General features: G+C 55.4%; 212 protein-coding genes, 1 other RNA gene and 1 pseudogene (2 of these 214 cut by a window edge). 137 read left to right on the top strand and 77 right to left on the bottom strand.

The window, feature by feature from the left end; all coding sequences use genetic code 11:
- The 15 genes from C5F52_RS02130 to C5F52_RS02060 all read left to right on the top strand — a co-directional run.
- On the top strand, window positions 1-1,730 hold the 3' portion of the coding sequence (locus C5F52_RS02130) for a glucosamine 6-phosphate synthetase (protein ID WP_104796671.1). Its footprint begins 91 nt before the window's first position; the window shows 1,730 of its 1,821 coding nt (coding positions 92-1,821); the start codon falls outside the window, past its left edge; the stop codon is at window positions 1,728-1,730.
- 10 nt (window positions 1,731-1,740) lie between these two features.
- Entirely contained in the window at window positions 1,741-2,979 is a 1,239-nt protein-coding gene (locus C5F52_RS02125) for a glycosyltransferase family 4 protein (protein WP_104796670.1), read from the top strand.
- Window positions 2,976-3,587, top strand: a complete 612-nt coding sequence (locus C5F52_RS02120) for a sugar transferase (protein WP_104796669.1) — start codon at window positions 2,976-2,978, stop codon at window positions 3,585-3,587. Before C5F52_RS02125 ends, C5F52_RS02120 begins: the two co-directional genes overlap by 4 nt.
- Entirely contained in the window at window positions 3,584-4,237 is a 654-nt protein-coding gene (locus tag C5F52_RS02115) for an acetyltransferase (protein ID WP_104796668.1), read from the top strand. The genes C5F52_RS02120 and C5F52_RS02115 overlap by 4 nt, the downstream gene beginning before the upstream one ends.
- 5 nt (window positions 4,238-4,242) lie before the next feature.
- Window positions 4,243-5,475, top strand: a complete 1,233-nt coding sequence (locus tag C5F52_RS02110; RefSeq protein ID WP_104796667.1) for a DegT/DnrJ/EryC1/StrS aminotransferase family protein — start codon at window positions 4,243-4,245, stop codon at window positions 5,473-5,475.
- Window positions 5,472-7,397, top strand: coding sequence for a nucleoside-diphosphate sugar epimerase/dehydratase (locus tag C5F52_RS02105; protein WP_104796666.1), 1,926 nt, complete (start codon window positions 5,472-5,474; stop codon window positions 7,395-7,397). The genes C5F52_RS02110 and C5F52_RS02105 overlap by 4 nt, the downstream gene beginning before the upstream one ends.
- On the top strand, window positions 7,394-8,452 hold the full coding sequence (gene rfbB / locus C5F52_RS02100; RefSeq protein ID WP_104796665.1) for a dTDP-glucose 4,6-dehydratase: 1,059 nt from the start codon (window positions 7,394-7,396) through the stop codon (window positions 8,450-8,452). Before C5F52_RS02105 ends, rfbB begins: the two co-directional genes overlap by 4 nt.
- Window positions 8,453-8,501: 49 nt before the next feature.
- Window positions 8,502-8,843, top strand: coding sequence for a helix-turn-helix domain-containing protein (locus tag C5F52_RS02095; protein WP_104796664.1), 342 nt, complete (start codon window positions 8,502-8,504; stop codon window positions 8,841-8,843).
- Between the two features lie 127 nt (window positions 8,844-8,970).
- The gene (locus tag C5F52_RS02090) at window positions 8,971-10,140 is read left to right on the top strand and encodes a type II toxin-antitoxin system HipA family toxin (protein WP_236657688.1); all 1,170 of its coding nucleotides are present in this window, start codon (window positions 8,971-8,973) and stop codon (window positions 10,138-10,140) included.
- Complete coding sequence (gene rfbD / locus C5F52_RS02085) at window positions 10,137-11,033, top strand: dTDP-4-dehydrorhamnose reductase (protein ID WP_104796662.1); 897 nt, start codon at window positions 10,137-10,139, stop codon at window positions 11,031-11,033. The genes C5F52_RS02090 and rfbD overlap by 4 nt, the downstream gene beginning before the upstream one ends.
- 15 nt (window positions 11,034-11,048) lie before the next feature.
- The gene (gene rfbA, locus C5F52_RS02080) at window positions 11,049-11,924 is read left to right on the top strand and encodes a glucose-1-phosphate thymidylyltransferase RfbA (RefSeq protein ID WP_104796661.1); all 876 of its coding nucleotides are present in this window, start codon (window positions 11,049-11,051) and stop codon (window positions 11,922-11,924) included.
- Window positions 11,925-11,928: 4 nt separating this feature from the next.
- Window positions 11,929-12,477, top strand: a complete 549-nt coding sequence (rfbC, locus tag C5F52_RS02075; RefSeq protein WP_104796660.1) for a dTDP-4-dehydrorhamnose 3,5-epimerase — start codon at window positions 11,929-11,931, stop codon at window positions 12,475-12,477.
- Window positions 12,477-13,700: an O-antigen ligase gene (locus C5F52_RS02070; RefSeq protein ID WP_104796659.1), complete on the top strand. Its 1,224-nt coding sequence runs from the start codon at window positions 12,477-12,479 to the stop codon at window positions 13,698-13,700. The genes rfbC and C5F52_RS02070 overlap by 1 nt, the downstream gene beginning before the upstream one ends.
- Window positions 13,690-14,124, top strand: coding sequence for a hypothetical protein (locus C5F52_RS02065; RefSeq protein WP_146100017.1), 435 nt, complete (start codon window positions 13,690-13,692; stop codon window positions 14,122-14,124). The genes C5F52_RS02070 and C5F52_RS02065 overlap by 11 nt, the downstream gene beginning before the upstream one ends.
- A 57-nt stretch (window positions 14,125-14,181) precedes the next feature.
- Window positions 14,182-14,475, top strand: a complete 294-nt coding sequence (locus tag C5F52_RS02060) for a hypothetical protein (RefSeq protein WP_146100016.1) — start codon at window positions 14,182-14,184, stop codon at window positions 14,473-14,475.
- Between the two features lie 2 nt (window positions 14,476-14,477).
- Here C5F52_RS02060 and C5F52_RS02055 read toward each other — a convergent pair whose 3' ends face one another.
- On the bottom strand, window positions 14,478-15,695 hold the full coding sequence (locus tag C5F52_RS02055; protein WP_104796656.1) for a hypothetical protein: 1,218 nt from the start codon (window positions 15,693-15,695) through the stop codon (window positions 14,478-14,480).
- Window positions 15,696-15,697: 2 nt separating this feature from the next.
- The gene (locus C5F52_RS02050; protein WP_104796655.1) at window positions 15,698-16,825 is read right to left on the bottom strand and encodes a glycosyltransferase; all 1,128 of its coding nucleotides are present in this window, start codon (window positions 16,823-16,825) and stop codon (window positions 15,698-15,700) included.
- 122 nt (window positions 16,826-16,947) lie between these two features.
- Between C5F52_RS02050 and C5F52_RS02045 the strand changes: the two genes are divergently transcribed.
- Both C5F52_RS02045 and C5F52_RS02040 read left to right on the top strand, forming a co-directional pair.
- Window positions 16,948-17,418 carry an excisionase family DNA-binding protein gene (locus tag C5F52_RS02045; RefSeq protein WP_236657687.1) on the top strand — a complete coding sequence of 157 codons (471 nt, stop codon included), beginning with the start codon at window positions 16,948-16,950 and terminating at the stop codon, window positions 17,416-17,418.
- 12 nt (window positions 17,419-17,430) lie between these two features.
- A complete protein-coding gene (locus tag C5F52_RS02040) occupies window positions 17,431-17,976 on the top strand; it encodes a PIN domain-containing protein (RefSeq protein ID WP_104796653.1) in 546 nt (181 codons plus the stop codon).
- A 10-nt stretch (window positions 17,977-17,986) separates the two neighbouring features.
- Here the strand turns inward: C5F52_RS02040 and C5F52_RS02035 are convergent, their stop codons facing one another.
- The 3 genes from C5F52_RS02035 to galE are packed head-to-tail and all read right to left on the bottom strand — an operon-like array spanning window position 17,987 to window position 22,900.
- Window positions 17,987-19,009, bottom strand: coding sequence for a glycosyltransferase (locus C5F52_RS02035; RefSeq protein ID WP_104796652.1), 1,023 nt, complete (start codon window positions 19,007-19,009; stop codon window positions 17,987-17,989).
- Window positions 19,010-19,025: 16 nt separating this feature from the next.
- The gene (locus C5F52_RS02030; RefSeq protein ID WP_104796651.1) at window positions 19,026-21,881 is read right to left on the bottom strand and encodes a sugar transferase; all 2,856 of its coding nucleotides are present in this window, start codon (window positions 21,879-21,881) and stop codon (window positions 19,026-19,028) included.
- Window positions 21,878-22,900, bottom strand: coding sequence for a UDP-glucose 4-epimerase GalE (galE, locus tag C5F52_RS02025; RefSeq protein WP_104796650.1), 1,023 nt, complete (start codon window positions 22,898-22,900; stop codon window positions 21,878-21,880). Before galE ends, C5F52_RS02030 begins: the two co-directional genes overlap by 4 nt.
- Window positions 22,901-23,038: 138 nt before the next feature.
- Here galE and C5F52_RS02020 point away from each other — a divergent pair, with 138 nt between their 5' ends.
- Genes C5F52_RS02020 through C5F52_RS01995 form a run of 6 tightly spaced genes read left to right on the top strand, consistent with a single transcriptional unit; the run spans window position 23,039 to window position 27,001 of the window.
- Window positions 23,039-23,896 (top strand): hypothetical protein, encoded by an 858-nt coding sequence (locus C5F52_RS02020; protein WP_104796649.1) that lies wholly within the window; start codon window positions 23,039-23,041, stop codon window positions 23,894-23,896.
- A 35-nt stretch (window positions 23,897-23,931) separates the two neighbouring features.
- On the top strand, window positions 23,932-24,804 hold the full coding sequence (argB, locus tag C5F52_RS02015) for an acetylglutamate kinase (protein ID WP_369951839.1): 873 nt from the start codon (window positions 23,932-23,934) through the stop codon (window positions 24,802-24,804).
- A 15-nt stretch (window positions 24,805-24,819) separates the two neighbouring features.
- Window positions 24,820-25,455, top strand: a complete 636-nt coding sequence (gene slmA, locus C5F52_RS02010) for a nucleoid occlusion factor SlmA (RefSeq protein WP_104796648.1) — start codon at window positions 24,820-24,822, stop codon at window positions 25,453-25,455.
- 38 nt (window positions 25,456-25,493) lie between these two features.
- Entirely contained in the window at window positions 25,494-25,754 is a 261-nt protein-coding gene (locus C5F52_RS02005) for a PbsX family transcriptional regulator (RefSeq protein ID WP_236657686.1), read from the top strand.
- A complete protein-coding gene (locus tag C5F52_RS02000) occupies window positions 25,754-26,116 on the top strand; it encodes a type II toxin-antitoxin system PemK/MazF family toxin (RefSeq protein ID WP_104796647.1) in 363 nt (120 codons plus the stop codon). The genes C5F52_RS02005 and C5F52_RS02000 overlap by 1 nt, the downstream gene beginning before the upstream one ends.
- A 21-nt stretch (window positions 26,117-26,137) precedes the next feature.
- A complete protein-coding gene (locus C5F52_RS01995) occupies window positions 26,138-27,001 on the top strand; it encodes a fumarylacetoacetate hydrolase family protein (RefSeq protein WP_104796646.1) in 864 nt (287 codons plus the stop codon).
- A 279-nt stretch (window positions 27,002-27,280) separates the two neighbouring features.
- On the opposite strand, the gene ttcA is transcribed toward C5F52_RS01995, so the two are convergent.
- Genes ttcA through C5F52_RS01975 form a run of 4 tightly spaced genes read right to left on the bottom strand, consistent with a single transcriptional unit; the run spans window position 27,281 to window position 29,769 of the window.
- Entirely contained in the window at window positions 27,281-28,183 is a 903-nt protein-coding gene (gene ttcA, locus C5F52_RS01990; protein WP_104796645.1) for a tRNA 2-thiocytidine(32) synthetase TtcA, read from the bottom strand.
- A 5-nt stretch (window positions 28,184-28,188) separates the two neighbouring features.
- Window positions 28,189-28,557: a dihydroneopterin aldolase gene (locus C5F52_RS01985; RefSeq protein WP_104796644.1), complete on the bottom strand. Its 369-nt coding sequence runs from the start codon at window positions 28,555-28,557 to the stop codon at window positions 28,189-28,191.
- A 1-nt stretch (window position 28,558) separates the two neighbouring features.
- On the bottom strand, window positions 28,559-28,948 hold the full coding sequence (locus tag C5F52_RS01980) for a dihydroneopterin aldolase (protein WP_104796643.1): 390 nt from the start codon (window positions 28,946-28,948) through the stop codon (window positions 28,559-28,561).
- Entirely contained in the window at window positions 28,945-29,769 is an 825-nt protein-coding gene (locus C5F52_RS01975) for an SDR family oxidoreductase (protein ID WP_104796642.1), read from the bottom strand. The genes C5F52_RS01980 and C5F52_RS01975 overlap by 4 nt, the downstream gene beginning before the upstream one ends.
- A gap of 57 nt (window positions 29,770-29,826) precedes the next feature.
- Between C5F52_RS01975 and C5F52_RS01970 the strand changes: the two genes are divergently transcribed.
- Window positions 29,827-30,981 (top strand): class I SAM-dependent methyltransferase, encoded by a 1,155-nt coding sequence (locus C5F52_RS01970; RefSeq protein ID WP_104796641.1) that lies wholly within the window; start codon window positions 29,827-29,829, stop codon window positions 30,979-30,981.
- Window positions 30,982-30,989: 8 nt separating this feature from the next.
- Window positions 30,990-31,184 (top strand): DUF2905 domain-containing protein, encoded by a 195-nt coding sequence (locus C5F52_RS01965; protein ID WP_104796640.1) that lies wholly within the window; start codon window positions 30,990-30,992, stop codon window positions 31,182-31,184.
- On the opposite strand, the gene C5F52_RS01960 is transcribed toward C5F52_RS01965, so the two are convergent.
- Together C5F52_RS01960 and C5F52_RS01955 are read right to left on the bottom strand one after the other, a co-directional pair.
- Window positions 31,181-32,398, bottom strand: coding sequence for a multifunctional CCA addition/repair protein (locus C5F52_RS01960; protein WP_104796639.1), 1,218 nt, complete (start codon window positions 32,396-32,398; stop codon window positions 31,181-31,183). The genes C5F52_RS01965 and C5F52_RS01960 overlap by 4 nt on opposite strands.
- Window positions 32,398-33,312, bottom strand: a complete 915-nt coding sequence (locus C5F52_RS01955) for a complex I NDUFA9 subunit family protein (RefSeq protein WP_104796638.1) — start codon at window positions 33,310-33,312, stop codon at window positions 32,398-32,400. The genes C5F52_RS01960 and C5F52_RS01955 overlap by 1 nt, the downstream gene beginning before the upstream one ends.
- 55 nt (window positions 33,313-33,367) lie before the next feature.
- Between C5F52_RS01955 and tal the strand changes: the two genes are divergently transcribed.
- Complete coding sequence (gene tal / locus C5F52_RS01950) at window positions 33,368-34,309, top strand: transaldolase (RefSeq protein ID WP_104796637.1); 942 nt, start codon at window positions 33,368-33,370, stop codon at window positions 34,307-34,309.
- Between the two features lie 97 nt (window positions 34,310-34,406).
- Here tal and groL read toward each other — a convergent pair whose 3' ends face one another.
- Window positions 34,407-36,059: a chaperonin GroEL gene (gene groL, locus C5F52_RS01945; protein WP_104796636.1), complete on the bottom strand. Its 1,653-nt coding sequence runs from the start codon at window positions 36,057-36,059 to the stop codon at window positions 34,407-34,409.
- Between the two features lie 34 nt (window positions 36,060-36,093).
- Window positions 36,094-36,381 carry a co-chaperone GroES gene (gene groES, locus C5F52_RS01940; protein WP_104796635.1) on the bottom strand — a complete coding sequence of 96 codons (288 nt, stop codon included), beginning with the start codon at window positions 36,379-36,381 and terminating at the stop codon, window positions 36,094-36,096.
- 364 nt (window positions 36,382-36,745) lie between these two features.
- On the opposite strand from groES, the gene C5F52_RS01935 reads away from it, so the two are divergent.
- Window positions 36,746-37,303: a porin family protein gene (locus C5F52_RS01935; protein ID WP_104796634.1), complete on the top strand. Its 558-nt coding sequence runs from the start codon at window positions 36,746-36,748 to the stop codon at window positions 37,301-37,303.
- Window positions 37,304-37,376: 73 nt separating this feature from the next.
- Here the strand turns inward: C5F52_RS01935 and C5F52_RS01930 are convergent, their stop codons facing one another.
- Window positions 37,377-39,419, bottom strand: a complete 2,043-nt coding sequence (locus C5F52_RS01930) for a lytic transglycosylase domain-containing protein (protein WP_104796633.1) — start codon at window positions 39,417-39,419, stop codon at window positions 37,377-37,379.
- A 13-nt stretch (window positions 39,420-39,432) separates the two neighbouring features.
- Here C5F52_RS01930 and C5F52_RS01925 point away from each other — a divergent pair, with 13 nt between their 5' ends.
- The gene (locus C5F52_RS01925) at window positions 39,433-40,008 is read left to right on the top strand and encodes a 5-formyltetrahydrofolate cyclo-ligase (RefSeq protein ID WP_104796632.1); all 576 of its coding nucleotides are present in this window, start codon (window positions 39,433-39,435) and stop codon (window positions 40,006-40,008) included.
- Window positions 40,009-40,029: 21 nt separating this feature from the next.
- On the opposite strand, the gene C5F52_RS01920 is transcribed toward C5F52_RS01925, so the two are convergent.
- Window positions 40,030-40,920 (bottom strand): DUF6279 family lipoprotein, encoded by an 891-nt coding sequence (locus C5F52_RS01920; protein WP_104796631.1) that lies wholly within the window; start codon window positions 40,918-40,920, stop codon window positions 40,030-40,032.
- Between C5F52_RS01920 and glmU the strand changes: the two genes are divergently transcribed.
- Window positions 40,919-42,316: a bifunctional UDP-N-acetylglucosamine diphosphorylase/glucosamine-1-phosphate N-acetyltransferase GlmU gene (gene glmU / locus C5F52_RS01915; RefSeq protein WP_104796630.1), complete on the top strand. Its 1,398-nt coding sequence runs from the start codon at window positions 40,919-40,921 to the stop codon at window positions 42,314-42,316. The genes C5F52_RS01920 and glmU overlap by 2 nt on opposite strands.
- A gap of 29 nt (window positions 42,317-42,345) precedes the next feature.
- Here the strand turns inward: glmU and C5F52_RS01910 are convergent, their stop codons facing one another.
- Window positions 42,346-42,837 carry an Lrp/AsnC family transcriptional regulator gene (locus C5F52_RS01910; protein ID WP_104796629.1) on the bottom strand — a complete coding sequence of 164 codons (492 nt, stop codon included), beginning with the start codon at window positions 42,835-42,837 and terminating at the stop codon, window positions 42,346-42,348.
- Between the two features lie 135 nt (window positions 42,838-42,972).
- Between C5F52_RS01910 and glmS the strand changes: the two genes are divergently transcribed.
- The 3 genes from glmS (at window position 42,973) to C5F52_RS01895 (ending at window position 46,590) form a co-directional block, all read left to right on the top strand.
- Window positions 42,973-44,892, top strand: coding sequence for a glutamine--fructose-6-phosphate transaminase (isomerizing) (glmS, locus tag C5F52_RS01905; RefSeq protein WP_104796628.1), 1,920 nt, complete (start codon window positions 42,973-42,975; stop codon window positions 44,890-44,892).
- Window positions 44,893-44,956: 64 nt separating this feature from the next.
- Window positions 44,957-46,285: a type II toxin-antitoxin system HipA family toxin gene (locus C5F52_RS01900; RefSeq protein ID WP_104796627.1), complete on the top strand. Its 1,329-nt coding sequence runs from the start codon at window positions 44,957-44,959 to the stop codon at window positions 46,283-46,285.
- Window positions 46,286-46,293: 8 nt separating this feature from the next.
- Window positions 46,294-46,590: a transcriptional regulator gene (locus C5F52_RS01895; RefSeq protein WP_104796626.1), complete on the top strand. Its 297-nt coding sequence runs from the start codon at window positions 46,294-46,296 to the stop codon at window positions 46,588-46,590.
- A gap of 3 nt (window positions 46,591-46,593) precedes the next feature.
- Here the strand turns inward: C5F52_RS01895 and C5F52_RS01890 are convergent, their stop codons facing one another.
- Window positions 46,594-47,265, bottom strand: a complete 672-nt coding sequence (locus C5F52_RS01890; RefSeq protein WP_104796625.1) for a cupin domain-containing protein — start codon at window positions 47,263-47,265, stop codon at window positions 46,594-46,596.
- Between the two features lie 93 nt (window positions 47,266-47,358).
- Between C5F52_RS01890 and C5F52_RS01885 the strand changes: the two genes are divergently transcribed.
- Both C5F52_RS01885 and C5F52_RS01880 read left to right on the top strand, forming a co-directional pair.
- Window positions 47,359-47,790 carry an SET domain-containing protein gene (locus tag C5F52_RS01885; RefSeq protein WP_255416342.1) on the top strand — a complete coding sequence of 144 codons (432 nt, stop codon included), beginning with the start codon at window positions 47,359-47,361 and terminating at the stop codon, window positions 47,788-47,790.
- A gap of 13 nt (window positions 47,791-47,803) precedes the next feature.
- Window positions 47,804-48,187 (top strand): hypothetical protein, encoded by a 384-nt coding sequence (locus C5F52_RS01880; protein ID WP_104796624.1) that lies wholly within the window; start codon window positions 47,804-47,806, stop codon window positions 48,185-48,187.
- Here C5F52_RS01880 and C5F52_RS01875 read toward each other — a convergent pair.
- Window positions 48,184-48,582 (bottom strand): YkgJ family cysteine cluster protein, encoded by a 399-nt coding sequence (locus C5F52_RS01875; protein WP_104796623.1) that lies wholly within the window; start codon window positions 48,580-48,582, stop codon window positions 48,184-48,186. The two genes, C5F52_RS01880 and C5F52_RS01875, sit on opposite strands and share 4 nt — an antisense overlap.
- Window positions 48,579-49,538 (bottom strand): class I SAM-dependent methyltransferase, encoded by a 960-nt coding sequence (locus tag C5F52_RS01870; protein ID WP_104796622.1) that lies wholly within the window; start codon window positions 49,536-49,538, stop codon window positions 48,579-48,581. The genes C5F52_RS01875 and C5F52_RS01870 overlap by 4 nt, the downstream gene beginning before the upstream one ends.
- 126 nt (window positions 49,539-49,664) lie before the next feature.
- Here C5F52_RS01870 and C5F52_RS01865 point away from each other — a divergent pair.
- From C5F52_RS01865 to C5F52_RS01855, 3 genes and pseudogenes are all read left to right on the top strand, one after another.
- Window positions 49,665-50,942 (top strand): annotated as a pseudogene (locus C5F52_RS01865) (malic enzyme-like NAD(P)-binding protein); the annotation flags it as partial.
- A 10-nt stretch (window positions 50,943-50,952) separates the two neighbouring features.
- Window positions 50,953-51,174 (top strand): HNH endonuclease, encoded by a 222-nt coding sequence (locus tag C5F52_RS01860; protein ID WP_104796621.1) that lies wholly within the window; start codon window positions 50,953-50,955, stop codon window positions 51,172-51,174.
- Complete coding sequence (locus tag C5F52_RS01855; RefSeq protein ID WP_104796620.1) at window positions 51,174-52,064, top strand: DMT family transporter; 891 nt, start codon at window positions 51,174-51,176, stop codon at window positions 52,062-52,064. Before C5F52_RS01860 ends, C5F52_RS01855 begins: the two co-directional genes overlap by 1 nt.
- 14 nt (window positions 52,065-52,078) lie before the next feature.
- On the opposite strand, the gene C5F52_RS01850 is transcribed toward C5F52_RS01855, so the two are convergent.
- Together C5F52_RS01850 and C5F52_RS01845 are read right to left on the bottom strand one after the other, a co-directional pair.
- Complete coding sequence (locus C5F52_RS01850; RefSeq protein WP_104796619.1) at window positions 52,079-52,669, bottom strand: lipocalin family protein; 591 nt, start codon at window positions 52,667-52,669, stop codon at window positions 52,079-52,081.
- A gap of 21 nt (window positions 52,670-52,690) precedes the next feature.
- Complete coding sequence (locus C5F52_RS01845) at window positions 52,691-53,251, bottom strand: YggT family protein (RefSeq protein WP_104796618.1); 561 nt, start codon at window positions 53,249-53,251, stop codon at window positions 52,691-52,693.
- A gap of 57 nt (window positions 53,252-53,308) precedes the next feature.
- Here C5F52_RS01845 and C5F52_RS01840 point away from each other — a divergent pair, with 57 nt between their 5' ends.
- Window positions 53,309-53,893 carry a TIGR00645 family protein gene (locus tag C5F52_RS01840; protein WP_104796617.1) on the top strand — a complete coding sequence of 195 codons (585 nt, stop codon included), beginning with the start codon at window positions 53,309-53,311 and terminating at the stop codon, window positions 53,891-53,893.
- 35 nt (window positions 53,894-53,928) lie between these two features.
- The gene (queC, locus tag C5F52_RS01835) at window positions 53,929-54,642 is read left to right on the top strand and encodes a 7-cyano-7-deazaguanine synthase QueC (RefSeq protein WP_104797125.1); all 714 of its coding nucleotides are present in this window, start codon (window positions 53,929-53,931) and stop codon (window positions 54,640-54,642) included.
- Here the strand turns inward: queC and C5F52_RS01830 are convergent.
- The 13 genes from C5F52_RS01830 to gspG are packed head-to-tail and all read right to left on the bottom strand — an operon-like array spanning window position 54,639 to window position 67,831.
- A complete protein-coding gene (locus tag C5F52_RS01830; RefSeq protein ID WP_104796616.1) occupies window positions 54,639-56,483 on the bottom strand; it encodes an ABC transporter ATP-binding protein/permease in 1,845 nt (614 codons plus the stop codon). The genes queC and C5F52_RS01830 overlap by 4 nt on opposite strands.
- Window positions 56,484-56,489: 6 nt before the next feature.
- Entirely contained in the window at window positions 56,490-57,398 is a 909-nt protein-coding gene (locus C5F52_RS01825; RefSeq protein WP_104796615.1) for a 5'-nucleotidase, read from the bottom strand.
- 3 nt (window positions 57,399-57,401) lie between these two features.
- Window positions 57,402-58,616 carry a type II secretion system inner membrane protein GspF gene (gene gspF / locus C5F52_RS01820; RefSeq protein ID WP_104796614.1) on the bottom strand — a complete coding sequence of 405 codons (1,215 nt, stop codon included), beginning with the start codon at window positions 58,614-58,616 and terminating at the stop codon, window positions 57,402-57,404.
- 26 nt (window positions 58,617-58,642) lie between these two features.
- Window positions 58,643-60,031, bottom strand: a complete 1,389-nt coding sequence (locus C5F52_RS01815; RefSeq protein ID WP_104796613.1) for a GspE/PulE family protein — start codon at window positions 60,029-60,031, stop codon at window positions 58,643-58,645.
- A 2-nt stretch (window positions 60,032-60,033) separates the two neighbouring features.
- Window positions 60,034-62,247, bottom strand: a complete 2,214-nt coding sequence (gene gspD, locus C5F52_RS01810; protein ID WP_104796612.1) for a type II secretion system secretin GspD — start codon at window positions 62,245-62,247, stop codon at window positions 60,034-60,036.
- A gap of 5 nt (window positions 62,248-62,252) precedes the next feature.
- On the bottom strand, window positions 62,253-63,092 hold the full coding sequence (gspN, locus tag C5F52_RS01805; RefSeq protein ID WP_104796611.1) for a type II secretion system protein N: 840 nt from the start codon (window positions 63,090-63,092) through the stop codon (window positions 62,253-62,255).
- Between the two features lie 9 nt (window positions 63,093-63,101).
- Window positions 63,102-63,644: a type II secretion system protein GspM gene (gspM, locus tag C5F52_RS01800; protein WP_104796610.1), complete on the bottom strand. Its 543-nt coding sequence runs from the start codon at window positions 63,642-63,644 to the stop codon at window positions 63,102-63,104.
- Window positions 63,641-64,834, bottom strand: coding sequence for a type II secretion system protein GspL (gene gspL / locus C5F52_RS01795; RefSeq protein WP_104796609.1), 1,194 nt, complete (start codon window positions 64,832-64,834; stop codon window positions 63,641-63,643). The genes gspM and gspL overlap by 4 nt, the downstream gene beginning before the upstream one ends.
- Before the next feature lie 7 nt (window positions 64,835-64,841).
- Window positions 64,842-65,792 (bottom strand): type II secretion system minor pseudopilin GspK, encoded by a 951-nt coding sequence (gspK, locus tag C5F52_RS01790; protein WP_104796608.1) that lies wholly within the window; start codon window positions 65,790-65,792, stop codon window positions 64,842-64,844.
- On the bottom strand, window positions 65,789-66,496 hold the full coding sequence (locus C5F52_RS01785; RefSeq protein WP_104796607.1) for a type II secretion system protein J: 708 nt from the start codon (window positions 66,494-66,496) through the stop codon (window positions 65,789-65,791). The genes gspK and C5F52_RS01785 overlap by 4 nt, the downstream gene beginning before the upstream one ends.
- Window positions 66,496-66,894 (bottom strand): type II secretion system minor pseudopilin GspI, encoded by a 399-nt coding sequence (gspI, locus tag C5F52_RS01780; protein WP_104796606.1) that lies wholly within the window; start codon window positions 66,892-66,894, stop codon window positions 66,496-66,498. The genes C5F52_RS01785 and gspI overlap by 1 nt, the downstream gene beginning before the upstream one ends.
- On the bottom strand, window positions 66,891-67,370 hold the full coding sequence (locus C5F52_RS01775; protein ID WP_104796605.1) for a prepilin-type N-terminal cleavage/methylation domain-containing protein: 480 nt from the start codon (window positions 67,368-67,370) through the stop codon (window positions 66,891-66,893). Before C5F52_RS01775 ends, gspI begins: the two co-directional genes overlap by 4 nt.
- A gap of 20 nt (window positions 67,371-67,390) precedes the next feature.
- Entirely contained in the window at window positions 67,391-67,831 is a 441-nt protein-coding gene (gene gspG, locus C5F52_RS01770) for a type II secretion system major pseudopilin GspG (RefSeq protein WP_104796604.1), read from the bottom strand.
- Window positions 67,832-67,880: 49 nt separating this feature from the next.
- On the opposite strand from gspG, the gene C5F52_RS01765 reads away from it, so the two are divergent.
- Window positions 67,881-68,348 (top strand): general secretion pathway protein C, encoded by a 468-nt coding sequence (locus tag C5F52_RS01765; RefSeq protein WP_201746939.1) that lies wholly within the window; start codon window positions 67,881-67,883, stop codon window positions 68,346-68,348.
- Here C5F52_RS01765 and C5F52_RS01760 read toward each other — a convergent pair whose 3' ends face one another.
- The 5 genes from C5F52_RS01760 to C5F52_RS29620 all read right to left on the bottom strand — a co-directional run bounded on the left by C5F52_RS01760 (window position 68,349) and on the right by C5F52_RS29620 (window position 71,258).
- Window positions 68,349-68,705 (bottom strand): type II toxin-antitoxin system HigA family antitoxin, encoded by a 357-nt coding sequence (locus tag C5F52_RS01760; RefSeq protein ID WP_104796603.1) that lies wholly within the window; start codon window positions 68,703-68,705, stop codon window positions 68,349-68,351.
- An 11-nt stretch (window positions 68,706-68,716) separates the two neighbouring features.
- Complete coding sequence (locus C5F52_RS01755; protein WP_104796602.1) at window positions 68,717-69,019, bottom strand: type II toxin-antitoxin system HigB family toxin; 303 nt, start codon at window positions 69,017-69,019, stop codon at window positions 68,717-68,719.
- 44 nt (window positions 69,020-69,063) lie between these two features.
- Entirely contained in the window at window positions 69,064-70,653 is a 1,590-nt protein-coding gene (ilvA, locus tag C5F52_RS01750) for a threonine ammonia-lyase, biosynthetic (protein ID WP_104796601.1), read from the bottom strand.
- A 145-nt stretch (window positions 70,654-70,798) separates the two neighbouring features.
- The gene (locus tag C5F52_RS01745; RefSeq protein ID WP_104796600.1) at window positions 70,799-71,077 is read right to left on the bottom strand and encodes a type II toxin-antitoxin system RelE/ParE family toxin; all 279 of its coding nucleotides are present in this window, start codon (window positions 71,075-71,077) and stop codon (window positions 70,799-70,801) included.
- Complete coding sequence (locus C5F52_RS29620; protein ID WP_146100015.1) at window positions 71,055-71,258, bottom strand: hypothetical protein; 204 nt, start codon at window positions 71,256-71,258, stop codon at window positions 71,055-71,057. Before C5F52_RS29620 ends, C5F52_RS01745 begins: the two co-directional genes overlap by 23 nt.
- A 67-nt stretch (window positions 71,259-71,325) precedes the next feature.
- On the opposite strand from C5F52_RS29620, the gene C5F52_RS01740 reads away from it, so the two are divergent.
- Window positions 71,326-71,775 carry an OsmC family protein gene (locus C5F52_RS01740; protein WP_104796599.1) on the top strand — a complete coding sequence of 150 codons (450 nt, stop codon included), beginning with the start codon at window positions 71,326-71,328 and terminating at the stop codon, window positions 71,773-71,775.
- Between the two features lie 8 nt (window positions 71,776-71,783).
- Here C5F52_RS01740 and coq7 read toward each other — a convergent pair whose 3' ends face one another.
- Window positions 71,784-72,413: a 2-polyprenyl-3-methyl-6-methoxy-1,4-benzoquinone monooxygenase gene (gene coq7 / locus C5F52_RS01735; RefSeq protein WP_104796598.1), complete on the bottom strand. Its 630-nt coding sequence runs from the start codon at window positions 72,411-72,413 to the stop codon at window positions 71,784-71,786.
- Between the two features lie 258 nt (window positions 72,414-72,671).
- Here coq7 and C5F52_RS01730 point away from each other — a divergent pair, with 258 nt between their 5' ends.
- The 6 genes from C5F52_RS01730 to C5F52_RS01705 all read left to right on the top strand — a co-directional run bounded on the left by C5F52_RS01730 (window position 72,672) and on the right by C5F52_RS01705 (window position 78,406).
- The gene (locus C5F52_RS01730) at window positions 72,672-73,895 is read left to right on the top strand and encodes a porin (protein ID WP_104796597.1); all 1,224 of its coding nucleotides are present in this window, start codon (window positions 72,672-72,674) and stop codon (window positions 73,893-73,895) included.
- A 121-nt stretch (window positions 73,896-74,016) separates the two neighbouring features.
- The gene (locus C5F52_RS01725) at window positions 74,017-74,733 is read left to right on the top strand and encodes an energy-coupling factor ABC transporter ATP-binding protein (protein ID WP_104796596.1); all 717 of its coding nucleotides are present in this window, start codon (window positions 74,017-74,019) and stop codon (window positions 74,731-74,733) included.
- Window positions 74,734-74,736: 3 nt separating this feature from the next.
- Window positions 74,737-75,330, top strand: a complete 594-nt coding sequence (locus tag C5F52_RS01720; RefSeq protein WP_104796595.1) for an energy-coupling factor transporter transmembrane protein EcfT — start codon at window positions 74,737-74,739, stop codon at window positions 75,328-75,330.
- A 4-nt stretch (window positions 75,331-75,334) separates the two neighbouring features.
- Entirely contained in the window at window positions 75,335-75,916 is a 582-nt protein-coding gene (locus C5F52_RS01715; protein ID WP_104796594.1) for a biotin transporter BioY, read from the top strand.
- Window positions 75,885-77,294 carry an AMP-binding protein gene (locus tag C5F52_RS01710; protein ID WP_236657684.1) on the top strand — a complete coding sequence of 470 codons (1,410 nt, stop codon included), beginning with the start codon at window positions 75,885-75,887 and terminating at the stop codon, window positions 77,292-77,294. The genes C5F52_RS01715 and C5F52_RS01710 overlap by 32 nt, the downstream gene beginning before the upstream one ends.
- Window positions 77,273-78,406 (top strand): thiolase family protein, encoded by a 1,134-nt coding sequence (locus tag C5F52_RS01705; protein WP_104796593.1) that lies wholly within the window; start codon window positions 77,273-77,275, stop codon window positions 78,404-78,406. The genes C5F52_RS01710 and C5F52_RS01705 overlap by 22 nt, the downstream gene beginning before the upstream one ends.
- Window positions 78,407-78,418: 12 nt before the next feature.
- Here the strand turns inward: C5F52_RS01705 and C5F52_RS01700 are convergent, their stop codons facing one another.
- Entirely contained in the window at window positions 78,419-79,096 is a 678-nt protein-coding gene (locus C5F52_RS01700) for a nitroreductase (protein ID WP_236657683.1), read from the bottom strand.
- Window positions 79,097-79,203: 107 nt separating this feature from the next.
- Window positions 79,204-80,355 carry a porin gene (locus C5F52_RS01695; protein WP_104796592.1) on the bottom strand — a complete coding sequence of 384 codons (1,152 nt, stop codon included), beginning with the start codon at window positions 80,353-80,355 and terminating at the stop codon, window positions 79,204-79,206.
- A gap of 274 nt (window positions 80,356-80,629) precedes the next feature.
- Here C5F52_RS01695 and C5F52_RS01690 point away from each other — a divergent pair, with 274 nt between their 5' ends.
- Complete coding sequence (locus tag C5F52_RS01690; RefSeq protein WP_104796591.1) at window positions 80,630-81,952, top strand: site-specific integrase; 1,323 nt, start codon at window positions 80,630-80,632, stop codon at window positions 81,950-81,952.
- 20 nt (window positions 81,953-81,972) lie between these two features.
- Here C5F52_RS01690 and C5F52_RS01685 read toward each other — a convergent pair whose 3' ends face one another.
- Both C5F52_RS01685 and C5F52_RS30165 read right to left on the bottom strand, forming a co-directional pair.
- A complete protein-coding gene (locus tag C5F52_RS01685; RefSeq protein ID WP_236657717.1) occupies window positions 81,973-82,353 on the bottom strand; it encodes a hypothetical protein in 381 nt (126 codons plus the stop codon).
- A 202-nt stretch (window positions 82,354-82,555) separates the two neighbouring features.
- Window positions 82,556-82,861: a hypothetical protein gene (locus C5F52_RS30165; protein WP_236657681.1), complete on the bottom strand. Its 306-nt coding sequence runs from the start codon at window positions 82,859-82,861 to the stop codon at window positions 82,556-82,558.
- Window positions 82,862-82,926: 65 nt separating this feature from the next.
- Between C5F52_RS30165 and C5F52_RS01675 the strand changes: the two genes are divergently transcribed.
- Window positions 82,927-83,247 carry a hypothetical protein gene (locus C5F52_RS01675; RefSeq protein ID WP_104796589.1) on the top strand — a complete coding sequence of 107 codons (321 nt, stop codon included), beginning with the start codon at window positions 82,927-82,929 and terminating at the stop codon, window positions 83,245-83,247.
- A gap of 567 nt (window positions 83,248-83,814) precedes the next feature.
- Entirely contained in the window at window positions 83,815-84,507 is a 693-nt protein-coding gene (locus C5F52_RS01665) for a tyrosine-type recombinase/integrase (protein ID WP_369951838.1), read from the top strand.
- A 31-nt stretch (window positions 84,508-84,538) separates the two neighbouring features.
- Here the strand turns inward: C5F52_RS01665 and C5F52_RS01660 are convergent, their stop codons facing one another.
- Window positions 84,539-85,555 carry a hypothetical protein gene (locus C5F52_RS01660; protein WP_104796587.1) on the bottom strand — a complete coding sequence of 339 codons (1,017 nt, stop codon included), beginning with the start codon at window positions 85,553-85,555 and terminating at the stop codon, window positions 84,539-84,541.
- A gap of 152 nt (window positions 85,556-85,707) precedes the next feature.
- Here C5F52_RS01660 and C5F52_RS01655 point away from each other — a divergent pair, with 152 nt between their 5' ends.
- A complete protein-coding gene (locus C5F52_RS01655; protein ID WP_104796586.1) occupies window positions 85,708-86,625 on the top strand; it encodes a hypothetical protein in 918 nt (305 codons plus the stop codon).
- A gap of 263 nt (window positions 86,626-86,888) precedes the next feature.
- On the opposite strand, the gene C5F52_RS01650 is transcribed toward C5F52_RS01655, so the two are convergent.
- Entirely contained in the window at window positions 86,889-87,926 is a 1,038-nt protein-coding gene (locus C5F52_RS01650; RefSeq protein WP_255416354.1) for a porin, read from the bottom strand.
- A gap of 218 nt (window positions 87,927-88,144) precedes the next feature.
- On the opposite strand from C5F52_RS01650, the gene C5F52_RS01645 reads away from it, so the two are divergent.
- The 9 genes from C5F52_RS01645 (at window position 88,145) to C5F52_RS01605 (ending at window position 96,702) form a co-directional block, all read left to right on the top strand.
- On the top strand, window positions 88,145-89,353 hold the full coding sequence (locus C5F52_RS01645) for a phage integrase SAM-like domain-containing protein (protein WP_146100014.1): 1,209 nt from the start codon (window positions 88,145-88,147) through the stop codon (window positions 89,351-89,353).
- Window positions 89,354-89,419: 66 nt separating this feature from the next.
- The gene (locus C5F52_RS01640; RefSeq protein WP_104796583.1) at window positions 89,420-90,319 is read left to right on the top strand and encodes a transporter substrate-binding domain-containing protein; all 900 of its coding nucleotides are present in this window, start codon (window positions 89,420-89,422) and stop codon (window positions 90,317-90,319) included.
- Between the two features lie 16 nt (window positions 90,320-90,335).
- Complete coding sequence (locus C5F52_RS01635; RefSeq protein WP_104796582.1) at window positions 90,336-91,070, top strand: amino acid ABC transporter permease; 735 nt, start codon at window positions 90,336-90,338, stop codon at window positions 91,068-91,070.
- A gap of 2 nt (window positions 91,071-91,072) precedes the next feature.
- Window positions 91,073-91,741: an amino acid ABC transporter permease gene (locus tag C5F52_RS01630; protein WP_201746938.1), complete on the top strand. Its 669-nt coding sequence runs from the start codon at window positions 91,073-91,075 to the stop codon at window positions 91,739-91,741.
- A 25-nt stretch (window positions 91,742-91,766) separates the two neighbouring features.
- Window positions 91,767-92,504 (top strand): amino acid ABC transporter ATP-binding protein, encoded by a 738-nt coding sequence (locus C5F52_RS01625; protein WP_104796580.1) that lies wholly within the window; start codon window positions 91,767-91,769, stop codon window positions 92,502-92,504.
- Window positions 92,505-92,642: 138 nt separating this feature from the next.
- Window positions 92,643-93,674 (top strand): dihydroorotase, encoded by a 1,032-nt coding sequence (gene pyrC / locus C5F52_RS01620; RefSeq protein ID WP_104796579.1) that lies wholly within the window; start codon window positions 92,643-92,645, stop codon window positions 93,672-93,674.
- 206 nt (window positions 93,675-93,880) lie between these two features.
- Window positions 93,881-94,555: a DUF3025 domain-containing protein gene (locus C5F52_RS01615; protein WP_369951837.1), complete on the top strand. Its 675-nt coding sequence runs from the start codon at window positions 93,881-93,883 to the stop codon at window positions 94,553-94,555.
- A 116-nt stretch (window positions 94,556-94,671) separates the two neighbouring features.
- On the top strand, window positions 94,672-95,544 hold the full coding sequence (gene htpX, locus C5F52_RS01610) for a protease HtpX (protein ID WP_104796577.1): 873 nt from the start codon (window positions 94,672-94,674) through the stop codon (window positions 95,542-95,544).
- 3 nt (window positions 95,545-95,547) lie between these two features.
- The gene (locus C5F52_RS01605; protein ID WP_104796576.1) at window positions 95,548-96,702 is read left to right on the top strand and encodes a hypothetical protein; all 1,155 of its coding nucleotides are present in this window, start codon (window positions 95,548-95,550) and stop codon (window positions 96,700-96,702) included.
- Between the two features lie 51 nt (window positions 96,703-96,753).
- On the opposite strand, the gene C5F52_RS01600 is transcribed toward C5F52_RS01605, so the two are convergent.
- From C5F52_RS01600 to C5F52_RS01590, 3 genes are read right to left on the bottom strand one after another with little or no spacing between them, the layout of a single operon-like run.
- The gene (locus C5F52_RS01600) at window positions 96,754-97,200 is read right to left on the bottom strand and encodes an SRPBCC family protein (RefSeq protein WP_104797119.1); all 447 of its coding nucleotides are present in this window, start codon (window positions 97,198-97,200) and stop codon (window positions 96,754-96,756) included.
- 39 nt (window positions 97,201-97,239) lie between these two features.
- Window positions 97,240-98,157 (bottom strand): cysteine synthase A, encoded by a 918-nt coding sequence (cysK, locus tag C5F52_RS01595; protein WP_104796575.1) that lies wholly within the window; start codon window positions 98,155-98,157, stop codon window positions 97,240-97,242.
- Window positions 98,154-99,983, bottom strand: coding sequence for an NAD(P)/FAD-dependent oxidoreductase (locus C5F52_RS01590; protein WP_104796574.1), 1,830 nt, complete (start codon window positions 99,981-99,983; stop codon window positions 98,154-98,156). The genes cysK and C5F52_RS01590 overlap by 4 nt, the downstream gene beginning before the upstream one ends.
- Window positions 99,984-100,053: 70 nt before the next feature.
- Between C5F52_RS01590 and rnpB the strand changes: the two genes are divergently transcribed.
- Together rnpB and C5F52_RS01580 are read left to right on the top strand one after the other, a co-directional pair.
- Window positions 100,054-100,414: RNase P RNA component class A (gene rnpB / locus C5F52_RS01585), an RNA gene on the top strand.
- 23 nt (window positions 100,415-100,437) lie between these two features.
- Window positions 100,438-101,196 (top strand): fused MFS/spermidine synthase, encoded by a 759-nt coding sequence (locus tag C5F52_RS01580; protein ID WP_104796573.1) that lies wholly within the window; start codon window positions 100,438-100,440, stop codon window positions 101,194-101,196.
- Window positions 101,197-101,203: 7 nt separating this feature from the next.
- On the opposite strand, the gene C5F52_RS01575 is transcribed toward C5F52_RS01580, so the two are convergent.
- Window positions 101,204-102,868, bottom strand: a complete 1,665-nt coding sequence (locus C5F52_RS01575) for an MBL fold metallo-hydrolase (RefSeq protein ID WP_104796572.1) — start codon at window positions 102,866-102,868, stop codon at window positions 101,204-101,206.
- A 131-nt stretch (window positions 102,869-102,999) separates the two neighbouring features.
- Here C5F52_RS01575 and C5F52_RS01570 point away from each other — a divergent pair, with 131 nt between their 5' ends.
- On the top strand, window positions 103,000-103,980 hold the full coding sequence (locus tag C5F52_RS01570) for a tripartite tricarboxylate transporter substrate binding protein (protein ID WP_104796571.1): 981 nt from the start codon (window positions 103,000-103,002) through the stop codon (window positions 103,978-103,980).
- Between the two features lie 80 nt (window positions 103,981-104,060).
- Here C5F52_RS01570 and C5F52_RS01565 read toward each other — a convergent pair whose 3' ends face one another.
- A complete protein-coding gene (locus C5F52_RS01565; protein ID WP_104796570.1) occupies window positions 104,061-104,618 on the bottom strand; it encodes a carboxymuconolactone decarboxylase family protein in 558 nt (185 codons plus the stop codon).
- Between the two features lie 97 nt (window positions 104,619-104,715).
- Between C5F52_RS01565 and dapF the strand changes: the two genes are divergently transcribed.
- The 5 genes from dapF to C5F52_RS01540 all read left to right on the top strand — a co-directional run bounded on the left by dapF (window position 104,716) and on the right by C5F52_RS01540 (window position 109,862).
- The gene (gene dapF, locus C5F52_RS01560) at window positions 104,716-105,573 is read left to right on the top strand and encodes a diaminopimelate epimerase (RefSeq protein ID WP_104796569.1); all 858 of its coding nucleotides are present in this window, start codon (window positions 104,716-104,718) and stop codon (window positions 105,571-105,573) included.
- A gap of 11 nt (window positions 105,574-105,584) precedes the next feature.
- Window positions 105,585-106,274 carry a DUF484 family protein gene (locus C5F52_RS01555; protein ID WP_236657680.1) on the top strand — a complete coding sequence of 230 codons (690 nt, stop codon included), beginning with the start codon at window positions 105,585-105,587 and terminating at the stop codon, window positions 106,272-106,274.
- 19 nt (window positions 106,275-106,293) lie between these two features.
- Window positions 106,294-107,220, top strand: coding sequence for a tyrosine recombinase XerC (locus tag C5F52_RS01550; RefSeq protein WP_104796567.1), 927 nt, complete (start codon window positions 106,294-106,296; stop codon window positions 107,218-107,220).
- Between the two features lie 268 nt (window positions 107,221-107,488).
- Window positions 107,489-108,712 (top strand): class I SAM-dependent rRNA methyltransferase, encoded by a 1,224-nt coding sequence (locus C5F52_RS01545; protein ID WP_104796566.1) that lies wholly within the window; start codon window positions 107,489-107,491, stop codon window positions 108,710-108,712.
- 31 nt (window positions 108,713-108,743) lie between these two features.
- Window positions 108,744-109,862: a GTP-binding protein gene (locus C5F52_RS01540; RefSeq protein WP_104796565.1), complete on the top strand. Its 1,119-nt coding sequence runs from the start codon at window positions 108,744-108,746 to the stop codon at window positions 109,860-109,862.
- On the opposite strand, the gene C5F52_RS30160 is transcribed toward C5F52_RS01540, so the two are convergent.
- Complete coding sequence (locus C5F52_RS30160) at window positions 109,847-110,518, bottom strand: hypothetical protein (RefSeq protein WP_236657731.1); 672 nt, start codon at window positions 110,516-110,518, stop codon at window positions 109,847-109,849. The two genes, C5F52_RS01540 and C5F52_RS30160, sit on opposite strands and share 16 nt — an antisense overlap.
- Between C5F52_RS30160 and dksA the strand changes: the two genes are divergently transcribed.
- The 18 genes from dksA (at window position 110,499) to C5F52_RS01445 (ending at window position 131,612) form a co-directional block, all read left to right on the top strand.
- A complete protein-coding gene (gene dksA, locus C5F52_RS29995; RefSeq protein ID WP_369951836.1) occupies window positions 110,499-111,272 on the top strand; it encodes an RNA polymerase-binding protein DksA in 774 nt (257 codons plus the stop codon). The genes C5F52_RS30160 and dksA overlap by 20 nt on opposite strands.
- 306 nt (window positions 111,273-111,578) lie before the next feature.
- On the top strand, window positions 111,579-112,007 hold the full coding sequence (gene mraZ, locus C5F52_RS01525) for a division/cell wall cluster transcriptional repressor MraZ (RefSeq protein ID WP_104796564.1): 429 nt from the start codon (window positions 111,579-111,581) through the stop codon (window positions 112,005-112,007).
- Window positions 112,008-112,016: 9 nt separating this feature from the next.
- Window positions 112,017-112,934 (top strand): 16S rRNA (cytosine(1402)-N(4))-methyltransferase RsmH, encoded by a 918-nt coding sequence (gene rsmH / locus C5F52_RS01520; RefSeq protein WP_104797117.1) that lies wholly within the window; start codon window positions 112,017-112,019, stop codon window positions 112,932-112,934.
- A complete protein-coding gene (ftsL, locus tag C5F52_RS01515) occupies window positions 112,931-113,233 on the top strand; it encodes a cell division protein FtsL (protein ID WP_104796563.1) in 303 nt (100 codons plus the stop codon). The genes rsmH and ftsL overlap by 4 nt, the downstream gene beginning before the upstream one ends.
- Window positions 113,230-114,969 (top strand): penicillin-binding protein 2, encoded by a 1,740-nt coding sequence (locus tag C5F52_RS01510; protein WP_104796562.1) that lies wholly within the window; start codon window positions 113,230-113,232, stop codon window positions 114,967-114,969. Before ftsL ends, C5F52_RS01510 begins: the two co-directional genes overlap by 4 nt.
- Window positions 114,969-116,489, top strand: a complete 1,521-nt coding sequence (locus C5F52_RS01505) for a UDP-N-acetylmuramoyl-L-alanyl-D-glutamate--2,6-diaminopimelate ligase (RefSeq protein ID WP_104796561.1) — start codon at window positions 114,969-114,971, stop codon at window positions 116,487-116,489. The genes C5F52_RS01510 and C5F52_RS01505 overlap by 1 nt, the downstream gene beginning before the upstream one ends.
- Complete coding sequence (gene murF / locus C5F52_RS01500) at window positions 116,482-117,903, top strand: UDP-N-acetylmuramoyl-tripeptide--D-alanyl-D-alanine ligase (RefSeq protein WP_104796560.1); 1,422 nt, start codon at window positions 116,482-116,484, stop codon at window positions 117,901-117,903. The genes C5F52_RS01505 and murF overlap by 8 nt, the downstream gene beginning before the upstream one ends.
- Window positions 117,894-119,072 carry a phospho-N-acetylmuramoyl-pentapeptide-transferase gene (gene mraY, locus C5F52_RS01495; RefSeq protein ID WP_104796559.1) on the top strand — a complete coding sequence of 393 codons (1,179 nt, stop codon included), beginning with the start codon at window positions 117,894-117,896 and terminating at the stop codon, window positions 119,070-119,072. Before murF ends, mraY begins: the two co-directional genes overlap by 10 nt.
- A gap of 4 nt (window positions 119,073-119,076) precedes the next feature.
- On the top strand, window positions 119,077-120,957 hold the full coding sequence (gene murD / locus C5F52_RS01490; RefSeq protein WP_104796558.1) for a UDP-N-acetylmuramoyl-L-alanine--D-glutamate ligase: 1,881 nt from the start codon (window positions 119,077-119,079) through the stop codon (window positions 120,955-120,957).
- Window positions 120,958-120,971: 14 nt separating this feature from the next.
- Complete coding sequence (ftsW, locus tag C5F52_RS01485) at window positions 120,972-122,225, top strand: putative lipid II flippase FtsW (RefSeq protein ID WP_236657715.1); 1,254 nt, start codon at window positions 120,972-120,974, stop codon at window positions 122,223-122,225.
- Window positions 122,222-123,301, top strand: coding sequence for an undecaprenyldiphospho-muramoylpentapeptide beta-N-acetylglucosaminyltransferase (gene murG / locus C5F52_RS01480; protein ID WP_104796556.1), 1,080 nt, complete (start codon window positions 122,222-122,224; stop codon window positions 123,299-123,301). Before ftsW ends, murG begins: the two co-directional genes overlap by 4 nt.
- Window positions 123,301-124,710 carry a UDP-N-acetylmuramate--L-alanine ligase gene (murC, locus tag C5F52_RS01475; protein WP_104796555.1) on the top strand — a complete coding sequence of 470 codons (1,410 nt, stop codon included), beginning with the start codon at window positions 123,301-123,303 and terminating at the stop codon, window positions 124,708-124,710. Before murG ends, murC begins: the two co-directional genes overlap by 1 nt.
- Window positions 124,711-124,725: 15 nt before the next feature.
- A complete protein-coding gene (locus C5F52_RS01470) occupies window positions 124,726-125,697 on the top strand; it encodes a D-alanine--D-alanine ligase (protein WP_104796554.1) in 972 nt (323 codons plus the stop codon).
- The gene (locus C5F52_RS01465; RefSeq protein WP_315261078.1) at window positions 125,694-126,515 is read left to right on the top strand and encodes a cell division protein FtsQ/DivIB; all 822 of its coding nucleotides are present in this window, start codon (window positions 125,694-125,696) and stop codon (window positions 126,513-126,515) included. Before C5F52_RS01470 ends, C5F52_RS01465 begins: the two co-directional genes overlap by 4 nt.
- Before the next feature lie 37 nt (window positions 126,516-126,552).
- Window positions 126,553-127,782 (top strand): cell division protein FtsA, encoded by a 1,230-nt coding sequence (ftsA, locus tag C5F52_RS01460; protein ID WP_104796553.1) that lies wholly within the window; start codon window positions 126,553-126,555, stop codon window positions 127,780-127,782.
- A gap of 179 nt (window positions 127,783-127,961) precedes the next feature.
- A complete protein-coding gene (gene ftsZ / locus C5F52_RS01455) occupies window positions 127,962-129,224 on the top strand; it encodes a cell division protein FtsZ (protein WP_104796552.1) in 1,263 nt (420 codons plus the stop codon).
- Window positions 129,225-129,243: 19 nt separating this feature from the next.
- On the top strand, window positions 129,244-130,167 hold the full coding sequence (gene lpxC, locus C5F52_RS01450) for a UDP-3-O-acyl-N-acetylglucosamine deacetylase (protein ID WP_104796551.1): 924 nt from the start codon (window positions 129,244-129,246) through the stop codon (window positions 130,165-130,167).
- Window positions 130,168-130,208: 41 nt separating this feature from the next.
- Window positions 130,209-131,612 carry a sensor histidine kinase gene (locus tag C5F52_RS01445; protein WP_104796550.1) on the top strand — a complete coding sequence of 468 codons (1,404 nt, stop codon included), beginning with the start codon at window positions 130,209-130,211 and terminating at the stop codon, window positions 131,610-131,612.
- Between the two features lie 11 nt (window positions 131,613-131,623).
- Here C5F52_RS01445 and ruvC read toward each other — a convergent pair whose 3' ends face one another.
- From ruvC to C5F52_RS01420, 5 genes are read right to left on the bottom strand one after another with little or no spacing between them, the layout of a single operon-like run.
- On the bottom strand, window positions 131,624-132,172 hold the full coding sequence (ruvC, locus tag C5F52_RS01440; protein ID WP_104796549.1) for a crossover junction endodeoxyribonuclease RuvC: 549 nt from the start codon (window positions 132,170-132,172) through the stop codon (window positions 131,624-131,626).
- Window positions 132,173-132,907 carry a monofunctional biosynthetic peptidoglycan transglycosylase gene (gene mtgA, locus C5F52_RS01435; protein WP_104796548.1) on the bottom strand — a complete coding sequence of 245 codons (735 nt, stop codon included), beginning with the start codon at window positions 132,905-132,907 and terminating at the stop codon, window positions 132,173-132,175. It lies immediately after the preceding gene.
- Between the two features lie 15 nt (window positions 132,908-132,922).
- Window positions 132,923-133,795 (bottom strand): energy transducer TonB, encoded by an 873-nt coding sequence (locus tag C5F52_RS01430; protein ID WP_104796547.1) that lies wholly within the window; start codon window positions 133,793-133,795, stop codon window positions 132,923-132,925.
- Window positions 133,795-135,861 (bottom strand): ribonuclease catalytic domain-containing protein, encoded by a 2,067-nt coding sequence (locus tag C5F52_RS01425; protein WP_104797115.1) that lies wholly within the window; start codon window positions 135,859-135,861, stop codon window positions 133,795-133,797. The genes C5F52_RS01430 and C5F52_RS01425 overlap by 1 nt, the downstream gene beginning before the upstream one ends.
- Before the next feature lie 24 nt (window positions 135,862-135,885).
- Window positions 135,886-136,512 (bottom strand): YqiA/YcfP family alpha/beta fold hydrolase, encoded by a 627-nt coding sequence (locus tag C5F52_RS01420; RefSeq protein ID WP_369951835.1) that lies wholly within the window; start codon window positions 136,510-136,512, stop codon window positions 135,886-135,888.
- A 56-nt stretch (window positions 136,513-136,568) separates the two neighbouring features.
- Between C5F52_RS01420 and rodA the strand changes: the two genes are divergently transcribed.
- The 3 genes from rodA (at window position 136,569) to C5F52_RS01405 (ending at window position 140,526) form a co-directional block, all read left to right on the top strand.
- A complete protein-coding gene (rodA, locus tag C5F52_RS01415) occupies window positions 136,569-137,723 on the top strand; it encodes a rod shape-determining protein RodA (protein WP_104796546.1) in 1,155 nt (384 codons plus the stop codon).
- 7 nt (window positions 137,724-137,730) lie between these two features.
- On the top strand, window positions 137,731-139,191 hold the full coding sequence (gene tldD, locus C5F52_RS01410; RefSeq protein ID WP_104796545.1) for a metalloprotease TldD: 1,461 nt from the start codon (window positions 137,731-137,733) through the stop codon (window positions 139,189-139,191).
- A gap of 225 nt (window positions 139,192-139,416) precedes the next feature.
- A complete protein-coding gene (locus tag C5F52_RS01405) occupies window positions 139,417-140,526 on the top strand; it encodes a 3-deoxy-7-phosphoheptulonate synthase (RefSeq protein ID WP_104796544.1) in 1,110 nt (369 codons plus the stop codon).
- A 241-nt stretch (window positions 140,527-140,767) separates the two neighbouring features.
- On the opposite strand, the gene mpl is transcribed toward C5F52_RS01405, so the two are convergent.
- Window positions 140,768-142,210: a UDP-N-acetylmuramate:L-alanyl-gamma-D-glutamyl-meso-diaminopimelate ligase gene (gene mpl / locus C5F52_RS01400; RefSeq protein ID WP_104796543.1), complete on the bottom strand. Its 1,443-nt coding sequence runs from the start codon at window positions 142,208-142,210 to the stop codon at window positions 140,768-140,770.
- 72 nt (window positions 142,211-142,282) lie between these two features.
- On the opposite strand from mpl, the gene C5F52_RS01395 reads away from it, so the two are divergent.
- The 7 genes from C5F52_RS01395 (at window position 142,283) to C5F52_RS01365 (ending at window position 147,827) form a co-directional block, all read left to right on the top strand.
- Entirely contained in the window at window positions 142,283-142,873 is a 591-nt protein-coding gene (locus C5F52_RS01395; RefSeq protein ID WP_104796542.1) for a hypothetical protein, read from the top strand.
- Complete coding sequence (locus C5F52_RS01390) at window positions 142,870-143,397, top strand: TlpA disulfide reductase family protein (protein WP_104796541.1); 528 nt, start codon at window positions 142,870-142,872, stop codon at window positions 143,395-143,397. The genes C5F52_RS01395 and C5F52_RS01390 overlap by 4 nt, the downstream gene beginning before the upstream one ends.
- 72 nt (window positions 143,398-143,469) lie before the next feature.
- On the top strand, window positions 143,470-143,922 hold the full coding sequence (gene accB / locus C5F52_RS01385; protein ID WP_104796540.1) for an acetyl-CoA carboxylase biotin carboxyl carrier protein: 453 nt from the start codon (window positions 143,470-143,472) through the stop codon (window positions 143,920-143,922).
- 14 nt (window positions 143,923-143,936) lie between these two features.
- On the top strand, window positions 143,937-145,286 hold the full coding sequence (gene accC, locus C5F52_RS01380) for an acetyl-CoA carboxylase biotin carboxylase subunit (protein ID WP_104796539.1): 1,350 nt from the start codon (window positions 143,937-143,939) through the stop codon (window positions 145,284-145,286).
- Window positions 145,286-146,167 (top strand): 50S ribosomal protein L11 methyltransferase, encoded by an 882-nt coding sequence (prmA, locus tag C5F52_RS01375; protein WP_104797113.1) that lies wholly within the window; start codon window positions 145,286-145,288, stop codon window positions 146,165-146,167. The genes accC and prmA overlap by 1 nt, the downstream gene beginning before the upstream one ends.
- A complete protein-coding gene (locus tag C5F52_RS29990; protein WP_201746955.1) occupies window positions 146,167-146,898 on the top strand; it encodes a zinc-ribbon and DUF3426 domain-containing protein in 732 nt (243 codons plus the stop codon). The genes prmA and C5F52_RS29990 overlap by 1 nt, the downstream gene beginning before the upstream one ends.
- 29 nt (window positions 146,899-146,927) lie before the next feature.
- On the top strand, window positions 146,928-147,827 hold the full coding sequence (locus tag C5F52_RS01365; RefSeq protein WP_104796538.1) for a carbohydrate kinase family protein: 900 nt from the start codon (window positions 146,928-146,930) through the stop codon (window positions 147,825-147,827).
- Between the two features lie 44 nt (window positions 147,828-147,871).
- Here the strand turns inward: C5F52_RS01365 and C5F52_RS01360 are convergent, their stop codons facing one another.
- From C5F52_RS01360 to C5F52_RS01330, 7 genes are all read right to left on the bottom strand, one after another.
- Window positions 147,872-148,180: a DUF167 domain-containing protein gene (locus C5F52_RS01360; protein WP_104796537.1), complete on the bottom strand. Its 309-nt coding sequence runs from the start codon at window positions 148,178-148,180 to the stop codon at window positions 147,872-147,874.
- Between the two features lie 82 nt (window positions 148,181-148,262).
- On the bottom strand, window positions 148,263-148,736 hold the full coding sequence (locus tag C5F52_RS01355; RefSeq protein ID WP_104796536.1) for a histone H1-like DNA-binding protein: 474 nt from the start codon (window positions 148,734-148,736) through the stop codon (window positions 148,263-148,265).
- 191 nt (window positions 148,737-148,927) lie between these two features.
- Window positions 148,928-150,163 carry a ribonucleotide-diphosphate reductase subunit beta gene (locus C5F52_RS01350; protein ID WP_104796535.1) on the bottom strand — a complete coding sequence of 412 codons (1,236 nt, stop codon included), beginning with the start codon at window positions 150,161-150,163 and terminating at the stop codon, window positions 148,928-148,930.
- Window positions 150,164-150,247: 84 nt separating this feature from the next.
- On the bottom strand, window positions 150,248-153,163 hold the full coding sequence (locus tag C5F52_RS01345) for a ribonucleoside-diphosphate reductase subunit alpha (RefSeq protein WP_104796534.1): 2,916 nt from the start codon (window positions 153,161-153,163) through the stop codon (window positions 150,248-150,250).
- Window positions 153,164-153,516: 353 nt separating this feature from the next.
- Complete coding sequence (gene ampD, locus C5F52_RS01340; protein ID WP_104797112.1) at window positions 153,517-154,086, bottom strand: 1,6-anhydro-N-acetylmuramyl-L-alanine amidase AmpD; 570 nt, start codon at window positions 154,084-154,086, stop codon at window positions 153,517-153,519.
- Between the two features lie 4 nt (window positions 154,087-154,090).
- A complete protein-coding gene (locus C5F52_RS01335; protein ID WP_104796533.1) occupies window positions 154,091-154,303 on the bottom strand; it encodes a PP0621 family protein in 213 nt (70 codons plus the stop codon).
- Window positions 154,300-155,112 carry an inner membrane protein YpjD gene (locus C5F52_RS01330; RefSeq protein WP_104796532.1) on the bottom strand — a complete coding sequence of 271 codons (813 nt, stop codon included), beginning with the start codon at window positions 155,110-155,112 and terminating at the stop codon, window positions 154,300-154,302. Before C5F52_RS01330 ends, C5F52_RS01335 begins: the two co-directional genes overlap by 4 nt.
- 57 nt (window positions 155,113-155,169) lie before the next feature.
- On the opposite strand from C5F52_RS01330, the gene ffh reads away from it, so the two are divergent.
- Window positions 155,170-156,552, top strand: coding sequence for a signal recognition particle protein (ffh, locus tag C5F52_RS01325; RefSeq protein WP_104796531.1), 1,383 nt, complete (start codon window positions 155,170-155,172; stop codon window positions 156,550-156,552).
- 76 nt (window positions 156,553-156,628) lie between these two features.
- On the opposite strand, the gene miaB is transcribed toward ffh, so the two are convergent.
- Window positions 156,629-157,972, bottom strand: a complete 1,344-nt coding sequence (gene miaB / locus C5F52_RS01320) for a tRNA (N6-isopentenyl adenosine(37)-C2)-methylthiotransferase MiaB (RefSeq protein WP_104796530.1) — start codon at window positions 157,970-157,972, stop codon at window positions 156,629-156,631.
- Window positions 157,973-158,241: 269 nt separating this feature from the next.
- Here miaB and C5F52_RS01315 point away from each other — a divergent pair, with 269 nt between their 5' ends.
- On the top strand, window positions 158,242-159,441 hold the full coding sequence (locus C5F52_RS01315) for a carbonic anhydrase (RefSeq protein WP_161499634.1): 1,200 nt from the start codon (window positions 158,242-158,244) through the stop codon (window positions 159,439-159,441).
- Window positions 159,442-159,566: 125 nt separating this feature from the next.
- Here the strand turns inward: C5F52_RS01315 and C5F52_RS01310 are convergent, their stop codons facing one another.
- A complete protein-coding gene (locus C5F52_RS01310; protein ID WP_104796528.1) occupies window positions 159,567-160,004 on the bottom strand; it encodes a hypothetical protein in 438 nt (145 codons plus the stop codon).
- A gap of 141 nt (window positions 160,005-160,145) precedes the next feature.
- On the opposite strand from C5F52_RS01310, the gene C5F52_RS01305 reads away from it, so the two are divergent.
- Entirely contained in the window at window positions 160,146-160,754 is a 609-nt protein-coding gene (locus C5F52_RS01305) for a hypothetical protein (protein WP_104796527.1), read from the top strand.
- Window positions 160,751-161,086 carry a polymer-forming cytoskeletal protein gene (locus C5F52_RS01300; RefSeq protein ID WP_104796526.1) on the top strand — a complete coding sequence of 112 codons (336 nt, stop codon included), beginning with the start codon at window positions 160,751-160,753 and terminating at the stop codon, window positions 161,084-161,086. Before C5F52_RS01305 ends, C5F52_RS01300 begins: the two co-directional genes overlap by 4 nt.
- Before the next feature lie 32 nt (window positions 161,087-161,118).
- On the opposite strand, the gene fliN is transcribed toward C5F52_RS01300, so the two are convergent.
- From fliN to C5F52_RS01280, 4 genes are read right to left on the bottom strand one after another with little or no spacing between them, the layout of a single operon-like run.
- The gene (gene fliN / locus C5F52_RS30155) at window positions 161,119-161,532 is read right to left on the bottom strand and encodes a flagellar motor switch protein FliN (RefSeq protein ID WP_236657678.1); all 414 of its coding nucleotides are present in this window, start codon (window positions 161,530-161,532) and stop codon (window positions 161,119-161,121) included.
- A gap of 14 nt (window positions 161,533-161,546) precedes the next feature.
- A complete protein-coding gene (fliM, locus tag C5F52_RS01290) occupies window positions 161,547-162,539 on the bottom strand; it encodes a flagellar motor switch protein FliM (protein WP_104796525.1) in 993 nt (330 codons plus the stop codon).
- A 13-nt stretch (window positions 162,540-162,552) separates the two neighbouring features.
- Window positions 162,553-163,146: a flagellar basal body-associated protein FliL gene (gene fliL / locus C5F52_RS01285; RefSeq protein WP_104796524.1), complete on the bottom strand. Its 594-nt coding sequence runs from the start codon at window positions 163,144-163,146 to the stop codon at window positions 162,553-162,555.
- Between the two features lie 35 nt (window positions 163,147-163,181).
- Window positions 163,182-164,888 (bottom strand): flagellar hook-length control protein FliK, encoded by a 1,707-nt coding sequence (locus C5F52_RS01280; protein WP_104796523.1) that lies wholly within the window; start codon window positions 164,886-164,888, stop codon window positions 163,182-163,184.
- 189 nt (window positions 164,889-165,077) lie between these two features.
- On the opposite strand from C5F52_RS01280, the gene flhA reads away from it, so the two are divergent.
- From flhA to C5F52_RS01240, 8 genes are all read left to right on the top strand, one after another.
- Window positions 165,078-167,174 carry a flagellar biosynthesis protein FlhA gene (flhA, locus tag C5F52_RS01275; protein WP_104797110.1) on the top strand — a complete coding sequence of 699 codons (2,097 nt, stop codon included), beginning with the start codon at window positions 165,078-165,080 and terminating at the stop codon, window positions 167,172-167,174.
- A 39-nt stretch (window positions 167,175-167,213) separates the two neighbouring features.
- Complete coding sequence (locus C5F52_RS01270; RefSeq protein ID WP_104796522.1) at window positions 167,214-168,602, top strand: hypothetical protein; 1,389 nt, start codon at window positions 167,214-167,216, stop codon at window positions 168,600-168,602.
- On the top strand, window positions 168,595-169,422 hold the full coding sequence (locus C5F52_RS01265; RefSeq protein ID WP_104796521.1) for a MinD/ParA family protein: 828 nt from the start codon (window positions 168,595-168,597) through the stop codon (window positions 169,420-169,422). The genes C5F52_RS01270 and C5F52_RS01265 overlap by 8 nt, the downstream gene beginning before the upstream one ends.
- Window positions 169,419-170,177: an RNA polymerase sigma factor FliA gene (fliA, locus tag C5F52_RS01260; protein ID WP_104796520.1), complete on the top strand. Its 759-nt coding sequence runs from the start codon at window positions 169,419-169,421 to the stop codon at window positions 170,175-170,177. The genes C5F52_RS01265 and fliA overlap by 4 nt, the downstream gene beginning before the upstream one ends.
- Window positions 170,174-171,052 (top strand): hypothetical protein, encoded by an 879-nt coding sequence (locus C5F52_RS01255; protein WP_104796519.1) that lies wholly within the window; start codon window positions 170,174-170,176, stop codon window positions 171,050-171,052. Before fliA ends, C5F52_RS01255 begins: the two co-directional genes overlap by 4 nt.
- An 88-nt stretch (window positions 171,053-171,140) precedes the next feature.
- Window positions 171,141-171,563 (top strand): flagellar export chaperone FliS, encoded by a 423-nt coding sequence (gene fliS, locus C5F52_RS01250; RefSeq protein WP_104796518.1) that lies wholly within the window; start codon window positions 171,141-171,143, stop codon window positions 171,561-171,563.
- 128 nt (window positions 171,564-171,691) lie between these two features.
- Entirely contained in the window at window positions 171,692-172,552 is an 861-nt protein-coding gene (motA, locus tag C5F52_RS01245; protein ID WP_104796517.1) for a flagellar motor stator protein MotA, read from the top strand.
- On the top strand, window positions 172,552-173,592 hold the full coding sequence (locus C5F52_RS01240) for a flagellar motor protein MotB (RefSeq protein ID WP_201746937.1): 1,041 nt from the start codon (window positions 172,552-172,554) through the stop codon (window positions 173,590-173,592). The genes motA and C5F52_RS01240 overlap by 1 nt, the downstream gene beginning before the upstream one ends.
- On the opposite strand, the gene C5F52_RS01235 is transcribed toward C5F52_RS01240, so the two are convergent.
- Window positions 173,589-174,689, bottom strand: coding sequence for a sigma-54-dependent Fis family transcriptional regulator (locus C5F52_RS01235; protein ID WP_104796516.1), 1,101 nt, complete (start codon window positions 174,687-174,689; stop codon window positions 173,589-173,591). The two genes, C5F52_RS01240 and C5F52_RS01235, sit on opposite strands and share 4 nt — an antisense overlap.
- 133 nt (window positions 174,690-174,822) lie before the next feature.
- Here C5F52_RS01235 and C5F52_RS01230 point away from each other — a divergent pair, with 133 nt between their 5' ends.
- From C5F52_RS01230 to C5F52_RS01210, 5 genes are read left to right on the top strand one after another with little or no spacing between them, the layout of a single operon-like run.
- On the top strand, window positions 174,823-175,302 hold the full coding sequence (locus C5F52_RS01230) for an LPP20 family lipoprotein (protein WP_104796515.1): 480 nt from the start codon (window positions 174,823-174,825) through the stop codon (window positions 175,300-175,302).
- A 23-nt stretch (window positions 175,303-175,325) separates the two neighbouring features.
- Complete coding sequence (locus C5F52_RS01225; RefSeq protein ID WP_146100013.1) at window positions 175,326-176,399, top strand: hypothetical protein; 1,074 nt, start codon at window positions 175,326-175,328, stop codon at window positions 176,397-176,399.
- A 22-nt stretch (window positions 176,400-176,421) separates the two neighbouring features.
- Window positions 176,422-176,823 carry a FimV family protein gene (locus C5F52_RS01220; RefSeq protein WP_146100012.1) on the top strand — a complete coding sequence of 134 codons (402 nt, stop codon included), beginning with the start codon at window positions 176,422-176,424 and terminating at the stop codon, window positions 176,821-176,823.
- Window positions 176,824-176,832: 9 nt separating this feature from the next.
- Window positions 176,833-177,918, top strand: coding sequence for a hypothetical protein (locus C5F52_RS01215; RefSeq protein ID WP_104796512.1), 1,086 nt, complete (start codon window positions 176,833-176,835; stop codon window positions 177,916-177,918).
- Window positions 177,915-178,202, top strand: coding sequence for an EscU/YscU/HrcU family type III secretion system export apparatus switch protein (locus C5F52_RS01210; protein WP_104796511.1), 288 nt, complete (start codon window positions 177,915-177,917; stop codon window positions 178,200-178,202). Before C5F52_RS01215 ends, C5F52_RS01210 begins: the two co-directional genes overlap by 4 nt.
- Before the next feature lie 17 nt (window positions 178,203-178,219).
- Here the strand turns inward: C5F52_RS01210 and C5F52_RS01205 are convergent, their stop codons facing one another.
- The 3 genes from C5F52_RS01205 to flgA form a co-directional block, all read right to left on the bottom strand.
- Window positions 178,220-178,657, bottom strand: a complete 438-nt coding sequence (locus tag C5F52_RS01205; protein ID WP_146100011.1) for a flagellar protein FlgN — start codon at window positions 178,655-178,657, stop codon at window positions 178,220-178,222.
- Window positions 178,658-178,686: 29 nt separating this feature from the next.
- Entirely contained in the window at window positions 178,687-179,007 is a 321-nt protein-coding gene (gene flgM, locus C5F52_RS01200; protein ID WP_233246927.1) for a flagellar biosynthesis anti-sigma factor FlgM, read from the bottom strand.
- Window positions 179,008-179,122: 115 nt separating this feature from the next.
- Window positions 179,123-179,887, bottom strand: coding sequence for a flagellar basal body P-ring formation chaperone FlgA (flgA, locus tag C5F52_RS01195; RefSeq protein WP_161499633.1), 765 nt, complete (start codon window positions 179,885-179,887; stop codon window positions 179,123-179,125).
- Between the two features lie 108 nt (window positions 179,888-179,995).
- Here flgA and C5F52_RS01190 point away from each other — a divergent pair, with 108 nt between their 5' ends.
- The 17 genes from C5F52_RS01190 (at window position 179,996) to C5F52_RS01110 (ending at window position 215,503) form a co-directional block, all read left to right on the top strand.
- Window positions 179,996-181,162 carry a LysM domain-containing protein gene (locus C5F52_RS01190; protein WP_104796507.1) on the top strand — a complete coding sequence of 389 codons (1,167 nt, stop codon included), beginning with the start codon at window positions 179,996-179,998 and terminating at the stop codon, window positions 181,160-181,162.
- Between the two features lie 122 nt (window positions 181,163-181,284).
- The gene (gene flgB, locus C5F52_RS01185) at window positions 181,285-181,668 is read left to right on the top strand and encodes a flagellar basal body rod protein FlgB (protein ID WP_104796506.1); all 384 of its coding nucleotides are present in this window, start codon (window positions 181,285-181,287) and stop codon (window positions 181,666-181,668) included.
- A 6-nt stretch (window positions 181,669-181,674) separates the two neighbouring features.
- Window positions 181,675-182,100 carry a flagellar basal body rod protein FlgC gene (gene flgC, locus C5F52_RS01180; RefSeq protein WP_104796505.1) on the top strand — a complete coding sequence of 142 codons (426 nt, stop codon included), beginning with the start codon at window positions 181,675-181,677 and terminating at the stop codon, window positions 182,098-182,100.
- A 2-nt stretch (window positions 182,101-182,102) separates the two neighbouring features.
- Window positions 182,103-182,795 (top strand): flagellar hook assembly protein FlgD, encoded by a 693-nt coding sequence (locus C5F52_RS01175; protein ID WP_104796504.1) that lies wholly within the window; start codon window positions 182,103-182,105, stop codon window positions 182,793-182,795.
- Window positions 182,796-182,834: 39 nt separating this feature from the next.
- The gene (locus C5F52_RS01170; protein WP_104796503.1) at window positions 182,835-186,632 is read left to right on the top strand and encodes a flagellar hook-basal body complex protein; all 3,798 of its coding nucleotides are present in this window, start codon (window positions 182,835-182,837) and stop codon (window positions 186,630-186,632) included.
- 22 nt (window positions 186,633-186,654) lie between these two features.
- Window positions 186,655-187,419 (top strand): flagellar basal body rod C-terminal domain-containing protein, encoded by a 765-nt coding sequence (locus C5F52_RS01165; RefSeq protein ID WP_104796502.1) that lies wholly within the window; start codon window positions 186,655-186,657, stop codon window positions 187,417-187,419.
- A gap of 29 nt (window positions 187,420-187,448) precedes the next feature.
- Entirely contained in the window at window positions 187,449-188,234 is a 786-nt protein-coding gene (gene flgG / locus C5F52_RS01160; RefSeq protein WP_104796501.1) for a flagellar basal-body rod protein FlgG, read from the top strand.
- Between the two features lie 12 nt (window positions 188,235-188,246).
- Window positions 188,247-188,930: a flagellar basal body L-ring protein FlgH gene (locus tag C5F52_RS01155; RefSeq protein ID WP_104796500.1), complete on the top strand. Its 684-nt coding sequence runs from the start codon at window positions 188,247-188,249 to the stop codon at window positions 188,928-188,930.
- 1 nt (window position 188,931) lies between these two features.
- Window positions 188,932-190,071 carry a flagellar basal body P-ring protein FlgI gene (locus C5F52_RS01150; protein ID WP_104796499.1) on the top strand — a complete coding sequence of 380 codons (1,140 nt, stop codon included), beginning with the start codon at window positions 188,932-188,934 and terminating at the stop codon, window positions 190,069-190,071.
- A gap of 12 nt (window positions 190,072-190,083) precedes the next feature.
- Window positions 190,084-190,584, top strand: a complete 501-nt coding sequence (locus tag C5F52_RS01145) for a rod-binding protein (protein WP_104796498.1) — start codon at window positions 190,084-190,086, stop codon at window positions 190,582-190,584.
- Complete coding sequence (flgK, locus tag C5F52_RS01140) at window positions 190,581-194,474, top strand: flagellar hook-associated protein FlgK (protein WP_104796497.1); 3,894 nt, start codon at window positions 190,581-190,583, stop codon at window positions 194,472-194,474. Before C5F52_RS01145 ends, flgK begins: the two co-directional genes overlap by 4 nt.
- A gap of 15 nt (window positions 194,475-194,489) precedes the next feature.
- Window positions 194,490-195,413 carry a flagellar hook-associated protein FlgL gene (flgL, locus tag C5F52_RS01135; RefSeq protein WP_104796496.1) on the top strand — a complete coding sequence of 308 codons (924 nt, stop codon included), beginning with the start codon at window positions 194,490-194,492 and terminating at the stop codon, window positions 195,411-195,413.
- A gap of 51 nt (window positions 195,414-195,464) precedes the next feature.
- Window positions 195,465-196,997: a flagellar filament capping protein FliD gene (gene fliD / locus C5F52_RS01130; protein ID WP_104796495.1), complete on the top strand. Its 1,533-nt coding sequence runs from the start codon at window positions 195,465-195,467 to the stop codon at window positions 196,995-196,997.
- 136 nt (window positions 196,998-197,133) lie between these two features.
- Window positions 197,134-197,517, top strand: a complete 384-nt coding sequence (locus C5F52_RS01125) for a flagellar protein FlaG (RefSeq protein ID WP_161499632.1) — start codon at window positions 197,134-197,136, stop codon at window positions 197,515-197,517.
- 118 nt (window positions 197,518-197,635) lie between these two features.
- Window positions 197,636-199,771, top strand: a complete 2,136-nt coding sequence (locus tag C5F52_RS01120; protein WP_104796493.1) for a flagellin — start codon at window positions 197,636-197,638, stop codon at window positions 199,769-199,771.
- Between the two features lie 227 nt (window positions 199,772-199,998).
- On the top strand, window positions 199,999-214,590 hold the full coding sequence (locus C5F52_RS01115) for a hypothetical protein (RefSeq protein ID WP_104796492.1): 14,592 nt from the start codon (window positions 199,999-200,001) through the stop codon (window positions 214,588-214,590).
- A gap of 130 nt (window positions 214,591-214,720) precedes the next feature.
- A complete protein-coding gene (locus tag C5F52_RS01110; protein WP_104796491.1) occupies window positions 214,721-215,503 on the top strand; it encodes a bifunctional 2-polyprenyl-6-hydroxyphenol methylase/3-demethylubiquinol 3-O-methyltransferase UbiG in 783 nt (260 codons plus the stop codon).
- A 72-nt stretch (window positions 215,504-215,575) separates the two neighbouring features.
- Here the strand turns inward: C5F52_RS01110 and C5F52_RS01105 are convergent, their stop codons facing one another.
- Both C5F52_RS01105 and C5F52_RS01100 read right to left on the bottom strand, forming a co-directional pair.
- On the bottom strand, window positions 215,576-216,232 hold the full coding sequence (locus C5F52_RS01105) for a hypothetical protein (protein ID WP_104796490.1): 657 nt from the start codon (window positions 216,230-216,232) through the stop codon (window positions 215,576-215,578).
- A gap of 40 nt (window positions 216,233-216,272) precedes the next feature.
- The gene (locus tag C5F52_RS01100) at window positions 216,273-218,795 is read right to left on the bottom strand and encodes a tetratricopeptide repeat protein (protein ID WP_104796489.1); all 2,523 of its coding nucleotides are present in this window, start codon (window positions 218,793-218,795) and stop codon (window positions 216,273-216,275) included.
- 211 nt (window positions 218,796-219,006) lie between these two features.
- Between C5F52_RS01100 and C5F52_RS01095 the strand changes: the two genes are divergently transcribed.
- The 7 genes from C5F52_RS01095 to C5F52_RS01060 all read left to right on the top strand — a co-directional run.
- Window positions 219,007-219,474, top strand: coding sequence for a hypothetical protein (locus tag C5F52_RS01095; protein WP_104796488.1), 468 nt, complete (start codon window positions 219,007-219,009; stop codon window positions 219,472-219,474).
- A gap of 202 nt (window positions 219,475-219,676) precedes the next feature.
- A complete protein-coding gene (locus C5F52_RS30150) occupies window positions 219,677-223,687 on the top strand; it encodes a flagellin (protein WP_104796487.1) in 4,011 nt (1,336 codons plus the stop codon).
- A 418-nt stretch (window positions 223,688-224,105) separates the two neighbouring features.
- Window positions 224,106-225,602, top strand: coding sequence for a sigma-54-dependent Fis family transcriptional regulator (locus C5F52_RS01080; protein WP_236657677.1), 1,497 nt, complete (start codon window positions 224,106-224,108; stop codon window positions 225,600-225,602).
- Complete coding sequence (gene fliE / locus C5F52_RS01075; RefSeq protein ID WP_104796486.1) at window positions 225,599-225,943, top strand: flagellar hook-basal body complex protein FliE; 345 nt, start codon at window positions 225,599-225,601, stop codon at window positions 225,941-225,943. Before C5F52_RS01080 ends, fliE begins: the two co-directional genes overlap by 4 nt.
- Before the next feature lie 20 nt (window positions 225,944-225,963).
- A complete protein-coding gene (gene fliF, locus C5F52_RS01070) occupies window positions 225,964-228,150 on the top strand; it encodes a flagellar basal-body MS-ring/collar protein FliF (RefSeq protein WP_104796485.1) in 2,187 nt (728 codons plus the stop codon).
- Window positions 228,151-228,173: 23 nt separating this feature from the next.
- Window positions 228,174-229,208: a flagellar motor switch protein FliG gene (fliG, locus tag C5F52_RS01065; protein ID WP_201746936.1), complete on the top strand. Its 1,035-nt coding sequence runs from the start codon at window positions 228,174-228,176 to the stop codon at window positions 229,206-229,208.
- Window positions 229,201-230,156, top strand: partial view of a FliH/SctL family protein gene (locus C5F52_RS01060; protein ID WP_104796484.1) — the 5' portion only. Its footprint extends 460 nt past the window's final position; only the first 956 of its 1,416 coding nucleotides appear in the window; its start codon is at window positions 229,201-229,203; the stop codon falls past the right edge of the window. Before fliG ends, C5F52_RS01060 begins: the two co-directional genes overlap by 8 nt.

Here is a 230,156-nt window from a genome sequence, read left to right as displayed (position 1 = left end):
ACTCCAGTGGTTTGATGTTGTTCGACGGTGTAGCCTACCAAGCCCACCGGGCCGATTACCCCATCACCCGTTTGCTGCCTCAATTGGACGTGTCCAATGCCTCCCTGGTGTTTGGCCACAGCCGCCTGATTACCAATGGCTTATCCGACAACCAGCCGGTGTACCGCGATGGGGTGTGCGTGATTCACAACGGCATTGTGGTGAACCACGAGTCCTTGTGGGGTCCGCTGGACAAAACTCCCAAACAAGAGATTGACACCGAAATCATTGCGGCCATTGCTGCTGACCACCTTGAAAAAGGTGGGCTGGTGGGAGGTATTGCTGCTAGTGTTCTGGGGTCGTGTAAGGGCGTGGTGGCTTGCGCGATGGCATTGCCCAAGCTCGGCAAGCTGTGTTTGTTTTCTAACAACGGCAGCCTTTACCACGGCGTCAAAGGTGGCGCGCATTACTTTGCGTCAGAAAGCTACCCGCTGAAGCAGCTACATTGTGAAATGGTGACGCAAGTGAGGGCTGAGGGATTGGTGTTGGACATTCCAGTGGCAATGGCTGACCCCACCATTCACGAGCATGTGCAGCGAACGACCAACCTGATTCCCAGCTTAGGCACGCACAAGGCCGAAGAGGCCATGCTGGAATACAAGCGCTACACCGTGAGCCGCTGCACACGTTGCATCTTGCCCGATACCATGCCTTACATTCGGTATGACGAAGCGGGCGTTTGCAACTACTGCCATCACTACAAACCACGCAACAAGCCCAAGCCTGTGGATCAGTTGTTCAACCTGGTCGAGCCGTTTCGGCGGAAGCATGGCGACGATTGCATTGTGCCGTTTTCAGGCGGGCGAGACAGCTGCTATGGCCTGCACCTGATTGCCAAAGAGCTAAAGATGAAGCCCATCACTTACACCTATGACTGGGGCATGGTGACTGACTTGGGCCGCCGCAACATCAGCCGCATGTGTGCACAAATGGGCATTGAGAACATCATCGTGGCCGATGACATTGCACTCAAGCGTCGCAACATCGCCATGAATTTGCAGGCATGGCTGAAGTCGCCTCACTTGGGTATGGTGAGTATCCTCACCGCGGGTGACAAACACTTCTTCCGTCATGTTGAGACGGTGAAGCAGCAAACTGGTATTTCGCTCAACCTCTGGGGGGTGAATCCCTTGGAGGTGACCCACTTTAAAGCCGGATTTTTGGGGGTGCCGCCTGACTTTGAAGAGGAGAAGGTCTATTCCAGCGGAGCGATGAAGCAACTGCGCTATCAATGGCTTCGTTTCAAGGCCATGTCGCAAAGTCCCGGCTATTTCAACAGCTCCTTGTGGGACACCTTGTCGGGTGAGTACTACCGCAGTTTCAACAAGAAAACGGACTACCACCACATCTTTGATTACTGGCGTTGGGACGAAAAAACAATCGATGACACTCTTATCAACCAATACGACTGGGAAACTGCCCCAGACACCAACACCACTTGGCGTATTGGTGATGGCACAGCAGCCATTTACAACTACATCTATTACACGGTGGCTGGATTTACTGAGCATGACACCTTCCGCAGTAATCAAATTCGTGAGGGTGACCTGACGCGTGAACAAGCTTTGGCTTTGGTAGAAGACGAGAACCGCCCCCGTTACCCCAATATCAAATGGTATTTGGATGCAATTGGGATGGGTTTTGACAAAGTGATTCCGGTCATCAATGCAATTCCTAAACTGTGTGATTGAATGAATTGAAATGGCCTGTATTTGGTACGTTTCTAAGTATGTGACGCCCCACAGCCAGGGCAGTGTGGGCGGTCGCGGTTACTTGATCATGCGTGAGCTGGCGCGCTTGGGGCATACCTGTGTGGTCATCACATCAGATTCCAATCAGCTGGCCGAAGTGCCCGATTTGGCGCAACCCTACGTTCGCCAAGACGTGGATGGCCTGCAGCTGTGGTGGGTCAAGACCATGCGCTACCAAGTGGCCAAGTCGGTGCGGCGCATCGCCAGTTGGCTGGACTTTGAATGGCGCTTGTGGCGCATGCCCAAAGCGGGCTTGCCCAAGCCCGACGCGGTGGTGGTGTCGAGCTTGTCTTTGTTGACGGTACTCAACGGCTTTTGGCTCAGGCGCCAGTACGGGTGCCGGCTGGTGCTCGAAATCCGCGACATTTGGCCGCTGACCATCACCGAAGAGGGGGGCTTTAGCCGCTGGAACCCCTTGGTGCTGGGCTTGGGGTGGATTGAAAAGCTGGGTTACCGCTACGCCGATGCCGTGGTGGGTACCATGCCCAATTTGGCGGAGCATGTGCAGCTGGTGTTGGGCCAAGCCAAGCCCACCCATTGCATTCCCATGGGTGTGGATGAGGTGGCATTGATGGCTTGCACAGAGCTGCCGGCCGATTACGCCCAGCAGCACATTCCAGCAGACAAATTCATTGTGGTGCACGCGGGCACCATCGGCATCACCAATGCCTTGGACACCATGCTCGACTGTGCAGCGCTGATGCAAGACCAGCCGCAGGTGCACTTTTTGGTGGTGGGTGACGGTGATTTACGCGCGCATTACCACCAAAAATATGCGCACCTGTCCAATTTGACGTTTGCGCCCAAAGTGCCCAAAGCCATGGTGCAAGCGGTGTTGGCCCGGTGCGATGTGTTGTATTTCTCGGTGCACGTGTCCAAAGTCTGGCGCTTCGGTCAGTCGCTCAACAAAGTGATTGACTACATGCTGGCGGGCAAGCCCGTGGTGGCGTCTTACACCGGTTATCCGTCGATGATCAATGAAGCCGGCTGTGGCACGTTTGTGCCGGCGGGTGATGTGCCGGCTTTGCGGGCAGAAATCGAACGCTATGCGGCCATGTCCAGCCAAGAGCGGGCCAGCTTGGGTGCTAAGGGGCGGGCTTGGATTTTGGCCAACCGCAGTTACAGGCAATTGGCCCAAGACTATTTGAAAATCCTGTTGGGCCCTGAGTCCCCGGCGCCCAAGGTATGAAGCGGTGTTTTGACCTATTGGCGGCTGTAGTGGCTTTGTTGGCCTTGGCTGTGCCGCTGCTGGTGCTGGTTTGGCTGGTCCGAAGCAAGCTGGGTAGCCCGGTGCTGTTCCGACAAGTACGCCCCGGACTGCACGGTCAGCCGTTTGAAATGGTGAAGTTCCGCACCATGACGGACGAGCGCGGCGCCGATGGGGCCTTGCTGCCCGACGCTCAGCGCCTAACGCCATTTGGCCAGTTTTTGCGCGCCAGCAGCCTGGACGAGTTGCCCGAGCTTTGGAACGTGATCAAGGGCGACATGAGTCTGGTGGGCCCGCGCCCACTGCTGATGGAATACCTGCCGCTCTACACCTCAGAGCAAGCCCGCCGCCACGAGGTGCGCCCCGGCATCACCGGTTGGGCCCAAGTCAACGGCCGCAACGCCATCAGCTGGGAAGAGAAGTTTGCGCTGGATGTTTGGTACGTGGACCACCGCAGCCTGTGGCTGGACCTGAGCATTGTGTGGATGACGGTGCGCAAGGTCTTGGTGCGCGACGGCATCAGCGCCGCGGGTGAGGCGACCATGACGAGGTTCACGGGTACCGAAATAAACAAGGGCTCTGGGGAATGAAACGTTACGCGATTTTTGGGGCCAGTGGTTTTGGACGAGAAGTGATGCCTCTGGCTTATCAGCAGCTGCGGCCCACTTTGAGTGCAGGCGAGGCCGACTTGGTGTTTGTGGACGACCACCCGCCAGCACCGCAGGTGAATGGGCACCGGGTGCTCACCACGGAGCAGTGGATGGCCGAGCCGGCCAGCAGCCGCCATGTGTGCATTGCCATCGCCAACAGCCAGACCAGGCAGCGCTTGGCGGTGCAGTGCGAGGCCGATGGAGTCGGGTTTTTTGAGGTGCGCGCAGGCAACGTGGTGCAGATGGACGAGGTGCAGCTGGGCGAAGGCGCGATCCTCAGCCCCTTTGTCACGCTCACCAGCAACATTCGCATTGGGCGGCACTTTCATGCCAACCTCTACAGCTATGTGGCGCATGACTGCGTGGTTGGCGACTTCGTCACCTTCGCTCCTGGCGTGAAGTGCAACGGCAATGTGGTGATTGAAGACCACGCCTACATTGGCGCAGGCGCCGTCATCAAACAAGGTCAACCGGGCGCACCGCTCGTCATCGGCCGTGGCGCTGTGGTGGGCATGGGTGCGGTGGTCACCAAGAGCGTGCCCGCCGGGGCGACGATGGTGGGCAACCCGGCTAGAGTCATGAACAAATAAACCGTATGTTGAACACTTCTTTGGCCCCATGGCCCAGTTTCACGTCTGAAGAAGCCGACGCAGTGGCCCGCGTGGTCTTGAGCAACAAGGTGAACTACTGGACAGGCACCGAATGCCGCGAGTTTGAACAAGAGTTTGCCGCTTGGTGCGGTGTGCCGCATGCGGTGGCGCTGGCCAACGGCACCTTGGCTTTGGACGTGGCTCTCAAAGCGTTGGGCGTTGGCCCCGGCGACGAGGTGGTGGTGACGCCGCGCACCTTCATCGCCAGCGTGTCGTGTGTGGTGAACGCGCGTGCCACCCCAGTGTTTGCCGATGTGGATGCCGAGACCGGCAACATCACCGCGCAAACCATTGCCGCCGTGCTGACGCCGCAAACCAAGGCGGTGATTTGTGTGCACTTGGCGGGTTGGCCTTGCGACATGGACCCGATCATGGCACTGGCCGAACAACACGGCTTGAAGGTGATTGAAGATTGCGCCCAGGCGCATGGCGCACGTTACAAGGGTCGTAGCGTGGGCAGCATCGGCCACGTGGGCGCCTGGAGCTTTTGTCAAGACAAGATCATGACCACGGGCGGCGAAGGCGGCATGGTCACCACCCACGACGAAGCCCTCTGGCGCGCCATGTGGAGTTTCAAAGACCACGGCAAGAGTTACGAAGCCGTGTACGAGCGACAGCACCCGCCGGGCTTTCGTTGGCTGCACGAAAGCTTTGGCACCAACTGGCGCATGCTGGAAATGCAGGCGGTGATTGGGCGCATCCAGCTGCGGCGCATGGCCGATTGGACCGTCAAGCGAAATGCCCACGCCACCACGGTGGCGGCGGCTTTGCGGCCGTTTGCGGGTGAAGGCGGTGTTATTCGTTTGCCGCGGTTGGGTTGCGCCTCCTGCTCTGGATCGCCGCGCTGCGCTCGCGATGACAAGAGTGGGTGCGTCCATGCGCAATACAAGTTTTACGCGTATGTGCGACCAGAACATTTGGCCCCGGGTTGGAGCCGCGACCGCATCATCGAAGCCATCAACGCACAAGGCGTGCCGTGCTACCAAGGCAGCTGCTCTGAGGTGTATTTGGAAAAGGCTTTTGATGGCACGGGCTGGCGGCCCCAAGATCGTTTGCCAATCGCCAAGGCGTTGGGCGAGACATCGCTGATGTTCTTGGTACATCCCACGTTGACAGAAGCTGACATGAACCGTGCGGTGAGCGCCATCACCAGCGTTTTGAAAGAGGCCAGCCGATGAACAAGTCTGCATGGGTCATCAGAACCTTGGCCTTGCCGCGCGTGGCCAAGCGCTTGGTGGCGATCAGTGTGGATGTGAGCTTGTGTGTGCTGACGGTGTGGCTGGCGTTTTATTTGCGTTTGGGCGAATGGGTGCCTATGCAGGGCCATGAGACATGGCAGCCCATGAACGCCGCGCTCTTGTCGGTGGCGGTGGCCTTGCCGATTTTCATCACCCAGGGCTTTTACCGGGCAATTTTTCGGTATTCGGGTTGGCCCGCGCTGATGACGGTGGCCAAGGCCATGCTGATGTACGGCGTGGTGTTTTTTACGGCGATCACCGCCTTTGGTTTGGCGGGTGTGCCGCGCACCCTAGGGCTGATTCAGCCCATGCTGCTGTTGTTGGCCGTGGGTTTGTCTCGGGCTTTGGCTCGGTATTGGTTGGGTGGGGCTTATCAAAACCGCTTGCGCTTGGCGGCCTTGCCCAAGGTCTTGGTGTATGGCGCGGGTGACGCGGGGCGTCAGCTGGTGCGCGCCATGACCAACAGCCAAGAAATGCGGGTGGTGGGCTTTTTGGACGACGACGACCGCTTACACGGCCACGTCCTGAACGGGCAACCCATTTACGCGCCGCAAGATTTGGGGCAATGGGTGGTGAACTTGGGCGTGACGCACGTGTTGCTGGCACTGCCCACCATCAGCCGCGCCCGGCGCAATGAAATTTTGAACACCTTGGCCCCTTTTAAGGTGGCGGTGCGCACCTTGCCCAGCTTGAACGATTTGGCGCAGGGCAAGGTGAACGTGTCTGACCTGCGCGAGCTGGACATCGACGACCTTTTGGGCCGCGAGCCGGTGCAACCCAATGGCTTGCTGCTCAACCTCAACACCCACGGCAAGTGTGTGGTGGTGACGGGCGCTGGCGGCAGCATCGGCAGTGAGCTGTGCCGGCAAATTGTGCGCACGAACCCGAAGCAACTGCTGTTGGTGGACATGAGCGAATTTGCGCTTTACCAAATTCACCAAGAGTTGTTGGCCGTGGCCGATGGGGTGGAACTGCTGCCGCTGCTGGCCTCGGTGTGCGACGAGGTGCGCATGCACGAGATCATGGACACCTGGAAGCCGCACACCGTCTACCACGCCGCGGCCTACAAGCACGTGCCCATGGTGGAGCACAACCCTGCCGAAGGTGTGCGCAACAATGTGTGGGGCACTTGGGTGTGCGCCGAAGCGGCGGCTCGCAACAGCGTGCGCAACTTCGTGCTGATCAGCACCGACAAGGCCGTGCGCCCCACTAACATCATGGGGGCAACTAAGCGTTTGGCCGAGATGGTGTTGCAAGCGCATGCCCAGTTGCAATCGCAAACTTGTTTTTCAATGGTTCGCTTTGGCAATGTGTTGGGTTCTAGTGGTTCTGTGGTCCCCCTGTTTCGTGAGCAGATTAAAAATGGTGGCCCCATCACGCTGACACATGCAGAGATAACTCGCTATTTCATGACCATTCCTGAGGCCGCACAGTTGGTTATTCAGGCAGGCGCTATGGGCACTGGGGGCGATGTGTTTGTGCTTGATATGGGAGAGCCAGTCAAGATCATCGATTTAGCGCGTCGCATGGTGGAGCTATCCGGACTCACTGTGCGCGATGTGCAGAACCCAGCCGGTGACATTGAGCTTGCTGTGACGGGCTTGAGGCCCGGAGAAAAACTGTTTGAAGAGTTATTGATTGGTGACAATCCAGAAAGTACGCCTCATCTGCGCATCATGAAAGCGCATGAGCAATTTTTGCCATGGACTGAGCTTAAAGCCGCACTTGATGAGTTGCGCCAAGCGATGCGTACCAATGACGTTCCAATGATTCGTCAATTGTTGCAACAGTTGGTGAATGGGTACCAAGCCAATGGTGATGTTGTGGATTGGGTTCACATAGAGCAAGCGAGACAAGCATGACAGTTTTTGTAACCGGCTGCGCCGGCTTCATCGGCAGCAATTTCGTCCATACATGGCTATCGTCGTCAGACGAAATGGTGGTTAACCTAGACAAACTAACCTATGCGGGCAATTTGGCCAATTTGGACGCTTTCAAAAGCGACCCGCGCCATATCTTTGTGCAGGGCGATATTGGCGACCGTGCTTTGGTATCTAAGCTGTTGACCGAGCACAAGCCCCGTGCTGTGCTGAACTTCGCCGCCGAAAGCCATGTAGACCGTTCCATCCACGGACCCGGTGATTTTATTGAAACCAACGTGGTGGGCACGTTCAACTTGCTAGAGAGCGTGCGCGCTTATTGGCAAGACCTGCCTGCGGCTGAGAAAGAAGCGTTCCGCTTTCTGCATGTGTCGACTGATGAGGTGTATGGCACGCTGCTGCCCACCGACCCGCCGTTTGCGGAAACCAAAAACTACGAGCCCAACAGCCCGTACTCAGCCAGCAAGGCCGCCAGCGACCACTTGGTGCGTGCATGGCATCACACCTATGGACTGCCCGTGTTGACGACTAATTGCAGCAACAACTATGGGCCGTATCACTTTCCAGAAAAGCTGATTCCCTTGGTGTTGCTCAACGCTTTGGCTGGCAAGCCATTGCCTATTTATGGCGATGGCCAGCAAGTGCGTGATTGGCTCTATGTAGAGGACCACTGCCGAGCCATTGCCCGTGTACTAGAAGCAGGCAAAGTAGGCGAGACCTACAACATTGGTGGCTGGAACGAAAAGCCAAACCTTGAAGTGGTGCACACCCTCTGCGCCGTGCTTGACGAGTTGCAACCCCGCGCAGATGGCAAACGATATGCCGAGCAAATAACCTACGTCAAAGATCGCCCCGGCCACGACCGCCGCTACGCCATTGACGCCCGCAAGATCGAGCGCGATTTAGGCTGGAAGCCGCAAGAAACCTTTGAGACCGGCATCCGCAAAACCGTGCAGTGGTACTTAGCCAACCAAGCATGGGTAGAAGGCGTGACCAGTGCGTATCGCCAATGGGTGGGTAAGCAGTACGGCGAGTAAATGATCGTTAAATCAAACTTAAAATAATTTATGGTACGATTTAACGATCATGAAAGTCACGCAAGCCGCAGTTTTATCCCCCGCTTTGTTGCTACAAGCCCAACACATGGGTAGCGCTTTAGCGCGTTTGCGCACTGCGCGGGGGGTGAGGCAAGTTGATGCAGCGCTGCGCGCAGGTATTTCGCGCAACACGGCTTATCGGCTAGAGCATGGTGACCCAGGCCTAGCTATGGGCCAAGTGCTGCGCTATCTTGATGCGATTGCACCAGGCACGACATTGCTGCAGTTGCTTTTTGAGTCAGACCCCGCGTTAGTGGCCCTTGCTTTGCGTGAGCAAACGCAGCGGGTGCGGGGTTTAAGCGCGGCAGACGTCGAGGCGCTAAATTTCTAAATACATGTCCGCAACAGCCGCGCAACTGATGACCTTTGCCCACTTGGGCGGAGTATGGGCGCCTTGTGGACAACTAACGCTGACAGAAGAAGGGCCAAGGTTGTTGGCTTCCAGTTTTGCCTATGGCATGAATTATCTGAAACGTCCTGGCGCGTTAGAGGTAGACCCTGTGGCTTTGAGCATTGCCGATAAGGCAGCTGTCACTGCCAAGCGCTTGTTGCCAGTGGCCGGGCTACCGTTTTTTGGTGGCATCCGCGATGCGGCACCCGATGCGTGGGGCCGTCGCGTGATAGAGGCCAAGCTCAAAGTACCCGCCAATAGCTTGCCCGAGTCGCAATATTTGTTGCACGCTGGCAGTGACCGAGTGGGGGCGCTAGACATACGCAACCACATCAGTGATGCGCCTACGGTAGGTGCAAGTGCATGGCATAGCTTGGCGCATTTAGTAGAGGCGGCTTCCCGTATTGATGAGGGGTTGCCAGTTCCCGCGCACTTAGATGCGATTTTTCAAGGTGGCTCAGCGTTGGGCGGCGCTAGGCCAAAGGCCTCGATTCGCGACGAGCAAGGTATTTTGTGGCTGGCCAAGTTTGCCAGTGCCTCTGACGCAATGGATGTGCCCACCATTGAGGCGGCCACTCTTTTGCTAGCGAAAGAGACGGGTCAGTGTGTGCCGCCAGTTCGCACGCAAAGTCTGTGCGACCGCAGCGTCATGCTGATTCAAAGGTTTGACCGATATTGGTCAGAGGTGGGCACGGAGTGCCGTATGGGTTTTGTGAGCGGGCTGACGATGCTTGGATGCGACGAGTCAGAGTCGCCCAACAAGTCGTATGCCGATTTGGCAGATGCCATTCGGCGCTATTGCCACCCCAGCGTGATTCGCCGTGACAACGAAGAGTTGTTTAGGCGCATGGTGTTCAACATCTTGGTGACCAACGATGACGATCATTTGCGCAACCACGGTTTTGTGTGGGACCCGCGCTTAAGTGGTTGGGCTCTGAGCCCTTTGTACGATGTGATGCCTAGGGCTGCAGTGGCTACCGAGCGTTATTTACATTTGGGTGTTGGGCCCCAAGGGCGTTTGGCTGATTTAGACAACGCGCTGGCAGCACACGCCAAGTTCACGTTGTCGCAGTCGAAAGCCTGCGAGATCATGTCGAACGTGTGGGCCGTGGTGCGTGAATGGCGGGTGTATTTTGACCAGTACGGCGTGGCCGAAGAACAGATGGACAAAGTTGCAACAGCTTTTAGGCATATCGACCATGTGTCGTCAGCCAAGCTTCGCAAGCTACTTTTATGAAAATACTTCTTTTAGGCAAAAACGGCCAAGTGGGCTGGGAACTTCAACGCAGCTTGGCCCCCTTGGGCGAGGTGTTGGCACTAGACCGCCATAGCACCGAATATTGCGGCGACTTGTCTAAGCCCGAACAACTGGCGCAAACGGTGTTGGCCTACAAGCCAGATTTCATCGTCAATGCTGCCGCGCACACAGCCGTAGACAAAGCTGAGTCAGAGCCTGAGCTGGCAAGGGTTTTAAATACTGAAGCGCCTGCAGCCTTGGCCAAAGCCGCTGCACAAGTGGGTGCATGGCTGGTGCATTACTCGACCGACTATGTGTTTGACGGCCGTGGCACACATGCCAGACAAGAGGGCGAGGGCACAGGCCCGCTAAGCGTGTACGGCCAAACCAAGCTTGATGGCGAAAAAGCCATTGTGGCCAGTGGGTGCAAGTATTTAATCTTCCGCACCAGCTGGGTGTATGCCGCACGTGGCGGCAATTTTGCCAAGACCATGCTGCGCTTGGCGCAAGAGCGCGAAAAGCTGACCGTCATTAACGACCAACACGGCGCACCCACAGGCGCAGACTTGATTGCCGATGTCACGGCCCACGCTATACGGCGATTACTGAACACACAAAACATTTCATTCAGCGGGGTGTATCACCTTGTGGCTGCAGGTGAAACCACATGGCACGGCTATGCCAGCCATGTGATTGAGAAGGCCAAAGCCATCAAGCCCGAACTTGGCTGGACGGTGGCTGACATTGCCCCCGTGCCTACCAGCGCTTTCTCTACAGCAGCGGTGCGCCCACTGAACTCGCGCCTGTGCACGGCTAAACTTCAGCAGGCGTTTGGGCTGGTACTCCCGCCTTGGCAGCAGGGCGTAGACCGCATGTTGGCCGAAATACTCTAAACAAGAAGAACAGATATGACCAAACAACGCAAAGGCATCATCCTCGCGGGCGGCTCTGGCACCCGCTTGTACCCAGTCACACAAGCCGTTAGCAAACAGCTAATGCCTGTGTATGACAAGCCCATGATTTACTACCCCCTCACCACGCTGATGCTGAGTGGTATTCGTGAGGTGCTGATCATCTCCACCCCACAAGATACGCCCCGTTTCGCTGAGCTGCTGGGTGACGGCAGTCAGTGGGGCATGCACATTGAATACGCGGTGCAGCCAAGCCCCGATGGTTTGGCGCAGGCTTTCATCATTGGTAAAAACTTTGTGGCAGACCACCCCAGCGCTTTGGTGCTGGGCGACAACATTTTTTACGGCCACGATTTGGTCAAGCAGCTGCACAGTGCCGACGCACGCACCAGCGGTGCCAGTGTGTTTGCCTACCATGTGCATGACCCCGAGCGTTATGGCGTGGTGGAGTTTGATGAGCAGTTCCGTGCCTTGAGCATCGAAGAAAAACCCGCCAAGCCTAAGAGCAACTATGCAGTAACTGGTTTGTATTTTTATGACGAACAGGTGTGCGACATTGCAGCAGCTGTGAAGCCATCGCACCGCGGTGAGCTAGAAATTACCGATGTGAACAAGCGCTACCTAGAGTTGGGCCAGTTGAATGTAGAAATCATGGGCCGTGGTTATGCGTGGCTAGACACGGGTACGCATGACAGCTTGTTGGAGGCCGCCAGCTTTATTGGCACGCTGCAAAAACGCCAAGGCTTGATGGTGGCTTGCCCCGAAGAAATTGCGTTTAACCAAAAGTGGATTGATGAGGTTGCCATTCAAAAGCTCGCTGCGCCATTGGCTAAGAACGGTTACGGCCAGTACCTGTTGGGTTTGTTAAAGTAAGTCTATGCCTTACCACGTGATGCAAACGCCCCTAGCGGGCGTTTTAGTTTTAGAGCCCAAGGTGTTTGGTGATGGACGCGGTTTCTTTTTTGAAAGCTTTAACCAGCGCGACTTCAACAAAGCTACGGGGCTGAGTGAAACCTTCTTGCAAGACAACCACAGCAAGTCAACCAAAGGCGTGCTGCGTGGCATGCACTACCAAGTGCAGCATGCACAAGGCAAGCTGGTCCGCGTCACGCAAGGTGCAGTGTTTGATGTCGCGTTAGACATTCGAAAAGGCTCTTCCACGTATGGCCAATGGTTTGGGTTAGAACTATCAGCCGAAAACAAAAAGCAGCTTTGGATACCCGCAGGCTTGGCGCATGGCTTTTTGGTGACAAGTGAGAGTGCTGAGTTTTTGTACAAAACAACGGATTATTACCACCCAGAGTTTGAGCGTAGTTTGCTTTGGAGTGATCCTGCGATTGGCATTGAATGGCCGCTACATTTACTGGATGCGCCGCCGCTCTTAGCGGCTAAAGATGCAAGTGCATCCGTATTACACAAGGACTGATGCTTTTGTTAAGTAACCTGTATTCAATAGTTGTTTTTCTGGTTGGCGCAGTGGCCTTGGTGATACCGCGCGGATATTCGCTGGGATTTTTCTTGGCGTGTGTGCTGGGCTTGCTGCTGTGGCTACGTCAACGAGAAAGCCTCATTGACAACACAAACAAATGGCTCATCTGGCCGTGTTTGGCTTATGCCGTGGGGCACATGGCAATTGGCTTGGTTCACTTAATGGCATGGCGCACGATAGACCCTTATTTGCCTTTTGTCTTGTTGGTGCTGGGTGTTTGGGGCATTCGCAAATACAAACCTAACGCGTTGTTTTTTTGGGGTGGATTGGCCGTTGGCGCAATAGGGGCTGCATGCCTAGCTGGCTACCAAGCCCTTGTACTGGGTGCACGTGCAGACGGGTTTAACCACGCCATTCAGTTTGGGAATGCTGCATTATTGATGGGCGTGTTGTGCTTGGTCTACCTACTGACTGTACGCATTAGTAAGTGGATGGACGCACTGATGCTGGTTGGTTTTGGCTCTGGTTTAGCCGCATCGGTATGGAGCCAAACCCGTGGAGGATGGCTGGCTGTGTTGTTAATTTTGGCGTGGATGTTGCTGAATGCGACTCAAGGTTGGAGCCGCGCAAAACGTGTGGCGGTGGGTACTGTTTTGCTGGTTGTGCTGGCTATCCCCGCGATGCAGCCAAACGGTATTGTGCAAAACCGAGTGATGACGGCGATGCATGAGATTAAAAGTTATTGGTTATCCAATGTGCAGGCCTCGTCGGTAGGATCTCGCTTGGCTATGTGGTCGATTGCCTCGAAGGATATCGCCAAGTCCCCATGGATCGGGGAAGGTACTGAGGGCTGGAGGCGTAATCGCGATGCAGCTATTCACTCCGGGCAGCTAGATCCTTTTGTGAAAGACTTCAGTCATTTACATAATGAGTTTTTAGATGTGGCCTACAAGACAGGGCTGATCGGGTTAATGCTGCTGCTTGCGTTGTACTGGCTGCCTTTGTTTATGTTTTTTAAACCCTATTTGCATGGTTATGGCGCCAACGTCAAAGCTCTGGCGATGGGCGGAATGGTGCTACCGATGATGTACATGGACTTTGGGTTAACTCAAACGTTTTTGGGTCACAACTCTGGGCGCATGGTGTTTGTGAGTTTGCTCATGTGTTTGGGAGCTCTTGTGCTAAATGCTGCAGAGAATGGAGAAGCAGATGGGCACTAGATTCATTTTTATTGAATACGGCAATAAGGATATTTACTTCAAGGAGCTTAAATATTCTTTGATGACGTTGAAAAGCCTCCATGATCTGACTGCCGATGATGTTTATGTGTACACCGAACGCGTCGATCGATACAAAAATTTACCAATAACGCCTGTCTCCATTAAAGATGATGTTGCGTCGTATTCTTTAGGTGGAAGCTATCATTTTCGAATCAAGCCTATGGTGATTCGTAGAGCTTTGCAAGAATTGCCTGTCTCAAACAACTTGTTTTTTGTGGACACGGATACTTATATTAAAAGTTCGTTAAGCCAACGGATCTCTGAGATCAAGCCAGACGTTGTGTTGATGAATGAGTTTGAAAAAACGAACCCCTACGCTGGTTCGGTTTTAAATAATCTACTGCTGCCATCTGGTTTGATGTAGTCATACAGCCCGAATCTATCGCATATGTTTAATTCGGGTGTATTAGGGGTGTCTGGTGTGCATGAGCCGATCTTTGCTGATGCGGTAGCCATCGTTGATGGCATGCTAGACGCTGGATTTAAGGCGCATACGATTGAGCAATGCGCGGTATCCGAAGCGTTTCGAATTCATGGTGTGCGAATTCATGAAGTTAAAAAAGAAGTCATGCACTACTGGAGAGGTACGGATAAGAAGTACATGCACAACCAGTTAGACCGTCATTTTTCGGCTAGGTCGAGTGATCGCGCGCTTCCTTTTTTTAAAATTTCGCACAATTGGTTTTTAGCTAGATGGCACAAACTGTTAAGTTGATGCTATTTCAATCGAGCCATCCAAACCGTCAGCCCCAATAACCCTAAGCCACTAACCAACCCAAACGCAGCCATGTGCTGCGTCGCGTCAATGGGCTGCGCCAAACCCGTCGGTACCAGCAACACTACCGACTGCAGTACGCCAAGTACTATGCACGCCCACGAATACGAATTGGCAGATTGCGTTTGAAAAGGCCTATGGCTAAACGCGGCAGACAAGCACGCACTGCCTTGCCACAACACCAGCGGCGCAATGTAGGGCCACACACCTCTCCAGCGCGGGTCTAGCCATTCTTGGTAAAGCGCGACAGCGCATGACAAGCCCAACACAATGACGCCTGCGAATGCTGCCAGGCCAAGCCACCAAGGGCTAGCCATGGCGGAGATGCGGCTGTCGGTGTGTTGACCTTTGGCCAAGGCCACTTGCGCCCAAGCCATGTGTACCACCGCAGGCAAGAAGCCAAGCACGCGCAGCAGGGCACTCATCCAGCCGGTTTCTTCCGCGCCATACATGCGTTGCCATACCACGATGATGGCGGTGGCCAGTAGGGCGTCTATCAGTGTGTGGGCCATGCGCAGGGTGGCGCTGCGTGGGTCAGACTGATTCGGGTTTGTGGCGGATGTGACTCTGCTTATGTTTTCTAAACGTGTGCGCAATGCTGGCACCAGCCAAGCAGCACCTACCGCATAGCCCAGCAGCGCCGACACAACCAAGGTAGGGCCGCTCCAGCCAACAGATGCCCCCACGAGTGCTGCCGTGAGTGCCGTAGCTGCCGCAGTCACAGGCGGCAGCACACGCACAGCCGCTTGCTGCCAAGCAGATCCCTCGCGCAGGGTAAAGCTTTGCGCCAACATCCAACCCATTTGGCAAAACGCCAGCAGCAGAGCCCACAGCAAAGCAGGCCATATGTTGAGCTGGCTGAACCACACGGCTAAAGCGGCTACGGGTAGCAAGCCCAATCCACGCAAAGCGCTGGCGCGCCAAGCGTGTTGTGCCGCGATGTGGGCTGGCAAATATTGATTGGCCAACATGCCCAATGGCGCTTGGGCTAAAGCGAGCGTCATCCAGAAAAAACCAATTTGGCTGATGACCGAAAACTCGCCCACTTCTTGCGGCGTGAACAAGCGCAGCATGAGTAGCGCAAACACTATTTGCGTCGCAAATGCGATGGCGCTCGACAGAGCCACAACGCGGCTGGTGCTGCTGAAACGCTTAAACATACTCAACGCTTACTGCCTTGCTGTTCTGCGATGGCCTGGGCAAGTGCGTGTGCATTTGCATAGGGGGCCGCCACCTCGGGCACGATATGCAGATGTTTCCAAATCGCTAACTTGCCAAGCAAATTAGGCCACGCGAGTTCGCGCACATCAGGCACTACGTATGGGTAAGCATCTAGCGCTTCACCAAAGCTGAATTGCCAGCTGCTTGGGTCATCACGCAGCACATGAAAGTTGCCTTGGTAGTGCGCTGCAAAGTAGCGCACCCACGCGTAGTCGTTGCTCACCACGGGCAGGCCTACGGCGCAGTACTCCAGCAGCTTGGTGGAGGTTTGTTGGTTGTAGGGCTCGATGTTGCTAACTAGGTTTAAGCCAAAGCGTGCGCGGCGCAGTTGGTGTGGCACATCGGCATGCGGCACGCGGCCTGTGCATGTCACGCTGGCGGGCAGCTGTGTGCGCAGCGCATCAGGCACATCACCCACCAGTAGCAACGTGCGGCCTGCGTCGTGAATGCTTTGCAGCAGCGGCACAAAGGGCAGCAGGCGGTTCATCTCACCCAAGTAGACCAAGTCAAATTCATTGGGCGGTATGCGTGTCTGAGCGTCGTCTTCGTAAGAGGCTTCAGGCAACGATGGCGCTGCCGCATCGAAGAAGACTTGTGCCACGCCCATGTCGCGCAATGCGTAAGGCACGCCGTCGTCAAAGCCCATGCGCTCACGCACCCAGCCGTTTTGGAAAAAACGGTAGTCTGGCTTCGGTTGCGTCCAGTGTTTGATGAAGTCTTTCAGCCACGCTTTGGGCGGGGCTGAGGTGGACGCGTATTCGTGGATATGAAAAGAGTTTTTTAAGCGCCGCGCCTCAGCGCTGGGCACGCGCCCGCACATCCACCACACCACTTGCGCGTTGAGTGGCACAGTAGCCCCCGTGTCGTGCACCAAGGCTTGGTGGCCGTGCGAGGTGATGAAGTCCATGTACGCATCAATCTCGGGCAGGTAGGCTGGACCGCTGCGTACGAAGTGGATGCAGACGGTGGGTTTGGTAGTAGGCGAGGTTGCCTTGTGAATAACGGCATTTTGGAAAAATGCTTCGGTTAATTCGGGCGCGTCATCAGGGGCGATCCATGTGTCGGTCATAAAAATATTTGGCGATCGCTTATTTCACTTGTTGCATTTATTGCGCTTATGAGTTTACAGTAGTGGCGTACCTACGCAAATTATGAAACACAGTTAAACAGCCATCACTACAAGAGAGCACCATGAGTACAACCATTGACAGGGACAGGCTTGTCCCACCCCCACTCAACGATCGCGAAACAGAAATGGTAAGGATCGCAGAACGAATGATTATGGCTTGTCTAGACCACTCACGCGCGGCCACCATCACGATAGAGAGTGATGACGGTTCGAGTCCAAGTGTCCAAGTTCCTCCGCAAGTTTTGCGAGTTCTGGGCCAAACGTTAGGACTGATGGCCCGTCACCAACCCATCATGCTTGTGCCAGAAAAGCAGGAGCTCAGTACGGTTGAGGCCGCCAATTATTTGAATGTTTCGCGGCCATTTCTTATCAAAGAAATCGAAGCGGGACGACTGGTGCATCGCATGGTTGGCACGCATCGCCGTGTCAAGTTTTCAGACTTGATGGATTACGCGAAAGCCATGCGCGCGAAACAGCAAGAGGCTCTTGATAAGAAAGCTGCAAACGCACGCGAACTCGGTCTTGAATATTGATAAGTAGCAACTATGGCCGGAAACAACCGTTACACCGTATTGTTAGATGCAAACGTTCTTTACTCGGTTGCCATTTCCGATGCCTTGATGGAAGTCGCTGCTACTGGCATATATGCGGCAAAGTGGTCTAGGCAGGTTGACGAAGAGTGGGTAAGAAATATTGCTAAAAATAAAGGCAGACCTGAAATCGACTTCCATACAAGACGCGACTTAATGCATGACGTATGCCCAGATTGGGAAGCTCCAGAAGAAGCTTGGATGCTCATTGAGCCAAGCCTTAAGCTGCCAGATGTGAACGATCGGCATGTTTTAGCAGCGGCCATTGCTGGACATGCAGACTCTATCGTGACGATTAATATCAAGGACTTTCCAGCCTCTGAATTGAATCCGCTTGGAATTACGGCTTTGCATCCAGACGAGTTTTTGTTACAGCAACTAGAACTCGAGCCTTTGGTTGTGTTGCCTGCATTTACGCCAGAAAAGTTCGCAGATGTATTAGAGCGCAATGGCTTAATTCAAACAGCAGCATTTTTGCGGCAAGCGCTTCAATTAATCTAGATTTAGATTCCTATCGGTGCATTTGGGTGCGAAGCAACTTTTGCCAATTGCCAACAAACCCATCGATATGATGCCGCGCCACGATGCGGGCCATGTCGTCACGCACTTGTTGCTCGGGCAGGCTCAGCACGGTCATCACGGCTTCGGCCAAAGACACCGGAGCATCGCCACGCGCCAACAAATAAGGTGCATCAAGGTCATACAGCTCGCGCATGGCGGGGATGGGCAGCGATACGCAGGGCACGCCGCAGGCGAGCGACTCTAGCGCGGTCATGGGGCAGCCCTCGTAACGCGAGGTGAGCAGCGTCATTTGCCACGGCTTGTACAGGCTCGCGCCGCTGGGGTGTTTGCCCAAAAAATGTACGCGGCCTTGGTACATCAAGTCCATGCCATCGTGAATCATCTTGCGGTGCATGGGGCCTTCGCCCACGATGCCAAGCTGCGCTTCTTCGGGCAAATAGCGCATGGTGTCTAGCAGCAAGTGCGGGCGCTTCTCGGCAGACAAGCGGCCCACGTAGCCCAGCAGCAAAGGCGGAATGCCTTCACCACCGCGGCCTGCATGCACATGGATGGCTTGGCCTTTGGCCATGGGCGCGATTCCGTTGGGTACGACGGTGCAGCGTTGTTGCTTGCCCAATGTAATGAAGCTGAGCAGCGAGTCTTGCGTGGTGCGCGATACGCACACAAACTGGCTGACTTGTTTGTAGAGCAATCGCAGCCAAAGTTTCTTGAGTGCCGATGTGCCGGCTTCGTGCAGTACATCCATGAGAGGGCCATGCACCCAGCTGACCAACGGTTTGCCCGTGATGGCTTTGAGCGCTGCGCCGCAGTAGGTGGGGCCAAAGTTGTGTGTGGCGATGATCACATCGTGTTGCTTAGCCGCGCTAACCAATGCGGGCCATTGCGTTTGTTGCCAAGGTAGAGCGGTGACTTGCCAGCCTTGTGCGCTGAGCGCATCGGCCAAGGTGCGCGTCATGGTGTGCACGCCGCCCCATGAGGGCTCTTCTAGCAACAGGATGCGGCGGGTGCTCATGCGTTCTCTAGGCAGTTCAGCGTGCGCCAAAACCTGTGCACACGGTTTTCACTGTTTTGGCTGCAATGAGCAAATCCAGTGCAAGCGAGTAGTGCGCCACGTAATACAAGTCGTAGCTGAGCTTGATGCGCGTGGAGTCGGCACTGTCGGCATAGCCTTGTTGCACTTGAGCCCAGCCAGTCAAGCCCGGGCGCACGAGGTGGCGGTAGGGGTAGCTGGGGATGGTGGCGGCAAAGTCGCGCACAAAAGCGGTTTGTTCAGGGCGTGGGCCAATGAGGCTCATGTGACCCATGAGCACGTTAAAAAGCTGTGGCAGTTCGTCTAAACGGCTGCGGCGCAACAGGCGGCCTACGCGTGTGATGCGTGGGTCTTCGGCTTGCGCAAAGTGCACGCCGGGTGCTTGCAAGCCGTGCACCATGCTGCGGAATTTCCACAGCGTGAACACATGGCCATCACGGCCCACGCGGGGTTGCGAATAGAGGGCTGGCCCTTTGGAATCCAAACGCACAGCCAGCGCCACACATGCGGCGAGGGGCAGCCACAAGGGCGCGAATGCAATGACGGTGATCACATCCAATAAACGTTTGGCGCGGTCGTAGCTCGGGTCGTTGTCGATTTCCCAGAGCGAGTCAGCGGCGGTGGGCAGCATCTTGCGGCCGCTGGTGAGTTCGGCTACGGCTTCGACGCTGTACAGGCGCAGGTGTTGCATCTTGAGTTCGCCCAACAAACGCGTGCGCTCGTCGGTGCTGCGCACATGGCGGTCGAGCATCACGCCGTCGCAGGCGGGCAGCGGTGAGTCGCTGTTGGGGTTCCAAGCGATGAGTTGCAAGGCTTGTGGGTCTAGCGTGTTGGGGCTCAGGCACGCGGCCAGTTGGGCGGGCACGTTGGCGTCGAGGTGCACCAAACGCAAGGCGCGGTGTTTGACATGGCGGCGGTAGCCCCACCACAGCCACAGCGTGGTGGCTGCATAAGCCCACACCACGGCTGCGCGTGAGTAGGGCTGCTGCAACAGTGCAAAGCCCAAGGGTGTGAACAAAAACGGCGCGGTGGTCGATACCCACAACACACCACTTCGCTCGGCGACGGGCAAGTTGGAGGCGCGCATGAGCAAGTGCGTGGCGATGGCGTAGGGCAGCACGCACCACCAGAGTGTTTCGCCAAACTGGTAGGTCATGACGCCGGCGTCTTCGAACAATTGCGCAGCCATCAGGCTTGGCAGCAACATCCACATGCCCCACAAGGCCCAGCGTTGCAGGGCATCGCGGCGGCGCACCGATGCAGACACGAGGCCTGCGCTGTTGTGCGTGCTGGTGTTTGCGTCATCTTGAGCAAGTGTTTTTGTTTCGCTGGCTTCTTGCGTGCACTGGCGGTACACCTGCAGCACGCGCTCGGCCATGGGCTCGGCAGCAAAAGCGCTCTCGAAGGTTTGCTGTGCGGCTCGGCCCAAGCGTTTGCGCAAGTGCGGGTCGCGTACCAGTTGCAACAGTTTTTCTGCCACAGCATCAGGCGTGTTGGCGGTGAGTACGCCGTCTTGGTAGGGGATGATTTGCTCGCGAATGCCGGGCAGGCTGCTGGCCAGCACACACAGGCCCGCACGCATGGCTTCGAGCACGGTGATGGGCATGCCTTCGTGGTCGGACAGCAGCACAAACACTTCGTGCTGCGAGAGCAGTTCGCTCACGTGGCTCACGTCGCCCGTCCAAGTGATGTTTTTGAGGTTGAGCGTTTTGGCCTCAGCACGCAGTTCAGCGCTGAGTGGGCCATCGCCCGCCAAGGTGACGGGCAGCTCAAAGCCCAAGGTGTTGCGCACTTTGGCCAATGCTTGCAGCAGCAAATCGTGGCGCTTCGGGCTTTTCATGCGCGCCACCATGATGAGGCGTGGCGTGCTGGCGGCTTGTTGTGCTGGCTGTTTGGTTTCGTCGCTTGATTCGGTTGAACCGTCCGTGCCTGCCATTTCGAGTTTGGGCAAGCGTGCAATGCCGTTGGGGATGACGTGCACGCGTTCGTGCTCAATGGCAAGGTCGTAAGCTAAATCACGTTCGTACTTGGACACACAAATCATCTGTGTGGTCCATCGCGCCATCATGCGTTCTGCCAATGCTGCGGCAGTGCGTCGCACCAGCGGCACTTCGGGTTTGAAGCCAAAGCCATGCACGGTGTACACAGCAGGCACTTGTGCGCGATGCGCAGCCACGCGTGCCACCAAGCCGCCAATGGCGCTGTGGCCATGCACGAGGTCGGGTTTGCGTGTGTGGATGAGTTCGGTTAGCTGCTGCAACGCAGGCCAAAGCTTGAGTGGGTTGAGCGACTCCAACATGTCGGGCATAGGGCACACGGTGATGCCCAATGCGTTGAGTTCGCGGCCCAGCACAGAATCTTCTACAGGCCCGCCAATGACTACGGTGAAGTGCACACGCGTTTGCAAGGCTTGGCACAAGTCGCGGACATGCGACTGAGCGCCACCCGCTTCGCCGCGTGTGATGACGATCATCACATGCGGTACTTGGGCGCCGGCTTGCAAGGCCGCTGGGTCTAGTTTGGCCCATGGGCTGTTGCGGCGGCGTTGGGGTTCGACGAGGCCAGCTAGGTGCAGCGTTTTTTCGACGTTCACGCCGTGGTCGACTACGACCTCCACCGTCGATGTTTGAGTTACCTCGCTGGTTGTGTCCGACGCAGTTTCGTGAGCAACGGTTTGCGCTGTGGGACTTGGCGTTACTTCACCCGTATTGGCATTCGGCACTTCTTTTGGCTCTGCAGCCTTGCGCTTAGCGCGCAGCTTCTTTGCAGGGGCCGCAGGCGGCAATGATGCTGGGTCAAAAGCAGGCGGGAAGTCGTCAAACAGGGACAGCGTGCCGTCGTCTTGGTTTTTCATAGGGGGGTGTCAAAACCTTGTGGGTTCATGGATTGCCAGCGCCATGCGTCGGCGCACATGCGGTCTAGGTCAAGCAAGGTTTCCCAATTCAACAAGGCTTTGGCCTGACGTGGATCGGCCAAGCACTGGGCCACATCGCCAGGACGACGCGGCACCACTTGGTGGGGGATGGGCACGCCGTTGACGCGTGCAAAGGTGTCGACCATGTCTTGCACGCTCACGCCGCGGCCTGTGCCGAGGTTGACGGTGAGGAGTTTTGGCTCGTTCAAAGCACGCAGCGCAGCCAAGTGGCCTGCGGCCAGATCGCTCACGTGCAGGTAGTCGCGCACGCCTGTGCCGTCGGGCGTGTCGTAGTCGTTGCCAAAAATTTGCAAGTGCTCGCGCTGACCCAAGGCCACTTGCGTGATGTAGGGCATGAGGTTGTTGGGAATACCGTTAGGGGCTTCGCCCAGCAAGCCGCTTTCGTGCGCGCCCACAGGGTTGAAGTAGCGCAGGATGGCAATGTTCCAGCGTGGGTCAGCCGCGTGCAGCTCGCGCAGCGCGTCTTCGCACATCAGCTTGGTGCGGCCATAGGGGTTGGTGGCGGTGAGGGCAGCGGTTTCGGGGATGGGCACGCTCACGGGATCGCCATATACAGTGGCTGACGAGCTAAACACAATGCGGCGAACGTTGGCGCGGTCCATGGCCTGCAGCAAGTTGATGGTTCCGCTGACGTTGTTTTCTAGGTAGCGCAGGGGCTGGGCCACCGACTCACCCACAGCCTTGAGGCCCGCAAAGTGAATGACGCCTGCAAAGTTGTAGCGGGCAAATAGGGCATCTAAGGCTGCAGAGTCGCGGATGTCGGCTTGCACAAACTCAATGGGGCTGGCGCCAAGCTTGGCCAAACGGTCCAGCACTTTGGGGCTGGAGTTGCACAAATTGTCCAAAATGACCACCGGCTGGCCGGCTTCAGCAAGTGTGACGACGGTGTGCGAACCAATGAAGCCCGTGCCGCCTGTGATCAAAATGGGTTGTGTCATGCTGTGAAAAATTTATAGGTTTTGATGATTATCCCCTGCGAACATGCGGTCTGCGGCCTAAAATAAATCCAGCTTGCCAGTGCGCACAGTTAGTGCTCTGGTGGCTGATTTCTATCTTTTTACCTTTTTAGTACTTTCATGAAACGCACACATTCCTCTCACGCTGCAGCGCACGCTGGCGCTGAATCTTGCATTGCCCTCATCGACGCCCGTTTTTTGGCATGGCTGCAAGGCCAAACCGACACCGCACAAGACCATGTGCGCCCGCAACTGCACCAGTTGCTGAGCAACGCGCTGGCGCACAACAACCTCGATCTAAACGTACGCCGCATTTATTGGTACAGCGACTCATCTGACGATCAAGCCATTGGTGGCCAAGTGAGCCGCGCTGTGTTGCCACACAGCCAAGATGGTGGTTTGTCCATGTTGCGCACCTTGGGTGCTGACCTGAAACGTTTGGCCGAGCGCGGCGCGTGCGACCACCTGTTGGTGGGCAGCGATGACGAGCGTTTGATCAGCCTGATTGACGAAGCTCAGTTGCACGGCGTATCTGTTCACTTGTTGGCCGACGAAGCCTCGCGCAATATGACGCAGCTCAACCGCGAAGACCCAGGTTGGGCGCGCTTGTTGTCGCAAGCCGACCAGCGCGTGGTGTTGGGCGCACAAGCATCACGCGATGGTGGCTCACGCCACGCGAGCTCAATGCACGCAGTGCCTCAGGTCGACCCTGAGCAGTTGCGCGAACAACTCAATACCGTCATCAACACCTGGTGGGCCGATGAGCCCGAAGACTTGCGTGAAGAGCTGCGCGAAGAGTTGCAAAACACACGCGGCATTCCACAAGAGGTGGACCGCCAGTTGTTGTTGGGCGTGCGTCGCGTGTTGGAGCGTGCGCTGAGCTTCCAAGAGAAAAAACTCTTGCGCGAAATGGTGCGTGAACTGGTGTTGGGCCCACAAGCTGCAGCCGCTGCACCTGCGGTTGACCACGCTGAATAACCACGTTGACCAAACCCATCACGGAGTTACACACCATGAGCGATTTTTCTCCTGCCGACATCTTGGCCCAGGCGCTGCCCTACATCCGCAAGTTCCACGGCAAAACCTTGGTCATCAAATACGGCGGTAACGCCATGACCGACCCTGCGCTGCAAAAAGCATTTGCCGAAGACGTGGTGTTGCTCAAGCTCGTGGGCATGAACCCCGTGGTGGTCCACGGTGGTGGCCCGCAAATTGAAGGCTTGCTGCAACGCTTAGGGAAAAAGGGCGAGTTCATCGAAGGCATGCGCGTGACCGACGCCGAAACCATGGAAGTGGTGGAGTGGGTGCTGGGCGGCGAAGTGCAACAAGACATCGTGGGCCTGATCAACCAAGCCGGCGGCAAAGCCGTGGGCTTGACGGGCCGCGATGGCGCGATGATTCGCGCCAAGAAACTGACCGTTCACGACAGCAAAGACCCTAGCAAAACCTACGACGTGGGCCAAGTGGGCGACATCGTCAGCATCGACCCCAGCGTGGTGAAAGCCTTGCAAGACGACGCCTTCATCCCCGTGGTGAGCCCCATTGGTTTTGGCGAACACAACGAGAGCTACAACATCAACGCCGACGTGGTGGCTGCCAAGTTGGCTACGGTGCTCAGCGCCGAAAAACTGTTGATGCTCACCAACATCCGAGGTGTGCTGGACAAGCAAGGCGAGTTGATGACCGAGCTCACACCGCGCCGCATTGAAGAGTTGATCACTGATGGCACGATCAGCGGCGGCATGATTCCAAAGATTGCTGGCGCACTGGATGCCGCCAACAGTGGTGTGAAAGCGGTGCACATCATCGATGGCCGTGTGCCCCACGCCATGCTGCTGGAGGTGTTGACCGAACAAGCCTTTGGCACCATGATTCGCTCGCACTAACTTCTCTTCTAAGCCATGTCTGACAACGCCTTGCCCGACGAAGAAGCACCTACCCGTGATGAACCCAAGGTGCGTCAACGCATGAAGCCTGGCCAACGGCGTGAGCAAATTTTGCAAACGCTGGCGGGCATGCTGGAGCAACCAGGCACTGAGCGCATCACCACCGCGCTCTTGGCTTCAAAGTTGGATGTGAGCGAGGCGGCGCTGTACCGCCACTTCGCCAGCAAGGCTCAGATGTTTGAAGGCTTGATTGATTTCATCGAGCACAGCCTGTTCAGCCTGATCAACCAAATTACCGAGCGCGAAGGCGACGGCGCTCAAAAAGCCGCACGTATGGTGACGGTGCTGTTGCAGTTTGGTGAGAAAAACCCAGGCATGGCCCGCGTGATGGTGGGTGACGCCTTGGTGTTTGAAAACGAGCGTTTGCACCAACGCATGAACCAATTGTTCGAACGCATCGAATCGGCTTTGCGCCAAGTGCTGCGTGTAGCGGCTGAGGCCAATAAATCTGCATCCCCCACCGCTGACGCGCAAGTGCGTGCTGCGGCGCTGGTGGCGTTTGCCTTGGGGCAGTTGCAGCGTTTTGCGCGTTCGGGCTTTAAGCGCTCGCCGCTGGACCACTTGGAAGCGTCGCTTGCACTGATGTGTTGATGATGTTTATACTTGTGTAAACATTGAGAGGTGTCGCTATGAAAGGCATGATCGCAGCAGAACAAACCGTGCAAGAGTGGGGCAATGGCCTTGGGGTGCGCATTACCGCGCCCATTGCCAAGGCCGCGCATGTGGCACGCGGTACGCCCATCAAGGTGGAAGTGGTCGAGGGCGGTTTTTTTGTGCGCGTATCTGGCAAACCTAAATTGTCTTTGGCGCAAAAGCTCAAGCAGTTTGATCCTCAGGTGCACGGTGGCGAAGTCATGGTCAGCGGTCGTGTGGGCAAAGAAGTCTTTTGATGGCGACCGTCTCTAAAACTTGGGTGCCCGATCGTCGCGACATGATTTGGATTGATTTCAATCCACAAGTCGGTGCCGAGATGAAAGACGAACACCCCATGTTGGTGTTGTCTGGCAAAGCGTTCAACGAGCGCACGGGCATTGTCATTGGCCTGCCGATGACGCATGCGGCATATAACGAAACCAATCCATTTGCTATCAAATACATGGGGCCGAAAGCTGAGGCTGGTTATGTGCTGACGCATCAACCCAAATCGTTTGATTGGCGCGTGCGTGGCGCGCGTCCGCACCATTGGAAGCCGTTATCTCTTTCTGTTTTCGAAGAGGCCTGTGAAGGCCTTAATTCGATTATTTCTCTTTAACTCGTTGATGAAAGACTTCTCATGAAACTCGTGCGTTACGGCAGCCCCGGCAAAGAAAAACCAGGCCTCATCGATGCCGCAGGCAAGCTGCGTGACTTGAGTCAAGTCATCGCCGATGTGACCCCCGACCAGTTGAATGACAAAGCCTTGGCGAAGTTGGCCAAGCTCAACACAGACAAACTGCCCTTGGTCAAAGGCAAGCCCCGCATGGGCTGCCCTGTCGCTGGTATTGGTAAGTTTTTGGCGATTGGCTTGAACTACGCCGACCACGCTGCTGAAGCGGGCATGCCCATTCCCAAAGAACCCATCGTGTTCACCAAGGCCATCAGCTGTATCCAAGGCCCGAACGACGACGTGATGTTGCCCAAAGGTTCTGTGAAGTCTGACTGGGAAGTCGAGTTGGGCATCGTCATTGGCACCGAAGCGCGTCATGTGTCGCAAAAAGCGGCGTTTGATTACGTGGCCGGCTATTGCCTGATCAACGATGTGAGCGAACGCGAATACCAATTGGAGCGCGGCGGTACATGGGACAAGGGCAAGGGTTGCGACACCTTCGGCCCTATCGGCCCTTGGCTGGTGACGCGTGATGAAGTGGCCAACCCACAAAAACTCAATATGTGGCTCGACCTCAACGGCGTACGCATGCAAAGTGGCAGCACCAAAACTATGATTTTTGGCGTGGCCAAAATCGTGAGCTACCTGAGCCAGTTCATGACGCTCAAGCCCGGTGACGTCATCTGTACCGGTACACCTCCTGGTGTGGGCATGGGTGTGAAGAAAGACGGCAAGCCAGCGCCTGTGTATTTGAAGCGCGGTGATGTGATGACTTTGGGCATCGAAGGCTTGGGTGAGCAGCACCAGAAGGTTGTGGCTTTTAAGCTCTGACCCTTTTTTGTTTGCTCCGGCTTAGGTGCGTTGCGCACATGAGCTGCGGCGGCTTCCTCATGCTGGAGTAACAGAAATCGTCAGCCGCCACACCCCATGCACGCAACGCTTTGGGTGTTCGCAGTAAATACGTCTGCGCGAAATGAGACGAGCGAAGCAACGTCTGATGCAGACTTCGGGGAGGGGCTTGGGGCAGGTGACGATTTCTGGTACTCCAGCATGAGGAACCTGCCCTAAGTCCCTCTCCGAAGCGAGCTCAGAAAAAATCAGCGCAAAGACTTAAAGCGACACCACCTGCATTCCTGGCAACGTAGCCATAGGAAACTCTTCATGGTCAAACGCCTTGTCGCCATCCTCTGAAGCCACACCCGTGGTCACCAAAGACTTGAAATCAAACTTCGTGTGATCCATCAAATGCGATGGCACCACGTTTTGCAGCGCCGCAAACATGTTCTCAATGCGGCCTGGGTGCTTCTTCTCCCACTCGCGCAGCATCTCCCCGACCACTTGGCGTTGCAAGCCGTCTTGGCTGCCACACAACGTGCACGGGATGATGGGGAACTGACGCACTTTGGACCAACGTTCTAAGTCTTTCTCGGCCACGTAGGCGAGGGGGCGAATGACCATATGGTCGCCGCCGTCGCTCACCAGCTTTGGGGGCATGGCTTTGAGTTTGCCGCCGAAGAACATGTTCAAGAAGAAGGTTTGCAAGATGTCATCGCGGTGGTGGCCCAACGCGATTTTGTTGCAGCCTAACTCACCCGCCACGCGGTACAAAATGCCGCGGCGCAAGCGCGAGCACAAGCTGCACATGGTTTTGCCTTCGGCAATTTTTTCTTTGACGATGGAATACGTGTCTTGCGTTTCGATGCGGAACTTCACGCCCACTTGCGCCAAATACTTGGGCAGCACATCGGCAGGGAAGCCCGGTTGTTTTTGGTCAAGGTTGACCGCAATCAGCTCAAAGCTGATGGGTGCGCGCTGCTGCATCATCAGCAAGATGTCGAGCATGGCGTAGCTGTCTTTGCCGCCGGACATGCACACCATGATCTTGTCGCCTTCTTCGATCATGTTGTAGTCGACGATGGCTTGGCCCACTTGGCGGCACAGGCGTTTTTCGAGCTTGTGGTTCTCGTGCTCGATCTTGATTTGCTTGGGGTCTTTTTCTGCTGTTGTCGTCATAGGTGTTACCACTGTCCTGTTTCCATGCGAATGGCTACTTCGCAGTCTTCAAAAATTTCGAGTTTGGCTATCTTCACGCGCACGCCCAACACGCCCGGCAGTTGCATGAGGCGGTGGGCGAGTTTGCCAATGAGGGTTTCAAGCAGATTGACATGCTCGGCCGTACATTCGCTGATGATGATTTGGCGCACTTTGCGGTAGTCCAGAACGTGGCAAATGTCATCGTCGTGCGGCAGCAGGGGTTGCGTGCCAAGGTTCAATTCGGCGTCCACCTGAATGGGCTGCGGGTCAATCTTTTCGTGCTCCAAGATGCCGAGGTTGGCATCAAAGCGCAGGCCGGTGAGGTTCAAAATTTGTGTGCCTTTGCTTGCCATGTCACAGCACTCCTGGTTTGGCGCGGAACACTTCCACACCCACCGCTTCGCAGTCGGGGTAGACGTCGGGCTTGCGGGTGGACACGCGTGCGGCCATCACGCCCGTGTGTTCCAGCAAGTGTGTGAGGATGTCGTCACACAAAGTTTCTTGCAGGTTGACATGGCCTTGCGCGATGCGGGCGTGCACCACGGCGCGCACAAAGTCGTAGTCCACCACTTCGTCGATGCGGTCGTCTTTGGGGCTAGTGCCTGCGAAGGACACATACAAGTCCACATCGATGATGATGCGTTGCGCCGCTTGCAGCTCAAAGTTGTGGATGCCAATGTGCGCTTGCACAGTGAGGCCGCGCAAAAACAAGCGGCGGCATTTGAGCAATAGGGTGTCGTTCATGATTTGAAAAGTTCCTCGACCACAAACATTACATCACGTGCGAGTGGTACCAAATGTTGGCCGTTGTCTACGCGCACGGTGGTGCCGGTGATGCTGGCGTTGCCTGCCAAAAACACCACGCTGCTTGCCACATCGGCAGGGTTAATGGGCTGGCGTAGCACGTTGGCGCTTGCGGCACGGTTGAAGTTGTCTTGGGTTTGTGGGCCGCTCAGGTACATCAAACCAGGCGCCACGGCGTTGACGCGCAAAGTGGGCGCGAGCGACTGGGCTTGCAAGCTGACGGCGCGCTCCAGCGCGAGCTTGGACAGCGTGTACGAAAAATAATCGGGGTTGAGGTTGAACACCTTTTGGTCTAACACATGGATGACGCTGGGTTTGGTGCGTTGCGTTGCCGAAGCGTTTGCGTTGCCAGTGCTGGCTGTTTCTTCGGCGGCATCTGCATGCAACGCCGCCATCCACTTGCCAAAACGCATAGGCGCCATCAGGTTGACCTTGATTTGCGCCAACGCCTGTGCCTCGTCGAAGTCCGTGCCTTCGTCCGGCACAAACAACGAGGCGTTGTTCACCACGCATTGCAGCGCGGTGCCGGTGATGGCCACCGTGGTGTCAAAAATGCTTTGGCAACTCGCTTCGTCTTCCAAGTCACCTTGCACTGCCAAGGCGTCCACGCCCAAGGTGCGCAGCTCGGCACACAGCGCGTGGGCCTCGGCGTCAGAGCGGTTGTAGTGGCACGCCACATTCCAGCCCGCGCGCGCAAAGGCAAGGCCGATTTCGCGGCCTAAGCGAACGCTGCCGCCAGTGATGAGTGCCCAAGAGCGCATGGTGTGAGGTGCCTGTGATGAAAAGAGAGGGGTGGGTCGAGTTACGATCTGCACCCAATGACGATCCCCCAATTATCCAACGACCCGGGCCAACAGGCTTTGTACACGCTGATTCAGCGCAGCATCGCCAATGCAGGCGGCTGGCTGGGCTTTGACCGCTTCATGGCGCTGGCCCTCTACGCCCCCGGCATGGGCTATTACGCCAACAGCCTGCGCAAATTCGGCCTCACGCCTGAGAGCGGTAGCGACTTTGCCACCGCCCCCGAAATGTCCAAACACTTTGGCCGCACGCTGGCCCACCAAGTGGCCGAGGCCTTGCAAGTCACGGGCACGGACGAGGTGTGGGAATTTGGCGCAGGCTCTGGCGCTTTGGCTTTGCAATTACTGGACAGCTTGGGCGATAGCGTGAGGCGCTACACCATCGTCGATTTGTCTGGCAGCTTGCGCGAGCGCCAACAAGAGACGCTCAAAGCCCATGCGCACAAAGTGCAGTGGGTCGATGCGCTGCCTGAGCAATTGAGCGGCGTGGTGGTGGGCAACGAAGTGCTGGATGCCATGCCTGTGCAATTGTTGGTGCGCAAAGCGGGTGTGTGGCATGAACGTGGTGTGGTTTGGAATGCGGATGCTTTGAGCCAGAGTCAAGCGGGCGTATCGCCATTGCAATGGGAAGACCGCGTGACTGACTTGCGCCCGCCCATGGAAGTGCCTGGCGAACACGACTACCTGACCGAAATCCACAGCCAAGCCGAAGCCTTTGTGGCCACCTTGGCCGACCGCTTCAAAGCGGGCGAGGCAGCCACAGGCAAAGGTGGTGCGGCGTTCCTCATTGACTACGGTTTTCCCGAGAGCGAATACTTCCACCCCCAGCGCAGCATGGGCACGCTGATGTGCCACCAGCTGCACAAAGCGGATTCAGATCCGCTGGCAGATGTGGGCCGAAAAGACATCACCGCGCACGTCAACTTCACCGGCGTGGCGCTGGCCGCACAAGATGCTGGCCTCAATGTGTTGGGCTACACCACCCAAGCGCATTTCTTGATCAACTGCGGCTTGTTGCCGCCGTTGGTGGATGCGCCACTCGACGAAAAAAGCATGGCGCAAAAGCTGATCACCGAGCACGAAATGGGTGAGTTGTTCAAAGTGGTGGCTTTAGGCACGACCGAGTGGGAGCCCATGGGCTTTGCGCAAGGTGACCGCACTTACGCGTTGTAAGTCGCCTTATGACACGCTGGCTCATTGTTGTTTTTGTTGCGTTGCTGCTGATCAACGCGGTGACGCCTTGGCTTCAAAAGCTGGGCTTTGGTCGCTTGCCTGGGGATATTCGTTTCAAGATTTTTGGGCGCGAGATATTTATTCCGCTGGCTTCTACGATCATTCTCAGTCTGGTGTGTGCTGGAATTTCTAAGGTGCTTTAAAGCGCAGCAGCAATAGCCGCTAACCGCGCAGCATCCATACGCGCTCCTACAGCCGGCCCATTAAGTCCGTCTTGCAAAGCCTGCGCACTCACCGCTGCACTATCGACGGATTGAGTTGCTTTCAACAACAACGCTAAGCGAGGCCCTTGCGCATAAGTCTCGTCCTCTTTGCCCAATCGTCCACGCGCATCACACTCACACGCTTGTAGTGCCAGCAAAAACCGCTCAGGTCGCCGCAAAGCATCACACCGCACCAATAGTCGCAACACAGCCTCTGCACCAAAGCCCAAGCTCTGATGAATGTTGCCGTGTTCACGTGCCACCAGTTCGGCCAGTTCTTTGCATTCCACAGGTACGCGCCAACGTGTGCACAGTGCGCGGGTGAGTTTTTCGCTGCGTTGCTCGTGGCCAATGTGGCGGGGCAACACATCGGCAGGCGTGGTGCCTTTGCCGAGGTCGTGGCATAAACAAGCAAAGCGCACTTCGAGCGGCGCGTTCATGCGGGCCGATGCATCCAGCACCATTTCTAGGTGAATGCCGGTGTCAATTTCGGGGTGGTATTCGGCGCGTTGCGGCACGCCGTAGAGCTTATCGACTTCTGGCAGCAGGCGTTGCAAAGCACCGCACTCGCGCAGCACTTGCAACATGCGCGATGGCTTTGCGCCCATGAGGCCGCGTGATAACTCTTGCCACACGCGTTCGCTCACCAATGCATCCACCTCGCCCTCGGACACCATCTCTCGCATGAGCGTCATCGTCTCAGGCGCCACGGTGAAGTCAGCAAAGCGTGCCGCAAATCGGGCCAAGCGCAAGATGCGCACAGGGTCTTCGCGGAAGGCCTCGGTCACGTGGCGCAGCACTTTTGCGGTGATGTCGCGTTGACCACCGTAGGGATCAATCAAGGTGTCACCGTCTTGTGCGATGGCGTTGATGGTCAGGTCGCGTCGTGCGAGGTCTTCTTCCAGCGTCACGTTGGGTGACGCATGCACTGCAAAGCCGTGATAGCCGCGTGCGGTTTTGCGCTCGGTGCGGGCGAGGGCGTATTCCTCGTGCGTGTCGGGATGCAAGAACACCGGAAAGTCTTTGCCCACGGGCTGATAGCCCTGCGCTACCAAAGCCTCTGGCGTGCCGCCCACCACCACCCAGTCGCGGTCAGATCCGTCGAGGCCCATCAGGGCATCGCGCACTGCACCGCCGACCAGGTAGATCTTCATCAGTGACCTGCCACAAACAAACGTTTGATGGACTTGGGCTCAGGAATGCCCAACGCACGCAAGCCAAGCGCATGCGGGGTCGCGATGTTGTTGACTTTCATCGAGTCGAGGTTGTCGCGGCTCATCAAGGTGGGGCCCGGCGCAAACTCCATCAGCAGCGCTTGCAACCAACCGATGGCATAGGGCAGCGAGATGACGGGGCGCTCTTTGCCCACCCAACGGCCAGCGAGCTGCACCAGCTCAGTCAGCGTGAGGATGTCGGGGCCGCAAAGTTCATACACCTGGCCTTCGGTGCTGGAGGTGTTGACGCAATGCACGATGGCTTGCGCCACGTCGTGCACCCACACCGGCTGAAAGCGCGTGTGTGCGCCGGCCAGTGGCATGACGGGGAACACCTTTTGCAGCTTGGCAAACAGGTTGATGAACTGGTCGTCCTTGCCAAAGATCACGCTGGGGCGCAGCAGTGTCAAACCCAGTGGCGTTTTTTCAGCGGCTGCCAGCAGCGCCAATTCGCCGCGCGCTTTGCTGCGCTGGTACATGGATGGTCCATGCACATCGGCACCCAAAGCGCTGATGTGAATCAGGCGTGTGACGTTCTCCGCATGACACGCGCGTGCCAAGTTGGCAGGCAGGGTGACGTGGGCGTGGGCGAACTCTTCTTCTGTGCCATGCAAGATCGCAATGAGGTTGATCACCACATCATGACCATGCACCAAGGTTTGCAGCTGCTTGGCGTCATGCACGTCGGCTTGCACCACCGTCACGCCGGGCATCATTTGAATATGTCGTGCGGGCAGGCGGCGCGTGGGCACGGTCACTTGGTGGTGTTGCAAGCTGAGGCGTGAGCACACATGACGGCCCACAAAGCCGGAGCCACCGAGAACCAGAATTTTTTGAGGTGTGAAAGATTGCATGAATGAGACTGTAGCGCGAACCGCGGCGCTTGCGCGAGCACAGGATAATCACAGCATGAACCAACTCGACGCCCTCAAGCAATTCACCACCGTCGTGGCCGACACTGGCGACTTCAAGCAACTCGCCCAGTTCCAGCCGCAAGACGCCACCACCAATCCATCGCTGATTCTCAAAGCGGTGCAAAAGCCCGAATACTTGCCCCTGCTCAAAGACACCGTGGCTGCTCACGGCAACGAGTCCATGGACGCGCAGATCGACCGTTTGTTGGTGCGCTTCGGCTGCGAGATTTTGGCCACCATTCCCGGCCGCGTGTCCACCGAAGTGGATGCCCGTTTGAGCTTTGACACAGCAGCCACCGTGGCTCGCGCCAAACGCATCATGGCCTTGTACGAGGCGCAAGGTGTGAAGCGCGAGCGCGTGCTCATCAAAATCGCGTCCACTTGGGAAGGCATTCAAGCCGCTGCCGAGCTAGAGCGTGAAGGCATTCGCACCAACCTGACCTTGCTGTTCTCATTCGCCCAAGCGGTGGCGTGTGGTGATGCGAAGGTGCAACTCATTTCCCCCTTCGTGGGCCGCATTTACGACTGGTACAAAAAGTCTGCAGGCAGTGCGTGGATCGAAGCTGACAACGCCAATGCCAACGACCCCGGTGTCAAGTCAGTCCGTGCGATTTACAACCATTACAAACGCCACGGCATCAAGACTGAGGTGATGGGCGCGAGCTTTAGAAACGTGGGGCAAATCACCGCGTTGGCAGGTTGCGATTTGCTGACCATTGCGCCTGAGTTGCTGGCGCAGTTGGGCGCTAGCAACGAGCCGTTAACGCAAGCCCTCAGTGCATCGGCTGCATTGCAGCTGGACTTGCCAGCTGTGCATCACACCGAGGCGTCGTTCCGTTATGCAATGAATGAAGATGCCATGGCCACAGAGAAGTTGGCTGAAGGCATTCGCGCGTTCTGTGTGGATGCGGTCAAGCTTGAAGCATTGATGCACTAAGCATGCTGAGTAGAGACGGAAAAAAGCCCCGCAAGTAATTACGGGGCTTTTTTGTTTGGCAAGAGCACCGAAGTGCTCAGGCAAAGCAGCGAGGCAATTACATGCCCATGCCGCCCATACCACCCATGCCGCCCATGCCACCCATATCAGGCATGCCGCCGCCGGCTTCGTCTTTTGGTGCTTCTGAAACCATGCACTCGGTGGTCAACATCAAGCTAGCCACTGACGCTGCGTTTTGCAAAGCAGTGCGTGTCACTTTGGTTGGGTCCAAGATGCCCATTTCGATCATGTCACCGTAGGTGTCGTTCGCTGCGTTGAAGCCGTAGTTGCCTGTACCAGCCAACACTGCGTTCACCACAACGGATGGCTCGCCACCAGCGTTGTAAACGATTTCGCGCAAAGGGGCTTCGATGGCTTTCAACACCAGTTTGATACCGGCGTCTTGGTCAGCGTTGTCACCTTTGATGGTGCCAGCAGTTTGACGAGCACGCAGCAAAGCCACGCCGCCGCCAGCCACGATGCCTTCTTCCACAGCAGCGCGAGTGGCGTGCAATGCGTCTTCCACGCGGGCTTTCTTTTCTTTCATCTCGACTTCGGTGGCAGCGCCCACCTTGATCACGGCAACACCGCCAGCCAACTTGGCCACGCGCTCTTGCAGTTTTTCGCGGTCGTAGTCAGATGTGGCTTCTTCAATTTGCACGCGCACTTGTTTGACGCGGGCTTCGATGTCAGCAGCTGCACCAGCGCCGTCGATGATGATGGTGTTTTCTTTGCCCACTTCGATGCGCTTGGCTTGGCCGAGGTCAGCCAAAGTTACTTTTTCGAGGGTCAGGCCGACTTCTTCAGCAATCACTTTGCCGCCGGTCAAGATGGCGATGTCTTCCAACATGGCTTTGCGACGATCGCCGAAGCCTGGAGCCTTGACAGCCACAACCTTCAAGATGCCACGGATGGTGTTCACCACCAAAGTAGCCAAGGCTTCGCCTTCAACTTCTTCAGCAATGATCAACAAAGGACGGCCAGCTTTTGCAACGGCTTCCAATGTAGGCAACAAGTCGCGGATGTTGCTGATCTTCTTGTCAAACAACAACACGAATGGGTTGTCCAACAAAGCAGCTTGCTTTTCTGGGCTGTTGATGAAGTAAGGAGACAGGTAGCCGCGGTCGAATTGCATGCCTTCCACAACGTCGAGTTCGTTGTTCAATGACTTACCGTCTTCCACAGTGATAACGCCTTCTTTGCCCACTTTTTCCATGGCGTTAGCGATGATTTCGCCAATGCTGTGGTCGCTGTTAGCAGAGATAGAACCGACTTGAGCGATTTCTTTGGTGGTTGTAGTTGCCTTGGTGGCTTTCTTCAACTCTTCGATCAAAGCTGCAACTGCTTTGTCGATACCGCGCTTCAAGTCCATGGGGTTCATGCCGGCGGCAACGTACTTCATGCCTTCGCGCACGATTGCTTGAGCCAACACGGTAGCGGTTGTTGTGCCGTCACCAGCGTTGTCAGAAGTCTTGGAAGCAACTTCCTTGACCATCTGAGCGCCCATGTTTTGCAACTTGTCTTTGAGTTCGATTTCTTTGGCCACAGACACGCCGTCTTTGGTCACGGTAGGGGCGCCGAAAGAACGCTCCAACACCACGTTACGACCCTTAGGGCCCAAAGTCACTTTGACCGCGTTGGCCAAAATGTTCACGCCTTCAACCATGCGTGCGCGGGCTTCGCCGCCGAAAATTACGTCTTTTGCTGCCATTTTGATATTTCCTTAAATTTCTGAATTCGTGAACTTATTCGACAACAGCGAACAGGTCTTCTTCTTTCATGACCAACAGTTCGTCGCCAGCCACCTTGACGGTTTGGCCGCTGTACTTGCCGAACAACACGCGGTCGCCGACTTTGACAGACAAGGCTTTGATCTCGCCTTTGTCGTTGGTCTTGCCTGGGCCGACGGCCAAGACTTCACCTTGATCAGGCTTTTCAGCAGCTGAGTCAGGAATCACGATGCCTGAGGCAGTTTTTGTTTCGCTGTCGATACGTTTCACGATCACGCGGTCGCCGAGAGGACGAAGTTTCATTGCATCTCCAAATAAGAGCTAAGGGTTTGAAAGCAAAGCGCTCAGACAGTCTGAGCGCCGGGAAAGCCACTGACGGGGTGCTGTTAGCACTCGCCATCATTGAGTGCTAATTTTAGGTCATTCAGGGCAATTTCAAGAGCTTGACCATTAAAAAGCATCATTTGCGCGGTGCTTTTCGAGTCGCCTGTGCCTAAACACAGACCGCAATTGAGTACTTAATAATTTATAGTATTAATTAGTTAAAAAATTAAATACAATCATAAGTGCATACCATAGTGTTAATTCGGTGTGGGTTGCGCACTCACATAAGTGGGTGAATTTACGAACCTTGGCAAATTGCCAAATTTTAAAGTTAAGGATATTTATGAAAACGATCAGCCGCGTGTTGGCTTCTCTCGTCTTGGTAGCTACGGCCGGTGTGGCTAGCGCTCAATCTGCACCAAAAGACTTCTATGTTGAAGGTGGTTTGATGCCAATGAAGATTACTGGTGGAACAACAGACATTACGCCTGTGGCCGCGCGTCTTACCTTAGGTAAGAACATCAACAACAATTTGGCTGTTGAAGGTGTGTATGTTTTTACCGCATCCAAGGACAGCGTAAAAGTGCTCAACACCAACACCAACACCAATGTAGATGTAGATGTTGCTGTTTCTGGCTATGGCGTGTACCTGAAACCTAAATTTGAAGTGGCTAAAGACACAGAAGTGTTTGCTCGTATTGGCTACACGAGTGCAAAGTTGACTGCCTCTGTTGGCAACATCAGTGCGACTGGTGACACTGTGAATTCTGTGTCTTATGGTGCAGGCTTCCAAACTCAAATCAACAAAGATTGGTACGCTCAAGCCGATTACATGGTGTTCTCTAAGAAAGATGGCGGCACAGCTAAAGGCTTTGGTGTCTCAGCTGGCTACCGTTTCTAAGCCAAGTTAGCACCACCAAAAACGCCTTGCACTGCAAGGCGTTTTTTTATGTCTTCAGCAAAAGCTCAACACATCAAGGTAAATCCAAATTCTCAGCCGGTGCTGACACCGAGCGCGGCCCCACCAGCCCTAGCTTGGCTTTGAGCGACTGCGGCTGGCCTGTGATGAGCGCGGCGTAGTTGGTGGTGTTGGACAACACTTTTTTCACATAGTCGCGCGTCTCATTAAAAGGCACGTTCTCTGCCCAGATGGCGCCTTCCAGTACGGGGCCGGTGCCGTCGTTGGGGGCACGCCAGCGGCGTGAGCGGCTGGGGCCTGCGTTGTACGCGCCGGCAGCTAAGGGCATGGAACCTTCAAAGCTGTCGAGCACCAGTTTCAAGTAGCCGGTGCCGATGGCGATGTTGGTGTCGCGGTCGCTGATTTGGTCGGGTGTGAAGCCAGTCAAACCAATTTTGCGTGCCGTCCACTTGGCCGTGGCGGGCATAACTTGCATGAGACCCGAGGCACCCACGTGTGAGCGTGCATCGGTGACGAAGCGGCTTTCTTGGCGAATCAAACCATACACATAGGCGGGGTCGAGGTTGATGGTTTTGGCGCGCGCAATGACGGCGTCTTTGTGCGGCATGGGGAAGCGTTGCTCAAAGTCGATGGCGGCACGGGTGCGTTCGCTGGTGTTGATGCAGCGATCCCACACTTGGTTGTCGCAGGCGACTTGCGCAGCGGCCAGCAGTTCGCGGTCGCTCATCATGCCCGCTTTGCCTTCGGCGTTGACGAGGTTGGTGGCGTAGTTCCATTCGCGCACGCCCTCAGAGCGCAAGCCCATACCAATGGCGTAGAGCGCGCGTTGTAGCGATGGGTTGCGGCGGGCCGAATCCATTTCTTCAGCGGTAGGTGCCGGTGGGCGTGCGGGTGCGCTCACTTTGCGGCCCAGTTCTTCGAGGGCGAGTTGCTCGTAAAAACCGCGCACGCCTGCAATGCCTTCGAGCATGGCATTGGCTTCTTGTTGAATTTGCGGCGTTACTTTTTTGCGGGCCAGCAAGGCACGGGCGTACCAATACACCCACGTAGGGTCTTTGCGTGCCTCAGCACTCATGTGGCTGATGGCACTTTCCACCACGGGCCATTTGGGCGTATTGCCAGCGCGCAAGGCGGCGCGAGCTTTCCAGCCCAACATGTCGTCGTTGAGGTCTTTGTCGTGCGACACGCGGGCGAAGTGTGTGAGCGCGTCGTCATCCAGGCGCATGGCGGATTGACGGCCAATCACGCCCCACACCCAATGGCGCTCTTCGGTGGTGAGGTAAGGCTGCCACTTGTTGCGCATCAGTTTGTCGGCTTTGTCGGCATCACTGGTGGCTACTTTGATGAGGGCCATGACGACCAACTCTTGGCGCACTTTCTGCGGTGCGGCGATGTGCTTGGCCAAAAACTTTTCTGCGTTGTTGATGGCGTCGGGCACCACGTTGGCGGCGTCGGGTGCCACGATTTGTACGGCGTTGCGTGCGGTGCGTGGGCGGTTGTGTTCCACCATCAATCGGGCTTTGCGCCAAATGTCGAGCGCGGTGAATTGCTTGGTGAAGTACAGACGGTCAGCGGCCAAGGTGCAGCCGTCGTCGGCCTCTTTCATGCCCATCCAGTTTTTGCGTACCTCATCGGCAATGGATGCGCTGGCTTGTGGGCCTTTTTCGAGCAACTCAATCGTTAAAAAGTAGCAGCGCAGTTCGCGGTCATCGCGCATGCGGTAGTGGGGGTGTTCGTCGCTGAGCGTGGTCCAGTCGCGGCGTTGGCCCAAGAGAAGCAGCCAGTCGTTGCGCAAGCGGTCTTCTTGGTAGGTGGCGGGGTAGCGGGTAAAGAAGGCGCGCACTTCTTGTGAAGAGGCTTCGTCTAAGCGTGCTTTGAGTTCCCAATACGCAGCCCAAGGCTCGAGCGTGTGGCCTTTGGCTTGGGGCAGCAGGGCGCTCAGGCGCTTGCGGTCGCCGCGCTTGAAGGCTTGGGCCATGTCGGTGATGACCGTATCGGCCTGCGCGTTGTTGGCCGAGGGCGCGGCTAAGCTGGGTTGAACGGCACCAAACGCAAGGAAAACGCTGGCAAACAATGACACAATGACTCGAAATTTCATGGCTTGATTATCTGTGGACAAAAAAACCTTGCGCCAGCAGCTCATTGAAGAGCGTTTGAACATGCCCGATAGGCTGGAACGGGCCGACATGTTGCAGCGCGTGATGCGCATTTGGTTGTTCAACCGACCCGACACGGTGATTGGTGCTTATTGGCCCATCAAGGGCGAGTTTGACCCACTGCCTGCCTTGCACCGCTGGAAAGAAGACGGCGAGTTGTTGGACGAACCACAGCGCCGCCGCATTGGTTTGCCCGTGGTGGACAAGGCCCACAAAACACTCACCTTTCATGCGTGGTACCCAGGCTGCCCGATGGAAGAAGATGCTTATGGCATTCCCAAACCCAAAGACACCGAAGTGATCGTGCCCACTTTGTTGTTTGTTCCCTGCGTGGGCTATGGGCCGGGTGGATTTAGATTGGGCTATGGCGGTGGTTTTTATGACCGCACTTTGGCCACCTTGCAGCCCAAGCCGTTCACGGCAGGCTTGGGCTTTACCCACGGCTTTTTGCCTGACTTGATGCCCGAGGCGCATGACATGCCGCTGGATGCGCTGCTTAACGACAACGGGGTGGTTTGGCCGATGGGTTAAGCCTCATTTGGCTTAGGGCGCTTACTTTTGCGCCATCAAAACTTTGAAATCAGCTTCGTAGCCACGCAGTGCTTCCAGCATGCGCTGGCGTTGAGCTGGCGTGGTGCTGTTATGCAGCTTGGCAAAGCCATCGCAGTTTTCATTCCACAGTTCGCGGTTGTAGGCGCGGTAGCGCTCATTGGGTGAGTTAAAGCTGCGTTCGGTCAAACCGCGCAACATGCTTTGCGCTTGCGCCGTGGCGCTGCCTTCTTGGGCCATGCGCTGAAAGGTTTGCATGCTGTCGGCTTGGCGGCGCTCTCGCTCGGCATAGCTCAGTTTAGGGTCGAAGATGGATTCACTCAGCCACTTATGCAGCACATCGCGTTGCGGCTTGTCGAGGTGGCCGTAAAAGTCTTCCAGGCGGTTGGTGGCTTGCTTGGTGCGAAAACGCAAACGGTCTTCGGCGTTCGGGTCTAGCCAATCCTCTTTCCAAGTTTTGTTGGTCTTGTCAAAGCGTTGGCGAATGTTGCGCAGCTGTTCGGGCTTGAGCTGCGTGGCCAGCTTCGCGTTGGCGGGTTCTACAAAGCGCAGCAGGGTGACAAAGCTGCTTTTCATATCCTCGGTCACTGCACACACTTGCGCGGGCGTGATGTCATTCGGCGCCATGGCTTGCATGCGTTTGAGCAAGGTCACGTATTCGGGCAGTTGCTGCTGGCGGTGCCAGCGTTGCAAATCGGTCAGCGCATCGCGGGTGAATTGCTTTTGCTCGCCTTGAAAATCGGCATAGCTGTCTAGCCACCAATAAATCAGATCGTCGCTTTGGTTATAGACCAGCTTGATGGTGCTGCAACCGTTCAAACCCACGAGTGCCGCCAGTGCAAAACCAAAAGAGGCATGGCGGATAATTCTTTGCAAGATAAGGATGAATGACATGAAGGCTTTGGATGTGGTGATCATGGCTGCCGGTAAGGGCACCCGAATGAAGAGCAGTATGCCTAAGGTTTTGCACCGTCTAGCGGGCAAGGCTTTGGTCCAGCACGTGATTGATACCGCACGCATGTTGAAGGCGCGCCACACCATCGTCATCACTGGTCATGGCGCAGAGCAAGTCGAACCCGCTTTGTTGGCCGCCAACGCCGCAGACAACTTGCAATTCGCCCGCCAAATGCCACAGCTCGGCACTGGCCATGCTGTGCAACAAGCCGTGCCTTTGTTGGCCGACGACGGCGTGGTGGTGGTGTTGTCAGGCGATGTGCCTTTGACGCAAGCGGACACACTGCAAGCCTTGCTCGACTTGTGCGACGGCAAACAACTGGCACTCCTCACCATCGACTTTGCCGACCCCACAGGCTACGGCCGAATCGTGCGCAGCCCCAGCGGCCAAGTGCATGCCATCGTGGAGCACAAAGATGCCAACGACGAACAACGCGCGATCAACGAGGTGTACAGCGGCATCATGGCCGTGCCCGCCAAGTTGCTCAAGCCTTGGCTTGCGCGCTTGGATAACAACAACGCACAGCAAGAGTTTTATCTGACCGATGTGGTCAAGTTCGCCGAGGCCGATGGCGTGCCGGTGGTCGCCCACAAAATTTCAGATGCTGCTCAAGTGGCGGGCGTCAACAGCCCCACACAACTGGCCGAGCTAGAGCGCGCGTTTCAGCTGCGCCAAGCCCATGCCTTTATGGCCGACGGCGTACGCATCATCGACCCCGCACGCTTTGATGTGCGCGGCCACTTGAGCTGCGCGCAAGACGTTGAGATTGATGTGAACTGCATTTTCCAAGGCAATGTGTCCTTGGGCCAAGGCGTGAAGATTGGTGCGAACTGCGTCATTGCCAACTGCACCATTGAAGCCGGCGCAGTGATTCACCCCTTCACACACATCGACGGCGAAAAGCTGGGAGTGAGCGTGGGCGAGGGCGCATTGATCGGCCCATTCGCCCGCTTGCGCCCTGGCGCACAGCTGGCCGCCGAAGTGCACATTGGCAACTTCGTGGAAGTCAAAAACTCCACCATGGCTAAGGGCGCAAAAGCCAACCACTTGGCCTACTTGGGCGACGCCACCGTGGGCGAACGCGTCAACTACGGCGCAGGCAGCATCACCGCCAACTACGACGGGGCCAACAAGCACCGCACCGTCATCGAAGCCGATGTGCATGTGGGCAGCAACTGTGTGTTGGTGGCCCCCGTCACCATTGGTGCTGGCGGCACAGTGGGCGGTGGCTCAACCATTACCAAGAGCACCGAGGTAGGCGCTCTGAGTGTGGCGCGTGGCAAGCAGATCAGCATTGCTAACTACAAGCGGCCTGAGAAAAAGCCGAAGGCTTAAAACGAAAAAGGCAGCCTAGGCTGCCTTTTTTATTCGTTGCGCAACACCGGCCAAGTGCTGGTGAACTTAGCCCGCTTGGTCGCAAAAAACGCTTTCACATTACGCACATTCGCATCCTGCGTGAGCAGTCGTTGCGTGATGGCCAGATAGTCGGGCATGTCTGCCGCTTGCACCACCAACACAAAGTCTGGCCCTGGTGATACGCGCCAACATTGCTGCACGGTGTCGTCTGCGCAGGCGCGTTGTTCGAATGCGTCTAGGTGCTCTGCGCCTTGTGCGTCTAGCGTCACTTCCACCAAAGCGGTCAGGCCGTGCCCTAGTGCTTCGCCCAACTTGTCGGAGCTCAGCACCGCGATTTGTCGCTCTATCCAGCCCTCATCTGTCAGCCGCTTGACGCGGCGCAGGCAGGTGGGCGGTGAAATTTTGAAGCGCTCAGCCAAGGCCACGTTGCTGAGTGTGGCGTCGTGCTGCAAGGCGTCTAGCAGCTTCAGATCGGTCTCATCTAGAAATTCTTGTTTCATAAATCACAATTAATTGAAATTAAATTCCAAAATAAGTTATTGGTGGAATTTTCGTTCAAATATTACAAAAAATAAACAAGAAATTTCTTTTAAGGCTGCTTAATATCTAGGCAACCCAATTTAGGAGTGCTCTTTATGTGTGGCATCGTCGGCGCCGTTTCTACCCGCAACATCGTTCCCATCCTCGTGCAAGGCTTGCAGCGACTGGAATACCGTGGCTATGACTCATGCGGCGTGGCGGTGCATTCGGCCAGCTTGGGTGCGAAGCAGGGCGGCTTGCAGCGTGCGCGCAGCACGGCACGCGTGTCTGAGCTGATGGACCAAGTCAAGGCTGATCACATCGAAGGCGGCATTGGCATTGCCCACACACGCTGGGCCACGCACGGTGCGCCTGCGGTGCACAACGCGCATCCCCACTTCAGCCACGGCACAGGTGCTGGCGCTGGTGTGTACACAGGCGATGTGCCTAACAAGGTGGGCCGCGTGGCACTGGTGCACAACGGCATCATCGAAAACCATGACGAGCTGCGCGCTGCATTGCAAGCCAAGGGCTACGAGTTCTTGAGCCAAACCGACACCGAGGTCATTGCCCACTTGGTGGACAGCCTCTACAACGGCGATTTGTTTGAGGCCGTCAAAGCGGCCATCGTTCAGCTGCATGGCGCGTATGCCATTGCCGTGTTTCACAAAGACGAACCCCACCGCGTTATCGGCGCACGCGCAGGCTCGCCGCTCATCTTGGGTGTGGGCAAAGAGCACAGCGAAACTTTTTTGGCCAGCGATGCCATGGCCTTGGCTGGCGTGACCGACCAAATCGTCTACCTCGAAGAGGGCGATGTGGTGGACATTCAAATCGGCAAATATTGGGTGCAAGACCGCCACCACAAAGCCGTCACACGCGAAGTCAAAACTGTGCAAGCGCACAGCGGCGCAGCCGAGTTAGGCCCTTACCGCCATTACATGCAAAAAGAAATCTTCGAGCAACCGCGCGCCATTGCCGACACGCTCGAAGGCATTGAGGGCATCACGCCTGAATTGTTCGATGGCGTCGGCGATAACGGTGAAACGATCGCAAGCGCTCATCGCGTGTTTCAAGCCGTCGACAACGTGCTCATCCTCGCCTGCGGTACCAGCTACTACAGCGGCTGCGTGGCCAAGTATTGGATTGAAGCGATTGCCAAAATTCCTTGCCAAGTGGAAATTGCCAGCGAGTACCGCTACCGCGAATCGGTGCCCAACCCCAACAGCTTGGTGGTCACCATCAGCCAGTCGGGCGAGACGGCCGATACCTTGGCCGCACTGCGTCACGCGCAAGGTTTGGGCATGGATAAAACGCTCACCATTTGCAACGTGTCCACCAGCGCCATGGTGCGCGAGTGCAAGCTGGCCTACGTCACCCGCGCAGGCGCAGAGATTGGCGTGGCATCGACCAAAGCTTTCACCACGCAGCTGGCCGGTTTGTTCTTGCTCACCTTGGCCTTGGCGCAAACCAAAGGCCGTTTGAGTGATGAAGAAGAGGCTGCGCACATCAAAGCCATGCGCCACTTGCCCGCAGCGCTGCAAGCCGTGCTGGCGCTAGAGCCGCAGCTCATCGCGTGGTCGCAAGAATTTGCCAGCAAAGAAAACGCTTTGTTCTTGGGTCGTGGTACGCATTACCCCATTGCGCTGGAAGGTGCGTTGAAGCTCAAAGAAATCACCTACATCCATGCCGAGGCCTATGCTGCGGGTGAGTTGAAGCACGGCCCCTTGGCCTTGGTCACCAGCGCCATGCCAGTGGTGACGGTGGCGCCTAACGACGCCTTGCTAGAAAAGCTCAAGAGCAACATGCAAGAAGTCCGTGCCCGTGGTGGCGTGCTGTATGTGCTGGCCGATGGCGACACGAAGATTGAAAGCAGCGAAGGCGTGAACGTCATTCGCATGCCCGAACACTATGGCGTGCTTTCACCCATCTTGCATGTGGTGCCGTTGCAGTTGCTGAGCTATCACACGGCGTGTGCGCGGGGGACTGATGTGGACAAGCCGCGTAATTTAGCAAAGAGCGTCACTGTTGAATAAAAGCACGGAAAACTGTACGATCAATACTTGATTTATTGGTTAATATATGTAAAATTTCGTGCATATGAATGACATATGCACACTCCAATTGCACGCCCAAGGCACATGGCACGACGTTGCCACTGTCCGCCTGAGTGGCGATGTGGCGGATGGGTGGAAGGCCAAAACCTATTCTGGTTATGCGATGGACTGGGCGTTTGCTCACGCAGGTGCCACAGATGCACACGCACTCTGCGCTGGTTGGTCTGTCGGGCTTGAGCCTTTGCAGCTCAACCATTGGCCCGTGTTCTTGATTGACATGCTGCCGCAAGGCTTTGGCCGGCAAGAGTTGTTGCAACGCATCGGGCTGTCGCCTACCGCTGGTGTGCCTGCCGATTGGCAGTTGCTGATGGCTGGCGCTGGTAACCCGATTGGTCATTTGCGGGTCAAAGAGGCCGCCCAATGGCTTGACGCGCATGCGGGTGCCACGCGCGGCTTTACCGACCAAGAGGTGGCGCAGCGCGGCGACGAGTTTTCTGAATACCTCGCCTCGTATGGTTTGTTTGTGGCGGGTTCTTCGGGTGTGCAAGGCGAGTGGCCCAAGGTGTTGCTGACCCGAGCCAAAGATGGCTTGCTGTACCTCGACCACACCCTGCCAGATGAGCAGGCCGTGCAGCACTACATCGTCAAGTTTGGACGCGGCACAGACAGGCAGTTGGCCAGCATCCTGCGACATGAGGCGTCTTACATGACACTGGCACAGCAGTTGGGTTTGCGTGTGCATGCGCCGTTGGTGTTGCGCGAGCGGGCATTGTTCATCCCTCGTTTTGACCGTGTCATGCAAGGTGACCAAGTGCAGCGTTTGGCGCAAGAAAGTATTGCCACGCTGACCGGTATGCCCGGCTTCGAGTCTGTGCCCACGCATGACCAAGTGTGTGTGGCACTGCTGCGTCATTGCACCGATCCACAAGCGGAAGTGCTGGAGTACATCAAGCGTGATGTGGTGAATTTGGCTTTGGGTAACAAAGACAACCACGCACGCAACACCGCTGTGCAACGGAATTTCAATGGGCATATTGCCCTCACGCCCTTGTACGATTTCGCGCCCATGTATCTGCACCCCGATGGCATTGCGCGGCGCATTCGTTGGGAAGGTAACGATGGCGGACAACCCAATTGGGGGCGTGTGCTAGACCGGGTGTGCGAGTTGGGCGAGCAAGTCCAGCGCGGGCAGCGAAAAAAAGTCCCACCGTTGGTACAACGTGCGCCATTGGTCGAAGGACTCAAGGCCATGGTGCCCGCGCTAGAGCACATCGCGGCTGTTGGCGACGCCATGGGGCTAGAGCCGCAAGTGTTTAGGCATCTGCGCCCATACGTGTCGGCGCGTGCCACAGAGCTGACAGCATTGGTTTAAGAACGCGCATGGATAAACGTTTCAACACACTCACCTTGGCGCAGCAGCTTGATCTGCGCCAACAAGCCATCGACGATGTACTGGCTCACCCCGAATGGTCGCTACCGCAGGCCGTTCGCCATCTGAAAAAGACCATGCGTATCACCACCGCCGAGATGGCCAAATTGTCTGGCGTGGCATACCGAACCATGCAAGACATTGAGCAAGAGCGCAGCGATGGCAGTGTGCAAACCATGAACCGCATTTTTGGCATGCTGGGCCTCAAGCTCAGCGTGGCAAGGATTGCCCGAGATGACCAGGTTTGAAACCTATGCTGTCAGTGGGTCATCCAAATGCCCCGTTTTCACATAAATCAGCGCACCCTCTGACTGCGTGAACGGCGCATGACGGCTGTAGCGTGGGCTGCGAATCCAAGTGCCTTGCGGGTAAGAACCGTGCTCGTCATGAAACACGCCTTTGAGCACCAAAATTTCTTCGCCGCCCGGATGCACATGCGGGTTGAACTGTGTGTTGTGCGCCCAGCGCACCAGCGCAGTGCCAACGCCATCAAAGTCGTGCAGCGGCATCACCGACAAACCCGCCACCAGCCCTGGGTACCAAGGCGCGGTGAGGGTGTCGATTTGCACCGGTGTTGTATCGGCAGGGTGGAACTGTCGCAGTTTCACAAACAAGGTGCAGCCTTCAGTCGAGAACGGTGTGTGCGTGCTGCCCGGCGGGTTGCGCAGGTAAGTGCCAGCAGGGTAGTGGCCGTGCTCGTCTGAAAACACGCCGTCGAGCACCAGTATTTCTTCGCCGCCACCATGTGTGTGTGCGCTGTAGCCTGAGCCTGCTGCATATCGAACAATGCTGCTGGCTCTGGCCACTTCATCGCCTACTCGATCCAGCGGTTGTCGTTCAACGCCAGCCATGGGGGACGGTTCCCAAGCCAGCGCATAGGTGTCCATCACGGCTTTGAGGGTGAAATCGGCGTTGACGTTCATGGCAGTTTTCTAAAATGGATTGGCTACCATGAGCATAGCGCGAGCACCTGCAAACCGTTGTGGCGCTTCGTAATAACCAGATAAGGGAATCCATTGAAGATCGAAGTGTTGACGTCGCGTGTGCACGGCAAAGGCGTGTTCGCCCTGAGCCCCATGGCCGCAGGCGAAACCGTCATCGAATACGTGGGCGAGATCATTTCCATGGCCGAGGCCTTGCGCCGCCACCCGCATGACCCGAGCAACCCCGAGCACACGTTTTACTTTCACATCGACGATGCACGCGTGATTGACGGCCTATACGGCGGCAATGCTTCGCGCTGGATCAACCACTCATGCCGCCCCAACTGCGAGCCAGTTGAATTGAAGGGACGTGTGTTTATCAAAACACGTCGCCAAATATGGCGCGGTGAAGAGTTGACGTTCAACTATGGGCTGGTAAGTGACGAGCCAATGACTGACGAACTCAAAGCCAAATACGCCTGTCGCTGCGGGGCTAAGAAGTGCAAAGGCACAATGCTGGCCTAAGCAAACAATCAACATGATGAACCAAATGACAGACGCGCAAGCGCAATGGGACAAGGCTTGCAAAACCTTGGACGAAGAGTTTCAACTCAGCGCCAGTGAATTGCCCACGATTGAAACCTCCAAGGCTTTGTTTTTGCAACTGGTGGGGCGCCGTGAAATTTCCCAAGAAGCAGCCAATGCGTTGATGTTCAGTTTGTATTTCTCGGGCTACCTCAGCATGTTGGTGGCGTTCAAGCAGCAAACGCCTGACTTTGAAGTGCCCGACTATCTGAATACGCACCCCGTGCTTGAGGCCTCAAACCGATGGGCTCAGCAGGCAGTAGACGGGCATTTGCTGTTGCAGCTGGCGCAGCCCATCATCCGCGACACGCAAGACTTGTTGGATGCGTTGAATTAAGCGCGCACAGCCCCATAAGGGCAATAGCCGGGGCGTGGCCCCACTTGCGGATGTAGCCTGCAGGTGTTGGGCCTTTTTTCATACACGGTGCAACGGCGTGTTTTGGCATCCAAGTTTTGGCAGTCGCCATTGGCGCGACGCGACAGGGTGAAGATGCTGTTCTTGAAATTGAAGTGCTCGATCACGCCCATTTTTTGCAAGCGCTTGGCAATTTGTTTGGGCTCTTCGTGTTCAGCTTCAAACGGGTCGACCAGCTCTAAGCGAACCAAGTCTGGCAATTTCACTTCCACCGGCATGGTGCAGCAGTTGGCCGCACAGGTGCTGCACAGGCCGTTGCGATAGCGGGTCCAGGTGTCGCAGTTGTCGACGTTGACGATGGAGATGTGAGACCTCATGCAGCGTTCTCCACTGATGCAGGCAGAGCGGGCATTTGATAAGCCAACACTTTGAGCGACCGTTCAGGTGATACATCGGCAAACGCTGCAGGGTTGGCCACGCGTTCTACAAAATTCAACTCAGGCGCGAGCGCTTGCATTTGGTCTTGCAAAAAGTCCAGGCCCAGCTCTGGCGCGTTCAAGCACAACAGCGCGTAGCCGCCAGGGGCCAGCAGTTCAGGCAAACGGCGCATGAGTTTGGCGTAGTCTTTGGTTGCGATGAAGCTGCCTTTTTGGTAGCTGGGTGGGTCGACGATGACAAGTCCATAAGGACCGCTGCGCGTGATCTTGCCCCACGTTTTGAAGATGTCGTGCATCAAAAAAGTGGCACCTGTGCTGATGCCGTTCAGCGGATGGTTTTGTTGGCCAATCGCCATCGCGCCGTGGCTCATGTCCACGTTCACCACTTGCTTGGCTCCCGCTTGCAGGGCCACCACTGAGAAGGCGCAGGTGTAGGCAAACAGGTTGAGCACTTTCAGGCGCGGCTGGTCAGCGCCGTAGTTGTGCACCAACGTGCGCACCCATTCGCGGCCTTGGGCCATGTCGAGAAACAACCCATGGTTTTGGCCCTTGAGCACATGCACGCGAAAGCTCGCACCGTTCTCTGTCACCACATGTGGGTCAGGCACCGTGCCGCTCATCAAGCGGGTTTCAAGGTGACCTTCAGCGCGGCATTGAAACACCCAGTTGAGTGGCTGATCGGTCGCAATCAGCGCCCAGCGTGTCGACAGCGCGACACCGATCGTGGCAAGTTCGTCGTCGCTCACCGCTTGAAAACTGGTCAACACCAGCACTGGGGGAAAAGCGTCTAACGCCCATTGCTCGCAGCCCGGATGCAAGCCACCTCGGCCGTGGAAGATGCGTTGTGCATCGTTGGGCATGGCCATGTTGGCAATGGCGTTGAGCAGGGCTTGCATGTGGAACTTTGCGGAGCAGATGTAAACAGAAGGGGGTAAGTGTATGTATTTGCCCGTTCAGGCTTTAAGGAAAGGTACGCGCGTTAGGATATGAGCCCTTTTTGAAAAATACAGTTCGGACATCTCATGACCCCAGCAGAACAAGAATTACGCACCGCCGCACTTGAATACCACCGCTCGCCCACCAAGGGCAAGATTCGCGTGGAGCCCACTCATCCGCTGGACAACCAGCACGACCTGAGCTTGGCCTATTCACCTGGCGTGGCGTACCCTTGTTTGGAGATCGAAAAAGACCCGCAGCTCTCTTACGAATACACCAGTCGCGGTAACTTGGTGGGCGTCATCACCAACGGCACAGCGGTGTTGGGCTTGGGTGATATCGGCGCATTGGCCGGTAAGCCTGTGATGGAAGGCAAGGGTTGTTTGTTCAAAAAGTTCTCAGGCATTGACGTGTTTGACATCGAACTCGACGAACACGACGCCGACAAATTGGTCGACATCATCGCCGCCATGGAGCCCACCTTTGGTGGCATCAACCTCGAAGACATCAAAGCCCCCGAGTGCTTCTACATCGAGAAAAAACTCCGCGAGCGCATGAGTATCCCCGTGTTCCACGACGACCAACACGGCACCGCCATCATCTCTGCAGCCGCCATGCTGAACGGCCTAGAGTTGGCGGGCAAAGACATTGCCAACATCAAAGTGGCCGTGTCGGGTGCAGGCGCTGCGGCCTTGGCTTGCTTGGATGTGTTCTTGGGTTTGGGCGTGAAAGCGGCCAACATTTACGTGTGCGACTCCAAAGGCGTGATTTACGAAGGCCGCCCTGGTGGCTATGACGAATCCAAAGCCCGTTTCGCACAAACCACAGACGCACGCACGTTGGCCGATGCGGTCAATGGTGCCGATGTGTTCTTGGGCTGCTCTGCGCCCGGTGTGTTGACACAAGACATGGTCAAGACCATGGCCGACAAGCCACTCATTTTGGCCTTGGCCAACCCCGAGCCAGAGATTCGCCCCGAGTTGGCCAAAGCTGTGCGCCCTGATTGCATCATCGCCACGGGTCGCTCTGACTACCCCAACCAAGTGAACAACGTGTTGTGCTTCCCGTACATCTTCCGTGGTGCTTTGGATTGCGGTGCGACCAAAATCACCGAAGAGATGAAGATTGCCTGCGTGCGCGAAATCGCCGACTTGGCTAAGTTGGAAGTGACCGCCGAAGTGCAAGCCGCTTACCCCGGTTTGGATTTGTCTTTTGGTGTGGACAACATCATTCCTAAGCCATTCGACACACGCCTCATCCAGCGCATCGCGCCTGCGGTGGCACGTGCGGCCGAAGCCTCGGGTGTGGCCAAGCGTCCCATCAAAGACTTTGACGCGTACGCCAAGACCTTGACCGCTTGGGTCAAGTAACACCTTGAGCCGGCTCAAGCTCACCCGCGACAAGATTTACAAAACGGTATCGCGCCAATTGCATGGCGTGGTGCCGTGTTGGGTCTGCGGGGAGCATGTGGCGCACGCCGACGCCACGCTAGAGCACATTCAGCCGCTGAGCGAAGGCGGCAACAGCCATCAAGAAAACTTGGCCATCAGCCACGACCGCTGCAACAACTTGCGGCACGCGAAAACCAAGTACTGATGCCACATCAAAAAAAGCACACCGCGTGGATGGGCATTTGTTTGTTGCTGGTCGCCGTTCTGTGCTTTGCAGCGCTGGACACCACCAGCAAGCGGGTGACCACAGAAGTACCGTTGCTGATGGCAGTGTGGGCCCGTTATTTTTTTCAGGCTTTGCTCACCACAGGCGTGGTGTTGCCGATCAAAGGCTTGGACGTCTTTAAAACCAAAAATCAGCGTCAACACATCACGCGGGGTGTGTTGCTGGTCTCTGTCACGGGCTTGGCTTTTGCGAGCTTGCAGTTCATGCCTGTGGGTGAATTCACGGCCATTGTGATGACGGTGCCTTTGTTGGTCACTCTGCTGGCCACGCGCATGTTGGGCGAGCATGTGTCCACGCAGCGCGTGATCTTGGTGTGCGCGGGCTTCATTGGCACGCTCATCATCGTGCGGCCCGGCACGCAGGTGTTTGGTTGGCCGTTGCTCATTCCGCTTGCCTTGGTCATTGTGAACGCGGCATTTCAATTGCTGACCAGCAAGATGGCGCGCACCGAAGACGCGATGACCACCCAGTTTTACACCACGTGGGTCGGTACTGCGATGGCCTCCGTGCCGCTCTATTGGTTCTGGGTGCCTGTGACCGACACGCAGGTGTTGCTGGAATTGGTGTTCATGGGCGTGTCTGGCTGCATTGGCCATTTCTTGCTGATCTTGGCGTTTGAGCGTTCGCCCGCCGGTACCTTGATGCCCTATATGTATGCGCAAATTGCGTTTGCCATGTTGGGCGATTGGTTGGTCTTTGGCCACGTACCAGACCATGGGTCGCTGCTGGGGATTGCTTTGATCGCCTTGAGTGGCATCGCTGGAGGCCTGCTCACCGTGTACGAGATTCGTCAAAAAACCCAGGGCTAACGCACGCAGTTTCTTTAGCGTGTGGCGGGCGCCTGAACTGTGCGTTCGAGTTTGTGCACCTCAAAGTATTGAGCCTTCAGGCGGTTGATCAGCGCTGCATAAGCTTTGGGATCGACCTGCGGTGTGCGCGACAACACCCACAGGTACTCGCGCTTGCTGTCACTCACGGCTGCCAGTTGGTAATCGGCATCGAGGTCAATCACCCAATAGTCGCCCCACACCTGTGGCAGCCAACTCAGCCAGGCGGGCGCAAAACGCACTTGCAATTGAGGCGATGAGGCCGCACCCACTTGAATGGCTTTGCCCAGAGCGTCAATGGTGCTGCCGTCAGCCGTGGCACAGCTGTTGAGCACTTGCAGCGAGCCATCGGTTTGCGCCAAGTACTGCGCGCGCGTGTTGGCCACACACTTGGCTTGGAAGCGGTTGGGGAATTTGGCAATCTCATACCAAGTGCCCATGTAACGCGGCACGTCCAGCGCGGCGATGGTGGTTACCGCTGGCAATACAGCTGGCGTAGCGGCGCTTTGTGCGGCCACTTTGAAAGAGGCCAGTTGCAAGGTGGCGGCGGCTAAACCAATCACCAGCCATGGACGTTTGAGCAACATGCAAGCCTCTTTCGGATGCGTTTAAAAAGCCACTTGCGCACGCAAGCCGTGCAGCACGATTTCAGCAATTTGAATCAACAGCAACAGCGCGATGGGTGACAAGTCCACCCCGCCCATCTGTGGCAGCACGCGGCGAATCGGGATGAGCAGTGGCTCGATCAATTGCGCCAACAGGTAGCGAATTTCAGCAGCTGCGCTGAACCATGACATGAGTGCGTAGCCAATCACCATCCACATCAGGCTCGACAACATCACGCTCAGCAACTCAAAACCCGCGTTGACAAACAAACCCAGCCAGTCAGACGTGGCGCCCGCCACGATCCACAGCAGCGAGTGTTTGGCCAACAGCACCGCATAAGCAGCCACCAGACTCGCCGTGTCTAGGCGACCCAGTGCTGGCACGTAACGGCGCACAGGCAACACGATCCAATTGGAGATGGCGAACACAAAGGGTGCCAGTGGGCTACCGCCGCTGCGCGACAAGCTGATGCCCATCAAGTGCATGTACATGCGCAGCAAACAGGTGCCAGCCACCAGGCCAACGGCGAAGTGCAGAACTAAGGAGAAAATTTGTATAAGCATGGTCAGAGTTTAGGCGGGCTCAGGCAAAATTTGTGCTTCCACTCCAGATTGTTCTGTATGAAACAAACCCCTGCATTGCCCCGTTTTATTTTTGCCAGCCGCTGGTTGCAGCTGCCTTTGTATTTGGGCCTCATTGCTGCGCAAGGCGTGTATGTGTTCCATTTTTGGGTCGAGTTGGTGCATTTGATTGAGGCGGCGTTTGGCAGCCAAGCGGCACTGGATGCCTTGGTCACCAGCATTGGCTACAAAAACGGCATGACCGTCACGCATCTGAGCGAGTCCATCACCATGCTGGTAGTGCTGGGTTTGATTGACGTGGTGATGATTTCAAATTTGCTCATCATGGTCATCGTGGGCGGCTACGAAACCTTTGTCTCGCGCATGTACCTCGAAAACCATCCGGATCAGCCGGAATGGTTGAGCCATGTGAATGCCTCGGTGTTGAAGGTCAAGCTGGGTATGGCCATCATTGGCATTTCATCCATCCATTTGCTCAAGACTTTCATCAATGCGGCCAACTATGACGAGAAGGTTTTGATGTGGCAAACCATCATCCACATCACCTTCTTGCTGAGCGCCTTGGCCATTGCGTTGACCGACAAGCTGTCGCACGCAGCCCCTTCTTCCTCTTCTTCGCATTGAATTGCGCTTCATTGTTTATGCAAGCTCGCCACCCCATCCACCGCAATGCCCTGGTTTTGTTCTCTGGCGGACAAGACTCCACCACCTGCTTGGCCCATGCGCTTGCGCAATACGAGCGCGTGGAGACCTTGGCGTTTGACTACCGCCAACGCCACTTGGTGGAGCTAGAAGCCCGCATTCAAGTGTTGGCGCAAATGCGCGAGCAGTTTCCACAATGGGCACACAAGTTGGGCGAAGACCATTTGCTCGACCTTGGCGTGTTGGGCCAAGTGAGCGAAACATCGCTCACACGCGACATGGCTTTCAAGATGGAAGCCTCAGGTTTGCCCAACACCTTTGTGCCGGGACGCAACTTGTTGTTCCTCACACTCGCCGCTGCATTGGCCTATCGCCGTGATTTGGATGTCATCGTCACCGGCGTGTGCGAAACCGATTTTTCGGGCTATCCCGATTGCCGCGATGACACCATGAAGGCCATGCAAATTGCGTTGTCGCTCGGCATGGACCGCCGCTTGTTGATTGAGACACCTTTGATGTGGATCGACAAAGCGCAAACGTGGCAACTGGCCTTTGACCTCGGCCAAAAAGCCTATGCCGATGGCGGCCACCAGTTAGTGGACCTCATCGTCGAGCACACCCACACCTGCTACATGGGTGACCGCACGCACCGCCATGCATGGGGCTACGGCTGTGGCACCTGCCCTGCATGTGATTTGCGCGCTAAGGGCTGGGAGCGCTGGAAGGCCTAAGTGTTAAGAATGAATTTGGCCGCGCTGCCTTCAGGCGCAGGCACAAACTGCCACACCGTGTCGTGGTAACTGGCCACGCTGGCACGGTGGGCGATAGACACCAAGCCACCGCCTTCTTCGCGCACCATCGTCAACAGCTTTTCGTACAGCGTTTTCTCGGCTGCTTCGTCGAGTGCGCTGGTGGCTTCGTCAGCAAACACCCAACGTGGGCGCTTCAGTAACACACGCGCCAAAGCCAAGCGTTGTTGCTCGCCACCTGAGAGCTGTTGCGTCCATTGGCCTGCCACGTCTAGGTCGTTCACCAGGTGAGGCAGCAGTGCGTCGTACAGCGCGTTCTTCAAGGCTTCATCGGTGTAGTGCTCGGCGCTGTCTGGATAAGCCAGCGCTTGACGCAAGGTGCCTTCGGGGAAGTAAGGGCGCTGCGGCATGAACACGCTTCGTTCGGGCAACACCACGGGGCCGTAGGTGATGGGCTCGCCACGGCGGTCATGTGTGGGTGAGGTGACGTGCGGCCAAATGCCTGCCAACACGCGCAGCAAGGTGGATTTGCCGCAGCCCGATGGACCGCGAATCAACACGGTGTCGCCAGCAGCGGCGTTGAGCGATGTGTCGGCCAGCAACACCTCGCCATTGGGCAGCGAGATGGTGAGGGGTGTGGTGTGCAGGGCGTTGATGCCGGTGTGCGTGACGGGGGCCGCACCCGTGAAAGACAGCGGTGCAACCGCGGGTTCTGCGACTTCGTTCACCTTGATGGCCAGCATCTGATCTTGAAAACTTGTCAAACGCAGCGTGGTAGCTTGCCACGACGCCAAGCGGCTGTAGTTGCTGATGAACCAGCTGAGCGACTCTTGCACTTGACCAAATGCCGAAGAGATTTGCATCAACTCACCCAGCTGAATCGCCCCGCTGAAATAGCGCGGTGAGGCCACCAACATGGGGAACACCACCGCCGCTTGGCCATAGCCCGAGTTGAACCAGGTGTAGCGCTTTTGCACGCGCAGCAAGCGCATGAAGTTATCCAGCACCAGTGCAAAGCGCTCTTGCAGCGACAAGCGTTCCACGCGGCCTCCACGGTCAAGTGCAATGGCTTCGCTGTACTCGCGCACGCGCATCAGGTGGTGACGGAAGTCTGCCTCAAGTCGCTGCTGCGTGAAGTTGAGTGACGCCATCGAGCGGCCAATGAAATGACCAATCAAGCTACCCGCCAGTGCGTAGGTCAAAGCCATCCACACCATGAAGCCTGGGATGTTGTAGGTCTCGCCCAGCACATCAAAACTAAAGCCGCCAGACAGGCCCCACAAGATGCCCACAAAGCTCAGCAGCGTGACCGATGCGTCGAGCAAGCCGAGTGACAAGCTGACCGTGTCCGCGGTGAACTGCTGCACATCTTCTTGAATTCGTTGGTCTGGGTTGTCTGTGCCGTTCTTGCTCTGCAATTCCAGCTGATAAAACACATGGCCTTTGAGCCAGCGTTGCAAGTAGTCGCGCGTCATCCACGCACGCCAACGCACTTGCAGCAGCTGCGTGAGGTAGAAGCGATACACCGCCACGATGATGAAACACGTGGCCAGCATGGCGAATACACCGAGCTGATGCCAAAACACAGCGGCGTCACGGTTTTGCAGTGCGTCATAAAACACGCGGTTCCAGTCGTTGAACAGAACCATCATGTAAACCATGCCGAGGTTCAAGCCCACGCAAGCGGCCAGCAACAAGCGGGCTCGCCATTTTTCTTCCGACTTGAAATAGGGCAGTGACAAAGCCCAGACACGGCTGAGTTGCAAGCGGCTTTTTTGCCAATTCGTCGCCACGTTGTTGGCGACGGTTTTAAAAGCGTTCATGTGTTTTCAAACTTCGGTGTTGCTGTTGCGCACGCCGCTGGCCACATGGCCTGCGGGCACGTGACGGGCGGCTGACTCGATGTGGCCGGTTTGGTCGTCAAAGAAAAAGTCGGGTTCAAACTCGCGCAAGAACTCGCCTTTTTCAAGGCCACCCAAGAACATGGCTTCATCCACTTCAATGTTCCAGTTCATCAGCGTGCGAATGGCGCGTTCGTGCGCGGGCGCGCTGCGTGCGGTGACCAGCGCGGTGCGAATGCGCATGTGCGGCGTACCTGCTCGCTGCAGGCCTTGCAGGGCTAGCAGCAATGGTTTGAACGGGCCAGCGGGCAAAGGCTGCGCGGCATTGGTTTTTTCGTGCTGTTGAAACGCGTCCAAACCTTGGGTTTGAAACACACGCTCGGCCTCGTCGCTGAACAACACCGCGTCGCCGTCAAACGCAATGCGCACTTCGTGAGGGTTGGCTTCAGACGCGTGCGCTGAGTGCGGATACACCTGCGCGGCAGGTACGCCAGCATCGAGTGCAGAGCGCACATCCGACAAATGCGTGGACAAAAATAAGTTGGCGTTGAGCGGGCGCAAATAGCGCCAAGGCGATTGCCCGCGTGTGAAGCTGCCGCGCTGAATGGGTAAGCCGTAGTGCTGCGCCGAGCGGAACACGCGCATGCCGCTGACGGGGTCGTTGCGCGAGAGGATGACCACTTCCACGCGTTGCGCCTCAGAGGTGTTGAACGCCAAGAGCTTTTGCACCAATGAAAACGCCACACCGGGTTTGGCGGGGGTTTCTAGGCGGTCGAGCTGCAAGTTCATGTAGGCGCGGTCATCGCCTTGTTCGAAGACTTGGTTTTCCTCTTCAAAGTCAAACAGCGCTCGCGAAGAGATGGCGACGACCAACTTACCGTCTAAAGAAACACCCATGAATTACCTCACCCACTGATTGAGTTGAATGATTGGCAGCATGACAGCTAAAACAATCAGCATGACCATCGCGCCCATCGCGACGATGAGCAGTGGCTCCAGAATCGTCGCCAGTTGTAAAGCGCGGCGTTGCACTTCTTCGCTCAGCTGTGCGGCGGCACGTTGCAGCATGGTGGGCAGTGTGCCGGTCTGTTCGCCCAGGCGCGAGAACATCACCAGCAAGCGCGGGAAACGTTTGTGTTGTGCCAAGGCCGATGCCAGCGGTGCGCCTTCACGCACCAGCACCAATGCGTCTTGCGCATCGCGCTTAAGCGCTGTGTTGCTGAGTGTGTCGGCTGCTGCTTGCAAGGCTTTCAAAATCGGCACACCTGCGGTGGCCAGCATGGCCAAGGTGCTGGCAAAGCGTGCAGCGTTGTAGCCACGGGCCAAGCGGCCAATGAGCGGCAATTGCAACCACATGGCATCAAAACGCAAGCGCACATCGGCTTGTTTCAAGGCCACATGGCCACCAGCGGATAGCAAGGCAACCAGCACCAAGCCCCACAACCAAAAGTTTTGTACAAAGCTGCTCAAGGCCAGCATGAAGCTGGTGAGTGCTGGGAGTTGCTGCTGGTTGCTGCCAAACACCTGTGCCACTTGCGGCACCACATAGGCCAGCAAGAACAACACGATGACCAAGGCCACCACGCACACGATGGCGGGGTACAGACCTGCAGCCAACAATTTGCCGCGCAAGTTTTGTTGCTCTTGCAAATCGTCGGCCAAGCGTTCGAGCACCAGCCCTAAGTGGCCGCTTTGCTCGCCTGCGCCAATCACGGCGGTGAAGATGGCGCTGAACTCACGCGGATGCTGACTCAGCGCTTTGGCAAATGGTGCGCCCGAATTCACCTCGGTGCGCAGGGCAGACACCAAGTCGCGCTGGCGGGGTGTTTCGGCTTCGTCGCTCAAGGCGGACAGTGCGCGTTCGAGTGGCAGGCCAGCGTTGACCAAACCTGAGAGCTGGCGCGTCCATACGGCCAGCGCGGTGCTGCTGAAAACCTTGCTTTCCCAAATGACGGTGTTCAAGCCGCTGCTCGAGCGCTGCACGGGTTCTACTTTGAGCGGCACCAAATCTTGCGCGCGTAACTGGCTGCGTGCGGTGCGCGCGGTATCGGCCTCGAGCACGCCACGGTGCGTTTGGCCTTGGGCGTCTAGGGCTTCAAACGAATAGGCGGGCATGGTGGATCGGGCTTGGTCGCAGGGACTTAGTCGCGGGTGACGCGAATCAGTTCTTCGCGGGTGGAAATGCCTTGGCGCACCAAACGTTCGCCATCGTCACGCATCAGCGTCATGCCGTTGCGCAAAGCTGCATCGCGCAGCTGCGCTTCACTGGCTTGGTTGTGGATGAGGGCGCGAATGTCGTCGTTGGTGGTGAGCAGTTCAAAGATGCCGGTGCGGCCTTGGTAGCCGCTTTGGCCGCACTCGTCGCAACCTTTGCCCGCACAGTGCGTGCACGTTTTGCGCAACAGGCGTTGTGCCAATACACCCAGCAAAGACGAGCTGAGTAAGAAGGGCTCCACGCCCATGTCGGTCAATCGCGTGATGGCGCTGGCGGCATCGTTGGTGTGCAGCGTGGCCAACACCAAGTGGCCGGTGAGCGAGGCTTGAATGGCAATTTGCGCGGTTTCGTAATCGCGAATTTCACCAATCATGATGATGTCTGGGTCTTGGCGCAGGATGGCGCGCAGAGCCTTGGCAAAGTCCAAATCAATCTTGGGGTTGACCTGCGTTTGGCCCACGCCGGCGAGCTCGTATTCAATCGGATCTTCCACCGTCATGATGTTGTTGCGTGTGGCGTCTAGCCCCTGCAACGCGGCGTACAGCGTGGTGGTTTTGCCCGAGCCCGTAGGGCCGGTGACCAAGATGATGCCGTGAGGTTGCTTCACCAAGCTCTCAAAGCGGCGCAGGGTTTCGCCTTCCATGCCTACGGCTTGCAGCGTGAGTTTGCTCTCGGTTTTGTCTAGCAAACGCAGCACGGCGCGTTCGCCGTGTGCGCTGGGCAAGGTGGACACACGCACGTCAATCGCGCGTTGGCCGAGGCGCAGCGAAATGCGGCCGTCTTGAGGTAAGCGTTTTTCGGCAATGTCTAGCTCGGCCATGATTTTGAGGCGTGAAATCAGCGCCGCATGCAAGGCACGGTTGGGCTGCACCACTTCGCGCAGTGTGCCGTCCACACGGAAGCGCACGCTGCTGTGGCGCTCGTACGGTTCGATGTGAATGTCGCTTGCGCCATCACGTGCGGCTTGCGTCAGCAAGGCGTTGAGCATGCGGATGATGGGCGCGTCGTCTGCGGCTTCGAGCAAGTCTTCCACCGCGGGCAGCTCTTGCATCATGCGCGTGAGGTCGGCGTCGCTCTCGACTTCGCTCACCACGGCGGCGGCGTTGCTGTCGGCTTGTGCGTAGGCTTCGCTGATGCGTTTGGCCAGTGTGGCTTTGTCGGTGTATTCAAACGACTGCACCGCGTGGCGACGTGTGACCTCGCTCCATGCGCTCAGGTCGGGCGCGTCGCTGTGCCACAGCGTGAGCGTGTGGCCATCGTCCTCCAGCAAGAGCTGGTGGGTGCGGGCAAAGGCGTAGGGCAGCGGGCGGCGCATGTTTATTGGGCGGGTGTGGCGGCTGGCACGGCAGACTGAGGCGTGTCTGCTTGGCTGCTGCCAGAAGCCTTGGGTTCTTCTTTGGGCTTAGGCACGGGCGCGGGGGGCAAGACAGGCGCATTGCCAGAGCCCAGGATGGGGTTGAAGCCAGGCTGCGCGTTTTGTTGCATGCCCATCATTTGTTGGTAGCGGTTGTTGCTGAGCGCATCCGAAGCCGCCGCATCACGCATGACCACTGGGCGCAAAAACACCATCAAGTTTTTTTTGGTTCGCGTACGGCTTTCGCTCTTGAACAGCCAGCCAATGACAGGGATATCGCCAAACAACGGCACTTGACTCGCACCGCCAGAGTACTCGTCGGATAACAAACCACCCAGCACGATGATGGAGCCATCGTCAACCAGCACATTCGATTCGATGCTGCGCTTGTTGGTGATCAGGCCAGTAGATGAACCCACAGAGTTGGGCACGACGCTAGACACTTCTTGGAAGATGGTGAGCTTGACGGTGCCGGTCTCGCTGATTTGTGGTTTGACCTTGAGGGTCAAGCCCACGTCTTTGCGTTCCACGGTTTGAAACGGATTGACCGAGCCGTTGGTCGTGTTGTTGTTGGTGTACTGGCCTGTGACGAAAGGTACGTTTTGACCTACGACGATCTTGGCTTCTTCGTTGTCGATGGTGAGCAAGGTTGGTGTAGACAGCACATTGCCGTCACCGTTTTGTTGCAAGAACGTGGCCAAGCTGCTCAGCACATAAGTGCCATTGATTTGTCTCGCGTTTCCAATGTTCAGTCCACCACCCAATGCGCTGAGTGCCGCTGCACCGCCTGAGGCACCGATGATGTTGCCTTGTCCAATCGTCGTGCTGATTGGGTTATTGAAATTGGTGCCAATGATGCCAATGTTGCCGCCCGATTGGCCTGTGGCGGTTTGCCACTGAATGCCCATTTGCGCCGCTTTGTCGGCATTCACTTCGGCAATCAAACTCTCCACCATCACTTGCGCGCGACGTTGGTCGAGCATGTCAATCACGGCACGCAGTTGGCGGTACTGTGGCTCGGGCGCGGTGATGATGAGTGAGTTGGTGGCCGTGTCGGCTTGAATTTGTCCGCCCGTTGCAGAACCACTGACAGTGGCTGTGCTGCCCAAGGTGCTACCGGCTGTTGCAGATGCAGGTGTTGCTGCTGTGGGGTTGGCTGCAGCGGTGCCCATCGGTGATGAACTACCCGTGCCGCCTGTGGCTTGGCCGCTCACCGCAGCACGCAAAGTGGTGGCGAGTTTGGTGGCGTCCGCATTTTTCAAATACACCACATGGATGTTGCCGCTGGGGTTGGTGCCACCGGGTTGATCCAGCTTGGCGACCAAAGATTTGACCAAGGCCACGCGTGCAGGGTTGGCCGCACGCAAGATGAGGGTGTTGCTGCGTGGCTCAGCCAGCAGCGTGGTTTTGTATTCGGCACCGGTTTGACCTGGGGTGGCGGGCGCTTGCGCAGTGTTGCTGCCCGATTCCACCAAACGCAACACCAAGGGTGCCAAGTCCACCGCGATGGCGTGCTTGAGTTGGATCACTTCCACATCACTGGCGTTGGACACATCCAGCGTGGCGATGATGCGGGCCATGCGCTGCAGGTTGTCGGCGTAGTCAGTGATGATGATGGAGTTGTTGCCGGGGTTGACGTTGATGGTGTTGTTGGGGCTGATGAGCGGGCGCAACACGGGCACCAAGTTGTTGGCTTGCTCAAAGTTGAGCTTGAAGATGTGCGTGACGATTTGGCCGCTGCCTGAGCCGCCGATGCCATTTTGAATTTCTTGCACATTGCCGCCTTGCAGCTTGGCGTCGGCCTCGGGCACGATTTTGTAGAGGCCCTTGGTCTCGACCATGGCAAAGCCTTGCAAGCGCAAGGCTGACAAAAACTGGCTCCATGCTTCGTTGGGTGAGACCGGCAACTCGGTGGTGAGGTTGATCGTGCCTTTGACGCGTGGGTCCACCACCAAGTTGCGATTGGAGAGCGTGGCCAAGGTGCGTGCCACAGACTCAATCTCAGCATTTACAAAGTTGAGTGTGATGGGCTGCTGTTGTGCGGTGGCTTTTTTGGTAGGCGGCGCAGCGTGTGCGGGTGACACGCCGAGTAACGCAGGTGCGAGGCTCAAACCTAGGCTCAGATGAATGGCAAGCGCCAAAGCAGAGGGTTGGAGATAAGTGTGTTGCTTAGCCATACGCGTTAACCCATTTTCAAAATCGACTTGGCACCTTGGCGCTGGCCAAGGATGTTCAATAAATTAGAGAGCGCTGCTTCTGCATCAGGCGCGGCGCTTGCCTCGCCATTGAAGCGCATGCGCCCATTGTGTAGTTGGCCCGTGCCCTGCAAGAGCAAGCTGCCTTCCAGTGTGTCCAGCGTCAGTGCCACGCCCTCACCGCCTTGCACGCGAACACGGTAAGTGCCCAAGGGGCGCAGCGTAGACAAGCGCGTTGACAGCTGTTGCAGTTGCAGCTCAGCTTGACCTTGTAATTGTTCCGAGCCCGCTTGCTGGGACCATTGCAGCTGCGTGGTGTGCAGTTGCATTTGGCCTTCGGGCTGAATGGTGTTCCATGGCGCACCCAAACCCACCAGCCAGCTGGCGGGCCAGTTGGACGTGTGGTCGCTGACCTGCACGCGCACGCCGCGCCACATGGGTGAGACATCCACACGCACGGGTTGTGGTGTGCAACACGCAGAGGCCACGGTGGCGCTGAGGGTGGGGCGCCAGTTGGCCCAATCGAGACGAGGGCCAAGTTGCCACGTCACGCGCGTGGGCAATGAGGTGGTGTTGGCGGGGCGCGCCATGTTGGCAGCGGTCCCGATGTTGAGCGGGCCTTCGTTGAGCACCCATTGCGCCGAACCATTCCACACGGTGCCTTGTGCGTCGGGCAACAACACGCGCTCACCGCTGGCTTGCTCAATGGCGTGCGTCACCCAATGCGCAGGGGCTTGGGTGATGAAGGCCAGCGCTAAGCCCAAACCCGCACCTGTCCAAGCCCAGCGTCGGCTGGTGTTGGGGGCGAGGGCTGGATGGCGTTGCATGGTGTGGTTTTAGTTGGCCGTTGCGCCACGGTTGGGTAGGCTCAACACGAGGTTGCCGTCCCACACCACGACATTCGCATTGCTAACAGGCGTTGTAGGGGGCGTTGTGCTTGCTGTGCCGTTGGTGTTGCGTGCCAGGTGCGCTTCCAAGGGCAAGGTCTGTGCTTGGCTGCGTGCTTGTGCCAACCAGTTCGCCAAGGCGGGGGCCGGCACTGCTTTGAGTTGCACGGTCACGCGGTCACCTTGCACGTTGAGTTGTATTTGCGTGCCAGAGGTGAGGTTTTGCAAATTACGCAGAGCTTCGTCGCGCGAGAGGGGGGTGCGTGCTTTGATCGCTTGTGACTGCGCTTGCAAGGCCAGCATGAGTGCTTGTTGTTGGCCGATTTGCGTGCGACGGTTATCGCTGTCGCGCAAGGTGTTGAGTGCGGGGGCAATGGCGATGGACCAGAACAACAGCACACCTAGCAAGGCACCCAACACAGAGACGCTACGTTGTTCACGCGGGCTCAAAGCTTGCCAGCGGGCTTGTGCTTGTGCGCGAAGTTCTTTCATTTCACGCCCTCCGCTTGCAACACCCAGGTGTCGTTGCCGTCTTGGCGCAGGCTCAAGCCTTGAGCTTTGAGGCGCGCCATGCCCGCCGCGTTGCTGTCGAGCGCCACGCCTTGTACGCGCAGCGCATGGTTGGCAAAGTGAATTTGCTGTGGTGTTTGTCCTGCGGCCAGCACACCTGCAAATGCAGCGAGCAAAGGTTCTAGGTCAGTGCTAGAAGCCGCGCCTGATTTTTGTTGCAACACATCCACCTCGCGTTGCATTTGCAGCGGCGCGTCGATGACCAAGGTCACAGATGGGAATGTGGTTTTCAAGATGTTTTGCAGCGAGGCTTGTTGCGCGTTCAAAGCGCTGCGTTCGCGCCAAGCCAGTGCATTGAGCCCCAGCACTTGCAACGCGATCAGCGCCACCAGGCCCCAGCGCACAGGTTGCCATGCAGGGGCATGCAGCACGGTTTGCAATGCGGCCAGCGCTTGGCGCTGCAAGCGTTGTGTGCGGCCTTGTGCCCATTCACCTTGTGCCAAATCCCAATCCGACTGGCTGGACTTGACCCAGCGCTGCGCCGCGCTTTGCAGCATGGGTTGGCGTTGCAAGGTGCTTTGCACGCGCGCCACCATGGCGGGCTCGGCTTGAACTTGTAAATTGTCTTGGCTCAGCTCGGTAAACGCGCGCCACTGGGCAGTGTTGGGAGGCAGCAGGGTCACGCCGTGTGCGTGGCACAGCAGGCTTTGTGAATGGTCGGGGTCGCCCATGACCTGCAACACAGGTGTTTCGCTGGGTGACAGCTCGGGGGCGATGCGTTGCACCCTCAAGCCCGCGGCTTGCAAGGGGGCGAGGGCATCGCGCAGCCATTGCTTGTCGCACACGGCCACCAAGGTTTCACCACCGCTGCGTGCGATCTGTTCAGTGTCTGGGGCAAGCACGAGGTGCAGTTGTTGCGGCTCGTCGAGCAAGCGGTCTTCCAACAAGCCATGCAACACGCTTTGCAAACGCGGGCCGTGGCTGGCAGGTGGCAGTTGCACGCGGAGCCAGGCCAAGCGGCTGTGTGGCACCACGGCCACCACTTCGCCCGCGTGCGCAGACAGCGTGGCCGCGGCCCCCGTGGCGCTGCGCAACACTGTATGTCCGTCTGAGTGAACGTGGGCATAGCCAGTGGTGGCGTGTGCAGAGTGGGGGAGCGCGATGATCAGCATGGATTTGTCATTGTAGAGAGCCAGACTCGCGCCAAAGCACCTTTAAATCTTGGCCTTCGCGCTGCACCAAAGAGCGCTCTTGCAGCATGGTTTGCGGCATCCGAAGGCGGCCCAGCACTTCAAAGTAACGGGTGTTGACGCTGTGTGTGTCGCTCAAGCTGACGGTGCGGCCCAGTGCTTTTTGAAACGCGTCGATGCTGACCCAGTGTTGCCGCTCGCGCTGTTGTACCAAGCGTTGTGCGTCAGACAGGCTCAGGCCTGGCACGCTGGCGTACAGCACTTGCATACTGGCGGTGTTGATGTTGACGGTCGTGCGATTGGGCAGCACGGTGATGTGGGGCCTTAGGGTTTGCAAGGCTTGAGGTGTCAATCCGAACCAGCTGAGTTGGCCCACGCGTTGGGGCATCAAAGGTGAATTGCTGTTTTGCTTTTGTGCCGCCAGCAGACCTTGGGTGAGTAAGCTGAGCTGCGCGGGTGGGACGCCCAGTGCGTCAAACAAGCGCTCAAACGCGAGCACGATTTTCCCATCGAGCTGTTCGCCTTGCAGCAAATTGGTCACGTTGAGGCGGCCTTGCAGATCGCTCACAGCACCCGACAAAAGCACTTGGCGTGCAAATTTTTCATCGTCGATGGTGTTGCCTGTGCCATCGGGTAACGCCGCTAAGAAGCTAGACAAACGCGCTTCTTGCAGTGGCACGGCCCAAGGCTCGGCCAAGTGGTCGGTGGGTGCGCTGGCATCGCCCGCTCGCGCGTCTTCGCGCAGGATGACGCGGGCCCAGTCCAGTGCACCCGTCAGCAACCAGCGTGCTTGCGTGCGTTGGCGTTCCGCGCCTTCTACCTCGATGGATTTCCATTGTTGCCACAACGCACCCGCGGTAAACGTGGCCACCAGTGCCACGGTGAGCATGGCTGCCAGCAAGGCTGCGCCGCGTTGTGAGGGGGGTGCCGCGTGCTTCATGTCTTGGTGTTGCTGAAGTTGGGGCGCACCCAGTTAAGGGTGATGCGGCCACGCACGCCTGTGCTAGCGGGGAGGTCGATTTGCAGGCGGATGGCGTCGGGCAGTGCGCCTTGGCCAGTGCTGTTGGTTTGCGGCGTGCCGCCCACCGCGTTGTTGTTTGTATCGCTGTTGCCAGCGCTGGAGAGTGGATTGGTCCAAGCGTTGCCGCGGAAGTAGGTGAGTTGCCAAGTGTCCAGCGGGATCAGCGAAGTTTCAAACGCGGCGTCATCGGCGCTTGGGTTTTGTCCCCAGCGCTCAGCGTTGGCCCATGCTTGCTGCAAAGCCGCACGCGTTTGCAAGGGGGCTGATTGCCAACGCAGCCATTGGTTGCCGCGCAGTGTCCATGCCACCACCCACAGACCCGCGTCTGCACCATCGGCGCGCCAAGCCGTGGCACGGCGGGTGAGGCGTAGCGTGCGGCCATCCCACAGCACACCTGCATCGGTGATGCTGGGCACGGGTTGCACGGCGTTGAGGTCGGCCTGCCATTGCGCGAGCACGGTTTGCAACACCGCGGTTTTGTCGACCTGCACTTGTGTGATGTCACGGCTGCGCATGAGGCTGTCAAGCCCACGCCAGCTCAAGCCCGCCAGCACCGCCATGAGGGTGATGGCGATGAGTAGCTCGATGAGTGTGAAGCCGCGTTGGCCCTTGGCGTTTGTCATCAGTAACGCCCCAACACGGTGGTGATGTTGAGCACGGGCGTGGCTGCGTCAAACACTTGCGCATCGACACGGCGAAACGCGGGGTTGGGCGTGGTGCGCACGGTCAGCGCCACTTCAAAGTTACGCTCGGCTTGCGGGCAGGGCACACGCGAGTCACCCACGCCTGGCAGTTGCTGCGAGAGGCGCAGTTGGTTGAGTGCGTTGTCAGCGCAAATTTGTGCCAGCAACACATCGGCTTGGCGCTGTGCGTTGCGCGTGAGGGCACCGCTGACTTTGAGCCCACTCATCAGCGCGATGGACACGATGGCGAGTGCCACCAACACCTCAATCAAGGTGAAACCGCGTGAGCTTTGGCGGGGCGTGACAGCGGGTGTGCGTTGTGTGTTTTGCAAGCTCATGGCACGACCTGAAAGGGGCGCAGCCCGTCTGTGCCAATGCTCAGCGTGGGGAATGGCTTGGCGCTGTTGCTTGTTGCCACGCTCAGCGTGATGCGAGCCGGTGCGAGGATGGGTTCAGGGCCGAGCACCACCAAGTTGGTTCGCGTGGCAGTGTTGATCGCCGCTTGTGTGCCAGCGGTCAGCCATGTTTCTGTCCGTGTCGCAATGGGGCTGGCGGAGTTACTCAGTGCTTGGTTTGGCGCAATTGCGGGTCGAATGACAAAGCCCTCTGCCGTGGGCTGCCAAATCAAAGCCACACCACTGGTACGCGATTGCGCACGGGCAGCTTCTAAGACGGCCACTAATCGCTGCGCTTCGCGCTCAAGTTGGGTTTGATTGCTGTCGCGCAGCGACAAGCTCACACCCGCCACGCTGAAGCCGATGATGGCTAGCACCACCAACAGCTCCAACAGGGTGAGGCCTTGCTGGCGCTGCATAGCGGACTTAACGAACAGCTTTATTGCCAGCTGCCGAGGTCGGCGTTTTTGCCTTCGCCGCCGGGCTGACCGTCAGCGCCTAGTGACAGCACATCCACTTCACCCTTCACGCCGGGGTTCATGTATTGGTAGGGGCGGCCCCATGGGTCGTTGGGCAACTTGTCGATGTAGGGCTTCCAGTTGAGAGGTGTGGGGCCAGCCGTGGGCTTGACCACCAAGGCGTTCAGACCTTGCTCGGCGGTGGGGTAGTTTTGGTTGTCCAAGCGGTAGAGCTTGAGGGCTTGCATGAGGTTGCCCACATCGGTTTTGGCTGCGGTCACGCGTGCGTCGTCGGCACGGTTGAGCACGTTGGGCACTACGAGTGCGGCGAGCACGCCGATGATGGCGAGCACCACCATCAATTCAATCAACGTGAAGCCACGTTGGCGTTTGGTTTTTTGGGTGGTTTGTTGGGCTTGCATAGGAGGCATTTCAAAGGTTCTCAGTTCAAGGATGAATCATAATCCGCTGATGCTTCGCTACCCCCCTTCATTTGCCACCGTCTTTAGCGCCTCGTCGCACGTGGTGCTGCCCGTTGCCTCGTTGCTGGTGTGGGGTGCTGTGGCGTTTAGTGCGGTCACATGGGGCTTGCGTTGGTCGGCCACGGGCACGAACCCGAGCAATACCACCGCTGCGGCGCAGGCGTTGCCCGAAGTAGATGTGTCTGCCGCAGCTCGCAGCCTAGGCGCTGCACCCGTGCAGGCCGCTGCTGCGCCAACATTGGCCAGCCGTTTTCAGCTGCAAGGTGTGATGGCGGGGGGGCCCGATGCTGGCGCTGCGTTGATTGCGGTGGATGGCAAACCGGCCAAGCCCTTCCGTGTGGGCGCTGTGGTGGCTGATGGTTTGGTGTTGCAGTCAGCAGAAGGGCGACGCATCAGCTTAGGCGCGTCGATGGACGGGGCGCAAACTTTGCTGCTGGAGCTGCCAGCTAAGAAGTAATCAGCCGATTAAGCATTCGGCTGAAATTCCCAAACCCGTATGTAGCTTGCGAACCATGCTCATGGTGAGTGGGCGTTTGCGGTTCAAGATTTCATAAACGCGATTGCTTCGGCCAATCATGGGTTCGAGATCTTTAGGCTTGAGGTCTTGTTGCTCCATGCGAAATTTGATGGCTTCAATCGGGTCTGGCAAGTCGATTGAATAGTGACGTGCTTCGAATGCTTGAACGAGCGTCACCAACACATCCAGGCGATCACCGTCAGGTGTTCCTAGCGCAGGGTCGCTTTCCATCAGTGCCGCGACTTCTTTGAGCGCTGCCTTGTAATCTGCTTCGGTGCGAATGGGTTTGATGTCCATGTTGTGCTCCTTCAATTCATGTCCACGGTGCTTGCGTCTACCGTGTCGTACTGCGCGTGTGTGCCGATGAACTTGATGTAGACCACGCTTAGTTTGTAGGCGATGGCCACAATCAACCGAAAGTCATTGCCTTTGATGTTGAACACCACGCGGTTATTGCCCACAAAGCTTGCGCTTGCGAAATGTCGCTTAATGTCAGCAGGCGTTTGCCAATTGGCTTTGCACGCTTCATCGTGCCAAGCCAATAAAGCTTGTTTGGCCAGAGGGTGCTTTGCGCTGAAGTCGCGCAAAGTTTTAACGGCAATCACTCGCATTCGTGAATCATAGTCCCATATTGGGACTATGTCTATTGTTTATTTCAGCGCTGCAAGAACAAGCGATAAGCAGGGTTCAGTGTTTCTTCCACAAACGGGTAACCCAAGCCTTCTAAGAAAGCAGTAAACGCTTTGTTGTCAGCCTTAGGCACTTGCAAGCCCATCAAGATGCGGCCGTAGTCCGCGCCTTGGTTGCGGTAGTGGAACAAGCTGATGTTCCAGCCTGGGCGCATGGCCAGCAAAAACTTCATCAACGCGCCTGGGCGCTCTGGAAATTCAAAACGCAAGATGCGTTCTTCGTGCGCCAAAGACGAATGCCCGCCCACCATGTGGCGGATGTGTTCTTTGGCCAGCTCGTCGTGGGTGAGGTCAATCGAATCGAACCCACTCTTGGTGAAGTGGCTTGCAATCTTGCTGCTTTCGCCTTTGACGCCTGTGGTCAAACCCACAAACACGTGGGCCTTGGCTTGGTCGCTCATGCGGTAATTGAACTCAGTCACATTGCGCGGTGTTTTAGCGCCACCAAAACTGGGCAGTTTGCCAATCAGCTCGCAGAAGCGGCGCAGGCTACCAGGCTGCTCGGGAATGGTCACGGCAAACAAAGCTTCGCGTTCTTCACCCACCTCGGCACGCTCGGCCACAAAGCGCAAGCGGTCGAAGTTCATGTTGGCGCCGCACAAAATGGCGGCGTAGGTCTCGCCCTTGGTTTTGTGCTCGGCCACATATTGCTTGATGGCGGCAACGGCCAATGCGCCTGCGGGCTCCACGATGCTGCGGGTGTCCACAAACACATCTTTGATGGCGGCGCACACGGCATCTGTATCCACCGTGATGTAGCTGTCGACCAAGTTCTTTGACACGCGGAATGTTTCTTCGCCTACCAGTTTCACCGCTGTGCCGTCCGAGAACAAACCCACGTCGTTGAGCGTGATGCGTTTGCCTTTCGCGACCGACTGCATCATGGCCGACGAGTCGTCCATTTGCACGCCAATCACTTTGATCTCGGGGCGCACCGCCTTGATGTAGTTGGCCACGCCGCTGATCAAGCCGCCGCCACCAATCGCCACAAACACGGCGTCGAGCTGGTGCAGGTTGAGGCCTTGCAGCTGGCGCAACATTTCCATGGCAATCGTGCCTTGGCCTGCAATCACATCGGGGTCATCAAACGGGTGCACAAACGTCATGCCGTTTTTCTTCTCGAGCGTGAGGGCGTGGGTGTAGGCGTCTGAGTAGCTGTCGCCCGCCAGCACCACCTCGCCACCCAATGCTTTGACCGCTTCAATCTTCACGCTGGGCGTGGTGGTGGGCATGACGATGATGGCTTTGGTGCCTAAGCGCTTGGCACCCAGCGCCACGCCTTGAGCGTGGTTGCCGGCCGAGGCGCAAATGACGCCTTTTTTCAGCTGCTCAGGCGTGAGGTGTGCCATCTTGTTGTACGCGCCGCGCAGCTTGAAGCTGTGCACGGGCTGCTGGTCTTCGCGCTTGAGCAGCACAGTGTTGTGAATGCGGTGGCTCAAGTTCTTGGCCACCTCCAACGCAGATTCAATAGCCACGTCGTACACACGGGCGGTCAAGATTTTTTTCAGGTAATCGGCGGGCTGCAGGGCGCGCGCTTTTGGGGTGCGGGTAGACATGGGGTGATTGTCTCTTATGGAAAAAGACGAAAAAAAACCCCGAGTTTTGCAACTCGGGGCATGAATCCACTTTTGAGGGTGGAGGAGACAAGCCCAAATTGTATGCAGATTTTGTTGCGCTGCAACAAAAATGTCTGTTTTTGTGTCAATTGGGATAGGGTTGGCGCGAGTGAACAATGTTCAAAATCTCTATTCCGGTCAGCGCGTGGCGATAAATGATCACGTAATTCGGGTGACTCACAAACTCATGCGTGCCAGCCACGCGACCTCGGCGATAGTGAGCTGGAAAAATGCCTAAGTTGTCGGCATCTTCGATCAATTGCGAGGCAAGCTTGGCCGCAGCCATTGGGTTAGATTTGGCGATAAACGCCACGATGCAATCTAGGTCTTCTACGGCGGTGTCAAGCCAGACGACGCTTTGCATTTTCAGCCTCTATCGTGGCAGCTAGTTTTCGAGCTACATCGTCGCTGGTAAATCTTTTTGAGGCTGGTGAGTCAGCATTCGCGAGTGAGGCTTGCACTTTTTGACGCAGCCAAGCGTCGTAAGTTGCCGCATCTTGTTCAGATGGGAACTCGGAAACAATGGGGTTTTGTACTGCGCTCATGGCCCGTAGGCTAGCATATGGCCAACAAATTAGGCAACATAAATCGCACACAGCGCAGGAGAAACACATGGAATGCACCGTCAGTTGGACCGGTAACTCAGGCACTCGTTCAGGCATGGGCTTTGTTGCAGAAACAGGCAGCGGCCACGTGGTGGCCATGGATGGCGCACCCGATGTTGCCAAGCCCGAGAACGGCGGCCAAAACTTGGCGCCACGTCCGATGGAGCTGTTGCTGGCGGGCACCGGCGGCTGCACTGCGTATGACGTGGTGCTCATTTTGAAGCGTGGCCGTCACAACGTGCAGGGCTGCAGCGTGAAGATCAGCAGCGAACGCGCCGCCGAAGACCCCAAGGTGTTTACCACCATCAACATGCACTTCACCGTCACAGGTAAGGGTGTGCCAGCGAATGCGGTGGAACGTGCCATTGCCATGAGTCACGACAAGTACTGCTCTGCCAGCATCATGCTGGGCAAGACGGCAGAAATCACCACCAGCTTTGAGGTGGTGGAGGCTTAAAGCATTGCTTAGATCCGATGCGCCACGGTCGTCATCACCTGAGACGCCGCTTTCATCAACGCTTTAAACGGTGCGGGCAACTCGGCCGCACCTGCAGCCAAAGCCTCTTTGGCGTGCTGCGCCTCGTCAGTTTTCATTTGCGCCACGATGGCGCGGCTGGGCCCGTCATTCGCGGGCAACAAGCCCAAGTGGCTTTCTAAATGGGCCTCAACCTGACGCTCAGTTTCCACCACAAACCCAAGGCTCATGCGGTCGCCACCTAGCTTGGCTGCTGCATAGCCAATGCCAAACGCGCCGGCGTACCAAAGCGGGTTGAGTAGGCTGGGGCGTCCGCCTAGCGCTTCTAAACGTTGTTCACACCAAGCCAAGTGATCGGTTTCTTCGTTGCAGGCCGTGGTGAGGTGCTGGCGCAGCGCTTGGTCTTTGGTGGCCAAGGCTTGGGCGGTGTACAGCGCTTGCGCGCAGACCTCGCCGACGTGGTTTACACGCATTAAGGCTGCTGCATCAGACTTCTCAGCTTCGGTCAGCGGGGTAGGCGTGGGTACCTCGGCCGCCCACATGGGGGTGGGGCGGTTGGCGTGGTGGCGGGCAAAGACGGTGCGCAAGGCGCTGTCGGCGGCGATAAGTAGAGCATCCATGGGAGGAAGTTTAAGTTGTGGTGAGGTGCTTTGATCTGTGCATTTTTAAAACCTTGGTATTTTGAAGATCGTTTATTTATGCGGGTTTGCGAGTGGTATTGGCTTTAGGTGTTGCACAGACGCAACGTAAAAGACGAGTTTTTGACACCTGTCATAGGTTTCTGCAGTGGAGTCTGGTTCAATACGTGCAACTTCCCGAAAACGGAGGTTGGCTCTGGAAAGTCTGGAGCCCCTGTTCAAACCTTGGAGAACCTTGAAATGAAAAAAACCCTCGTTGCTATCGCAGCACTCGCCGCTTTCGGCGCACAAGCTCAATCTAGCGTTTCTTTGACTGGTAACGTTGACGTTGGTTACCGCGCTATCAGCGTTGGAAACAACGCCCAAAAAGATGCCAAGCTCATCACACACAACAACGCTTCAACTTCTGCAATCTTCTTTAAGGCAGTTGAAGACTTGGGCGGCGGTACAAAAGCAAACTTTTTTGGCGAAGCAGACTTTGCTCCCTCCAAGAATGCCCTGCAAAACTCTTCTACAACCAATAACGGTTTTAGCTACTCTGGCGCATTCTTCAACTCAGAAGTCTATGTTGGCTTGAATGGCGCTTTAGGTGACATCAAATTAGGTGCACCAAACTCTCCTGCTTTGTCTGCTGCTGGCACTTCCAACCCATTCGGTACCGCTTTGGGTGGTGGTTACAGCGATACATTTGGTCGTTTGGGTACAAACGGTAACGTTGGCATCAACGGCTACTCTGGCCAAGCTACAACAGCTCGTATCATCCGTCACGAACGTGCAGTTGTTTACACAACACCTACTTACAGCGGCTTTAGCGGCCAGTACGAAGTTTCGTTCAAGAACGGCAATGCGACTGGTACAACATCCTCGGCCACAACCGATGGCACAACTTATGCCAGCAACAACAACGGCTTGGCATCTTTGTCATTGAAGTACAACCAAGGTCCTTTGAACGCGATGTACTACAGCGGGACTTTGACTGGCCCAGCAAACCAAGCAGCCGGTACCATCTCTTCTGCTGGTGCATTGACTGCAAACGGTATCACTGCAAACAACAAGGTTAAGTACAACATTGCGGCTGCTAACTACACCGTTGGCGCAGTGACTGGTTACGTCGGCTTTACAACGACGAAGTCTGATCAGACAGGTACTCCATCTGCATCGATTACTGACAAAGAAGATAGCAAGTCTAGCAACTATGCTGTGAAATACGCTGCAACTCCAACAATTGATTTGTTATTCAACCGTGTAACTCGTACAAGCAACCAAGCTACAGATTTGGTGCGTTTGCCAAATGGCAAGGCGACTTTGACTGGTTTGGGTGCGGACTACAAATTGAGCAAAACATCTAGCGTCTACTATCGCTACGAAAAAGCGGCTAACGTGGTTGTTACTGGCTCAGGCGCTTCGAGCAACACATACGGCGACCAAAAAATACAAGCTTTGGGCTTGCGCGTCGCTTTCTAATCCCCCCGCTGGCTTAGCCAGTTAAAGATTTAAAAGTCTAAAACCCCATCGTGGCAACACGGTGGGGTTTTTTCATGCCGTTTGGCTCCGTCGATAATCTAGTTTTTTAGAACATGTGCGCATGCCCTCAGCTTTCAAAACACCAGCGAAACTTTCAGCCAGCATGCCTATTGCGCTTGATGGGGTGACATTGCTGCGTGGCAACACCACTGTGTTTCAGTCTTTGACCTTGGGTCTGAATGAATCTCGCATTGGCCTCATTGGTGACAACGGTGCAGGCAAAAGCAGTTTGTTTCGTTTGATCTGCGGCCTTGATCTTGCGCAATCAGGGCAAGTGCACGTGCCTGTCGCGGCTGATCGTGCGGCTCCGGCTGTGGGCATGATGTTTCAAAACCCCGACGAACAAATCATCTTTCCGACCGTGGAGGAAGAGCTGGCTTTGAGCCTGCGCCATTTGCGTTTGTCTCGCACCGAGACGCAAACCCATGTACGCACTTGGTTAGCAGCACGAGGCTTGGCAGATTGGGCCCCACGCGCCATTGGCAGCCTGAGCCAAGGCCAACGCCAACACGTGTGTTGGTTAGCGCTACTGATTGGTGCGCACCAAACACTCTTGTTAGACGAACCCTTTTCCAGTCTCGATCTGCCCGGACAAGTGGTGCTAAGCAAAGAGATTGCAACCGCGCCACAACAAGTCATTGTGTCCACCCATGTGTTGGACCATGTCCGCCACTTTGAGCGGGTGATTTGGTTAGACAAAGGCTGTGTTCGTGCCGATGGGCTTGGCACAGACGTGTGCGCGCAATACGAAGCGGATGTGTCCGCGCGGATGGGCTAAGTAATGGGCAGCCTTTACAGCGATGATCCAACTTGGCTGCATCGTCTGCCTGCAGCCATCAAGCTGGCTTTTTTGGCGTTGCTGGGGACGGGTGTTTTTCTGACGAACGAGCTGGTTGTCTTGTCAGTCAGCGCGGCTTGTTGTTTGGTCATTTTTGTCTCACTAGGTAGAGCGGCGACACGCGTTAAGCCTTTGCTGATGGGCTTGGCGTTTGCCAGTGTGTTGATCGGTTTGTTTCATGTTTACATGCAACAGCCAATGGTGGGGGCCATCAGTGTGCTGCGCTTGATCAGCACCACCTTGATGGGCATTGCGCTCACGCTCACCACACGTCACACGGACTTGTTAGCTGTTTTTGCGTGGCTGCTCAGCCCCTTGCGATTTTTGGGCGTTGAGCCCGAACGCTTATCGTTACAAGTGGCATTGATGCTGCGCTTCACCGAGCATTTCTTTGTACTCTGGCGTCGTTTGGACGATGCACACCGCTTGCGCACGGGCAATGCGGGCGGTTTTAAAATACTTGCTCCTCTCACCATTCAAATGTTGGTTGCCGCTAGACGCGTGGCTGACACGCTGCATGTGCGGTTTCGCCGTTAACGCGATGACTACCACTTATCTTTTTATGAACACATCTTCTTTATCCATCGCGTTGGTTTCACTCTTCGCGGCTTTGATCGCTGTTTTTGGTTTGATTCCAAAAATTGATTTGCCATTGGGCGTACCCATCACACTGCAAACTTTGGGCGTGATGTTGGCAGGCTGCATGCTCGGCCCAAAGCGCGCATTGCAAGCCTTGCTGTTGTTTCTTGCAGCAGTGGCAATTGGTTTGCCTTTGCTGTCAGGTGGTCGCGGCGGCATTGGTGTGTTCTTCGCGCCTGCCAGTGGCTATTTGATTGGCTGGCCAGTCGGTGCTTTTGTGGCGGGTTGGGTCATGCACATGCTGCCGCGTGCCACACCGCGCAGTGCTGCTATCAGCGCATTTGTGGCATCAGCCATTGGTGGCTTGTTGGTGGTGCATGTGTTTGGTGTGATTGGCTTGGTCAACATTGCCAACCTGACCTGGGAACAAGCCATCATGGGCACCTTGGTGTTTGTGCCGGGCGACTTGATCAAGTGCGTGCTGTGCGCAACCGTGGTTCACACCGTGGCGCGTGGCCTGCCTGATTGGCGCTTTGGTGGCTGACACGCTGGTTCATGCGCCACTTGCGCACTGGGCACAGTCCCGTGCACAAGTGGTAGCTTTGGATGACGGGCAAACGCAGCTCACATTCTCAGAGCTGTATGAAAAGGTTCAGCAGGAAGTCACCGCACTTCAACAGCAGCACGCACCTGCCACTGTTTTTGTCGATGCACAACAAAGCATCCTTGCGCAAATGGTGCACTTCCTGGCGATCATCAGCAGCGGTCGATGCGCTGCTGTGAGCGACCCCGACTGGCCCGCTAGCGTGCGCCAAACGGTGCAAGATACGTTTTCACAAGACCCAGCCACACCATCTGCACCTACGCCGACATCGCCGTTTTACATTGGGTTCACATCTGGCAGCACGGGCACACCAAAAGGCTTTCGACGTCACCACCAATCGTGGACAGAAAGCCTGCGTGTGTGTCTAGACACCTTTGGACCTGATGCAGCCAGTTGCGTATTGGCGCCGGGTCGCTTCTCGCATTCCTTGTTTTTGTTTGGCATGGTGTTGGGCCTCTGGAGTGGCGCAGGCGTGGTGGTGCAAGAGCGCTTTTCAGCACCTCGCATGATGGACACTTTGCGCTCTGGCCGCACGCCGTGTTTGGTGGCTGTGCCCAGTCAATTGCTGCTGATGCTAGAGATTGCGGCACGCCGAAAAGTGGCGCCCATCGAAGGCCTGCGATTGATTTTGATCAGCGGTGCGCGTTGGATGCGTGACCGCACCACTGCGCTTCAAGCCCTGTTTCCCAACGCGCGCATTGTTGAGTTTTATGGTGCCTCTGAAACCAGCTTCATGGCTTGGATGGATGCCGATGCATCAGCACCACCACAAGCCGTGGGCAAACCTTTTTCAAATGTGGACATCGACATTCGAGCGCCAAAATCATCTGAAGGCACCGGGCAAATTTATGTGCGCAGCCCCATGCTGTTCATGGATTACGTCGGCGCACCTACGGACCACACAGCAGCGGTGCGCGACGGAGATTGGCTATCGGTGCGTGACATGGGGTATTTAGATGAGCAAGGTTTTCTGTGTCTTGTGGGCCGTGAAAACCGCATGTTGGTCACCCAAGGTAAAAACCTGTTCCCCGAAGAACTCGAGGCGGTGCTCATGGCGCAGCTCGGTGTGCAACACGCTTCGGTGCACGGCATACCCGACCCGATTCGCGGACAGCAAGTGGTGGCGGTGGTGCAGCTCGACTTAACTGAGCCATTGCCCACTGCGCAGCAATTGTCAGAAGCGTGTCGCGCGCAACTGGCAAGTTACAAAGTTCCCAAACGATTTCTCATGTGCAGCCAGTGGCCTTTGACAGCCAGTGGCAAAACAGACCATCTCGCTGTGGCAAAGGTATTGGCATGTCTACCCCCACTTCTTTGATTGCCGCATGGGCGCGCAGCGCCGTGGTGCCGCGCGATGGCGCGTTCAAAACTTTGCATGCGCACGACATCGCTGCACCTGTGTTGCAAGCTTTGTTGACCCGCGCAGGTGTTACGCCCTCCGATGTGGATGCGGTGGTGGTGGGCAACGCACTCGCAGCAGGCGGCAATCCTGCACGCCTATTGGCGCTGCACGCAGGCCTGCCAGAAGCCTGCGCCGCATTCACCGTCGACACCCAATGTTGCGCGGGTTTAGATGCAGTAGCCGTGGGCGTTGGCTTGATTGCATCAGGGCAAGCAGATGTGGTCATTGCCGGCGGTGTTGAAGCATGGAGCCGCTCGCCCATTCGCATGCATCGGCCGCTGCATGCTGATGACGTGGCCGTGGCTTATGAACGCCCAGCCTTTGCGCCGGCACCAGAGAAAGACCCAGACATGTTGCTGTCTGCGGCCCGCTACGCTGCACAAAATGGTTACACCCGTACGCAGCAAGAGACCTACGCCATTGAGAGCCACCAACGTGCATTGATGCACCAAGCACACATGGCACATGAAATCGTGCCTGTTGTGGGCGTGTCGCATGACCTCTACCCCAGACGCATTGACCCTGCGCGTGCAGCGCGCATGCCTGCGGTTGCTGACTCGCTCACCGCGCTCACCATTTCAGCGCAAGCCGATGGCGCCGCGTTTGTGTTGCTGGTCAGTCCACAAGCGGCCAAACGTTTACACATCACACCCCAAGCTGCTTGGGTAGCCAATGCCTCTGTGGGTAGTGCGCCTGAATGGCCTTTGCTTGCCGCCGAGTTGGCTGCGCGTGCTGCACTCGAACGCGGACAGTTTGCTGATGCAGCAGCCATGCATTTTGTCGAATTGCACGATGCGTTTGCTGTGCAAGGCTTGAGTTTTTCTGAACGCTTACACCTTGACCCAACTTGCCTCAACTCCATGGGTGGTGGGCTTGCACGAGGCCACCCCATTGGCGCTTCGGCGGCCATTGCATTGGTACGTTTACTGGCCAATTTAGAGCGCGACCACACATCAGGTGCGCACGGCTTAGCGGCTGTGGCGGGCGCTGGCGGGCTAGGTGCTGCGGCTGTGGTCTGCTGGTTGTGAGGCGGTTGCCTCTTAGCCGATGACCTTGAAATAGTCGTCTAAATCGCAACGCGTGGTGCGTGTGGTGTTCACGGGTGCTGCAGGGTCTGCATAGCCCAAGGCCATGCCACACACAATGTGTGACGAAGCTTCCAGCCCTAAATGTTGGCGAATCAAACTGGGGTAAGACGCTACGGCACCAATGGCGCAGGTGGACAAGCCTTTGGATTGAGCGGCCAACATCAAGCCATACAAGCTCATGCCCAGGTCCATATAACCACCGCTGCCAAAGCCATGCGCCATGGTGACGACCAAAGCGACAGGGGCATCAAAAAAACAAAAATTACGTTCAAACTGAGCATCGCGCCCAGCACGGTCATCACGCGCAACGCCTAATGCGCCATAAAGCGCTTGTGCTGCTGCCACTTGGCGACGACGCAAGATCATGGGCATGGGGTTGGGAAAGTAGTCGTAGTCTTCTTTCTCTTGTGCGCCTGCGCGCCAAGAAGTTACCAAGGCATTCGACAGTTCACGCCTCACCTCGCCCTGCACAGCGATGAAAGCGCCCGGCTGCAAATTGGCCCCACTAGGCGCCATGCGCGCCAACGCCAACACCTCATGCAGCAATGCATCAGGCACAGGGGTGGATAGATAGCCCCGCACCGAGTGGCGTTCGTGGACCAAAGAAGAAAAAATGTCAGAAGCGTTCACACTGAAAATTATCGATGCAATTGCATGGTGCAATAAAAAACCCCACCGTGTTGCCACGATGGGGTTTTAGACTTTTAAATCCTTAACTGGCTATGCCAGCGTGGGGATTAGAAAGAGTGGCGAACGCCGATGGCTGTCGTCTTGGTTTTGTCATCGTTTGCAGTTGTTGTATCTGCATCACGAACTTCGTAACGTGCGTACAAGTTTGTGCGCTTGCTCAAAGCGTAGTCAGCACCAAAACCAGAGATTTTCTTATCTGCGTTTGCAGAGGTCTTGTCGTTGTTGCTGCCCATTGAGGCCATCAATGTTGTTGCGCCCAAAGCATATTTAGCACCGATCATCTTGCCAGCAGCGTTAGTTGCTGTAGATGAGTTTTGCTTCTCAGTCCATGTTGCGCCGTACACAGTAGCTGCACCGAATGTGTAGTTAGCAGCCAGAATGCTCAATTTGGTGTCGACATTAGCAGCTGTAGCTGTAGGTGCAGTATTCGAAACCAGGTCAACAACACCTTCAGAACCTGTAGACACTTTTTGGTTGGCGTACATCACGTTCAAAGGACCGTTGCTGTATTTCAAACCGATGTCAGTCACGCCTTGACGGTTAGTGCTACGAGCAGATGTTGTATCAGCTGTGTTAGTGCCGCCAGTCACGTTAACTTGTGGGACATACAACACAGAACCGCTGAAACCGCTGAAAGCTGGAGATTCGTAGCGAATTGCGTTGTTGAAACGTGTAGGTGCGCTGTTGTAAGGAGATGCAGGGGCAGAGCTGCTGTAACGGGTAAAGATGTTGCCGTTGGAGGCGTAGCCTGAACCCAAAGCTGTACCGAACACGGATGCAGTGCCCCACGCGTCGAGCGCGTTGGAGTTCACACGGCCGAGTTTGATTGAACCAGCTTTGGCGCTTGACAAGCCAACGAATGCTTGCTGTGCGTTACCAATTGCAGTGTTGTATGTTGCATCACCTGCAGTATTGTTTGTGGTGCCGCCTTGAACGCCGTTGCCTGACAAGAAGTCAGGTGTCAATTGGAATTGGAAGTTAGCAGCTAAGCCGTTGCCCAAATCTTCGGTACCAGCGATGGTCAACACTGAAGTTGCTGTACCGTTGGCTTTCAGGCCTTTGTAATCAGAAGCTGTCAGGTTACCAGCAGGAGCTGTAGAGCTGTAGCCAGCGTTGACAGACTGATAGCCAGTGTCGATCAAGCCAGAAATAGTCACGCTAGATTGAGCTTGTGCGCCGAAAGCGGCGAGTGCTGCGATAGCAACGAGGGTTGTAAATCATGTCGAAGGTGCTAGAAGGTATCGACAGTGTGCGTTGATTTTGTTTAGGTGTTGCCAGAAAATTTTCGTTAAAAGTTGTACGGTAATTGGTTTGCAACTTTGACCGCGTTAAAACAACACATGCATGCCTATTTTGCAGAGTGGTACGACTGGCAAAGACATGGCAGCGACACGGCAGAAACGCAACCGTATGGTTTGCTGGCGCTGCTTAAAACAGGTCGCAATTTGCGGTGTACAACATTACGCTTGAGCGATGCTGACCCAAATTACCAACTACGCTATTGATGCTGCCAACGACCAACTGCACAAGCGTGAACGCACCGTACCTATAGCAAACACAATCACCGCCGTTGCAGGTTATCCCAACAAACTTGTAGTGTTCAAAATTGCCGCCAGCAAGTTCTGGCAGGTGCGCTGTTGGGTTGATGGTCGCTTTCATAGAAGGTCAGCAAAGACCACTTCGTTCAAACTGGCAGAACGTTTCGCTCGTTGGTTTTATGAAAGCCTACTCGCCAAGCGCCATATCTCTCAGCTTGAACCAAGTGCTGCAATCGCCACCAAAACTTCCCGCAAGACAAACGAGCCACAAGAGTTGACGTTTGGTGCCATTGCTGCACAGGTATATGCCAACGAACATGCACGAATGGAGCGGGGTGAATTTGGTGCAGGCAGCTTGCGTATGTTTCGCAACAGGTTAGATGCATATGTGCTCCCACACTTTGGCGCAATGCTTCCCAGTGCGATCACCTACCAAATGTTGCAAGAGTTCGCACAAACGCTGAGCATCAAGCACACGACCACAACCGTCAGCAACTACCTAATCATTGTTCGCAAGGTGCTTGTTCATGCTGTGCGTATTGGTGCGATAGAGCAAGCACCAGACATTCCAAAAATCAAAGTCAAGTCCGCATCACGTGGTGCTTTCACACCCACTGAGTATTGGCAGTTACTAAGAGCTGCTCGTGCGCTGCGTGGCGTGCAGCATCCAGCCAGCAAGAAAGAGATGCGCAAGCGCATCAAGCAAGCCTATAACGATCACCGCATGCCGCCTGAGATGGCTTGGTCAATAAGCCTGATGGTCAACTGCTTCTTGCGACCTGGCGACTTAACAAAACTCAAGCATCGCCATGTTGAAGTGATACGAGGCAAGAACACATATTTGCGCCTTACCCTGCCTGAAACTAAGCTGCATAGTGCACCCATCGTCACACTACGCCCTGCTGTTCGCATTTACGAGCAAATCTGCAAGCACAGACCTGATGCAAAGCCCAACGATTACCTGCTGCTGCCTGACTTAAAAAACAGAACCCACGCTTTGGCAGTGCTGAGCACCATGTTTAACTGGGTGCTTGAGCACACGGGACTCAAACTCAACCCACACGGGCATCCGCGCAGCCTTTACAGCTTGCGTCACAGCGCCATCACCTTCCGCTTGCTTTATGGGCAAGGGATTGACTTGATAACTCTGGCGCGAAATGCTCGCACCAGTGTGGAAGTTATCAACAACCACTATGCAAGCACTGTGACTGGCGAGCAAAACATTGCCATGCTGCAAAGCAGGCGCACAAACACTTAGCAAGCACGCCCGCAATAACGTTATTTCTTAAACCCATCACGCAGCTTGGTGCTGGCGCTTTCAATCTGTGCATCCAGTTCGCTGTTCAATGCAGCATTGATCAAAGTGTCGAAAACAGCTGGCAGTTCTTTGATGCTGGCAATCTCAATGGCTGATTTACCTTTGCTCAACTCCAGCGTCTCGCTCCCATAAAAGACACTCAGCAGCGTTTCATTCTTTTCACCTGTCCACCACCAAGCTTTGATGCGAACAGGCATTTCACGCACCGTGCGTTCGCCAGTTGTGCGATCAACTACTGTGCGAAGGCGCTGGGGTGTGAAGTTGCGACCTTCAATGACTGCAATTGCCAATTCGCGCTGATCAGTCAATTTATTGATCAGCTTATTGCGGCGCTTGACCACATCAGGCAATGCGCGGGGCTTGCGTGCTGTAGTGAGTTTGAGTGTTGCGAGTGCGGAAGTAGACATGTGCTTTTCCTTTCAAGTGTTTATAAAGCACAGGTAATTTTGTGATCATGCTGGCGCTTGGGCGACCAGCAACCCGCCAGATTGGCGGGGCATTGACAACAACTGTCGTGTTACACGACAGCTGATCAGCGTCTAGTTACGGGACGTTGGGCTTGATTTGTCGCGCAGCTGTCAGCGACTTTTGAGCTTTGAGGACTTGCTGGCGCTGACGCTCTGCAGACAATGCATCTGCGGCACGATCTTTAGTAGCCTTCAGGTTATCAATGCGCTGTTGCTCAGGTGTTTTAGGCTTAATTGTTTCTCCAAGCACGGGACTGGCAACGATGCTGTCCCAGCCGTATTGGTATTGCAGCAGCAGTCGTGCATGTGTTGTGTTTTCTGCATGAACAACGGTTTTGATCACGCTGCCCTTTATGCGAACGGTGGCGATGTAGTCTTTCATACAGTATTTAGCCAAATAACACCGCAAAAAATCTACGGTTCTATTTGGCAGGACTAAATAATTGCATGAACTACAAAGACATGCAGCAAAGAAAACAGACAGATGACTGGCTTGCAAAAAACGGGGTGAATGTCGCGCACATTTACGCTGGAACGAGTGAGCTTTTCCAAGCGACCAAGCTGGCAACTGCCACGCTAAAAGATTGGGGCAAGCTGCTGGAGCAAAACCAAGCTCATGCGCTGAACAACTTTCTCAAAGCCACTCGCTCATTTGCTACTCGCAACAAGATCACTCAAGGGCAGTGTTTTAAGGTGATGAATATCGCTAAGCAGGCACAGCGCAAGTCAGCCAAGTTCAACAAGCAAAACACCAATGCAACCAAGTAAGGCAGCTCAAGATCACGAGTAAGTCGCTCGTCTAACAAATGGCACAAACGCGGGTTGGAATATGACGGCTAATGACCCCGCTCTCGCAGCAAGTTGGTATGAAGGCTTGCAGCACAGAGAGAGCCGCAGAGTTGCTGCAATGCAAATCAATGCAGAAGCAGTTTGCGAGTTTCAATACATTCGTCTCGCGTCAAACTCTTTCATACTCGTCCTGCGACGGGCTTTGCACTGACCAGAACGACACGGCGGCTTATGTTCATCTTTGTGATGACATAGCCGTCGTTTGCTCAAAACATTTCCCAACCAGTCATCTCTCAGTTCTAAGCGAAGCAACTTGCGTGAGCTGCAAGCGATACGCAAGCGAACGCAGTTCGCTCTCAGCAGTCAAAACACAACCCCTCAAATCAGCGCAGCAAGCGCAGATCTTTCAGCGCCAGCAAGTCATGTAGCTGGGTTAACGAAAAAGCGCTGCAGCGTTGATTTAAGCAATCGCAGCACAAATGTCGTCTTGATCCCACAGATCGTTGGGCTAAAGACATAAATAAATGCGCCAAATAAAAACACGCTTTGATTTACCGCGTTGATTTCATTAAAGATTTTCAACCCGCGGAAATGGCGGGCTATAGGTCGCCCAAAAACACAAAAGAAAACACACTTAAAGAACGAAATCATTTAATGCAAACAACACAAATCATGTCCCAAGCAAAAACACTCACGCCAACAGAAGTTGAACAAGTCTTGAACTACATCGCTACGCAAAGCTTTCCGCTTCGCAACCGCGCGATGTTCTTAACGGGGTTGTGGTCTGGAATGAGAGTTGGAGAAATAGCCAGTCTTTCAGTTGGCAATGTCATGAACAGCGATGGCACTGTCAAAGCGGAAATACGCTTGACTGCAGATCAAACCAAGGGGCGCCAACCACGCACAGTGTTTTTGCCCCAAAAGCTGCAGGAAGAATTGCAAGGCTATTTGGCATTGCGCCAACCTGCAAATCCTTCGCACCCACTTTTCGTAACAGCGGGTCGCAAACGCTTTAGTGCCAACGTGATGGCACAGCACTTTCACTACTTGTTCAAGAAGGCAGGTGTTGCTGGTGCAAGCAGCCACTCCATGCGTCGTAGTTTCATATCGCACTTAGCCGCCAAAGGAATTGGGGTTCGCGTGCTGGCTAGCCTTGCAGGGCACCGCTCAATTGCTGTGACGCAGCGTTACATTGACGTCAACGACGAGATGAAGCGGAACGCAGTTGAGTTGATTTAAAGCTTGTTCCAGTTGGAACAAATTCCTTCCGCTAGGAATATTTCACAACCCGCTCTTTCTTATCAACGATGTCAAACTGCCGTCCTCGCTGCTCTTCCTCGTAATGCACTCTGCGTGCATCGTCAATCTTCCCTGCACTCAAGCTAGACGTTAGATCTAACGACCACCATTGAGCCTCTAGCTCCTTGTGCATTTCAAGCTGACGGGCATTAAATCGCTTGTTCTCAGTTGGCGTGACTGGCTTGAAGCTTGGAAAAACTCCCTGCTCCACATTAGCAATTAACAGTTCGCTGCGCTTGCGTAATCTACTTACGCTGGCTCGCATTCGATTTTGCTTCTCAAAGATCTTGTCTACATCGCCTCCCAATGATTCATTGCTGGGACTGACACGCAACAGCTTGCCTATGCGAAACAGGTCTGCACGCTTCACCAGAGCAACTTTTTCTTCAGTCATGACACGAGTTGACAGCTTGTCAATTAATTCGCGATGAAGAGCATGCACTTCATACATTTTTCTCAACGTATGAACTCTGTATTGCACAGGGTTTAGTTTGAACATGGATGAGCTCATCTCCAATCTGTTATTCAGTCGCTGCTCCTCATGCAAGTCAAGTATTCGCCCAATCTGGCGCTGAATAGTTCGCCGTGAAAGCTTCAACGGTATATCAATCCAAACGTGATCAGCAGAGTATTTGTGCGATGCCCTTTCTCGCGGGTTCCTCGCCACCTCTTTGACTTTGGGGAAAGGGTCCTGCTCCCTAAACACCCAGCTACCGCGATCTATCCACCAATCATCAAACGTGCAGTCGTAGACATTGCCAAAAGCTCTGTAGACCCTTGCCAAGTTTTTATCTTGGGTCTCTACCCTGCTTTCTTTTGAGGTTTGACACACCAGCCAGTAGTCCTTGCTTAGCCGCAAGAACTCCCACCACCAGCGGTGCACCCCCTCTTTCGCCACAGCCAGCGACTCCTCAGGGCTGCGGAACCTCACACGTGACTGCCCCTTGAGCAAATGCTCTTGTGAAGGTGCTTCTAGATCATCTTTCATTTATTAACCTATTGTATGCGTTAAGAGTCTATCAACAGTTAACGATCCATCATTACTACATCGCAGAAACAAACAAAAACAAGTTTCTGGGATGGCTTTAGCAGATCAGCTGGGGCCTTTTAAAAATGCAAATACCTTGAAAGGGTCGCACCATGACAAACATCATCACTCAAGCTACGGCAGCTCAAGCCGCTACTGCAACCATCAATGCCACAGCTGCCTCGCCCAGCATCAAGCTGGACAGTGCAAAAGCAAAGATCAGCATCTCAACTGGCGCAAAAGCCACCAAGCAGTCAGCAAAAGTTGAAGTAACCCCCGTGCTGGACTACAGCCCTAAGCTCAGTGTTGAGCGTGCTGCACAGGACGGTGAAAACCTTGCGACGCATGATCGCTCACATTACGTTACTGAGTTCAAGCGTGGTGTTGAAAAAACTGCTCGTGCCACACTTGAGATGTGTCGCGTGGTCTATGAAGCAAGCCGTGTGCTGGACTCATATCATTTCCAGCACTTCTGCAAAGAGATTGGCTACCACGACAACAGCTCCACCATTCGCAAGTTCATTGCGATTGGCAAGGTTTATCCTCGCTTCATTGATTATGCGGATCAGCTGCCAAGCGGTTGGACTGCGATTTATCAAATTACACAAATCCCTGCAGATCACTTTGAGCACATGCTCAAGAACGGCAAACGTCTTGATGAGCTCAAAGGCAAGCGCTTGCAGGCATTGCTTGGAAAAACTCGCCAGCTGGATGATATGACTGCACCTCTCAAATTCGACAGCGAAGCGGGTGGCTTTGCATTTGGCAAACTGGTCGCGATGCGTAAGTTTGATGATGTAGATTGGCGTGCAATTGAAAAGGCAATGAGCGAACTGGAAGCTCGTCTCCCTGTTAAGTTTGTGGTTCCCAAGGAACTCACGCAAATCGTTGAAGAACGTCGTCTACGTCGCTATCAAAGTGCCAAAAAGCACTATACGCATCAAGAGTTCAAGCCTGACACATGGGATATGGGCGAAGAGGCTAATGCAGTTTTGCCGCGCACTGAGCCTGAAGTCGTGGCTGAAGCCTAAGCCTTTATCTCAAATCTACAGCCCGCCTAGTGCGGGCTTTTTTGTTCCAGTTGGAACAGAAAACAATGTCCAACTCACTACCAACATAACCGCAACCAATCTCTCGCAAGCCCGTGAACTGCTCACACATCTGTATGGCGCAAGCAATGTGCTGCAACTCAGCAGGACGTAATGCAAACGTGCGCCAGTAAAAAACCCCACCGTGTTACCACAGTGGGGTTTTAAGACTTTTAAATCCTTAACTGGCTAAGCCAGCGGGGGGATTAGAAGTTGTGTTGCAAACCAACCAAAGTTGTTTTTTGCTCTTTAGCGATAAAACCATTGGTGGAATTGTCGTAAGTTTGCTTGGCGTAACGTGCGTAAACGCTGGTGCGCTTGCTCAGGTCGTACTTGGCGCCAACTGCAGTCATCTTGATGTCCCAGTTGTCAGTAGTTTTGTCATCCAACTTGCCTGTGTTTGCCATCAAAGTGGTAGCGCCCATTGCGTAAGCAACTGCAACGTTGTAGTTGCTTGACTTACCAGCTGCACGACCAGCTGTAGCTGTAGCGGCGGCTTCTGTAACCGCAGCCAAACGCTCGTCCTTACCAAAACCGTAAGTAGCAGTCAATTGGCCCATGGTGTAAGCAACGTAACCGTGAGTTTGCTTGTGCACAGCAGCTTGGCTGTAGCTAACCAACATAGCCTTCAAAGGACCGTTCACGTATGTCAGGCCAATGTCTGACTTGCTGTTAGCACGAGCAACAGCTGCTGTACCGTTAGATACAGCCAAGTCAGTTGTCTTGGATGCAGATGCGACTTTCAAAGTCAAACCAGAGAATGTAGGTGTTGTGTAAACGATTTGGTTGTTTTCACGAACGTGGCTGAGACCTTGTGAAGTGCCAAAACCTGAACCAACTTTGGTGCCAAATGGCGTACGGCCAGTCACATCCAATGATGGGCTGTTAGGTGAGCCAATCTTGATGTCACCCATGCTGCCTGACAAGCCAACGAATGTTTCGCCACCCAAAGAAGCGGTTTGTCCAATGTTTGTATTGGTTGAGCTACCCCAGTTAGCCTTAGCATCGTTGGTGGAGTTGAAGTCGTTTTCGATCAAGAAGTTGGCTTTCAGACCGCCACCAATGTCTTCAGTACCAAAGAAAGTCACTTGTGAAGTGCCTTGTTGGCTGTTGAACAGGCCAGAAACAGCGCGAACGTTGCCGTTGCCGTAAGTTGTGACTTGGTTGGTCATTGATGGGTCAAAGGTACCTTTGATGCCAACAGTAGATTGAGCTTGTGCGCCGAAAGCGGCGAGTGCTGCGATAGCAACGAGGGTTATTTCCCTTCCTATTCTGCAAATGATTGATTTGCTTCAATAGCGTCAATGTGTTCATAACTTTGACGAGTTATGAACGATGAACTCCCATTTGACGCATTGAAACGGAAAAAATGTACTTAGACGCTCCAGCAAACGATGATTTTTTCTTTATTCCGCGGGCGCGAAATTCCCCGATCAAATCAAGCTTTATGCAGGTGGAAGGTTTGCCTGAAAAACTCAAAATTTTCAGGATTGCAGGAAGTAAGTATTGGCAGGTTCGCATTTTTAGCCATGGGCGCTACATCGGCAAAAGCTTGAAAACAACGGACGTGCATGAAGCGCATGTGCTTGCCAAGAATTTTTATAACGAACTGGTGATGCGTGGGCAGGTTGATGTCTTAGCCGTGCCTGACGGCGATGCGTTGCTGATCATGCGAAAAAACCAATATCTCTTGCATGATTTGATCGAGGAGATTTTGCAAAGAGAGTTGGAGCGTGTGGCCAGAGATGAAATCAAAAAAGAATCATGGCTGATGACCAAGATTCGTCTTGAAGGACTTGTTTTTGATTTCTTGAGACTTAAACCGTTGAGGTCTATCAACACCAAAACCGTCCAAGACTTTGTGCAGTTTTTGACAGAAAAGAACTTGGCTGGTTCCACCATCCTTGGTTATTTGGCGCATTTTCGAAAGTTGTTGAAATTGCTGTTTGTGCGTGGCGTGATTTCGCAAATGCCGCTTTTTCCGCCGGTGAAGTTGCAGCTCAACTCTCGGGGTGCATTCACCGTGACTGAATACAAATTGATCCTTCAAAAATCCAAAGAGCTGACACGCACCACCTACACAGACTGGCCGTCTGGAAAGCGCATTTGGATTCATGCCTCGTACCACACCATGCCCATTGAAATGAATGGACTGATTCGTTTCATGGTGTACACCTTTGTGCGTCCCGGTGATGTGCGACAACTGCAGCACAAACACATCGAAATCATCAAAGGCCAGTTCAACTACTTGCGACTCACTTTGCCCGAGGTCAAGCGTCACAAGGCGCCAATTGTCAGTTTGCCACCTGCTGTGTGCATTTATGAACGCCTGCTCGCACGTCAAAAGGCCCAGGGTTTTGGCCGCCCTGACGACTATGTGTTTTTCCCGCAAGAACCCAATCGCCGCCGCATGCTGGACATCATTGGTTGGCTTTTTAACTGGATTCTCAAAGACCTTGGTATCAAGCAAGGGCCGCATGGGGCCATGCGTTCGCTGTACAGCTTGCGTCATACCGCCATCACATTCAGGCTGATTTTTGGTGGAAATATTGATTTATTGACCTTGGCCAGAAATGCCAGAACTTCGGTGGAAATGATTGAAAAGTTCTACGCCAGCACCCTGTCGGCGGAGATGAATATCGCCCTGTTGCACGGGAAAAGAGGTAAGTAATTTCCCCATGGTGACACTCTCTAGAATGTAGATTTACGCATTCATTCACCACAACTGGAGCTTCACATGAAAAAGCAGTTCGTTACCTTGGCTGTTGCCACCTTGTTGGCAGGCACCGCCTTCGCGCAAGCCAATGACACCCTCGCCAAAGTCAAAGCCGCAGGCAGCATCACCATGGGTGTGCGCGACTCTTCTGGCGCCTTGTCTTACACCTTGGGTGACGGCAAGTATGTGGGCTACCACGTTGAGATTTGCCAGCGCATCATTGCCAACGTTGAAAAAGCAGTGGGCAAAAAGCTGGAAGTGAAATACACACCGGTCACTTCACAAAACCGTATTCCTTTGACTGAGAACGGCACTGTGGATATCGAGTGCGGCTCAACCACCAACAACGAAGCCCGTCAAAAGCAAGTGGCTTTCGCGTTCACCACCTACGTGGAAGAAGTGCGCATCGCTGTGCGCGCTAACTCTGGCATCACGTCTATCGCTCAGTTGAACGGCAAGAACGTGGCTACTACTACTGGTACCACCTCTGTGCAATTGCTCCGCAAGAACGAACGCGCCACAGGCGTTGACTTCAAAGAAGTGTTCGGCAAAGACCACGCAGACAGCTTCTTGTTGCTCGAGTCTGGCCGCGCTGATGCGTTCGTGATGGACGGCCAAATCTTGGCTGGCAACATCGCCAACTCCAAGGCTCCAGCCGATTTCAAAATCGTGGGCGAAGTTTTGAACGTTGAGCCTATCGCCATCATGTTCCGTAAGGACGATCCAGCTTTCAAGAAATTGGCTGACGAGACCATCGCTGGTTTGGCCAAATCTGGCGAACTCGCCAAGCTGTACGACAAGTGGTTCACACAAGCCATTCCTCCAAAGAACATCAAGCTCGGCATGCCTGCCAGCGATGCGAACAAGGACGCTTGGAAAAACTTGAACGACAAGCCTGTCGAAGCCTACGCCAAGAAGTAATTTAGAAAACGCAAACATGACACTCGATTGGCAGGTTTTTCTTCAGGACGACGGTGGTGGACGAACCTACCTCGAGTGGATGTTTGAAGCCTGGGGCTGGACGCTTTCTGTAGCGGGCAGCGCCTGGTTGGTGGCGATGTTGTCAGGATGCCTCATGGGCATCCTGCGCACCTTGCCCCAAGATACGCGTTTGAATGTTTGGTTAGCTAGATTCGCCAACGCGTGGGTGGAGCTGTTTCGCAACATCCCCGTGTTGGTCCAAATTTTTCTCTGGTACTTTGTGTTGCCCAAGGTCTTTCCGGCCATGCAACAAGTGCCGGGGTTTGTGTTGGTGGTGCTGGGCTTAGGCTTCTTCACCTCCTCACGTATTGCAGAGATGCTGCGCGCGGGTATCCAAGCCATGCCACGCGGCCAGCGTTATGCGGCCATGGCCATGGGCTTTACCACTTGGCAAACGTACCGCTATGTGCTGCTGCCCATTGCGTTTCGCACCATTTGGCCGCCGCTCACCAGTGAGTCGATGAACTTGCTCAAAAACTCATCGGTGGCTTTTGCGGTGTCGATTGCCGAGCTCACCATGTACGCCATGCAAGTGCAAGAAGAAACCTCGCGTGGCATTGAGGTGTACTTGGCCGTGACGGCGCTGTACACCGTGTCAGCCTTTGCTGTGAATCGTGTGATGGCCCTCATTGAGCGCCGCATGCAAATCCCTGGCCTTGTGGTTGCGGGCAATGTGGGCGGGGGGCACTGAACATGAGCGCACTTGATTTTTCTTTTGTCGAATGGGATATCTTTAATAAGTTTGTGTTGAAGGGTATGTTGTTCAGCGTGGAACTGACCATCATCGCCACCATCGGCGGCATTGTGTTTGGCACCATCCTCGCGCTCATGCGCTTGTCGGGTAATAAATTTTTAGAACTGCCCGCCGTCATCTATGTGAACGGCATGCGCTCCATCCCCTTGGTGATGGTGATTCTGTGGTTCTTCTTGTTGATCCCGTTTTTGATTGGCCGCTCCATTGGTGCTGAGCTGTCTGCCACCATTACTTTTGTGGCTTTTGAGGCGGCGTACTTCAGCGAAATCATGCGTGCGGGTATTCAGTCCATTCCGCGTGGTCAGGTGATGGCGGGTCAAGCTTTGGGCATGACCTACAGCCAGAACATGCGCCTGATTGTGTTGCCACAAGCCTTTCGTAACATGATTCCCGTGTTGCTCACGCAAACCATCATCTTGTTCCAAGACACCTCATTGGTCTACGCCATTGGTGCGTATGACTTGCTCAAGGGCTTCGTCACCGCCGGCAAGATTTATGGCCGCGTGGAAGAGGTGTACATCTTGGCCGCCTTGGTCTATTTCGTGATTTGTTTTGGCCTCTCGGCCCTCGTGCGTCGCTTACAAGCGCGCATTGCCATCATTCGCTAAGCGTTAAGCTGCGCTGGAGTTCATCGTGATTGAATTAAAAAATGTTTCCAAGTGGTACGGCCCTGTTCAGGTGCTGAACAACTGTTCCACCAACATCCAAAAGGGTGAAGTGGTCGTGGTTTGCGGCCCATCGGGCTCGGGCAAATCCACCCTCATCAAAACCATCAACGCCTTGGAGCCTTTTCAAGAAGGCGAGATCATGGTCGACGGCATTGCGGTGCACGGCAAAGACACCAACCTGCCCAAACTGCGCAGCCGCGTGGGCATGGTGTTTCAGCACTTCGAGTTGTTCCCGCATTTGTCGGTGACCGAGAACTTGACCATTGCGCAGCAAAAGGTGTTGGGTCGCAGCGAAGACGAAGCGCACGCGCACGGTTTGAAATACCTAGAGCGTGTGGGCCTGATGGCGCACAAAGACAAGTTCCCAGGCCAGCTCTCAGGCGGCCAACAACAACGCGTGGCCATTGCCCGTGCCCTGAGCATGGACCCCATCGTGATGTTGTTTGACGAGCCCACCTCGGCACTCGACCCCGAGATGGTGGGCGAGGTGTTGGACGTGATGGTGGACTTGGCCAATGAAGGCATGACCATGATGTGCGTGACGCACGAAATGGGCTTTGCCCGCAAAGTGGGCAGCCGCGTGATCTTCATGGATGTCGGCGGTAAGATTTTGGAAGACTGCTCGAAGGATGAGTTCTTCAACCACCCCGAAAACCGTCAGCCACGCACCAAAGAGTTCTTGAACAAGATCTTGGCGCACTGATATCTGTTTTCCCTCCGGAGAGGGTTGCGCAGCTTGGGTGCGGCGGCTTCCTCATGCTGGAGTACCAAAAATCGTCAGCCGCCGCACCCAAGCCGCGCAACAGTCGTTAGACCAGAAACAAAAAGCGACAATAAAAGCATGACGCAACAAATCACCATCACAAAACCCGACGACTGGCACCTGCATGTGCGCGATGGCGCTGCACTCAACACCGTGGTGCCCCACACCGCCGCCGAATTTGGCCGCGCCATCATCATGCCCAACCTCAAGCCCCCCGTCACCACGGCGGCGCAAGCGCTTGCGTACAAACAACGCATCATGGCTGCAGTGCCGCAAGGCGTGAGCTTCGAGCCCTTGATGACGCTCTACCTCACCGACAACCTGCCCGCCGACGAAATCGCCCGCGCCAAAGACGCTGGCGTGGTCGCCGCCAAGCTCTACCCAGCAGGCGCCACCACCAACAGCGATGCCGGCGTGACCGACATGCGCAAGACCTACAAAACACTCGAAGCCATGCAAAAAGCAGGCATGTTGTTGTTGGTGCACGGTGAAGTCACTAGCAGCGACATTGACCTTTTTGACCGCGAAGCCGTGTTCATCGACACACAGCTCATTCCGCTGCGCAAAGATTTCCCCGAACTCAAAATTGTGTTCGAGCACATCACCACAGCCGATGCAGCGCAATACGTGGCCGAGAGCGATCAGTACACGGGCGCCACCATCACCGCGCACCACTTGCTGTACAACCGCAATGCCATCTTCACCGGTGGCATTCGCCCACATTACTACTGCTTGCCCGTGCTCAAGCGCGAGACACATCGCTTGGCTTTGGTTAAGGCCGCCACCAGTGGCTCATCCAAATTCTTCTTGGGCACCGACAGCGCGCCACACCCCGCTCAGCTGAAAGAACACGCCACAGGTTGCGCCGGTTGCTACACCGCCCATGCAGCTATGCCTATGTACGCCGAAGCGTTTGACAATGCAGGCGCGCTCGACAAACTTGAAGGCTTTGCCAGCTTCCACGGCGCAGACTTTTACGGCTTGCCACGCAACTCGGGCACGCTCACCCTGCGTAAAGAAAGCTGGACGCCGCCTGAGAGCTTTGCGTTTGGCGAAGCCGACTTGAAGCCTCTGCGCTCTGGCGAGGCATTGCCTTGGCGCGTGGTTTAAATCCAAAAACAGAAGGCTTTGCAGGCGCTGTCTTAGCCGAGATTGATTGGTCGCAGCCGTGGTTCGCACCGTGGCGAGAACTCGGTGAGCCAACGGCACATCTAGCGCTGAAGCAGCAAAGCGTTGCCGAAGCTCTTAACGCAATCACATGCACAGCCAAGCGCGAGGCCAGCGCGGGCTCGGGTGATATTGCGAGCGCAGCGAGCGTGAACACGACCCGTGCTGGCCTCGCGCTTGGCGATGCCAAAGAAGTGACGTTCGTCCCCCAGTCAGCCCTCCCCGAAGGTCAAGCCTACGAAGACTTCATCTTCAAAACGGCCCAAGTCCCCACCCGCGACGGCCTGCACGACTTCTTCAACGGTTTGTGCTGGCATCGCTTCCCACTGGCCAAGCGTCGCCTGAATCAACTGCAAGCCGCTGAGATCGAAGCTCAAGGCATCAGTGCTACACGCGGCCCTGTGCGCGATGCACTCACCTTGTTTGACGAAAACGTCGTGCTCATGCACGCATCCGACGAGGTGTGGGCTGCGTTGCAAGCGCGTGATTGGCTCAAGCTCTTTGTGTACCTCCGTGACCAATGGCAGCACGTTCACCTCGTGTTGTTCGGCCATGCCTTGGTCGAAAAACTCGTCACGCCTTACAAGTCCATCACCGGCCATGTGTACCGCGTGGCCAATGAGGTCAACCCACACGACGAAGCCGCGTTAGATGCGTGGCTGGTGCAAGATCTGCAGCCTGCCAAACTAGCTACTAAACCTTTCGAGCCACTGCCCGTTTTGGGCGTTCCAGGCTGGTGTGCTGACAATGCCGAGCGTGCTTATTACGAAGACACAAATGTGTTTCGTCCTAAGCGTGAATTAGCCATTAAGGCATCCAAATAGCTCACAGCTTTGCCTAACTTTTGTGTGGTTTTTAAAATGCTGCGTGTTGAATTGCCAGCAATCGCCCCTACCATTCATAACAGCGGACCTTTGTATTACCCGCTGAAAAGGAAACCATGAAACGCATTCTTCTGTTCGTCCTCACCAACCTCGCCGTCATGGTGGTGCTGGGGGTCGTCGCCAGTTTGCTGGGCGTCAACCGCTTTCTCACCGCCAACGGGTTAAACCTGTCGGCCTTGCTTGGCTTCTCGCTCATCATGGGTTTTGGCGGTGCCATCATTTCGCTCTTGATGAGCAAACCCATGGCCAAGTGGAGCACGGGCGCACACGTCATCACCCAACCCGCCAACCAAGACGAAGCGTGGTTGGTGAGCGTGGTGCAACGCTTGTCTGAACGCGCTGGCATCACCATGCCCGAAGTCGCTATTTATGAGGGTGAGCCCAACGCATTCGCCACCGGTGCATTCAAAAACTCAGCTTTGGTGGCAGTGTCCACCGGCTTGCTGCAAGGCATGACCAAAGAAGAAATCGAAGCTGTTCTGGGTCACGAAATTGCCCACGTCGCCAATGGCGACATGGTCACGCTCACGCTCATCCAAGGCGTGCTCAACACCTTTGTGGTGTTCTTGAGCCGCGTGATTGGCTACTTTGTGGACAGCATGCTCCGCAGCAAAGACGACGAATCCACTGGCCCCGGCATGGGCTACTACATCACCAGCTTCGTGCTCGACATCTTGCTTGGCTTCGTGGCCAGCATGATCGTGGCCTGGTTCAGCCGTTACCGCGAGTTCGCTGCGGATGAAGGCTCAGCCAAGCTCTTGGGCAACAAACAACCCATGATCAACGCCTTGGCCCGTTTGAACAGCATGCAAGCGGGCGAGCTGCCCACCAGCGTGGCTGCCATGGGCATCACCGGTGGTTTGGGCAAGTTGTTTGCCTCACACCCACCGTTGGAAGAGCGCATTGCAGCTTTGCAAGCGGCGCGCTGATTTTTGAACGCGGCTAACTCTCCTTGGACGGTCGCCCCCGCGCAAGCGGTGGCGACCGTTGCCATTCAGCCTGCTGCTGAACTCACGCCTGCGCAAAAACGTTTCAACACGTTGCTGGCGCGTGTGTCGGCCTTGTCTGATTCGATTGCCACGCTAGAGGCCTTGTCTACGCAGCACCGCAGCAGTCACCTGACTGCGATGAGCGCGTTGAAAAACCAAGAAGACACTGCACGCAAAAACCTGTTGTTGTTTTTAGATGGCCGTTTGCATCAGGCAGAGCTCACTGCCTCACACAGACGCAGCGCCACGCAAATAATTCTTGCGCTTTGCGAAGCGCTAGAACACAAGAAAGACGGCCAAGTACAAGCGGTGTTCAACCAACACCACAGCGAAGAAGACGCACAAGCCTTGGCCGAAGAGGCCCGCGCAGGCGCCGAACATGCCAAGGCCGTGTTTGAAGATTTGTTTGGCAAACCCTTGCATGGCGCAGACGACTTGCACACGGCAGAGGCCGTATTTGAAGCAGGTCTGCGCCAATACCGCGAACAGCAACAGCGCCTCGAAGACAAGCGCCAAGCCAAGAAGGCCAAGAAAAAACCAGCGGCGCGTCAGCTCAAAGACGCGCAGCAAAAGATGGATGCCAACACCGCGCTGCGCACGGTGTATCGCCAGCTCGCCAGCGCCTTGCACCCCGACCGCGAGCCCGATGAGGCCGAGCGTCTGCGCAAGACCGCGTTGATGAGCGAAGTGAATGCCGCGTATGACCGCAAGAACTTGTCGGAGTTGCTCAAGCTGCAATTGCAATTGGCACAGATCGACAGTGCGGCCTTGAGCCGTATCGCCGACGACAAACTCAACGCCATGTGCCTGCTGCTCAAAGAGCAAGTGGAAGCGCTGGAAGAAGACGAAGCACAAGCCCAGTTTGAAATTCGTCACTACCTTGGCGTGAACGAGCTCGATCACATCAGCGCCGAAAGCTTGGCGCGCGCACTGGCCATTCAGCTGCGGGACAAAGAGCATGAGGTCGACACGCTAGAGCGCGACTTGCGTCGCATTCAAAACGAAGCGGAGCTGAAACGCTGGCTCAAGGAGCAAGCGCAGCTGGCCAAAGAAGCGCGGGCAGAGCTGACCGATTTGGACCGCTTGCTGTACCGATAAAAAGAAACAGCGCCCATGAAGGCGCTGTTAAGTTTTTTAACCGCTGAGTTGTTAGCCCGGAATATCCGGCTCCACCAGCTTGGCCAATTGCTCCAGCGACTCTTGCCATCCGAGATAACACATCTCCAAGGGAATCATCTCAGGAATGCCTGCTTGGGTGACGTTCAACTCTGTGCCGCAGATCACGGGCGTGAGCGACACCGTCACCTCCAGCACACCTGGCAAGTCGGGGTCTTCAAACTTGTCGGTGTAGCGGATGCGTTCGTTAGGCACGAGCTCAAGGTACTCACCACCAAACGAATGGCCATTGCCACTGCCGAAGTTATGAAACGACATACGGAACGTGCCGCCTACTTTTGCATCGAGGTGATGCACGGTGCAGGTGAAGCCATAAGGCGGTAGCCACTTGGCCAAAGCGCCGCCTTCTAGGAAGGCGCGATACACCTTTTCGGGCGACGCTTTCAAAACTCGGTGCAGGTGAACGCTTCGGCTCGACATGTCGATCTCCATGAAAGAGTTTTCAAATACTTGCAGTGCTTAAACCGGCAAATAACCTTCAACCGACAAATAACGCTCACCCGTGTCGTAGTTAAAGCCCAGCACGGTTGCACCCGCTGGAATCTCAGGCAGCTTCTGTGCAATCGCAGCCAGCGTGGCACCCGAAGAGATACCCACCAACAAACCTTCTTCAGCAGCGCTGCGGCGGCCCATTTCACGTGCTGCGTCGGCTTCGACTTGAATCACACCGTCGAGCAATGCCGTGTCTAAGTTCTTAGGAATGAAGCCCGCGCCAATGCCTTGGATGGGGTGGGGCGCAGGCGCACCGCCGGAGATGACGGGCGATGCGGTGGGCTCGACCGCGTACACCTTCAAGTTGGGCCACTTGGCTTTGAGCACTTTGGCGGCACCCGTTAAGTGGCCGCCCGTGCCCACGCCGGTGATGAGTACGTCCACGCCATCGGGGAAATCCGCGATGATTTCTTGCGCGGTGGTGCGTGTGTGCACGTCGATGTTGGCTGGGTTTTCAAACTGCTGTGGAATCCATGCGCCTGGTGTTTGTGCTGCCAGCTCTTCGGCACGGGCGATGGCGCCCTTCATGCCTTTTTCACGTGGCGTCAAATCAAACGATGCGCCGTAGGCCAGCATCAAGCGGCGGCGTTCGATGCTCATGCTGTCGGGCATGACCAAGATCAGTTTGTAGCCTTTCACAGCAGCCACCATCGCCAAGCCAACGCCTGTGTTGCCCGAGGTGGGTTCGATGATTGTGCCGCCTGCTTTGAGTGCACCCGACTTCTCTGCCGCTTCCACCATCGCCAAGGCGATACGGTCTTTGATGGAGCCACCGGGGTTGGTGCGCTCGGATTTGATCCATACCTGATGCGTGTTGCCAAACAGGCGGTTGATGCGGATGTGCGGCGTGTTGCCGATCGTGTCTAAAACGCTGTTGGCTTTCATGAGTGGCTCCTAGAAGAAATGAGTTGTCGTGCGACGGCTTCACCGACTTTAATGCCATCCACGCCCGCCGACAAAATGCCGCCTGCATAACCCGCGCCTTCGCCTGCTGGATACAGGCCAAAGAGCGTGGGGCTTTGCAAGCTGTCGTCTTCGCGGGCAATGCGCAGGGGCGATGAGGTGCGAGTTTCCACACCGGTCATCACCGCGTCGTGCATGTCAAAGCCTTTGATTTTTTGGCCGAACACCGGCAGCGCTTCGCGCATGGCGGCGATGGCGTAGTGGGGCAGTGCGCTGTTGAGGCTCACCATCTTCACGCCTGGTTTGTAGGAAGGTTCGACGCTGCCCAGCGCAGTGGATGCTCGGTCGGCCACAAAGTCGCCCACCAGTTGTGCGGGGGCTTCGTAGCTGCTGCCGCCGAGTGTGTAGGCATGGGCTTCGAGTTGGCGTTGCAACACCAAGCCTGCCAGCGGGTGGTAGCCACCGGGTGCATCGTGCGTGGTGTGGCGTACGGCGTTGCCAAGCTCTTGGCCCAGCTCAGATTCAAAGGCCGCTGGGTCGGTGGGGTAGTCGCTCGGGTCAATACCCACCACGATGCCTGCGTTGGCATTGCGCTCGGCGCGCGAATATTGGCTCATGCCGTTGGTCACCACGCGGCCAGCTTCGCTGGTGGCGGCTACCACCGTGCCACCGGGGCACATGCAAAAGCTATACACGGCGCGGCCGTTTTCGGCGTGGTGCACCAGCTTGTAGTCGGCCGCGCCCAGCAATGGATGGCCAGCGTGCTGGCCCCAACGTGCGCGGTCAATCACGCCTTGCGGGTGTTCAATGCGCACGCCCACTGAGAACGGTTTGGCTTCCATCGCCACCGCATGGCGGTGCAACATGGTGAAGGTGTCGCGAGAGCTGTGGCCCAGCGCCATCACCACATGGCGGGCGGGTAGGGTGTATGTCTCGTCGGTGGCGTGGTTGTGTATGCGCAGGGCTTGGATGGCTCGGGGTGATGATGCATTGCTAGCGTTGTCTTCGTAGTCGATATCCACCACGCGCTGCTCAAAACGCACTTCTCCACCGAGGCGAATGATTTCTTCGCGCAAGCCTTCCACCACTTTCACTAGCTTGAAAGTGCCGATGTGCGGGTGCGCGGTGAACAAAATTTCTTCGGGTGCACCAAAGCGCACAAACTCGTTCATCACCTTGCGGCCCAAATGGCGCGGGTCTTTGATTTGGCTGTACAGCTTGCCGTCTGAGAACGTGCCTGCGCCACCTTCGCCGAACTGCACGTTGCTCTCAACGTTCAAAATCTTTTTGCGCCACAAGCCCCAGGTGTCTTTGGTGCGTTGACGTACGGTGGTGCCGCGTTCAATCACGATGGGCTTGAAGCCCATTTGCGCCAACACCAGCGCCGCAAAAATACCGCAGGGGCCGAAGCCCACCACCACAGGGCGCTCGCCTGTATGTGTGCCCCAGTCGCCTGGCGCGTGTGCGGGCGCGAGCCACGACATGTCGGGTGTGGGTTGAATGTGTGAGTTCTTTTCGTACTTGGCCAATAGCGGTGCTTCTTGCGAGGCATCGGCCAAAGTGATGTCTACGATGTAGACCACCAGCAAGTTTTGTTTGCGCGCATCAAAGCTGCGCTTGAACACCTCTAGGGTGGCGATGGCGTCTGTTGATATGCCTAAAGCTTCAGCAGCGAGCGTGCGAAGTGCATCAATCGGGTGAGGTGGAAGCTGGCGGTCTGCCTCGGTTTCGGCGGGCGCATCGGCGGCGCGGCGTTCTTCTACGGGGAGGGCAGACAGCGGGAGTTTGAGTTCTGAGAGTCGAATCACAAGCGTGTGGCCCGTGGTGATCGGGCAAGTTATGTCGAGGGCCTTGATTATCCGTCGATAATCAAGCCGTGAAGCTCGCTAGGCCGTCGCTGGTGCAATCTGGGAAACCAGGCACTGGAGGAACGTCCGGACTGCGTAGGACAGCGTAAGAGGTAACACCTCTCCACCGTGAGGTGAGGATTAGAGCAACAGAGACGAGTCGCACCAGGGCAACTTGGTGCGGGTGAAACGGGCAATCTCTACGCGCAGCAATACCAAGTAGGCCAACGCGGAGCGGCGCGGTTCGCCGCGTCTTTTCCAACTTGCGGTTCGCAGGTTGTTGGCGGGTAGGTAGCACCGAGCCGAGTGGGCAACCCTCGGCCCAGATTAATGACGGTCACGCCGTGGGCAACTACGGTGCACAGAATCCGGCGTATCGGCGAGCTTCACACTTTTTTCTTTACCAAGGCCGCAGATGTCAGAACTCACCCCCGTCGACGGCTTTGAGCAACCCATCGTGCATGAAACCGCACTCAGCAAATCGATGGTGTTTTCAGACATCGACATTCAAAGCCGCATGAGCGTGGCGCGGCCTGATGAGTTGCAGTTTGAATACACGCGTTTGATGATGGGGGTGTTGTTGTTTCAACCGCAACCCAAACGCATCTTGATGGTGGGCTTGGGCGGCGGTTCACTCGCCAAGTTTTGTTACAAACATTTGCCTGATACGCATATCACGGTGGTGGAGATCAACCCACACGTCATTGCACTGCGTCAAAGCTTTTGCGTTCCCGATGACGATGCGCGTTTTCAAGTGTTGCAGATGGATGCTGCGCATTTCATGGCGCAAACCGAGCAAACCTTTGATGTGGTGTTTGTCGATGGCTTTGACCAACACGGCATGCCCGAACAGTTGTGTTCGCCGCAGTTTTATTCAGACTGCCGCCGTGTGTTGAACACCGGCGGTGTCACCGTGGCCAACTTGCACCGGTTCAGCGCTTACCGCGATGTGTATGTGGACCGCATCGAAGCGGCGTTTGACGGTGCGTTGTGGATCGTCAATGCGCCGGGTACGACCAACTGTGTGGTGTTTGCGATGCATAATTTTTCTAAACAGACCAAGCTCACTTTCAGCAAACAAAAGCCGACGCACATGAGTGATGAAGCTTGGGCGCAGATTTCACCCAGTGTGGCGCGGGTGTTTTTGGCCACGCAGAACACAACCACTGTTTAGCACCGCTCTACGCGAGGCTGCGAATACGCTCCACATGCGCCAGTAACGAGCGCATGGCCACCGGCCACAAACGTGGTGGCACATCGTCATAGGCTTGTTTGACCCAATCATTCATGCTGCCTTCGGCGTGCTGCTGCATGACCTTCAAAATTTTGGCTTCGCGTTTGAGGCGATGTGCTTTGAGGTGGTTGATGCAGGCGCGTGCATCGTGCGGTTCATCCCACAAGTTGCCCAACACATAGCCGTGTGCGGGCAGGATGAAATCAATGCGGTCTTGCTCACAAGCTGCCAACAGTTTGTCTAGCGAGTTGAGGTAATCGTTCATGTTGCCATCGGGCGGGTCGATCACGGTGGTGCTGCCGTTGAGCACATGGTCGCCGCTGAACAGCAAGCCGTCTTCTTCCAGCACCAAGCACAGGTGGTTGGCTGCATGGCCCGGTGTGTGGATGACGCGCAGGGTGTGCGTCATTCCATTCCCTGCCAACAACAAACGTTCACCATCTTCAAGCTCGCGGTCTGGGGTGAAGGCGCTAGCTGCACGTGCAGTTGCGTGAGAGGCCAAACCAAGAACGGGCGGCGTGTGCCCATGCTGGGTGCACATCGCTTGCAACGGTGCCGCGCCCGGCGAGTGGTCGGGGTGCGAATGGGTGCACACGATGTAGCGGATGTTGCCGCCTGCGGCACGCCACAAACGGTCCAGGTGTTCGGGATCGGCGGGGCCGGGGTCGATGGCGGCGTAGCCCGTGTCGGGGTCGCCCACCAAATAGCTGTTGGTGCCGGGGCCTGTCATCACGCCGGGGTTGGGGGCGGTGAGGCGTTGCACGTTTTTCAACAGCAACACGGGTTGATCGGTCACCCAATCGAGGTGGTGCAGCATTTGTCCATCGGGACAGGTGAGGGCCAGTTCGCCAAACGGGCCTTCGTGTTCCATGTAGCGCGCTTCTTTGCCGCCCAACCAACCCGCACGTGGGCAGCTGGTGAACCAGGGTTGCTCGGTGGCGCAGTCGGCCAACACGCTGTCTACCGTGGCGTAGCTTTGCAAACGCTCTAGCGTTTTGATGGTGGGGTAGATGATGAAGAAGTTGCCCTCAGCGTGGCGTGCCAAGGCGTCGGCAGGGCGCACCCAGACTGGCTCGAACTGCTCTTTTTCGTCGGCCACGGGCGTTTGTGCATCGGGCATGCGGGCCACGAGGAAGGGCACGTCAAAGCGGCGGGGCAGGTCGCGGTCGGTGATCCAGTGGGCGAGTACAAACACCTCGTCCGCTGCGAGCGTCAGGCCGCGTGCGGCGCATTGCTGCGCAAAGTCGCCTTGGACCGCATCGCGATCGAGGGCTGCAATGTCAGAGGTGTTGGCCATTTGTCCGTTGGCATGACGGGCTAACAAGATGCCCAGTTCTTCAAAGCTTTCGCGAATGGCCGCAATGGCTTGGGTGAGGTGCAAATCGCTTTGCGTGGCGCGGCGCTTGGCGTGGCCGTGGGCCTGCGCATCAGCGACGTCAATGCCGCCACCCGGGAACACATACGCGCCTGGCGCAAAACTGGCGGTCATCGAGCGGCGCGTCATCAGCACTTCTAGACCTTCCGGACCATCGCGCAGCAACAGCACAGTGGCGGCGGGCAACACGCGCGCGGGTTCTTGGTGGGGGTGGGGGAGTTGGGTAGAGCGGGCCATCGGCATATTATGGAGAAGCCCTGCAAACACGTGCCCTCTGAGTGTTTACCCTTGCGTAATTGCCGCATCATGTTGCCCCTGCGTTTGACTAACAATTTGCCTAAGACAGTTTTTATTTAGGAGTGAACAGCATGCAACGACGCACATTCAAAACCGCCCTCGGTCTGGCCCTGACTTTGGCCGCACTCAGCGTGCCGCAATTGGCAACGGCCCAAGCTTGGCCGACCAAGCAACCCATCAAGATGGTGGCGGTGTTCCCACCAGGCGGTTCTGTGGACCAAGTGGCGCGCATTTTGGCGCAGCAACTCAGTCTGCAAATTGGCCAAAGCGTGATTGTGGAAAATCGCGGTGGCGCATCGGGCGCTATTGGTACCGCGGCTGTGGCACAGGCCGCTGCTGATGGCTACACCTTCGGTGTGGTGTTTGACACCCACGGCGTGAACCCCAGCCTCAACCCGAACCTGCCGTTTGACACCAAAAAAGATCTGATTCCTTTGGTGTTGGTGGGCACATCGCCCATGGTGTTGGCGACGCATGTCAACTCTGAGTACAAAACCTTCAAAGATGTGGTGGACGCTGCCAAGGCCAAAAAGAACGTGAGCTTTGGCTCGATTGGCAATGGCAGCTTGGGCCACTTGGCCATGGCCTTGTTGGGCAAAGATGCCAACCTGGAATGGACCCACGTGCCCTATAAAGGCGGCGGTCCTTTGATGAGCGATGCCATTTCTGGCCACGTCCCTTTGTCGATTGCCTCAGTGTTTGTGACCAAGCCCCACATCGACAGCGGCCGCATGCGTCCCTTGGCTGTGACATCAAGCAAGCGCGCAGCTGATTTGCCCAATGTGCCCACCATCGCTGAAAACGGCTACCCCGGCTTTGAAGCCCCCGCTTGGTGGGCCGTGTTGGCGCCCGCCAAAACACCGGCTGACATCGTCAAGCGCATGAACGAAGAGCTCAACAAAGCTCTGAAGAACCCCGAGGTGGCTAAGAAGCTTGATGCGCAAGGCATTGACATCATGGGTGGCACGCCCGCAGTGGCCAGCGCTTTCATTGACAAGCAGATCAACGTCTGGGGCAAGGTTGTGAAAGACAACGGCATTCGCGCTGACTGATGATTCACTGGCAGCTGCTCTGAGCAGCTCTTGCTAACAAAAAAGGCCATCCTTGCGGATGGCCTTTTTTATTTGATGAATCAACGGGGTGCTTCGCCGTCGGGCGTGATTTGCAAAGCCACCAAAAAGCGCGCCACCATGTTGTAAGTGGCAATGGCGGTGGTCAGTTCCACCAGTTCCGTGGTGGTGAAGCGCGCTTGCATTGCTGCAAACAGCGCATCGTCCACCTTCACATTGCGCGTCATTTGTGCAGCGTATTGCACGACCAAACGCTCGATGTCGTTCAACGTCGCATCGGTGATGGCTTGGCAGGCGTCGCCTTGCACCACACGGTTCAAGGCATCTAGCTGGTCTTGTGTGCCGCCAGCAGTGAGGAAGTCGGGCGCATGGTGGTGGTACTCGTACTTGGCGCCGGTCAGCAAGGCCACGGTACAAATGCCCAGTTCACAAAGCTTGCGGCTGGTGGATAAGCCGGTACGCACGTTTTTCAGATGTACGTTCCAGCCGCGTGCCACGGGCTCGCTCCACAGCAGCGCGCGGTCAAGGTTCATCAGTTCACCGCCGCGACGGGCGAGGATGGCGTCGACCAAGTCTTGGGGTTGGTGTTTTTGTTCAGGGGTCCAGGCAGGAATACGCATGTGTTGTTGAGTTGGTTAAAAGTAGGCCGTGAGCATAAGCGCAAGCGTGCAAAAGCCCTGACCAATCAGCGACATCACAGTGCCCGATAATCAGCGCATGCGAATTCGCTTCACCAAAATGCAGGGCGCAGGCAACGACTTCGTGGTCTTGGACGAGACCACGCAGCGTTTGCAGCTCACGCCCGCCCACTACCGCTTTCTGGCCGATCGCCACTTTGGCGTGGGCGCAGACCAAATCTTGACCGTGCGCCCCGCGCCGCAGCCTGACGTGGACTTTGAATACGTCATCCACAACGCCGATGGCGGCGAGGTGGAGCAGTGCGGCAACGGCTCGCGCTGCTTTGTGCGCTTTGTGCGCGAGCAAGGCTTGACCGACAAAACCACCGTGCGCGTCAAAGTGCATGGCGGCGTTATTACCCTTCAAGAAATGCCAGACGGCCAAGTGACGGTAGACATGGGTGCGCCCGTGTTTGACTTGCCCCAAGTGCCGTTTGCCGCAGCGCACGCCACCGCTGTGAACGACACCACTTGGCAATTGGCCCTGAGTAATGGCGACGCCGTGAACGTGGGCGTGGTGTCCATGGGCAACCCGCACGCGGTGCAAGTGGTGGCCGATGTGGACACGGCCCCCGTGCTGGCGCAAGGCCCACTCATTGAAAACTACACTGCCTTTCCTAAGCGCGTAAACGCAGGCTTCATGCAAGTGCTCAGCCGCAATGCCGTGCGCTTGCGTGTGTTCGAGCGCGGCTCGGGTGAAACCTTGGCGTGTGGCACCGGCGCTTGTGCGGCGGTGGTCACCGGCATTCGCTGGGGCTTGCTGGATCCACGCGTGACCGTGCAAACCCACGGCGGCACACTCACCATCGAATGGCATGGCGGCGACACACCTGTGCGCATGACCGGCCCAGCCACCACCGTCTTTCAAGGCGAAATCACCATTCCGGACACCCTATGACCAATGCTGCTATGAATCCCATCACCGAAGACGACATCGCCAATTTCTTGGTGCATACGCCAGACTTCTTCGAGCGTCATGCCGAGCTGTTGTCAACTGTCAAGCTGACCAGCCCACACAACCACCGCTCGATCAGCTTGCAAGAGCGTCAAGCCGAAATGATGCGCGAGAAGATTCGTGCCCTTGAGCTGCGCATGATGGACATGATGCGCCACGGCACAGAGAACGAAGTGCTGATTGAGCGCATGCAGCGCTGGGTCAAAACCCTGTTGATGACTAGCAACGCGCGCGATTTGCCACACACCATTGCGGACCACATTCAGCATGACTTCATGGTCCCGCAAGTGGCCATCAAGGTGTGGGGCGTGCGCGAGGATTTCAAAATTGAGCCCTTCGCGCAAAGCGTGATCGACCCCATCAAAGACTTCGCCGCTTCGTTGACCACGCCCTATGTGGGCATCAACAACAACTTCGACGCCGTGCAGTGGCTGGCCGACCCCGCCGCCGCTCAGTCGGTGGCCTTCATCGCCTTGCGTGCCACGCGTCCTGAAGACACGCCACAAACCGCTGCCGAGCAACCAGTGATTGGTTTGTTGGTGTTGGCCTCACCAGACCCACAGCGCTATTACGAAGGCATGGGTACCACCATCATCGAACGCATGGGTGACTTGGCCAGCGCTGCGCTGTCACACCTGCGTTAAACACAAACATTCAAAGCACATGGACCTGGTCGCTCGCTACCTCGACCACGTTCGCTTTGAAAAGCGCTTGGCAGAGCGCACCGTCACGCTCTACAGCCTCGACCTAGAAAAACTCACCGACTACGCAGCCCTTGCCAACGTGGCGCTCGAGGCGGTGCAAAGCACACACATTCGCCGTTGGGTCTCGCACATGCACAGCGGTGGCCGCAGCGGGCGCGGCATTGCGCTCATCCTTTCGGGCTGGCGCGGGTTTTATGTGTGGCTGGGACGTCAAGGCTTGGTCACCAGCAACCCCGTGCAAGACGTGCGCGCCCCCAAAGCCCCCAAGCCCTTGCCCAAAGCCCTGAGCGTGGACGATGCCGTGCAACTGGCCGAATACCACGCTACCCCCGACGCCGCCGACCCGTGGCTAGAGTGCCGCGACGCCGCGCTGGTGGAGCTGCTGTACGGTTGCGGCCTGCGTGTGGGCGAGCTAGTAGGGCTAGACGTGCAAGCGGGCGCACAAGCCAAAGGCTGGATTGACTTTGACGGCGGCGAAGCTCACGTGCTGGGCAAAGGCAGCAAACGCCGCAGCGTGCCCGTGGGCGGCAAAGCGCTAGAAGCCATGCAAGCGTGGGTGGCAGTGCGCGACCAAGGCCTCACACCCGCCACTGCCGAACAAACTGCGATGTTCATTGGCCGCAATGGCACACGCCTGACCGCGCAAGCCGTGTGGCAGCGCTTGCGTCAGCGCAGTTTGAAAGCGGGCTTGTCTACGCCCGTGCACCCACACATGCTGCGCCACTCCTTTGCCAGTCATGTGCTGCAGTCGAGCCAAGATTTACGTGGGGTGCAAGAGCTACTGGGTCACGCCAACATCACCACCACGCAGGTGTACACGCGGTTGGACTTTCAGCACTTGGCGCAGGCTTATGACTCGGCGCATCCTCGGGCTCGGAAGAAGTAACGCCTCTTTGAAGTTGCTCCGGCCCAAGTCAGGGGTGGGGCAGGCGCATCGGCTCATGCGTCGCTGCGCGCCAAAATCGCCTCAACGCCTACCCCACCCCTGACTTTGGCCTTGTTGGCTTGCCAACATTGGCCTGCGTGACGCTTCGCAGTCTTTTATGCGGAGTGGTTTTCTAAACGGCCATCTCTACCGGTACGCGACGTGGCGAAGCGAAATAAACAGCAAAGCACAAGGCAAACCCCCAACGACTCAAACGACAATCGAGTCAATGAAAACAATCAAGCTAAGAGAAGGCAAAGAGCGTTCTGCGCTGCGCCGCCACCCGTGGATTTTTGACGGTGCCATTGCCAAAGGCAGTGGCGATGCGGGCGAGACCGTGCGCGTGGAGTCGAACGACGGCCAGTTCCTTGGCTGGGCTTCGTTCAGCCCCGAATCAAAAATTCGCGCGCGCATTTGGAGTTTTGACGAAGGCCAGCGCATTGATGCCTCGTTCTTCAAAACCTCTATCGCCCGCGCCATTGCAGCGCGCAGCCGTTTTGACATTCAAAGCAATGGTGTGCGTTTGATTCACGGCGAGTCCGATGGTTTGCCTGGCCTGATCGTGGACCGTTATGACGACATCTTGGTGGCGTCGTTTCTCTCGTGCGGCACCGAGCGCTGGAAGTCTGTGATTGCCGACGAGTTGCTGGCCCAAACCGGCCTCACCAAACTCTACGAACGCTCAGACTCGAATGTGCGCAAGCTTGAAGGTTTGCCCGAAGTCACAGGCTGGCTGCGTGGTGAGGGTGCTACAGGCGTGGTGCTGCGTGAGCACGATTGGCAGTTGTCACTCGACGTGGCTGAGGGCCACAAGACAGGTTTTTATTTAGACCAGCGCGACAGCCGCAAGAAGTTTGCTGACTACGCCAAGCGCTTGCAGTTTCAGCGCGTGCTCAATTGCTATTGCTACACAGGCGGTTTCACCGTGGCCGCTTTGGCTGGCGGTGCAGCGCATGTGACGTCGATCGACTCGTCTGGCCCCGCGATCGAGCTGGCCAAAGCCAACGTGGCGCTGAACGGCTTTGACGCCGCACGCACCACCATGATGGATGCCGATGTGAACGCGTCGTTGCGTCAGTTCATTCAAGAAGGCCGCACGTTTGACGCCATCGTGCTCGACCCACCGAAGTTTGCGCCGTCTGCCGCGCACGCTGACCGCGCGGCGCGTGCTTACAAAGACATCAACCGTTTGGCGTTCAAGCTGTTAGAGCCGGGCGGTGTGTTGTTCACCTACAGTTGCTCGGGCGGTATCAGTGCCGATTTGTTCCACAAAATCATTGCCTCAGCCGGTATTGATGCGCCGTGTGATGGCTACATCAGCGAGCGCATGCAAGGCGCGCCAGATCATCCGATGACGCTGACCTTTCCCGAGGGCGAATACCTCAAGGGGCTGGTGGTTGTGAAAGCGGCTGATCTGCTTGAAAAGGCTGGCTCGGCGACAATAGCCAGTTGATTGAAACGTTCAGAAATAAGGCTTCTCTTTTATGTTGATCCCCGCCACCATCCTGACCGGCTTTTTGGGCTCGGGCAAAACCACCTTGCTCAAGCGCGTGCTGACCGAGGCCCACGGCCAAAAAATTGCCATCATCGAAAACGAGTTTGGCGAAGAAAACATCGACAACGAAATCTTGGTGTCTGACACCAACGAGCAAATCATCCAGATGAACAACGGCTGCGTGTGCTGCTCCATCCGAGAAGATTTGCGCACCACGCTGCAACTGCTGGCCGCTAAAAAGCGCAAAGGTCTGTTGGACTTTGACCGCGTGGTGATTGAAACCACGGGCCTCGCTGACCCTGGCCCTGTGGCGCAAACCTTTTTTATGGACGATGAGATTGCCGAGAGCTTTTTGCTTGACTCCATCTTGACCTTGGTGGACGCCAAGCACGCGGCCCAGCAGCTGAACGATCGCCAAGAGGCCCGCCGCCAAGTGGGCTTTGCCGACCAGATCTTCATCAGCAAGGCCGACCTCGTGACGCCCGCTGAGTTGGATGCTTTGCAGCACCGTCTGAAGCACATGAACCCACGCGCCCCACAAAAAGTGGCGCATTTCGGTGACGTGTCCTTGAGCGAGGTGTTTGACCTGCGTGGTTTCAACCTGAACGCCAAGCTCGACATCGACCCTGACTTCTTGTCGGACGACGACCATCACCACCACGATGGCGAGCACTGCGACCACCCCTCGCACAAGCATGGCCATTCTCATGACCATGGCCATGACCATGGCCACGAGCACGGTGAGCACTGCGACCATCCTTCACACGCGCATGAGCATGATCACGGCCCAGGCCACCATCACCACCACGATGACGACGTGAAGAGCTTTGTCTACAAATCCAAGCGCCAGTTCGATCCTGCCAAGCTGGAAGACTTCCTTGGCGCCATCGTCAACATCTACGGCCCCAAGATGCTGCGTTACAAAGGCGTGCTCAATATGAAGGGCACCGAAAAGAAGGTGATCTTCCAAGGCGTGCACCAGTTGATGGGCAGCGATTTAGGCCCTGATTGGGCTGAAGGTGAAGAGCGCATCAGCAAGATGGTGTTCATTGGTATTGACTTGCCCAAGGACATCCTGATCCAAGGTCTTGATCAGTCCTTGGTTTGATTAATTTTGTTAGTTTTTTCCAATTTGATAAAGCCTTGGGGTTTGTGGCTACAATCCCGCGCGCCAGACCCTGCCAGCACACCCGTGCTGACTGGGGCAGCCAGGAGACCCACAGTGAACGCTAAATCCAAGAAAACCGCTTCTAAAAAGCCTGTTCCCGCTAAAAAAGCGGCTAAAACAGCGGCAACGCCCAAAGCGGTTGCGAAGAAGATCGTGAAAAAACCTGTGGTGGCCAAGGCCCCCGCTAAGTCTGCCAAGCCTGTGGCTAAAAAAGCTGCGCCAGTCAAAGCTGCTGCTAAGAAGGTGGTTGCTAAAAAAGCGCCGGCCAAAAAGCCTGTAGCTTCAAAAGCAGCACCTAAAAAGGTGGTCGCTAAGAAGGCCGCGGCTCCTGCTAAAAAAGCAGTGGCTACGAAAGCGCCTGTCAAAGTCGTGAAGGCACCAGCCAAGGCGGTTAAGGCTCCTGCAAAAGCAGTCAAAGCCCCAGCCAAGGCAGCAGTCAAGGCAAAAACACCTGTCAAAGCAGCAGCTAAACCTGTAGCAAATAAAGCCGCGGCGAAGCCGGTTGCGAAAGTGGCCCCAAAAGCCGCATCCAACGCTGCTCCTAAAACAGCTCCAAAAGCAGCAGCGAAGCCGGCAGTGAAAGCTGCACCCGCCAAGAAAGCGCCTGCTGCAAAACCAGCACCGGCCAAAGCCGCCAAGCCTGTTGTGGCTAAGGCTGCAAAGCCTACCAAGGAAACTAAAGTCAAAGTGGTGGCCGCACCTGCACCTATCGTGCATGTGACCCCCATCATTCCTGGCTACACCCCCGTGGTGCACAAGAAAAACTCCAGAGCAGCCAAGATGGCCGCTTTGGTTCCACCCCCGCCAGCTCAAGTGGTTGCGTCCAACGCAGCCAAGAACAGCTTTATGCCGATGACGGCACCCTCCGCTCCAACCATTGTTCCCGTGATACCTAAAAAAGACGCCAAGCTCGCTAATAACTGGAAGACCAAAACGGCCGACCAACTGACCGATGCAGAAATCATCGCCATGCCCGACAGCGAGTACATGAATGACATTCAAATGGCATTCTTCCGACTCAAGCTCGTGCAGTTGAAAAACGAAGTGCTGAGCAATGCCAGTGAAACCACTGAACATTTGCGTGAAGACACCGTGGTGGTACCCGATCCAGCCGACCGCGCCACCATCGAAGAAGAGCACGCACTCGAATTGCGTACACGTGACCGTGAACGCAAGCTGCTCAAGAAGATTGAGCAGTCCATCCAGCGCATTGACAGTGGTGACTATGGTTACTGTGACGAAACTGGCGAAGCCATCGGTGTAGGCCGTTTGTTGGCTCGTCCAACCGCCAGTTTGTCGCTTGAAGCGCAAGAACGTCGCGAAATTAAGCAGCGCATGTTCGGAGATTGATGGCCAAAACGCCAAAAATCATCAAAAAGCAGGTCTCTGGGCCTGCTTTTTTTACGTCCCTTTCTCTTCATAAGCCACTTTTAGTGCGCTTGCTAAGTGCTTCATTTATAACGATTTTTGGTCCTGGATATGGATGTTAAAATCGCTGTAAGTTGTTGATTTCATTGAAAAAATTACTAATTCGGGTGTTCTGAACTGGTTTTCCTGCTACAGTGCAAATAAGTGCAATTAAGTGGTGAAAAGTGCCTTTCGTGCTTTTGCCGCTGGTTGTTTTGTTTATTTGTCCGTGGAAAAAGGGTCGCCAACGTGTTTCAGGGCGCTTCATCGCTGAGTCTCGACGCCAAAGGTCGTCTGTCGGTGCCAACCAGGCATCGCGACGTCTTGAGCGCGACTGCGGCTGGGCAGCTCACGATCACACGTCACCCCCACGGCTGCTTGATGATTTTTCCACGCACCGAGTGGGAGAAGTTCCGCGAACGCATTGCCTCTTTGCCGATGAGTGCGCAATGGTGGAAACGTATCTTCTTGGGCAATGCGATGGATGTAGAGATGGACGGCACAGGCCGTGTCCTTATCTCCCCCGAACTGCGCACCGCAGCGGGTATCAGCAAAGACACCATGCTGCTCGGTATGGGTAACCACTTTGAACTTTGGGACAAGGCGACTTACGAGGCGCAAGAGGCCCAAGCCATGCAGGGCGACATGCCCGATGTGTTCAAGGAATTTTCTTTTTAAAGGATGACGGTGGACACGCCCTGGCAGCACACCACCGTCCTACTCAGCGAAGCTGTCGACGCTCTCGACATCAAGCCGGACGGTACCTACGTAGACGCGACCTTTGGTCGTGGTGGGCACTCCCGCCTCATCTTGTCCAGGCTCTCGCCCCAAGGCCGTTTGATTGCATTCGACAAAGACCTCGATGCGATAGCGGCGGCGGAACAAATTCAAGACCCGCGTTTTTCGATTCGTCACCAAGGCTTCACGCATTTGGGCGAGTTGGACGCGGGCTCGATCGACGGCGTGTTGATGGATTTGGGGGTGAGCTCACCCCAGATCGACAACCCAGCACGCGGTTTCTCCTTTCGAAACGACGGTCCTTTGGACATGCGCATGGACACCACCCGTGGCCAAAGCGTGTCCGAGTGGCTGGCCGAGGCGGAAATTCAACACATCGCGGAGGTGATACGTGAATATGGCGAAGAACGGTTTGCTTTACAGATTGCAAAGGCGATTGATGCTCGCCGACAAGAACGGGGCGTGCCTACATCCACCTCTGAACTGGCCCAGCTCGTGGCTGACACGGTCAAAACCCGCGAGCCGGGCAAGGACCCTGCAACGCGCACATTTCAGGCTTTTCGGATTTTCATCAATGCCGAGCTTGAGGAGTTGCAACAAGCGTTAAGCGCGTCGTTGCAAGTTCTGCGCCCCAGAGGTCGATTGGCTGTGATCAGTTTCCATTCCTTGGAAGACCGCATCGTCAAACAGTTCATCACGCAGCATTCACGTGAGGTGTATGACCGCCGTGCGCCGTTTGCGGCTCCTAAGGTGATGGACTTCAAAGCGATTGATCGCATCAAGCCCAGCGCTGACGAAGTGGCGGGTAATCCGCGCTCACGCAGCGCCATCATGCGCGTGGCTGAGCGCTTGGGAGCGACCGAATGAGTCGCGTGAGCTTGCTTTTGCTGATCGCTGTGATGGCGAGCGCGCTGTACTTGGTGCGCACGCAATACGAGTCGCGTTCACTCACCACCGAGATTGACCGTGCCACCAGTTTGGCGCGCAACCTAGAAACAGAAAACGACCGCTTGGATGTGGAGCGCCGTGCGCAAGCCACGCCACTGCGTGTTGAGAAATTAGCGCGTGAGCAATTGCACATGCGCACCATCACACCTGCCATCACGCAATACGCCACCGTGCCAGGTGGCGCTGCTGCATCGGCACCTGCGGAGGTTCGCCCATGAGCAGCCGCAGCGTGCAATACACCTCTAGCCCCTTGCTTGCCAGTAAGACGCCCATCTGGCGCAGCCAGTTCATCGTGGCAGTCATTGCGGCGGGCTTCTTAGGTTTGGTGGCGCGCGCTGCGTACGTCCAGGTGATTGACAACGCGTTCTTCAAACGTCAAGGCACCGTGCGTTTTGTGCGCACCTTGGATTTGCCTGCCAACCGTGGTCGCATCTTGGACCGCCACGGCAACATCTTGGCGTCTAGCGTGCCTGTGCCCAGCATTTGGGCCAACCCAGAAGACATCGAGCGCGATCCCGCCAAGCTCAAAGCCTTGGCGAAATTGTTGGGCATGAGCACCGCAGACCTAGACAAAAAGCTGCAAGACGAAGACAAAACCTTTGTGTGGCTCAAGCGTCAGGTGGACGAGTCGGTGGCCAAAGACATTACCGCGCTCAAGATCAAAGGCGTGTACGACCGCAAAGAGTACAAGCGCATTTACCCAGAGGGTGAGTCGGTGGCGCACGTGGTTGGCTTCACCAACGTGGAGAACTTGGGTCAAGAAGGCGTGGAGCTGACCTTCAACAAAGATTTGGGTGGCAAAGCCGGTTCGCGTCGCGTCATCAAAGACCGTTTGGGTCGCGTGGTGGAAGACATCGGCGAAATGGTGCCGCCTGTAGATGGTCGAGATTTGCAACTGAGCATCGACAGCAAGGTGCAGTACTTTGCTTACGAAAAAATCAAAGAGTCTGTGGTCACCAACAAAGCTGTTGCAGGCAGTGTGGTGGTGCTCGACATCAAGACGGGCGAGGTGTTGGCCTTGGTCAACTACCCCAGCTACTCACCGGGGAAACGAGGGAGCTTGAGTGGTGCGCAACTACGCAACCGAGCCCTCACCGATACGTTTGAACCAGGATCCACCATGAAACCGCTCGTGGTGGGTTTGGCTTTGGAGAAGGGCATTGTCAAGCCTGAGACCTTGATTCAAACCGCGCCCGGCAAACTGCAAATGGGTACTGCCACCATCACCGATGCGCACCCGCACGGTGTGTTGAGCGTGAATGAAATCATTCAAAAGTCCAGCAACGTGGGCACGGTCAAGATTGCCATGCAAATGCAGCCCCACGACATGTGGGAAGTGTTCACACAAATGGGTTTGGGACAAAAGCCTCAGGTGCCCTTTCCTGGTGCAGTGGCTGGCAAGGTACGCGCATATAAAACATGGCGTCCGATTGAGCAGGCCACCATGAGCTATGGCTACGGTTTGTCCACCAGTTTGTTTCAGCTGGCGCAGGCCTACACCGTGTTTGCGCATGACGGCGAAATGGTGCCCATGAGCTTGGTGAAAACCAACCAAGCGCAAGTCAATGGCGCGCGCGTGTTTTCATCGCACAACGCTGCTGCCATTCGCAACATGCTGCATATGGTGACCATCCAAGGTGGCACAGCGCCCAAGGCGCAAACCATGGGTTACTCGGTGGGTGGAAAAACCGGTACGGCCCACAAGGTTGAAGGCAAGGGCTACGCCAGCAAAAAATACCGCGGCTTCTTTGTCGGCATCGCGCCCATTGACAACCCACGCATCGTGGTGGCCGTGATGGTGGATGAACCCACCGGCGGCGCTTACTTTGGTGGCGATGTGGCTGCTCCTGTATTCAGCCAAACCGTGCAACAAACTTTGCGCATGATGGGCGTGCAGCCCGACATGGCGGTCAAACCCCAAGTGGTGACCAAGGTTGAGAAGGAGTCGTTTTGATGAAACGACTGCATAACCCCCAAGACGCCGCACAGTGGCTGCGCACCCAAGTGCGTGGTGTGTTGCACACCGACAGCCGTCGCGTGGGTGCAGGCGATGGCTTCATCGCGTGGCCGGGTGGTGTGACAGATGGCCGTCAGTTTGTGGCTTCTGCTGTGAAGCAAGGTGCCACCGCTTGTGTGGTCGAGCATTCGGGTGCTGAAAACTTTGCTTGGGATGAGAGCGACGCCATCGCCACCTACGACGGTCTCAAAGCTGCCAGCGGCTTGATTGCTGCAGCGTATTACGGACAACCCAGCCAAGAGCTGGACGTGGTGGCCATCACAGGGACCAATGGCAAAACATCCACCGCATGGTGGTTGGCGCACGCGCTGCAAAACGCAGGCAAGCGCTGCGCCATCGTGGGCACCTTGGGTGTGGGTGAAGTAGGGCAGCTCGAAGTGACAGGCATGACCACACCCGACCCCGTGTTGCTGCAAGCGCGTTTGCGCGACATGGCAGATGCGGGTGTGAAGGCTTGCGCCATTGAAGCCTCGTCGATTGGCTTGGCTGAACACCGCTTAGACGGCACACAGGTGCGTGTGGCCCTGTTCACCAATTTCACGCAAGACCATTTGGACTACCACGGTGACATGGTCAGCTACTGGCAAGCCAAGTTGGCCTTGTTCAGTTGGGCGGGTTTGCAAGCTGCAGTGGTGAATGTGGACGATGCACAAGGTGCGGCTTTGGCTGTGCAATTGAAAGCCCGTGGTGACTTGCGCGTGTGGACCATTTCGCGTGACCTTCATTCAGGCAGTGATGAAGTCGCAAGCAAAGGCGCATCCGCGCAACACATCATGGCGCGCAACATCCAGCACCGCTCTATGGGCGTGTGTTTTGACGTAGTCGAGGGTGATGAAGTTCATGCGCTTGATACGCAGTTGGTTGGCAATTACAACGTGAGCAATGTGTTGGGCGTCATCGCCTGTTTGCGCGCTTTGGGTGACAGCTTGGCCGATGCCGTGCAAGCCTGTCGCGAGTTACCTGCTGTGCCAGGTCGCATGCAAACCGTGGGTGCGGTTGGTGAGCCTTTGGTGGTGATTGACTATGCGCATACGCCCGATGCCGTCGCGCAAGCGGTGCAAGCCTTGTTGCCACTGGCGCAGTCGCGCGGTGGTGAGTTGACCTGTGTCTTGGGCTGCGGTGGTGACCGCGATGCCGCCAAGCGTCCCTTGATGGCCGCAGCTGCCGAGCAATACGCGCAGCATGTGGTGCTGACCAGCGACAACCCGCGCAGCGAAGATCCGCAAACCATTTTGAATCACATGCTCACTGGCTTGCACAACGCAGCTAATACCAAAGTGATTGCTGACCGTGCACTAGCCATTGCACAAACCGTCCAACACGCGCGCGCGCAAGACGTGGTGTTGGTGGCTGGTAAAGGTCACGAGAATTACCAAGAAATTTCAGGCGTCAAACATCCGTTCAGTGACGTGCAGCACGCACGTGATGCTTTGCAACAAAGGAGGGCGCATGTCTGACATGAACCTCAGTTTGACGCAAATCAGCCAATGGCTCAGTGCAGCGCAGTTGCATGGTGATGGCAGCTTGACGATTCAACGCGTGAACACCGATAGCCGTACCTGCCAAGTGGGCGACTTGTTTGTCGCCTTGAAAGGTGAGCGATTCGATGCTAATGACTTCTTGTCGCAAGTCGCTGCCAGCGGCGCCACGGCTGCTTTGGCTGAGCGTGGTTTAGACGCAGCCAAGTTAGCTGGTGTGCAAGTGCCAGACACACGCATGGCTTTGGGTCAATTGGCCAAAGGCTGGCGCAGTCAATTCAACTTGCCCGTGATTGCCGTCACGGGCAGCAACGGCAAAACCACCGTCACACAAATGATTGCCAGCATCTTGCGTGCGGGCTTTGGCGACGACGCATTGGCCACGCAAGGCAATTTGAACAACGACATTGGCGTGCCGCAAACCCTGCTGCGCCTGCGTGCGCATCACCGCAGTGCGGTGGTGGAGTTGGGCATGAACCATCCTGGCGAAATCGCAGGTTTGGCCGATATGACGCAAGCCACCGTGGCATTGGTCAACAACGCCCAGCGCGAACACCAAGAGTACATGGCGACCGTCGAGGCGGTGGCGCAAGAAAACGGCGAAGCCATCAAGGCCTTGCCTGCACACGGTGTAGCCGTATTCCCCGAGCATGACGCCTACAGCGCGTTGTGGCAAAGCTTGGCAGGCAAGCGTGCTTGCATGCGTTTCTCCATGAGCGCCGACACAGTTGACAAGGCAGAAGTGCAGTTGCTCAAAGCCGATTGGTTGAACGACCACTGGGCCGTGGAAGCGCAAACACCCGCAGGTGTGTTGCGCACGCAGCTGCACATCGCAGGTCGTCACAACGTGGGCAATGCACTGGCAGCCACCGCCTGTGCGTTGGCGGCAGGCGTGTCACTCGATGTGATTGCACAAGGTCTGAACAGTTTTGAGCCTGTCAAAGGCCGCTCTCGCGCATTTGGCATTCAGTGCCAAGGTCGCGACATCACCGTGGTGGATGACACCTACAACGCCAATCCCGATTCTGTGCGTGCCGCCATCGATGTGCTGGCCGAATTGCCTGCACCACGTTTGTTGGTGTTGGGCGACATGGGCGAGGTGGGTACGCAAGGCCCCGAGTTCCACCAAGAGATGGGCATCCACGCTGCACAAATGGGCATTGACCATGTGCTGTGTTTGGGTGACTTGGCTGCACACACAGCCACAGCCTGCGGTGCGAATGCACAGCACATGAAAGACATTGATGCATTGAATGAGCGCGTGATTCAACAGTTGCCACAACTCGGCAGCGTGTTGGTCAAAGGCTCACGCTTCATGAAGATGGAGCGCGTGATTGAGGCCATCAACGCCTGTCACGACCACAACAAAAAGGAAACGACGCCATGCTGCTGACCTTAGCCCAATGGCTGCAAACCCTCTCGCCAGAATTTGGTTTCTTCCGCGTGTTTCAGTACCTCACGTTCCGTGCGGTGATGGCTGCGTTGACGGCATTGCTGATTGGTTTGATTGCCGGTCCTTTTGTGATTCGTCGCTTGGCTGCCTTGAAGATTGGTCAACCCATCCGCGAATACGCCATGCAATCGCATTTGGCCAAGAGCGGTACGCCCACCATGGGCGGTGTGTTGATTTTGATTGGCATCGCCGTGTCAACCTTGCTGTGGGCTGATTTGTCGAATCGCTTTGTGTGGATCGTGATGATCGTCACCTTTGGTTTTGGTGCCATTGGTTGGGTGGATGACTGGCGCAAGGTGGTGAACAAAGACCCAGAAGGCATGCGTTCACGCGAGAAATACATGTGGCAATCCATCATTGGTTTGGTGGCGGCTTTGTATTTGGTGTTCAGCATTTCCGAGAGCAACAACCTGCGCGTGGTTGAGTTGTTTTACTCATGGGTGAAGTCAGGTTTTGATGTGAACTTGCCACCCAAAGCAGGTTTGCTGTTGCCCTTCATCAAAGAAGTGAGCTACCCACTGGGCGTGTTCGGTTTCGTCATCATGACCTACTTGGTCATCGTGGGCTCTAGCAACGCGGTGAACTTGACTGATGGTTTGGATGGCTTGGCCATCATGCCGGTGGTCATGGTGGGCTCGGCATTGGGCGTTTTTGCCTATGTGACGGGCAGCTCGGTGTATTCCAAATACCTGTTGTTCCCCTACATCCCAGGCTCAGGCGAGTTGATGATTTTCTGTGCCGCCATGGCCGGTGCAGGCTTGGCGTTTTTGTGGTTCAACACCCACCCCGCGCAAGTGTTCATGGGTGACGTGGGTGCGCTTGCTTTGGGTGGTGCGCTCGGCACGATTGCGGTGATCGTGCGTCAAGAAATTGTGCTGGCCATCATGGGCGGCATCTTTGTGGTGGAAGCCTTGTCGGTCATGTTGCAAGTGACGTACTTCAAGTACACCAAAAAGAAATATGGCGAAGGTCGCCGCATTTTGAAGATGGCGCCTTTGCATCACCACTTCGAGAAGAGCGGCTGGAAAGAAACCCAAGTCGTCGTGCGTTTTTGGATCATCACCATGCTGCTGTGCTTGGTGGGTCTGTCGACTTTGAAGCTGAGATAAGACGATGCAGCAACTCCACAACCAATCAGTGCTGATTCTGGGCTTGGGTGATTCCGGCCTGGCGATGGCGCGTTGGTGCTCGCGCTTTGGCGCGCAAGTGCAAGTCGTGGACACACGCGCTGAGCCGCCACATTTGGCTGCATTACACGCTGAGTTGCCGCAAGTGAAATTTGTACATGGCGCATTTGATGCCAGCTTGGTCGAAGGCCAAGATGTGCGTGCGGTGTTCAAGAGCCCTGGCCTCAGCCCTGAGTCTGTGGCGCCCGTGTGGAACGCTGCTGTGGCCGCAGGCTTGTGGGTAGGAACAGAGCTGACTTTGTTTGCGCAAGCGTTGAGTGATTTACAGACCACCATGGCTTATCACCCCAAGGTCTTGGCCATCACGGGCACCAACGGTAAAACCACCGTCACTTCGTTGACAGGCCAGTTGCTCGAGCGTGCAGGCAAACGTGTGGCTGTGGCCGGCAACATTGGACCGACGTTGTTGGATACCTTGTCGCAAGCATTGGACAAAGCCGCAGAAGAACAAGCCGCGGCGGATGTGATTGCCGCGCAAGAAGCTGCCGAGTTGGCTGCGGATGAAGCTGCTGCTGAACAAGCACGCGCAGTTGCAGAGGCCAAAGAAAAAGCGGCGGCAGCACAAGCTGCACAAATGGCTTTGGATGCTGAAGAGGCCATGGCGCAAGAAGCGGCAGCTGAAACACACGCAGCATCACAAATGGCACTGACAGGCACAGAGGCAGTGCAAGCTACGCAATCAGATGAACAAGCCGCGCAAGTGACGGCAGCTGATGACGAGCCCTACGAGGTGGACCTGCCACCTTTGGTTCCACCGCCGCCGCCTCCCGCCGATCATCCGTTCCTGCCGCAAGTGTGGGTGCTAGAGCTGTCGAGCTTCCAGTTGGAAGGCGTGGATAACTTCGAACCCACTGCTGCCACCGTGCTTAACCTCACCCAAGACCACCTTGACTGGCATGGCAGCATGGACGGCTATGGCGCAGCGAAAGCGCGCATCTTTGGCAAGCGTGGCGTGCTGGTGCTCAACCGTGAAGATGCAGGTGTGATGGTCATGTTGGACAGTGCACCCATTGAGGTGGCAGAAGTTGTGGCCAAGCCCTCGCGTGCGAAGACACCTAAAGTTCAAGTGCGATCGCACCTCACCTTTGGCGGTGATTTGCCACAACGTCCTGGTGACTATGGCATTGAAACCGTCAATGGCATGACATGGTTGGTGCGTGCACTAGAAGCCGACGAAACACGCAAGCGTAAAAAAGACGACGAAGAAGAAATTCACATTCAACGCTTCATGCCTGCCGATGCACTGCGCATTCGCGGTCGTCATAACGCGCTCAATGCATTGGCTGCCTTGGCTTTGGCAGGTAATGCTGGTGGCGACTTGGCACCCATGTTGTTTGGCTTGCGTGATTACCAAGGTGAGCCACACCGTGTGGAGCCTGTGACTGTGCTCAATGGCGTGGAATATTTCGACGACAGCAAAGGCACCAACGTGGGCGCCACTGTGGCCGCGTTGCATGGCCTCGGTGTGGACCGTCGTTTGGTTGTCATCTTGGGTGGTGATGGCAAAGGACAAGACTTTGCACCGCTGAGCGAGCCCGTGTCGCGCTATGCACGTGCCGTGGTGTTGATTGGCCGCGATGCCCCCGCATTGCGCGAGGTGTTGCAGCACAGCGGCGTCAAGCTACTGGATGCCGCCACCTTAGAAGAGGCTGTTAAGTTATGTAGCGAACAAGCGCATTCGGGTGACGCTGTGTTGTTGTCACCCGCCTGCGCAAGCATGGACATGTTCCGCAACTACGCGCATCGTGCTGAAGTGTTTGTGAATGCGGTGAACCATTTGGTGGAAGAAGCAGGAGGCATGATATGAGTGCCCTGCAGCGCATGAAACAAAGCTTCGCACGCCTGATGGGTGGCGACGAGCCTGAGACCGGCATGGATGCTTTGCCTGTGCGTGTGCACGGTACCGAGTTCACGCGCACTGCGGCTTCGCCTGTGCATGTGAAGGGATTTGACCAACCCTTGGTGTGGGTCACCTTCGCCTTGTTGATGTTTGGCTTGGTCATGGTGTATTCGGCATCGATTGCCATTCCTGACAACCCACGCATGGGCGCGGGCTACACGCAAACGCATTTCTTGCTGCGCCATTCGCTGTCGCTGTTCGTGGCGTTTGTCGCAGCCTTGTTGGCATTTCAGATTCCGCTCAACACGTGGGAGCGCGTGGCACCCTGGGTGTTCATTGCGTCCATCGCGTTATTGATTGCGGTGTTGATTCCGTTCATTGGTAAATCTGTGAACGGTGCACGCCGCTGGATTGGTCTGGGCTTCATGAACTTCCAGCCGTCTGAGTTGGCCAAGTGGGGCGTGTTGTTGTATGCCGCCAACTACATGGTGCGCAAGATGGATGTGAAAGAAAACTTCTTCGCCGCCGTGTTGCCCATGGGTGCAGCGGTGGCGGCGGTGGGTTTGTTGTTGTTGTCTGAGCCAGACATGGGCGCGTTCATGGTGATTGCTGTGATTGCCATGGGAATTTTGTTTTTGGGCGGCGTGAACGCCCGCATGTTCTTCTTGATCGCCGCCGCATTGATTGGCGTGTTCGCACTCATCATCGCCACGTCTGAGTGGCGTCGCGAGCGCATCTTTGCTTACCTCGACCCATGGAGCATGGAGCATGCACTTGGCAAGGGCTACCAGTTGTCGCACTCGCTGATTGCGATTGGCCGTGGCGAAATTTTTGGCGTGGGTTTGGGGGGCAGCGTGGAAAAACTGCACTGGTTGCCTGAAGCGCATACCGACTTTTTGCTGGCCGTGATTGGCGAAGAGTTTGGTTTTGTGGGCGTGGTGGCTGTGATTGGCCTGTTCATGTGGTTGACGCGTCGCATCATGTACATCGGCCGTCAAGCCATTGCCATGGACCGCGTGTTTGCCGGTTTGGTCGCGCAAGGCGTGGGCATTTGGGTGGGCTTCCAGTCTTTCATAAACATGGGTGTGAACTTGGGGGCCTTGCCCACCAAGGGCCTGACCTTGCCACTCATGAGCTACGGCGGTTCTGCCATTTTGTTGAACCTGATTGCCATTGCGGTGGTGTTGCGCGTGGATTTTGAAAACCGCGTTGTGATGCACGGGGGACGACTATGACCCAACGCACCGCACTCATCATGGCTGGTGGTACTGGCGGCCACATCTTCCCAGGCTTGGCTGTCGCTGAGCAATTGCGCATCCACGGTTGGAATGTGCATTGGCTTGGTGCACCCGAGCCGAGCATGGAAAGCCAGTTGGTGCCGCCACGTGGCTTTGCGTATGAGACCGTTCAGTTCGGTGGTGTGCGTGGCAAAGGTGTCAAAACTTTGGCGCTGTTGCCTTTCAAGTTGTTGCGTGCGTTCTGGCAAAGCCTGTGTGTGGTGCGCCGCGTGAAGCCCGATGTGGTGGTGGGCCTCGGTGGCTACATCACATTCCCCGCCGGCATGATGGCCGTGCTGTGGGGTTCGCCTTTGGTGTTGCACGAACAAAACTCCGTCGCTGGCATGGCCAACAAAGTGTTAAGTGGCGTGGCTGATCGTGTCTTCAGCGCCTTTCCTAATGTGTTGCCAAAAGCCGAATGGGTGGGCAACCCCATGCGCGATGGTTTTGTGAAGCAGCCAGAACCTGCACAACGCTTTGCTGACCGCACTGGTCCGCTGCGCGTCTTGGTCGTGGGTGGCAGCCTAGGTGCACAAGCTTTGAATACCGTGGTGCCGCAAGCCATAGCCAAGATTCCACACGACCAACGCCCTGTGGTGACACACCAAAGTGGCGCCAAACAAATTGACGCGCTGCGCACGGCTTATGCAGAAGTTGGCGTGCAAGCTGAGTTAACCCCCTTCATCGACGATACCGCGCAAGCGTTTGCCGATGCGGATGTGGTGATTGCCCGGGCGGGTGCCAGCACCGTGACCGAGCTGGCTGCCGTGGGTGCAGCTGCGATTTACGTGCCGTTCCCTCATGCGGTGGATGACCACCAAACCACCAACGCACGCTTTGTGGTCGACGCAGGTGGCGGTTGGTTGATGCCACAAAACGAATTGAAAGCCCAAGACTTGGCTGACCGTTTGCAATTCATGACGCGCCGCACTTTGTTGGCATGTGCCGAAAAAGCCTATGCCGTGCGTCAAGTGGAAGCGGTGACAAGCGTGGTGGCCGCTTGCGAGCAGCTCGCAGCGAAAGGGAAAAAATAATGAAACACGCCATTCGTCACATCCATTTCGTCGGCATCGGCGGCGCAGGCATGAGCGGCATTGCCGAAGTGTTGTTGAACTTGGGCTATGCCGTGTCAGGCTCTGATTTGTCAGACAGTGCGGCCTTGAAACGCCTGCAAAGCTTGGGCATCCAAACCCATGTGGGACATGACGCCAAAAACATTGTGGGTGCAGATGCCGTGGTCACGTCCACAGCAGTGCATGCCGACAACCCTGAAGTGGTCGCAGCACACGCCAAGCTCATTCCTGTCGTGCCACGCGCCGTGATGCTGGCCGAGTTGATGCGTCTCAAAACAGGCGTGGCCATCGCAGGTACGCACGGCAAAACCACCACCACCAGTTTGGTGGCCAGTGTGTTGGCCGAAGCGGGTATGGACCCCACCTTTGTGATTGGCGGCAAGCTCAACAGCGCAGGCGCCAATGCCAAGCTGGGCTCGGGCGACTACATCGTGGTGGAAGCCGACGAGTCAGACGCCTCGTTCTTGAACCTCTTGCCAGTGATGGCGGTGGTGACCAACATCGATGCGGACCACATGGACACCTATGGCCATGACTTCAACAAATTGAAGGGTGCGTTCATCGAGTTCTTGCACCGCATGCCTTTTTATGGCGCGGCGATTTTGTGCACGGACGATGCGGCTGTGCGCAGCATCTTGCCCGAAGTGTCACGCCCCATCACCAGCTACGGTTTCAACGAAGAAGCGCAAGTTCGCGCAGTCAATGTCCGTGCTGACAACGGCCGCATGTGCTTCACGGTGCAGCGCCGCAACGGTGTGACCTTGCCTGACCTCGACATCACCCTTAACTTGGCGGGCGAGCACAACGTGCTCAATGCCTTGGCTGCCATCGCGATTGCGGTGGAATTGAACGTGCCCGATGAGGCCTTGCAAAAAGCTTTGGCCGAGTTCAAAGGCGTGGGCCGTCGTTTCCAACGTCACGGTGAAGTGGCTGCGAAAACAGGTGGCGAGTTCACCCTCATCGAAGACTATGGCCACCACCCCGTGGAAGTGGCTGCCACTTTGGCGGCTGCGCGCGGCGCATTCCCTGGTCGCCGTTTGGTGTTGGCGTTTCAGCCACACCGCTACACCCGCACGCGTGATTGCTTTGAAGACTTCGTCGAAGTCATGGGCCGCGCCGATGTGTTGTGGTTGTCTGAAATTTACGCCGCAGGCGAAACACCGATTGCTGCGGCTGATGGCCGCGCACTGTCGCGTGCCATGCGTGTGGCAGGCCACGAAGCCTTGGTGTTCGTGGATGACATTCAAAAAATGGCTCAAGTCATTGCTGACAACGCCCAAGACGGCGATGTGGTGATGTGCATGGGTGCAGGGTCGATTGGCCAAGTGCCAGCCAAAGTGCTGGCGTTGGTGCAACAACGTAAGAGCTAAGAAGTATTTAAAAGCATGACCTTCCATATTCAAACTGCCAAAGTCGCCGTCCTCATGGGTGGCCTGTCTGCTGAGCGTGATGTGTCCCTCATGTCGGGCAGCGGTGTACTCAAGGCTTTGCAAAGCAAAGGTGTCAACGCCACCGCGTTTGACCCCGCTGAGCGCAGCTTGGATGAGCTCAAGCGCGAAGGCTACACACACGCCTTCATCGCGCTGCATGGCCGCTACGGTGAAGACGGTGCAGTGCAAGGTGCTTTGGAGTTGCTGGGCATTCCATATACAGGTTCAGGCGTGATGGCCTCTGCCATGGCGATGGACAAAGTGATGACCAAGCGCGTGTGGAGTGCCGTCGGCTTGTCAACACCCGGCTATGTGTGGTTGTCACCCGAAGACCAAACGGCAGACAACATCAATGCCATTCCTGCCAAGCTCGGCTTGCCTTTGATCGTCAAACCACCACGCGAAGGCTCATCCATTGGCATGAGCAAAGTCACGCAAGCTGGCGACATCACAGCCGCCGCTGAGTTGGCTACCCAATACGACCCCGATTTGTTGGCAGAAGAATTCATCACCGGCGAAGAGCTGACCTGCCCCATCTTGGGTAACGGACCCAATGCACGTGCCTTGCCCGTGGTGCGCATTGCAGCACCGGACGGCGCATACGACTACAACAACAAGTACTTCACCGACGATGTGAAGTACCACTGCCCAAGTGGCTTACCCGAAGCCGAAGAGCAAGAGGTGCAACGTTTGGTGGTGGCTGCTTACCGCGCCTTGGGCTGCCGTGGTTGGGGTCGCGCCGACATCATGTTGCGTGCGTCTGACCGCAAGCCGTTTTTGTTAGAGATGAACACATCACCCGGCATGACCAGCCATTCTTTGGTGCCTATGTCTGCACGTGCAGCGGGCATCAGCTACGAAGACCTGTGTTTGATGTTGCTAGAGAGCGCCACGCTTGATCACCCCGGAGGTCCAAAAGCCGTATGACCACGCGCTACACCCACATGCGCCCCCGTCCTGAGGTGAATGCCTCGGTGCCGGTGCCGCTCGACGTCAAGCTCATGCACATGGCGGCTTCGCTCATGTTCGTGGGTTTGGTCGTGGGTGCGTTGCTGGGCGGCGTGTGGACTTTGGTGCAGTTGCCAGCGTTTGCGTTGCGTGGCATCACGGTCTTAGGCGATGTGGAGCACAACAACGACGTGACCTTGCGCGCCAATGTGGTGACCAAGTTCACAGGTAATTTTTTCACGGCCGATTTGGCCCGTGTGCGCACTGCGTTTGAAAGCGTGCCTTGGGTGCGTTTGGCCTCGGTGCAACGCGAGTTTCCCAACCGTTTGCGCGTGACCTTGCAAGAGCACAAGCCTGTGGCTTATTGGGGCGATGACGGCGAGCAACGCATGGTCAACAGCTTTGGCGAAGTGTTTGAAGCCAATGTGGGTGATTTGGATGACGACAAGATGCCGCGCTTGAGTGGACCTGACAGCCAATCGCAACAAGTGCTGTCTATGTATTTGGCCCTCGAGCCCGCATTCAAAACCATCAACTTAGGTGTCGAGAGTTTGGTCTTGACCGACCGCGGCAGCTGGCGTGCCAAGTTGGCACACGGTGCGGTGATTGAGTTGGGACGTGGCGGTGTGGATGAGGTGATGGTCCGTGTGCAACGCGTGTCACAAACGCTGGCACAGGTGACGAATAAGTTAGGTCGCAAAGTGACGGCGATTGAGTCTGCTGATTTGCGACACGACAACGGTTATGCGCTTCGTTTGCGCGGGGTGAGCACGCAAGACGTGCCCGCCAAACGCTAACGCGCACAGAGAGAAGAAGAGAAAGAACGAGGCTGTTATGGCAAAAGATTACAAAGAACTGGTGGTCGGCTTAGACATTGGCACAGCCAAGGTCATGGTGGTCGTGGCCGAAGTGTTGCCCGATGGTGAGCTCAAACTTGCTGGCCTCGGTGTGGCCCCCAGCAATGGTTTGAAGCGCGGCGTGGTGGTCAACATCGACGCCACCGTGCAAAGCATTCAGCAGGCTTTGAAAGAAGCAGAGTTCATGGCCGATTGCAAAATCACCAATGTGTACACCGGCATCACCGGCAGCCACATTCGCGGCATCAACTCCACCGGCATGGTGGCGGTGAAAGACAAAGAAGTCACTGCAGCCGATGTGGCGCGTGTGGTGGAAACCGCGAAAGCCATCAACATCTCGACCGACCAACGTTTGCTGCTGGTGCAGCCGCAAGAGTTTGTGATTGATGGCCAAGACGTGCGCGAACCCATTGGCATGAGCGGCATCCGCTTGGAAGCCAAAGTGCACATCGTCACGGGCGCACAAAGCGCAGCAGAAAACATCATCAAGTGCGTGCGTCGTTGCGGCTTGGATGTGGACCGCTTGATGCTCAACCCCTTGGCATCCAGCATGTCGGTGTTGACCGACGACGAGCGCGAACTCGGCGTGGCTTTGGTGGACATTGGTGCAGGCACGACCGATGTGGCCATTTTCACCAATGGTGCGATTCGTCATACAGCGGTGATTCCAATCGCGGGAGATTTGATCACCAGCGACATCGCGATGGCTTTGCGCACGCCCACCAAGGATGCGGAAGAAATCAAGATCGAGTCAGGCTATGCCAAGCAGCTGCTGGCTGACCCAGATGTGCAAGTGGAAGTGCCGGGCCTCGGCGACCGCACACCACGCATGTTGAGCCGCCAAGCTTTGGCGGGTGTCATTGAGCCACGCGTGGAAGAAATCTTCTCGCTGGTGCAGCAAGTGATTCGTGATTCCGGCTACGAAGAAGTGTTGTCGTCTGGCATTGTGCTCACGGGCGGCAGCGCGGTGATGCCAGGCATGGTCGAGTTGGGTGAAGATATTTTCTTGAAGCCTGTGCGTCGCGGTGTGCCGCAGTACAGCAGCGCCTTGGCCGACATGGTGTCGCAGCCTCGTGCTGCCACGGTGATGGGCTTGCTGGCTGAAGCCGGCGTGGACCGTCAACGTGGCTTCAAAGTTTCACAAAAGAGCGGCTCTGTCAATTCGTTGATGGACAGTATCAAAAACTGGTTTGTGGGGAACTTCTAAACATGATTCCTCACACCTTGCTTTATCTCGCGCGGGGCAGCCCGCCGCAGCGACCGCACAGGCATCGACGATGTCGATCCTGTGCGCCCAACGCGCCACCCTCGTAGAAGGAACGCGATGAACCAAAAGCAAAACACAAACACCTGGCAACTGCAAATTTTTAGATTAGGAGAAACATCATGACCATCGAAATGATCGAAGTTGAAGCATTCAACTCAGGCACACAAATCAAAGTCATTGGCGTGGGCGGCGGCGGCGGTAACGCGGTCGAGCACATGATCAGCTCTGGCGTTCAAGGCGTGGAGTTCGTTACGGCGAACACAGACGCACAAGCCCTGCGCGTGAGCAATGCGCACAAAGTCATTCAGTTGGGTTCCACAGGTTTGGGCGCTGGTAGCAAGCCAGAGCGCGGCCGTGAAGCGGCTGAAGCTGCGATTGACGACATCCGTTTGGCGCTGGAAGGCACCAACATGTTGTTCGTCACGGCGGGTATGGGCGGCGGCACAGGCACAGGCGCAGCACCTGTGGTGGCGCGTGTGGCACGCGAGATGGGCATCTTGACTGTTGGCGTGGTGACCAAGCCTTTCGAATTCGAAGGCAGCCGCCGCATGAACAATGCTGAGACGGGTTTGGCCGAACTTGAAGCCAACGTCGACTCACTCATCGTCGTGTTGAACGAAAAGCTGATGGACGTGTTGGGCGAAGATGCCAGCCAAGATCAAGCTTTCGCCTTTGCCAACGACGTGTTGAAAAACTCGGTCGGCGGCATTGCCGAGATCATCAACGTTGAAGCTTTGGTGAACGTCGACTTTGAAGACGTGCGCACCGTGATGAGCGAAACCGGCAAAGCCATGATGGGCACCGCTGCGGCCAACGGCCCAGACCGTGCGCGCATCGCCGCTGAACAAGCGGTGGCTTGCCCATTGCTCGAAGGCGTGGACATGTCGGGTGCCAAGGGCGTGTTGGTGTTGATCACCGCAGCCAAGGGCGGCTTGAAGTTGTCTGAGTCTCGCGAAGCCATGAACACCATCCGCAAGTTCGCTTCACCCGATGCGCACGTGATTTACGGTACGGCTTACGACGAAAACTTGGGCGACCAAATTCGCGTCACCGTGGTGGCCACAGGTTTGGCCGGCAGCCGCCGCGCTGCACCTCAGTTGCAAGTGTTGCGCACCGGTACAGATGGTGTGGGATTCCCCACAACACAAGCGCCTAATGCATCGCCTGCCGGTGTCTTGGCTGCTGCAACGGGCGGCTTAGCTGGTTTGGCAAGCGGTTTGGGAATTGGTTCTGCCGCTGCACAACCCAACTACGACTCCATGAACTCTCCCGCCGTGTGGCGTGGCAACCGCACCTCAGCCGCTGCCAAGGTCGATGCCTTGTCATCGGGTGGTATGGATGACTATGAAATCCCAGCTTTCTTGCGCAAGCAAGCGGACTGAGATTCATTAAAATCACACCGTGCTTAAACAAAGAACCCTTCAATCCCTCACCAAGGCGGTGGGTGTCGGTCTTCACAGCGGTCAACGCGTGGAACTGACACTGCGCCCGGCGCAACCCGACACGGGCATCGTGTTCCGTCGGGTGGATTTGCCGCAGCCAGTCGACATTCCGATCACCGCCACGGCGGTGACGGATACGCGCTTGGCGTCGACCATTTCCAATGGTGGTGCGAAGGTGTTCACGGTGGAGCATTTGATGTCGGCCTGTGCAGGCCTAGGTATCGACAACCTGTACATCGACATCACCGCAGAAGAAGTGCCTATTCTTGATGGCTCGGCTTCGTCGTTTGTGTTCTTGCTGCAAAGCGCGGGCATCGTGGAGCAAAACGCGCCCAAGCGTTTCATCCGCGTGTTGAAGACCGTCGAAGTGCGTGAAGGCGAGGGCGCCAACGTGAAATGGGCGCGGCTCGACCCGCACCACGGCTATAAGCTCAGCTTCGAAATTGACTTCCGTCATCCTGCTGTGGATTCAACCGGTCAAAGCGTGGTGTTTGACATGGATGTGAACGATTACACCCGCGACATTGCACGCGCCCGCACCTTTGGTTTCACGCGTGATGTAGAAATGCTGCGTGCCAACGGCCTCGCTTTAGGTGGCGGTTTGGACAACGCCATCGTGATGGACGACTACAAGGTCTTGAACAGCGACGGCTTGCGCTATGACGACGAATTTGTGAAACACAAAATTCTCGATGCTATGGGCGACTTGTTTTTGATTGGTAAACCTTTGCTAGCCTCTTATGTGGCGTTCCGTTCGGGACACGCCATGAATAATTTATTGTTGCGTGAGTTGCTCAGCCAGCCTGATGCCTATGAAGTCGTTACCTTTGACGATGCGCGCAAAGCACCTCCGGGTTTGGCGCAGCTGGCGCCGGCTTGGTAAGTCTTTGAATACATCGCCTCCGCGGTGAGAGAGAGGTTGAGATGACGGTGTATCACATCCCCACGGTCTATCTCATTCTTGGCATTCTCTATTTGATCTTGCCTTTGACCGTTTGGGCCTTGCTGCTCAATCAACCGTCACGCGCTTTGACTTTTTGGTGCTCAGGGGGCTTGCTCTTTGGGATTGCTCTGGCGCTGATCGGCTTACGTCCCCATCTGCCAGCTTGGGTGACTTACACCGTCGCCAATGGTCTGATGTGGAGTGCAGCCTTGATGCAGATCTTGGCTTTGCGACGTGCACTCGATCAAGATTTGGCGATGAAAAGAGCCGTCGCGTTGATCATGCTTTGCGTGCTCGGTTTTGAATTCTTCCGCGTGGTTTTGCAAGATGCTGTCTTGCGATTTTCTTGGTCCACGTTGATTTTCACCGGCCTCTTTTCATACATCTCCTATCTGTCTTGGCGCATTGCCGCTGTCCATCAGTTGAAAAGTGCCAAGTGGTTGTCTGTGGTGTACGCAATCACTGCGATCATCATGTTGGCTCGGACAACGATTGTGCTGTCAGGACTCACAGAGCCCGATGTGGTGGCGAGCGGTGTGGACAGTGTGTTGACTGTGTTCACAGGCTTGTTGATTTCAATCTTGGGCAACTTTGCTTTTGTTGGGATGTTCTTGGAGCGATCCACACAAGGGCGGATGAAAGCGACTGCTGAGCGCGCGCGACAAGAAGAAAGTGCGCGTCTGGGAGAACAAATTGCCCAGCTGGAACGTCAAAGAACCTTGGGGACGATGTCTGCATCTTTTGCACATGAGCTCAGCCAACCGTTGACGGCGATTTTGATGGATGCGCAAGCCATCAGAATCAGCGTGGCTTCTGGAGAATCCAATTCGAAAGAGGTGTTGGAATCGATTGAAGAAATCGAAAACAGTACCCAACGCACCGTGAAGTTGGTCGAGCGCATTCGCAATTTCATTCGACCTGCGCAAACCGACTACGAAGTGGTGGACTTCAAAACTCTGTTGGAAGATGTGGCGCAACTGCTCGCCTATGAAATACGCAAGCAAAAAATCAAGTTCGAATTTGATCTGGACGCCGTCCCATGCTGGGTACATGGTGACCGTGTCCAGCTATCTCAAATTGTGTTGAATGTGTATCGCAATGCCATGCAAGCCATGGAGCCCAACGCCAGCAAGAAAATTTTCGTCTCTCTTGAGCATTCGGATGAACGCGTTGTTTTACGCGTGCGTGATACAGGACCAGGTGTTTCAGCAGAGATGAAGCAGGTGGTTGGTGAGCCCTTCATGACCTCAAAAGAAGAAGGCTTGGGTGTAGGCTTGTCCATCTCTAAAACAATTGCAGAAATGCACAGCGGCAGTTTGACGATTTCAAATGCGGTGGATGGCGGCGCCATCGTCGAGTTGAACCTGCCCGTCGTTCAGCTTTGAACAGTCAGCGATCAGCGGCTACGTCCCGCTTTGTACATGCCACTGGTGCTGCGTTGCAGTTCAGTGGCCGCTGCCAACTTGGCCATGGAGTGCCCCGCATGGGCATGGGTGATGGCAATGCCCAAGGCATCGGCGGCATCGGGCCCGGGCAAGCCCGGTAGATTGAGCAAGCGCTTGACCATCTCTTGCACTTGTTCTTTCTTAGCCAATCCATGACCGGCCACGGCTTGCTTCATTTGTAAAGCGGTGTATTCGGCAACGGGTAAGTTGCAAGTGGCCAAGGCGGTGATGCAGGCGCCACGCGCTTGTCCTAGCAGTAGGGTGGCTTGCGGGTTGACGTTGACAAACACAATCTCTACCGCTGAGGTGTCTGGCTTGTAACGCGCCACCACTTCGTGGATGCCTTCAAACAAGACCTTCAAACGCTCGGCCAAATTACCTTGTGCTTCTTTGTTGGTTTTGATGGTGCCGCTGGCCACGTACAGCAACTGGCTGCCGTGTTTTTCCACCACGCCAAAGCCGGTGGTGCGAAGCCCAGGGTCAATGCCAAGAATGCGCATTTACGGCAACTGTGCGCTGCCCATGCGCATCAAAATAATTTCGGTACGACCCGCAAGGTACTCTGACTGCGGGAACTTTTGGTAGTGCTTGGGGCGCGGCAGCATCACGGCCAAGCGGCCAGCTTCCCAAGGCGATAGCTGCGACGCGGGCTTTTGAAAGTAATGTTGTGCGGCAGCTTCTGCGCCAAAAATGCCTTCACCCCATTCCACATGGTTGAGGTAAATCTCCAAAATACGCTTCTTGCCCAGCACCGCTTCTAGCATCACGGTCAGCACAAACTCTTGGCCCTTGCGGATGAAAGTGCGCTCGCCAGACAGAAATAAATTCTTGGCCAGTTGTTGCGTGATGGTGGAGCCACCCACCACTTTGGCCGCTGCCTTGCCTTGTGCTTTTTTGCTGGCCTGTAATTCGGCTTTGGCGTTTTTGGCCCACGCCTTTTCAATTGCATCCCACTGCACGCCATCGTGCTGCGCGAAGATGTCATCTTCAGACGCAATCACCGCGCGCTTCAGGTTGTTAGAGATTTGCGAGTAGGGCACCCAGTCTTGGCGCCAACGCAAGCGGTCTTTGGTGTTGACGATGCGCCAAGCTTCTGAGCGTTCAAACGAGGTGGATTCGGGTGCCACACGCGCCATCACGGCGATGCGCGCCAAAAAGAAAAATTGCAGACCAAGCCAAGCCACGCCGACCAGCAACAACCAGCGCAGCCATGGACGAAAGCGTGAGGTGTTCATGGTTGACGCATCGACTCAGTTGGCGGCTTCGCCGCCTTTGGTTTGCAAAGTGTTGTCACGGCTAAAAATGAAACGTGAAACCACGGCGAGTTGATCCGCTTGTTTGCGCATGTCCTCCGTGAACTCGCCAAACGGTCCGGCCGCTGTGGCAATGGCTTGTGCACGACGGTCGAGGTCTGCCAGACCCGAGCTTTGAACCACTTCGGTGGCCAACACGCGCCCATCGGTATTGACGGTGATGATCATCGTCAATTCACCGTAAAGTTTTTGCCCGCTGTTGGTGGCGGGGAAGTAGCGCGTGCCACGGTCTTCAATTTTGCGGCGTAAGGTGTCGTAGTAGAGCGCATAGGCCACTTGCTTGGTGGCAGGGCTCACGTAGTGTTTGCGTGGTCGCGCATTGTCTTGGTTGATGCGTTGTTCAATCTCGGCCAAGAGCTTGAGCAGCTGTCGGCGTTTTTGCTCAATCGCATCTTGTTCAGCTTTTGATTTTTGCGGTTGAGGCGGTGGCAGTTGCGCAAGCAGGTTTTTCACTTGCGCCAACAGCAGCGATTGCTCTTTGCGCATCTGCGCGACTTGGCGCTGCATGGACTCGGTCATGTCACCGACCGAGGTGGTGGCCGCCGTGGGGAGCGGCGATGCTGCACGACCGCTTTTAAGTTCACCGCCACCTGCCAATTGCGTTTGTGCCAAGGCTTGTGCCTTATCAGGTGCATCAGCTTTGGCGCGCGTGTTGACCAAAATGACATCCAGCGGTGCGTCGCTGAACAAGCGGTCAAAGCGCTCAGGTGCGGCAATGCGCAGCGTCAGCAGTGCAACATGAAAGACGAAAGAAATGAACAAGGCCTTTTGCAGCCTTGACCAATGCTTCCATGACAAACGCGAGAGCATCACGCAGTCGGTCCTTCCGCCGTGGGTGCCTCGTTCACGTCCATGGCCAACGCAATGGGGCCTGCGGCGCTGTCGTCTTCGTCGTCTGTCATCTCGACTTCTTCGGCGCTGGAGGGTGCATCTGCTTCAAGCAGGTGCAGCAGGTGGCCGCTGATGTCGAGGCTGATGTCGTCAATCTCACTCAAGCGCAACTGCACGTGTGCGCCGCGTGGCAAATCGCCACCGCCGAACACGGGCAAGACCAACGGCAAGTCATCGGCGCGCGCCATGGGTGGTTGACCCGGGAAAGCTTTGAACACGGTGGCGCTGAGCTCGGTGATGCTGTGTTGCTTCAAGTACTGAAGCGTCCAAAAACGTTCCATGCCGTTTTGGTAGGCGTTGTACGCACCATAAGCGCCATCGAATGCAGAGATGATGGAGAACAGTTCGGCGTCTTTGGGTTTGAACGGCGCAGCCAAAGCGGCGGTGCTGCCGTGCTTGGCACACGCAATGATTTGCCATTGGTTCACCAAGTCGGTGTAGCGACGCAGCGGCGAGGTGCTCCACGCATAGCTGGGTACGCCAATGCCAGCGTGTGGCAAAGCTTTGGTGCTCATGCGCACTTTGACGCCGGGCAACAAGCTGGCTTGGCTGCGGTAGATGCCGGGCACGCCCAGCTCGGCCATCCAATTGCCCCAGGTGCTGTTGGCCAAAATCATGGCTTCGGCCACCATCAAGTCGAGTGGCGCACCGCGTTGGCGGATGCTGATTTGCACTTGCTCGTCGCCTGTGGGCGTTGCGCCGTTGTTGCCAACGAGGCGGAAGTTGTAGTCAGGGCGGTTGAAGTTTTCGGGCTTGCCGCGTACCACTTCGCGTTGTGCTTTGAGGTGTTGGGCCAAGCGGAACAGAAAAGCCAGTTCCGTGCGTGGCATGGCGGGCTCGGTGGTGCCTGCAACATGCGTGAAGCTCGCGTCGTTCAACCAAGCTTCGGTGACGATGGCGTCGAGTTGGTCGTGACGTAGGTTGGCGGCAATGGGCACACGCTCCACGCGTGTCTCGGTGTTTTGCAAAGCCAGCGTGGCTTCATCAAACGTGGCGTACAGCGACACGGCGGGGCAGTCGCGGCCTTCTTGCAAGGTGTAGGTTTGCACCACGTCGTCGGGCAGCATGGTGATTTTGTAGCCCGGCATGTAGACGGTGGACAAACGTTGGCGGCCCAACTGGTCAATCGCATCGCCCGGCTTTAAGGCCAGCGCAGGTGCAGCGATGTGAATGCCTAGCGTGACCGTGCCGGTGCCCAAACCTTGCACCGACAAGGCATCGTCAATCTCTGTGGTGTGCGAGTCGTCAATCGAATAGGCCTTCACCTGGGCCAGTGGCAACTCGTCCGCAATGGCGGGGGCTTGCAGGTTGGGGAAACCCGTTCCCTTGGGGAAGTTGTCAAACAAAAAGCGTTGCCAGTGGAACTGGTAGGCCGAGTTGATAGCGCCTGCTTTTTGCAGCAATGCCAGTGGCGCAGTGTGTGTAGCGCGTGCGGCCTCGACCACGGCTTTGTATTCAGGCGCGTTCTTGTCGGGCTTGAACAAGATTTTGTAGAGCTGCGTTTGAATCGGCGCAGGACAAGTGCCTTGGCCCAACTCGGCAGCCCAACCTTCGATTTGCGCTTGGATTTGTTTTTTCTTTTCGATGCCAGCGAGCGCTTGGGCAATCACCTCGGCAGAGGCCTTCTTGAAGCGGCCTTTGCCAGCGCGGCGAAAGTAGTGGGGTGCTTCGAATACGCGCAGCAAGGCAGCGGTTTGTTCGGTCAGGGTGGCTTGTGCGCTGAAGTATTCGCGGGCGAGGTCGGCAAAGCCAAACTCGTCTTCGGGCGCGAATTCCCACGCGAGGTCAAGCTCGATGGTGGTGCTCAAGGCCTGCGCCTCGCGCATCAGTTCAGCGGGCGACGGCTTCTCAAATTTGAGCAACAAATTCGCGGCCTTGACCTTGACCCGTTTGCCGGATTCCAGCTCGATTTGGGCTGAGCTCTCGGCTTCGGAGAGGATGCGGCCCGTCTGGAATTTTCCAGCTTCTTCAAACAATGCGTACATGGGCAGCATTGTCCCACGCTCCACCTAGGGCGCAGGCTGCAAATCTAGAAATTCCAACAGCTGCGTCAGGTAGTGGCCGAAGTCGCTGATGGCATGGTCGCCGCCTTCTAGGACCACTTGTTGCGAGCCTGGGTAGCGCGCCGTCATTTCGCGCCAGTCCAGCACTTCATCTCCTTTGGCGATGAGTGCCCACACGCGCTCGGGATGCGGCAAAGGGCCAGCTTGCAAGGCGCGCAGCTCATCCACAAATTCGGGCGCAAAGTAAAAGCGCTCGGCGGGGTCGTGCCACGCGCTTTGTTCGCCGATGTAGTTGGCCAAGTCACGCGCTGGGTTGATGGCAGGGTTGAGCAGCGCAGCCTTGCACCCGCGAAGGGCCGCCAGCCAGGTGGCGTAAAAACCGCCCAGCGACGAACCGATCACTGCCATGCGGTCCGCGGGCCAATGGGCCGTGCCCTCTGCAATCAAGGCCGCAGCCGCTTTGGGCGAGGGCGGCAGTTGTGGGCACCACCACGTGATGTGTGGGAACTGTGCGGCCATGATGGCTGCGACTTGTCGCGCTTTGGTGGATTGGGGTGACGAGCGAAACCCATGCAAATACAGCACATGGGTGGTGGGCAACGTGTGGGGGGATGGCGTCTTGAGCGAAGTCATGCCGAATGCTATCAGTGGCCCCAAGGACAGTCACGCGACAGGAGATAATCTGACCCATGCCCACCGTCATTCACAAACCCAGCCCCTTTCAGCGTTTGATGCCTTTGCTCAAAGGTTTTGATGGCCCCTTGGCGTTTGGTATTTTTTTGTTGGCGTGTGCGGGTTTGTTGACCATGTACTCGTCGGGCTTTGCCAACGGTGCGCGCTTCTTTGACCATGGCCGCAACATGATGATTGCGGGCTTCATCATGTTTGTGGTGGCACAAATTCCGCCGCAGCGTCTGATGGCATTTGCGGTGCCGCTCTACACCTTGGGTGTGGCCTTGCTGGTGGCCGTGGCTTTGTTTGGCTTGACCAAAAAGGGCGCACGTCGCTGGCTCAATGTCGGCATCGTCATTCAGCCCAGTGAAATCATGAAAATCGCCATGCCGTTGATGTTGGCGTGGTGGTTCCAAAAGCGCGAAGGCCAGTTGCGCCCACTCGACTTTTTGGTGGCGGGTTTGTTGTTGATGGTGCCTGTGGGACTCATCATGCGTCAGCCAGATTTGGGAACTTCCATCTTGGTGTTGTCGGCTGGCATGGCGGTGATTTTCTTTGCCGGCTTGAGCTGGTGGCTCATCGTGCCGCCCATCATCTTGGGTGTGATTGGTGTGGGATTGGTGGTGCTCTTTGAGCCCACGCTTTGTGCCGATGGTTTCCGTTGGCCCATCCTGCACGACTATCAGCAGCAGCGCATTTGCACCTTGCTCGACCCGTCAAGAGACCCGTTAGGCAAAGGCTTTCACATCATTCAAGGCATGATTGCCATTGGCTCGGGCGGTTTTTGGGGCAAGGGGTTCATGCAAGGCACGCAAACCCATTTGGACTTCATCCCTGAGCGCACCACCGACTTTGTGTTTGCCGCTTTTGGCGAAGAGTTTGGCTTGGTCGGCAACTTGCTCTTGATTGCTGGCTTCATCTTTTTGATTCTGCGTGGCTTGGCCATTGCAGTGGAAGGCCCCACGTTGTTTGCCCGATTGCTGGCTGGCAGCGTGACCTTGAGCTTCTTCATTTATGCCTTTGTGAACATGGGCATGGTCAGCGGCATATTGCCTGTGGTTGGGGTGCCATTGCCCTTCATCAGCTATGGCGGCACGGCCATGGTGACGCTGGGGTTGGGCTTAGGGATATTGATGTCGGTGGCCAAGGCCAAACAGTTGGTGCAGTCATAATTCGCGCATGATTTCACGCGAACCTACCCTTGAGCGATTGGCCATTGCCCGTCAACTGTTGTTAGAGCCTTTCGGTTTGGACGAAACCGACTTGGCCAAAACATTGGCCGAGATCAAAGCGCACAAAGTTGACGAAGCCGATTTGTACTTTCAATACACCCGTGCCGAAGGCTGGAGTTTGGAAGAGGGCATTGTCAAAACCGGTTCCTTCAGCATTGACCAAGGCGTTGGCGTGCGCGCGGTGAGCGGCGAGAAAACCGCCTTCGCGTACTCCGACGATATTTCCAAAGCCTCCTTGATGGATGCAGCACGCACCGTGCGTACCATTGGCGCAGCCGCCAAAGGTGGTCGCGTCAAAGTGCCTACGCGCAAGGTAGCATCGAGCCGTTCTTTGTACGGTGGCTTGGACCCGATTTCTTCACTCAACAGCACCGAAAAAGTTGAACTGTTGGGTCGTGTGGAGCAAATGGCTCGCGCCAAAGACCCACGTGTGATTCAGGTGATGGCCGGTTTGGCCAGTGAATATGACGTGGTGATGGTGGTGCGCGCTGATGGCACCTTGGCCGCCGATGTGCGCCCCCTCGTGCGCCTGAGCGTGACCGTGATTGCCGAACAAAACGGTCGTCGCGAAGTGGGCTCGGCTGGCGGCGGTGGCCGCTTTGGCTTGGACCATTTTGATGATGCGCTGGCGCAAAGCTATGTAGACGAAGCCGTGCAACTCGCACTGACCAACCTCGATGCACGTCCAGCGCCCGCGGGTGAGATGAGTGTGGTGTTGGGCCCAGGTTGGCCCGGCATCTTGTTGCACGAAGCCATCGGCCACGGTTTGGAAGGCGACTTCAACCGCAAAGGCTCCAGCGCATTCAGTGGCCGCATTGGTCAACGCGTGGCTGCCAAAGGCGTGACCGTGTTGGACGACGGCACGATTCCTGACCGTCGTGGTTCACTCAATGTGGACGACGAAGGCAACCCTAGCCAACGCAATGTGCTCATCGAAGATGGCATTTTGAAGGGCTATATCCAAGACAGCATGAATGCGCGCTTGATGGGTGTGAAACCCACGGGCAATGGCCGCCGCGAAAGCTACGCCCATGTGCCTATGCCGCGCATGACTAACACCTACATGTTGGGCGGTGACAAGTCGCCCGAAGAAATTGTGTCGAGTTTGAAGAAGGGCTTGTACGCCGTGAACTTCGGTGGCGGCCAAGTGGACATCACCTCAGGCAAGTTTGTGTTCTCGACCTCTCAAGCGTTTTGGGTGGAGAACGGCAAAATTCAATACCCCGTCAAAGGTGCGACCTTGGTAGGCAACGGCCCCGATGCACTGACGCGCGTGAGCTTGATCGGCAACGACATGAAGCTTGACCCGGGCGTGGGCACCTGCGGCAAAGAAGGCCAAAGCGTGCCTGTGGGTGTGGGGCAGCCTACTTTGCGCATTGATGGTTTGACTGTGGGTGGAACCGCGTAAACCCTAGCCACTTGTCAGCAAACTGCCAGAATCCCTGTGCTACATTCCAATCCATGAGTTCAGCCCGTTTTTACTTTGCTTACTTTTTTTATCTCACGCCCCCACGGCGGTCGAGAGATCTGAACGTAGCCCAAACGCTCTGAACTCCCAAACCAACCGCCGGACCCCCGGCGGTTTTTTTTTGCCAAATTCTTCAATCATTTTTTCAAACTTCAGGACGAGACCATGAAAACGAACACCCCTTATCCAAGTCACGTTGAACACACCAGTCAAACCGACGATCAACGTATCAAGGACATCACCGTGCTGCCTCCTCCCGAACATTTGATTCGCTTCTTCCCCATTCAAGGTACGCCTGTGGAGAAGTTAATCACGAAGACCCGCAAGACCATTCACAACATCATGCACGGCACAGATGACCGCCTGCTGGTGGTGATTGGCCCATGCTCGATCCACGATCCTGCTGCTGCAATTGACTACGCGCGCCGCTTGCAACCGTTGCGCGAAAAGTACGCCGACACTTTGGAAATTGTGATGCGCGTGTACTTCGAAAAACCACGCACCACCGTGGGCTGGAAAGGTTTGATCAATGACCCGTACTTGGATGAGAGCTACCGCATCGACGAAGGCCTGCGCATTGCACGCCAGTTGCTGATTGAAATCAACCGCCTGGATTTGCCTGCGGGCAGCGAGTTCTTGGATGCCATCAGCCCGCAATACATTGGCGACTTGATTTCGTGGGGCGCGATTGGTGCGCGCACGACCGAGAGCCAAGTGCATCGCGAATTGGCCTCCGGTATTTCTGCGCCCATCGGCTTCAAGAACGGTACCGATGGCAACATCAAAATCGCCACCGATGCGATTCAAGCCGCTGCTGGCGCACATCACTTTTTGTCGGTGCACAAAAACGGTCAAGTGGCGATTGTGCAAACTAAGGGCAACAAAGACTGTCACGTCATCTTGCGCGGCGGCAAAACGCCCAACTACGACGCAGTCAGCGTGACTGCTGCGTGTGAAGAGTTGGCCAAAGCCAAGTTGCCTGCGACCTTGATGGTGGATTGCAGCCACGCCAACAGCAGTAAGCAGCACGAGCGTCAACTGGTGGTGGCCAAAGACATCGCCGAGCAAATCAGCGGTGGTTCAAACCAAGTGTTTGGCGTGATGATTGAGAGTCACATTCACGGTGGTGCGCAAAAGTTCACGCCCGGTAAAGACGATGTGTCTAAGCTGGAATACGGTAAGAGCATCACCGATGCGTGTTTGGACTGGAACGATTCCGTCGCTTCGTTGGACGTGTTGTCTGAGGCTGTGGCGGCGCGTCGCAAGCGTTCGTGATTTTTTGTTGTTCGGAAGATTTCGCGCGAGCAGTTGAGTGTCTACAACGTCGAACTGCGAAGCAGGAGCAAGCCCCCAAAATGTTTCGATTGCGCACGCTCAGCACGCAGAGTGGTCAGTGCCTGATACGGCGCCATCACGGCCCGCAGGGACGTTAAGCCGTGTCAGGTGCTGCCCGCTCTGTGTGCGTGCGAGAGAAAAAGCAGCAACACGCACACAAGCAGCGATAAAAGAAGAGAAGTTACGAACCCAAAGCAGTCAGCAACTTCGCGTGAATCCCGCCAAATCCACCATTGCTCATACAAAGCACATGGTCCCCCGCTTGCGCAGCAGCCACCACTTGTGCAATCACCTCATCCACAGTGCCAGCCACCGAAGCCCGTGCCCCCATGGGTGACAAAGCGTCGACGGCATCCCAGTCCAAACCACCTGAGTGACAAAACGCGAGGTCTGCGTCTTCCAAACTCCAAGGCAGTTGCGACTTCATCGTGCCCAGTTTCATCGTGTTGCTGCGTGGCTCAAACACCGCCAAGATGCGGGCATTCGGACCCACTTTGCGGCGCAGGCCGTCGACGGTGGTGCGAATGGCGGTGGGGTGGTGGGCAAAGTCGTCGTACACCGTGATGTCGCCGCCTGTGCGTGACACTGTGCCTCGCACTTCCATGCGACGGCGGACGTTTTGAAACTCGGTCAAAGAGGCGGCAGCTTGCGCGGGGGATACGCCCAAGTGCTCCGCAGCGGCAATCGCGGCCAAAGCGTTGAGCTGGTTGTGCACGCCCGTGATGTCCCATTGCACGCGGCCCACTTTTTGGCCGTGGTGCAGCACCGCAAAGTTGTCGGGCTCACCTTCGACAGACCAACCATCTTGGCCGGTTGCGTTGGCGCTTACGCCAAACTTGGCCACACCGCTCCAGCAGCCTTGGTCCAGCACGCGTTGCAAGCTATCTTCATCCGCATTGACCACCACACGGCCACTGCCGGGAACAGTGCGCACCAAGTGGTGGAACTGGCGCTCGATGGCGGCGAGGTTGTCAAAGATGTCGGCGTGGTCGAATTCGAGGTTGTTCAAAATCGCCGTGCGCGGGTGGTAGTGCACAAACTTGCTGCGTTTGTCGAAGAAGGCGGTGTCGTATTCGTCCGCTTCAATGACGAAAGGCGTGCGCTTGTGTGCGGCCACATCGGCTTCTGAGCTCAAACGGCCCAAGCGAGCCGACACGCCAAAGTTCATGGGCACGCCACCGACCAAGAAGCCAGGCTCCAATCCAGCCGCTTGAAGAATCCAAGCGAGCATCGAGGTGGTGGTGGTTTTACCGTGGGTACCTGCGACTGCCAAAACGTGGCGAGGCTGGCTGGGGTGGTGCAGCACGTGTTCAGCCAGCCATTGGGGGCCGCTGGTGTAGGTGGCACCGCTTTCCAAAATGGCTTCCATCAGCGGGAACTTCGGACTGCCGTCGGCCAAGCGTGCGCGTGAGACCACGTTGCCAATCACGTAGACATCGGGTTTCAAAGCCATTTGGTCTGCACCAAAGCCTTCAATCAATTCAATGCCCAAAGACCGGAGTTGGTCGCTCATGGGCGGGTAGACCCCCGCATCGCAACCCGTCACCTTGTGGCCCGCTTCACGCGCCAACGCAGCCAGTCCACCCATGAACGTGCCGCAAATTCCCAAAATATGTATATGCATCCACTTATTTTAGGAGGGTGTATCCATGGGCTTTGGGCGAGCAGCCTTGGGTGGCCCCACAATCACACCTATATGAATACGGTTCAAGACGAAATTGCAGCCACAGCCGCTCGCATGGTGGTGGAAGAGGGGCTGGAGTACGGCCCCGCCAAACGTCGCGCAGTCAAACAGCTGGGTTTGAATACACGCGCGCAGCTGCCCAACAACGACCAAGTGGAAGACGCCGTGCGTGAATACTTGGATCTCTTTTGCGCCGACACCCAGCCTGCCGAGCTAGCTGCCTTGCGAGCGTTAGCGGCGGTGTGGATGGAGCGCATGGTAGCTTTCCGTCCTCACTTGGGCGGGGCCGTGTGGCGCGGCACTGCCACCGGTTTGTCTGACATTTATTTACAGTTGTTTTGCGATGACTCCAAATCAGCCGAAATTAGCCTCATTGACCACAATGTGCGCTACGAGGTCAGCACGGTTCAGGGGTTCCAAGGCGAGGCGGTGGATGCGTTGAGCATCTTGAGCAGTTGCCCAGGTCTGTCGCAAAAAGTGTTGGTACATCTGATGATTTACGACTTAGACGACCTGCGTGGTGCCTTGAAACCCGACGGGCAAGGACGAACCTACCGAGGTGACTTGGCTGCATTGCAGCGACTGATGAAGGAAATTGAATGACGTTGAGTGCAAATAGACGAGTGGCGATGTATGCAGGCGTGGCTGCGCTGGCTGCAATTGCCGGAGCAGGGGTGGCATGGAAGCGCCAGTCTGTGGGCGCGATGGACGCTGAAGCTTTGACCGCTTTGTGGGCCGCTGAGTTCGACACACCCGCTGGTGAGACTTTGTCGATGAAGGCTTTGCAAGGTCGCCCCTTGGTGATCAACTTCTGGGCCACCTGGTGTACCCCTTGTATTGAAGAAATGCCTTTAATTGATGCGTTTTTTCGCGAAAATGAATCGAAAGGATGGCAAGTTGTTGGTCTTGCCATCGATCAACCGAGCCGTGTGCGTCAATATTTGAGCCAATTTCCCGTGAATTACAGAATCGGTTTGGCTGGATTAAACGGGACGGAACTCGGCAAGATGCTTGGGAATGATGTCGGAGGCCTCCCATTTACGGTGGTTTTAGATGCAAATGGGCAGCTGATCCAAAGGAAACTGGGTAAGTTGACACCGGATGACATCAAAAAATGGGTGGCGTAAGTAGTTTTATCCGACGAAGATTTTGAAATTGGTGTAAATTAGCACCTTATTTACAACAAATAGGATGTAGTTATGGATTTGCGAAAACTCAAGACGTTGATTGACCTGGTCTCCGACTCCAATGTGTCTGAACTCGAAATCACCGAGGCAGAAGGCACGGTCCGTATCGTTAAGAGTGCACCCGCCCCTGTGGCGATGGTGACGCAAATGGCTGCTCCTGTTGCGATGGCTGCCCCCGTGGCTGCTGCCCCAGCGCCTGTTGCTGCACCTGTGGTCGAAGCCGCACCTGCAGGTCACACCGTCAAGTCACCCATGGTGGGCACGTTCTACCGCTCTTCTAGCCCTGGCGCCAAGTCGTTTGCCGAAGTGGGCCAGCAAGTCAAAGAAGGCGACACCATCTGCATCATTGAAGCTATGAAGATCTTGAACGAGATCGAGGCTGACAAGGCAGGCACCATCACCAAAATCTTGGCCGAGAACGGCCAAGCTGTGGAATACGGCGCACCCCTGTTCATCATTGAATAAGGGGCTGGCCTGTCATGTTTAAAAAAATCCTGATCGCCAACCGTGGCGAAATCGCGCTGCGCATTCAACGCGCTTGCCGCGAGTTGGGTGTCAAAGCGGTGATGGTGTATTCCGAAGCCGACCGTGACGCCAAGTACGTCAAACTGGCTGACGAAGCCGTGTGTATTGGCCCAGCGTCTTCTACGCTGAGCTACCTCAACATGCCCGCCATCATTGCGGCTGCTGAAGTCACAGACGCCGAAGCCATTCACCCTGGTTATGGCTTTTTGAGCGAAAACGCCGACTTCGCGGAACGCGTTGAAAAGAGCGGTTTCCAGTTCATTGGCCCGACCGCTGAATCCATCCGCATCATGGGCGACAAAGTGTCGGCCAAGCAAGCCATGATCAAAGCGGGCGTGCCTTGCGTGCCAGGCTCTGAAGGCGAGTTACCGGACGATCCTGCCGCCATCAAGCGCATTGCCAAGAGCGTGGGCTACCCCGTCATCATCAAAGCCGCTGGCGGTGGTGGTGGTCGCGGTATGCGCGTGGTGCACACCGAAGCCGCCTTGATCAACGCCGTGGCGATGACCAAAGCCGAAGCGGGCACTGCCTTTGGCAACCCTGCGGTGTACATGGAGAAATACCTCCAAAACCCACGCCACATCGAAATTCAGATCTTGGCTGACAAGCATAAGAATGCGGTGTACTTAGGCGAGCGCGATTGCTCGATGCAACGTCGTCACCAAAAAGTGATCGAAGAAGCACCAGCACCAGGTATCCCACGCAAGTTGATCGACAAGATCGGCGAGCGTTGTGCCGCAGCTTGTAAAAAGATCAACTACCGCGGTGCGGGCACGTTTGAGTTCTTGTACGAAAACGGCGAGTTCTATTTCATTGAAATGAACACCCGCGTGCAGGTGGAACACCCTGTGACGGAATACATCACCGGCGTTGACATCGTGAAAACACAAATCATGGTGGCGGCTGGTTTGAAGTTGCCTTTTGCGCAGCGCGACATCGAAGTGCGCGGCCACTCGATCGAGTGCCGCATCAACGCGGAAGACCCGTTCAAGTTCATCCCCTCGCCTGGTCGTATCACCATGTGGCACGCACCCGGCGGCCCCGGCGTGCGTGTGGATTCACATATCTACACCAACTACTACGTGCCGCCAAATTACGACTCGATGATCGGCAAGATCATCGTGCACGGTGACACCCGTGACGAAGCCTTGGCGCGCATGCGTACCGCGTTGAACGAAACCTTGGTCGAAGGCATCAACACCAACATCCCGCTGCACCGCGAGTTGATGGTGGACGCCAAGTTCATGGCCGGTGGCACCAATATTCATTACTTGGAAGAGTGGCTCGCCGCTCACAAGCGCTGATGTTTGAGCTGCGACTGATGTGCCCCGAAGACAGCGTGGAAGCTGTTTGCGAGGCACTGGATGCACTCGATGCTTTGAGTGTGTCCGTCGAAGATGCGGATGCCCAAACCGATGCCGAGCAAGCCTTGTTTGGCGAGCCTGGCATGCCGCCTCCCAAAGAAGGCTGGAAGCGTTCGCGCATCGTGGCCTTGTTTGCCGAAGAGGCAACGGCCAAAGATGCCTCGCGTTTGTTGGCCTTGCAAGATTTTTTTGCTGACAGCCAAGTGCTGGGCATTCAACCCGTGGCTGACCAAGATTGGGTGCGTTTGACGCAGTCGCAATTCGCGCCTGTGGAGATCACGCCCGAGTTTTGGATTGTTCCGACATGGCATGAGCCCCCTGAGCAAGCTCAAAAAGTCATTCGCTTAGACCCAGGTCTGGCGTTTGGCACAGGCACACATCCCACCACGCGCATGTGTTTGCGTTGGATTGCCACGCACGATGTGGCCAACCAGCGCGTGCTTGATTACGGTTGCGGCTCTGGTATTTTGGCCATTGGTGCTGCTTTGCACGGTGCTAACAACATTGACGCGGTTGACATTGACGATGCGGCTGTCACGGCTACTGTGCTCAATGCCGATGCGAACAATGTGCGCTTGAATGCAGGATTGCCCGACAAGGCCACAGGTCAATATCAAACTGTGTTGGCCAACATCTTGGCTACACCACTCAAAGTGCTGGCACCGTTGCTACGTAGCCATGTCGCCGCGGGTGGCAACTTGGTGTTAGCGGGTATCCTTGAGCGACAAGCCCAAGAACTCAAAGACGCTTACGCGCCGTACTGCACGCTGCAAGTGAGCGACACGGAAGATGGCTGGATTTTGATGACCGCCCACTGCTGATGCACATTACCCACTGCCCCCAATGCGAGACCGCCTTCAAGGTGTCGCCCCAACAGCTAGAGCTGGCCAAAGGGTGGGTGCGGTGCGGTCGTTGTGCGCACGTGTTTGAAGCGGCGTTGCATTTTGAGACGCCACCTGACATTCCTGAACCCCCTGCGCCAAGTGCAGACGCACCTGCCTTGTTCCGTGCAGCCATGGCGCCTGCTATTGCAGCGAATGAGGTCACGCCTACCCCTTCACTGAAAAACACGGAATCAGCAGATGACGTGAACGTTTCCTTACCACTCAAATGGGTGGTGGGCACAGGTGTCTTGGTTTTGGCTTTGCTGTTGCAACTCGTGGTGGCCCAGCGCAATTGGCTGGGAGCAGAAGAGCCCGCATTGCGCCCCGTACTTTCAGCCCTGTGTGCTTGCGAAGTCACGTGGCCGCGCGAGCCTGAGGCTGTGCTGATTGAAAGCAGCAGCTTCACTGAAAACCCACAGGGTGGCTATACCGTGCAGCTGCGTTTGAAAAACACGCAGCACCATCCGGTGGCCATGCCCGCGTTGGAGTTGAGTTTGATTGATTTGCAAGACCAAGTCTTGGTGCGTCGTGTGTTCAGCGCTAAAGAGCTGTCAGGCAAAGACCATGTGCAAGCGCTGCGCGATGTGCGTTCGACCTTGAACTTCGACTTGGACGACAAGGTGAGCAAGCGCATCACGGGTTTTCGCGCTTTTGTTTTTTACCCTTAACGATTCTCTTATTTTTCGAAAGTAGCTTTATGGCATCGCTGATTTGCGGCTCACTCGCGTTTGACACCATCATGGATTTTGAAGGCCGATTTGCTGAGCAAATCTTGCCCGACCAGCTGCATATCTTGAACGTGTCGTTTTTGGTGCCCGCTTTGCGTCGTGACTTTGGGGGGTGTGCTGGCAACATTGCCTACAGCTTGAAAGTGTTGGGCGGTACACCGTTGCCGATGGCCACCTTGGGCACCGATGCAGCGGACTACTTGCAGCGCTTGAAGACCTTGGGCATCTCGACCGAGTATGTACGCCAAGTGGAAGGCAGCTATACCGCGCAAGCCATGATCATGACCGACCGTGACAACAACCAAATCACGGCTTTCCACCCTGGCGCCATGATGCAGGCGCACACCACCAAGATTGAAAAACGCGCTGACATCAAGCTGGCCATCATTTCGCCCGACGGTCGCGATGCCATGATTCAGCACGCTGAGCAACTCAAAGCTGCAGACATTCCATTTGTGTTCGACCCAGGCCAAGGTCTGCCCATGTTTGATGGCGCAGACCTGATGCGCTTCATCGATCAAGCCACTTGGGTGACGGTGAACGACTACGAAGGCAAGATGCTGAGTGACCGCACAGGCCTGAGCCATGCCGACATTTCACGCCGTGTGAAGGGCTTGATCGTGACCTTGGGAGCTGAAGGTTGTGAAGTGTGGATTGACGGTGAGAAGACCCTTGTGCCGCCTGTCAAAGCTGCTGCTGTGGTTGACCCCACAGGATGTGGCGACGCATGGCGTGGTGCGCTGTTGTTCGGTTTGGAGCAGGGCTGGTCGTTGGCCAAGTGCGCCGCTTTGGGTAACCAAGTGGGTGCACTCAAAATTGCGCAACGTGGTCCGCAAAACTACAACGTTGATGGCTTGGTGATCGCCTGAAAGGGAACCGCTTCTCTTGAAGTGATACAGGCGCTGCTAGCGCTTTAATTTGCCAAGGCGAGCCATTGGGCTTTGGTACAAGCAGCTGCGCTGACCCGCAGCTGTTTTCGTTTGGACGTCTGTCCGCGTATCAATTCCACCTCTCGTTTGGCAATGCCTAAGGTATCTGCTAGCCATGCTGTCAGGGCCAGGTTGGCTTTGCCATCGACGGGCGGTGCGTGTAAGCGCACACGCAGCGCGCCATCGTGCTCGCCATCGGCTTGGGTGCGTGAGGCGTTGGGGATGACATGGATATCCACGATCACTGCGCCTGTTTTCTCTGGGCGAAGGTAAGTGGTTGGAGGGAGCGTCATTATGTGGGGGGCAAGAAAAAGCCCGAGGCCTTGCGGCGTCGGGCTTGAGCTGACGGTAAACCGTTGCCTTGATCAGTGAAGATTAAGGCTTGCTAGCTGTTGGGAAAGGCCAAGCAGCTTGCGGGTTCAACGTGGTCTGTGCGCGGGCAGCGGGTGCTTTCGCAGCTTTCTTTGCAGCAGGCTTTTTAGCGGCTTTTTTAGCAGCTGGTTTTTTGGCAGCAGGCTTTTTAGCCGCTGTTTTCTTAGCTACTTTTTTAGCCGCTGTTTTCTTAGCAGCAGGCTTTTTAGCGGCAGCTTTTTTAACGGCTGGCTTCTTAGCTGCTACTTTTTTAGCTGCTGGCTTTTTAGCCGCAACTTTCTTTGCAGCTGGCTTCTTAGCCGCTACTTTTTTAGCTGCTGGCTTTTTAGCTGCAACTTTTTTAGCTGCTGGCTTCTTGGCCGCTACTTTTTTAGCTGCTGGCTTCTTAGCCGCGACTTTCTTAGCTGCTGGCTTTTTGGCCGCGACAGCTTTCTTTGCAGGGGCCTTTTTAGCGGCCGGTTTTTTTGCAGTTGCCATTTTTGTTCTCCTAGATCGAATTTAGATCATTGGGTGAAAAAACACTTTGCACGGATTTTTGTGTGCAAAACGATTCATGGCGCTGGACCCGGGTCCAACGCCATGAACGGGGTAAGTTCACCACCACACCTCGTGATCGGGTGTTTGTCAGTGTGGTGAACAAGTTCGGTGACATGTGTGTGTTTAAGCCATCAGTCCCAAGACAGAGCACCACCAGATTGGTACTCGATCACACGGGTTTCAAAGAAGTTGCGTTCTTTCTTGAGGTCGATCATCTCGCTCATCCAAGGGAACGGGTTTTCTTCGTTGGGGAACAAGGCTTCCAAACCGATTTGCGTGGCGCGGCGGTTGGCGATGTAGCGCAAGTAGCCTTTGAACATCGAGGCATTCAAGCCCAACACGCCACGTGGCATGGTGTCTTCGGCATAGCGGTATTCGAGCTCGACGGCCTTCATGAACAAGGCTTTGATTTCTTCCTTGAACTCTGCTGTCCACAGTTGTGGATTTTCAAGTTTGATTTGGTTGATCAAATCAATGCCAAAGTTGCAGTGCATGGACTCGTCACGCAAGATGTATTGGTACTGCTCGGCAGCACCCGTCATTTTGTTTTGACGGCCCAAGGCCAAGATTTGTGTGAAGCCTACGTAGAAGAACAGGCCTTCCATCAAGCAAGCGAACACGATCAACGACTTCAAAAGTGTTTGGTCGGTCTGCAGTGTGCCGGTGTGGAAGTTGGGGTCCATGATCGCGTCGATGAACGGGATCAGGAACTCGTCTTTGTCGCGAATGGATTTGACTTCGTGGTACGCGTTGAAGATCTCACCTTCATCCAAGCCCAAAGATTCGACGATGTATTGGTAAGCGTGTGTGTGAATCGCTTCTTCAAACGCTTGACGCAACAAGAACTGGCGGCATTCAGGTGCGGTGATGTGGCGGTAAGTGCCCAACACGATGTTGTTGGCAGCAAGCGAGTCGGCTGTCACAAAGAAGCCTAGGTTACGCATGATCAAACGACGCTCGTCGTCGGTCAGACCGTTGGGGTCTTTCCACAACGCGATGTCGCGTGTCATGTTCACTTCTTGCGGCATCCAGTGGTTGGCGCAAGTGGCGAGGTATTTTTCCCATGCCCATTTGTATTTGAACGGCACCAACTGGTTGACGTCGGTTTGGCCATTGATGATGCGCTTGTCAGCGGCTGTCACACGGCGCGCACTGGCTGCAGAAGATGTAGGCGTTGGGGTTGCTGCTGGTGTAGGTGCTGCCGCAGACAACGGCACTGTTGCGCCGTCATTCAAAGTGCGTGTAGCCGCAACAGGCTGCATGGCAGGTGTCGCAGAAACAGGTGGGAGTTCCATCGAGCGGTGAGGTAATCCGCTTGCAAGAGGTGATGGCGATGAGGGCTTGACTTCTTCGTCCCAGGTCAACATATGTATTTATCCAATGCATGAATTATGAATGCAACGAAGACAAACGCAAAGCATTCGTGAACTTCGTTGCAAGTTTTTGTTGTATCACTGACACGATTCGCAGGTGGGATCATCCACACCGCAGAATTTAATGTCAGTGGCGGGGATGGCATTCATCTGTGCTTGCGCCGCAGCGGCTGCTGCTTCGAGTGCGTTCATACCACCTGCTGCTGGACCCGAAGACACAGCATTGTGTGAGCCAGCTTGCACAGTTGATTTCTCAACTTGTTGTGCGCTGGAGGTGCGGAGGTAGTACGTGGTCTTCAAGCCGCGCAACCAAGCGAGCTTGTAGGTCTCGTCGAGCTTTTTGCCTGACGCGCCAGCCATGTAGATGTTGAGAGACTGCGCTTGGTCAATCCACTTTTGACGACGTGATGCGGCTTCCACCAACCAAGTGGGTTCGACTTCAAACGCCGTGGCGTACAAGGCTTTGACTTCCTGTGGCACGCGGTCGATGGGGCGCAGAGAGCCGTCGAAGTGTTTCAGGTCCATGACCATCACGTCGTCCCACAAACCAAGGCGCTTCAAGTCGTGCACCAAGTAGTGGTTGATGATGGTGAACTCGCCCGACAAGTTGGACTTGACGGACAAGTTGCCAAAGCAAGGTTCGATCGAGGCGTCCACACCAATGATGTTGGAGATGGTCGCGGTTGGTGCGATGGCCACGCAGTTGGAGTTGCGCATGCCGTCTTTGGCGATCTTGGCGCGCAAGGCGTCCCAGTCCATGGTCTTGCTGCGGTCGACTTCGAGGTAGCCCCCGCGTGCTTGGGCGAGCATGTCGAGTGAGTCAATTGGCAAGATGCCTTTGTCCCACAACGAACCTTTGTAGCTGGCGTATTGGCCGCGTTCTTTGGCCAACTCAGACGATGCCCAGTAAGCGTAGTAGCAAACGGCTTCCATCGAGCGGTCAGCAAATTCAACCGCGGCTTGTGACGCATAAGGTACGCGCATTTCGTACAAGCTGTCTTGGAAGGCCATGATGCCCATGCCCACAGGACGGTGGCGCAGGTTGGAGTCACGCGCCTTTTTGACAGCGTAGTAGTTGATGTCGATCACGTTGTCGAGCATGCGCATGGCCACTTTGATGGTGCGCTTGAGCTTGTCATGGTCGAGTTCTTTGCCGTTAGGACCGTCTTTCAAGTGTTGAGACAGGTTGACGGAGCCCAAGTTACACACCGCAGTTTCGGTGTCGCTGGTGTTGAGTGTGATCTCTGTACACAGGTTGGACGAGTGCACCACGCCCACGTGTTGTTGGGGTGAGCGCACGTTGCATGGGTCTTTGAACGTGATCCATGGGTGGCCTGTTTCAAACAACATGGTCAGCATCTTGCGCCACATGTCGCTGGCTTGCATGGTTTTGCTTGGCTTGATTTCGCCGCGCTTGGCTTTGGCTTCGTAGGCCACGTAGGCTTTTTCGAATTCGGCGCCGAACAAATCGTGCAAGTCAGGCACATCAGACGGAGAGAACAAAGTCCACTCGCCTTTTTCCATCACGCGACGCATGAACAAGTCTGGAATCCAGTTGGCCGTGTTCATATCGTGCGTGCGACGGCGGTCGTCACCGGTGTTCTTGCGCAACTCGAGGAATTCTTCGATGTCCAAGTGCCATGTTTCGAGGTAGGTACACACAGCGCCCTTGCGCTTGCCGCCTTGGTTCACCGCCACGGCGGTGTCGTTGACCACTTTCAGGAATGGCACCACGCCTTGTGATTCGCCATTGGTGCCCTTGATGTGGCTGCCCAGAGCGCGCACGCGTGTCCAGTCGTTGCCCAAGCCGCCGGCAAATTTAGACAGCAAAGCGTTTTCTTTGATCAACTCATAGATGCCGTCCAAGTGGTCAGGCACGGTCGACAAGTAGCAGCTCGAGAGCTGTGAACGCAAAGTACCGCTGTTGAACAGCGTAGGTGTGCTGGACATGAAGTCGAACGACGACAGAACTTCGTAGAACTCAATGGCGCGTGCCTCGCGATCCACTTCGTTGAGCGACAGGCCCATGGCCACGCGCATAAAGAAGGCTTGTGGCAATTCGATGCGGTTCTTGCGCACGTGCAAGAAATAGCGGTCATATAGGGTTTGCAGGCCGAGGTAATCAAATTGCAAATCACGGCTGGCTTTGAGGGCTGCACCCAAACGTGGCAGGTCGAACTGCAACATGGCTGGGTCGAGCAAGTCGTTGTCGACGCCTTTTTGGATGAATTGAGGGAAGTACTCAGCGTAGTGCTGGCCCATGTCGGCGTGCAGCACTTCTTTGCCCAGCACTTCTTTGGCGATGGTGTGCATCAACAAACGTGCGGTGGCGTAGGTGTAGTCTGGGTCTTTTTCGATCAGCGTACGTGTGGCCAAGATAGCGGCTTTGTACACCTCGTCCATGGGCACGCCGTCGTACAGGTTGCGCATGGTTTCAGCCAAGATCGGGTCTGGTTTGACGTCTGCACCCAAGCCCGCGCACGAGTCGTTGATCAAACGCTTGAGGTTGTTCAGATCCAACGCCACGCGTTGGCCGTTGTCGATCACGTGCAACGTGGGAGCCGCAGGTGCTTGTTCTTCTTTGATGTGGGCACGTTCTTGGTTGCGGCTCTCGCGGTACAGCACGTAAGCACGGGCGATTTCGTGGTGACCACCGCGCATCAAACCCAATTCCACTTGGTCTTGCACGTCTTCAATATGGAAAGTACCGCCGCCTGGACGTGAGCGCATCAAGGCGCGCACCACGGCTTGGGTGAGGGCTTCGACCATCTCGCGCACGCTGGCAGATGCGGCGCCTTGTGTGCCGTGCACGGCCAAAAAGGCTTTCATCATGGCGACGGCAATCTTGGCGGGTTCGAAAGGAACCACGGCGCCGTTGCGGCGAATGATTTGGTAATGGCTCAACATGGTGGGGGCGTCTGTGGCAGCACGGTCGTGCGCGACGGATGTGTGGCCCATAGATGTTGTGTGCACAGCGTTCTCAGCGGTTTGCATGTCTTTTTTCTTCCTTGTGAGCAGGTCAATCGTGCGTAGAAAAAGTGGTGTCTTGACCACTTCTTAAAAATCAAGTCGACACTATATCTGGTGTTGGATGGTGTGCCAATACGCTACCGGTAGTGTTTTGGTAGGAAATGATTACATTTTAAATGTCGCCCAATCACCTGTGTTGCAGACGTGTTTTACGGCACAGGCGTGAGATCAGTCCTGGTGGGCGATTGAATTGCAAAATCAAGCGTGGACGTGGTGTTTAGAGTGATTTGCTGCGCTGATGCGCATGGCGTCTAAGAGAGAAATGAGAGCGCACAAAAACCGTGCAACACAACTTTTTTTTATGAAATGACGAAAAATTAATTTTTCTGCGGAAAGCTTTTTTCAGACCAGCCCAAAGACTGCTGCAAAAGTATCCAATCAAACCCGGTGCCTGGGTCTTGTTTGCGATCGGGCGCCACATGTTCGTGGCCTGCCATGTGATGCAATTTGTAGTGTTGTGCGATGGCTGCGCACAAACTGCTGAGGGTTTCGTACTGAGGTGCTTCAAAGGTGTGGCCTTCTAAGCCTTCGAGTTCGATGCCAATCGAAAAGTCGTTGCAGTTGTCGCGCCCTTGGTAGCTAGAGCGCCCCGCGTGCCATGCGCGGTCATCGCAGCTGACGAATTGAATCAGTGCGCCATCGCGACGAATCACAAAATGGGCCGACACCTCGGCGCCACGAATTTGTTGGAAGTAGGGGTCTGCATCCCAATCCAGTGTGTTGGTGAACAGCGCTTCTATTTCGGGCCCACCGTAAACGCCTGGCGGTAGGCTGATGGAGTGCAGCACAACCAAGTCGATCGATGTGTCCCCAGGGCGCGGCCCGAAATTGGGCGAGGGCGTGTGCTTGGCAAAGCGATACCAGCCATCGCACCACAAAGTGGTCATGGCATCAGCCTTCATGGCTGTCGCGGTGCGCAGCGCTGCAATACAGACCACGTGCGCCACGTACCGCATCGTCCCCCGGCACATGGGTGCCGCAGTGGGAACAAGGCACCATGGTTTGTGGGCCAGATTTTTTACCGGGTGCTTGGTCAGGCTTTCGCTGTTGGCGAATCCACCAAATACCGGCTAAGACGGCGAGCAGTAGAACGAGGTATTTCATGTCACACGTCCCAACACCACTTCCAGTACAAAGCGTGAACCCGCATAGCCCAGCAGCAGCAAGCCTGTGCCGATGTAGAGCACGCGCACTGCTTTGCGGCCACGCCATCCAAAGCGGCTACGGCCTATCAACAGCACGGCGAAAGTAACCCATGACAGCAGCGAGAAGACAGTTTTGTGGTCCCAGCGCCAAGCGGCTTGGTCGCCATACAAGCTGTCGCCAAACAACCAGCCTGCGCCCAAGGTGGCTGTGAGCAACACAAAACCTGCAGTGACAAATCGAAAGGTCAGGCGCTCGAGTGTGAGCAAAGGCAAGCCCACATGGGTATCAGCACCCATACGCATGTTCTTTTCAGCGCGAGTCATCAGCCAAGCGTGAACCACGGCAGCTGCAAACAAACCGTAAGAAGCCACGCCTAAAGCCAAGTGCAAAGGCAGCAAGGGCGAGGTTTGGATGTGCAGCGATGTGCCAGGGAAGGCCGCAGCCAGCAAAACAACGGCGGCGCCTACGATGGACAGCGTCCAACGTGTGCGCAGTTGTGGAAACCAATGGTGTTCCAGCACATAAAACGTGAGCATCAGCCAAGCCGTGACCGACAGCGCTGGTGCAAAACCAAAGCGCAATCCGCCTTCCTGCGGCGCAAACAAGGCAAAGACCAAGCCCAAGCCGTGCAAGGCCCAAGGCACGCTTAACAGCCGGTGACCCATGTCTGGAGCCACTCGGGGGCCGATGAGTGCCGTCAACGCGTACGCAGCTGCCGTGGGCAGTGCGAGCCAAAGGTTGAGCGGGATGTCGCTGGCTAAAATCATGGCAACAGTTTAGCGTTTCGCTACACACGAAAAACCAAGCCCTATCAAGGGGTACCTATGGCCTCAGCCCTTACCGACAAACTCTCGCGCCTCGTCAAGCACATCAGCGGACAGGCGCGCATCACCGAAAGCAACGTGGCCGACATGTTGCGCGAGGTGCGCATGGCCTTGCTCGAAGCCGACGTGGCCTTGCCTGTAGTGCGCGATTTCATCGCCCGCGTCAAAGAAAAAGCCCTCGGCCAAGAGGTGATTGGCTCCTTGCAGCCCGGACAAGCTTTGGTGGCCATCGTCAACCAAGAGTTGGCCGCCACCATGGGCGAAGGTGTGAGCGACTTGAACCTCGCCGCCCAGCCCCCCGCCGTGATTTTGATGGCCGGTTTGCAAGGTGCGGGTAAAACCACTACCACCGCTAAGCTGGCGCGTTGGCTCATCAACCAGCGCAAGAAAAAAGTGCTGACGGTTTCAGGCGACGTGTACCGCCCTGCTGCGATTGAGCAGCTCAAAACCGTCACCGCCCAAGCCGGTGCCGAATGGTTTCCCAGCTCGCCCGACCAAAAGCCCGCCGACATTGCCCGTGCTGCGCTGGACTACGCACGTAAACATTACTTTGATGTGTTGCTGGTCGACACGGCAGGTCGCTTGGCCATTGACGAAGCCTTGATGGCTGAAATCAAACAGCTGCACAGCGTGTTGAACCCGATTGAAACCTTGTTTGTGGTCGACGCCATGCAAGGTCAAGACGCCATCAACACCGCCAAGGCCTTCAGCGATGCGCTGCCCTTGACCGGCATTGTGTTGACCAAACTTGATGGCGATTCACGTGGCGGTGCTGCCTTGTCGGTGCGTCAAATCACGGGTGCGCCCATCAAGTTTGCGGGTACCAGCGAGAAACTCGATGGTTTGGAACTGTTCGATGCCAACCGCCATGCAGGCCGCGTGTTGGGCATGGGCGACATCTTGGCCTTGGTTGAGCAAGTCACCGCTGGCGTGGATATGGCGGCTGCGCAAAAGCTGGCCGAGAAGGTCAAGCGCGGCGATGCGTTTGACTTGAACGACTTCCTCGCACAAATTCAGCAAATGCGTTCCATGGGCGGCTTGTCCAACATCATGGATAAATTGCCCACGCAAATGGCGGCCAAAGCCGGCCAAGTGGACATGGACAAGGCCGAGAAAGACATTGGCCGCAAGCAAGGCATCATCCACAGCATGACGCCGCTGGAGCGCCGCAAGCCCGAGCTCATCAAGGCCACGCGCAAGCGCCGCATTGCCGCGGGTGCCGGTGTGCAAGTGCAAGACGTGAACCGCTTGCTCAAAGAGTTTGAGCAAATGCAAAGCATGATGAAGAAGATGAGCGGCGGCGGCATGATGAAGATGATGAAAAAGCTCGGTGGCATGAAAGGCATGATGGGCGGCGGTGGCGGCTTTCCAGGCATGCGTTGAAGCTCTCGCGCTTAAAACAAAAAGCCCTGAAACCTCGCGGTCTCAGGGCTTTTTCAATGTTTGACGGCAGCGGACTTTAAGCCGACTCTTTAACAAACACCTCGCCACGCAATGAATGCGGGTTGGCTTCCGTGATCTTCACGTCAATCAACTGGTTCATCAGGCGCTCAGGATTGGGGCCACCTTTGAAGTTGACGATGCGGTTGCACTCGGTGCGTGCACGCAGCTCGGTGGCGTCTTTCTTGGCAAAACCATCGACCAGCACGCGTTGCACCGTGCCTACGCGTTGCACGTTGATGTCGCGCATGTTGTCTTCGATGATTTTTTGCACCTCTTGCAAGCGGCGCAGTTTCACCTCGTGCGGCGTGTCATCTTGCAGGTTGGCCGCAGGCGTGCCGGGGCGTGGGCTGAAGATGAAACTGAACGAGTTGTCAAAGTACACATCGTGCATGAGCTTGATGAGCTTCTGGTGGTCTTCCTCGGTCTCGCCCGGAAAGCCCACGATGAAGTCCGAGCTCATCGCCATGTCGGGGCGAATGGCGCGCAGCTTTTTCACCGTGCTCTTGTATTCCATGGCGGTGTAGCCGCGCTTCATGGCCATCAAGATGCGGTCACTGCCGTGCTGCACGGGCAGGTGCAGGTGGCTCACCAGTTGCGGCACTTTGGCGTACACATCAATCAAACGCTGTGTGAACTCGTTGGGGTGGCTGGTGGTGTAGCGGATGCGCTCGATGCCGGGGATTTCGGCCACGTACTCGATGAGCAAGGCAAAGTCTGCAATCTCAGCCGTGCCGCCCATGGCGCCACGGTAAGCGTTGACGTTTTGGCCCAAGAGCGTGACTTCTTTCACGCCTTGTGCGGCCAAGCCCGCGACTTCGACCAACACGTCGTCAAACGGACGGCTCACCTCTTCGCCACGTGTGTAGGGCACCACGCAGTAGCTGCAATATTTGCTGCAGCCTTCCATGATGCTCACATAGGCGCTGCCGCCTTCGACGCGAGCGGGGGGCAGGTGGTCAAACTTTTCAATTTCTGGAAAGCTGATGTCGACTTGTGGCTTGGACAATCTTTCGCGTTGGTTCAGCAGCTCAGGCAAACGGTGCAGGGTTTGCGGGCCAAACACCACGTCCACGTAGGGTGCGCGGGCAATGATGGTGTCGCCTTCTTGGCTGGCCACGCAGCCGCCGACGGCAATCTTGACGCCCTTGGCTTTCAAATGCTGGATGCGACCCAGGTCAGAAAACACTTTTTCTTGGGCTTTCTCACGCACCGAGCAGGTGTTGAAGACGATCAGATCGGCTTCTTCGACATCGTTGGTTTTTTCGTAACCATCGGACTGCCCGAGCACGTCGACCATCTTGTCCGAGTCGTACTCGTTCATTTGGCAACCGAAGGTTTTGATAAAGACTTTGCGGCTCATGGCTGAGCCTCCCCGTGGGGATAAAAGCAGCGGTTCATGGTGTTGATCCAGAGGCTGTGGAAGAAGTTTGCAATTGTAGTGTTGGCGAGGTGTCAGCTTCTTTTGCGCACGTTTATTGCTTTTATCAGTTGCGGCAATAATTCGCCGTCTGTTGTGGGAATTAAAGCTTGTGTCACATCAAGCCGATACCCACTGACCTGCCCAAACAGGGACGTGCGCTGCGCGTTGTTGTTTGGCTTTATCAAATGCACCCACTCAAGTGAATGGCCATGAAAAAATATTTACGACTGATCATTGAAATCGTCATGGGCCTGCTGCTCGCAGGCGCTTTGGCGTTCGGCTACTGGAGCTACACCGGTAAAAACCACATCATGAGCGAGCTGACCGAGGCCAGCGAAGGCGCGACCGAGGCCCAAGAAGAACTCGAAAAGCTGACCAAGGAATTGGAAGAAGCCAAAGAGAAGCTCGAAGAGCTTGAGCCAGCAGCCCAGCAGATGATGGCTGTCAAAGAATCGTTCACCAATGGCATCGTGTTGCAAGACTACGAAGCCTTCATCAAGGCCCAAAAAGGCCCCGTGACCAGCGAACGCCAATTGGGCTTGGGCGCATTGCGCTTGTTGACCAAAGGCGCTGAAGACCCAGACACCATCAGCGCATTCCAAAAGGCGCTGGAGATGGCCGAGTGGTCATCGCGCGTCAAATCCATCTGTGCCGCGCAAAACGCGTTGGCCGCAGCTGGTCAAAAAGTGAAAGTCTTGGCTGATTGCGCCGCTGAGAAGCCAGAAGCCAAGGCCCACAAAAAAGGCCATGCCGTTCATTGGGACTACGCTGGCGAGATGGGCCCAGAGAACTGGGGCGATGAATTCCCCACCTGCGGCAAAGGCATGAAGCAATCGCCTTTGAACATCACCGGTCCTTTCGAGAAGTCGAAAGACGTGTTGGTGGTCAACTACAAAGAAGGCCCGCTGAAAATTTTGAACAACGGCCACACCATCCAAGTGAACGTGGAGCCCGGCAGCACTTTGAAGATCAACAAGGATGTGTACAACCTGTTGCAATTCCACTTCCACCGTCCTAGCGAAGAACAAATTGACGGCAAACCCATGGCCATGGTGGCGCACTTTGTGCACAAAAACGCCGAAGGCAAGTTGGCTGTGTTGGGCGTCTTGCTCAACGACGGCAAAGACAACGCGGCCATCCAAACGCTGTGGAACAACGCACCCAAGGCCGAAGGCCCAGAGGTGGTGGTGGATAAGGTCAAGTTTGACCCTAGCAGCTTGGTGCCCGCTGCGTTGACGCACTACAGCTACGAAGGCTCATTGACCACGCCGCCTTGTACCGAAGGCGTGAACTTCTACATCTTGAAGACGCCTGTGGACATCGGCAAGAAGCAAGTGGTGGACTTCCCCTTCAAGCGCAATGCACGTCCTGTGCAGCCTTTGAACGGTCGCAAGATCAACGCCAATTGATCGCGCTTCTCACGCGCTGATGTTTCAGCGCGTTGAGTCCAAACCAAAAAGCCTGCTCTGATTCGTCAGAGCAGGCTTTTTTATGGTGAATGCCGCTGTGCGTGTCGTTCGACGGCACTGCTGGCTCACGTCAGCTTGGGTGGCGGCGAGGGTAGGGTGTAGAGCAGAGGCATGGCCACCGCCACTAACAAGAACACCATCACCACAAAAATCAAGAGCAACTTGAAGAATTCAGGCGAGTCGGGGAATTTGGGTTTGGGCGGTGGCGCTTGTTCAACCTTGATGGCAGGCAGTTGCATGCCCGCATGATCGCCCACTGCACGGGAGCGAAACACATTCACCACAGGCATGCCGTTGGCTTGTGCACCGCTCAGGGTGACGGCGATTTTCAAAGCGGCTTGCACTTTCAACTCTGGCGTCTCAAATTGGCCGTGCTCAGCCGCTTCAAGCTCACGCACTTGGGCTTCGGTCAGGCCGCACAAACGCGCGACGCGCGCGTGATCCAGCTTGCAAAGTGCACGCAAGCGAAGCATGGCTTGGGGGTCGATCAGATGGGCATTCATAGGCCTTGCAAAGGTTGATATTTATCGCGTTGAGGGGCATGACATACGCCAGTAAGCGTATGGACCTACCTGTTGTTTCTCATGACAATCTTGTCAGATTTCTCAATTGCAACGCCACTCAATCACTTTTTTTAATTTTCGATGAATTTCCAAAAGATCAAAGAAAGCGACGAAGTTGAGTTGCCCTTGTTACTCAAGAATCGGCTCGTCAGCCTGGTGCTTTACATCAAAGAAAAAATAGAGCTGGGGCAGTTCGATGCACTCACTTTGGCGCAAATTGCCAAAGACAACCGCATGACCATTCCACAGCTGATGGAGTTTGGCTTCACCAAGGCCAATTTGGTGTGTCACGCGGTGGTGGTGGAGAACGAGGTCTTGATTCAAAAGTTGATCGGCTTGGACCTCGCCACGATGGGTGCATCACTCACGGAACAAGTCAAAGCCTATCTGTTTCAGATGTACCAACACGATTTGAAACAGCTGGCGTTTCGCGCGGCTGTTCAAGCCTATGCATGGACATGGTCTGTGGTTGACGAAGAGCGAGTGACCAATCAAGCCATGAAGCTCATGACCCCGATCTACATGGCTTTGCACGCACACGGTTTCACGCATCTGGATGCACGCTGCCAAGCTATTTGGGCACTTTACGTCCGGGGTTTGCGTGCTGCAGCCTTGAGCAAAGGCAGTGCGAGCGACTGTTTAGCTGCCATTACCCCTTCACTTGAATTCATCACAGAAAGTAAAAAATGAACGATAAAAACGACATGTCCAAAGAAAACAGCATCTTCATTGGTGAAGGTGTGGTGTTCAGCGGCTCGATCAAAGCCCCGAATCAAGCGGTGATCTCTGGCAAGTTCGATGGTGAACTCGAAGCACGTGATGTGCTGATTGGCGCTTCAGGTGTGGTGACAGGTAAAACGACGGCTCAGTACGTGGATGTCAAAGGCGAGTTGAACGAAAACGTCACCAGCCGTGAGTTGCTGATTGTTCGTAATACAGGCCGCGTGCGCGGCACGGTGACTTATGGCGAGATTGAGATTGAGCGCGGTGGCCAAGTCAAAGGTGACATGATCCAGCGCTAAATCAGCGCCATCAGGCGCTGATTTTTTGGTGCTTAGATCAGCTTGAGGCGCTCTGAAGAGGGCACCACACGCGTCAGGCGAACGCCGTAGCGGTCGTTCACCAACACGATTTCACCTTGGGCAACCACAGAGTTGTTGACCAACAAGTCGAGGGGCTCACCCGCAATGCGGTCTAGCTCGACCACGCTGCCTTGCGTGAGACGCATCAAGTCTTTGATCTTGATTTGTGCACGGCCCACTTCGATGGACAAATTCACCACGATGTTTTGCAACACCTCGGGGTTGATGTTGCCAGGCATGGTGGGTTTGAAGTCTTCTAGGCTTGGCTCAACCTCTTGCGCCGCAGCTTGCACAGCCACTTCGTCAGGGGTCTCGTGCGCTGCTTCTGCGGCAGCCATTTCAGCTTCATCGTGTTCTGGGGTTGGGTTTTCTTTTTCGTCAGTCATGATGTGATCCTGTCTCAGTTTTTACCGTGAACGTGTTCGTGGTCGATTTGCACCGCCACTTGTGAGCCGCGTGTGCCCACGTTGACGTGGAATGCGGGAACACCATTGGTGCTCATCAGCGCGGTGTCGTCTTTCTTGAAGAACAACAAATCGCCTTCTTGCAAATGGTTCAAGTGGTGCAGCGTGGTTTTGATGTCACCCATGGTGACTTGCAATTCCAGTTTGGCATCACCCACCGCGGCCGCGAGCGCTTGACGCCATTTCTTGTCTGACTCTTCGTTGCCTTCGCCACTTTGCACGCGGCTGCTGAGCAGTTCACGCACAGGCTTCAAGGTCGCGTAGGGGTAGACCAAGTCGATGAAGCCTTTGCCACCGCTGGCAGTTGCGTCAGCTTCAAAGCGGCTCAAGACCACCAAATCGTTTTCATCGGCGATTTGTGCGAACTGAGGGTTGATCTCAGAACTCACGTGTTCGCATTCGATGGGCATCAGTGGGCCCCACGCTTCGGTCAACGAGCGGAAGAACACTTCAAGAATGATCTTGATGATGCGTGTTTCAGTGGGGGTGAACAAACGGCTGGGGGGCAATTCGCCCACGCCTTTGCCAAAACCACCAAAGAAGCTGTCGAGCGAGCTGAACACCACATTGGGGTCGATGATGATCACCGAGTTGCCGCGCAGCGGGTTCATGCGAATCATGTTGACCGACAAGGGGGCGCGCAGGCCTTTGAGGTAATCACCAAACTTCAAAATTTGCACGCGTGTGGGGTTCACACGTGGGCTGGTACGCAGTACTTCGAGCAAGCCAAGACGGAACAGTCGGATGAAGCGTTCGTTGATCATGTCGATCGACGAGACGTTCACGCCCAAGCTGCTGTCTTCGCTGGCGAGGTCGTGCTTGCGCACCCGCACGCTTTCGTTGAAGCCAGTGTCGGTCTCGATCGAACCGTCGCGCACGCCTTCCGACAGCGCGGCCAGTTCTTCGTCCGAGAGCAGGTTAGATTTCATGTTGAATTAAGGGTTACTGCATCACGAAAGAGGTGAAGAACACGTCTTCAATACCGCCGAAGTCTTCGTACTTCATGAGCATTTCGTTCATCACGACCTTGATCTTGGCGGCTAAGTCAACGCGGAAGTCTTGCTTGGCCACATCGGCTTCGGTGCTTTGACGCATCACGTCGAGCACGGCGGAGCGAATGGCAAATTCATGCTTCTTCACGTTGTCGAACACGCGTGAGTCGTAATGGGTCATCACGGCCACTTTCACGACCATGATTTTTTTGGAGTTCGTGATGTTGGTCATGAACTCTTTGTCGATTTCCAAGTAGGTGTTCTCAAAGCGTGTGGCTTCGGCTTCCTTCTTGACTTTCGATGGGCCTTCTGGTGTCGCGCCATGTGCGTTCGCGGCTTCTTTTTCCAGTTCGTCCACTTTCTCGTGGGCGGCTGCTTCGCTCTTGTGCTCGAAGAAGCCTGAGAAATACAAGGTGCCGAACATCACCGACATGATCAGGATGACCACGGACAACACGATCACCACAATCAAAAGAATTGGTTTCTTTTTCTTCGGTTCGCCTTCGACAACTTCTTCTGCCGGTGCTGCTTCTGCTTCTGCCATATCGTTCTCCTAATGTTCAGATTGTCATGCGTAATTTATGCATAGAGGTCAAGCAAGGACGCATTGGCCTTGTTACGGGTAGAGGTCACGCCAGAAGCGTCGCCTGTACCTTTGACTTGCAAAGATGAATTGTCTCTAACTTGGGAATTCTTTCCTGAATTTCCAGAGTTGTTTTGTGGGGTGTTGCCACCGCCTTGGCCGACCTGCACTTGACCGGCATTAATGCCAAAGTTACCAAGTGCTTCGCGCAAGCGCTGGCTGCTGTTTTGCAGCAAGTCGCGTGTGAGCGGGTTGTCGGCACGGAAGACGGCATCGAGTTTGCCGTCTTTCATTTCGAGTTGAATTTCAACGCCACCTAAGTTCGAGGGGCGCAGACCAAATTTCATCTTCCACTCACCATCGCTGAGCTGCTTGTGCATGCGTGCGGCCATTTCGGTGGCCATCTTGTCGCTGAGCTGGTCGTAGACCTCGCTCATGTTGGCGCTTGTGGCTTGTGCGGCATTGGCAGGTGCTGCGCCGGTGGCGTTTTTGGTGTTGCTCAACGCTTGTGAAAAGCTGCTGAAATTTTGCTGGCCTTCGCCTGATGACGATTGCTGATCTGCATGGCTCTCGCTGCCCGCTTCTTCGGAGAAGCGAGACAAGAGGGCGCTCACGTCTTGTTCATCGACGCCGGTTCCCAAGAGCGACAACATGTCGAGGGTGCTAGGGATGGGGGCGTTGCTTGCGTTGGTGTTGACGGGCAACACGGCAACAGGCAAAACGGTGATTTGTAATTGTTGGATCGCAGCCATGTCGGTCGGCGTTAGGCCTGGCAACGCGGGTGCAGCCAATGTGGTGGCCGCTGCTGCCAAACCTGCGCCAGATGCGGCAGCCATAGGCTGTGCGTCAACGGAGGTCATGGCTGCCAGTTGTGTGGCGACGGTGCTGTCTGCTGTCGGAGCCATGCCTTGCGATACGCCACCCAGCACGGTGCTCATGGCTGCTTGCAAGGCGGTGGGCGTGGCTAAACCACTGGCAAGGCTTTGGGCATTTGAGGTCTGCACACCTGTGGGTGCCGTGGTCGCCGGTGGTTGGTTCAATAAGTTTTGAATCTCTGACTCATCCAAACCCATGGCCTTGGCAAAAGCCGCCAAACTTTCAGGGCTTGGTGCCGCTTTGGGGTCTGTGATGATGCGCATCTGCGGGCTCAGCTCGATGGTTTGCAAGGTGGCCGAGCTCGTCAATTCAGATGCTGCAACGTCTTCAGTGGTCGTGGTGACCTGGCTGATTGCAGGTGTGGCAACCACTGAGGTTGTGGCGTTTGGTGTGACGGGGGCACCCTGCATCAAACTCTCTAACAGAGCGTCTGTGTCTGTGGGCTTGTTCTTATTCGACGCGCCTTTGTTGCGTGGGCGTGCTTGAGCTGCAGAGGTGTCATCGGCATCGTCTGGAGATGCCTCGTTGTTCGTGCGTTTCTCTTGCGCGGGGCGTTCTGCGTCGTGCCGGTCTTCTACTGGGCGTGAATCTTGTGTACGTGCTTGTGGTTGTGGTTGTGGCTGCTCTGGCACATCAGCGGCAAAAGTTTGCCGCTCTTGCGGTACCAGGCGCTCCATTTGACGCGCCATGACTTGCGCGAAATCAAACCCCAAGCCACCGCCCGCAGCCGGGCCCACACCAGTGCGCGCGCCTTGTGGCACCGCGTTGTTGGTGTTGGTTGGCACCAGCGGGGCTGGTGGTATTTGGAGATAGCTGGACAGGTTCATGGTGTTCTTAAAACGAGTTTGCCAAGGAGTTAAGCAAGAACCGTGACAGGTCAGTTCTTGCCGCTTTCGGCGGAGAGGCGCATCAGTGTCAGTTTGACTTGGCACATCGATTGCTTAATGAACATGCCTCGACAATTTTTTCAAGGCAAAAAGAAACCTAAACGTTCCACTTTCAACTGGATTCCCTCAATGAGCACTCTCACTCTGTCAACGATTCGACACAACTTGTCGAAATTTGACCTCTCCGGACTCAGTATTCCGGTGGTGGTGCTCGTCATCATGGCGATGCTCGTGTTGCCATTGCCTCCGTTGTTGTTGGACTTTTTGTTTACTTTCAACATTCTTGTGAGCTTGGTGGTGATCATGATCGCCATCGGCACCCGTAAGCCCCTTGAGTTTTCATCCTTCCCCACCGTCTTGTTGTTTGCAACCATGTTGCGCTTGGCGCTGAACGTGGCATCTACCCGTGTGGTGTTGGTCAGCGGCCATGAAGGTGCGCACGCCGCCGGTAAGGTGGTGCAGGCTTTCGGTGAGTTCGTGATTGCTGGTAACTACGTGGTGGGTTTCATCATCTTCGCGATTTTGATGATCATCAACTTCGTGGTGGTGACCAAAGGTGCGGGTCGCGTTTCAGAAGTGAACGCCCGTTTCACCTTGGACGCCATGCCCGGTAAACAAATGTCGATTGACGCTGACTTGAACGCTGGCGTGATCGACCAAGAAACAGCCAAAACACGCCGTGCCGAATTGGCCCAGGAATCTGACTTCTTCGGCTCCATGGACGGTGCCTCTAAATTCGTGAGCGGTGACGCCATGGCCGGCTTGTTGATTCTGTTGATCAACTTGTTCGGTGGCTTGATCATCGGTGTGGCGCAGCATGATTTGCCTGTGGCTGAAGCCGGCAAGATCTACACCTTGCTCACTATTGGTGACGGCTTGGTCGCTCAAATCCCATCGTTGTTGTTGTCACTGGCCACCGCCATCATCGTGACGCGCGTGACGACCGCTGAATCTATTTCTGAGCAGGCTTCTGTTCAGTTGGCTAACCCCACCGCCTTGTTCATCTCGGCTGTGATTTTGATCATCTTGGGCATGGTGCCCGGTATGCCGCACTTGATGTTCATTACCTTGGCTTTGGCTTCTGCTGGTCTGGGCTTGATGATCGTCACCCGCGAAGTGCAAGACGAACAAGCCGAACAAGCCGTCAAAGACGCCACACCTTCGGACGCACCGAAAGAACTCGACTGGGACGATGTGGACCAAGTCGACCTCATTGGTTTGGAAATTGGCTACGGTTTGATCCCGTTGGTCAACGCCGAAACCGGCGGCGAGCTGATGACCCGCGTCAAAGGCGTGCGCAAAAAATTGTCTGCCGAGCTGGGCTTCTTGGTTCAGCCCGTGCGTATCCGTGATGACTTGAACATCGACCCAGACGCTTACAACATCGTGCTCAAAGGCGTGGTGCGTGGCAAGGGCGAAGTCAAAGTGGGCCGCGAGTTGGCCATCAACCCCGGTCATGTGTACGGCCAGTTGGAAGGCATTGCCACCCGCGAACCCGCATTTGGTTTGGAAGCCGTGTGGATTGAGCCTTCACAACGCGACCAAGCCCGTACCCTCGGTTACACCGTGGTCGACGCTGCCACTGCTATTTCTACCCACCTCAACAAAGTCTTGCGCGAAAACGCTTCTGACATGTTGAGTCATGACGAAACCCAACAGTTGCTCGACAAATTGGCTGCCAAGTCACCCAAGATCGTCGAAGACTTGGTGCCCGGCAAGTTGTCACTCGGCATCTTGACCCGCACCTTGCAAAACTTGTTGGCCGAATCTGTGTCCATTCGCGACATGCGCACGATTGCTGAAGCGTTGACTGAGGCCAGCACTCGCACGCAAGACCCCGAACAACTCACCGCCATGGTTCGCCCCAAGCTCGGTCGCATGATCATGCAAAGCCTGATCGATGGCGACAACGGTTTGCAAGTCATGACGCTTGAGCCTTCACTCGAGCAACTGCTGCACAACGTGTTGCAACAAAGCCAGCCAGGCCAAGCCGTGGTGATGGAGCCGGGCTTGTCTGAAAACTTATTTGCCGGTTTGCGCGAAGGCGCGCGCACCGTAGAAGAAATGGGCCACCCCGCTGTGTTGGTGGTGTCCCCCGTGATTCGTGGTTGGCTCTCTAAAGCCGCACGATTCCGCGTGAACGATTTGACTGTGCTGTCTTACAGCGAAATTCCGGACGATCAGGCCGTCAAAGTGATCCACACCGTGGACGCCAAAGCCCGATAAACCGTAAACCTATAACAAAAGACAGAGTGAGCTGACCCTATGGAACTCAAACGCATCCTTGCCCGCGACATCCGCGCTGCCAACGAAAAGGCCGTGGCCCAATACGGCCCCGACGTGCTCGTCATCTCGAGCGGCCAAGTCAATGGCTTGACCGAGCTGATCGTGGCGGTTGATCTGGCCCCCCTCACGCCTGAGGAAGCCGATCCGTTTGTGAAAAGCCAATACGCCACATCGGCTAAGCCCTCTGGCAAGTTTGATGTGTTGTTGGGTCAAACCATCGACCAAAACAAACGCGATGCCCGCGAGCGCCAAGCCACCAAAGTGGCCAAGCCGATTGTGGAAGTTGCGTCTAAGCCAGCTGCGCCTAAGGTCAAAGCCCCTGTCAAAGCCGCTGCACAGCCTGTGGACGAAACCGCCAAACGCGCCGCCGAAGAACACGACACCCTGCGCGGTCGCGAAATCGTCGCGCTGGTGCGTGAAGAGCTCAACTCGTTGCGCCGTGAATTCAAACTGGGCCAACAAATGGCTGCTTGGCAACAAGGCGGCATGCAACTGCCTGTTGCCATCGCACCTTTGCGCGATGCTTTGAACGACGCACCCATTCCTGTCGCTTTGCGTGCCCTGTTGATTGACAACATCAAAGACCACGACAACATGGCTGACGCCATGGGCGCTTTGAGCCGTCAATTGGCCCACTCTGTGGAGCAAGAACAAGCTCAAACGCCAGTGTCGGGTATTCATGCATTGGCTGGCCCATCTGGTGCTGGCAAATCCATGATGGTGGCCCGCTTGGCGCAACATGCTGCCCAATTGCATGGTAGCGAAAAAGTCATGGTTATTAGCTTCCAAGACCAGCGCGCTGGCGCTTGGAACCAAACCCAATTGCTGTGTGCCCAGTCGGGTGTGGACTCGTTCCGCGCCACCAACGCCTCAACTTTGAAGTTGTTGCTTGACGAGCACACCGACCGCCAACTCATCTTGATTGACACCGCGGGTGTGCAAATGAACGAGCGCTTGGCCGAGATTCGCGCCATGAACCTGAATGTGCAGTGCCACGCGGTGATTCCCGCTGACGCATCCGCCGCCAACATCCGCCGCGTGTTTGACAACACCGACAACATTTGGGCATCCTTGATGCTGAGCAAGCTCGACGAATCCAACCAACCTTGGGCTTTGTTGCAGTTCTTGACCGACAAATCTTTGAGCGTGTCCGTGGCCAGCCACGGCGACCGCACGGTTGACTTGGTGCAAGACGTGTCCTTGGCCGGTTTGGTGCAATGCGCCCTCGACAACTTGCCATTGCCCGAAACCGAAGAGCAAGCTCAACAAAACGCACGCGAGGCAGCCGTCAATGATTTGGCTGCTTCCAAACTGGCGCAAATCGCTGCCAAATTTAAAACCGAAACCACAGGCCTGACCCATGAGTAATCCACGCAGAACAGAAGTCATCGGTGTTGCCAGCGGCAAGGGTGGCGTCGGTAAAACCACCACCTCCATCAACTTGGCGGTGGCACTGACTCAGCTCGGTCATAGCGTCATGCTGTTTGACGCCGACCTCGGTTTGGCCAACGCACAAATCGCACTCGGCGCGCGCGCTGAGTACAACTTGGGTCACTTCTTGGCCGGTCAAAAAACCTTGCAAGAAATTCTCATCACCACCCGCCAAGGCGTGAAGCTCATCCCGGGTGCCTCGGGCATGCAAGAGTTGGCGGGTCTGAGCGACATCCAAGCGGCCAGCATCGTGCAGTCGTTTGGCGTGTTGGCCGACGATGTCGACTATTTAATCGTGGACGTGGCAGCCGGCATTTCGCCCTCGGTGTTGTCATTCTTGGCCGCGTGCCAACGCCGCTTCATCGTGGTCAAAGACGACCCATCGTCGATTGCCGATGCCTACGGCACCATCAAAATCTTGAGCAAAGAGATGGGTTTGGACGAAATTTATCTCTTGCCCAACATGGTGCGCAGCCAATCCGAAGGCTGGAAACTTTACAAAAAGCTCAACGACGTCTGTGTGCGTTTTTTGGGCGAGTCGGTGCACTACCTCACCTCGATCGAAGAAGACGAGATGGTGTTGCGCGCACTCAAAAAATACCAGTCGGTGATGGAACTCGCCCCTGGCACAGCCGCCGCTCGTGACTACATGCGCTTAGCCGAGGCATGCACGCACTTGCGTCCGATTGACCACCCTTCGGGCGGTCTGCAATTCTTCATGGAGCGACTGATGAAAAACAGTTCGTCTGACACATGAGAGCCCTCACCCCCGCCGAAATGTACGGCTCTTGCAAGCCCAAGGGCGAAGATTTGGTCATGGCCCATTTGGGCCTGGTCAAACGCGTGGCCTTGCACTTGAAAGCCCGTATCCCCGCCTTCATGGAGCTCGATGAGCTGATTCAAGTGGGCATGATTGGCCTGCTCGAAGCTTCGCGTGCGTTTGATCCTGTCAAAGGCATTGAGTTTGAAAACTTCGCCCACAGCCGTGTGCGCGGCGCCATGTTGGATGAAGTGCGACGCTTGTCGTTCTTGCCCCGCTCAGCCGTGGCTTTCAACAAAGAACACAACACCACGGTGCACGCTTTGGCGGCTGAGTTGGGCCGTACGCCTACGCAAGCTGAAATTGCCGAGTACATGGGCAAAGACTTAGAAGAGTTCCACAAAGAGCGCGGCAAAGCCAAACGCTTCGAGACCTATTCCATGGAAGTGGTCACCGAAGAGGTGATGACCATCGCTGACGACAGCTCGCAACAACCTGAAGTGATCGTGGAAGAAGCGCAGTTCATGGATGCCGTGACCGACGCCATTGCCCAGTTGCCCGAGCGTGAGCAGTTGGTCATGCAGCTCTACTACGTGGAAGAGTTCAACCTCAAAGAGATTGGCGAAACCTTGGGCGTGAGCGAGTCTCGCGTGAGCCAAATTTTGTCTTCAGTGGTCAAAAAGCTGCGCGGCACCTTGAAGGTGGACAACGCGGCCGAAACCGAGAAGGTTGAAACCAGGAGACGCGCATGAGTAATTTCATGATGAACATGATCTCGTGGATCTTGTTGCTCTTGGTCATCTTGACGCTGTACCTCATCGACAAGATCAACCATTTGGCCAAGATGTACGAGGCGCCTAAGCCCGACACCACACCTGCTGTGCCCGATTTCGGATCTGAAATTCCTGGGGATTTGTTGTTCTCAGGTTTGGAAGGCAAAAAGCTGTGGGATGCCATGAACGGCAAACAAGTCGAGGGCTTTGATGCCACCTTGATTGATGCCTTGCGTCCGCATTACGAACCCATCCTGCGTGAGCACATCACGGCCAGTTTCAAAGACGGCATTGAAGATGCATTGGGTGGCACTGAAAACCACATGCCAAGCTCGACGCGCAAAATTTCAACGGCGCGCGGCCACATCCAATCGTGGTTGCCACCGCAGCATTTGGGCAGCGTGTACCGCTCTGCCTTGGAGTTTGCGGGTAGTTATTGCCAAAGCCCAGACTCCGAAGTTTTGTTGCGTTTGAAACAAACCGTGGACAGCGTGGTCGACATGCTTTACCAGCGCGTGGGCATCACCAACGAAGTGCCATTCTCTGACTTCTTATTTGAAGAAGTGCCGCTGGCCGATGACTCTGGCGAAGACACCATGCTCGCACTCACCGATGCCTCAGGCACCTCGGAGGTGTTGGGCAACGGTTTGCTCGAAAACAGCGATGAACGTGAACTGACGCCAGAAGAATTGGCACAAGGTTTAGAGCATGTGCAAGCCTACGAAGACCAGCAGCGGCAAGAAGTTGCCGCTGAAACGGTCGAAGCGGTGATGCAGCCTGAAGAAGTGATGGAAGCGCACGACGAAGCCTTGGTGCATGCGAATGCAGAGACACTGGAAGCTAAGCCTGTTTGATCGGCTGTTTGTACAGATGCCACTCAAGTTTGCGAAGCCCCTTCCGATACTGCCTGTGTAAGCGAAGAAATACACAGGAGTTAATCAAATGCGAGCCAATTCACGAGCCATTCAAAGTTACGGCGATGTCAAAGTCAGCAGCGGCGTTGCCACGGCCAACAATGTGCAATTGATTCAAATGTTGTTTGATGGCTTGTTGGAAAGTTTGTCCACCGCGCGTGGTCACATCCAACACAAAAATATCACTGAAAAATCCAAAGCTATTGCACGTGCCAGCCGCATCGTGATTGGTCTGCAAGGTGCCTTGGATTTTGAAAAAGGCGGCGATCTGGCCAACAACCTCAATGAGTTGTACAGCTATGTGACACGTCGTTTGTTCCATGCCAACGCCCACAACGATGTGGCGGTGTTGGACGAGATTCACGGTTTGATGCGCGAAATTCGCGACGCTTGGGAAGGCGTGCCTTCCTTGGTGCCAGCGAGCAACCGACCTACCAGCATGATGAACTGATCGCGGTTTTCTTCTTTTTAGAAGAATTTTGTGATTTATCAGTTAATCTTGCAGGTTGTTCGGGACAATTTTTAGGCGCATCCAAGTTTTTGACTTGGGTGCGCCAACCTGCTTGGGGAGAGTGTTAGATGTCAGCAATTATTGGTTTGGTCGTTCTGTTCATTTGCGTGTTCGGCGGTTTCGTGATCGCCGGCGGTAGCTTGGCGCCCATTATCAAAGCCACCCCATTCGAGATGTTCATTATTGGTGGTGCTGGCGTTGGCGGCATGATCACCGGTAACTCTGGCGCTATTTTTAAAGGCGCATGGGGCGGTATGGGTCGCGTGATCAAAGGCCCCAAGTACCACAAGGAAGACTACATCGGCATCATCGCCGTGATCTCCAAGCTGATGAAAACACTCAAGGCCGAGGGTGCCGTGGCGATGGAATCGCACGTGGAGAACCCCGAGGCCAGTGCCATTTTTGGTGAATGTCCCAAGATGCTGCACGACCACGGTTTGGTCGGTTTGATTTGCGACACCATCCGTTTGATGGTGGTGTCTTCAGGCACCTTGAGCCCTTATGCGGTGGAAGATGTGATGACCACATCCATCAAACACCACCACCACAGCGAAATGCAAAACGCCGACGCCATTGCCACTCTCGCTGGCGCCTTGCCTGCGCTGGGTATTGTGGCTTGCGTGTTGGGTGTGGTGAAGACCATGGGCGCGATTGACCAACCCCCTCCCGTGCTGGGCGCCTTGATTGGTGGCGCGTTGGTGGGTACGTTCTTGGGCGTGTTCTTGGCTTACGGTATTTTTGAACCCTTTGGTAGCCGCTTGAAGCAAATCATTGACGAAGACGGCGAAGCCATGAAAGTGGCGCAGCAAGTCATCATTGGCAACATGCATGGCTACCCCGTTCCCTTGATCATTGAAGCTGCGCGCGTGTGTATCAACCACCATGCACAGCCCACCTTTGGCGAACTCTTTGATGCGTTGAGGAAATAATGGCTGACGAAAAAGACGCGGCCGCCGCACCCGAAGACGCAGACAAAGCAGCAGTAGACGCCGCAGCCGCTGCGGCTGCTGCTGTCGCAGCCGCCGAGGCCGCTAAAGCGGAAGAAGAAAAAGAAGCCGCCCCCGCGCCCGTCATCATCATCAAGAAAATCATCGACGAGGGCCATGGTGGCGCTCACGGTGGTGCTTGGAAGATCGCGTTGGCCGACATGATGACGGCGATGATGGCGTTCTTCTTGTTGATGTGGCTGTTGGGCGCGTCTAACGAAGACCAGCGCAAAAGCATTGCCGACTACTTCAAACCCACCTCGCAAAGCTTGGTGGCCATTGGCCAATTGGCTGGCTCCAACGGTGTGTTGGGTGGCCGCTCCATCATTGATCCCGATGGTTTCCCGTTTGCCGCCAAGCAAACGGCGTTGCTGGAACGTTTGACCCCTCGCTCAGAAGGTGGCCCCAACCCCAGTACCGACCCCGGTCAAGAAAACAACAATCCCTACTCAGACCCAGACAAACTGACGCCTGAGCAGAAGAAAGAAATTGCCCAAGCCCAGGAGAAGGCTGACTTTGACAAACTCGAAAAAGAGATTGAGCAAAAGCTGTCGGAAAACAAAAAGCTCGGCGGCCTGAAAGACCAAGTGTCTGTCACGCGTGACAAACAAGGTCTGCGTATTGAGATCATCGACAAAGCCGACTTTGCGATGTTCCCCAGCGGCGGCATGAGCATGCAGGGCAAAGCCTCAAATCTGATCAGCGAAATCGCAGCCTCATTGGCAGAAATGCCCAACAAGATTGCGATTCGCGGCCACACGGACAGCGTGCCCTTCAACAACAAAGAAGGCCGCAACAACTGGTCGCTCTCGGCTGAACGCGCCGAAGTCACCCGTGCCTTGTTGGAAAAGAGCGGCATCAAAGAAAGTCGATTCGCCCGCATTGAGGGCGTGGCCGACACCGATCCGTTCAATCCCAAAGACCCGCGTGACCCGCGCAACCGGCGTATGAGCATCACGGTGCTCTACAACGAGCAAGATTAAGCCGCAGGACGCAGCTCGTATTTGTTGATCTTCTCAATCAAGGTGGTGCGCTGCAAATTGAGTAGTTTGGCCGTCCGTGACACATTGCCAGAGTTGCGGGTGAGGGCTTGCTCAATGATGCTGCGCTCAATTTGCGCCATGCGCTCCTTGAGCGACAGGCCCTCGGGTGGCAGCTGCGGCATGCCTTGGGCCAGCATGATGAGGCCCTCGATGTCGTTGTCCTCTTCCTCGGGCTCACCGTTCATTTCGGCCAAGACCTCGGGTGGTGGCGTCATTTCTAATTTGGCCAGCAAAGGGGCTTGCGCTTGCAGTTCGGCCTGCGCAGATACCAAGCCTTTGGGCAGCAGGGTAGGGGGGATGGCGCGCAAGTCCAGTTCTTGGCCCGCATACAGCGTGCTGAAACGATCGACCACGTTGGAGAGTTCACGCACATTGCCCGGCCATGGGTATTTTTGCAAAGCCGCCATGAAATCGGGTTTGAAGCGAATCGGCTGCTTGCCAAAGCTGGCGCATTTTTTGGCAAAGAAGGTCAGCAGCTCCACCACGTCGGCATTGCGCTCACGCAGGGGAGGCGTGACCATAGGCAGTACGTTGAGGCGGTAATACAAGTCTTCACGGAACCGACCTGCTGCAATTTCGGTTTCCAAATCGCGGTGGGTCGCGGCGACCACACGCACATCCACCTGCACTTGGCGCGTACCACCAATCGGGTCAACGGTGCGTTCTTGCAACACGCGCAGCAGCTTGACCTGCATGTCCAGCGACATGTCGCCAATTTCGTCCAAGAAGATGGTGCCACCATGGGCCAGCTCGAAGCGGCCAATGCGGTCGGCCACAGCGCCCGTGAATGCGCCCTTGCGGTGACCAAACAGCTCACTCTCTAGCAAGTCTTTTGGGATGGCTGCGCAGTTGATCGGCACAAAGTTGGCGCCGCAGCGGTCCGATTGCTCATGCAGCAGCCGAGCCAATAGCTCTTTGCCTGTCCCGCTTTCGCCCGTGATCATCACGGTGGCGTTTGAGTTGGCCATCGTGGCGACCAATTGGCGCAAAGTGGCGGCTGACTCGCTGGAGCCAATAAAGTGTGTGGTGGGCTTCATGTCAAAAATTCCTACACATGATTGTCGGTGACAACCAATATTTCACAAGACAGAAAAAGTATTCGTCTTGAGATTTGTTAAAGATGCCCGCGTCGGTGCCGAATCAAGGGGGAGACCTCTCAAGGACATAGACATGAACCGCAACACCATTTGGGCTGTGACAGCCGCCGCCATCCTGTTGACCGCTTGCGCCAACACGCCTCCGCCCATGCCTGCGCAATCGCGCCTGGACGAGGGCGCCAACATGATCACGCCCATGACCCAAAAGCGTGAGACCTTGGTGGCCACAGGCTACGCGGTCATTAGTATTCAAAATCATCGCAACCCTGCGCAGCAGCGTTTGTTGGCCATTCGTGCCTCCAAACTTGACGCTTACCGCGCTTTGACCGAACAGGTCTATGGCCAGCAGCTCGATGCCAGCACCACCGTGGCTGACATGACCGTGATGAGCGATACCTTCCGCGCCCGTGTGGAAGGTGTCATTTACGGCGCCGTGTTGGTCAGCATCACGCCTGTGGGCGACGACACCTATGAAACCACCATGTCGCTGGACCGCCACGTGGTGAGCGACTTGCGCGCGCTGTACATCGCCAGCTTGAGCAACAAGCGCTAAACACAGACCTCGAAAAGATAGCTATGTGGACTTCGTCGCGTCGGTACCTGTGCATCGCCACTGTGTTGGGGATGGTGGGTGTCAACTTTTCAGTGGCTGCGGCAGATTTGAGCGCGCAAGAGCGCCTCAACGCCATTCGCAGTGCCATGGTGGAAGCCGCCATGAAATCCAACACCCGCGTCAGCGCCACCAGTTGGATGGAAAGCGACGGCAAACTGCGCGAGCTCAACCGCTTTTCATCTGAAATCAAGCTGCGCGATTTGCAGGTGGCTCAGTATTCGCGTGATGCAGGGCAACAACCTCAAGCTGAGTTGGCAGTTACTCATGTCGAGGCCGTGCAGCCTGGTCGCTGTGAAGCGCCGCAAGCCAAAGCACCTTTGCGTCAAGTGATGACGGTGGGTTTGGATTTGTCCCCAGGCTTGGCTCCCGCACAACGCTATCCTGCGCAACAGCTTGGGTTTGCCGCGCGCACACGTTTGATGCAGGCCGCTGCGCGTTCGGAGCGCTGGCGCCTCATCAGCACGCAAGCGCAGCCGCGCACTTATGACCGATTGATTCACGGCCGCGGTGAAGAGCATGTGAAATGGCATGCCCAATTGACCGTGACCCCTGTGCCCTTGGGCGGCGTGTCTGACGACTATTCGGCTTTTGGTTTGAGCTTGCAGGTCAGTGGGCCCAACCAACGCCAAGGTTGGTTCACGGCAGAAGAGGTGGTGGTGCCAAGTTTGCCCACACAGGCCTACGGCACACCCAAGATGGACACCGAAACGAATGCGGCCATTGCGCGCGCAGTGACAGCCATGGTGCAACAGCTTGAAAAACAATTGGCGTGTGAACCACAGACCTTCGCGGTGGAACAGTCCAACGGACGTTTGTCGCTCAACGCGGGCAGCAACGCGGGCTTGCGCGTGGGCGACAAGCTCATGGTTGCAGATCCTTCCGTGTTGCCACGTCACACCCTAGAGCCTGGTGCGCTTGACGCCGCCGTGCTGGCCGAAGTCAAATCGGTCACGCCTTATCAAGCGGAAATCAAGCAAGTGGCTGGACGCAAACAAAAATTTAACGGGGCCTGGGTTGCTTGGCCTTACACGTACTAAAAGATTGACGGGAGAACCGACCATGAACACGCCTATCACTTCTCTTCGCGCCTGGTTGTGCTGCGTTGTTTTGGCTGCCCCTGCCATGGCGCTGGCTGCCAGCCCAGCGCCGCGCAGCACATACCAAGTGGTGTCGGGCGACACGCTGGACAAAGTCATCCGCAAAACCATGCCCGACAGCCCCTTACGCGTTGACATTTTGCGCAATGCGTTTGTGCAACAAAACCCACAAGCCTTCACCAAATCGCCCCCTCGGTCTTTGATGGCGGGTGCGGTGTTGAATGTGCCGAATCATGACGATTTGCTGCGCAGTTACATGGTGCCTGGTCAGTCGGCAGGCAACAGTGGCATGGGCCGCGGCGCTGGTTACTCGACCGCCGACATGAACATGAGCGAGCGCAAAAACTGGGTGCGTTTCCCTTAAGGGGCCGTCATGGCCATCTTGGGTCCTGAAGGCGTCCACGCGATTGCGCGTGTGGCGCCTGTTCATTTGGAAATGCGCACGGCGTACGTGGAAGCCCCTGTCGCACGACAGCTCGGTTTGCACGACGGTCAGGTGGTGCAAGCCACCGCCTCTGTGGTGAACCAGCAGCTCAAGCTGGTGCTCAACGAACACATCTTCAATTTACCCCTACAGCCCTACATCAAAGAGGGCGACATGGTGCAACTACGCGCACAGCTGTTACCTGCGGGTAAATGGGCTTTGCAGTTGCTGCACACGGGGAACTTTGCTGGACCCGATGCGCCATCAGCGGCCATGCCCACACGTTTGAACACCTTGCTGTTTCAGCCTGGTGGCTTTGCCAGTTTGCTCACCCTGTTGCGCCCCGGTGTGCTGGAGAGCTTGGTGCCACCTGTGCAAGATGCGGGTGATTTGAAAAAACGCATCAGCGCACAACGCCTCAGCATGGGCACGTTACAGGCGCAAACCTTGAAGCGTTTTATCCTGGGCCACAGCAAAGCTGCTGAAGCCAGTTTGGCCGAAGGCGAGCCCGTGGCGGACAACACCAAAGTGCTGCTGCGCTTGCTCATGGCCGAGCGTGCACGAGTGGACGAGGACAGTGGCGAAGTCCAAGAAAACCTGCATCACGCCCTCGATGAAATCGAGGCGGCACAAGTGCAGTCTGCCCAAAACTTGCACAAAGGCGAGTTGAATTTGGCTTTTGTGATTCCCTTTCGCGACGCTGATCCTGTCGAGCTGCATTTCGAGCAAAAGGGCAACAAACCGGGTCAACCCAAAAATCCGCTGGTGGTCAACATGCATACCCAAAGCCGGGTGCTGGGGGAGGTGTGGCTCAAAACCACCATCAGCAACAACGCGCAAGTTGACTTGACCATGTGGGCATTGCGCAAAGACGTGGCCGATTTGGCGAAGTTCAATGCCACGGAACTGACGGATGAGTTGGAAGGCGCAGGTTTGCGCATGGGGAGTTTTCAGGTGTACAACGCGCCACGGCCAGACGCTGTGGAAGATCATCCACCGCCAGAGCATGGCAGTTTGATTGACACCCGCGCATGACGGATAAACATTACATGCAAGCTGTGGCTTTGGAATACGGCCGCAACAAAGCGCCCCTCCTCACGGCTAAGGGCGATGATGAATTAGCCCGCCGCATCGTGGCTGAAGCGAAAAAGCAGGGTGTGTATGTGGCCGAAGACCCACGCTTGCTGGCCATGCTCAGCCGGCTCGATGTAGGTCAAGAAATTCCGGAAGATATGTTCACCGCTGTTGCCGTGATTTTGGCGTGGGTGTATTGGCTCAAGGGCATGCAGCCCGGGGATGAAAAGCCTAAGCAGGCTTGAACAGCGCGTGTGAAAAGTTACGCTTCAGCGTAGCCACGACCACCGCGTCGACCACCGCGAGACACCTTGCCCAAACGGTCATAAATCTCGAGCGAGCTGGTGGGGTCTTGCACTTGCATGCTTTGCAGCGCGCCACGGATGGCGTCAATCTTTCGAACAATCAGCACCTCATTGCGGCGATGCATGTCGCGGCAGTGGGCCATGTGCTCTTTGAACCCGTCCCATTCGGGTCCGAGCGCATCTGCTGAGTCTGGACCTTGAATGCCAGCCAGCTGCGCGAGCTGCTGAAGCAGCTCGTTCTTTGTGTTTTGCGACGCTTCGAAGGCGTCTAAATCTTGCACCTTCAACTGCTCGAACTCGCGCTCCAGCATGTCTTCCAGTGTTTTCGCCAAGGCCAAAGCCTGCTCGAGTGAGGAGGCTTGCACGTCAGTGGCGGGTGTTGTCATATCGGACAAAAGACGATCAATCAGAGATGAATGAACGATCAGTTACCGATCATTTTTTCGAGGGCCACAAAGTTTTCAGCAATGCGGCGTGGGTTCACAGGGTAGTTGCCTTCCTTGATCGCCTGCTTGATGGCCTCAACTTTGGAGCGGTCAAAGTCTGGTTGCGCCATGACTTTTTGGGCGACGTTGCTCAAGCTCACTTTATCTGCTCCTGCGGAAGATGCTTTCTCCATGGACGGAGCCAAGTCTTCCTTGGCTTGCGCGGCAGAAGGGCTTCGTTTTTCGACTTTGTCGATGGCGCTGCGAATCGCAGCGTTCGATTGCGTCATCCGACCGTAGTTTGAAATTGCGTCATTCATGATGTTTTCACTTTCTCCAACCTGTTATCAGGTCAAAACTTTTTCACAACACTTCAATCGACCTCAAATTCTAGAACTTGAGCATTTTTTTGAAATATTTTTTAAATACCACTTTTCACCTCAGTTTCGCGGCATTCGGTCCGGTAATCACGCCATGTAGTGATCGACCCGACTCGACATTTTTTAAGCGAATTTGTTCACCTAGACCACCATCTTGCAACGCTTCCGCGCGCATTGTGATGGAAAAGCCTTGTCCTTCGCCTGCTGTGACCTGTACCTCTTGTCCGCGCTTGACCAACACAGCGGTCTTCACGTCGTATGAACGCAGAGGGGTGTTGGGCGTGAGGTCGCGCACCAACTCCATATTTTTTAATAATTTCGTATCGGAAATGATTTGGTTTTCCATGCCCGCCGCAGGCATCTCGGCATAGCTGAACATCTCTGGTTTGATGACCGTGCCGCGCTTGAGCAACTCTTTGGACACCAACACTTTGTACAGCGCAGGTGCCGATGGGCTGGCGCGGTTCACAGGGGTGTTGGCTTGGCCGGTGTTCAGATTGACGAAAAGTTGCCAAGCAGGCTGTGCGCAACGCACACGTATGGCGGGTTGATTGGGAAACGGTTGCTCAAACTGCAGGTTTTGTTGACAGGTTTGCACCGTGATGCGTGGGTCCACAGGCACGACTTGCACCTGTTTACCTTGAAAAGAAGGGTGTGTCGCAGCCCATTGTTGGGCTTGCTTTTGCAAGGCCTCAAAGGCGCTGTCTGGCAACGTCGAATCTGCCGCAAACCCAAGCTGGGCTTTGCTTAGCACGCATGCAGCCAGCCACACGCTCCAGCGCTTGAGGCGCGAGGTGTCGGCATTTTTTAGGCACGGCATTTGCATAGTCATACGGGCAGGTGTTGATGTTTTGACATGAGTTCAGACCCAACCCTTTATGCAAGAACGAAGCCAACTTTTTTACGGACCGATTAAACGGAGCCCTCCATGCGACTCGACCCGTCCTACAACCCTCAGGTGAACACCACCGACGCCTCCGGCAGCCTCAAGCTGCCACGGAGCCAGTTGGCGTACGCCCGCACCGCGCCCGCCTTTTCGCGCGCGATGGCCAGTGCCAACCAATCAGGTGCTTTGGCCCCCGAGGGTGGCACGGCAGCGTGGGGCACTTCGGTTCGTTCAGGTCAAACCTTGACCGGCATCGTGCGCGAGCAGATGGCCCAGCGTGGCGTGAACATTTCAAACAACGAAGCCATGCGCTTGGCGCAAACCGTGGCGCGTTCGAACAACATTGCCAACCCCAACATGATTCATCCAGGTCAGAAGCTGAACCTGGATAGCTTGAATTTTTCTTTGCAACAAGCGCAGGCGGTGAACCAAGCCATCGCGGCCAACAAAGCCGCAGTGGCTTCGGCGACAGCGCCTGCGGTGACGCCGGCTGCCAACGTCAACACACTCAATACCAACACACCCATGGGTGCGACCGCCTTGGCGGGTACGGCCCAAGTGCAGTTGCTCACGCGCTCAGACCGCAGTGGCAATGTGGTACTGGAAAAAACCATCGACCGCGCGATTGAAAAAGGCTTCATCCCCGCGCAAGACAAACAAGCCGTGATGAACAAGATTGTTCAGCTCTCGCAAGAGCACCGCTTTGCACCCGATGACTTTGCGCGCCTCACCTTGATGGAGAGCGATGGCATGAACCCCAAAGCGTCAAACAGCCGTTGTCACGGCATCATCCAGTTTTGCGATGGTCCTGACCGAGGTGCGGCTAGCGCGGGATTTGGTGCCAACCCCAAAGCCATTCTGGGTCACAGCGTGTTGAAGCAACTCGACATGGTGGACAAGTATTTTGAAGACACAGGCCTGAAGAACTTTGGCCCTGTGGGTTTGGATGATCTGTATTTAACAGTGCTCACCCCAGCGGCGCGCAATGAAACGCGCCCCAATGCTGCTTTGAACATTCCCGGTCAGCAAGCGGCTTACTTACATGTGAACCGCGACATGCGTGCACCCATCACGCGTAACTCCATCTTGGCGGGTTTGCATCAAAACGCCAATGAACGTTTGGGTACGGAAGTGGCGCAACGCCCCTCCATGCAGGCGGCTCGCTTGAGCGCCTACGCAGCGCAGGCTGCGGTGTCGGAAGTTCGCTAACTTCACGACAGCGGCAAACATTTGCCGCTTCTAGCGTCAAAACCACCGTGGCACGGCTCTTGCATTAATCGACACGAGGTCTCACAACTTGAGGCCATGTGTCAATTAACAGGAGTCTTGTGATGGACGTTTTTAAATCAGCCTTTGGAATCCACGAGCGTGCACTCGGCGTGAGAAGCCAGCGCATGGAAGTGCTGGCGCGCAACATCGCCAACGCCGACACGCCTAACTACAAAGCACAAGACGTTGATTTCAAGGCCATGCTCAAAGAAGCCAAGACTGAGTATTTGACCGCCACCAATGAAAAACACTATGCCGGTCTGACCGAAGCGCCAGACAACGGCATGCGTTTTCGCACACCGTTCAACAGTTCATTTGACGGCAACACCGTTGAGATGAACGTGGAACAAGCCCAATACGGTAAAGCCGCTGGTGAATACCAAGCGACTTTGCAATTTCTAGAAAACCGCATTGGCGGTCTTCGTAAAGCCATGCGCGGGGAGTAATAGACCATGCAACTTGACAACGTCTTTGGTATTGCAGGCACGGCGCTGAACGCGCAAGCCATTCGCATGAACACCACGGCTTCTAACTTGGCCAACGCCAACTCGGTGGCGGGCTCTGAAGAAGAAGCCTACCGTGGCCGTCGCCCTTTGTTCAAAGCCTTGATGGATGAACAAATGACACACGCTGGCGCTCAGTTCGTTGGTGGTGTCAAGGTCGACCGCATCGTCAATGACCCAGCGCCCATTCGTAAAACCTGGGAGCCCGGCAACCCACTCGCCGACAAAGAAGGCTACGTGTTCCATTCCAACGTGAATGAAATGTCCGAGATGGTCGACATGATGGCCGCCTCTCGTTCGTATCAAAACAACGTTGAAGTCGTCAACACCGCACGTCAATTGATGATGCGCACCCTTGAAATTACCAAGACTTAATCATGGCTACGACCGCAACATCCTCTCTGCCTAGTGGCATCGTCAAGTACGAAGACTACCAAGCGCAACAAAAAGCCACGCCCACGAACACCAACATGGGCCAGACGGAATTTTTGACACTCTTCACCACACAGTTGAAGAACCAAAACCCGTTGGACCCTGTCAAGAACGAAGCCTTCGTGGCCCAGCTCGCGCAGTTCTCACAACTCGAAGCCACCACGGCGATGAAGACCAGCATGCAGAACTTGGTCTCTAGCTTGGCGAACGACCGCTTGCTCGGTGCCACATCGTTGATTGGTAAAACCGTTGGCGTGCCCGATGGCCCTGTGGCTGTCACCGACACCACGGTGTCGCAAGGCGTGCTGAATGCCCCCACGGGTGCAGACGGCATCAAGCTTGAAATCTTCAACGACAAAGGCATTTTGGTGCGCACCCAAATCATGGGCCCACAGCCTGCAGGTGATGTCACCTTGGCTTGGGACGGTATGAATGACGGTGGCACTGCAGTGCCTAACGGCACCTACCGCTATGTGGCCTCGGTCAACAGCAATGGCACGGTCACCAAACCCACGGTCAACACCTACGCCCAAGTGACGGGCGTGACCAGTGCAGGCACAGCCGACGGCACGATGTTGCTCGAAGTGGCCGGTGGCAAGACGGTCAATTTGACTGATGTGAAGCGCATCAGCTACTAATTTCAAGATTCAAGAATTTCTCTCAGGAGCTAAAGCACCATGTCTTTTTATACCTCTCTCACCGGTTTGAATGCCGCCACCGCGCAGCTGGGCGTCACGTCTAACAACATCGCTAACGTGAGTACGACAGGCTTTAAGCGCAGCCGTACCGACTTTGGCGACATTTTTGCGACGTCACCGCTGCAAAAAGCCTCAGCCACCATCGGTCAAGGTGTGTCCTTGAAGCGCGTGGTGCAAGAGTTCGGTCAAGGCAACATGATGTTCTCGTCCAACACCTTGGACTTGGCCATCAGCGGTGACGGTTTCTTCCCGCTCAAATCGCAAGACGGTTTCCAAGACATCTTTACCCGTAACGGTGTGTTCATGATGAACGACCAATACAACGTGGTGAACTCAGCAGGTCAGCGTTTGATGGCAGCGTCTGTTGACTCGTCCGGCAAAGCGAATTTGGATGACATGAACGTGTTGACCATCCCGCAAAAAACCACCGGCATGGCGAAACAAACCAGCAAGGTGTCTTTGGGCTTGAACTTCCCAGCAGATGCAGAAGTCATCACCAAAGATTTCAACCGCAACGATCCCGACACCTACAACAAGAGCACCGCACTCACTGTGTATGACGCCGGCGGTAACTCTTATCTTGCCTCGGTCTACTACGTTAAGACCCAAAACGCTAGCCAAGAAACACCCAATAACAAATGGCAAACCTATGTATACGTGGGTGACAAGCTGGTGAACGCCTCTTTGCAGCAAGCCACCAACACCTTGGGTGAAGATATGTACGTCAATAAATATGGCGAACTCAAAGCTAAGAGTGACTTTAAAACGCCAGAAGAAATTGCCGAATTGAATAGCAGTTTTTCCAAAAAAACGATCAAGTTTTCGTTGGACAATTTGACCGACATCCGCACCTCACAACCCGCCACCGTGACCGCTGGCTTGGCCACCGATTTGGGCACCGGTTCTAACGATGGCATTGACTTTGCCAACTACGAAAAACTGAACAAATCTGATTTGTTATTTAACCAAGGCAGCAGCGCAGTCACCTATGGTTTGGAGTCCGTAGGTCTCAAATCAGCTGATGAAGTCAGTGTGAAATTCAGCAAAGATGCAGAGCCGGTCAAAGTGCCAACTGTCGATGGCTTGCCACCCAGTGCGCTTGATGTAGCAAAAGCGTTGAATTTGAATGCCAGCTTTGCATCGTCCTATGTGGCACAAGCTGCATCAAAGGTCACGATGGAAGGCATCACGTTCGGAACGCCAACAGCTTCGGTGACAGACTTCTCTTCTTTCACCATGACAGTGGGCAGCAAGACACTCAATCTAACCGCCTTAAAACCCAGCGCTGCCACGCCAGAAGGTTTGGCTGTTGAGTTGCAAAAACGTTTGCGCTCAGAAGATGATGGCAATACTGATTTGAGTGTCACCGTTTCTGGCACTGATCTTGTGATTAAAGATGCTCAAGGCCGTAAATTGTCTGGCATCAGCATGAGTAAAAACGCTGCTTCAGCAACGCTACCTTCAAAAATTACCCCCACAGATGGGGAGCTGAAAATCACAGCGATTGACCCTAACGTCAGCGCCGACACGATCAAGGCTGCCATCACGCTCACACAAGGGGACCGTAGTACGGCGGGTGAAACCACTGCAACTACTGCAACCACCATCAAGGTAACGACCAATCCGACTGACTACCCACGTTTTACGGCCACATACACCGTAGCAGGTACCGCACCCTACAAAGCGGTGATGGGATCGGGCACCAATGAGGTGGTTATCACCAGCGAATCCACAGAATCTAAAGCAGAGTTTGTGACCAAGCTGAATGCGAACGATAAATTTGCGTTGGCTTACACCGCGGAACTCAATACCGCAGGCACAGAGATTGTGGTGACGGCCAAAGATCCATCTACCTTGGGCGCCAGCGCAATTACTTCAGATCTGAAGTTATCCAATAGCCTCAATGAGTCACTTGTAACGACTCTAGGAACTGGTAAATCAGCCCCTTCAGCTTTTGCCAACAAAAAGAGCATCGATGATCTCAAGAACCTTTTCAGCGTCAACGTGGACAATTCCATCGATTCTGTGACTGTGGGCTTGGACCATTTGGTGGACACCATGGCCAAGTTGCCTGACACCACCAGCAAGAAACTGTCGGGTACCCAAATTGCTGCTGAATTGACTAGCGTGATGGCACGCCAGTATGGCGATGAAAAACCTTTCAACTTTTCAACGGTTGGAGACCCCACCTTTTTTATTGGCTTGACGCGCGCAGATAAAGTGGTTTTGGATCCGCTGTCAATCAAACTGGCACCTCACGGTGATATGCGTACCGAAGACATGGTGCGTGAAGTGCAAAAGCAAATCAATGACGATCCGGTTTACAGCGGCAAGATTGAAGTGTCGTACGACACCCAAAATCAAAAGCTGGTGTTCACACCCGCCGATAACGCCAAAGTGACGGTGTCTAGCGAGCAAACCGCCATGGATTTGGCAGACCCCTTGGTGCAAGGTGTCAACGATTCATCGGTGGGCTTGAAGCTGTCACCATCGGTCTCCACATCGCCTTTCAAACCACTCAACGAACAACGTTACGGCATGAAGGTTGAATACGACGCGGTCAAACAGACCTTTGTGTTCAAGTCCGGCACCACCGGCGACAACTCTGGCCTGGCAATCACTGGCATCCGCCCTGGCAGTTTGGCCACTCAGTCGTCCAAAGGTTTGGGCATGACGGGCGACCCTGCCAGCTACGTGGTGACGCCCTCTACGGTGGACGCTTTGCGAGGCATTGCCTCAGCGCCTGCGGTGTTGGGTGGCAACCCCTTGGCTGTGAACGTTGACAACAACTTCTCTGTCGATGAGACCAACAACCAGTTTGTGGTGTCTGTCAACGGCATCACAGGCACCGTGGTCGTGCCGCCCAAAGACACTTACACCTTGGGCACCTTCATGGAAGCCCTGCAAGATGGCATCAACAATTTGCAAGGTCCTTCTAAGAATGGCCTGACACCTGACTCTGTCAACGGTGTGAAGGTCAGTTACGATGCCAAGAGTAACGCTTTGCAGTTCACCACAGGTACGGCTTCTACCGACTCATACATCAAGGTCACCGGTGATGCACGCTGGGGTCTGGACGGTTTGGATGCCAAGTTCGGCACCACCACCACATGGATCAAACCCACCGCGTTCAAAGATGAAAAAGGCGCCACGGTCTACATTGACGGATTCGGTGCTGAGTCATCGACCGCGACAGGCTTTGACACCTTGCCTGCTTGGTCACCTGTCTATTTCGACAAAGGTGAGCTGACATTTGACACAGCGGGTAACTTGGTGTCACCTAAACAAGGTGCTCAGTTGGACACCGTGTACTTGCCAAACGGTAAGGGCGCTTTGACTATCAATATCGACTACGCCAAGTCCACGCAGTTTGCGTCACCGTTCTCGGTGTTGTCGCAGTCGCAAGACGGCGCCCCCGAAGGTGACTTGGTGGGCTTGGCCATTGCCGACGACGGCTTGGTGTCTGCCAGTTTCTCCAACGGCGCACAAAAGTCCCTGGGCAAGGTGGTATTGGTGAACTTCTCTAACCCCTCTGGTTTGCGCCAGATTGGTGACACCAACTACTACAAGACGTCTGACTCAGGCACGCCTAAGTACGGCGAAGCCGGTTCGGCTGGTTTCGGTACCGTGCGCTCCGGCGCCACCGAGCGTGCCAACGTGGACTTGACCCAAGAATTGGTGGACTTGATCACCGAGCAGCGTAACTTCCAAGCCAACGCCAAGGCCATGGAAACCAGCACCTCGATGACGCAAACCATCATTCAAATCCGTAACTAATCGGCCTGATTAAGAGACTGACATGGACCGCTTATCTTTCAACGCGATGGCCGCGATCAACGAAGACCGTTTGATCCGGCAACAGTTGTCCAACGACATCGCCAACGTCACCACCGTCGGTTTCAAGCAAACCTTCGAAGCCACCATCCAACCGCACCAAGCGGTGGGTGAGGGCTTTGATTCACGCTTGCAACCCCGTCTGTACACCACAGACCGTGTGCGCTTGGATGCAGGACCTTTGATGGTCACAGGCCGTGATTTGGACGTGTCCATGAACCACAAAACCGTCATGGGCGTGATGGGCAATGACGGAAAACTGGCATTTACCCGCCGGGGTGACCTGCGCGTCAACCCCAACGGTGTGCTGGAAACCGGTTCTGGCCACATGGTGCAAGGCCAAGATGGCGGCCCCATCACGATTCCCGTGGGCTCACGCATCAACATCACCAAAACAGGCGAAATCTTCGCCTCAGACCCCACCCAGCAAGGCATTCCGCAGGAGCAGGTGGTTGGCACCTTGATGCTGCGCGATGCCAGCACCACGAACCTCATCAAACGCGAAGACGGTTTGTTCCGAGTTGACGAAAAACCACTTGGCACGGACTTTGCAACTGGTCCAGAGCCAGTTTCTTTGACACCGCAAGCTTTAGAAGGCAGCAGTGTCAATCCAATGGCATCGATGGTGAAGCTGATTGAACAGAGTCGCTCTTTTGAGCATCAGATTCGTTTGATCAAAGAAAGCAAATCCAACGATGAGTCGGGCGCTTCCATGATGAAGGCGTCTTGAATTTGACAGATTAAAAGGGGCTAGAAGCCATGGATGCATCATTGTGGGTAGCGAAAACCGGTCTTGACGCGCAGCAGACGCGCATGAACGTCATTTCGAACAACTTGGCCAACGTGAGCACGACCGGCTTCAAACGCGACCGAGCCGTTTTTGAAGACTTGCTCTATCAAAACGTCAAACAACCCGGTGGTCAAACCACCAACAACACCCTCTCACCCACGGGCTTGATGCTCGGTACCGGTGTGAAGATCAATGCCACTGAAAAGCTGCACTTGCAGGGCAACTTGATCAACACCCAATCGCCCCTCGACTTGGCGATCATGGGTGGCGGCATGTTCCAAATTCAAATGCCAGACGGCACCACGTCGTACAGCCGCGACGGCAACTTCAAGATCAGCAACACCGGCCAAGTCGTGACAGCGTCTGGCTTCCCGTTGATCCCCAACATCACCATTCCTGAAAACACAGCCAGCGTGACCTTTGGTCAAGACGGCACCGTGTCCGCCGAAATCGTGGCCGGTGGTGGCTCACAAAACATTGGCCAAATTCAAATCGCACGTTTTGTGAACCCAAGCGGTTTGAAGCCCATCGGCAACAACTTGTTTGAAGCTTCGCAAGCCAGCGGTGTGGCGCAGGTGCTCACGCCCGGTCTCAACGGCGCTGGCGCTTTGAAGCAGGGCTCACTCGAAGCCTCCAACGTGAACGTGGTGGAGGAGATGGTCAACATGATCGAAACCCAGCGCGCTTACGAGATGAACTCCAAGTCCATCTCTGCGGTGGACGGCATGCTCAAGTTCTTGAACCAAAACATCTGAAGGAGCCGGATCATGATCGTCCTTCGTTTACTCGCTCTTGCTGGCATTGTTTACCTGTTGCAAGGCTGCGCCACCGAACCTGTCGACATGGTGCTTCGTCCATCGCCAGAGTTCCAACCGGTGTACCCACTTGCCGCTGACCGGCAAAAAGTTGCCACCGGCGGCATTTACAGCAACCGACAAAGTGATGCCTGGTTCGGCCGTGGCCGCAATTACCAAGTGGGCGACATCATCACGGTGTTGCTCAATGAGTCGACGCAAGCGGCGCGCACACAAAACACGGATGTGAGCCGTGAATCTAAAAACTCGTTGCCCTCGGGCTTCAACACCAAGATTGGCAGCATGTCGCCTTTCTTGAACGGCATTGATGTCAATTCCAACAACAACAGCAGCAAAGGCGCAGGCAAGGCAGACCAACAAGCCTCTTTGTCTGGCTCTGTGGCTGTGACGGTGGTTGAAATTTTGGCCAACGGCAACTTGATGGTCCGTGGCGAGAAAAAGCTCGGTTTGTCAGAAGGCACCGAAGTCATTCAAGTTTCAGGCGTGATTCGTCCTGAAGACGTAGGCCCCAACAGCACTGTGCAATCACGCCGTTTGGCCAATGCACAAATCGCGTATCGCGGTTCGGGTGATTTGGCAAATGCCACCAAAGCAGGCTGGGGTACCAGCTTGATGCACAAGTTCTGGCCTTTCTAATATGAAAAATCTCTCCCTGTTTGTTCGCGTCTGCTTGACCAGCCTGTGCGTTTTAGCCGCAAGTGCTGCACAAGCCGACCGCGTCAAAGACTTGGCCACGCTCGCCGCCCAACGTCCTAACCAATTGATTGGTTACGGTTTGGTGGTCGGTTTACAAGGCACGGGCGATGACGCCTCGGTGCCCTTCACCACGCAAAGCATGAAAGCCATGCTCTCGCAAATGGGCGTGCGCATTGACGGTCCTTTGACCGACTTTGAAACCGCAGCCACTGCAGCGCGTGTCGACATCAAAAACACCGCTGCCGTGTTGGTGACGGCTGACTTGCCTGGCTTTGCTAAGCCCGGTCAACGCATCGACATCAACGTGTCTGCCATTGGTAAAGCCTCTAACTTGCGCGGTGGCAGCTTGATCATGACCGCCATGCGCGGTGTGGATGGCGAGATTTACGCTTTGGCGCAAGGTGCACTCACAGCGACCGGCATTGATGCCAGCGCCGCAGGTTCTAAAGTGCAAATTGGTGTGCCCACCTCGGCTCGCATTCCTGGCGGCGCGATTGTGGAGCGCATTGTTGACACGCCTTTTGAGTCTGCCGAAAACGTGATTTTTAACATCCGTGAAAACGATTTCTCCACCACGACCGCCATCGTCAACGCGATCAATAAAAAATTTGGCGGCGACGTGGCACAAGCCATTGATGGTGTATCGGTATCGGTACGAGCTCCTCAAAACTTGAATCAACGCGTCGCATTCATGAGCATGATCGAGGCCCTAGAGGTCACGCCAGGCGAGCCACCCGCGCGCGTGGTGATCAACTCACGCACAGGCACGGTGGTGATCAACCGCTCGGTGCGCGTCACAGCCGCCGCTGTATCGCATGGCACGATTTCTGTGGCGATCACGGCGACCAACGAGGTGTCACAACCCAATATGCTCGCCGGTGGCCAAACCACCGACGTGCAAAACGCTGACATCAAAGTGGCGGAGCCCAACAAGCCTATGTTCTTGTTCCAGCCCGGTGTCGAACTGCGTCAAATTGTGGATGCGGTCAACCAAGTGGGCGCCACGCCTTCTGCGTTGATTGCCATTCTTGAAGCCTTGAAAAGCTCCGGCAGCCTGCGCGCCGAGTTGGTCATCATCTAAGCGAGAACGACTATGAGCAGCTCCGTCGACACCTCAACACCTAGGTCCTACACGGACTTTACAGGTCTGGGTGAGTTGCGCGGTAAAGCGCAGAAAGACCAAAACAGCGCGTTGAAAGAATCAGCGCAGCAGTTTGAAGGCCTCTTCATTCAGATGATGTTGAAATCCATGCGTGAGGCCAATGAGCCCATGAAGGACGAAGAAAACAAATCGCACGCCATGGAAACCTTTGAAGGCATGTTTGACAAAGAAGTGTCTTTGCAAATGTCCAAACGCGGCGCCTTGGGCGTGGCCGACTTCATGGAACGTGCCGTCAAGCAACAACAAATGCCCGCACCCAGCACAGATGCTTTGTTGAAAGCGCGCGGCCAAGGTATCCCATTGAATCCCAAGCAACAAGCTATTCCTTTGCCCACAGCGGCAGAGTTGAGCAAAGGCTTTGCTTTGGAAAAAAACCTGCCACTCAAGAGCTTGCAAGAGTTCAAGGCTCCTTTTTCTGGAGGCCGTAAATGAGTGACATGCTCGGCATCAGCAGCAATGCGATTGGCGCATACCAACGCGCTTTGAGCACGGTTGCAAACAACATTTCAAACGTCAACACCGAAGGCTATTCACGCCAAGACGTGGTGCTCAAAGACTCTGCGCCTAAAAAGTTGGCCAGTATGTATGTGGGTACTGGCGTGATTTTGCAAAACATCAAGCGCCAATATGACGCGTTTGCAGAATCGAACTTGCGTAACAGCACCAGTGACTTAGCCAGTCAAAAACCCATGGTTGATTACGCCAAGCGCGTGATGGACATCATGGGTGACAAAAGTATTGGCTTGAGTTCTGCGTTTGATGACTTCTTTGCCGCAGCAGGTGCATTGTCTGCAGACCCAGCCTCAACTGTGCAGCGCACCAGCTTTTTGCGCAGCGCTGATGGTGTGGCTTCGCGCTTTGGTGAACTCAACACCCAGCTTGAATTGATCGCCACAGAAACACGCCAAGGTGTGGAAAGTGTTGCGGCTCAAATCAACACACTGACCAGTCAATTGGCTTTGATCAACCAAAGCATGACCAAGTCGCCCACCTTGGAAAGCCAACCTGCTGAGTTGCTCGACCGTCGTGATTTGACATTACGCCAACTCTCAGACTTGGTGCGGGTCAAAACCAGTTTCACCACCAATGGCACAGTCAATGTGAGCTTGGGCACCACCATGACCCAAGGCTTGGTGGTCAATGGCAACAAGTCACGTCCCATTGGCGTAGACACTAGCACCGTAGGCAAGATTGAGCTTGTACTCGACCCCTACGGCAAAACCGAATCACTGGCCAGTGCCAGCGGCGGACAGTTGGGCGGCTACCAAAGCTTCATCAGTCAAGTGCTAGAGCCTGCTCAAAAGAACCTGTCTGCGTTGGCGCAAACTTTTGTGTCTGAAACTAATACCATCCAGAAGAATGGCATTGATGGTTATGGGCAAATGGGCGCTGACTTGTTTGCATTTGATCCCAGCGTCACCACACCTGCTGCGGCCATTCGATTGGCTGTCAATGACGGTATGCGTGTGGCCACAGCCGCTCAATTCCGCGTAGGCGAGGGCAATACCAACATTACCACCACCCGCGCCACAGTCAAGTTCACTGATACAACGCCTGCCACGCAGCTGAGCAACAGCCAATTGGTTAACAACCCCAATGCGTCGGCGGGGGTGACCTTCAAGGTCGATGGTGCACGTGTCTACACGCCCGTCAGCACTTTGTCTGCTGGCGTCAAAGCTGCGTTCTATTTAGACGAGGCTGAGCCAGGCCAGCAGCTGCAAGTCATGACCCGCGATGGTCGTCAGCTCTTGGGCCAAGCCTTGACTGAGACAGAAAAGTTTCAGTTGTTCACACCTGACAACGGCTTTGCCGATAACGCCAATTACTCAGATGCCTATCTGAACCAAACAGGTGACAAGGCCTACCGTGGCTTAGACCTGTTTTATGGCGCTAAAGCAGAAGTGCTCTTTGGCCAAAACTTTGACCAATTCGGCGCTGCCGGTGAGTCATTGCCCTTGGCTGCGTCGATGGAAACATCACGCATTTCTTCTAGCGATGCCAAAATTCCAGCCGGTGCCATTACCGTCAATGGTTTGGCGCTGCCCGCATTCAATGCCAACACCGATTCAGAAATCATCATTTCTGGCATAAGTGTGGGCACCGTTCCAACGGCCTACAACTTTCAAGCCGTCGTGGGCGGCCAGTTGATCTCTTCGTTAGTTCCATCGGCGAACACGGGCAGCATCAGCCAGTTGGCGACAGCTCTCAATACCAGCTTGCAAGCACAGGGCTTGTTTGCTACAGCTATCAACAACAACGCTGACATTCGCATCACGGACAGCAAGGGCCGTGATGTCGGCGGTGTGGCATTGGTGCCAACGTCTACAGCTTCAGGTGCTGACTCTGGCTCTGTGCAAGTTCGCTCGGCCGCTGTGCAAGTGGCCAACTGGATCAACGGCAATTCGCAAGCGCGTGTGCTCAACCCCATGTTTGGTGCTGGCGCTAACCCAGGGTTTTCAAAATTTCAGGCCACCTTGGGTGGCGTGTCGTTCGAACTCGCACCCACAACTGCCACCAATCTCAGCAGTTTGGCTGCGGTTTTGCAGCAGCAGTTCCGCGCCAAAGACAACAGCACTGACATCAGTGTGGTGGTGGACGGCACACATTTGCTCATCACCGATGCGCAAGGCCGCTCATTCAAGAACTTTGCACTCATTCCTGCTGACCCGGCCTCTTTGGCCACCGGTGGCAAGGTTGAAATTACCAACAGCAACGTGTCGCAGACCAATGTGCGCGCTGAAGTGTTCTCAGAAGTGCGTGTGCCTGTGGCGCAGCTCAACCTGTCCAAGCCACTGACCATCAACGGCCAATCTATCAGTGGCTACAAGTCAGTCAATGAGCTGGTCAAACAAATCAATGACTCTCAAGCAGGCGTCATTGCCTCTGTCGAGTCCAACGGTGAATTTGTTTTGACCGATCCGTTGGGTAGCCCCATTCGCATCAATGCAACGCCAGATGGCAACGCCTTAGACATCCAGCCCACCACCTACAACGCGCAAGTGCGCATGGTGCAGGTCGTGCGCGACATGCGCATTCCAGCCACTGATGTGGACTTTAAAAAACCCCTGCAAATCAATGGCGTGAACATTGGTGAGGCAGCCTACGATTTACCGGCCGTTCATTTGGCCGACTATGAAATCAAGTTCGGCTCTCCGCTGCAATCTGTATCGGCAGCAACACCTTCAGCTTTAGAGACGGCATTGAATGCCAATGCTTTATTTGCTGCCTCTTATGAGGCCAAGGTCACGGGCGATCGCTTGGTCATCACGCCAATGGCGGGTGACGTCAGCGATGCAGACTTGGACAACACATTTGTCGTCAAGTCTGACAGTGTCTTTTTGTCCCCCCAAACTGAAATCAAAACCCTCAGCGCCTTTGTTGATCGCATCAATGCAAAGAATGCCCTAACCGGTGTGGTGGCGGAGTTGGATCTGTATGGCGACTTGAAGCTCAGCACCACCGATGAAAAAGGCACGCGTGCCATTTCAATCGGACCTGGTAAAGATTCTTTGGGCAATCAAGCGCCCAATGCCTTGGGTCTGGACCCGATGGACTTTGATGTCACCGAGCGTCTCAAACGCAAGCTGCAAGACCCAGATTTCATCAGCGACATTCGTGTGTCGTTTGGCAGTTATGGCGACCCGAAAACCTTTGGCGATCCAGCTGATCTTTCTAAGATGGGTCTGCGCACTGGCGCTTACATCGAACAAGGCTCACCCGATGAGTTGCTGTTGTTTGTCACGGGTAAAGGCGCTGCCAAAATTGCCGCAGGCTATCAAGGTGCACCCGACAACGTGCGTGACAGTTTGCGCGCTCAATCTCTGAACATCAAATTCACGGCTGAAAACCGTTACACCATCACCGATGCTGCCACGGGTACCGAATTGGCCGACCGTTTCTATGACCCGACCGTGCTGGAGCCGGTGGTTGAGTTTCAAGGTCTGCAAATCAAACTCAGCCACGCGCCTGCCGTGGGTGATAGCTACAAAATTGATGGCAACTTCGACGGTCTAGGCAACAACGTCAACATGCTTGACATGGTGGACCTGAACAAAAAGCCCACCGCCAATGGCAAAACCATTGCCAACACCTACATTGACCAAATCAACAACGTGGGTAACTTGGCTCAGCAAGCCATCATCACGCAAGAAGCGTTGACGGTGGTGAATGAGCAAGCCGTGTCAGCGCGCGACAAAGTGTCTGGCGTCAACCTCGACGACGAGGCCGCTGCCCTGATTCGATACCAACAGGCTTATCAGGCGTGTGCCAAAGCCCTTCAAATTTCGGGTGAGTTGTTTGACTCCATTGTTCAAATTCGTTGATCCAGGTAAATCATTATGAAAATTTCTACTAGTCTTTACTTCGATCGTGCGACGCAGCAGCTGGGTGGGGTTCAGTCCCGTTTGACCAAGGTGCAAGAGCAACTCTCCACGGGCTTACAAATTGTCAAGCCCAGTGACGCGCCAGACAAAGCATCGTTGGTCACACGACTTGAATCCGAACTGGCTCGCCAATCGGGCTACCAAGACACACTCAAAGCGGTCAACGTGCGTTTGACGGCCGAAGAAACTGCGCTGAAAAACACCAGCGATGTGATGTTTCGCATCAAGGAGTTGTCGGTGCAAGCTGCCAACGACACCTTAGGCCTGCAAGACCGTCAAAGCATTGCACTAGAGCTGGGTTCTTTGCGTGAGCAAATTTTGAGTTTGGCCAATAGCCAAGACAGCAACGGCAATTATTTGTTTTCTGGCAGTCGTGCTGGTGAAGAAGCCTTCAGCAAAGACAGCAGCGGTCGCATCATTTATCAAGGCGACCATGCACGCATGAAAGTCAACGTGGGTGACAACCGCCGCATGAACCTGAACTTGCCCGGCTCGGACATCTTCACCCGCGTGGTTCGCGATGATGGCAAGGGAGGCAAGGTCGGTGTCGACTTCTTCCAAGCCCTCGATGACCTCACGCAAGCTGTCAAAACGGCTGACCGCACCAAAATTCAACGTGGCATTGGCGAGATTGACACCTTGCAAATTGGTGTCAGTGAAGGCTTGGGTCAAATTGGTGCGGATCTGAGCGTGGTCGACATGCAAACCACGGTGCTGGATCAAGTGGTCTTGCGTTTGCAAACCACCCGCTCGGACATTGAAGACTTGGATTACACCGAAGCGATCACCCGAATGAACAAAGACCAGTTGGCTTTAGAAGCTGCCCAAAGCAGTTTTTCAAAGATTTCACAAATGAGTTTGTTCAAGTTTTTGAATTGATCTGCTCAAGCTTTTCAATAAAGTGCCGACCTACCTGGTGAACTGATCTTTATGGCCACAACGACCCCTACCTCTTCATTGAGCTCCGCGACGAGCTCTGCTTTGGCGTCCTCCACGGCGGCTGTGGCTGCTGCCAATAAGGCCGCTGCGCAAAAATTAGTCACCTCACTGGGTGCTGGTTCTGGGGTGGATGTCAGCGCCTTGGCGCAAAACTTGGTGGATGCCGAGCGTGTCCCCAAAGAAAACGCGATCAATGCAAAGATCACCAAAAACGAATCGCGTATCTCTGGCTATGCAGCCATGTCATTTGTCTTGTCAGGCGTACAAACCGCGCTGACTGCACTCAAAGATCAAAACAACTTCAACGCACTTGGCGTTGCCAACAGCAACGCGGCTGCTTTTTCAGTCACCACCAGCGCCACAGGCACTGCGGGTAGCCATGAAATTGAGGTCTTGCGCGTTGCCAAAGCACAGCGCTCTGTGAGCGATGGCGTGGCGTCTGGTTCGACCCCCTTGAATGGCGGCTTGGCCATGAGCCTGACGATGAACGTGGGCAGCCCTTCGCCTGTGGCCTCCACCATTCAACTGGCTGCTGGCAAAGACACCCCCCAAGAGATTGTCAATGCCATCAACGATGCCAAAACCGGCGTCACGGCACAGCTGGTCAACACGGGTGATGGCAGCGCCACACCCTATCAAATTGTGCTGTCTGGCGCGACAGGTGCAGCCGGTGCGTTTAGTCTGACGCCCAATTATTTGGCGGGCGCAGGCTCGCCCGGCTTGAGCTTTTCAAACGTCAACGCCGCTAACCAAACCGCCACAGACGCATTGGTCAAGGTCGATGGCATCAGCTACACCCGAACCACCAATACCCTCACCGATGTGGTGCCAGGTTTGACCTTGGGTCTCAAAACCACCACCAGCAGCGTTGCCACGATTGACCTCACACGTGACAACACCGGTGTGAAAGAAAAAATGGCCGCTTTGGTCACGGCCTACAACGATGCGCAGACCATTTTCAAAGAAGTGTCAGACCCCAAGTCGTCTTTAGAAACTTATGGCGCCACCTTGTTGGGAGACTCATCCGTGCGCTCCATCAAGCAGCAGTTGCGTGAGATGGTCATGGGCCAATCCTCCACCCCTGGAACAACCGTGGGTGCGCTTTGGCAAATGGGCGTGAGCATCGACATGCAAGGCACCATGACTTTGGATAACACCAAACTCGAGAGTGTGTTGTCTAGCAATTATGCGGACGTCGTCAAAACCTTCACTGGCAACCAAAACGGTTTGTCCGTCTACAGCACGGCCAATGCGGGCGTGGCTGGCGATGCGGTGAAGAAAATTTCTAAGCTGTTGGGCCCCACGGGTATTTTGCAAACGCAAAGTAACTCGGCCACGACGCAAAATACCAAGTACAGCGAAGACTTGACCAAGCTGCAAACCCGCATGGACAACTTGCTCCTACGCTACCAAAAGCAGTTCTCTGCCATGGATAGTTTGGTGGGCGGTGTCAATGCTCAGAAGACCAGCCTCAAATCTACCTTTGAGGGCATGATGGCCAACCTTACGGGTAAATCAGGCTAATTAACTAATCACCTTTCATTACTTTTGGCCGTTGTGCAATTTATTTTGCGCAATGGCTAAAGTTGTTGCGCGTGCTGCCGAATCAGCTGTACACGACCTAGCGGCAAGTTTTTGCCGCTGCGAAAGGATGGTTCTTATGCTCTCTGAATTGACCAGCGGTAATCCCGCTCCCACACCCGCCCCCGTGCGTAGCAAAGCAGCTGCGCCTGTGGCGACTGCCGTTCCACCGACGCCAGAAGATGCGCCCAAAGTACAAGCGCCTAAACCTGTTGACATCAAGGTAGACACCCAAGCTTTGAAAGAAAAGCTCATGGAGTCTATTCAGCATCTCAATCAGGCCATGCGTGATGGTGGACGTAATTTAAATTTCCATATGGACGAAGCAGTGGGTGCGCCCGTGGTCACGGTGAAGAATGCGGATACAGGGGAAGTGGTTCGTCAGTTGCCTAATGAGGTGGTGGTGCGTATTGCGCACAACATTGAAGAGTTCAAAGGACTCTTGCATAACAAATTAACTTAAAAATTTAATCAAACCACTCAAGTAATTTCTTAGAGTGACGATTCACCAGCCATCAGGGAAACAAATTCGTGTTTCTCTGGCAATAACCCCTCAGTGATGACTTTTTAGGAGAAACATCATGTCAGTGATCAACACCAACGTAAAGGCTCTTGCAGCACAAGGCTCGCTGAGCAATGTGAACAAGACGTTGCAAACTTCAATGGAACGTCTGTCCACAGGTTTGCGTATCAACAGCGCGAAAGATGATGCAGCCGGCTTGGCCATCACCAACCGCATGACTTCTCAAATTCGCGGTTATGGCATGGCCATCCGCAACGCCAACGACGGCACCTCCATGTTGCAAACAGCTGAAGGCGCGATGGGTCAAGTCACTAACATGCTGCAACGCATGCGTGAACTGTCGATTCAGTCTGCCAACGGTGGCATGACAACTTCTGATCGCGAATCTTTGCAAAACGAAGTGACTGAGTTGAAAGCCCAAATCCAAGAAGTGGCTACTTCGACGAACCACAACACCATCAAGTTGTTGGACGGTTCTGCTGGCGACATCAAATTGCAAACTGGCGTGAAAGCCGGCGACATGATGAGCATCGGTTTCTCTTCTGTTCAAACCAAAGACTTGGGCTTGGGCACTTTGAGCACGGTGAGTTCTATCGGTGGCAAGATCAACGGCAACGTCAATGGCGCTTTGACAGATGGTTCATTGATCTTGAACGGCGTTTCTGTCGGTGCTTCATTGGCTGGCTCTGACGACATTTCTTCTGCTAACAAAGATGCCAGCGCGATCGCTAAGGCAGCTGCTATTAACGCAGTGTCAGATCGCAGCGGCGTGTTTGCTGTGGTGAGCAAGAACGAAGTCGCAGGTTCTGTGGCAACGGCAGCAACTGCCGGTGAGCTCGGTGTTGTGAAGATCAACGGCTTTGAAACTGCTGGTTTCTATATGTCGGGTAACAAAGAAATTGACCGTACTGCCGTGGTGCAAGCGATCAACGACATTGCAGACCGTACCGGTGTGCGTGCCACAAACACCACAGACGACAACCAAGGTATTTCATTGACTGCTGCTGATGGCCGCAACATTGTGTTGGACGTCGGTACAACCAATGCATCGGTTGCTACGCTGGCCCAAATGGGTATGGCAGCGGCTGGTACATATGTCGGTTCATACCAACTCAGCACCAAAGATGGCTCTTCCATCACGGTCGGTAGCACAGTGGCCACATCTCAAACCAGTGAAATTCGCTCAGGCATTCGCTTCGGTACTTACGAAGCTGGTGCGGCGCAAGCTGCCACAACCACGCGTGCATCTACTGCGGCAGCTCCTGCTTCAGGCAATGCGGGTGTGTTGAATGGCAACACATTGGTCATCAATGGTGTGGGTATTCAAGCTGCTCAAGGTGCTGATGACGATGCATCATTCGAAAATACAGGTTCGACCAAAGCTGCCAGCGCGATTGCGATTGCTGCTGCCATCAACAAGTCTTCCGAAATTACGGGTGTGACTGCGAAAGCAAACGCGAACTCTATCAAGGGTTCTGGTTTCACAGCTGCGGCGATCAGCAGCATCAAATTGAACGGCATTGACATCACCACCACATTGGGCACCAGCTCAACCCGTGAAGACGTGTTGCAAATCTTCAACTCTCGTTCAGGTGAAACTGGCGTGACAGCGACAGCCTACGGTGACGGTATCGAGTTGGTGGCTGCCGATGGCCGCAACATCTCGATCAGCACAGACGCTGGTGGTGCTGCGGCTGCTGCTGGCCTCGGCTTGGCTGGTATGACGGTGGGTGCTACAGGTGCAGAGACTTCTTACTACGCTGGTGTGACTTTGACTTCGGACAAAGCCTTCTCACTGAACAGCGGTAGCGAAGGTGACACTTTGAACTTCAAAGCCTTGGGCTTCAACGAAGGTACTTTTGGTGGTGCTAACGACGGTGCGAAAGTCGCTGAAATCGACATCTCCACAGTTGCAGGTTCAACCTCTGCTTTGTTGGTGATCGATGCTGCGATTGAGCAAGTCGGTAAGAACCAAGCCAAGACCGGTGCTTTCTTGAACCGTTTGGACGCTGTGGTCAGCAACTTGACTGAGTCAAATCAAAACATGTCTGAGTCACGCAGCCGTATCTTGGATACTGACTACGCGACAGAAACGACCAATTTGGCGAAGTCACAGATTGTTCAGCAAGCCGCCACAGCGATGTTGGCGCAAGCGAACCAATCGGCACAAAGCGTGTTGAGCTTGCTCAAGTAATTTGACAGCTTAGTGCACAAAAACGGGCAGGCCACCTTTAGGTCTGCCCGTTTTTTTAGTTATTTGCTACTCATTATTCGTACCTGTTTATTTTTTAAATAAATTACTCAAGTCCCCTCAAGTTTTTCAGTCTCGAACCGATCTACAGATACCGGCATAGTTTTTGCGAATGCTTGTCTTGCGTGTGCAAGTAGCTTTTACAAGAACGCGATATCAAAGGATAGATCATGGCTTCGATTTCACTAAACCTCAATTTGGCCCCCTCCAGCTACGGGAGCTCCGCCTATTCATCAGGCTCGGACGTCTCTGGCTACACCTCGGCTGACATTGCGGCGTTGACGGTTAAACAAGTCGGTTCTTTGACAACCGCGCAAGTGGCAGCTCTCGACCCGGCGGCTTTTGCCGGTTTTACGACAGCCCAAATTCCTGCGTTGAGTGCCACCAGCCTGACGGTTGTTTCGTCCTCTCAACTGAGTAACCTGTCCAATGATCAGCTGGGATCATTTAAGGCCACACAGCTGAAATCGATTTCGACGGCCAATATCGCAAGCCTGAGCACCAGCCAAATTTCTGCCATCAAGGGCACCCAAATCACGGGGTTGACCACCGATCAGGTGCAGGCCCTGACCACGTCGCAAATTAAGGCGGTGGCGACCAGTGCCATCCAAGCGATGTCGGTGGATCAAATTTTTGGATTGATCACGGCTCAAATTGCTGCTGTGGGTACTGAGCAATTGGCAGCTTTGTCAGCCAAGCAAATCGCCGGCATGGAAGCTGCCGATGTGCAAGCCTTGGGTTCCGATCAACTGCGCTCACTCAGCACCACGCAAGTCCGTGCCTTGACATCGGCACAAGCCACAGCACTGACATCGGCACAAGTCAAAGCACTGACGACGTCGCAAGTCAATGCCTTGAGCTCTGCGCAAGTCAAAGCCTTGGACACGGTCGATTTGGCTGCCATGGGTACCGACCAAATTCAAGCCCTGTCCACAGCCGGTGTGGCCGGCTTGAGCACCGATCAAATGACGGCGCTCACCAGCACTCAATTCAAGAGCATGGCTGCCACACAGTTGGCGACGCTGTCTAACTCACAAATCAAAACGGTGGATACCGTTGATTTGGCGCAACTTTCTACGGATCAGTTGCAGTCACTCAAAGCCTCTACGGTGGCGGGCTTGACCACGGCGCAAGTCGCCTCGTTGAGCACCACATTGGTCCAAGCCCTCACCACTGCACAGGTGGCCAGTTTGACCACCGATCAAGTGGTTGCATTGACCACCACACAGGCTGAAAAACTCACAGCCACGCAAGTGGCTGCTTTGACCTCGGTGCAAGTCGGTGCTTTGCAAAACGAAGACTTGGCTAAGTTCTCATCCACACAAATTCAATCTCTGTCGTTGTCTGGCGTGAAAGCGCTGTCGAGTGCGCAACTGTCAAACTTGGGCACTGCACAAATTGAAAAGCTGACCACGGCGCAAGTGGCTGCTCTCAGCAGTACCCAGTTGTCTGCGCTCACCACGGCACAAGCTACAAAATTAACCACCGAACAACTGTCAGCATTGACGGGCAAACAAGCGATGGGTTTGGCAACGGCTGATTTGGTGGTGTTGACTTCCACCCAGCTGCAATCGATCGGCACTTCGGCGGTGGCTCAGTTGAGCACCGAGCAAGTGGCTGCATTGACCACTGACCAAATTGACAAACTGACCACAGCCCAAGTCAAGTCATTGACCACCGCGCAAGTCAAAGCTTTGAGTTCAGACCAAGTGTCTAAGCTCACCACAGCCCAAGTCAACGCCCTGAGTGGCGTACAAGTGGCCGCGTTGGATGCAAGTGATTTGGCAGGCCTGAGTGCCACCAAAGTGCAAGCGTTCACAACGGCCGCCGTGGCTGCGATGACCACAGCCCAAGTGGCTGCGTTGGACACCGCACAAGCTTCTGGGTTGACCACGGCACAGGTGCGCGCGTTGACGACCACCCAAGTGGCCGCACTGACCACGACACAGATTGAAAAGCTGGGTACAGCCCAGTTGGCTGCTTTGACCAGCACACAAGTCAAGGCGCTGGGAACAGCAGACTTGGCGAAACTCGACACAGCGCAGCTGCGTGCGATCACCACAGCGGCCATTGCAGGGTTGGACAGCACCCAAGTGGCGAGCTTGAGCACCTTGCAGGTGGCCAACTTGACAGACGGCCAAGTGGCTGGTTTGTCAGCCACACAAGTCAAAGCGATTGAAACCGCAGACGTGGCGGCCATGACCTCCACGCAATTGCAGTCGATCAGCGGTGCAGCGGTGGCTCAGTTGAGCACCGCGCAAGTGGCTGCATTGACCACAGACCAAATTGACAAACTGACCACAGCGCAAGTCACTTCATTGACCACAGCGCAAGTCAAAGCTTTGAGCTCAGACCAAGTGTCTAAACTCACCACGGCCCAAGTCAAAGCCCTGAGTGGCGTGCAAGTGGCCGCGTTGGATGCGGGTGATTTGGCAGGCCTGAGTGTGGCCAAAGTACAAGCGTTCACGACTGCCGCAGTGGCTGCGATGACCACAGCCCAAGTGGCTGCGTTGGACACCGCACAAGCTTCTGGGTTGACCACGGCACAGGTGCGCGCGTTGACGACCACCCAAGTGGCCGCGTTGACCACGACACAGATTGAAAAGCTGGGTACAGCTCAGTTGGCTGCATTGACCAACACGCAAGTCAAGGCGCTGGAAACAGCAGACTTGGCGAAACTCGATACAGCGCAGCTGCGTGCGATCACCACAGCGGCCATTGCAGGGTTGGACAGCACCCAAGTGGCGAGCTTGAGCACCTTGCAAGTGGCCAACTTGACAGACGGCCAAGTGGCTGGTTTGTCGGCGACACAAGTCAAAGCGATTGAAACCGCTGACGTGGCGGCCATGACCTCCACGCAATTGCAGTCGATCAGCGGTGCAGTGGTGGCTCAGTTGAGCACCGCGCAAGTGGCTGCATTGACCACAGCCCAAATTGACAAACTGACCACAGCCCAAGTCAAGTCATTGACCACAGCGCAAGTCAAAGCTTTGAGCTCAGAGCAAGTGTCTAAGCTCACCACAGCCCAAGTCAACGCCCTGAGTGGCGTACAAGTGGCCGCGTTGGATGCGGGTGATTTGGCAGGCCTGAGTGTGGCCAAAGTACAAGCGTTCACGACTGCCGCAGTGGCTGCGATGACCACAGCCCAAGTGGCTGCGTTGGACACCGCACAAGCTTCTGGTTTGACCACGGCACAGGTGCGCGCGTTGACAACCACCCAAGTGGCCGCATTGACCACGACACAGGTTGAAAAGTTGGGCACAGCCCAGTTGGCTGCTTTGACCAGCACGCAAGTCAAGGCGCTGGAAACAGCAGACTTGGCGAAACTCGATACAGCGCAGCTGCGTGCGATCACCACAGCGGCCATTGCAGGGTTGGACAGCACCCAAGTGGCGAGCTTGAGCACCTTGCAGGTGGCCAACTTGACAGACGGCCAAGTGGCTGGTTTGTCAGCCACACAAGTCAAAGCGATTGAAACCGCTGACGTGGCGGCCATGACTTCTACTCAGCTGCAATCGATCAGCGGTGCAGCGGTGGCTCAGTTGAGCACTGCGCAAGTGGCTGCATTGACCACAGACCAAATTGACAAACTGACCACAGCGCAAGTCACTTCATTGACCACAGCGCAAGTCAAAGCTTTGAGCTCGGAGCAAGTGTCTCAACTCACCACAGCCCAAGTCAAAGCCTTGAGCGACGTGCAAGTCGCCGCGTTGGATGCGGGTGATTTGGCAGGCCTGAGTGCCGCCAAAGTGCAAGCGTTCAGCACTGCTGCAGTGGCTGCGATGACGACAGCCCAAGTGGCTGCGTTGGACACCGCACAAGCCTCGGGTTTGACCACGGCACAGGTACGCGCGTTGACAACCACCCAAGTGGCCGCACTGACCACGACACAGATTGAAAAGCTGGGTACAGCCCAGTTGGCTGCTTTGACCAGCACACAAGTCAAGGCGCTGGAAACAGCAGACTTGGCGAAACTCGACACAGCGCAGCTGCGTGCGATCACCACAGCGGCGATTGCAGGTTTGAGTACTGCACAAATCACAGCCTTGACGACAGCGCAAGTCTCTAATTTGACCGATGCCCAAGTCAAAGCACTGAACGCAGACCAAGCCAAAGGCTTGGCTGGGGACGATCTGGCCAAGCTCACCACGGCACAAGTGCAGGCACTGTCTAGTGGGGCATTGGCTGCACTGACCACCACGCAAGTGGGTAGCTTGACGTCCGATCAGCTCAACAGCTTGACCACGGCCCAAGTGGCTGCCATCACCACCTCGCAAGTGGCGGCCTTGGACGCAGGTCAGCTCAGCAACTTAGGCACGACACAGTTCAAAGCCTTGAGCGCTGCGCAACTCGCTGCCATCAGCACGGCTCAAGTGGCCAACCTCAGCACGGCCCAGCTGTCGGTCATGACCGCCGCGCAGGTCAAAGGCATTGAAACCGCCGACTTTGCCAAACTCAGCACCGACCAATTGGCAGCCTTGAACAGCGCTGCTACTGTGGCCCTGAGCAGCGACCAGTTGGCTGCTTTCACCACCACCCAAGCCGCTGGTTTGGGTACGGCGCAGTTGTCGGCATTGAGCCGCACGCAAGCGCAATACTTAGAAACGGCTGACCTTGCTAAATTGGGTTCGGACCAGATTCGTTCACTCAACAGCTTGGCCATCTCTGGTTTGACCACGGCACAAGTGGTGTCGTTGTCGACCGACCAGCTGTCTGCGCTGCAAACCAGCCAAGTGGCCGGTTTGACCACCGCCCATGCCGCCGCATTGACATCCACAGCCGCCGCCAAGCTGGGCACCGCCCAAGTGGCAGCGTTGTCGTCAGCCCAGGTGGGCGCATTGGCAGCCTCTGCCTTGGCCAATTTGTCGACCGATCAGCTGCGTGCCATCAGCACCAAAGCCGTGTCGGCCTTCAGCACCGAACAAGTGGCCGCCTTGAGCGCTGCCAAGGTTGAAAAACTGCAAGCTGCTCAAATCGCCGCCTTGGGCTCCGCCCAAATTGCTACGCTCAGCACGGCACAAACTGCTGTGTTGACCACCGAGCAAGTCAGTAACCTGACGACCTTGCAAATCAAGGCTCTGCAAACCGCCAACGTGGCGAAGTTGTCGACCGACCAAGTTCGTGCCTTGACCACCGGCCATATTGCTGTGTTGTCTACCGAGCAAACCGCCGCCTTGACCACAGCCCAAGTCAGCAAACTCACATCTGACCAAGTGTCCACCCTGACCGCCAAGCAGTTGAGTGCCGCCACGGCGGGCAGCATCGCCGCTTTGGCCACAGATGGCGTGGCCACCCTGGATGGTGTGCAAGTGCGAGCTTTGTCGAGCGACCAAGTCAAGGCCTTGACCACCAGTCAAGCCGCAGCGTTAACCTCGGTGGCCACGGCCGCCATGACGACAGCCCAAGTGGCTGCGATGGATTCGGCTGATTTGGCGGCCCTCAACACACAAGCCGTGCAAGCCTTGTCGGCTGCTGCGTTGAATGCGCTGAGCTCAACACAGCTCAATGCGTTCACCTCAGATCAAATCAAAGCGCTGACGACAGCACAATTGACGGCCGTCAAGACCGACCAAATTGCAGCCCTCAGCACAGCACAAGCGAGTGCCCTAACTTCTGCTCAAGTTGCAGCGCTGAGTGTCAAGCAGGTGAGTGCCCTTGAAACGGCAGACATCGCAGCGTTGGCCACAGCTGCCACAGCTGCACTTAGCAGCGACCAACTGAATGCCCTCAGCACCGCACAAGTTGTGGCGCTGAGTACCGCACAAGTGTCTAACTTGGGCTCTGCTCAAGTGGCAGCGTTGACTACAGCGCAAGTGGCTGCGATGCAAACTGCTGACGTGGCCGCCTTGAACACCAGCGGTGTTCAAGCCTTGACCACCTCACAGCTCACCACGCTCAGCACCGCACAAGTGCGTGCTTTGACCAGCGACCAGGTAGGCAAGCTCACCACAGCCCAGTTGTCTGTGCTGACTGATGTCCAAGCTGCGGCTTTGGATACGGTTGACCTCGCGCAGCTCAGCACTGCCCAGGTGCGTGCCTTGTCTACCGCTGCCTTGTCAGGTTTGACCACCGCGCAAACTGCCAGCTTGAGCACCGACCAAGTGAAGAACTTGACCACGACCCAAGTGGCTGCTTTGAGCTCTGACCAAATCAAAGCATTGAGCACCGCTCAGTTGGCCAACTTGAGCACCACCCAAATGGCCGCGCTCAAAGCCACCCAAGTGGTGGGCATTGAAACCGCCGATTTGGTAACCCTCACCACCGACAAACTGGGTGCATTGACCACCGCTGCGGTGGCCGCTTTGAGCACGGCGCAAGTGGCCAGCTTGACCACCGATCAAATTGTGGGCTTGACAGCCACCCAAGCCAGCGCCTTGACCACCGACCAGGTGGTAGCGTTGACGACAGCGCAAGTTTCTAAATTGACCACCAGCTCGGCAGCCGCCCTGACGGCTACCCAAGTGGCCGCTCTGCAAACGGCTGACCTTGTCAAGTTGACGACCGACGTTGTCAGCGCTTTGAGCAGCAGTGCCGTGAGCGCGTTGACCACCTCACAAATCGCCGCCCTGACTACCGCACAAGCGGTGGCCTTGACGACCGACCAAATCAAACAACTGGGCACAGCCCAAGTGGCCGCGTTGACCACGGCCCAAGCCGCTGCATTGACTACGGACCAAGTGAGTGCCTTGAGTGGCACCCAAGTGGCCAAGCTTGAAACTGCAGATGTGGCCAAGCTCAGCACCTCAGCTGTTGCAGCCCTCAGCAGCGCACAAACGCGCAGCTTGACCACCGACCAAGTTGTGGCCTTGTCTACAGCCCAAGCTGCTGCCCTCAGCACCACCAGCGCCGCTGCCTTGACCTCCGCACAAGTGACGGCCCTAGAGACGGCAGACCTGGCCAAGCTCAGCACAGACGCTGTGGCCGCCTTGACCACCGCAGCTTTGCGTGGCCTGGACAGCAACCAAGTTGCTGCCATCACCACTGCACAATTGGCTGCGGTCACCACAGAGCAGCTGGCTTCGCTCACCACGGCCCAAGTTGCTGCTTTGACCACGGTTCAAGCCAGCAAACTCAGCACAGACCAAGTGGCATCGTTGACGACCGCCCAAGTGGCGGTGTTGGAAACTGCTGATTTGGCCAAGCTCTCTACAGAGGCCCTGGTGGCCCTCAGCACGGCACAGTTGCGTGCTTTGTCGACCGACCAAATCAGCGGCATGACCACAGCTCAAACCGCGGCCTTGACCAGCGACCAAGTTGGCTCGTTGACCACACCACAGTTGGCCGCTTTGTTGGTGGGCACGCCCATGAACACCATGACCACTGCTCAGGTGGCTGGCCTGACCACCGCACAAGTGGTGGCCTTGACCACCAAGCAAGCCAGCGAGTTGTCTTCTACGCAGCTGGCGGCCATGACCACAGCACAAGTCAAAGCCCTTGAGGTGGAAGACTTAGCCAAAATCAGCACCGCAGCCATCAGCGCTTTGACATCGGCACAAGCTGCCAACCTCACGACGGATCAGATGGTGGCCTTGACCACTGCGCAAGCGGCTCAGCTGGGCACTGCTGCTTTGGCTGGTTTGAGCTCTGCGCAAGTCGCGGCGCTTGAAACCGCCGACTTGGCCAAGCTCAGCACCGATGCGATTCAGTCCATCACGACTGCAGCCTTGGTTGGCTTGAGCGCTACAACGCAAGTGAGCAAACTCACCACGGCCCAAGTGGCTTCGTTGACCACGGCTCAGGTGAACGCACTCAGCACCTCGCAAGTGGCAGCGATGTCTACCGAGCAAGTGAGCAAGCTCAGTTCTGACCAATTGGCGGTCATGACCACCGCCCAAATTGCTGCCATTGAGGTGGCAGATCTGGCGGTCTTGACAACCTCTGCCTTGTCAGCCATCACCACCACACAAGCGGCCAAACTGACAACTGATCAAATTGTGGCTTTGACCACAGCGCAAGCTGCCAGTTTGAGCACCGACGCTTTGAGTGCTTTGAACTCGGCTCAAGTGGCTGCATTCCAAACGGCTGATTTGGCCCAGGTCAGCACTGCTGCTTTGGCGTCTCTCAGTACGGGCGCTTTGGCGGGCTTGAACACAGCCCAAGTGGCCGGCTTGAGCACAGCCCAAGTGGCCAACCTCACCACCGACCAAGTGGCTGCCTTGAGCACCACCAATGTCAGCGCGTTGACCACGGCGCAAGTGAGCAACTTGACGTCTGACCAGTTGTCTGTGTTGACCACAGGCCAAGTCAAAGCGATGACTTCTGCGCAAGTGGTGGCTTTGGGCACAGCCCAAATTAACAAGCTCAGCTCAGACCAAATGGCGGTGTTGACTTCGTCGCAAGTCAAAGCCATGGAAACGGCTGATTTGGTCAGCTTGACGTCCGATCAACTCGCCTCCATCAGCACCGCGGGTGTAGCCGCCTTGACGACAGACCAAGTGGTGGCATTGACAACAGCCCAAGTGGACAAGTTGACGACAGGCCAAGTGGCTGCGTTGACCAGTGCCCAAGTGGGTGCGATTGAAACCGCCGACCTGAACAAGTTGACCTCTGACCAAGTGGCTGCCATCACCACCGCCTCGTTGCGTGGTTTGAGCACAGACCAGGTGAGCAAGCTGGGTACAGCCCAGTTGGCAGCGTTGACGACAGGCCAATTGGTCTCGATGTCAACCGCCAGCGTGGCTGCCTTGACGACGGCACAAACCGTTGCCTTGACGACAGACCAAGTGGCTGCGTTGACCACGGCACAAGCCAAAGCGATCACGACAGCTGATGTGGCTGCCTTGACCTCGTTGCAAGTGGCTGCGCTCAGTACATTTGGCGTTGAGTCATTGACGACAGACCAAGTGGTGGCGTTGACGACAGCGCAAATGGACAAGTTGACGACAGGCCAAGTGGCTGCGTTGACCAGTGCTCAAGTGGGTGCTATTGAAACGGCCGATCTCAACAAGCTGACCTCTGACCAAGTTGGAGCACTCCGTACCGCCTCGTTGCGTGGTTTGACGACAGACCAAGTGAGCAAGCTGGGCACAGCCCAGTTGGCTGCGTTGACGACAGGCCAATTGGTCTCGATGTCAACCGCCAGCGTGGCTGCCTTGACGACGGCACAAACCGTTGCCTTGACGACAGACCAAGTGGCTGCGTTGACCACGGCACAAGCTAAGGCGCTTACGACAGCTGATGTGGCTGCTTTGACCTCAGTGCAAGTCGCTTCGATCAGCACAGCGGGTGTCGCTGCCTTGACGACAGACCAAGTGGTGGCGTTGACAACTGCGCAAGTGGACAAGTTGACAACAGGCCAAGTGGCTGCGTTGACCAGTGCCCAAGTGGGTGCCATTGAAACGGCCGATCTCAACAAGCTGACCTCTGACCAAGTGGCTGCCATCACCACCGCCTCGTTGCGTGGTTTGACGACAGACCAAGTGAGCAAGCTGGGCACAGCCCAGTTGGCTGCGTTGACAACAGGCCAATTGGTCTCGATGTCAACCGCCAGCGTGGCTGCCTTGACGACGGCGCAAACTGTTGCCTTGACAACAGACCAAGTGGCTGCGTTGACCACGGCACAAGCTAAGGCGCTTACGACAGCTGATGTGGCTGCTTTGACCTCAGTGCAAGTCGCTTCGATCAGCACAGCGGGTGTCGCTGCCTTGACGACAGACCAAGTGGTGGCATTGACAACAGCCCAAGTGGACAAGTTGACGACAGGCCAAGTGGCTGCGTTGACCAGTGCCCAAGTGGGTGCGATTGAAACCGCCGACCTCAACAAGCTGACCTCTGACCAAGTGGCTGCCATCACCACCGCCTCGTTGCGTGGTTTGACGACAGACCAAGTGAGCAAGCTGGGCACAGCCCAGTTGGCTGCGTTGACGACAGGCCAACTGGTCTCGATGTCAACCGCCAGCGTGGCTGCCTTGACGACGGCGCAAACCGTTGCCTTGACAACAGACCAAGTGGCTGCGTTGACCACGGCACAAGCTAAGGCGATTACGACAGCTGATGTGGCTGTGTTGACTTCAACACAAGTCGCCTCCATCAGCACAGCGGGCGTCGCTGCCTTGACGACAGACCAAGTGGTGGCGTTGACGACAGCGCAAATAGACAAGTTGACGACAGGCCAAGTGGCTGCGTTGACCAGTGCCCAAGTGGGTGCCATTGAAACGGCTGACTTGAACAAGTTGACTGCAGAGCAAGTGGCATCCATTGCCACGGCTTCGATCAGTGGTTTGACCACGGCGCAAGTCAGCAAGTTGGGCACTGCACAACTGACGGCATTGACCACAGCCCAAACTGCGGCTCTGAGCACAGCCAACGTGGCTGCGTTGACGACGGATCAAATCAGCACCTTGACCACTGAACAAGTGGCCAAGATGACGACCAATCAAATCAAGGCGATCACTGCGGCTGATGTGGCCAAGCTGACCACAGACCAAGTACAAGCCTTGACCACCGATGCTGTGGTGGCCCTGACCACTGCACAGGCGGCTGTTCTGACCAGCGCGCAAGTGTCTGTGATGAGTACAGCGCAGCTGAGCAAGCTGGAAACAGCTGACTTTGCAGCCTTGGGTACCTCTGCGATTGCAGCTTTGACGACAGACCAAGCCACCAAGCTGACCACCGATCAACTGGTGGCCTTGACGACAGACCAAGCGGCCAAGCTGAGCACGGATGCTTTGAGTTCGTTGAGCTCGGCACAAGTGGGCGCATTGCAAACGGCTGACTTGGCGCAAGTGAGCACCGCTGCCATTGCCTCGATCACCACGGCCGCACTGGCTGGTTTGACCGACGCACAAATGAGCAAGCTCACCACGGCACAAGTGGCTGGTTTGACGACAGACCAAGTGGCTAAGTTGTCAACAGCACAAGTGGCTGCGTTGACGACAGCCCAAGCCGCAGTCCTGAACAGCGACCAAGTGCAGGCGATGACCACGGCGCAAATCAAAGCCATTGAAACGGCTGACTTTGCTGCCTTGACTACCTCTGCCATCGGTGCTTTGACGACAGCCCAAACGGTTGCCTTGACCACCGACCAAGTGGTGGCGTTGACGACAACGCAAGCTGCTAAATTGAGTGCAGATTCAGCCGCAGTGCTGAGCACTGCCCAAGCGACGGCCCTGCAAACCGCAGATTTGGCGAGCTTGAGTACAGCAGCTGTGAATGCGTTGACGACAGCGGCTGTGTCTAAGTTGTCCACCTTGCAGGTGAGCAGCATGGGCACTCAGCAGATCGCTGCGTTGAGCCAGGACCAAGTGGCCAAGCTGACCACTGACCAAGTGGTGGGTTTGACCACCACACAAGTGGCAGCGATCACCAGTGATCAACTGGCTGTTTTGACAACAGCGCAAGTTGCCGCGATGGAAACACGTGATGTGGCTGCCTTGACCACGGCGCAAATCAGCAAGCTGACCGAAGCCCAAGTGGCTGCCATGACCACGGCGCAAGTCAAAGCCATTGAAACGGCTGACTTGGTGAAGCTGACCGATGCGCAACTGCAAGTCATCACCACCGCCGCAGTGGCGGCCATGACGACTGACCAGTTGGCCAATATTGGCTCTGCTCAAATCAGCAAACTGACCGTGGGCCAAATGGCTGCTTTGGGCTCTGCCCAAGTCGCTGCCTTGACCACGGCCAATATGCAGCAGTTGAGCATTGACCAAGTGGCTTCCATCACATCTGCCGCTGTGAAGGGCCTGACTACAGACCAAATCAGCACACTGAAGACAGCCCAATTGGCTGCCATGACCACAGCCCAAGTGGCCAACTTGTCGGTGGACCAACTCAACAGTTTGACCACGGCTCAATTTGGCAAGTTGACGGCGACCCAAGTGGCTGGTTTGACTACTGCGCAAGTGAAGTCGCTGGAGACGGAAGACTTGGTGCAGTTGACTTCTGAAGATCAGCTGCAGGCGATCACCACAGATGGCATCAAGGCCATGATGGCTGAGTCGATCACGGCACTGACCACGGCTCAAATCAGCAAACTTGCCACAGGTCAGATCAATGTGCTGAGCAATGCACAACTGCAAGCCATTGAGACGGCAGATTTGCAGAAATTGACCAATGAGCAAGTGCAGGCGATCACAACCGCTGGCATCAAAGCTTTGACGGTGGACCAAGTGAGTAACTTCACCACTGCACAAATCGCTGCATTGACCACTGGACAAGTTAAGGCTTTGACGGCTGACCAAATCGTTGGCTTGACCACGGCACAAGTAAGCAAGTTGACCGAAGATCAACTCAAGGCGATGACTACGGCACAAATCAAGGTGATTGCCACCGATGATGTGAAAGCGTTGACAGCTGCACAGCTGCAAGCCATCACGACAGATGGCATCAAGGCCCTGACGGTGGACCAAATGGCGGTGATCACCACGGCGCAAATTTCTAATTTGCTCGATACACAGGTGAGCAAGCTCAGCGTGACACAGTTGCAAGCATTGGCTTCAGACTCGTTGCGTGCTTTGACTGAAACACAAATTCAGTCCATCACCACCACAGGCATCAAGGGCTTGGCTCTGGATCAAGTGGCTAGCCTGACCACCAAGCAGTTGGCCGCTTTGAGTACCGAACAAGTGGTGAGCTTGACCGCTAGCCAGATTGAGAGCTTGACGACGGCGCAAATCAGCAAGTTGACCGAGACGCAAATCGACAAGATGACCACGGCTCAGATCAAAGCCATTGAAACGGCTGACCTGATCAAGATGACGGCATCTCAGTTGCAAGCCATCACCACCGCTGGTGTGAAGGCCATGTTGGCTGACCAAGTGACCGCATTGACCACTGATCAAATCAGTGAGTTGACTGTGGCCCAAGTGGGTGTGATGACTGCATCGCAAGTGCAGGCGATTGAAACCGCTGACTTGGCCTTGATGACCAATGACCAAGTGGCTGCTTTGAGCACCGCGGCCGTCAAAGGCATGAGTGTGGATCAGCTGAGCAAGATCACGACAGCACAATTGGCGTCGTTGACCACGGCCCAAGTGTCTGTGCTGACCGCTGATCAATTGGCTGGTTTGACGACAGCACAAATCAGCAAACTGACCGAAACGCAAATGGCGACGTTGACTTCGACGCAAATCAAGACCATTGAAACGGCCGATTTGCAGAAGCTCACTGCCGCACAGTTGCAAGCCATTACCACCACGGCTGCAAAAGCTTTGACGGTTGATCAAATGGCCGCGTTCACAACAGCGCAAATCAGTAAATTGACTGAGGCACAAGTGACCGAGTTGAATGCTGCTCAGGTTCAGGCCATCACGACAGCCAATATTCAACAGTTGACCAACTCGCAAGTGCAAGCCTTGACCACCACAGCGGTGAAGGGCATGTTGACCGAGCAAATCAGCAAGTTGACAGCTACACAGTTGGCCAACTTGACCACGTCTCAAGTGGCTGTGTTGACCGCTGATCAGATTGTGTCGTTCACGACCGATCAAATCAGCAAGTTGACGGCAGAGCAAGTGGGTGCGATGACTACGGCGCAAATCAAGTCAATTGCGACCGATGATTTGCAGAAACTGACTGCGGCGCAGATTCAAGGCATCACCACCAATGGTGTGAAAGCGCTGCTGGCTGAACAAGTTGCGGCCTTCACGACAGCTCAAATCAGCAAGCTGACAGAGGAGCAAGTAGGTGTGTTGTCGGTGGCTCAAGCGCAAGCATTGGAGACCGCTGATTTGCAGAACTTGACGAATGCCCAAGTGCAAGCATTGAGTACTACGGCTGTTCGCAACTTGACGACCGAGCAGTTGAGTAGCTTCACACCGACGCAAGTGGCTAACTTGACGACGGCCCAGATTGTGTCGTTGACCACGGCTGACCAAGTGCCAGCTTTGACCACGGCCCAGGTGAACAAGCTGACGGGTGAACAAGTGGCTGTGATGAGCACGGCGCAGATTGTGGCGATTGAAACCGCTGATATCCAAGCGTTGAACAACACGGCGCTGCAAGCCATCACCACAGCGGGTGTGAAAGCCTTGACCACAGACCAAGTGGTGGCATTGACCACAGCACAAATCAGCAAGTTGACGGCAGAGCAAGTAGCAGTGATGACCACAGCACAAGTGGTTGCAATCGAAACTGCTGATATCTCTAAGCTGACGAATGAGCAAATTGCTTCTATCAGCACTGCAGGTATCAATGCGTTGACAGCGGCAGCATCTGGCCAAATTGAGCAATTGACAGCCTCTCAGTTGAGTTCGTTGACTAGCGCGCAGGTTGTGGCCTTGTCGACAGCGGCTGTTGCAGCCTTGTCAACCGCTCAGATCAGTAAGTTGACAGCCGAGCAAGTGGCCGTGATGACCACGGCTCAGATTGCTGCGATTGAAACTGCTGATTTGGTCAAGATGACTAACAGTCAGATTGAGGCCATCTCGACCGCGGGTATCGTGGCATTGACGACAGCTCAAGTGAACGCCATCACTACCAGCCAGATCAAAGCACTGACCCCAGCGCAGATCACGGCAATTGCAACGGATGACATTGCTGTGATTGGTACGGACCAGCTTCGTTTGTTGTCTGATGAGCAGGTTGCTGCAATCAGCACAGCAGATATTGTTGCTCTGACAACGGCTCAAGTGGCCAACATGAAAGCGACCCAAGTGGCGGCCTTGACGACAGCTCAAATAGCGAGTTTAGAGGTGGCTGACTTGAAGGTGTTGACACAAGCACAGCTGAACAATATGTCACAAGAGCAATGGAATGCAGTTACTGATAAGACTGTGACCGGTGCACTGTTTGGTGGAGTGAAATCAGCACCTTATGTCTAAGCGCTAAAAAGGATGGATGAGGATATTCTTCATCCATCCTTTCAGTACCTTTGGGGGGTAGGCCCGTATGGCTTAAATTTTGCTTTGTTTAATTGTCTGAAAATTGACATGAATTAACAAAGGAATCCATATGGAAAAACCACTTTTTACGGCTCACAACATCCTGTTGGATGATGGGACGTATACCAAAGATAAAAATCTTCCGGCCATGACGGAAGAGCCTAGGCTTATTTCGGCAAAAAAGGTATTCGATTCTGTGTTTCAGGGTGACCGTGATCGGCTGAGAATTGCGGATCTTGGATGCTTGGAAGGCGGATACGCCACTGAATTTGCACGATTGGGCTATGACTCTCTTGGTATTGAAGTCCGTGATTCCAATTTTGCTGCTTGTAACTACGTTAAATCAAAAACCAATTTAAGCAATTTGCACTTTGCACAAAATGACGTGCTCAATGTTGAGCAATATGGTCGATTTGATGGCATATTTTGCTGTGGACTTTTATATCACTTGGATAAGCCAAGAGAATACTTGAAAGTACTAGGTGGCATCACACGCAAAGTACTCATTCTTCAAACGCATTTTGCTTTGACGGACGATTTCAATCAGCTTGGGTTGAGCGATACAAGGTTCCAACTAAGCGCCCTTGAAGAAAACGAAGGCATTCAAGGACGCTGGTATGAGGAATTTAATGAAGATACCAAAGTAAGCGACAAAGATAATATGCGTTGGTCGTCATGGGAGAACCACCGCTCGTTCTGGCCAACAAAAGAATACCTATTGCAAAGCATGTACGACGCAGGATTCGACCTGGTCATGGAAGAGTTTGATTCGTTGCGCCCCAATATCGTTCAAGGTTTAGGTAGAGATTATTATTCGGCATTACGCGGAACATTTATTGGTATTAAGTCTTAATTTAATATTAACAAAGAGTTGATTGAAAAAAAACCCCATCTCAATCGAGATGGGGTTTTTTTGATAAATTAATTATTTTATGCACTCAACACAGAGACTTTCCATTGCGCGTAATGGCGAGTATGGTTCTAGTTCTACGATTTCATTAATTAGACTGCTCTCTTGAAACATGGTTCGCTTAATTGACTTAAAGCCAATTCGTTTTAAGTGAAACTCTAGCATTTCAAAGTCCCATCCGCATTTATGCTCATGGTTATGTAGCATTCCCATGAATGCAGCGCCTCGTGGTTGATAAATTTCGAAATCTTCTTTTAGGACTTCCTCGCGGTATTTGTCAATGAAAAAATCATCTTTGTTGTAATACGACTTGATCCAAAGTTCCATATCTGGAACGATAATTCTATGAACGCCACCAACCGCTAATTTTTGATATACCTCATGCAATAACTTAATGCCTTCTTTGTATGAAAGATGTTCTAAGAAATGTGAATGATAAATCACGTCTAAGCTTTCATCTTCGGCCGGTATACCTTTAACCAAATCATGGTTAAACATATAAGTTCCCATGTTCCCAGCTAAATCTTTATAAATACCGTCTGCTTCAAGATTGCTCCAGTAGCCTATGTTTAAGTAGCCCTTGATTAAATTCACACCGCAGCCTAGATTCATTTTTTTGAATGAGTGTAGGTTGATTGAATTTGATTCTGGGTTCTCATGGTCGGTTTGCATCGTGTGCTCCTAATAATTTTGGTTTTGAAAATGATTGGCTTTACATTGCTTTCCAGCAAAAGCGCAGAAAGTTTGTTGGATTTTTAATGCCTTCGGCAACTTTTCTCTCAGCAAGTGTTTTATTTTTTGTGAGATCTCTATTTAATTTTGCAGTTTTGAAGTTTCCATCTTTGAAAATTTTCTCATTCCCAAAGATTGATCGCTTGCCGCCATTTTTTTCCCAAACAAAGGGGAGATATAAGTCTTCATAACCGTAATTGCCAGCAAAATCTTCGTCATACATACATGTTGATCTGAATCTTTCCAAGTTCACAAGGAATGTATTGGGGTGAATTGGGAGCTCTTCATTCAAATTGCTGTCAATGAAGTTTTCAACATGAAAATAGTATAAATTTTTAGTGTCGAGAGACACGAGTTGGCTCAGTATTTTTGATAATCCTGCTTCGTTTGGAAGTTGATCGATGTCAAAGAAGAGTCCCCATGGAGAGGTTGCCATGAAAGTCCCTAAATTTCTAGAACCAGCTTGATTCCATGGGATATCATCGGTAATTCTGTATTGCTTAAAATTATCTAAATTTGACTCAATACTTTCGGCGTTTTCTGAGCAGTCGTCAATAATAATTAGTTCAATGCAATCTTTGATTTCTTCTGGCATTGATTCTAGATGTTTGACGAGTTTTTTTGCAGCTTCTTGCCCGTTGTAATGATGTGTAATTAATGAAAGTTTATTAATATTTGATTCTAATTTGCATTGATTTTTAAAATATAAGTCAGTTGAATCTTTTTTTGAGAAATTGGTTGACGCCAAGTTTTTTTCTATGTCAAAAGTTGCAAATTTAATTTTGCGCGACTTTATTTCATTTCCGAAGCTTATTTCCTGCGTAGATAAATCGACTATTTTTTTCAAATAGTCATCGTTTGAAATGGTAATTAGATCATTTCTGTTGAGTGCAGTCAGAACACTTCCACCCATTCGAGAGACGAGGGTCTTTCCACTGATCGTGACAATAGGTATGCCAGCTTGAATTACATCGTTTGTGGTGGAGCCGCAGTTATACGGGAATGTGTCTAAAAAGACGTCTGCTTTTGTTAATTTTGCTTTGTATTCGCTATGTGCCGCACGTGGCGTGAATAGTATGCGGTTTAAATCAGCGTTCGCCGTTTTAGCCTGATTTTTCAAATTGTTAGTCGTAGTCGGATTGTCATCAATCAACCAAAGCACAGCCCGTGGAATTTCTTTCAATATCTCCATCCACGTCGCAAACATCTCAGGCGTGATTTTGTAAACATTACCAAACGCTGCCATGACAAACGCGTCTTCAGGCAATCCAAATTCAGCGCGTGTGGCTTCACGCACAGGCGTGTCATCACGTGTCAGTGGAATAAAGCTGCCGTCTACATACAAGGGCTTTTCGGTGAAATAAGGTGTCAATTCTTCTGGAAGGGCATAGCGGTCGGCAATGACAAAGTCAAACCAGGGCATGCCGGTGGTGCCAATAAAGCCAAGGTAGGTGCCTTGCTTGGGGGCAGGGTGCAGTGCAAATATGCCAGGGCGTGCGCCAGAGCTGAGGCCATGCAGGTCAATCAGTACATCTATTTCGTCTGCCAAGACCAATTCGGCCACTTGTCGATCGGTCAATGCGCGAATGGGGCGCAGGTGGTCAAAGGCTTTTTTCAGACGCTCACGGTGTGCTGTGCCGTCTTCGGGGCTGAAGTCATAGCCATAAATTTCAAATTTTGATTTGTCGTGGCCTTCCAGCAGTTCAGGCAAGAGCAGTCCCACGGCATGCACGCACAGGTCGCCCGAGACATAGCCAATGCGCAGACGGTCGTGGTGGTATTCGCGGCCTTTGCTTAAAAACTCTTCTTTGAAGCCATAGGTGCGCTCCACAAAGGCAAAGGCTGTGAGCAGCTGCTGCACAGGGTCGTCTGTGAGTGCCAGCATGGCCAATGGCGACGTGGCCATGAGCATTTCGTTTTGCGTGATATTGGGTAGTGGCTTGTAAACAGGCCATGCACAGGCTTTTTGACGAATATGCACCCAGTGTTGAATGACGCCCGGTTGCTTGGGGTTGAGGGCCAAGCTTTGTTCTAGCGCTTCTTCAGCCAAGTCGTATTGTTTGAGGTCTTCTTGCACTCGGCCAATGTGGTTCAGGGCCAGCACCAACATGTCAGGGCTTGGGCCGTCTTTGAGCAGGCGTTTGCTGACGAGGGTTGCCCACTGTTGCAGCGCTTCGTCGCGCTTGCCCATTTTTTCGAGGGTCAAGCCGAGGTTGATCAAGGCTTGCGGGAAGCTGGGCTGCAACACCAAGCATTCCTTGTAGGCTTCTATGGCAGCAGCAGGGTTGCCGGTGCTTTGTTGCAATGACCCGTAGTTAAACCACGCCATGTGACGGTTCGCATCTTGCGACTGGGCGAGCCATGATTGATACAAATTCAAGGCTTCTTGGGCTTGACCAGCTTGCTGCAACTGTTCACAGGTGGTGAACAGGGTGTCTAAACCAATTGGCTGTGCTTGCTCTTGATGATTCATGGCGTCAAAGACGGGGTTGCGTGCATTCATTGTGGGGTGGCCTGCTGAATGAGGGTAGTTTTAGCAAAACAAGCAATTTGTAAGCCAGCTCATATTGACGGTTTTTTGCCAGGGCGATCGCCATGCCACGGGGCGGCGAATGGTATTTACAAGCTGGCATCACTATTGCTTAAGGGTGTTCATGCGCTGATCGTTTGAAAGCGGTCGGCATGTTTTTCCGACACTTCAACTGGAGCATCTCATGACACTTATTCAAGAACTGATTCATCAAGCTGGCACAGGTAGTTTGCTGAATGCGCAGAACATTCAACGTTTCAGCCCCGCTGAAATTCGTGAAGCGATTCAATCCTTGGTCGCCACCGAGCAATTGGACCTGGCCAATGCCTTGGGCGATGCGGGTATGAGCTTGCATCCACACAGCGAAGATATTTTGGCTATTACTAGCTTGTTGGCCATGATGAACCAAGATTGGCCATTGGCTGTTGAGTTGCTTGACGACTTGATGGTGGTGCAGGGCGATAAGACCCCACCCTTTACATACGTGATGATGGTTCGTGCTTTGCGATGCAATTTGGATCCTGCACGTGCCTTAGAGATTGCATGCCAAGGTTTGGCGTTGTATCCACAGCAACTGGAGTTGCTGGCAGAGAAGTTGTCGTTGGATGATTTCAGCGATTCCATGTTGCCCACAGCGGGCTTGCAGCATTAAGCGGCAATGTGTCGCATCCTCAACGGCAAGCGGCAAATGCTTGCCACTGAGATGACAAAACCTTGCCACTGAATACTTAAATGAACAAATTGACATCGAAAAAAAGGGATAAACCCCTATTAAGCAGTGTCGAAAATAGTTGGCACGGTAAGTGCTTAACCAGTGGTGGGTTTGATTGACCAATTAAGGTCAGGAGAAAAAAATGGCAGTTATCAACACAAACGTTAAAGCATTGTTTTCGCAGATGGCGCTCGGTTCGTCCGGTCGCGCACAGAGCGTCGCAATGCAACAGTTATCGACAGGTAAGCGAATCAACTCAGCACGAGATGATGCCGCAGGTATGTCGATCGCAACGCGCATGACGCATCAAATTCGCAGCTTGAATCAAGCCGTGCGTAATGCGGGTGACGCCATTAGTCTGATTCAGACGGCTGAAGGTGCGACCAATGAAATCACAGACATGATGCAACGCATGCGTGAGTTGGCCGTTCAAGCCGTCAACGATACAAACAACAATGCTGACCGTAGCTACTTGGACCTAGAGTTCCAACAGCTCAAGCAGCAAATTGTTCAAATTGCCGACAACACCGAGTGGAACGGTTTCCCCGTGTTGAACGGTAAGGCGGGTGAGCAAGTCGGTGAAATGCCGGTTTATAAAGTCACCTCCGAAAACCAATTTGGCGATGTGTTCATCACGCCTACCACGGCTCGCACATTGACGGGCGCTGATGCAGGCGAGGTGCAAACCTTCACACTGTCAGGTGCCACGCCAACTCCCGGCAACATCACGATTGCGGGTGTGACGGTACAAATCACCTCTTCTGAGAACACATTGGCTTTGGCAGTTGAAAAAATCAAGACAACCTTGAACAACTCCACGACCTTCAGCTCACGTGGCATGACCATCAGTGAAGATGCAGTTACAGCCGGCAAGATGTATTTGAACTACAACGTGGCCGATGGCAACGTGGGCTTAGCCATTGTGGGTGTCAACACGGCCGCAACTGGCTTGAGCTTGTCTGCAGACGGTGTTGAAGTAGCACAAGAAGCCGCGACTCAATCTGCCGAAGTGTTTGCCGATAACGGCAAATTTTTACAGAGCGGTTCTTTGGCGTTCAGTGTGGCCAAGGCGGCAGCAGATGATTCAGTTGTGACAGCGACTTTCACGACCACTGACAACAAACAAATCACCATGACGGGTACTGTGCTGACACAAAGCCCAGCTGTGGTGAAGTTTGCCAAGGCCGATGGTTTGAACAGTTCGGTCATTTCGGGTGACTTGACTTACACCATGCAAGACGCAACAGGCGCGAGCTTGGACTTTGCGACACGCGGTGTCACGATGAGCGTAGGCGTGGCTGGCAGTATTCCTAACTTGCGTGAAGGTGACTTGACGATCAATGGCGTCATCATTGGCCCATCGCATGCCGCTGACGATTTGATGTCACCACGTAACAACGCAGCTGGCAGTGCAATTGCCAAAGCTGCAGCGATCAACCGCATGGCGGTGGATCAAGGTATTTCACAAGGTGAGGCACAGTCCATCACCTTGAGCGGCACACCGATGCCCGGCACGATTACGGTCGGCGGTGTGAGCGTGGTGTTGACGAATGACGACAACACGCCTGCCTTGGCTGCCGCCAAAATTGCGGCTGCCATGCAAGCCAGCCCTTTGTATGACAACAGCACAGACCGCAGCGTGGTTTACGCAGCAGGCTCTGCTGTGATTGGTGTCAACTTTCCATCGAAAGAGGGCAACGTCTCCAAATTAGAAGTGGTGCCAGGCGCGACCGGCATGGCCAGTGTGGTCAACACCACGACTGAATATGCGGTCAGGACACCCGGCACAGGCGTGTTTGCCAAAGTGAATGAAAACATCATGACCGGCCAATCGATGGTTGGTGGTCCCGTGACCAAAGGTGTGGTGTTTGTCAACGGTTATGCATCGGCTGACATTTCAACGATTTTTAATAACTCGCAAGCCACACGTTCAAACGTGGTGCGTGCGATCAACTTGATCAGCGACCGCACAGGTGTGACGGCGATTGACTCAGGTTCAGACACCAAAGGCATCAGCCTGGTGGCGCCCGATGGTCGCAACATCGAAGTGCGTTTTGAAACTTCTGACTCAAGCAATGCGATGGTGTTTGGCCAACGTGTGGGTTTGCGTGAAGGTGTTCAAAGCTCCACGATTTCTTTGGAATCAAAAATTCAAGCGCCAGTGGTGCTGGGTGCCAGCGCAACGGGCGATATCACCCGCGCAGGTTTGGTGAGTGGCAACTTCTCTAAGAACGAATCCATTCTGAATACCCGCTCTCGTGAACCCGTCGCAGCGTCGGTGGCACAGGTGAGCAGTGTCTTGTTGACCTCAAACCCCGCAGTGGGCGACACCGCAAGTATTGTCATCAATGGCACAACCTTTACGTCTGCAGCGGCTGTTGTGGATGACCAGCCACAAGACGTGGCGGAAGATTTGATTGCTCAAATCAATGCCAAGTCGATCTTGGGCGTCTACGCAACCAAGGGTAAAACTTTGGGTGAGATTTTGTTGACAGCGCGCACGCCTGGCGAGTCATACACATTGACTGCAGAAGTCAGCTCGAGCGCCACCATCAGTGTGGCAGCGACAGAGGTCACTGCGAACCAAGTGGCAGCCACCAAAAACTTGGGCATGGATGACCTTGAAATCAATGGCATCAAGATTCGCCCAACAACCGCGGACGACGACAAGTTTTCAAACACACTCGTCTCCAGCAGCAACCCATCTGCCAGTGGTTTGGCTTTGGCTGCGGCCATCAACGCCAGCACCAGCTTGACGGGTGTCACGGCTGAGGCTAACCCCGCTGTCAGTGAAGGTATCTTCACCAACACCGGCACGCCTGTCAGTGGCAAACAAGAGTTGTGGGTCAACGGTACAAAAATTGAAGTTGATTTTGTTCAGAACGAAACCGGAACAGCACGCCGTGCCAAAGTGGTGGCGGCGATCAACGAACGCATTGGCCAGCATGGTGTCACTGCGACAGACAACGGCAAAGGCGTGACCCTGGCAACAGACGGTCGCAACTTGTCGGTCTGGCTTGACTCCAGCAAAGATGAACTGACTGCCGCCAACTTCGGTTTGGACAAAGGTGGTGCGATTGCTCAGCAATCGCGCATCAAAGCCGGCGGTGTGGGTGCGACGCCGGGCGAAAAAGCTTCGGTGTACATCAACGGCGTCAAGGTCGAAACAGCGGTTTTGCCAGATGGCGCTACGCCAGTCGAAACTGCATCAGCTTTGGCTTTGGCCATCAGCGGCACAGCCGGCTTGAAAAATATCAAGGTTGAAGTGGATCCTTCGGATACAGCATCTGTGCTGATCACGTCGACGGTTCCAGGCACTGCATTTGATCTGCGCGGTCCGACCGTCAGCACTGCAGGCACACAAACTTTGAAATTGGGCACGATCACGCCAAATTCACAAGGCAAGACTGACGTGTCTGCGGTGGACATGAGTGCAGCTTATTTGACCAACGTGTTGGGCAGCTCGTCTGCACCTGTCAGTGCGATGGATATCAAAACCGTCTACAGCACTGTCAAATTGACGTCAGATGCACCGGTGTTACCAGCATTGCCTGGCGCCGATGGTTTGCCTCCTAACATGATGAACATCACGGGTCGTCCTATCCAAATTCGCAGCGGTGCGGATGGTTTTGGCCCCATGAGTAACTTCTCTGCACTGGGTTTCAACGAAGGCAGCTTCGGTGGCCGTGCAAGTCAAGACATGGATCCACCACGCGTAGGCCGCATGGCTTTCCAAGTGGGATCGAGTGCCAACCAAGTCATCACGATCGATTTGGCTGACTTTGGCAAGGGTGGTCCTATCACGGGTCAAATCACAGCGGATGCCGATTTGGCTGAAGATGCGCGCAAAGTGCGAATCAATACCCGTGACGGTGCGACAGCTGTGTTGAACATGCTCGACAGCGCCATGGACAAGGTCAACGCCACACGTGCCACGATGGGTGCGGTGATGAACCGACTCGACCACGTGATCAACAACTTGACCAACGTGTCGATGAACATGTCTGCGTCTCGCAGCCAGATTGAAGATGCGGACTATGCGCAGGCTTCTACCGAGTTGGCGAAGACACAAATCATGCAACAAGCCGCGACGGCAGTGTTGGCGCAAGCGAACACCAGCCAGCAGTCAGTGCTCAAGCTCTTGGGCGGTTAATCCACCCCAGAGCTACTCATCTGAGTTCAGGCATGAATAGCCAAGGCACTACGCCTCCATCTTCACCCTTACCGAAGGGGCCCAATTGCTGGGAGTGTCGCTACATGGCGATCACTTGGGATGTACGCATGCCTTATGGCTGCAAGCTCATGGGCTTTCGTTCGAAAGTGGTTCCCTCTTTGGAGGTGCTGCGCACGGACGGGCGGTTTTGTGGCGGTTTCTCGCCTAAACCAGCCAAGCAAGAATCAGCGAATAAGGCCCAAAAAGCCTCTAATAAGCCTGTCGGTAACTCGTCGCAACGTCGAGAAACTGACCTTCGCAGGCCCATTACGCACATTAATTTAATTACATAGGTTACAAAACGACCTGGCACGGCCTTTGCATAACAGTCTTACCTTTATTTCGGACTGTACTCAAAGTGAATGCTTCTTCTGTCAACGTAATTCATGCTGTGTGGTTGGACCCTTTCAGTCCAATCGACGCCGCAGATCGCGCCCAGCTGGATGCCGCAGGTATCAGTCTGGAAACTGTTTCTACCTTGGGCGACCTCACGCTGGCTCTGCGCCGCGCACATGTGCTGGTCATTCGCTTGGGCGATAGCGCCGAGCTGCTCCAAGAAGTTCAAACCCTCATTGCCCAACTTGGCCACACCGTGCCCGTGCTGTGCCGCGTGGACCGTCGCCGCATGGAAGTGGCTGTGGACGCGATGCGTTTGGGGGCTTTGCATGTGTTGTCGTCAGACGAGTGGTCTGCCGCAGCTTGGCAAGGCGCTGTGAAAGGCTTGAACGCTCCTGAACTCAAAACCAAGAGCTACGTGTTCGTGGATCCCATCAGCCAGCATTTGTTGGCCTTGGCTCAACGCGTGGCACAAACCGATGTGACTGCTTTGTTGGTGGGCCCTACGGGAGCAGGTAAAGAAGTGTTGGCCCGTGTGTTACACGAGTCTTCACCTCGCGCCAAGGCCCCGTTTGTGGCCCTCAACTGCGCGGCCATGCCAGAGCACTTAATCGAAGACATGTTGTTCGGTCACGAGAAGGGCGCTTTCACCGGCGCTTTGAAAGAACACAAAGGTTTGTTTGAACAAGCCCACGGCGGCACCATCTTTTTGGACGAAATTGGCGAGATGCCCATGAACTTGCAAGCCAAGTTGCTGCGCGTCTTGCAAGAGAAAAAACTCAACCGTTTGGGCGGCGAAGCCACCATCGATCTCGACATCCGCGTGATCGCGGCGACCAACAAAGATTTGAAGCTCGCCATCGAGCAACGCGAATTCCGCGAAGACTTGTATTTCCGCATCAGTACTTTCCGCTTGCGCATTCAGCCCTTGAAAGACCGTCCAGGCGACATCGTGCCTTTGGTGGCTCAGTCTCTGGCCCGTCATGTCAAAGGTGGTTTGCCTTTCACGGTCACGCCTGAAGCGCAGGTGCAGTTGCAAAGCTACCCCTGGCCTGGCAATGTGCGCGAACTCGAAAACGTGGTGCAACGCGCCGTGGTGTTGAGCGGTGGCCGCACCATCAGCCCCGCACATTTGATGTTTGATGATGCACAGATGGACGAGCAAGCCATGCCAGCGATGACGGAGGCTTTGCCACAAGCCCCAGTAGTGGACATGCCTGTGGCTGTCGCACCGGCTGCCCCTTTGATGCCAGCTGCTGTAACGCCAACGTATTACGCCCCTGTCTCTGCATACAACCCAGCGCCCATGGCGCCGATCGAGATGCGTGAAGAGCCAGCAGCGCCCATCAACTTGGACAGCGCGGTCAAAGCCAGCGAGCTGCAAGTGATCATGGCCGCCATCCAAAGCACCGACAGCCGCATGGAAGCGGCTGCCAAGTTGGGCATCAGCCCACGCACCTTGCGCTACAAGCTGGCGCAAATGCGCACCCGTGGCATGCATGAAGGAGCCTCCGCATGATTGATCGCATCTCCAACGCCAATATTCAATCCATGATTGAAACCCTGCGTTCGCACCAGACGCAGGCCACCGGTGTGAATTCACCTGCTGGTGAAACATCACCCGCCAAGATTCAAGGCCAACCTGACTTTTTCAAGTCAGTGCAAAACGCACTCGACAGCGTCAACGAGACGCAACTGAAGTCATCCTCTATGCAAGACGCCTACGACCGTGGCGAAGAAGTGCCCCTCACCGAAGTGGTGTTGAGCATGCAGAAATCGTCGCTGGCTTTTGAAGCCACCTTGCAAGTACGCAACAAAGTGATGAAAGCGTACGAAGAAATCATGAACATGCCTGTTTGATACAGGATTGAGAGACTGATATGGCAACTGATACCTTAAACATGAACGCTGTGGGCATGCCCGTGGCCACAGGCATTGAAACCACTGGCGCGAACAGCGCCAACGGTTCAGCCGCAGGCAATGCGAACAACATGCCCGCATGGCTCAACGCCAAAGAAGGCCCAGGCGCGGTGGTGATGGACGTGTTGCGCCAACCCAGCGTGCGCAAGGCTTTGCCTTTCGTGGTGATCTTCATGCTGCTGATGTCAGTGGCTGTGTTCTTCACCTCGATGAAGCCCACGCCTTACCGTCCATTGGTGTTGATGCTCAACGATGCAGACAAGCAGTTGGCCATCGAAGCCTTGAAGACCGGTGAGTACAAGCCAGAGGTTGATGCCAACACTGGCCAAATCTCTGTGCCCACCACCCGTTACCAAGAAGCCCGCATGTTGCTGGCTTCTAAAGGTTTGCCACGCACCGAAGCGTCTGGCATGGACAACCTCAAAGACATGCCCGCCATGACCACCAGCCAGTTCATGGAGCAGGTGCGCTACAACAACGCGATGGAGCAAGAGCTGGCGCGCAGCATTGTGCAAATCGGCGGCATCAAAACAGCACGTGTGCATTTGGCCGCGCCCAAGCAAAGCGTGTTTGTGCGTGACCGCGCACCCACCAAGGCTTCTGTGATCATCACGCGTTTGCCTGGCCGCACCATTTCATCGGCCAACGTGCAAGCCATCATCCAGTTGGTGGCTTCCAGCGTGCCTTACTTGGCACCAGAAAACGTGTCGGTGGTCGATAACTTTGGCAGCTTGATGAACGACATGTTGACGGAAGCGCCTTTGGGCTTGACCGCACAACAGTTGACACACAAGCAACAGATGGAAGACCTCTATCGCACCCGCTTGATCCAGTTGTTGGCGCCCATCGTGGGCGAGACCAACGTGACCGCACAGGTGAGTATGAGCTTGGACTTCACACAAACCGAAGTGACCAACGAAGAATTTGATGGCCAAGACAAAGGTCCCAAGACACGTTCTGAATTGTTTGTGGAAGACCGCAACACCTTCCGTGATGCGATTGGTATTCCTGGCTCGTTGTCCAACACACCGCCAGCGCCGACCAACCCACAAGCCACCACGCAAACCAACGCCGACCCCTTAAAGGGCGTGAGCGAAAAAGGCGTGCAAGTGACAGCCCGTAGCACCAAAAACTACGAACTCGATCGCGCCGTGCGTCACACCAAAGGTGCCATGGGCACGATCACCAAAATTGGTGTGGGTGTGTTGATCAACGAACGTCCTGTGGCCCCGGGTGCCAAGGTCGAAAAGAACGCCGACGGTTCAACCCCAACCTCAGTGCCTTACACCCCAGAAGAAATCGAACGCTTGAACCAATTGGTCAAAGGCGCTGTTGGTTTTAACAACGACCGTGGTGACGTGGTCACTGTGGTGGGCACCAAGTTTGAACCTCAGTACGACCCCACTGTGATTCCATGGTGGCGTGATGAAAACTACCAAGTCATGGTGAACGCCGGTGTGGTGGGTGGCATCTTCTTGCTCATCCTCTTGACGGTGGTTCGTCCGATGGTGCGCCGCTTGTTGGCCCCCGAGATCGATCCCAAAGCCTTGGCTGCGGCTGCTGCTGATGCAGCCACCAACCAAGCCCAGATGGCGATTGATGTGGCGACCGCTGAGAATGCAGCAGCCCAAGCCGCTGCCGCCTTTGCCAAGAAATCACACGACGGCGAGATGCTGCGTATTTCTGAAGAGGCCATGCGTGCCGCTGAAGAGTCTGCCCGCTTGTCTCAAGAAGCCACGTATGCGGCCGAGCAAGCACGACTGGCTGCCGAAGCCAAGGCCGCTGAAGAAGCTCGTTTGCGTGAAGAAGCCCGTCTGCGTGAAGAAGCCTTGGCTGCTGAACGCGAAGCCTTGGCTGTCGAGATGGCTGCCAAAGCAGCGGTTGAAGCTGAAGCTGACGCTGTTGCACATGCCGCCGCCGCAGAAGCCGCAGAGGCCGAAGGTGCCGACATTGAAATTGAAGAAGGCGAAACGCTAGAAGAGGTCAAGGCCCGCATGGCGAGCATGAAGCCTAAGAAGCAGTCGATTTCTGCCGACTTGCTCAACACAGCGAATTCGTATGACGATAAAGTGGCGTTGATTCGCATGATCATGGCTGAGGACTCCACCCGCGTGGCGGGTGTGCTCAAGAGCTTGATCGAGAAGTAATAAATTTTCCGAGGATTTGAATCATGGCTGACGACACTATTGTGATGACCGACAAACTGCGGGCCGAGCTCGCAGGCATTACCAGCACCCAGCGTGCTGCCGTGTTGATGCTGTTGCTGGGCGAAGAGCAAGCAGCGGAAATCATCAAATTTCTGAGCCCCAAAGAAGTCCAAGCCCTGGGCGCTGCGATGGTGCAGGTGGCTAACTTCTCACAAGAAGCCGTCAACTTTGTGCTCGACGAATTTGTCGACCACTTGAAAAATCAAAACAACGTCAGCATCGGTGGTGCGGACTATGTTGAAAAAGTCATGCGCTTGGCTTTGGGTGACGACAAAGCCGCTTCGGTGTTGGGCCGCATCATGCCGGGCCAAGGCACCAAAGGTTTGGACATCCTCACGTGGATGGACGCCCGTGGCATTGCCGACATGATTCGCGGCGAGCACCCCCAGGTAGTGGCCATCATCTTGTCGCTCTTGGAGAGCGAAGTGGCCGCTGACGTGCTCAACTATTTGCCACCCGATGTGCGCCCTGAAGTGATTCAACGCGTGGCCAGTTTGGACACCGTGCAGCCGTCTGCCATGGCCGAGCTCGAAGCCATCATGAAGCAACAGTTCTCTAAGAACGCATCGGCACAGTCATCCAGTTTTGGTGGCGTGCAAGCCGCAGCCAAGATCATGAACTTGACGAAGACTGCGCTGGAAAACAGCATCATGAGTGGCCTGAATGAAATCGACCCCGACTTGATGCTCAAGATTCAAGACAACATGTTCACCTTCGAGAACTTGGTCAGCGTGGACAACAAAGGCATTCAGGTGCTCATGCGTGCGGTGGAGCCAGACTTGTTGATGATGGCTTTGAAAAACGCCAGCGAAGATTGCCAAGCGCGCTTCTTCGACAACATGTCCGAACGTGCGCGCGGTATGTTCCGCGACGACATGGAAGCCAAAGGCCCACAACGCATGGCCGACGTGGAAGACGCGCAAAAGCAGATCATGCGCAAGGCGCGTAAGTTGTCCGATTCGGGCGAATTGATCTTGGGCGGCGCAGACTTTGTTTAATCAACCCCATCCCGCTCGGGCTGACGTTCCTTGGCAGCCCAATGCCGGCATCGCTAAAAAGTTGAGCAGCCGTGGCTATGCCACGACCAGCTGGACCAGCGATGAGCCAGAGGCGTTTGCTGAGCTTGGCTTTCCCGCCAAGTCCAGCGGGTTCTCGGCCGCGCATTACCAGCCCACCAAGCAGCCGCTGAGCAAACAGGCACAAGCCTCGCTGGCGCTGCTAGAGGGGGAGTACCGCAACGAATCGTTTGGTGAAGAAAAACCTGCGCCCCAAGAAGGCACAGAAACCAATGAGCATTTGCCGTTTGTGATGGACCACTTCGGGGCCACGCGCGTCTCGAAGCTGCGTGCCAACGTGGATGCCGAGGTGTTGAAACGTGCCATGGCGCAAGCCGAATTGGCTGAAACTTTGGTGGTCAGCCCCATCACGTCAGACGACAAAGTGGCCGACCCCATCGTGATTCATCCCGATGTGCCGGACGAGGTGATCGTTGAAGCCGAGGTGTTGGAGGCCGCACCTGTGGATGCGCTTGAGCCTGTGGTGGTTCATTTAGAAACATCACCTGAAACACTGGCTGCGAGCGAAGACGCCGTGGCAGAGGTGGTGGCTGAAGAAGCCCCTGTGATCACCGAGCCGCAAGAGCCTGAGTTGCCTGCGGTTGTCGGTGGCATTCCTCCTGAAGAGGTGGAACAACGCGAAGCCGAACAATTTGCCAAGGGCCTGGCCCAAGCCCAAGAAGAAGCTGCGGTGCAGTTGGCCGAAGCGGTTGAAAAAGCCATGGCTGAGGGCCTTGCCAAAGGACTCGAGCAAGGTAAAGCTGAAGGTTTGGCAGAGGGCTTGCAGCAAGGTTTAGAGCAGGGCAAAGCACAAGGTTTGGCCGAAGGTGACACAGCAGCGCGTGAAGCGGTGGCCGAAGAAATGGCTGCGCAACGTGTGCTGTTTGAAAA

The organism is Limnohabitans sp. TS-CS-82, from assembly GCF_002943475.1.
This window is presented reverse-complemented; position numbering and strand designations above follow the sequence as displayed.

Excerpts from the sequence above, each read along its gene's own strand:
- C5F52_RS01190 (WP_104796507.1), top strand. The coding sequence starts at position 179,996 with ATGCGACTCGACCCGTCCTACAACCCTCAGGTGAACACCACCGACGCC.
- C5F52_RS02040 (WP_104796653.1), top strand. The coding sequence starts at position 17,431 with ATGGCCGGAAACAACCGTTACACCGTATTGTTAGATGCAAACGTTCTT.
- C5F52_RS01690 (WP_104796591.1), top strand. The coding sequence starts at position 80,630 with ATGCTGACCCAAATTACCAACTACGCTATTGATGCTGCCAACGACCAA.
- miaB (WP_104796530.1), bottom strand. The coding sequence starts at position 157,972 with ATGAGCCGCAAAGTCTTTATCAAAACCTTCGGTTGCCAAATGAACGAG.
- C5F52_RS01345 (WP_104796534.1), bottom strand. The coding sequence starts at position 153,163 with ATGCAAACCGCTGAGAACGCTGTGCACACAACATCTATGGGCCACACA.
- rfbB (WP_104796665.1), top strand. The coding sequence starts at position 7,394 with ATGACAGTTTTTGTAACCGGCTGCGCCGGCTTCATCGGCAGCAATTTC.
- C5F52_RS01965 (WP_104796640.1), top strand. The coding sequence starts at position 30,990 with ATGACACGCTGGCTCATTGTTGTTTTTGTTGCGTTGCTGCTGATCAAC.
- mpl (WP_104796543.1), bottom strand. The coding sequence starts at position 142,210 with ATGCATATACATATTTTGGGAATTTGCGGCACGTTCATGGGTGGACTG.
- flgL (WP_104796496.1), top strand. The coding sequence starts at position 194,490 with ATGAAAATTTCTACTAGTCTTTACTTCGATCGTGCGACGCAGCAGCTG.
- flgK (WP_104796497.1), top strand. The coding sequence starts at position 190,581 with ATGAGTGACATGCTCGGCATCAGCAGCAATGCGATTGGCGCATACCAA.
- C5F52_RS01975 (WP_104796642.1), bottom strand. The coding sequence starts at position 29,769 with ATGCGCTCTTGGGCACTCATCACTGGCGGCAGCGTTCGCTTAGGCCGC.
- C5F52_RS01730 (WP_104796597.1), top strand. The coding sequence starts at position 72,672 with ATGAAAAAAACCCTCGTTGCTATCGCAGCACTCGCCGCTTTCGGCGCA.
- C5F52_RS01985 (WP_104796644.1), bottom strand. The coding sequence starts at position 28,557 with ATGGCAAGCAAAGGCACACAAATTTTGAACCTCACCGGCCTGCGCTTT.
- C5F52_RS01565 (WP_104796570.1), bottom strand. The coding sequence starts at position 104,618 with ATGCGTATTCCTGCCTGGACCCCTGAACAAAAACACCAACCCCAAGAC.
- C5F52_RS01995 (WP_104796646.1), top strand. The coding sequence starts at position 26,138 with ATGAAACTCGTGCGTTACGGCAGCCCCGGCAAAGAAAAACCAGGCCTC.
- C5F52_RS01890 (WP_104796625.1), bottom strand. The coding sequence starts at position 47,265 with ATGAACGTCAACGCCGATTTCACCCTCAAAGCCGTGATGGACACCTAT.
- flhA (WP_104797110.1), top strand. The coding sequence starts at position 165,078 with ATGAGCACTCTCACTCTGTCAACGATTCGACACAACTTGTCGAAATTT.
- C5F52_RS01545 (WP_104796566.1), top strand. The coding sequence starts at position 107,489 with ATGAAAACAATCAAGCTAAGAGAAGGCAAAGAGCGTTCTGCGCTGCGC.
- C5F52_RS01350 (WP_104796535.1), bottom strand. The coding sequence starts at position 150,163 with ATGTTGACCTGGGACGAAGAAGTCAAGCCCTCATCGCCATCACCTCTT.
- gspF (WP_104796614.1), bottom strand. The coding sequence starts at position 58,616 with ATGCCCGCCTATTCGTTTGAAGCCCTAGACGCCCAAGGCCAAACGCAC.
- C5F52_RS01910 (WP_104796629.1), bottom strand. The coding sequence starts at position 42,837 with ATGAAACAAGAATTTCTAGATGAGACCGATCTGAAGCTGCTAGACGCC.
- C5F52_RS01660 (WP_104796587.1), bottom strand. The coding sequence starts at position 85,555 with ATGAAAGATGATCTAGAAGCACCTTCACAAGAGCATTTGCTCAAGGGG.
- tldD (WP_104796545.1), top strand. The coding sequence starts at position 137,731 with ATGATTTCACGCGAACCTACCCTTGAGCGATTGGCCATTGCCCGTCAA.
- C5F52_RS01100 (WP_104796489.1), bottom strand. The coding sequence starts at position 218,795 with ATGAATGCACGCAACCCCGTCTTTGACGCCATGAATCATCAAGAGCAA.
- C5F52_RS01705 (WP_104796593.1), top strand. The coding sequence starts at position 77,273 with ATGTCTACCCCCACTTCTTTGATTGCCGCATGGGCGCGCAGCGCCGTG.
- dapF (WP_104796569.1), top strand. The coding sequence starts at position 104,716 with ATGCGAATTCGCTTCACCAAAATGCAGGGCGCAGGCAACGACTTCGTG.
- C5F52_RS01760 (WP_104796603.1), bottom strand. The coding sequence starts at position 68,705 with ATGGACATCAAACCCATTCGCACCGAAGCAGATTACAAGGCAGCGCTC.
- accB (WP_104796540.1), top strand. The coding sequence starts at position 143,470 with ATGGATTTGCGAAAACTCAAGACGTTGATTGACCTGGTCTCCGACTCC.
- C5F52_RS02110 (WP_104796667.1), top strand. The coding sequence starts at position 4,243 with ATGTTGAACACTTCTTTGGCCCCATGGCCCAGTTTCACGTCTGAAGAA.
- C5F52_RS01505 (WP_104796561.1), top strand. The coding sequence starts at position 114,969 with ATGAAACGACTGCATAACCCCCAAGACGCCGCACAGTGGCTGCGCACC.
- C5F52_RS02030 (WP_104796651.1), bottom strand. The coding sequence starts at position 21,881 with ATGAAAAACCAAGACGACGGCACGCTGTCCCTGTTTGACGACTTCCCG.
- C5F52_RS01630 (WP_201746938.1), top strand. The coding sequence starts at position 91,073 with ATGAGCGCACTTGATTTTTCTTTTGTCGAATGGGATATCTTTAATAAG.
- rfbA (WP_104796661.1), top strand. The coding sequence starts at position 11,049 with ATGACCAAACAACGCAAAGGCATCATCCTCGCGGGCGGCTCTGGCACC.
- C5F52_RS01575 (WP_104796572.1), bottom strand. The coding sequence starts at position 102,868 with ATGGCCCGCTCTACCCAACTCCCCCACCCCCACCAAGAACCCGCGCGC.
- C5F52_RS29620 (WP_146100015.1), bottom strand. The coding sequence starts at position 71,258 with ATGAGCGCAGTACAAAACCCCATTGTTTCCGAGTTCCCATCTGAACAA.
- C5F52_RS01265 (WP_104796521.1), top strand. The coding sequence starts at position 168,595 with ATGAGTAATCCACGCAGAACAGAAGTCATCGGTGTTGCCAGCGGCAAG.
- C5F52_RS02005 (WP_236657686.1), top strand. The coding sequence starts at position 25,494 with ATGAAAGGCATGATCGCAGCAGAACAAACCGTGCAAGAGTGGGGCAAT.
- C5F52_RS01365 (WP_104796538.1), top strand. The coding sequence starts at position 146,928 with ATGGCATCGCTGATTTGCGGCTCACTCGCGTTTGACACCATCATGGAT.
- mtgA (WP_104796548.1), bottom strand. The coding sequence starts at position 132,907 with ATGAACACCTCACGCTTTCGTCCATGGCTGCGCTGGTTGTTGCTGGTC.
- pyrC (WP_104796579.1), top strand. The coding sequence starts at position 92,643 with ATGACGCAACAAATCACCATCACAAAACCCGACGACTGGCACCTGCAT.
- C5F52_RS01235 (WP_104796516.1), bottom strand. The coding sequence starts at position 174,689 with ATGAAGCCCACCACACACTTTATTGGCTCCAGCGAGTCAGCCGCCACT.
- C5F52_RS01755 (WP_104796602.1), bottom strand. The coding sequence starts at position 69,019 with ATGCGAGTGATTGCCGTTAAAACTTTGCGCGACTTCAGCGCAAAGCAC.
- fliE (WP_104796486.1), top strand. The coding sequence starts at position 225,599 with ATGATTGATCGCATCTCCAACGCCAATATTCAATCCATGATTGAAACC.
- C5F52_RS02120 (WP_104796669.1), top strand. The coding sequence starts at position 2,976 with ATGAAGCGGTGTTTTGACCTATTGGCGGCTGTAGTGGCTTTGTTGGCC.
- C5F52_RS01145 (WP_104796498.1), top strand. The coding sequence starts at position 190,084 with ATGAGCAGCTCCGTCGACACCTCAACACCTAGGTCCTACACGGACTTT.
- ilvA (WP_104796601.1), bottom strand. The coding sequence starts at position 70,653 with ATGTCTACCCGCACCCCAAAAGCGCGCGCCCTGCAGCCCGCCGATTAC.
- C5F52_RS01970 (WP_104796641.1), top strand. The coding sequence starts at position 29,827 with ATGACGATCCCCCAATTATCCAACGACCCGGGCCAACAGGCTTTGTAC.
- flgB (WP_104796506.1), top strand. The coding sequence starts at position 181,285 with ATGGACGTTTTTAAATCAGCCTTTGGAATCCACGAGCGTGCACTCGGC.
- C5F52_RS02095 (WP_104796664.1), top strand. The coding sequence starts at position 8,502 with ATGAAAGTCACGCAAGCCGCAGTTTTATCCCCCGCTTTGTTGCTACAA.
- C5F52_RS01210 (WP_104796511.1), top strand. The coding sequence starts at position 177,915 with ATGACGGATAAACATTACATGCAAGCTGTGGCTTTGGAATACGGCCGC.
- C5F52_RS01555 (WP_236657680.1), top strand. The coding sequence starts at position 105,585 with ATGAATCCCATCACCGAAGACGACATCGCCAATTTCTTGGTGCATACG.
- C5F52_RS01110 (WP_104796491.1), top strand. The coding sequence starts at position 214,721 with ATGGAAAAACCACTTTTTACGGCTCACAACATCCTGTTGGATGATGGG.
- fliG (WP_201746936.1), top strand. The coding sequence starts at position 228,174 with ATGGCTGACGACACTATTGTGATGACCGACAAACTGCGGGCCGAGCTC.
- rfbC (WP_104796660.1), top strand. The coding sequence starts at position 11,929 with ATGCCTTACCACGTGATGCAAACGCCCCTAGCGGGCGTTTTAGTTTTA.
- C5F52_RS01765 (WP_201746939.1), top strand. The coding sequence starts at position 67,881 with ATGCTTCGCTACCCCCCTTCATTTGCCACCGTCTTTAGCGCCTCGTCG.
- ttcA (WP_104796645.1), bottom strand. The coding sequence starts at position 28,183 with ATGACGACAACAGCAGAAAAAGACCCCAAGCAAATCAAGATCGAGCAC.
- C5F52_RS01115 (WP_104796492.1), top strand. The coding sequence starts at position 199,999 with ATGGCTTCGATTTCACTAAACCTCAATTTGGCCCCCTCCAGCTACGGG.
- ffh (WP_104796531.1), top strand. The coding sequence starts at position 155,170 with ATGGCCTCAGCCCTTACCGACAAACTCTCGCGCCTCGTCAAGCACATC.
- C5F52_RS01785 (WP_104796607.1), bottom strand. The coding sequence starts at position 66,496 with ATGACAAACGCCAAGGGCCAACGCGGCTTCACACTCATCGAGCTACTC.
- C5F52_RS02115 (WP_104796668.1), top strand. The coding sequence starts at position 3,584 with ATGAAACGTTACGCGATTTTTGGGGCCAGTGGTTTTGGACGAGAAGTG.
- C5F52_RS29990 (WP_201746955.1), top strand. The coding sequence starts at position 146,167 with ATGCACATTACCCACTGCCCCCAATGCGAGACCGCCTTCAAGGTGTCG.
- C5F52_RS01825 (WP_104796615.1), bottom strand. The coding sequence starts at position 57,398 with ATGGGTGTTTCTTTAGACGGTAAGTTGGTCGTCGCCATCTCTTCGCGA.
- ruvC (WP_104796549.1), bottom strand. The coding sequence starts at position 132,172 with ATGCGCATTCTTGGCATTGACCCTGGGCTTCGCACCACCGGCTTTGGC.
- C5F52_RS30150 (WP_104796487.1), top strand. The coding sequence starts at position 219,677 with ATGGCAGTTATCAACACAAACGTTAAAGCATTGTTTTCGCAGATGGCG.
- C5F52_RS01635 (WP_104796582.1), top strand. The coding sequence starts at position 90,336 with ATGACACTCGATTGGCAGGTTTTTCTTCAGGACGACGGTGGTGGACGA.
- C5F52_RS01875 (WP_104796623.1), bottom strand. The coding sequence starts at position 48,582 with ATGAGGTCTCACATCTCCATCGTCAACGTCGACAACTGCGACACCTGG.
- glmU (WP_104796630.1), top strand. The coding sequence starts at position 40,919 with ATGAAGGCTTTGGATGTGGTGATCATGGCTGCCGGTAAGGGCACCCGA.
- C5F52_RS01280 (WP_104796523.1), bottom strand. The coding sequence starts at position 164,888 with ATGAACCTGTCCAGCTATCTCCAAATACCACCAGCCCCGCTGGTGCCA.
- murG (WP_104796556.1), top strand. The coding sequence starts at position 122,222 with ATGACCCAACGCACCGCACTCATCATGGCTGGTGGTACTGGCGGCCAC.
- C5F52_RS01175 (WP_104796504.1), top strand. The coding sequence starts at position 182,103 with ATGGCTACGACCGCAACATCCTCTCTGCCTAGTGGCATCGTCAAGTAC.
- C5F52_RS01355 (WP_104796536.1), bottom strand. The coding sequence starts at position 148,736 with ATGGCAACTGCAAAAAAACCGGCCGCTAAAAAGGCCCCTGCAAAGAAA.
- C5F52_RS01120 (WP_104796493.1), top strand. The coding sequence starts at position 197,636 with ATGTCAGTGATCAACACCAACGTAAAGGCTCTTGCAGCACAAGGCTCG.
- fliA (WP_104796520.1), top strand. The coding sequence starts at position 169,419 with ATGAGAGCCCTCACCCCCGCCGAAATGTACGGCTCTTGCAAGCCCAAG.
- gspI (WP_104796606.1), bottom strand. The coding sequence starts at position 66,894 with ATGAGCTTGCAAAACACACAACGCACACCCGCTGTCACGCCCCGCCAA.
- C5F52_RS01465 (WP_315261078.1), top strand. The coding sequence starts at position 125,694 with ATGACCACGCGCTACACCCACATGCGCCCCCGTCCTGAGGTGAATGCC.
- C5F52_RS01895 (WP_104796626.1), top strand. The coding sequence starts at position 46,294 with ATGGATAAACGTTTCAACACACTCACCTTGGCGCAGCAGCTTGATCTG.
- C5F52_RS02045 (WP_236657687.1), top strand. The coding sequence starts at position 16,948 with ATGAGTACAACCATTGACAGGGACAGGCTTGTCCCACCCCCACTCAAC.
- flgA (WP_161499633.1), bottom strand. The coding sequence starts at position 179,887 with ATGCCGTGCCTAAAAAATGCCGACACCTCGCGCCTCAAGCGCTGGAGC.
- C5F52_RS01310 (WP_104796528.1), bottom strand. The coding sequence starts at position 160,004 with ATGAATGCCCATCTGATCGACCCCCAAGCCATGCTTCGCTTGCGTGCA.
- C5F52_RS01150 (WP_104796499.1), top strand. The coding sequence starts at position 188,932 with ATGAAAAATCTCTCCCTGTTTGTTCGCGTCTGCTTGACCAGCCTGTGC.
- C5F52_RS01740 (WP_104796599.1), top strand. The coding sequence starts at position 71,326 with ATGGAATGCACCGTCAGTTGGACCGGTAACTCAGGCACTCGTTCAGGC.
- C5F52_RS01155 (WP_104796500.1), top strand. The coding sequence starts at position 188,247 with ATGATCGTCCTTCGTTTACTCGCTCTTGCTGGCATTGTTTACCTGTTG.
- C5F52_RS01105 (WP_104796490.1), bottom strand. The coding sequence starts at position 216,232 with ATGCAAACCGACCATGAGAACCCAGAATCAAATTCAATCAACCTACAC.
- gspD (WP_104796612.1), bottom strand. The coding sequence starts at position 62,247 with ATGGCTAAGCAACACACTTATCTCCAACCCTCTGCTTTGGCGCTTGCC.
- tal (WP_104796637.1), top strand. The coding sequence starts at position 33,368 with ATGAACCAACTCGACGCCCTCAAGCAATTCACCACCGTCGTGGCCGAC.
- C5F52_RS01715 (WP_104796594.1), top strand. The coding sequence starts at position 75,335 with ATGACTACCACTTATCTTTTTATGAACACATCTTCTTTATCCATCGCG.
- C5F52_RS01095 (WP_104796488.1), top strand. The coding sequence starts at position 219,007 with ATGACACTTATTCAAGAACTGATTCATCAAGCTGGCACAGGTAGTTTG.
- prmA (WP_104797113.1), top strand. The coding sequence starts at position 145,286 with ATGTTTGAGCTGCGACTGATGTGCCCCGAAGACAGCGTGGAAGCTGTT.
- ftsL (WP_104796563.1), top strand. The coding sequence starts at position 112,931 with ATGAGTCGCGTGAGCTTGCTTTTGCTGATCGCTGTGATGGCGAGCGCG.
- C5F52_RS01430 (WP_104796547.1), bottom strand. The coding sequence starts at position 133,795 with ATGCTCTCGCGTTTGTCATGGAAGCATTGGTCAAGGCTGCAAAAGGCC.
- C5F52_RS01470 (WP_104796554.1), top strand. The coding sequence starts at position 124,726 with ATGACCTTCCATATTCAAACTGCCAAAGTCGCCGTCCTCATGGGTGGC.
- fliM (WP_104796525.1), bottom strand. The coding sequence starts at position 162,539 with ATGAAATCTAACCTGCTCTCGGACGAAGAACTGGCCGCGCTGTCGGAA.
- murF (WP_104796560.1), top strand. The coding sequence starts at position 116,482 with ATGTCTGACATGAACCTCAGTTTGACGCAAATCAGCCAATGGCTCAGT.
- glmS (WP_104796628.1), top strand. The coding sequence starts at position 42,973 with ATGTGTGGCATCGTCGGCGCCGTTTCTACCCGCAACATCGTTCCCATC.
- C5F52_RS01880 (WP_104796624.1), top strand. The coding sequence starts at position 47,804 with ATGATGAACCAAATGACAGACGCGCAAGCGCAATGGGACAAGGCTTGC.
- C5F52_RS01855 (WP_104796620.1), top strand. The coding sequence starts at position 51,174 with ATGCCACATCAAAAAAAGCACACCGCGTGGATGGGCATTTGTTTGTTG.
- fliF (WP_104796485.1), top strand. The coding sequence starts at position 225,964 with ATGGCAACTGATACCTTAAACATGAACGCTGTGGGCATGCCCGTGGCC.
- gspK (WP_104796608.1), bottom strand. The coding sequence starts at position 65,792 with ATGAAGCACGCGGCACCCCCCTCACAACGCGGCGCAGCCTTGCTGGCA.
- argB (WP_369951839.1), top strand. The coding sequence starts at position 23,932 with ATGAGCGATTTTTCTCCTGCCGACATCTTGGCCCAGGCGCTGCCCTAC.
- C5F52_RS01960 (WP_104796639.1), bottom strand. The coding sequence starts at position 32,398 with ATGAAGATCTACCTGGTCGGCGGTGCAGTGCGCGATGCCCTGATGGGC.
- C5F52_RS01390 (WP_104796541.1), top strand. The coding sequence starts at position 142,870 with ATGACGTTGAGTGCAAATAGACGAGTGGCGATGTATGCAGGCGTGGCT.
- flgM (WP_233246927.1), bottom strand. The coding sequence starts at position 179,007 with ATGAATGACGCAATTTCAAACTACGGTCGGATGACGCAATCGAACGCT.
- C5F52_RS01830 (WP_104796616.1), bottom strand. The coding sequence starts at position 56,483 with ATGAACGCTTTTAAAACCGTCGCCAACAACGTGGCGACGAATTGGCAA.
- C5F52_RS01840 (WP_104796617.1), top strand. The coding sequence starts at position 53,309 with ATGAAACAAACCCCTGCATTGCCCCGTTTTATTTTTGCCAGCCGCTGG.
- ampD (WP_104797112.1), bottom strand. The coding sequence starts at position 154,086 with ATGACCACTTTGTGGTGCGATGGCTGGTATCGCTTTGCCAAGCACACG.
- ftsW (WP_236657715.1), top strand. The coding sequence starts at position 120,972 with ATGAAACAAAGCTTCGCACGCCTGATGGGTGGCGACGAGCCTGAGACC.
- C5F52_RS02000 (WP_104796647.1), top strand. The coding sequence starts at position 25,754 with ATGGCGACCGTCTCTAAAACTTGGGTGCCCGATCGTCGCGACATGATT.
- C5F52_RS01305 (WP_104796527.1), top strand. The coding sequence starts at position 160,146 with ATGAATTTCCAAAAGATCAAAGAAAGCGACGAAGTTGAGTTGCCCTTG.
- C5F52_RS02055 (WP_104796656.1), bottom strand. The coding sequence starts at position 15,695 with ATGTTTAAGCGTTTCAGCAGCACCAGCCGCGTTGTGGCTCTGTCGAGC.
- C5F52_RS01420 (WP_369951835.1), bottom strand. The coding sequence starts at position 136,512 with ATGACTTCGCTCAAGACGCCATCCCCCCACACGTTGCCCACCACCCAT.
- C5F52_RS01270 (WP_104796522.1), top strand. The coding sequence starts at position 167,214 with ATGGAACTCAAACGCATCCTTGCCCGCGACATCCGCGCTGCCAACGAA.
- C5F52_RS01930 (WP_104796633.1), bottom strand. The coding sequence starts at position 39,419 with ATGAAATTTCGAGTCATTGTGTCATTGTTTGCCAGCGTTTTCCTTGCG.
- C5F52_RS01240 (WP_201746937.1), top strand. The coding sequence starts at position 172,552 with ATGGCTGACGAAAAAGACGCGGCCGCCGCACCCGAAGACGCAGACAAA.
- C5F52_RS01955 (WP_104796638.1), bottom strand. The coding sequence starts at position 33,312 with ATGCAATCTTTCACACCTCAAAAAATTCTGGTTCTCGGTGGCTCCGGC.
- cysK (WP_104796575.1), bottom strand. The coding sequence starts at position 98,157 with ATGAAAGCCAACAGCGTTTTAGACACGATCGGCAACACGCCGCACATC.
- C5F52_RS01510 (WP_104796562.1), top strand. The coding sequence starts at position 113,230 with ATGAGCAGCCGCAGCGTGCAATACACCTCTAGCCCCTTGCTTGCCAGT.
- slmA (WP_104796648.1), top strand. The coding sequence starts at position 24,820 with ATGTCTGACAACGCCTTGCCCGACGAAGAAGCACCTACCCGTGATGAA.
- htpX (WP_104796577.1), top strand. The coding sequence starts at position 94,672 with ATGAAACGCATTCTTCTGTTCGTCCTCACCAACCTCGCCGTCATGGTG.
- C5F52_RS01395 (WP_104796542.1), top strand. The coding sequence starts at position 142,283 with ATGAATACGGTTCAAGACGAAATTGCAGCCACAGCCGCTCGCATGGTG.
- ftsZ (WP_104796552.1), top strand. The coding sequence starts at position 127,962 with ATGACCATCGAAATGATCGAAGTTGAAGCATTCAACTCAGGCACACAA.
- murC (WP_104796555.1), top strand. The coding sequence starts at position 123,301 with ATGAAACACGCCATTCGTCACATCCATTTCGTCGGCATCGGCGGCGCA.
- gspN (WP_104796611.1), bottom strand. The coding sequence starts at position 63,092 with ATGCAACGCCATCCAGCCCTCGCCCCCAACACCAGCCGACGCTGGGCT.
- galE (WP_104796650.1), bottom strand. The coding sequence starts at position 22,900 with ATGACACAACCCATTTTGATCACAGGCGGCACGGGCTTCATTGGTTCG.
- C5F52_RS01845 (WP_104796618.1), bottom strand. The coding sequence starts at position 53,251 with ATGCTTATACAAATTTTCTCCTTAGTTCTGCACTTCGCCGTTGGCCTG.
- C5F52_RS02070 (WP_104796659.1), top strand. The coding sequence starts at position 12,477 with ATGCTTTTGTTAAGTAACCTGTATTCAATAGTTGTTTTTCTGGTTGGC.
- C5F52_RS01870 (WP_104796622.1), bottom strand. The coding sequence starts at position 49,538 with ATGCAAGCCCTGCTCAACGCCATTGCCAACATGGCCATGCCCAACGAT.
- C5F52_RS01920 (WP_104796631.1), bottom strand. The coding sequence starts at position 40,920 with ATGTCATTCATCCTTATCTTGCAAAGAATTATCCGCCATGCCTCTTTT.
- C5F52_RS01335 (WP_104796533.1), bottom strand. The coding sequence starts at position 154,303 with ATGAAATACCTCGTTCTACTGCTCGCCGTCTTAGCCGGTATTTGGTGG.
- C5F52_RS01600 (WP_104797119.1), bottom strand. The coding sequence starts at position 97,200 with ATGTCGAGCCGAAGCGTTCACCTGCACCGAGTTTTGAAAGCGTCGCCC.
- flgG (WP_104796501.1), top strand. The coding sequence starts at position 187,449 with ATGGATGCATCATTGTGGGTAGCGAAAACCGGTCTTGACGCGCAGCAG.
- C5F52_RS01935 (WP_104796634.1), top strand. The coding sequence starts at position 36,746 with ATGAAAACGATCAGCCGCGTGTTGGCTTCTCTCGTCTTGGTAGCTACG.
- C5F52_RS01220 (WP_146100012.1), top strand. The coding sequence starts at position 176,422 with ATGAACACGCCTATCACTTCTCTTCGCGCCTGGTTGTGCTGCGTTGTT.
- gspL (WP_104796609.1), bottom strand. The coding sequence starts at position 64,834 with ATGCTGATCATCGCGCTCCCCCACTCTGCACACGCCACCACTGGCTAT.
- C5F52_RS01850 (WP_104796619.1), bottom strand. The coding sequence starts at position 52,669 with ATGTTGCTCAAACGTCCATGGCTGGTGATTGGTTTAGCCGCCGCCACC.
- fliS (WP_104796518.1), top strand. The coding sequence starts at position 171,141 with ATGCGAGCCAATTCACGAGCCATTCAAAGTTACGGCGATGTCAAAGTC.
- C5F52_RS01255 (WP_104796519.1), top strand. The coding sequence starts at position 170,174 with ATGAGTAATTTCATGATGAACATGATCTCGTGGATCTTGTTGCTCTTG.
- C5F52_RS01225 (WP_146100013.1), top strand. The coding sequence starts at position 175,326 with ATGTGGACTTCGTCGCGTCGGTACCTGTGCATCGCCACTGTGTTGGGG.
- gspM (WP_104796610.1), bottom strand. The coding sequence starts at position 63,644 with ATGAAAGAACTTCGCGCACAAGCACAAGCCCGCTGGCAAGCTTTGAGC.
- C5F52_RS01215 (WP_104796512.1), top strand. The coding sequence starts at position 176,833 with ATGGCCATCTTGGGTCCTGAAGGCGTCCACGCGATTGCGCGTGTGGCG.
- C5F52_RS01360 (WP_104796537.1), bottom strand. The coding sequence starts at position 148,180 with ATGACGCTCCCTCCAACCACTTACCTTCGCCCAGAGAAAACAGGCGCA.
- C5F52_RS02020 (WP_104796649.1), top strand. The coding sequence starts at position 23,039 with ATGAAACGCACACATTCCTCTCACGCTGCAGCGCACGCTGGCGCTGAA.
- accC (WP_104796539.1), top strand. The coding sequence starts at position 143,937 with ATGTTTAAAAAAATCCTGATCGCCAACCGTGGCGAAATCGCGCTGCGC.
- C5F52_RS01315 (WP_161499634.1), top strand. The coding sequence starts at position 158,242 with ATGAAAAAATATTTACGACTGATCATTGAAATCGTCATGGGCCTGCTG.
- C5F52_RS30165 (WP_236657681.1), bottom strand. The coding sequence starts at position 82,861 with ATGAAAGACTACATCGCCACCGTTCGCATAAAGGGCAGCGTGATCAAA.
- C5F52_RS01170 (WP_104796503.1), top strand. The coding sequence starts at position 182,835 with ATGTCTTTTTATACCTCTCTCACCGGTTTGAATGCCGCCACCGCGCAG.
- fliN (WP_236657678.1), bottom strand. The coding sequence starts at position 161,532 with ATGACTGACGAAAAAGAAAACCCAACCCCAGAACACGATGAAGCTGAA.
- ftsA (WP_104796553.1), top strand. The coding sequence starts at position 126,553 with ATGGCAAAAGATTACAAAGAACTGGTGGTCGGCTTAGACATTGGCACA.
- C5F52_RS01815 (WP_104796613.1), bottom strand. The coding sequence starts at position 60,031 with ATGCGCCGCCCGCTGCCCTACGCCTTTGCCCGCACCCACCAGCTCTTG.
- C5F52_RS01405 (WP_104796544.1), top strand. The coding sequence starts at position 139,417 with ATGAAAACGAACACCCCTTATCCAAGTCACGTTGAACACACCAGTCAA.
- C5F52_RS01165 (WP_104796502.1), top strand. The coding sequence starts at position 186,655 with ATGGACCGCTTATCTTTCAACGCGATGGCCGCGATCAACGAAGACCGT.
- C5F52_RS01570 (WP_104796571.1), top strand. The coding sequence starts at position 103,000 with ATGCAACGACGCACATTCAAAACCGCCCTCGGTCTGGCCCTGACTTTG.
- C5F52_RS01980 (WP_104796643.1), bottom strand. The coding sequence starts at position 28,948 with ATGAACGACACCCTATTGCTCAAATGCCGCCGCTTGTTTTTGCGCGGC.
- mraY (WP_104796559.1), top strand. The coding sequence starts at position 117,894 with ATGCTGCTGACCTTAGCCCAATGGCTGCAAACCCTCTCGCCAGAATTT.
- C5F52_RS02090 (WP_236657688.1), top strand. The coding sequence starts at position 8,971 with ATGAATTATCTGAAACGTCCTGGCGCGTTAGAGGTAGACCCTGTGGCT.
- C5F52_RS01655 (WP_104796586.1), top strand. The coding sequence starts at position 85,708 with ATGACAAACATCATCACTCAAGCTACGGCAGCTCAAGCCGCTACTGCA.
- fliL (WP_104796524.1), bottom strand. The coding sequence starts at position 163,146 with ATGGCAGAAGCAGAAGCAGCACCGGCAGAAGAAGTTGTCGAAGGCGAA.
- C5F52_RS01580 (WP_104796573.1), top strand. The coding sequence starts at position 100,438 with ATGTCAGAACTCACCCCCGTCGACGGCTTTGAGCAACCCATCGTGCAT.
- fliD (WP_104796495.1), top strand. The coding sequence starts at position 195,465 with ATGGCCACAACGACCCCTACCTCTTCATTGAGCTCCGCGACGAGCTCT.
- C5F52_RS01230 (WP_104796515.1), top strand. The coding sequence starts at position 174,823 with ATGAACCGCAACACCATTTGGGCTGTGACAGCCGCCGCCATCCTGTTG.
- C5F52_RS01720 (WP_104796595.1), top strand. The coding sequence starts at position 74,737 with ATGGGCAGCCTTTACAGCGATGATCCAACTTGGCTGCATCGTCTGCCT.
- coq7 (WP_104796598.1), bottom strand. The coding sequence starts at position 72,413 with ATGGATGCTCTACTTATCGCCGCCGACAGCGCCTTGCGCACCGTCTTT.
- C5F52_RS01640 (WP_104796583.1), top strand. The coding sequence starts at position 89,420 with ATGAAAAAGCAGTTCGTTACCTTGGCTGTTGCCACCTTGTTGGCAGGC.
- flgC (WP_104796505.1), top strand. The coding sequence starts at position 181,675 with ATGCAACTTGACAACGTCTTTGGTATTGCAGGCACGGCGCTGAACGCG.
- murD (WP_104796558.1), top strand. The coding sequence starts at position 119,077 with ATGCAGCAACTCCACAACCAATCAGTGCTGATTCTGGGCTTGGGTGAT.
- C5F52_RS01445 (WP_104796550.1), top strand. The coding sequence starts at position 130,209 with ATGACGGTGTATCACATCCCCACGGTCTATCTCATTCTTGGCATTCTC.
- C5F52_RS01550 (WP_104796567.1), top strand. The coding sequence starts at position 106,294 with ATGGACCTGGTCGCTCGCTACCTCGACCACGTTCGCTTTGAAAAGCGC.
- C5F52_RS01900 (WP_104796627.1), top strand. The coding sequence starts at position 44,957 with ATGAATGACATATGCACACTCCAATTGCACGCCCAAGGCACATGGCAC.
- rfbD (WP_104796662.1), top strand. The coding sequence starts at position 10,137 with ATGAAAATACTTCTTTTAGGCAAAAACGGCCAAGTGGGCTGGGAACTT.
- C5F52_RS01425 (WP_104797115.1), bottom strand. The coding sequence starts at position 135,861 with ATGTACGCATTGTTTGAAGAAGCTGGAAAATTCCAGACGGGCCGCATC.
- C5F52_RS02065 (WP_146100017.1), top strand. The coding sequence starts at position 13,690 with ATGGGCACTAGATTCATTTTTATTGAATACGGCAATAAGGATATTTAC.
- motA (WP_104796517.1), top strand. The coding sequence starts at position 171,692 with ATGTCAGCAATTATTGGTTTGGTCGTTCTGTTCATTTGCGTGTTCGGC.
- C5F52_RS01725 (WP_104796596.1), top strand. The coding sequence starts at position 74,017 with ATGCCCTCAGCTTTCAAAACACCAGCGAAACTTTCAGCCAGCATGCCT.
- C5F52_RS01330 (WP_104796532.1), bottom strand. The coding sequence starts at position 155,112 with ATGATTTTAGCCAGCGACATCCCGCTCAACCTTTGGCTCGCACTGCCC.
- C5F52_RS01125 (WP_161499632.1), top strand. The coding sequence starts at position 197,134 with ATGCTCTCTGAATTGACCAGCGGTAATCCCGCTCCCACACCCGCCCCC.
- C5F52_RS01775 (WP_104796605.1), bottom strand. The coding sequence starts at position 67,370 with ATGCAGCGCCAGCAAGGCCTCACCCTGTTGGAGCTGTTGGTGGTGCTA.
- rodA (WP_104796546.1), top strand. The coding sequence starts at position 136,569 with ATGCCCACCGTCATTCACAAACCCAGCCCCTTTCAGCGTTTGATGCCT.
- groES (WP_104796635.1), bottom strand. The coding sequence starts at position 36,381 with ATGAAACTTCGTCCTCTCGGCGACCGCGTGATCGTGAAACGTATCGAC.
- groL (WP_104796636.1), bottom strand. The coding sequence starts at position 36,059 with ATGGCAGCAAAAGACGTAATTTTCGGCGGCGAAGCCCGCGCACGCATG.
- C5F52_RS02035 (WP_104796652.1), bottom strand. The coding sequence starts at position 19,009 with ATGAGCACCCGCCGCATCCTGTTGCTAGAAGAGCCCTCATGGGGCGGC.
- C5F52_RS01300 (WP_104796526.1), top strand. The coding sequence starts at position 160,751 with ATGAACGATAAAAACGACATGTCCAAAGAAAACAGCATCTTCATTGGT.
- C5F52_RS02125 (WP_104796670.1), top strand. The coding sequence starts at position 1,741 with ATGGCCTGTATTTGGTACGTTTCTAAGTATGTGACGCCCCACAGCCAG.
- gspG (WP_104796604.1), bottom strand. The coding sequence starts at position 67,831 with ATGCAAGCCCAACAAACCACCCAAAAAACCAAACGCCAACGTGGCTTC.
- C5F52_RS01540 (WP_104796565.1), top strand. The coding sequence starts at position 108,744 with ATGTTGATCCCCGCCACCATCCTGACCGGCTTTTTGGGCTCGGGCAAA.
- C5F52_RS01745 (WP_104796600.1), bottom strand. The coding sequence starts at position 71,077 with ATGCAAAGCGTCGTCTGGCTTGACACCGCCGTAGAAGACCTAGATTGC.
- C5F52_RS02050 (WP_104796655.1), bottom strand. The coding sequence starts at position 16,825 with ATGACCGACACATGGATCGCCCCTGATGACGCGCCCGAATTAACCGAA.
- C5F52_RS02105 (WP_104796666.1), top strand. The coding sequence starts at position 5,472 with ATGAACAAGTCTGCATGGGTCATCAGAACCTTGGCCTTGCCGCGCGTG.
- C5F52_RS01675 (WP_104796589.1), top strand. The coding sequence starts at position 82,927 with ATGAACTACAAAGACATGCAGCAAAGAAAACAGACAGATGACTGGCTT.